This window comes from Pseudoramibacter faecis, assembly GCF_036289405.1.
GTDB classification, from domain to species: Bacteria; Bacillota; Clostridia; order Eubacteriales; family Eubacteriaceae; genus Pseudoramibacter; species Pseudoramibacter faecis.
In genome coordinates, this window is record NZ_JAYFFI010000003.1 from 1 (window position 1) to 199,515 (window position 199,515).

General features: G+C 47.9%; 199 protein-coding genes, 8 tRNA genes, 10 pseudogenes and 1 other annotated feature. Of the genes and pseudogenes, 29 read left to right on the forward strand and 188 right to left on the reverse strand.

Features of this window, described 5'->3' with window-relative positions; all coding sequences use genetic code 11:
• Positions 1-28: 28 nt before the first annotated feature.
• The 11 genes from V3C63_RS03610 to V3C63_RS03660 all read right to left on the reverse strand — a co-directional run bounded on the left by V3C63_RS03610 (position 29) and on the right by V3C63_RS03660 (position 8,985).
• Positions 29-265 (reverse strand): hypothetical protein, encoded by a 237-nt coding sequence (locus tag V3C63_RS03610; RefSeq protein ID WP_329886465.1) that lies wholly within the window; start codon positions 263-265, stop codon positions 29-31.
• A gap of 81 nt (positions 266-346) precedes the next feature.
• Entirely contained in the window at positions 347-1,039 is a 693-nt protein-coding gene (locus tag V3C63_RS03615) for a cyclase family protein (RefSeq protein ID WP_329886466.1), read from the reverse strand.
• Between the two features lie 31 nt (positions 1,040-1,070).
• Positions 1,071-2,453, reverse strand: coding sequence for a GntP family permease (locus V3C63_RS03620; RefSeq protein WP_329886467.1), 1,383 nt, complete (start codon positions 2,451-2,453; stop codon positions 1,071-1,073).
• Positions 2,454-2,537: 84 nt separating this feature from the next.
• Positions 2,538-3,959, reverse strand: coding sequence for a four-carbon acid sugar kinase family protein (locus V3C63_RS03625; protein WP_329886468.1), 1,422 nt, complete (start codon positions 3,957-3,959; stop codon positions 2,538-2,540).
• 4 nt (positions 3,960-3,963) lie between these two features.
• Positions 3,964-4,857 carry an NAD(P)-binding domain-containing protein gene (locus tag V3C63_RS03630; protein WP_329886469.1) on the reverse strand — a complete coding sequence of 298 codons (894 nt, stop codon included), beginning with the start codon at positions 4,855-4,857 and terminating at the stop codon, positions 3,964-3,966.
• A gap of 254 nt (positions 4,858-5,111) precedes the next feature.
• Positions 5,112-5,837: a class I SAM-dependent methyltransferase gene (locus V3C63_RS03635; RefSeq protein ID WP_329886470.1), complete on the reverse strand. Its 726-nt coding sequence runs from the start codon at positions 5,835-5,837 to the stop codon at positions 5,112-5,114.
• A 113-nt stretch (positions 5,838-5,950) separates the two neighbouring features.
• The gene (locus tag V3C63_RS03640; RefSeq protein ID WP_329886471.1) at positions 5,951-6,862 is read right to left on the reverse strand and encodes an alpha/beta hydrolase; all 912 of its coding nucleotides are present in this window, start codon (positions 6,860-6,862) and stop codon (positions 5,951-5,953) included.
• Between the two features lie 95 nt (positions 6,863-6,957).
• Entirely contained in the window at positions 6,958-7,209 is a 252-nt protein-coding gene (locus V3C63_RS03645) for a hypothetical protein (protein WP_329886472.1), read from the reverse strand.
• Between the two features lie 24 nt (positions 7,210-7,233).
• A complete protein-coding gene (locus V3C63_RS03650; RefSeq protein ID WP_329886473.1) occupies positions 7,234-8,025 on the reverse strand; it encodes a class I SAM-dependent methyltransferase in 792 nt (263 codons plus the stop codon).
• Between the two features lie 79 nt (positions 8,026-8,104).
• Complete coding sequence (locus V3C63_RS03655; RefSeq protein WP_329886474.1) at positions 8,105-8,347, reverse strand: hypothetical protein; 243 nt, start codon at positions 8,345-8,347, stop codon at positions 8,105-8,107.
• 14 nt (positions 8,348-8,361) lie between these two features.
• Positions 8,362-8,985, reverse strand: a complete 624-nt coding sequence (locus V3C63_RS03660) for a class I SAM-dependent DNA methyltransferase (protein ID WP_329886475.1) — start codon at positions 8,983-8,985, stop codon at positions 8,362-8,364.
• 297 nt (positions 8,986-9,282) lie between these two features.
• Between V3C63_RS03660 and V3C63_RS11715 the strand changes: the two genes are divergently transcribed.
• On the forward strand, positions 9,283-9,645 hold the full coding sequence (locus V3C63_RS11715) for an IS110 family transposase (RefSeq protein WP_425355331.1): 363 nt from the start codon (positions 9,283-9,285) through the stop codon (positions 9,643-9,645).
• A 59-nt stretch (positions 9,646-9,704) separates the two neighbouring features.
• On the forward strand, positions 9,705-10,082 hold the full coding sequence (locus V3C63_RS11720) for a transposase (protein WP_425355332.1): 378 nt from the start codon (positions 9,705-9,707) through the stop codon (positions 10,080-10,082).
• A gap of 677 nt (positions 10,083-10,759) precedes the next feature.
• Here the strand turns inward: V3C63_RS11720 and V3C63_RS03670 are convergent.
• The 35 genes from V3C63_RS03670 to V3C63_RS03840 form a co-directional block, all read right to left on the reverse strand.
• Positions 10,760-11,083 carry a hypothetical protein gene (locus V3C63_RS03670; protein WP_329886476.1) on the reverse strand — a complete coding sequence of 108 codons (324 nt, stop codon included), beginning with the start codon at positions 11,081-11,083 and terminating at the stop codon, positions 10,760-10,762.
• Between the two features lie 169 nt (positions 11,084-11,252).
• Positions 11,253-11,699, reverse strand: coding sequence for a hypothetical protein (locus V3C63_RS03675; protein ID WP_329886477.1), 447 nt, complete (start codon positions 11,697-11,699; stop codon positions 11,253-11,255).
• A gap of 18 nt (positions 11,700-11,717) precedes the next feature.
• On the reverse strand, positions 11,718-11,873 hold the full coding sequence (locus tag V3C63_RS03680) for an alpha/beta fold hydrolase family protein (RefSeq protein ID WP_329886478.1): 156 nt from the start codon (positions 11,871-11,873) through the stop codon (positions 11,718-11,720).
• Entirely contained in the window at positions 11,870-12,550 is a 681-nt protein-coding gene (locus V3C63_RS03685) for a DUF6796 family protein (RefSeq protein ID WP_329886479.1), read from the reverse strand. Before V3C63_RS03685 ends, V3C63_RS03680 begins: the two co-directional genes overlap by 4 nt.
• Before the next feature lie 246 nt (positions 12,551-12,796).
• A complete protein-coding gene (locus tag V3C63_RS03690; RefSeq protein WP_329886480.1) occupies positions 12,797-13,291 on the reverse strand; it encodes a methyltransferase family protein in 495 nt (164 codons plus the stop codon).
• 545 nt (positions 13,292-13,836) lie between these two features.
• Complete coding sequence (locus V3C63_RS03695) at positions 13,837-14,034, reverse strand: alpha/beta fold hydrolase family protein (RefSeq protein ID WP_329886481.1); 198 nt, start codon at positions 14,032-14,034, stop codon at positions 13,837-13,839.
• 673 nt (positions 14,035-14,707) lie between these two features.
• Positions 14,708-15,364 carry an NUDIX hydrolase gene (locus tag V3C63_RS03700; protein ID WP_329886482.1) on the reverse strand — a complete coding sequence of 219 codons (657 nt, stop codon included), beginning with the start codon at positions 15,362-15,364 and terminating at the stop codon, positions 14,708-14,710.
• A gap of 75 nt (positions 15,365-15,439) precedes the next feature.
• Positions 15,440-15,514: transfer RNA gene (locus V3C63_RS03705), tRNA-Gly, on the reverse strand.
• Positions 15,515-15,577: 63 nt separating this feature from the next.
• A tRNA-Leu gene (locus tag V3C63_RS03710) sits at positions 15,578-15,667 on the reverse strand.
• A gap of 64 nt (positions 15,668-15,731) precedes the next feature.
• Complete coding sequence (gene coaE / locus V3C63_RS03715; RefSeq protein ID WP_329886483.1) at positions 15,732-16,370, reverse strand: dephospho-CoA kinase; 639 nt, start codon at positions 16,368-16,370, stop codon at positions 15,732-15,734.
• Positions 16,357-19,020 (reverse strand): DNA polymerase I, encoded by a 2,664-nt coding sequence (gene polA, locus V3C63_RS03720; RefSeq protein WP_329886484.1) that lies wholly within the window; start codon positions 19,018-19,020, stop codon positions 16,357-16,359. The genes coaE and polA overlap by 14 nt, the downstream gene beginning before the upstream one ends.
• 255 nt (positions 19,021-19,275) lie before the next feature.
• Positions 19,276-19,351: transfer RNA gene (locus V3C63_RS03725), tRNA-Phe, on the reverse strand.
• Between the two features lie 5 nt (positions 19,352-19,356).
• Positions 19,357-19,433: transfer RNA gene (locus V3C63_RS03730), tRNA-Ile, on the reverse strand.
• 15 nt (positions 19,434-19,448) lie between these two features.
• Positions 19,449-19,525: transfer RNA gene (locus tag V3C63_RS03735), tRNA-Pro, on the reverse strand.
• 166 nt (positions 19,526-19,691) lie between these two features.
• Entirely contained in the window at positions 19,692-20,234 is a 543-nt protein-coding gene (locus V3C63_RS03740) for a glutathione peroxidase (RefSeq protein WP_329886485.1), read from the reverse strand.
• A 49-nt stretch (positions 20,235-20,283) separates the two neighbouring features.
• The gene (gene trxB, locus V3C63_RS03745; protein ID WP_329886486.1) at positions 20,284-21,204 is read right to left on the reverse strand and encodes a thioredoxin-disulfide reductase; all 921 of its coding nucleotides are present in this window, start codon (positions 21,202-21,204) and stop codon (positions 20,284-20,286) included.
• Between the two features lie 167 nt (positions 21,205-21,371).
• Positions 21,372-21,758, reverse strand: a complete 387-nt coding sequence (locus V3C63_RS03750) for a YraN family protein (RefSeq protein ID WP_329886487.1) — start codon at positions 21,756-21,758, stop codon at positions 21,372-21,374.
• A 4-nt stretch (positions 21,759-21,762) separates the two neighbouring features.
• The gene (locus V3C63_RS03755) at positions 21,763-22,551 is read right to left on the reverse strand and encodes a ribonuclease HII (protein ID WP_329886488.1); all 789 of its coding nucleotides are present in this window, start codon (positions 22,549-22,551) and stop codon (positions 21,763-21,765) included.
• Positions 22,535-23,383, reverse strand: coding sequence for a ribosome biogenesis GTPase YlqF (ylqF, locus tag V3C63_RS03760; protein WP_329886489.1), 849 nt, complete (start codon positions 23,381-23,383; stop codon positions 22,535-22,537). Before ylqF ends, V3C63_RS03755 begins: the two co-directional genes overlap by 17 nt.
• Complete coding sequence (gene lepB / locus V3C63_RS03765) at positions 23,373-23,933, reverse strand: signal peptidase I (protein WP_329886491.1); 561 nt, start codon at positions 23,931-23,933, stop codon at positions 23,373-23,375. Before lepB ends, ylqF begins: the two co-directional genes overlap by 11 nt.
• A 59-nt stretch (positions 23,934-23,992) precedes the next feature.
• Complete coding sequence (gene rplS / locus V3C63_RS03770) at positions 23,993-24,334, reverse strand: 50S ribosomal protein L19 (RefSeq protein WP_425355333.1); 342 nt, start codon at positions 24,332-24,334, stop codon at positions 23,993-23,995.
• 129 nt (positions 24,335-24,463) lie between these two features.
• Positions 24,464-25,189 carry a tRNA (guanosine(37)-N1)-methyltransferase TrmD gene (gene trmD, locus V3C63_RS03775; RefSeq protein WP_329886492.1) on the reverse strand — a complete coding sequence of 242 codons (726 nt, stop codon included), beginning with the start codon at positions 25,187-25,189 and terminating at the stop codon, positions 24,464-24,466.
• A complete protein-coding gene (rimM, locus tag V3C63_RS03780; RefSeq protein WP_329886493.1) occupies positions 25,186-25,725 on the reverse strand; it encodes a ribosome maturation factor RimM in 540 nt (179 codons plus the stop codon). Before rimM ends, trmD begins: the two co-directional genes overlap by 4 nt.
• 93 nt (positions 25,726-25,818) lie before the next feature.
• The gene (locus V3C63_RS03785; RefSeq protein WP_329886494.1) at positions 25,819-26,049 is read right to left on the reverse strand and encodes a KH domain-containing protein; all 231 of its coding nucleotides are present in this window, start codon (positions 26,047-26,049) and stop codon (positions 25,819-25,821) included.
• A gap of 13 nt (positions 26,050-26,062) precedes the next feature.
• On the reverse strand, positions 26,063-26,308 hold the full coding sequence (gene rpsP, locus V3C63_RS03790) for a 30S ribosomal protein S16 (protein WP_329886495.1): 246 nt from the start codon (positions 26,306-26,308) through the stop codon (positions 26,063-26,065).
• A 47-nt stretch (positions 26,309-26,355) separates the two neighbouring features.
• Positions 26,356-27,702, reverse strand: coding sequence for a signal recognition particle protein (gene ffh, locus V3C63_RS03795; RefSeq protein WP_329886644.1), 1,347 nt, complete (start codon positions 27,700-27,702; stop codon positions 26,356-26,358).
• 14 nt (positions 27,703-27,716) lie between these two features.
• Positions 27,717-28,103 (reverse strand): sigma factor-like helix-turn-helix DNA-binding protein, encoded by a 387-nt coding sequence (locus V3C63_RS03800; RefSeq protein WP_329886496.1) that lies wholly within the window; start codon positions 28,101-28,103, stop codon positions 27,717-27,719.
• 108 nt (positions 28,104-28,211) lie between these two features.
• On the reverse strand, positions 28,212-29,129 hold the full coding sequence (gene ftsY, locus V3C63_RS03805; protein WP_329886497.1) for a signal recognition particle-docking protein FtsY: 918 nt from the start codon (positions 29,127-29,129) through the stop codon (positions 28,212-28,214).
• 31 nt (positions 29,130-29,160) lie between these two features.
• A complete protein-coding gene (smc, locus tag V3C63_RS03810) occupies positions 29,161-32,739 on the reverse strand; it encodes a chromosome segregation protein SMC (protein WP_329886499.1) in 3,579 nt (1,192 codons plus the stop codon).
• 3 nt (positions 32,740-32,742) lie between these two features.
• Entirely contained in the window at positions 32,743-33,432 is a 690-nt protein-coding gene (gene rnc / locus V3C63_RS03815) for a ribonuclease III (protein WP_329886500.1), read from the reverse strand.
• Positions 33,433-33,513: 81 nt separating this feature from the next.
• Positions 33,514-33,747: an acyl carrier protein gene (locus tag V3C63_RS03820; protein ID WP_006597884.1), complete on the reverse strand. Its 234-nt coding sequence runs from the start codon at positions 33,745-33,747 to the stop codon at positions 33,514-33,516.
• Positions 33,734-34,765 (reverse strand): phosphate acyltransferase PlsX, encoded by a 1,032-nt coding sequence (plsX, locus tag V3C63_RS03825; RefSeq protein WP_329886501.1) that lies wholly within the window; start codon positions 34,763-34,765, stop codon positions 33,734-33,736. The genes V3C63_RS03820 and plsX overlap by 14 nt, the downstream gene beginning before the upstream one ends.
• A 52-nt stretch (positions 34,766-34,817) precedes the next feature.
• Positions 34,818-34,994: a 50S ribosomal protein L32 gene (gene rpmF, locus V3C63_RS03830; protein WP_083798122.1), complete on the reverse strand. Its 177-nt coding sequence runs from the start codon at positions 34,992-34,994 to the stop codon at positions 34,818-34,820.
• 37 nt (positions 34,995-35,031) lie between these two features.
• Positions 35,032-35,532, reverse strand: a complete 501-nt coding sequence (locus V3C63_RS03835; protein WP_329886502.1) for a YceD family protein — start codon at positions 35,530-35,532, stop codon at positions 35,032-35,034.
• 115 nt (positions 35,533-35,647) lie between these two features.
• The gene (locus tag V3C63_RS03840) at positions 35,648-36,844 is read right to left on the reverse strand and encodes an acetate/propionate family kinase (RefSeq protein WP_329886503.1); all 1,197 of its coding nucleotides are present in this window, start codon (positions 36,842-36,844) and stop codon (positions 35,648-35,650) included.
• 244 nt (positions 36,845-37,088) lie between these two features.
• On the opposite strand from V3C63_RS03840, the gene V3C63_RS03845 reads away from it, so the two are divergent.
• The 3 genes from V3C63_RS03845 to V3C63_RS03855 all read left to right on the forward strand — a co-directional run bounded on the left by V3C63_RS03845 (position 37,089) and on the right by V3C63_RS03855 (position 40,034).
• On the forward strand, positions 37,089-38,288 hold the full coding sequence (locus V3C63_RS03845; protein ID WP_329886504.1) for a tRNA(Met) cytidine acetate ligase: 1,200 nt from the start codon (positions 37,089-37,091) through the stop codon (positions 38,286-38,288).
• Positions 38,289-38,378: 90 nt separating this feature from the next.
• The gene (locus tag V3C63_RS03850) at positions 38,379-39,623 is read left to right on the forward strand and encodes an aminopeptidase (RefSeq protein ID WP_329886505.1); all 1,245 of its coding nucleotides are present in this window, start codon (positions 38,379-38,381) and stop codon (positions 39,621-39,623) included.
• A gap of 120 nt (positions 39,624-39,743) precedes the next feature.
• Positions 39,744-40,034 carry an ATP-binding cassette domain-containing protein gene (locus V3C63_RS03855; RefSeq protein WP_425355334.1) on the forward strand — a complete coding sequence of 97 codons (291 nt, stop codon included), beginning with the start codon at positions 39,744-39,746 and terminating at the stop codon, positions 40,032-40,034.
• 72 nt (positions 40,035-40,106) lie between these two features.
• On the opposite strand, the gene V3C63_RS03860 is transcribed toward V3C63_RS03855, so the two are convergent.
• Together V3C63_RS03860 and V3C63_RS03865 are read right to left on the reverse strand one after the other, a co-directional pair.
• Positions 40,107-40,183 (reverse strand) — tRNA-Pro (locus tag V3C63_RS03860).
• Between the two features lie 21 nt (positions 40,184-40,204).
• Positions 40,205-40,281 (reverse strand) — tRNA-Pro (locus V3C63_RS03865).
• Positions 40,282-40,363: 82 nt separating this feature from the next.
• Between V3C63_RS03865 and V3C63_RS03870 the strand changes: the two genes are divergently transcribed.
• The 5 genes and pseudogenes from V3C63_RS03870 to V3C63_RS11725 all read left to right on the forward strand — a co-directional run bounded on the left by V3C63_RS03870 (position 40,364) and on the right by V3C63_RS11725 (position 44,690).
• Positions 40,364-40,969: a secondary thiamine-phosphate synthase enzyme YjbQ gene (locus tag V3C63_RS03870; RefSeq protein WP_329886506.1), complete on the forward strand. Its 606-nt coding sequence runs from the start codon at positions 40,364-40,366 to the stop codon at positions 40,967-40,969.
• A gap of 115 nt (positions 40,970-41,084) precedes the next feature.
• Positions 41,085-41,255, forward strand: a complete 171-nt coding sequence (locus tag V3C63_RS03875) for a hypothetical protein (protein ID WP_329886507.1) — start codon at positions 41,085-41,087, stop codon at positions 41,253-41,255.
• 52 nt (positions 41,256-41,307) lie between these two features.
• The gene (locus V3C63_RS03880; RefSeq protein WP_329886508.1) at positions 41,308-42,612 is read left to right on the forward strand and encodes a glutamate-5-semialdehyde dehydrogenase; all 1,305 of its coding nucleotides are present in this window, start codon (positions 41,308-41,310) and stop codon (positions 42,610-42,612) included.
• A 98-nt stretch (positions 42,613-42,710) separates the two neighbouring features.
• Entirely contained in the window at positions 42,711-43,562 is an 852-nt protein-coding gene (locus tag V3C63_RS03885) for a DegV family protein (protein WP_329886509.1), read from the forward strand.
• A gap of 158 nt (positions 43,563-43,720) precedes the next feature.
• Positions 43,721-44,690, forward strand: a pseudogene (locus V3C63_RS11725) (IS30 family transposase).
• A 17-nt stretch (positions 44,691-44,707) separates the two neighbouring features.
• On the opposite strand, the gene V3C63_RS03900 reads toward V3C63_RS11725, so the two are convergent.
• The 15 genes from V3C63_RS03900 to V3C63_RS03970 all read right to left on the reverse strand — a co-directional run bounded on the left by V3C63_RS03900 (position 44,708) and on the right by V3C63_RS03970 (position 65,458).
• Positions 44,708-46,192 carry a phosphohexomutase domain-containing protein gene (locus tag V3C63_RS03900; protein ID WP_329886512.1) on the reverse strand — a complete coding sequence of 495 codons (1,485 nt, stop codon included), beginning with the start codon at positions 46,190-46,192 and terminating at the stop codon, positions 44,708-44,710.
• A gap of 14 nt (positions 46,193-46,206) precedes the next feature.
• A complete protein-coding gene (argF, locus tag V3C63_RS03905; protein ID WP_329886513.1) occupies positions 46,207-47,226 on the reverse strand; it encodes an ornithine carbamoyltransferase in 1,020 nt (339 codons plus the stop codon).
• Between the two features lie 237 nt (positions 47,227-47,463).
• Positions 47,464-47,958: a peptidylprolyl isomerase gene (locus V3C63_RS03910; RefSeq protein WP_329886514.1), complete on the reverse strand. Its 495-nt coding sequence runs from the start codon at positions 47,956-47,958 to the stop codon at positions 47,464-47,466.
• A gap of 45 nt (positions 47,959-48,003) precedes the next feature.
• Positions 48,004-48,438, reverse strand: coding sequence for a Fur family transcriptional regulator (locus tag V3C63_RS03915; RefSeq protein ID WP_329886515.1), 435 nt, complete (start codon positions 48,436-48,438; stop codon positions 48,004-48,006).
• Positions 48,439-48,511: 73 nt separating this feature from the next.
• Positions 48,512-50,893 (reverse strand): endonuclease MutS2, encoded by a 2,382-nt coding sequence (locus V3C63_RS03920; RefSeq protein WP_329886516.1) that lies wholly within the window; start codon positions 50,891-50,893, stop codon positions 48,512-48,514.
• 12 nt (positions 50,894-50,905) lie between these two features.
• Complete coding sequence (locus tag V3C63_RS03925) at positions 50,906-53,254, reverse strand: U32 family peptidase (RefSeq protein WP_329886517.1); 2,349 nt, start codon at positions 53,252-53,254, stop codon at positions 50,906-50,908.
• An 8-nt stretch (positions 53,255-53,262) separates the two neighbouring features.
• Positions 53,263-54,612, reverse strand: a complete 1,350-nt coding sequence (locus V3C63_RS03930) for a D-alanyl-D-alanine carboxypeptidase family protein (RefSeq protein ID WP_329886518.1) — start codon at positions 54,610-54,612, stop codon at positions 53,263-53,265.
• 31 nt (positions 54,613-54,643) lie between these two features.
• Positions 54,644-57,580: an insulinase family protein gene (locus V3C63_RS03935; RefSeq protein WP_329886519.1), complete on the reverse strand. Its 2,937-nt coding sequence runs from the start codon at positions 57,578-57,580 to the stop codon at positions 54,644-54,646.
• Between the two features lie 3 nt (positions 57,581-57,583).
• Complete coding sequence (locus V3C63_RS03940; protein ID WP_329886520.1) at positions 57,584-58,933, reverse strand: replication-associated recombination protein A; 1,350 nt, start codon at positions 58,931-58,933, stop codon at positions 57,584-57,586.
• The gene (locus V3C63_RS03945) at positions 58,914-60,881 is read right to left on the reverse strand and encodes an N-6 DNA methylase (protein ID WP_329886521.1); all 1,968 of its coding nucleotides are present in this window, start codon (positions 60,879-60,881) and stop codon (positions 58,914-58,916) included. The genes V3C63_RS03940 and V3C63_RS03945 overlap by 20 nt, the downstream gene beginning before the upstream one ends.
• 52 nt (positions 60,882-60,933) lie before the next feature.
• Positions 60,934-61,161: a preprotein translocase subunit SecG gene (secG, locus tag V3C63_RS03950; protein WP_329886522.1), complete on the reverse strand. Its 228-nt coding sequence runs from the start codon at positions 61,159-61,161 to the stop codon at positions 60,934-60,936.
• A gap of 133 nt (positions 61,162-61,294) precedes the next feature.
• Positions 61,295-62,041, reverse strand: a complete 747-nt coding sequence (gene tpiA / locus V3C63_RS03955; protein WP_329886523.1) for a triose-phosphate isomerase — start codon at positions 62,039-62,041, stop codon at positions 61,295-61,297.
• A gap of 25 nt (positions 62,042-62,066) precedes the next feature.
• Positions 62,067-63,254 (reverse strand): phosphoglycerate kinase, encoded by a 1,188-nt coding sequence (locus V3C63_RS03960; RefSeq protein ID WP_329886524.1) that lies wholly within the window; start codon positions 63,252-63,254, stop codon positions 62,067-62,069.
• Positions 63,255-63,368: 114 nt separating this feature from the next.
• Entirely contained in the window at positions 63,369-64,382 is a 1,014-nt protein-coding gene (gene gap / locus V3C63_RS03965) for a type I glyceraldehyde-3-phosphate dehydrogenase (RefSeq protein WP_329886525.1), read from the reverse strand.
• A 26-nt stretch (positions 64,383-64,408) separates the two neighbouring features.
• Positions 64,409-65,458, reverse strand: coding sequence for a sugar-binding transcriptional regulator (locus V3C63_RS03970; protein WP_329886526.1), 1,050 nt, complete (start codon positions 65,456-65,458; stop codon positions 64,409-64,411).
• A 288-nt stretch (positions 65,459-65,746) separates the two neighbouring features.
• On the opposite strand from V3C63_RS03970, the gene V3C63_RS03975 reads away from it, so the two are divergent.
• Both V3C63_RS03975 and V3C63_RS03980 read left to right on the forward strand, forming a co-directional pair.
• Complete coding sequence (locus tag V3C63_RS03975) at positions 65,747-66,016, forward strand: ACT domain-containing protein (protein ID WP_329886527.1); 270 nt, start codon at positions 65,747-65,749, stop codon at positions 66,014-66,016.
• An 11-nt stretch (positions 66,017-66,027) separates the two neighbouring features.
• Positions 66,028-67,386 (forward strand): PFL family protein, encoded by a 1,359-nt coding sequence (locus tag V3C63_RS03980; protein ID WP_329886528.1) that lies wholly within the window; start codon positions 66,028-66,030, stop codon positions 67,384-67,386.
• A 54-nt stretch (positions 67,387-67,440) separates the two neighbouring features.
• Here the strand turns inward: V3C63_RS03980 and V3C63_RS03985 are convergent, their stop codons facing one another.
• The 5 genes from V3C63_RS03985 to V3C63_RS04005 form a co-directional block, all read right to left on the reverse strand.
• Positions 67,441-68,364 carry an RluA family pseudouridine synthase gene (locus tag V3C63_RS03985; RefSeq protein ID WP_329886529.1) on the reverse strand — a complete coding sequence of 308 codons (924 nt, stop codon included), beginning with the start codon at positions 68,362-68,364 and terminating at the stop codon, positions 67,441-67,443.
• A gap of 8 nt (positions 68,365-68,372) precedes the next feature.
• Positions 68,373-69,146, reverse strand: coding sequence for a YlmH/Sll1252 family protein (locus V3C63_RS03990; RefSeq protein ID WP_329886530.1), 774 nt, complete (start codon positions 69,144-69,146; stop codon positions 68,373-68,375).
• Positions 69,147-69,218: 72 nt separating this feature from the next.
• Positions 69,219-69,698, reverse strand: a complete 480-nt coding sequence (locus tag V3C63_RS03995) for a cell division protein SepF (protein WP_329886531.1) — start codon at positions 69,696-69,698, stop codon at positions 69,219-69,221.
• A 3-nt stretch (positions 69,699-69,701) separates the two neighbouring features.
• On the reverse strand, positions 69,702-70,400 hold the full coding sequence (locus tag V3C63_RS04000) for a YggS family pyridoxal phosphate-dependent enzyme (protein WP_329886533.1): 699 nt from the start codon (positions 70,398-70,400) through the stop codon (positions 69,702-69,704).
• Positions 70,401-70,436: 36 nt separating this feature from the next.
• Positions 70,437-71,459: a hypothetical protein gene (locus V3C63_RS04005; RefSeq protein ID WP_329886534.1), complete on the reverse strand. Its 1,023-nt coding sequence runs from the start codon at positions 71,457-71,459 to the stop codon at positions 70,437-70,439.
• A gap of 773 nt (positions 71,460-72,232) precedes the next feature.
• Here V3C63_RS04005 and V3C63_RS11730 point away from each other — a divergent pair.
• Positions 72,233-72,388, forward strand: a complete 156-nt coding sequence (locus V3C63_RS11730; RefSeq protein WP_425355346.1) for a plasmid recombination protein — start codon at positions 72,233-72,235, stop codon at positions 72,386-72,388.
• A 1,441-nt stretch (positions 72,389-73,829) separates the two neighbouring features.
• Complete coding sequence (locus V3C63_RS11735; protein ID WP_425355335.1) at positions 73,830-74,144, forward strand: TraM recognition domain-containing protein; 315 nt, start codon at positions 73,830-73,832, stop codon at positions 74,142-74,144.
• Here the strand turns inward: V3C63_RS11735 and V3C63_RS04015 are convergent.
• From V3C63_RS04015 to V3C63_RS04120, 22 genes and pseudogenes are all read right to left on the reverse strand, one after another.
• A tRNA-Pro gene (locus V3C63_RS04015) sits at positions 74,137-74,213 on the reverse strand. The genes V3C63_RS11735 and V3C63_RS04015 overlap by 8 nt on opposite strands.
• Before the next feature lie 194 nt (positions 74,214-74,407).
• Positions 74,408-74,862, reverse strand: a pseudogene (tnpA, locus tag V3C63_RS04020) (IS200/IS605 family transposase).
• Positions 74,810-76,633 carry a recombinase family protein gene (locus tag V3C63_RS04025; protein ID WP_329886536.1) on the reverse strand — a complete coding sequence of 608 codons (1,824 nt, stop codon included), beginning with the start codon at positions 76,631-76,633 and terminating at the stop codon, positions 74,810-74,812. Before V3C63_RS04025 ends, tnpA (V3C63_RS04020) begins: the two are co-directional and overlap by 53 nt.
• Before the next feature lie 250 nt (positions 76,634-76,883).
• Positions 76,884-77,267, reverse strand: a complete 384-nt coding sequence (locus tag V3C63_RS04030; protein WP_329886646.1) for a type II toxin-antitoxin system PemK/MazF family toxin — start codon at positions 77,265-77,267, stop codon at positions 76,884-76,886.
• A pseudogene (locus V3C63_RS04035) lies at positions 77,266-77,403 on the reverse strand (type II toxin-antitoxin system PemK/MazF family toxin); the annotation flags it as partial. The pseudogene V3C63_RS04035 and the gene V3C63_RS04030, both read right to left, overlap by 2 nt.
• 600 nt (positions 77,404-78,003) lie before the next feature.
• Positions 78,004-78,453, reverse strand: a complete 450-nt coding sequence (locus V3C63_RS04040) for an RNA polymerase sigma factor (protein ID WP_329886537.1) — start codon at positions 78,451-78,453, stop codon at positions 78,004-78,006.
• Positions 78,454-79,170: 717 nt separating this feature from the next.
• Positions 79,171-80,670, reverse strand: a complete 1,500-nt coding sequence (locus V3C63_RS04045) for an ABC transporter ATP-binding protein (RefSeq protein WP_329886538.1) — start codon at positions 80,668-80,670, stop codon at positions 79,171-79,173.
• Positions 80,671-80,686: 16 nt separating this feature from the next.
• On the reverse strand, positions 80,687-81,415 hold the full coding sequence (locus V3C63_RS04050) for an energy-coupling factor transporter transmembrane component T (protein WP_329886539.1): 729 nt from the start codon (positions 81,413-81,415) through the stop codon (positions 80,687-80,689).
• The gene (locus V3C63_RS04055; protein WP_329886540.1) at positions 81,415-82,002 is read right to left on the reverse strand and encodes an MptD family putative ECF transporter S component; all 588 of its coding nucleotides are present in this window, start codon (positions 82,000-82,002) and stop codon (positions 81,415-81,417) included. Before V3C63_RS04055 ends, V3C63_RS04050 begins: the two co-directional genes overlap by 1 nt.
• An 18-nt stretch (positions 82,003-82,020) precedes the next feature.
• Positions 82,021-83,769 (reverse strand): ABC transporter ATP-binding protein, encoded by a 1,749-nt coding sequence (locus tag V3C63_RS04060; RefSeq protein ID WP_329886541.1) that lies wholly within the window; start codon positions 83,767-83,769, stop codon positions 82,021-82,023.
• Complete coding sequence (locus tag V3C63_RS04065; protein ID WP_329886542.1) at positions 83,766-85,514, reverse strand: ABC transporter ATP-binding protein; 1,749 nt, start codon at positions 85,512-85,514, stop codon at positions 83,766-83,768. Before V3C63_RS04065 ends, V3C63_RS04060 begins: the two co-directional genes overlap by 4 nt.
• Before the next feature lie 82 nt (positions 85,515-85,596).
• Complete coding sequence (locus V3C63_RS04070; RefSeq protein ID WP_329886543.1) at positions 85,597-85,809, reverse strand: cysteine-rich KTR domain-containing protein; 213 nt, start codon at positions 85,807-85,809, stop codon at positions 85,597-85,599.
• Between the two features lie 22 nt (positions 85,810-85,831).
• Positions 85,832-86,449, reverse strand: a complete 618-nt coding sequence (locus tag V3C63_RS04075) for a TetR/AcrR family transcriptional regulator (RefSeq protein WP_329886544.1) — start codon at positions 86,447-86,449, stop codon at positions 85,832-85,834.
• 86 nt (positions 86,450-86,535) lie between these two features.
• Entirely contained in the window at positions 86,536-87,240 is a 705-nt protein-coding gene (locus V3C63_RS04080; RefSeq protein ID WP_329886647.1) for an alpha/beta hydrolase, read from the reverse strand.
• A gap of 450 nt (positions 87,241-87,690) precedes the next feature.
• On the reverse strand, positions 87,691-88,170 hold the full coding sequence (locus tag V3C63_RS04085) for a hypothetical protein (RefSeq protein ID WP_329886545.1): 480 nt from the start codon (positions 88,168-88,170) through the stop codon (positions 87,691-87,693).
• 21 nt (positions 88,171-88,191) lie between these two features.
• Positions 88,192-88,623, reverse strand: coding sequence for an SRPBCC family protein (locus V3C63_RS04090; RefSeq protein WP_329886546.1), 432 nt, complete (start codon positions 88,621-88,623; stop codon positions 88,192-88,194).
• A 9-nt stretch (positions 88,624-88,632) separates the two neighbouring features.
• Positions 88,633-89,427 carry a class I SAM-dependent methyltransferase gene (locus V3C63_RS04095; protein WP_329886547.1) on the reverse strand — a complete coding sequence of 265 codons (795 nt, stop codon included), beginning with the start codon at positions 89,425-89,427 and terminating at the stop codon, positions 88,633-88,635.
• Positions 89,428-89,430: 3 nt separating this feature from the next.
• The gene (locus tag V3C63_RS04100; protein WP_329886548.1) at positions 89,431-90,792 is read right to left on the reverse strand and encodes a methyltransferase domain-containing protein; all 1,362 of its coding nucleotides are present in this window, start codon (positions 90,790-90,792) and stop codon (positions 89,431-89,433) included.
• A gap of 200 nt (positions 90,793-90,992) precedes the next feature.
• The gene (locus tag V3C63_RS04105) at positions 90,993-92,225 is read right to left on the reverse strand and encodes an integrase DNA-binding domain-containing protein (RefSeq protein ID WP_425355336.1); all 1,233 of its coding nucleotides are present in this window, start codon (positions 92,223-92,225) and stop codon (positions 90,993-90,995) included.
• 85 nt (positions 92,226-92,310) lie between these two features.
• Entirely contained in the window at positions 92,311-92,514 is a 204-nt protein-coding gene (locus V3C63_RS04110) for an excisionase (RefSeq protein WP_329886549.1), read from the reverse strand.
• A 13-nt stretch (positions 92,515-92,527) separates the two neighbouring features.
• Positions 92,528-93,043 carry a type II toxin-antitoxin system PemK/MazF family toxin gene (locus V3C63_RS04115; RefSeq protein ID WP_329886550.1) on the reverse strand — a complete coding sequence of 172 codons (516 nt, stop codon included), beginning with the start codon at positions 93,041-93,043 and terminating at the stop codon, positions 92,528-92,530.
• A 598-nt stretch (positions 93,044-93,641) separates the two neighbouring features.
• Positions 93,642-94,091, reverse strand: coding sequence for an RNA polymerase sigma factor (locus tag V3C63_RS04120; protein ID WP_329886551.1), 450 nt, complete (start codon positions 94,089-94,091; stop codon positions 93,642-93,644).
• A gap of 446 nt (positions 94,092-94,537) precedes the next feature.
• On the opposite strand from V3C63_RS04120, the gene V3C63_RS04125 reads away from it, so the two are divergent.
• Positions 94,538-94,876 (forward strand): helix-turn-helix domain-containing protein, encoded by a 339-nt coding sequence (locus tag V3C63_RS04125; protein WP_329886552.1) that lies wholly within the window; start codon positions 94,538-94,540, stop codon positions 94,874-94,876.
• Between the two features lie 96 nt (positions 94,877-94,972).
• Here V3C63_RS04125 and V3C63_RS04130 read toward each other — a convergent pair whose 3' ends face one another.
• From V3C63_RS04130 to V3C63_RS04270, 31 genes and pseudogenes are all read right to left on the reverse strand, one after another.
• Positions 94,973-95,164 carry a cysteine-rich KTR domain-containing protein gene (locus V3C63_RS04130; RefSeq protein ID WP_329886553.1) on the reverse strand — a complete coding sequence of 64 codons (192 nt, stop codon included), beginning with the start codon at positions 95,162-95,164 and terminating at the stop codon, positions 94,973-94,975.
• A gap of 6 nt (positions 95,165-95,170) precedes the next feature.
• Positions 95,171-95,362: pseudogene (locus V3C63_RS04135) on the reverse strand (iron dependent repressor, metal binding and dimerization domain protein); the annotation flags it as partial.
• Between the two features lie 232 nt (positions 95,363-95,594).
• The gene (locus V3C63_RS04140; RefSeq protein ID WP_329886554.1) at positions 95,595-97,334 is read right to left on the reverse strand and encodes an ABC transporter ATP-binding protein; all 1,740 of its coding nucleotides are present in this window, start codon (positions 97,332-97,334) and stop codon (positions 95,595-95,597) included.
• Positions 97,328-99,100 carry an ABC transporter ATP-binding protein gene (locus V3C63_RS04145; protein ID WP_329886555.1) on the reverse strand — a complete coding sequence of 591 codons (1,773 nt, stop codon included), beginning with the start codon at positions 99,098-99,100 and terminating at the stop codon, positions 97,328-97,330. Before V3C63_RS04145 ends, V3C63_RS04140 begins: the two co-directional genes overlap by 7 nt.
• A 15-nt stretch (positions 99,101-99,115) precedes the next feature.
• Positions 99,116-100,537 carry an ABC transporter ATP-binding protein gene (locus V3C63_RS04150; RefSeq protein WP_329886556.1) on the reverse strand — a complete coding sequence of 474 codons (1,422 nt, stop codon included), beginning with the start codon at positions 100,535-100,537 and terminating at the stop codon, positions 99,116-99,118.
• On the reverse strand, positions 100,534-101,241 hold the full coding sequence (locus V3C63_RS04155; protein ID WP_329886557.1) for an energy-coupling factor transporter transmembrane component T family protein: 708 nt from the start codon (positions 101,239-101,241) through the stop codon (positions 100,534-100,536). The genes V3C63_RS04150 and V3C63_RS04155 overlap by 4 nt, the downstream gene beginning before the upstream one ends.
• Positions 101,238-101,825 (reverse strand): MptD family putative ECF transporter S component, encoded by a 588-nt coding sequence (locus tag V3C63_RS04160; RefSeq protein WP_329886558.1) that lies wholly within the window; start codon positions 101,823-101,825, stop codon positions 101,238-101,240. Before V3C63_RS04160 ends, V3C63_RS04155 begins: the two co-directional genes overlap by 4 nt.
• Positions 101,826-101,981: 156 nt before the next feature.
• Positions 101,982-102,974 (reverse strand): helix-turn-helix transcriptional regulator, encoded by a 993-nt coding sequence (locus V3C63_RS04165; protein ID WP_329886559.1) that lies wholly within the window; start codon positions 102,972-102,974, stop codon positions 101,982-101,984.
• A 187-nt stretch (positions 102,975-103,161) separates the two neighbouring features.
• Positions 103,162-104,902, reverse strand: a pseudogene (locus V3C63_RS04170) (lysozyme family protein).
• A gap of 70 nt (positions 104,903-104,972) precedes the next feature.
• The gene (locus V3C63_RS04175) at positions 104,973-107,315 is read right to left on the reverse strand and encodes a VirB4-like conjugal transfer ATPase, CD1110 family (RefSeq protein WP_329886560.1); all 2,343 of its coding nucleotides are present in this window, start codon (positions 107,313-107,315) and stop codon (positions 104,973-104,975) included.
• Complete coding sequence (locus tag V3C63_RS04180; protein WP_329886561.1) at positions 107,312-107,674, reverse strand: PrgI family protein; 363 nt, start codon at positions 107,672-107,674, stop codon at positions 107,312-107,314. Before V3C63_RS04180 ends, V3C63_RS04175 begins: the two co-directional genes overlap by 4 nt.
• Positions 107,675-107,687: 13 nt before the next feature.
• Positions 107,688-108,524, reverse strand: a complete 837-nt coding sequence (locus V3C63_RS04185) for a VirB6/TrbL-like conjugal transfer protein, CD1112 family (protein WP_329886562.1) — start codon at positions 108,522-108,524, stop codon at positions 107,688-107,690.
• A 66-nt stretch (positions 108,525-108,590) separates the two neighbouring features.
• A complete protein-coding gene (locus tag V3C63_RS04190; protein WP_329886563.1) occupies positions 108,591-108,953 on the reverse strand; it encodes a glutamyl-tRNA amidotransferase in 363 nt (120 codons plus the stop codon).
• Positions 108,928-110,754, reverse strand: a complete 1,827-nt coding sequence (locus V3C63_RS04195; RefSeq protein ID WP_329886564.1) for a VirD4-like conjugal transfer protein, CD1115 family — start codon at positions 110,752-110,754, stop codon at positions 108,928-108,930. The genes V3C63_RS04190 and V3C63_RS04195 overlap by 26 nt, the downstream gene beginning before the upstream one ends.
• On the reverse strand, positions 110,741-110,929 hold the full coding sequence (locus V3C63_RS04200) for a hypothetical protein (RefSeq protein ID WP_329886649.1): 189 nt from the start codon (positions 110,927-110,929) through the stop codon (positions 110,741-110,743). The genes V3C63_RS04195 and V3C63_RS04200 overlap by 14 nt, the downstream gene beginning before the upstream one ends.
• 2 nt (positions 110,930-110,931) lie before the next feature.
• Positions 110,932-111,825 (reverse strand): hypothetical protein, encoded by an 894-nt coding sequence (locus tag V3C63_RS04205; RefSeq protein ID WP_329886565.1) that lies wholly within the window; start codon positions 111,823-111,825, stop codon positions 110,932-110,934.
• Positions 111,826-111,830: 5 nt separating this feature from the next.
• The gene (locus V3C63_RS04210; protein WP_329886566.1) at positions 111,831-112,631 is read right to left on the reverse strand and encodes a PcfB family protein; all 801 of its coding nucleotides are present in this window, start codon (positions 112,629-112,631) and stop codon (positions 111,831-111,833) included.
• Positions 112,606-113,997 carry a relaxase/mobilization nuclease domain-containing protein gene (locus tag V3C63_RS04215; RefSeq protein WP_329886567.1) on the reverse strand — a complete coding sequence of 464 codons (1,392 nt, stop codon included), beginning with the start codon at positions 113,995-113,997 and terminating at the stop codon, positions 112,606-112,608. Before V3C63_RS04215 ends, V3C63_RS04210 begins: the two co-directional genes overlap by 26 nt.
• A complete protein-coding gene (locus V3C63_RS04220) occupies positions 113,946-114,431 on the reverse strand; it encodes a plasmid mobilization protein (RefSeq protein ID WP_329886568.1) in 486 nt (161 codons plus the stop codon). The genes V3C63_RS04215 and V3C63_RS04220 overlap by 52 nt, the downstream gene beginning before the upstream one ends.
• On the reverse strand, positions 114,428-115,396 hold the full coding sequence (locus V3C63_RS04225; protein ID WP_329886569.1) for a DUF5688 family protein: 969 nt from the start codon (positions 115,394-115,396) through the stop codon (positions 114,428-114,430). The genes V3C63_RS04220 and V3C63_RS04225 overlap by 4 nt, the downstream gene beginning before the upstream one ends.
• A 280-nt stretch (positions 115,397-115,676) precedes the next feature.
• Complete coding sequence (locus V3C63_RS04230) at positions 115,677-115,871, reverse strand: DpnD/PcfM family protein (RefSeq protein ID WP_329886570.1); 195 nt, start codon at positions 115,869-115,871, stop codon at positions 115,677-115,679.
• Complete coding sequence (locus tag V3C63_RS04235; RefSeq protein ID WP_329886571.1) at positions 115,868-116,827, reverse strand: DUF3991 and TOPRIM domain-containing protein; 960 nt, start codon at positions 116,825-116,827, stop codon at positions 115,868-115,870. Before V3C63_RS04235 ends, V3C63_RS04230 begins: the two co-directional genes overlap by 4 nt.
• An 8-nt stretch (positions 116,828-116,835) precedes the next feature.
• Entirely contained in the window at positions 116,836-117,174 is a 339-nt protein-coding gene (locus V3C63_RS04240; protein ID WP_329886572.1) for a DUF3848 domain-containing protein, read from the reverse strand.
• A gap of 180 nt (positions 117,175-117,354) precedes the next feature.
• Positions 117,355-118,200, reverse strand: a complete 846-nt coding sequence (locus V3C63_RS04245) for an AraC family transcriptional regulator (RefSeq protein WP_329886573.1) — start codon at positions 118,198-118,200, stop codon at positions 117,355-117,357.
• Between the two features lie 212 nt (positions 118,201-118,412).
• A complete protein-coding gene (locus V3C63_RS11740) occupies positions 118,413-118,511 on the reverse strand; it encodes a hypothetical protein (RefSeq protein ID WP_425355337.1) in 99 nt (32 codons plus the stop codon).
• 14 nt (positions 118,512-118,525) lie between these two features.
• Entirely contained in the window at positions 118,526-118,657 is a 132-nt protein-coding gene (locus tag V3C63_RS11745; RefSeq protein WP_425355347.1) for a 4Fe-4S binding protein, read from the reverse strand.
• A 3-nt stretch (positions 118,658-118,660) separates the two neighbouring features.
• Positions 118,661-118,993, reverse strand: coding sequence for a hypothetical protein (locus V3C63_RS11750; protein WP_425355338.1), 333 nt, complete (start codon positions 118,991-118,993; stop codon positions 118,661-118,663).
• 1,253 nt (positions 118,994-120,246) lie between these two features.
• The gene (locus tag V3C63_RS04255) at positions 120,247-121,590 is read right to left on the reverse strand and encodes an MATE family efflux transporter (protein WP_329886574.1); all 1,344 of its coding nucleotides are present in this window, start codon (positions 121,588-121,590) and stop codon (positions 120,247-120,249) included.
• Positions 121,591-121,670: 80 nt separating this feature from the next.
• A complete protein-coding gene (locus V3C63_RS04260) occupies positions 121,671-122,324 on the reverse strand; it encodes an RraA family protein (RefSeq protein WP_329886575.1) in 654 nt (217 codons plus the stop codon).
• 7 nt (positions 122,325-122,331) lie between these two features.
• Entirely contained in the window at positions 122,332-123,525 is a 1,194-nt protein-coding gene (locus V3C63_RS04265; protein WP_329886576.1) for a hypothetical protein, read from the reverse strand.
• Between the two features lie 10 nt (positions 123,526-123,535).
• Positions 123,536-124,192 carry an RraA family protein gene (locus V3C63_RS04270; RefSeq protein WP_329886577.1) on the reverse strand — a complete coding sequence of 219 codons (657 nt, stop codon included), beginning with the start codon at positions 124,190-124,192 and terminating at the stop codon, positions 123,536-123,538.
• A 252-nt stretch (positions 124,193-124,444) separates the two neighbouring features.
• On the opposite strand from V3C63_RS04270, the gene V3C63_RS04275 reads away from it, so the two are divergent.
• Positions 124,445-125,368 (forward strand): LysR family transcriptional regulator, encoded by a 924-nt coding sequence (locus V3C63_RS04275; RefSeq protein WP_329886579.1) that lies wholly within the window; start codon positions 124,445-124,447, stop codon positions 125,366-125,368.
• A 133-nt stretch (positions 125,369-125,501) separates the two neighbouring features.
• Here the strand turns inward: V3C63_RS04275 and V3C63_RS04280 are convergent, their stop codons facing one another.
• Positions 125,502-125,966 (reverse strand): DUF6040 family protein, encoded by a 465-nt coding sequence (locus tag V3C63_RS04280; protein ID WP_329886650.1) that lies wholly within the window; start codon positions 125,964-125,966, stop codon positions 125,502-125,504.
• A complete protein-coding gene (locus V3C63_RS04285; protein ID WP_425355339.1) occupies positions 125,933-126,154 on the reverse strand; it encodes a hypothetical protein in 222 nt (73 codons plus the stop codon). The genes V3C63_RS04280 and V3C63_RS04285 overlap by 34 nt, the downstream gene beginning before the upstream one ends.
• Before the next feature lie 12 nt (positions 126,155-126,166).
• Between V3C63_RS04285 and V3C63_RS11755 the strand changes: the two genes are divergently transcribed.
• Together V3C63_RS11755 and V3C63_RS04295 are read left to right on the forward strand one after the other, a co-directional pair.
• A complete protein-coding gene (locus V3C63_RS11755) occupies positions 126,167-126,568 on the forward strand; it encodes a tyrosine-type recombinase/integrase (protein ID WP_425355340.1) in 402 nt (133 codons plus the stop codon).
• Positions 126,522-126,986 carry a tyrosine-type recombinase/integrase gene (locus V3C63_RS04295; protein WP_425355341.1) on the forward strand — a complete coding sequence of 155 codons (465 nt, stop codon included), beginning with the start codon at positions 126,522-126,524 and terminating at the stop codon, positions 126,984-126,986. The genes V3C63_RS11755 and V3C63_RS04295 overlap by 47 nt, the downstream gene beginning before the upstream one ends.
• A 147-nt stretch (positions 126,987-127,133) precedes the next feature.
• On the opposite strand, the gene V3C63_RS04300 is transcribed toward V3C63_RS04295, so the two are convergent.
• The 6 genes and pseudogenes from V3C63_RS04300 to V3C63_RS04325 form a co-directional block, all read right to left on the reverse strand.
• The gene (locus tag V3C63_RS04300; protein WP_425355348.1) at positions 127,134-127,835 is read right to left on the reverse strand and encodes a transglutaminase-like domain-containing protein; all 702 of its coding nucleotides are present in this window, start codon (positions 127,833-127,835) and stop codon (positions 127,134-127,136) included.
• A gap of 284 nt (positions 127,836-128,119) precedes the next feature.
• Positions 128,120-128,434 (reverse strand): TfoX/Sxy family protein, encoded by a 315-nt coding sequence (locus V3C63_RS04305; RefSeq protein WP_329886581.1) that lies wholly within the window; start codon positions 128,432-128,434, stop codon positions 128,120-128,122.
• Positions 128,435-128,459: 25 nt separating this feature from the next.
• Positions 128,460-129,002: a GNAT family N-acetyltransferase gene (locus tag V3C63_RS04310; RefSeq protein ID WP_329886582.1), complete on the reverse strand. Its 543-nt coding sequence runs from the start codon at positions 129,000-129,002 to the stop codon at positions 128,460-128,462.
• A 9-nt stretch (positions 129,003-129,011) separates the two neighbouring features.
• Positions 129,012-129,134 (reverse strand): annotated as a pseudogene (locus V3C63_RS04315) (TfoX/Sxy family protein); the annotation flags it as partial.
• A 40-nt stretch (positions 129,135-129,174) separates the two neighbouring features.
• Positions 129,175-130,071 (reverse strand): HipA domain-containing protein, encoded by an 897-nt coding sequence (locus tag V3C63_RS04320; protein ID WP_329886583.1) that lies wholly within the window; start codon positions 130,069-130,071, stop codon positions 129,175-129,177.
• 3 nt (positions 130,072-130,074) lie between these two features.
• Entirely contained in the window at positions 130,075-130,524 is a 450-nt protein-coding gene (locus V3C63_RS04325; RefSeq protein WP_329886584.1) for a helix-turn-helix domain-containing protein, read from the reverse strand.
• Positions 130,525-130,912: 388 nt separating this feature from the next.
• Between V3C63_RS04325 and V3C63_RS04330 the strand changes: the two genes are divergently transcribed.
• On the forward strand, positions 130,913-131,143 hold the full coding sequence (locus V3C63_RS04330) for a GntR family transcriptional regulator (protein WP_329886585.1): 231 nt from the start codon (positions 130,913-130,915) through the stop codon (positions 131,141-131,143).
• A 34-nt stretch (positions 131,144-131,177) separates the two neighbouring features.
• On the opposite strand, the gene V3C63_RS04335 is transcribed toward V3C63_RS04330, so the two are convergent.
• The 4 genes from V3C63_RS04335 to tyrS form a co-directional block, all read right to left on the reverse strand.
• Positions 131,178-131,504: a DUF6664 family protein gene (locus V3C63_RS04335; protein ID WP_329886586.1), complete on the reverse strand. Its 327-nt coding sequence runs from the start codon at positions 131,502-131,504 to the stop codon at positions 131,178-131,180.
• A gap of 185 nt (positions 131,505-131,689) precedes the next feature.
• A complete protein-coding gene (locus V3C63_RS04340) occupies positions 131,690-132,550 on the reverse strand; it encodes a hypothetical protein (protein ID WP_329886587.1) in 861 nt (286 codons plus the stop codon).
• A gap of 120 nt (positions 132,551-132,670) precedes the next feature.
• Entirely contained in the window at positions 132,671-133,264 is a 594-nt protein-coding gene (locus V3C63_RS04345; RefSeq protein WP_329886588.1) for an HNH endonuclease, read from the reverse strand.
• A 405-nt stretch (positions 133,265-133,669) separates the two neighbouring features.
• Complete coding sequence (gene tyrS / locus V3C63_RS04350; protein ID WP_329886589.1) at positions 133,670-134,893, reverse strand: tyrosine--tRNA ligase; 1,224 nt, start codon at positions 134,891-134,893, stop codon at positions 133,670-133,672.
• Between the two features lie 72 nt (positions 134,894-134,965).
• Positions 134,966-135,204: a binding site (T-box leader), on the reverse strand.
• 364 nt (positions 135,205-135,568) lie between these two features.
• On the opposite strand from tyrS, the pseudogene V3C63_RS04355 reads away from it, so the two are divergent.
• Positions 135,569-136,017: pseudogene (locus tag V3C63_RS04355) on the forward strand (serine O-acetyltransferase); the annotation flags it as partial.
• Positions 136,018-136,185: 168 nt separating this feature from the next.
• On the opposite strand, the gene V3C63_RS04360 reads toward V3C63_RS04355, so the two are convergent.
• Together V3C63_RS04360 and V3C63_RS04365 are read right to left on the reverse strand one after the other, a co-directional pair.
• Positions 136,186-136,767: a chromate transporter gene (locus tag V3C63_RS04360; RefSeq protein ID WP_329886590.1), complete on the reverse strand. Its 582-nt coding sequence runs from the start codon at positions 136,765-136,767 to the stop codon at positions 136,186-136,188.
• Positions 136,764-137,372 carry a chromate transporter gene (locus V3C63_RS04365; RefSeq protein WP_329886651.1) on the reverse strand — a complete coding sequence of 203 codons (609 nt, stop codon included), beginning with the start codon at positions 137,370-137,372 and terminating at the stop codon, positions 136,764-136,766. Before V3C63_RS04365 ends, V3C63_RS04360 begins: the two co-directional genes overlap by 4 nt.
• 259 nt (positions 137,373-137,631) lie before the next feature.
• Here V3C63_RS04365 and V3C63_RS04370 point away from each other — a divergent pair, with 259 nt between their 5' ends.
• Together V3C63_RS04370 and V3C63_RS04375 are read left to right on the forward strand one after the other, a co-directional pair.
• Positions 137,632-138,033, forward strand: a complete 402-nt coding sequence (locus V3C63_RS04370; RefSeq protein WP_329886591.1) for an IS110 family transposase — start codon at positions 137,632-137,634, stop codon at positions 138,031-138,033.
• Positions 138,034-138,206: 173 nt separating this feature from the next.
• On the forward strand, positions 138,207-138,404 hold the full coding sequence (locus V3C63_RS04375; protein WP_329886592.1) for a transposase: 198 nt from the start codon (positions 138,207-138,209) through the stop codon (positions 138,402-138,404).
• Positions 138,405-138,609: 205 nt separating this feature from the next.
• Here the strand turns inward: V3C63_RS04375 and V3C63_RS04380 are convergent, their stop codons facing one another.
• A complete protein-coding gene (locus V3C63_RS04380; protein ID WP_329886593.1) occupies positions 138,610-138,795 on the reverse strand; it encodes a ferredoxin in 186 nt (61 codons plus the stop codon).
• Positions 138,796-138,975: 180 nt separating this feature from the next.
• Between V3C63_RS04380 and V3C63_RS04385 the strand changes: the two genes are divergently transcribed.
• Complete coding sequence (locus tag V3C63_RS04385; RefSeq protein ID WP_329886594.1) at positions 138,976-139,644, forward strand: Crp/Fnr family transcriptional regulator; 669 nt, start codon at positions 138,976-138,978, stop codon at positions 139,642-139,644.
• Here the strand turns inward: V3C63_RS04385 and V3C63_RS04390 are convergent.
• A complete protein-coding gene (locus V3C63_RS04390; protein WP_329886595.1) occupies positions 139,627-140,004 on the reverse strand; it encodes a DUF488 domain-containing protein in 378 nt (125 codons plus the stop codon). The two genes, V3C63_RS04385 and V3C63_RS04390, sit on opposite strands and share 18 nt — an antisense overlap.
• A gap of 140 nt (positions 140,005-140,144) precedes the next feature.
• Between V3C63_RS04390 and hcp the strand changes: the two genes are divergently transcribed.
• Positions 140,145-141,797, forward strand: a complete 1,653-nt coding sequence (gene hcp / locus V3C63_RS04395; RefSeq protein ID WP_329886596.1) for a hydroxylamine reductase — start codon at positions 140,145-140,147, stop codon at positions 141,795-141,797.
• Between the two features lie 80 nt (positions 141,798-141,877).
• Here hcp and V3C63_RS04400 read toward each other — a convergent pair whose 3' ends face one another.
• The 22 genes from V3C63_RS04400 to radC form a co-directional block, all read right to left on the reverse strand.
• Positions 141,878-142,579, reverse strand: a complete 702-nt coding sequence (locus tag V3C63_RS04400) for an HAD family hydrolase (protein WP_329886597.1) — start codon at positions 142,577-142,579, stop codon at positions 141,878-141,880.
• A 1-nt stretch (position 142,580) separates the two neighbouring features.
• On the reverse strand, positions 142,581-143,054 hold the full coding sequence (locus V3C63_RS04405; RefSeq protein WP_329886598.1) for a SoxR reducing system RseC family protein: 474 nt from the start codon (positions 143,052-143,054) through the stop codon (positions 142,581-142,583).
• A gap of 78 nt (positions 143,055-143,132) precedes the next feature.
• Entirely contained in the window at positions 143,133-144,914 is a 1,782-nt protein-coding gene (aspS, locus tag V3C63_RS04410) for an aspartate--tRNA ligase (protein WP_329886652.1), read from the reverse strand.
• 126 nt (positions 144,915-145,040) lie between these two features.
• Positions 145,041-146,549: a coproporphyrinogen dehydrogenase HemZ gene (gene hemZ, locus V3C63_RS04415; protein ID WP_329886599.1), complete on the reverse strand. Its 1,509-nt coding sequence runs from the start codon at positions 146,547-146,549 to the stop codon at positions 145,041-145,043.
• A gap of 135 nt (positions 146,550-146,684) precedes the next feature.
• Positions 146,685-147,305, reverse strand: a complete 621-nt coding sequence (locus V3C63_RS04420; protein ID WP_329886600.1) for an MBL fold metallo-hydrolase — start codon at positions 147,303-147,305, stop codon at positions 146,685-146,687.
• 24 nt (positions 147,306-147,329) lie between these two features.
• Positions 147,330-147,782 carry a D-aminoacyl-tRNA deacylase gene (dtd, locus tag V3C63_RS04425; RefSeq protein WP_329886601.1) on the reverse strand — a complete coding sequence of 151 codons (453 nt, stop codon included), beginning with the start codon at positions 147,780-147,782 and terminating at the stop codon, positions 147,330-147,332.
• Positions 147,783-147,784: 2 nt separating this feature from the next.
• Positions 147,785-149,956, reverse strand: coding sequence for a RelA/SpoT family protein (locus tag V3C63_RS04430; RefSeq protein ID WP_329886602.1), 2,172 nt, complete (start codon positions 149,954-149,956; stop codon positions 147,785-147,787).
• A 70-nt stretch (positions 149,957-150,026) separates the two neighbouring features.
• On the reverse strand, positions 150,027-150,545 hold the full coding sequence (locus V3C63_RS04435) for an adenine phosphoribosyltransferase (RefSeq protein WP_329886603.1): 519 nt from the start codon (positions 150,543-150,545) through the stop codon (positions 150,027-150,029).
• Positions 150,546-150,553: 8 nt separating this feature from the next.
• Complete coding sequence (recJ, locus tag V3C63_RS04440; protein WP_329886604.1) at positions 150,554-152,626, reverse strand: single-stranded-DNA-specific exonuclease RecJ; 2,073 nt, start codon at positions 152,624-152,626, stop codon at positions 150,554-150,556.
• A gap of 92 nt (positions 152,627-152,718) precedes the next feature.
• Positions 152,719-153,690 (reverse strand): protein translocase subunit SecF, encoded by a 972-nt coding sequence (gene secF / locus V3C63_RS04445; protein ID WP_329886605.1) that lies wholly within the window; start codon positions 153,688-153,690, stop codon positions 152,719-152,721.
• Between the two features lie 10 nt (positions 153,691-153,700).
• A complete protein-coding gene (gene secD / locus V3C63_RS04450) occupies positions 153,701-154,963 on the reverse strand; it encodes a protein translocase subunit SecD (RefSeq protein WP_329886606.1) in 1,263 nt (420 codons plus the stop codon).
• 14 nt (positions 154,964-154,977) lie between these two features.
• Positions 154,978-156,471 carry a glutamate--tRNA ligase gene (gene gltX, locus V3C63_RS04455; protein ID WP_329886607.1) on the reverse strand — a complete coding sequence of 498 codons (1,494 nt, stop codon included), beginning with the start codon at positions 156,469-156,471 and terminating at the stop codon, positions 154,978-154,980.
• A gap of 72 nt (positions 156,472-156,543) precedes the next feature.
• Complete coding sequence (queG, locus tag V3C63_RS04460) at positions 156,544-157,464, reverse strand: tRNA epoxyqueuosine(34) reductase QueG (RefSeq protein WP_329886608.1); 921 nt, start codon at positions 157,462-157,464, stop codon at positions 156,544-156,546.
• Positions 157,465-157,468: 4 nt separating this feature from the next.
• Positions 157,469-158,107 carry a ribosome biogenesis GTP-binding protein YihA/YsxC gene (gene yihA, locus V3C63_RS04465; RefSeq protein ID WP_329886609.1) on the reverse strand — a complete coding sequence of 213 codons (639 nt, stop codon included), beginning with the start codon at positions 158,105-158,107 and terminating at the stop codon, positions 157,469-157,471.
• Positions 158,104-160,491 (reverse strand): endopeptidase La, encoded by a 2,388-nt coding sequence (gene lon, locus V3C63_RS04470; RefSeq protein WP_329886610.1) that lies wholly within the window; start codon positions 160,489-160,491, stop codon positions 158,104-158,106. The genes yihA and lon overlap by 4 nt, the downstream gene beginning before the upstream one ends.
• Before the next feature lie 96 nt (positions 160,492-160,587).
• Positions 160,588-161,883 carry an ATP-dependent Clp protease ATP-binding subunit ClpX gene (gene clpX / locus V3C63_RS04475; protein ID WP_329886611.1) on the reverse strand — a complete coding sequence of 432 codons (1,296 nt, stop codon included), beginning with the start codon at positions 161,881-161,883 and terminating at the stop codon, positions 160,588-160,590.
• A 29-nt stretch (positions 161,884-161,912) separates the two neighbouring features.
• Positions 161,913-162,497 (reverse strand): ATP-dependent Clp endopeptidase proteolytic subunit ClpP, encoded by a 585-nt coding sequence (gene clpP, locus V3C63_RS04480; protein ID WP_273270276.1) that lies wholly within the window; start codon positions 162,495-162,497, stop codon positions 161,913-161,915.
• Between the two features lie 17 nt (positions 162,498-162,514).
• Positions 162,515-163,852 carry a trigger factor gene (tig, locus tag V3C63_RS04485; protein ID WP_329886612.1) on the reverse strand — a complete coding sequence of 446 codons (1,338 nt, stop codon included), beginning with the start codon at positions 163,850-163,852 and terminating at the stop codon, positions 162,515-162,517.
• A gap of 117 nt (positions 163,853-163,969) precedes the next feature.
• On the reverse strand, positions 163,970-164,662 hold the full coding sequence (gene nth / locus V3C63_RS04490; RefSeq protein ID WP_329886613.1) for an endonuclease III: 693 nt from the start codon (positions 164,660-164,662) through the stop codon (positions 163,970-163,972).
• 102 nt (positions 164,663-164,764) lie between these two features.
• Positions 164,765-167,203, reverse strand: coding sequence for a transglycosylase domain-containing protein (locus tag V3C63_RS04495; RefSeq protein ID WP_329886614.1), 2,439 nt, complete (start codon positions 167,201-167,203; stop codon positions 164,765-164,767).
• Between the two features lie 12 nt (positions 167,204-167,215).
• Complete coding sequence (locus V3C63_RS04500) at positions 167,216-168,148, reverse strand: RluA family pseudouridine synthase (protein WP_329886615.1); 933 nt, start codon at positions 168,146-168,148, stop codon at positions 167,216-167,218.
• Positions 168,149-168,211: 63 nt separating this feature from the next.
• Positions 168,212-168,919 (reverse strand): RadC family protein, encoded by a 708-nt coding sequence (radC, locus tag V3C63_RS04505; protein ID WP_329886616.1) that lies wholly within the window; start codon positions 168,917-168,919, stop codon positions 168,212-168,214.
• Positions 168,920-169,075: 156 nt separating this feature from the next.
• Here radC and V3C63_RS04510 point away from each other — a divergent pair, with 156 nt between their 5' ends.
• From V3C63_RS04510 to V3C63_RS04525, 4 genes and pseudogenes are all read left to right on the forward strand, one after another.
• Complete coding sequence (locus V3C63_RS04510; RefSeq protein ID WP_329886617.1) at positions 169,076-169,351, forward strand: metal-sensing transcriptional repressor; 276 nt, start codon at positions 169,076-169,078, stop codon at positions 169,349-169,351.
• 338 nt (positions 169,352-169,689) lie between these two features.
• Positions 169,690-170,249: pseudogene (locus tag V3C63_RS04515) on the forward strand (Y-family DNA polymerase); the annotation flags it as partial.
• A 380-nt stretch (positions 170,250-170,629) separates the two neighbouring features.
• On the forward strand, positions 170,630-170,842 hold the full coding sequence (locus V3C63_RS04520) for an FAD-dependent oxidoreductase (protein ID WP_329886618.1): 213 nt from the start codon (positions 170,630-170,632) through the stop codon (positions 170,840-170,842).
• Positions 170,843-171,089: 247 nt separating this feature from the next.
• Positions 171,090-171,314, forward strand: a pseudogene (locus tag V3C63_RS04525) (pyridine nucleotide-disulfide oxidoreductase); the annotation flags it as partial.
• A 158-nt stretch (positions 171,315-171,472) separates the two neighbouring features.
• Here the strand turns inward: V3C63_RS04525 and V3C63_RS04530 are convergent.
• From V3C63_RS04530 to V3C63_RS04545, 5 genes are all read right to left on the reverse strand, one after another.
• Positions 171,473-171,886 carry a nitroreductase family protein gene (locus tag V3C63_RS04530; protein ID WP_425355342.1) on the reverse strand — a complete coding sequence of 138 codons (414 nt, stop codon included), beginning with the start codon at positions 171,884-171,886 and terminating at the stop codon, positions 171,473-171,475.
• Positions 171,877-172,044 (reverse strand): nitroreductase family protein, encoded by a 168-nt coding sequence (locus V3C63_RS11760; protein WP_425355343.1) that lies wholly within the window; start codon positions 172,042-172,044, stop codon positions 171,877-171,879. The genes V3C63_RS04530 and V3C63_RS11760 overlap by 10 nt, the downstream gene beginning before the upstream one ends.
• A 37-nt stretch (positions 172,045-172,081) precedes the next feature.
• Positions 172,082-173,038 carry a 3-hydroxyacyl-CoA dehydrogenase gene (locus V3C63_RS04535; RefSeq protein ID WP_329886619.1) on the reverse strand — a complete coding sequence of 319 codons (957 nt, stop codon included), beginning with the start codon at positions 173,036-173,038 and terminating at the stop codon, positions 172,082-172,084.
• A 346-nt stretch (positions 173,039-173,384) separates the two neighbouring features.
• Positions 173,385-173,735 (reverse strand): DUF1097 domain-containing protein, encoded by a 351-nt coding sequence (locus tag V3C63_RS04540; protein WP_329886620.1) that lies wholly within the window; start codon positions 173,733-173,735, stop codon positions 173,385-173,387.
• A gap of 91 nt (positions 173,736-173,826) precedes the next feature.
• Positions 173,827-174,378 carry a M48 family metallopeptidase gene (locus tag V3C63_RS04545; RefSeq protein ID WP_329886621.1) on the reverse strand — a complete coding sequence of 184 codons (552 nt, stop codon included), beginning with the start codon at positions 174,376-174,378 and terminating at the stop codon, positions 173,827-173,829.
• 181 nt (positions 174,379-174,559) lie between these two features.
• Between V3C63_RS04545 and thyX the strand changes: the two genes are divergently transcribed.
• Entirely contained in the window at positions 174,560-175,336 is a 777-nt protein-coding gene (gene thyX / locus V3C63_RS04550) for an FAD-dependent thymidylate synthase (protein WP_425355349.1), read from the forward strand.
• 85 nt (positions 175,337-175,421) lie between these two features.
• Here the strand turns inward: thyX and V3C63_RS11765 are convergent, their stop codons facing one another.
• From V3C63_RS11765 to V3C63_RS04660, 24 genes and pseudogenes are all read right to left on the reverse strand, one after another.
• Entirely contained in the window at positions 175,422-175,937 is a 516-nt protein-coding gene (locus V3C63_RS11765) for an IS3 family transposase (protein WP_425355344.1), read from the reverse strand.
• A gap of 6 nt (positions 175,938-175,943) precedes the next feature.
• Entirely contained in the window at positions 175,944-176,084 is a 141-nt protein-coding gene (locus tag V3C63_RS11910) for an IS3 family transposase (protein ID WP_483434123.1), read from the reverse strand.
• Positions 176,085-176,445: 361 nt separating this feature from the next.
• Positions 176,446-177,066 carry a TetR/AcrR family transcriptional regulator gene (locus tag V3C63_RS04555; protein WP_329886623.1) on the reverse strand — a complete coding sequence of 207 codons (621 nt, stop codon included), beginning with the start codon at positions 177,064-177,066 and terminating at the stop codon, positions 176,446-176,448.
• A 59-nt stretch (positions 177,067-177,125) separates the two neighbouring features.
• Complete coding sequence (gene thiI / locus V3C63_RS04560) at positions 177,126-178,313, reverse strand: tRNA uracil 4-sulfurtransferase ThiI (RefSeq protein ID WP_329886624.1); 1,188 nt, start codon at positions 178,311-178,313, stop codon at positions 177,126-177,128.
• Between the two features lie 16 nt (positions 178,314-178,329).
• On the reverse strand, positions 178,330-179,499 hold the full coding sequence (locus tag V3C63_RS04565) for a cysteine desulfurase family protein (RefSeq protein ID WP_329886625.1): 1,170 nt from the start codon (positions 179,497-179,499) through the stop codon (positions 178,330-178,332).
• A gap of 130 nt (positions 179,500-179,629) precedes the next feature.
• The gene (locus V3C63_RS04570; protein WP_425355350.1) at positions 179,630-180,484 is read right to left on the reverse strand and encodes an RnfABCDGE type electron transport complex subunit B; all 855 of its coding nucleotides are present in this window, start codon (positions 180,482-180,484) and stop codon (positions 179,630-179,632) included.
• A 36-nt stretch (positions 180,485-180,520) separates the two neighbouring features.
• Positions 180,521-181,096 carry an electron transport complex subunit RsxA gene (gene rsxA / locus V3C63_RS04575; protein ID WP_329886627.1) on the reverse strand — a complete coding sequence of 192 codons (576 nt, stop codon included), beginning with the start codon at positions 181,094-181,096 and terminating at the stop codon, positions 180,521-180,523.
• Between the two features lie 2 nt (positions 181,097-181,098).
• Positions 181,099-181,737 carry an electron transport complex subunit E gene (locus V3C63_RS04580; RefSeq protein WP_329886628.1) on the reverse strand — a complete coding sequence of 213 codons (639 nt, stop codon included), beginning with the start codon at positions 181,735-181,737 and terminating at the stop codon, positions 181,099-181,101.
• A complete protein-coding gene (locus V3C63_RS04585; protein WP_329886629.1) occupies positions 181,737-182,372 on the reverse strand; it encodes an RnfABCDGE type electron transport complex subunit G in 636 nt (211 codons plus the stop codon). Before V3C63_RS04585 ends, V3C63_RS04580 begins: the two co-directional genes overlap by 1 nt.
• A complete protein-coding gene (locus V3C63_RS04590; RefSeq protein ID WP_329886630.1) occupies positions 182,365-183,348 on the reverse strand; it encodes an RnfABCDGE type electron transport complex subunit D in 984 nt (327 codons plus the stop codon). Before V3C63_RS04590 ends, V3C63_RS04585 begins: the two co-directional genes overlap by 8 nt.
• Complete coding sequence (rsxC, locus tag V3C63_RS04595; RefSeq protein WP_425355345.1) at positions 183,341-184,690, reverse strand: electron transport complex subunit RsxC; 1,350 nt, start codon at positions 184,688-184,690, stop codon at positions 183,341-183,343. The genes V3C63_RS04590 and rsxC overlap by 8 nt, the downstream gene beginning before the upstream one ends.
• A 239-nt stretch (positions 184,691-184,929) precedes the next feature.
• Positions 184,930-185,388 (reverse strand): annotated as a pseudogene (gene tnpA / locus V3C63_RS04600) (IS200/IS605 family transposase).
• Positions 185,389-185,587: 199 nt separating this feature from the next.
• Positions 185,588-187,015 (reverse strand): aminopeptidase, encoded by a 1,428-nt coding sequence (locus tag V3C63_RS04605; RefSeq protein WP_329886632.1) that lies wholly within the window; start codon positions 187,013-187,015, stop codon positions 185,588-185,590.
• Positions 187,016-187,070: 55 nt separating this feature from the next.
• The gene (locus V3C63_RS04610; protein ID WP_329886633.1) at positions 187,071-187,703 is read right to left on the reverse strand and encodes a class I SAM-dependent methyltransferase; all 633 of its coding nucleotides are present in this window, start codon (positions 187,701-187,703) and stop codon (positions 187,071-187,073) included.
• A 40-nt stretch (positions 187,704-187,743) separates the two neighbouring features.
• Positions 187,744-188,010: a DUF896 domain-containing protein gene (locus tag V3C63_RS04615; protein WP_329886634.1), complete on the reverse strand. Its 267-nt coding sequence runs from the start codon at positions 188,008-188,010 to the stop codon at positions 187,744-187,746.
• Positions 188,000-189,310 (reverse strand): methionine gamma-lyase family protein, encoded by a 1,311-nt coding sequence (locus V3C63_RS04620; RefSeq protein WP_329886635.1) that lies wholly within the window; start codon positions 189,308-189,310, stop codon positions 188,000-188,002. The genes V3C63_RS04615 and V3C63_RS04620 overlap by 11 nt, the downstream gene beginning before the upstream one ends.
• Positions 189,311-189,317: 7 nt before the next feature.
• Positions 189,318-190,301, reverse strand: coding sequence for a tRNA (adenosine(37)-N6)-dimethylallyltransferase MiaA (gene miaA, locus V3C63_RS04625; protein ID WP_329886636.1), 984 nt, complete (start codon positions 190,299-190,301; stop codon positions 189,318-189,320).
• On the reverse strand, positions 190,298-192,205 hold the full coding sequence (mutL, locus tag V3C63_RS04630; RefSeq protein ID WP_329886637.1) for a DNA mismatch repair endonuclease MutL: 1,908 nt from the start codon (positions 192,203-192,205) through the stop codon (positions 190,298-190,300). The genes miaA and mutL overlap by 4 nt, the downstream gene beginning before the upstream one ends.
• A 24-nt stretch (positions 192,206-192,229) precedes the next feature.
• Entirely contained in the window at positions 192,230-194,878 is a 2,649-nt protein-coding gene (gene mutS / locus V3C63_RS04635) for a DNA mismatch repair protein MutS (RefSeq protein WP_329886638.1), read from the reverse strand.
• Positions 194,879-194,927: 49 nt separating this feature from the next.
• Positions 194,928-196,259: a tRNA (N6-isopentenyl adenosine(37)-C2)-methylthiotransferase MiaB gene (gene miaB / locus V3C63_RS04640; RefSeq protein ID WP_329886639.1), complete on the reverse strand. Its 1,332-nt coding sequence runs from the start codon at positions 196,257-196,259 to the stop codon at positions 194,928-194,930.
• Positions 196,260-196,262: 3 nt separating this feature from the next.
• Positions 196,263-197,801 carry an NAD(P)H-hydrate dehydratase gene (locus V3C63_RS04645; protein ID WP_329886640.1) on the reverse strand — a complete coding sequence of 513 codons (1,539 nt, stop codon included), beginning with the start codon at positions 197,799-197,801 and terminating at the stop codon, positions 196,263-196,265.
• 77 nt (positions 197,802-197,878) lie between these two features.
• Positions 197,879-198,070, reverse strand: a complete 192-nt coding sequence (locus V3C63_RS04650; protein WP_006598278.1) for a hypothetical protein — start codon at positions 198,068-198,070, stop codon at positions 197,879-197,881.
• Between the two features lie 51 nt (positions 198,071-198,121).
• Positions 198,122-198,847, reverse strand: coding sequence for a YebC/PmpR family DNA-binding transcriptional regulator (locus V3C63_RS04655; protein ID WP_329886641.1), 726 nt, complete (start codon positions 198,845-198,847; stop codon positions 198,122-198,124).
• A 190-nt stretch (positions 198,848-199,037) separates the two neighbouring features.
• Entirely contained in the window at positions 199,038-199,262 is a 225-nt protein-coding gene (locus tag V3C63_RS04660; protein ID WP_329886642.1) for a YdbC family protein, read from the reverse strand.
• Positions 199,263-199,515: the final 253 nt, after the last annotated feature.

A 199,515-nucleotide genomic window follows, 5' to 3' on the forward strand; every position in this document is an offset into this window, starting at 1 on the left:
ATAAGCAGATCTGGACATTCCCATCGCTTTAATTAGAAGCCCCGGCGAGTACCTTTGAAACAAGCTCGTATTTTTCTTCTGCGGTCCAAACTTTGTCTTGATTTTTGTGTTTTAAAACATTGGGACCATTAGCATCTTCCAGTCTTGCCCACTTGCGGACAGTATTATGAAAGTTCTCTGTCTTGATGTTATCCGGGGTGGCCGGCCATTTCCCCTGACGATATACTTCTACACATTTCCCCTTGAATTCATAACTGTATCGCATAAAAACACCCTCCTTACTGCTGCATTTTCATCTCCGGTAAAGAGGGTGCATATCATTTTTTAGTCGGGATTTTTGTTTGCCCTACGCTTCAATATCTGCGATGCACACCACCTGACTGGAATCCAAACCTTTAATGCGCAGCGGTGCATTGGTGAAAAACTTAATTCTAGCACCTTTGGGGATATCGGACAAATGCATGTCTTCAATCCCGGTGCAGAATTTACCGCTGTAATATCCCAGCAAATGACGATGGCAATCCGGCGGCAACTCCCCTTCCGGGCACTTGTCTGATGCCGATCCGATGGCAAGGAAATCCATCCCTATGGTTTTAAGATTTGGGAAGGTTTCCGTCAAATAGTCGCCGGCTGACGGTGCAATAAAAGCGCCTTCATTCTGGTAAATATTTTGATCGGTGTCACGGTATTGTTCCAGGCCGGTCCGAATCAATGCGCAGGATACCGTCGACAAAATATCGGCAAAGGGTTCGAGATCCTCTTTATAGATGCCTTCTGCAGGTTCTTTGGGGATTTCAAGCAGCGCCACTTTGGTATGTGTAAAATATTCGATGGGCAGTTCGTTAATGGACAGCCCGTCTTTCACAAAGTGACGCGGCGCATCCATGTGCGTGCCAAAGTGATTCGGCAGCTCCGAAACAAAACTGCAGAACGGGCAATCGTCCGAAACGTCTGTGCACTGTGTGGTCTTTACCACCGGTTCTCCTGGCCATGCGTAACCATCGGGATCCAAAATGTGTGATAAGAATCGAAATGCCATAATTTTTCCTCCTGATTTATAATAAATTCATTTAAAACAATCCAGGCAGAACACCTTGAAACAAACTTATAATGATCACGCAGATAATCGCAGTGACCGATGCGATTGTTCCACCAGCCGTATAAATTTTTATCGTATCCTTTACACTAAACCGGCCAAATCGGTTAATCACCCAAAAACCCGAATCGTTTGGCAAAGATAAACCTATACCGCCAGCACAAATTGCAATGGCAACCAAAACAGGCGACACGTTTGGCATGCCAGAAATAACAGAAGCAAAAATTGCCGACGTTGTTACCAGTGCCACTGTCGTCGAACCTTGTGCTGCCCGAAGCACCAAACTGACGGCATAAGCCATCAACAAGATAACAATGGTCGACCCGCTTACCGCTCCCATCATGCCATTTGTCAAACCTTTGCCAATGCCTGAATTGGTAATAATCTGTCCGAATGCACCGCCAGCACCGGTTATTGCTAAAATAGAACCCGCCTGTGTCGTTGCCTTTGTTACCAAATCGTCAAAACTTTCTTTCAGATATTTTCTTAGGCAGAAAAGAGAAACCAAAACACCGATCAAAAGTGCAATATTTTTGTTGCCGACGAAAGCAAAAAGTGTGTAAACAACACTCTTCTCTGGAAAAACCATTGTAATAATGGTTCCCGCCAAAATAATCAGAATCGGTAAAATAATCAGAAAAATTCCCAGTTGTCCTGAAGGCTGCTCGTCGCGGCTGTTTTCCAGCACAACGCTGTCTGTTGATTCGTCTTCAAAAGTCTGAGCAAAGTCATCTCTAAACTCTGGACGCCGTCCGAGCATCTTTCCATAGGCGATGCCCCCGACAAGCGTAGCCGGAATGGAAACAATAATTGAATATAAGAGAAAGAATCCAATATTCAATCCCATCGTTCCAGCAACTGCAACCGGCCCCGGTGTCGGAACGACCATCGCATGGGTCGTGATTAATCCCACGGCAAGGGCACAAACCAATGTCGCGAAAGGAATTTTCCCTTTTCTCGAAATAGATTTTACCAAGTTAACCAGAATGATAAATGCAGCATCGAAAAAGACCGGAATGGAAACAATATATCCTGTCATATTGATGGCTAATGCGGCGCGTTTTGTTCCCGTTTTCTTCAACAAAAGTGCCGCGATCTGCTCTGCACATCCCGTCACATGAAGAATTTCACCAAGAATAACGCCCAAAATAATGAGAATCCCGATGGACTCCATCGTACTGCCAAAGCCAGCCGACAAACCCTCGGCAATTTTCCCGGGGGCCATGCCGGATAATCCTCCCATGATGATGCCACCAAAAAGCAATGCCAAAAATGGATGCAAACCAAACTTAATAATAGTTATTAAAACGAAAATCAAAGCGACCAAAAAAGCTACAATCAACACACTTAAATTCATCTCTCCGCCTATGCTTTCTGTATGGTTCTCCCATATCCTAAAACCCAAGCTTATCCACTGCCTCCCATATAAGCAGATAGCCCTTTACGCCATCAATTTTTCTGTCGCATCCCGAAGGGTTTCAATCCCCCCGACATTCCCCGGAAAAATCACATAAGGGGTCAGAGGGAATTTGCTTTCATCCCCGGTTTGCCAGACGGGAATTCCCGGCTCAATCTGCCCCAGCACATTCGCGCGCTGAACGGCCAGTGCTTTAGTGCCCACATCCGAGGAAGTGATCCCTCCCTTGGCGATAACGAAACTGGGAGCCACCGACAACCGGCCAACCAGGGACTGCACAGCATCTGAAATTTTAACAGCCAACCGCAAATCGTCTTCTTTATCGCCGGTATCCGCGGTGATCAGTTTTCGTGTGGTGAAAACGCAGGCCGTTCTTCCCGATTGAATGATGGCTTCTTCCGCAGCGAGGCAACGATCCGTTTCTTTGGCAAAGGCTACATCGTCTTTAACCAGTGTTGCATCCAGTTCGACAAAATCGATGGCTGGATTCTCTCTGAGATATTCAACCTGCTTGGTCGTTTTTTCCGTGTGGGACCCAACGATAATCACGCCGCCATTTGTCGTTTCCTGAACGACCATATCCTTGCGGGTGAGCAACGGCTGATCGCTGACGCCCCCCATCACCTTCACCAGTGCCGCGGCCGAGCGAAACATGAAATTTTTCCCCTTGGCCATCGCCCGATAAAGCGCTACACAGAAGACCTTCACATCGCAATAATCGATCGCATTCAGTACAATTTTATTAAAGTCCGATACCTGCATCAACTGAGCTTCGATCGCGTCATAACGGCAAGCTCTTAAATCATCGAGTGAAATACTGATGACGTCTGCCGCTTTAAAAGCCCCCCGCGTCTTTTCTTCGATATATTCTTTAATATCACTTTTGGTATAGCCAAAGGTTTTATCCTTGGCAAATTCCGTTTCCGCGGCAGGAATCAACTGATTGCCATCCTGCACATAATGCACATCGCCAATGGTGAAGCGGCCGCCTTCCTTGAAGAACGGGCACATGACTTCGCCGTCGATCGTTCGACCCGTATTCGTTTCGTAGGCCTTTTTGAGCAAAATCGTTTCCAGTGGATAATGGCCTCTGAGCGTTGAGTCGGACCGTGAAACATACAGATAATCCTTACCTGTTTCTTTTGCCACCGCATCGACTGTCACCGCGATTTCTTCGTGCGCCGCCGTGGTTTGTTCTGCCGTAAAACCGCGGGAATTTGTCAGAATATAAAATAAGTTATTGCTCTCTGCAAAGGCCTGTTCAACGGCGGGTTTCGTCCAATTCGTGTAAACCGAGATATCGTGAACGGTTTGAACGCCCGTAGGATCGTCGTCCAGGACGACAATTTTTTTCTGATTTTTAGCAATTTCAGCCTGAAGCAACGCATCAACTGTGGTTTCGTCGACGGTTGGAAATGTCTTTAAAATTTTTGCGTCTAATGCCATGGTTTCAATCCGTCACTTTCTTAACTTCAACATCGGCCAATTTTTCAAAATACTGGACGATGCCGCCATGATCGTCATCCATATGGCCGTGTACTTTCAGCGTCTGTAAAATTTCGTACAGCTGCGCCGAATACGGCACCGGCACATCCAAAGCGTGCGCCGTGTTCACCACGTTTTTAATATCTTTGTGGTTAATCGAGATCTTGCCTCCCGGATTGAAATTGCGATCGACAATCATCGGGATTTTGGCGTCTAGAACGGCAGAGCCAGCCAACCCGCCGCGAATCGCTTCATAAACCTTTACCGGATCGGCGCCGGCTTTCGTGCCCAGCACAAACGCTTCAGAAACCACCGCAATGGTGTTGTTCACGATGCACTGATTGACGAGCTTGGTCACAGACCCTGAGCCAACTTCCCCGATTAAAATTGCGGAATTTCCCATAATGTCAAAATATGGCTTCATCGCGTCAAATGTCGTCTGAGAACCGCCGCACATAATGGCTAACGATCCGGCAATGGCTCCCGGTTCTCCACCGGATACCGGCGCATCCATAAAGCTAACCCCAAAAGGATTCAAACCCTCTACGCAAGCTTTTGATTCGACCGGCGTGACCGAACTCATATCGCAAACAACCGCGCCCTTTTGCAGTGCTTTAGCCAGCCCCTCTTTGCCGAACAATACAGATTTTGAAATGTCACCGTTCGGTAAAATCATAATGATCACATCACAGGCTTTTCCAATTTCTTCGTAGGTTCCCGAAACGGCACCGGCACCAACAACTTCCGCAACTGCAGCCCCGTTTATATCGTTGACCATCAGATCCACACCGGCCTTTAACAGATTAAACGCCATGGGTTTTCCCATGATCCCCAAACCGATAAACCCAACTTTTGCCATTTTTGTCCTCCCCTATTTTTTAAAGTATTTTAGAGATAGATTACATCTGATAGCATCATTATATAGTATACCGGTATATCGGTCAAGTGTTTTTAAAATATTGTCATCATATCGTTGCCAATACTTTCAGAAAATTTATCAAGGTCATAAGGCAAGTTTCTTTAGATAATTTAATCAATAAAAAACAGTGACTCTTTCTTGATTTGCTGTATTATAACTTTCGTTTAATTGTTTTAATTAAAAAAGTGCCAAAATCATTTTATTTTCTTTTGAAATACAGCCACTCCAAAAAATGGACAAAGCTCAATTGTCTTTACTAATTTTAATGCTGTATGTTCTGCCCAACTTTCAACTTCTTTGATAGAGTAGAACCAGTTATCTTTTGGACTGTTTTCCCGCATATCATTCACTGTATATACTTCACTGTCTACAAGATAAGGTTCAATATCCTTTATATATATTTCATCTGGAGTCGTTTCTTTGAGAAGATACCTATAAACCTTATCAAACCGTTCAGGATCATCTTCCGGATCAAATAAAATCATGGTATCACACAAAAAGAAATATCCATCTTGTGCAAGCACTTCTGAAATGTTTTTCAAAGCTTTTTCTTTGTCATCCCATGGCACCTGATGAAATGCCAGCATACTGATAATTTTATTAACCCTATCTTTATAGTTTAAATTCTCAAAACTTCCTTGAATATATTTTATATTCTTTCCTCCGCTACGATTTGCGGCTTCTTTTAAATTATCAGAATTTGGTTCAATCCCAATTACCTCACCTGAAAAATTACTACATACTTTTAAAAAGTTCCCCCAACCACAGCCAAGATCTATTACTTTATCCGTTTTCTGTAATTTGGCTAATTCAAGTATAAGATTAACTAAATCTGGTTTGCTTTCATAAGTTTGTCTGCCATCAGGACTAACTAATTTATGAATATATTTATTTAATATTGCCGTCCAATTGGCTTTCACATTCTCATCTCCTTATTCAATATTTTTTCTAATTTTTAATAATATATCATTTTGCTAAAACTTTTATTTTTAATTTGATCTCTTCTCATTTCCTCTTTTATACTGCTATATGCTTATTTCAGTGCCGCAAAATACTCGCGCCGAACAGTCTTCGCCTCCGGCACAAATTCCATTGCTCCCCAACAATGCATCATGCCCCTGCCAACATGTGCCTTAAGTGGCACGCCGTACTCCTTGCAAACTGCTTTCATGTCCGGCAGATAAGCGATCATAACCTCCCTTGTTCCATAAAAAACGTCAATTGATGGAAATCCGGTAAGATCACATAGAATAGGACTCAGCAAATATGCTTCGTCGCCTGTTGCCAGCACATGCGCTATGCGCTCAAAAAAGCGCGGTGGAATCATCACGTCCATCTTTTCTCGTTTTTTCATCTCTGCTTTTTGTGATTCACTCGGCGGCACTTGAAGGCCCGGAGATTGCAGCACCAACTTTCCCGGAAGCGGCACATTCATTTGCTCGTGCTTTATATAAACACATAACGCCATCGCCTGACCACCGCCGGAGGACGTCCCGAAAAAGCGAATATCTGCCGCTTTATATCGTTCAAGCATTGCCTGATACACGCGTAGTGTGGATTGTACTGTCTCTGCAAGCCGATGCTCCGGCGCCATCGGGTACAGGGGAAACCACACTTCCGCATCACAGTTCTGTGCAATCTGTCCGCAGAGAATGATATCGCCGGGATCAGGCGGCAGAATGTAACCGCCTCCGAATAGATACAAAACACCTTTCTTCGGAGAAGATCTTTTGACCCGCACTGCATAACAGGTTGTCCCTCCAATATCCTTCGTCTCTATATGAAAATCCGACATTTTTTCGTAAGGAATTTTCAATGGTTTTTTCTGTTTTACCCTGTATCGTTCCAGCAGTTCATCAAATGCTGTTCCCTGTCTGTCTAATCTCTTTTTTATGCCGGTCAGCCGAATCAGACCGCTGAGCATCTTGTACCGTATGCTTGGCATTTTATCGTTGTCTCTCCTCTTTTTCTTTCATCCATAAGCAACTTCCATCTATTGCACTGCATTTTTATCGTCCACAAAAGCAAACCGACCAGCATTTACGTATTTCCCTCGTTGATCCCTCCAGCGCCACCGCACGGATTAAAAGCGGTTCCAGACAGATTCAGACTCTCCGCCGCCACCAAACCGAGTAGCAAAGCTCCCAAATACCGCTTGGGATACTCTTGACAAAATTGCCAACAAAAAAATTTCTCGGTGGATTTTCCTATCCGGTTTCTTTTCGTCTCGAAGTCATAATCCAGTCGAAAACAAATACGCCCCGTCGCCGGAGCAAAAACAGCTAATGACATATTTCACAAAAGAGCCTCCTTCGCTTATTTCTTTCCAACCAACAGCGCCGAACCGGAAAGTCCCAGCCATCGCGACTCCGTTTTGCCAATGAACATTCCGTTAGTCGTATCGATCAGCTCCGCTTTTTCGTACCCCATATCCTTCAGTTTGCCGATAAAGGACTGCATATCTCCGTATCTCGCTTTTGAAAAAAGATCGTGGATGGCAAAAGTGCCGCCCCTTTTTAAAGTCCGGAGCGTCTCCAGCAAAATAGCCTGTCTGTCGTTGCTTGGGATATTGTGGTAAACATAATTGCTGGTGACCGCATCAAAAGTCTCATCTTCAAAATCCAGCTTCAGCGCATTTCCCTGGGCAAAGGATACATTCCTCACACTTTCGGCTGCTGCATTGCTCTCACACAGCGCCTTGCTGAAGGACGCATATTCTCTGCCCCAGCGATCTATACCGATCATTTTCGCCTTTGGATTGCGTTTTGCGCATGCAATCGTCAATGCCCCGCTCCCACAGCCTATATCCAGCCCTATGCCACCTTCCGGGATATCGACATATTTCGACGAACCTTCCACAATCGTTTTGGCGAGTCTGCGTTTCCCATTGTAGTCAAAGACTCTGTGCAGAACAAACATCCAAGCAGAAAAAAACAGCAGAACAACTGTTCCAATCCCAAGGACAAACGCACAAATAATCCTTGCCGTTCCATGCAAAAACAGCTCCGTCACGCCAAACAACATAAAAAGTAAAAATGCAGCTACAGTTCCAGCGATCAGAACTTTTAACATTGATTTCGGAACCCAATTTTTGTAATCTGGTTTCATTTCTGTTACCTCCTTTGCGTTTCTCTGATCAAATCATACATATGGAATCCTTCCCCGCCATTTCTCACTCTGTCCAGCTTCATCCCAAGATGCTCGTACCGCAGTCTCTTGTCTTTATCGTCTGTGTCCAAAATGACAGATACTTCTTTTTTGGTAGCAATATCATAATTGCATGGATATAGGTGAACATATTCTCTCTGGTTGAAATATATTTGATCAGCCCCTGATCCTCCTTATTGTATTTATAATCATAAAATGCATCTGCTATCTGATGCGAGATATTTGCCACCTCGGTTTTTGACAAGCCTTCCATCTTTTTCATAGGTATCTCTTTTTTCATTTTCTTGCCAACACCGTAATCCACGGCTTTGTCGGATGATGATCACTCGTTGTCTCGGAAAACCCTGCCGTCTTTAATGCGGCTTCAATTTCACTCGGTGTGTAGCACTTCATGCCTTCAATGATGCGCTCAAACTTTTTGCTTACGGCATCAATTCCGTCCGACTCATTGCAAATCATAAAATACCCGCCCGGTTTTAAAATGTTAATAACTTGGGAAAAACAATTTTCGAGTCCCGGCCAGAAATATATTGTCTCAAAAGCCGTAGCAAGCTCAAAAGATGCCATAGGGAGGCTAAGCTCGGAAACATCACCCTGCTGCACCGCGCATCTGCCCGCAGAAATTTCCGCATTATTGTATTTCTTCGCTTTTTCAACAGACAACGGCGAATGATCAACCGCAAGCACATGAGCCTCCAAATATTTTTTCAGAAGTTCGCCTGCATTTCTTCCTGCGCCGCAGCCAAGATCAACCACATTTTGGGGCTGTATCTTGGGCAAATGTTCCATACCCCAGTCTGCCAGCTTTGCATGGCCGGGATTCATGCCGGACAGCATCATTTCCCCAAGTTTTCCCTCAGGTTTTCTTGTCTGGTTAAAAAATTTTTTCATCAGTCCCATAATCAAATTTCTCCTCCTAAATATAAAAGTGTAGTGGTCATATATCCCAACAGCCAGTTGGGATATGATCCTCTCATTGCTAAAGCTGTTAGAATGTAGTGGCATTGGTTCGGACGGATTCCTCCTTAGACTTTACATCCGTCGGAAAGCCTGTCTGCCATCCACTTATTCGCAGCTGTTCGGTTTACGCAGGTTGAACCGCATCCCGTGTGTTCGCTTGATACCCCCCAGGAGATTGAATAAGCGGTGAAGGAATGTTTGGCCCACTGCATTATTTATCTTCGGAGGTGTTTTTCTATGTTGAACGCTGTTGGCATTGATATTTCAAAAGGCAAGAGCACGGTTGCAGTCCTACGACCCGCAGGTGAAATCGTGCATAAGCCTTTTCATGTCCGTCACTCTGTCAGAGAACTTTCTGAACTTGTCTCTTATGTCAGAAGCCTGGATGGTGAAACACGGGTCGTCATGGAGACAACCGGCCATTATAAGGTCAAGTCTGATCCGGCCGATGCCAAGAAAATCGCTCAGTATGCGCTTGACAAGTGGCCGTTTCCGCGTCAGCATTCAGCGATGGATAATACACGAGCGCAAATGAGCTGTTCAGCAGTCCCATACGCTCTGATGGCTGTGAGAAATGGATCGATTACGTCGGCATGTTGACTGTGTCCGCCCCTCTGTCGCCAAGGATCCGGTTTACAAGCAGCTGATCCTAAACTGTCATGGCCATGTATGGTGTGAACAAAACCGATGGACCTCAGCTTATGGCTGAGATCGGGGACATCTCCCGTTTTGATCACAGGTCTGCCATTACTGCTTATGCCGGCGTTGATCCGGGTGTGAACCAGTCCGGTAAAGTGGATTATGACAGTAACAAAGCCTCCAAGCACGGTGCTCCGCGGCTACGAAAAACGCTCTTTCAGATCATGTCAACCTTATTGCGGCTTGCATCTTCCGATGACCCGGTTTACAACTTCATGATGAAAAAGAAATCCAAAGGGAAGCTCTTATCTGGTTTATATGACAGCCGGAGCCAACAAGTTTCTGCGAATCTATTACGACAAAGTCAAAGGGTGTATCGCCGCTCAAAGCTCTGCTGAATCAATCTCTTTTATAGTCCTCTCTTTTCTTTGACCAGCATTAACATGGTGGTCTTATTTTTATCCCTTCATTTCTGCCTCCTGATTTTTTAAAATAATGCTTGACTTTTTATTAGTAGGCTTTTCAGCGTTTTGGCATCTTATACGAATAAAATCTCCGCGAACTTCAGGAAACCCATTTTTAGCATGGTCTTAGTAAAAAGTGGAAAAATCTCATTAACACCGCAACCTAAATTTACAACTGTCGCACTTGGATGCCCTTTCAAGTGCGCCCTTTCCCGTTCGCACATAAACTGTCTTCTCGTCGTCCAGACCGTAATCGTGGCTTCTGCATACTTCAGCTAGCTGAAATCAAAATCGATATTCTTGATAACCTACTCTGCACCGCTGTCTTTAAAGATATCCGGATGCCCTTTGAGCAAATGGCTCTGCCGGCATAACCGGCGTTTCCATCAGCGTATTCCTTTCAATTTTGACCATCGTTTCGTCTCCGTTTCTGTGTGGCTTCCATTCTAAAAGAGCAGGGTATATGCGGCTGATAGCAGGGCAACTGCCGGACACACAGCAATCTGTATAATATGTGATTGACGGTTAAACCCGAACTGCTGCGGCCTTACATATTCTTTTGTTTCCGGGTAAAAATGCGGAAAAAATTGCTGTGACAAAGGAGAAACAGGTCAAAAAACAAGATATTGAAAGCTTTTAGAAGCCGCGGCATTCAAAAACCTCTGAAAGAATTGCCAAAAGGTAAACCCCTTTATAATGCCGTTCCAGCTGCCAAAGGTAAACGCGCCAACCATAATCATTAAAGACAGCGCCATCAGCAGCCAGCCAAGCGCATGGGCGCCGGGGAAACGTTCTTCTCTTTCCTTTATCACCGCCTGTATTTCCTTTGGTGCAGACGTAAAGAAGCATTTGTCCTGTATAAACGCCACTGCGGACAGCAACAGCAAAAACAGACCCGCCATCGCAACAAAGGATAAAATAACGGTTGTAATCACTTTTTTCCGCCTCCTCACCGCTCCAACAGACGTATCCACCTTCTCTGTCGGTGTGTATAAAAAGCATTTACCCACAGCCAAACGAATACCGTCTCCAGCCTGTGCCTATTTCCATCCCGTGCTTTCAAACACCTTAGATGCTGTCCCCGGGAAATTGCTTTTCACATAGTCAATGTCCCATTTCCGCTCTTTTTTTCTCCGCCTTCGAATACCAGTATTCGATCCGTTCACAACTCGTTTGAATTTTCTTCGGCATATCATAGTTGTTGCAGGATTCGAAAGTCCGCCAGATAGTCTTAGCACTCATAAACCTCAGAACCTTGGCTATATACTTCATATCATCCTCTGAATATTTGTCCGTAGCAAACGCCATCTCCAGCAATCTGACGCCGCCGAGCTTACCCGTGTAAACCATCAGGAAATCGCGCATCGCGATAAACCTTGTTGCGATCCATGGGAGCTGGTACGGTGTGATTCCCCCGCTCATGACTGCGCTATGCGCTTTGACCCGGTTGTCTGCCAAAATCGGACCACAATCACCCCCCATGAAACAGCCGTAAATGCAGGATATGGTCTTGTAACCATGCTCGATAAGCCATTTTGCGAGCTCCTCCACGCAGGTAAAATCTCCGGGTTATTCTTCGTCATATCCCGGAAGCGCAGGAATGACCTGATGGAAATCCTCCTCCATAAGCGGTACGACATACGAGAAGGAATCCCACATGACTGCCGACGGATGAAGGAACACGATAACCCGCCCGTTGTCCTGTTCGTATTCATGAATGGTCATATTCGCTCCTCTTTTTCTACAAGTCTCACGGCGCAAACCAGATAGAGCAGCAGCCATCCCAAAGACTCAAAACCGGCGTCCAACCCCTCTGTGATAACGTTGATCAGCTGGCCGAATATGGCTATAACAACGGGATTGCAGACCCATGCGAGCTTCCTGACCGGAAGCATTCCCCTAACGACCATACCAATCCAGCCGACGGTCAGAAAACCGTCACAGATAATATATCCTATAATCAAAGGAAGCGCTATGCTTTTGGCAACGCGTACTGCCATCGCCGCGGACGCCGCCATATCCCCCGTGGCGGCCATACCCGCGTTGAATACCATAGGCAGCATGCCCAAGCCGATATGTATAAAGGCAAAATACAAGATGCCTCCCCAATTTGCAATCCTGAAAAGCCGATACAGCTTTGACGCTCCCGTATGATATTTGGTCTCCATCACATGCAAAAGTTCAACGGCGGCAGCGGCATAGAACGCCGTTCCCACAAACCCGAGGAAAGAAGAACATGCGTACCGCCAATCCGAAGCAACCCGCCATTCCATGCCATATAAGGCGTTCGGGGCAGAGGATGTTCCGATCGTCCCGAACCCGAGCAGATAATCGCCGATGATAAACAATATGAATCCCGGAACTGCAAGCAAAATTCTTTGTCTCGATGTCAAATTTTTCATCTCTCGCCTCACTTCGGATCTTTTACTTCGTCCGGAACGATCCAATCATCACGCATCGTCGCCGATTGCCAGCGTATACCCCCTACGGAGCACGATAGGGCGGGCGACAAGTGTCAAATAATCGTTTTCACGCATAATAGAAATAGGCTCCATGAAACTTCTTGTGTACTTTTCCATTGGATATTGTGTGAGCAGAGACATGAAAAATTGATGTGTACCTTCTCCTTTGTGCAGCATCATTTCAGCCTACTTATTTTTCCTTGGCGGCCGCGGCCAACATCGGTTAACCCGCTCGCAGTACGCCTCGTATTCCTGCCCATACAAGCGCTTCAGCCACTTTTCCTCCGTATGCTTCATCAACACGGTCATAAAGAGCCAGTAAACAAAAGGCAAGATGAAAAACCAGGCATTGCCGACCAACAGCAGTACGCCTGTACACAGGATCATGAAAGCCGCATAGATCGGATGGCGAACCCACGCGTATATTCCCGTTGTTGCCAAATAATTTTTCTTGATATGATCATCAACCTTTGATACAACAACGGCCTGTATCCACATAAAGACACCGAACGCCATCAGGCATATGCCCAAAATCGCGAGCGGTATATGTATCTTTTCCAACTCGCCGGAAGAAAAAACCGCCAGCTTTCTCGTCAGTACAGCGGCGAGCGTCAGTAACGTTATGCTGCAAACGTATATCGGCCCCACGCCAAGCATCGGCAAATGCGCCCGTTTTTTCATGGCTTATGTCCTCCTGATAAATGCTTCGATCTGTTCCGCATACGCCTGCAGATGAGCCGTCATGTATCCGCAATGAAGATGGCCCTTGCGAATTGTCAGTTCCGCTTTCGGCATATAGATGGGGATGGTTTTCTTTGAATAGCTCAAATCAAGGTCTTTTTCACCAAAATCAAAATGCAGCTTTTTTTTGCTCGCTGTCCGTCAGCTTCCGCAAATCATAATGACAACAGGCATAACAAATCACATTAATATCCTCCGGTGTGACCCGTTTAAAGTTTTTCGTCATCATCCTTGCAAAGTCGTATCCATACATCTTCACAAGGCGCTCCAATGCTTCGGCGTGTGTCTTATCTTCCGGTCCCTGAATATGTTTCTCATGAACCATTCAGCAAGCCCGGCACGCCTGCTGAGCATAACGCCGTCAAACTATGCATGCGCCACTTCGAAATCAGCGTCAAGAAAAAGTCTGTATGCCACAGTGCCGCCGAGTGAAGCCCCATACAGCAGAGAGATTTGTCTGAATCCCCGTTTCAGAAGAAAGCATTTCAGTTCGCTATATTCCTCATCCGCGCCGATATATATGCTCCGGCTCTTCCGTGTCCTCCCTGATCCGGCGCAATAATATGATACTGCCCTTTAAAGTGCGGACTCATCAGCTTGTATAAATCCTCTCCTGATATCAGCATAGACACAAGGAGAATAACCGACGGATTTTCTTTATCACCATATTCATGGATATACATATACAGGGCTCCTCTTTATTAGCTGTATCTAACTAATATTTCGAAAAAAATATGCCATTTTCAAGGCGCTTTCCGGAACTCGCTGTCTTCCGTATTATCGTATTATCTTCCTGCCAAGCAGTGTTATCCAAAATTTATTATATGAAACAGCTTCGCGGCACCGCTCTCTTCTCGCCGGTTAGTTATTTCTAACAGAATAGCACGTTGTTTCCCAAATTTCAAGAAATTATCGCAAGATTTGCAATATAGATTGTTGTCAAACTTTTCAATTCTGCTTGATGCTGTTGTCACTTTCTCCGCCGCTACCATCAAAATCAGCAGCGAATGCTGTCGCCAGATTCCGTGAACTAAACGCAAAAATGACGCCAAAGCACCCTCAAACTCTAAAAGCTCCTGCTTTCAAGTTATCTAACCCTTTTGATAACCGCATTTTCTTGTATTCATCTTGGCATTACATTTCGAACCGCAAAGGTTCAAAAATCCGTTTCTTTTTACATCATTTTCTAAAAACTTTTTCCAATTGATGACTGAATTGCCTTCACCTTTGAATATCATCATCTCTGCTTAAACTGCTTAGTCGTTCATAAAGAGCTGTTTAACCTGTTCTAAGGTTCATTTCCACACAGATTATTTCTCCTGTTTTATTAGGTTAATCCCCTTCGGAACAACACTTCTATACCATATTTTTCGATTTCAAAAATTGAACGAAAGAATAAGTCATTTGCGCTGTGACCCCCCAAATCACCGCTTCTTCCGTTTGATAAAATAAAATATCCCGATATCTTTTTTTAAATTGATAATCCCTTCCGCCGGGAAGCAAGTCGTAAGGAAAATCCGAATCGGTTACTGTCACCATTGTGGCCTTATGTTTGAGCGGCTCGTGTTTTAAAAACCATTTAATCGGAATTGAGAATAAATGATCGACTTCATCTTTGGAAAATGTCCCTTCAAAATCGTGAAGCATCCCGACAAAGGGCCAAATAGGTGCCCCGGACGGCCCGTTTTCCCCATCCATTGGCGCCAATATTTCAACCTGATCCTGTTTGATCAGCAATTCTTCCATTGTTTCCCGAACGGCTGCTGCCTCCGGTTTTTCTCCTGCTTCAATTTTCCCGCCGGGAAAACTCACTTCCCCGGGCTGTGCCGTCAATGCGTCAGAGCGGACTTCATACAGAATTTCGACACCTCGGTCTGTTTCAATTAAAGGGATCACCACGGCGGCTGTTCCGTGCTGAATGCGCGACAGATATCCCGGCGTCCGGTGACGCCATTTATCTTTTATTGTTTGAAGCCATTGATTGGCATTGATAAACGATTGTTCTTCCTTCATCTGATTACCCTGCTTTATTTTTTAATTTCCAGACAATAAAAAAACCGTTCGAAGAACGAACGGTATGTTGGCAAATGGAGCGGAAGACGAGATTTGAACTCGCGACCCTCGCCTTGGCAAGGCGATGCTCTACCACTGAGCCACTTCCGCAACAATGTGTTAATTATACTCGACGTCGAGGGGGTGTCAAGTGCTTAACACCATTCTTCAAAATGGTGCGAGGAAAGGGATTCGAACCCTCACCGCCGTATAAGAGCGACAGGTCCCTCAAACCTGCGTGTCTGCCTATTCCACCATCCTCGCAAGACCATTTAAATCAGAACAACATATATTATAAATAAACAATGAATAAATTACAAGTATTTTTTCATTTTTTTTCGTGCTTTTTTAACGTCGCCATCCAATGATCAACACAGCGATACAGATCCGAAGTTTCTCCGCTGTTATCGAACACCACATCCGCCCGGGCCATCATTTCAGCGTCGCTCATTTGAAGCGCGATCATCCGATTCGCCAATTCCTCGTCGATGCCGTCTCGTTTGCAGATACGCGCAACGCGAACAGCCGTATCGCAAATAACCACCGCCACCACATCCACATATGGCTCCTGATACGTTTGAAAGAACATCGGGCAATCGTAAATAATCAGCGGTGCCTTCATCTGCCGAAGTTCCTCAAATCGTTCCAAAATCGCCTGCTGAATGATCGGATACTCAATGATCTCCAATTTTTTTTTGGCATGCGCATCTTCGGCTATTAAAGCTCGCATTTTCCCCCGATCCAGTTCGCCGCGCACCGTCAAAAAATCAGCGCCAAAGGCCTCGGCAATAGCGGTTAATGCCCTGCCGCCGGGTGCCGTCACCGCGTGAGCAATCGCGTCGGCGTCGACGACCGGACAGCCATGGGTATCGTGTAAATAGCGGGAGACCGTGCTCTTGCCGGATCCGATGCCGCCCGTCAAACCAATAATGATCGGCGTATTTTTTTGTTGCTTATTTAAGTTCATACCAGGACTTTCCAATGCGCGCATCAACCACCAACGGTACCGACAGCGACACCGCGTTTTCCATTTCCTCCGTCAGTAGGCGCAAAATTTTTTCGGACTCAGCCTCCGGCGCTTCAATAATTAATTCGTCGTGAATTTGCAGCAACAAGTGCGAACGGAAACTTTCTTTCGCCAGACGATAATACACCTTAACCATCGCGATCTTCATAATATCGGCAGCGCTCCCCTGAATGGGCGTGTTTAAGGCCATACGTTCGCCGCTTTGCACGATCATGTGATTGCGGGATTGAATTTCCGGAATATACCGCCGTCTGCCGTAAATCGTTGTAACATACCCCCTCGTCTTGGCTTCTTCTCGAATCGCTTTCATATAGGCATAAACCTTCGGATAACGCGAAAAATACATATCGATATAATCCTGTGCCTGATTGCGGCCAATCCCCAGTTCCTTCCCCAGACTGAAGGCCTGCTTGCCGTAAATCAGCCCGAAATTAATGGCTTTGGCATGGCTTCGCTGCTCTCTGGTCACCTCTTCAAGGGGCACCTGAAAAATTTCTGATGCGGTCCGTGCGTGAATGTCCTGATTTCTGGCAAAAGCTTCTAGCAAATTTTCATCTTGTGTCAAGTGGGCAAGCACCCGCAATTCGATCTGTGAATAGTCGGCGTCCACCAAAACGCGCGCTGACGATGAAGGCACAAAAACGCGGCGAATCTCCCGCCCCAAATCGGTACGCACCGGAATATTTTGCAAATTCGGGTCCGAGGATGAGATGCGCCCGGTCGCCGTGACCGTCTGGTTGAAATGAGAATAAATCTTTTCTGTCTCAGGGTCTACCAATTTGATCAGCCCGCGGCCATAGGTCGAATCCAATTTCGTCACCGTGCGATATTCTAAAATATCGTCGACAATCGTATTATACGGCCGCAATTGCTCCAGCACTTCCACCGAGGTGGAATATCCCGTTTTAGTTTTTTTGATTGGCGGCAGACCCATCTCTTCAAACAAAATCATTCCCAGCTGCTTGGTCGAATTGATGTTAAAACGCTGCCCAGCCTCTTCATAAATTTGTCGGGTCAGGGTTTCGATGCGCGCTTCAAAATGCGCCGAAAGATTTTTCAGCTGTTCCTGATCGATTTTAAAGCCAATACTCTCCATCGATGCCAAGACTGGAATCAATGGCAACTCAATCTTTTGATAGAGCGCCGTCATCTCCATTTCCTCCAGCTGATGGGCCAATTCCGCGTGAAGTCCATGGATCGCCGCACATTCCCCCACGATATACGCCGCGCGTTCCGGTGCTGCGATCTCAGCCAACGCCCTGCGCGTGCGTCCCTTGCCCAATAATTCTTCTTCCCCGACGATGGTTTGGTCCAGATATTTAGCCGACAGCGATTTCAAATCATAACGATTGTCTGCCGGTTCAAGCAGATAGGCCGCCACATAAGTGTCAAAATCCATTTTAACCAACTGTGCGCCTTGTGCTTCAAAAACGTGTGCGAGTGCTTTCAGGTCGTGTCCCACGATTCCCAGGGTATCGGCGTTGGGCAAATCGTTCAAAGCGCCAAGCAACTCTTCAACCAATGCCGTTTCTGGCACGTAATAGTAGCGCTCCTTTAATTCAAAGGCAGCCCAAAGCGCTTTATCCTCTTGAATAATGTGTAGCACCAATTGATCTTCCTCGGCAATTTGCGTCAGTAAAAAATAAAGATCCTTAGAACTGCCCACGGTTGAGTACGCAACGGATGCTGCATCACCTGCCGGCAGCGCCATCGACGCGGATAGTTTTCTTAATATCGATGTAAATTCAAGTTCCTTGAGTGTTTCAACCACCTGCTCGTTGAAGAGATCCCGCATCTGCATATCCGATTCGTCGATCTCGATGGGCACCTTCACATCGATTTCACCCAAAAACAAACTTAAATAGGCCGCATCTTTACCCGCTGCAACCTTTTCTTTCTGCTTGCCTTTCAATTCATCAATATGTTCATACAGCCCGCCCACGGTATGGTACTGCTTGACAAATTTAATAGCTGTTTTCTCACCGATCCCCTTAATGCCGGGAATATTGTCCGACGCATCCCCCATCAGGGCTTTTACCTGAATGAGTTCAATCGGTTCGATGCCGTATTTTTCGTGAATATAAGCCGGATTCACCTCGACAAACTGGTTGCCGCTTCGCGTGGTGGTATATAAAATATGAACCTGATCCTCCACCAACTGAAAGGAATCCCGATCCCCGGTAATAATTTTTGCCGTAACCCCTTTCCCGGCAAATTTTTTTGCCAGCGTCCCGATGATATCATCCGCTTCATAACCCGCCAGCATCACCACCGACACCTGCATTTGCTTCAATATCTCTTTAATCAGATCGAGCTGAGTCACAAGCTCTTCCGGCATTTTATCCCGCCCCGCCTTATAGGCATCATAGCGTTGATGGCGAAAAGTCGGTTGTGCCATATCGAAGGCCACTGCCAGATAATCGGGTTGCATCTCATTTTGAATTTGCTGAAGGAGTTTAACAAAGCCAAAGATCCCATTGGTTGGCACCCCTTTCGAGCTAGTCATGGTGCGAACGCCATAAAACATTCGAAATAAAATACTGTTTCCGTCAATTAATATTGCTTTTTTCGTTTGGTTTGCCATTTTCATTATTCTTTCTCTTATCCCTGCTTATTTGAACCTTTCATCGAGGCGTCGTCATTTTTGTTTGAATGTACAAATTATAACACAAGTACGGTCTTTCCTCACATGACAATTCAAAACCAGGCCTTTCGCCGCTAACCGCCGATCCCACCAATATTTTTAGCCACCATCAAGCTGGACAAGGTTTTCCCATATATTAATGCACAATAAAAAAGAACCGACACCGCTTGATGTCCGTCCTTTCAATAGGTATTCATTCCGTGGTGCCCAAAGGCGGAATCGAACCACCGACACGGGGATTTTCAGTCCCCTGCTCTACCGACTGAGCTATCTGGGCAAGGATGGTGGGCCCTCAGGGACTCGAACCCTGGACCTGCCGGTTATGAGCCGGATGCTCTAACCAACTGAGCTAAAGGCCCTCCCTGAGTATAAAATGGTCGAGGTGAGAGGATTTGAACCTCCGGCCCCCTGGTCCCAAACCAGGTGCGCTACCAAACTGCGCCACACCTCGAAACTTGACCGTATTATAATAGCACAGCCCTTTTAAGCCGTCAAGTTTTTCTCTTGATCCCCAATTTCATCCACATACATTACCTCTGACCTTGCAAACTTTATTGATATGCAAGCAAAAAGCCTCACAAAGTGAGGCTTTATAAATGTTTATGCAATTCGTCGCCCTAAATCAAAGCGGCAACGGCTTCTTCAACGTCAGCCATTTTTTGGGTTGGTTCAAAACGAGCAACCACTTTCCCGTTTCGGTTGACTAAAAATTTGGTGAAATTCCATTTGATATCTGGAGTATTTTTGTAGTTTTTGTCGATCTTTTTGAGCATCGCACTCATGGCCAATGCTTTCGGCCCTTTGCCGAAACCTTCAAAGCCTTTCTGGCGCTTAAGGAAGGTGTAAAGCGGCAATTCGTTCCCGCCGTTCACATCCGATTTTTTCATCTGCGGAAACTGGGTATTGTAATGCAGTTGGCAAAATTCGTGAATTTCTTCATCAGATTCCGGTGTCTGGCCGGCGAACTGATTGCACGGAATGTCGATGACTTCCAGCCCTTGGTCGTGGAACTTTTCGTAAATGGCTTCAATATCCTTGTATTGCGGGGTAAAGCCGCAGCCCGTCGCGGTGTTTACCACCAGCACCACCTTGCCTTCATAGTCCTTCATCGATACTTCATTGCCCTGGCCGTCTACTAATTTATAATCATAAATGCTCATTGTTGTTTTCCTTTCTTTCTATGAACAACAATTAATTTATCTCTTTGATTTACCATTCTCCGGTCGTTAAATACCGATCGATGGAAGATACCACCGATGCGCCGTCGCCGACTGCCGTCGCAACCTGACGCACCTGTTTGGTTCTGGCATCGCCTGCCACAAAAAACCCTGGTGTATTCGTCTTGCCGTCTTCGCCGGCGATGATGTATCCCCTGTCGTCCATAGCACAAATGCCTTTAAAGAGCTCTGTGTTCGGCACAATCCCGACGGCCACAAAAACGCCGTCCACCGGGAGCACCTTGTCTGCCCCGGTCTTTTTGTTGTGGACTTTTACGCCGCTTGTTTTGCCGTCATTGCCCACAACTTCTGTCGCAACCGAATCCCAGACCATTTCGACATTGTCCATCGCGAAAAGCTGCTCTTGCAGGGACTTGATCGCCCGCAGTTCATCTCGCCGATGCACCACATACACCTTGCGAGAGCCTCTTGCCAAAAAGATAGCATCTTCCACGGCAACATTACCGCCGCCGATTACCGCAACATCTTTGCCCCGATAAAAAGCGCCGTCGCAAGTCGCACAATAAGAGACACCCTTGCCGCCATAAGTATCTTCACCGGGAATCCCCAATTTGCTGTGCCCCGCGCCAGAGGTAAAGAGCACCGTTTTCGCTTCATAAACCTCTTTATCCGTGTGGACACGCTTGATATTGCCCAGATCTTCCACACGTTTCACTTCTGCGTTGACGAAACCAACACCCAATTTATCTGCGTGCTCACGCATCTTCTGGGCCAGATCGAAGCCGTTAATATCCGGCAGCCCCGGATAGTTATCGACTTCATAAGTATCGATAATCTGACCGCCGCTCATATAGTTGCGTTCAATCACGATCGTATCCATTTTTGCGCGTTCAGCATAGATACCAGCTGTCAATCCAGCCGGTCCTGAACCGATAATAATTAAGTCTTTCATATTGCCCTCCCGATCATTTCTTAATTTCAATTATATTTTACGCAATTAAAAAGCGTTTGTCAATCCTTTTTCTACTTTTTATTTATCTTTAAGCATGATGGTGCCACTCCGAAGCAACCACAAAAAAAAGAAACCTCGAAAGGTTTCTTTAACGCAATCTGCATTGTTCAATAATCACGATCTGCCTGAAAAGCATTTTCGATGTGATGGATTGCCACCCGGCCTTTATCTCTCTGCCAAACCTCAATCACATCAAAACGCAAAGCGCGGTCATTAACGACGCTTTCCTGCAAATAATAAAGTGCCGTTTGAATGATGTGACGCTGTTTTGCCTTCCCCACAGCCTGGCTCGGCAGGCCGTGGTCGGTATTTTCCCGATATTTCACTTCAGTAAAGACCAACGTCTCGTCATCTTCAGAAATAATATCGACCTCGCCAAACGACGTTGAATAATTGCGCGCCACAATATGATGATGTTTTTTCTTAGCCAGATAGTCCGCCGCCATTTGTTCCGCCCGATTGCCTTTTTGCTTGTTTTGCCCCTTATCCTTCAAAAAATCACTCCTGAACAAAATGGGTAATGAAACTCCGACGGTGAATCGGCGTCGGCCCGCAATATTGAATGGCCTCAATATGTGCCGCTGTGCCATAGCCCATATTGCGTTCAAAACCGTATTCCGGATAGGTCCTGGCGTATTCCTGCATCAAATGATCTCGATACACCTTGGCAACGATGCTCGCCGCCCCGATACAATAACATTGAGCGTCACCATGGACTACCGCCTGAACCGGAATTTGAGACGGCAACTTCAGTGCATCGATAAGCAGCAGGTCCGGCTGCGGGAGCAATTGCTCTACTGCATTGGTCATCGCGAGCTTGGTCGCCTCTAAAATATTCATCGCATCGATGGTTTCAGGATCCACAACACCGATGCCGATGGCCACCGCTTCGTCGCGAATCGCCGCGTTTAACGTTTCCCGACGCTTTGCAGTCAATTTTTTAGAATCGTCGATACCCACAATGGCTGAGGTCTCCGGCAAAATCACGGCAGCCGCCACCACCGGTCCTGCCAACGGGCCGCGGCCCACTTCATCGATGCCGCTGATCAACGTGTATCCCTGCGCGCGCGCCGCGCGCTCGATGGCCTGGTGCTCATGAATCTTTGCGATCGCCGCCTTTAAGCGCATCTGTTTTTTCTGAAGTTGTTCTCCAATGGCGCGGACGCCCTTGCGTTTATCCGCGTTCAATGTTTCAATCCAAACAGGCAGTGAAATCCCGGGCAATGCCTTCACGCGTTCACGAATCGCCGTCACAGAGCTGCCGGCCACCTCATCCTTTAACATCATCAATGGTGATCCTTCCCAATTTGCCATTTTTAAAATCCGTCAGCAGCATTTGCGACGCCCGGGCGTAATCATATTGGTTGCCGCGCATCAAAAGCTTTTTGCTTTCGCACAATTCATCAAATAACTGCCAGGCGGGCTTTTCATGCGTCACGTCAAGATCATAACGCTTCTCCAGCTGCTTCGGGTAATGGGAAGCCATGAACTGCATCAAATCGCCGGCAAGATTTTCCTTCTCGAAAATCGTATCCTTGATCGAACCGATCCACGCCAATTCGGTACCGATAACGTCATCATCAAATTTCGGCCAGAGAATGCCCGGCGTATCCAAAAATAAAATATCAGACTCGGTTTGAATCCATTGTTGACCTTTGGTCACACCCGGTTTGTTGCCGGTTTGTGCCTTTTTTTTGCCCGCCAGGGTATTGATAATTGCCGACTTGCCCACATTGGGAATGCCGCACAGCAGGCATTTGATCAGGCGTTTCTCTTGAATATTAACCTGATGTAACGTGTCAGTAAGCCTCTTTTTCGCTTTGCCGGCAAAAGCCATGAAGGGCAAAACCGCATCGATCCCGGGTGTATCCAAAAGTGATGCCACCCACTTCTGGGTCATGCCGGGGTCAGCCAGATCCGATTTGTTGAGCAGGATCACATGTTTCACACGTCGGCCCTTGAGCATTTTAAAAATCCCCGGATTTCGGCTGGCTCGGGGGACGCGGGCGTCGAGCACTTCGATCATCACATCGATCAGTTTAAGTTTCTCCCCGATCTGGCGCCCGGCCTTTGCCATGTGCCCGGGATACCACTGAATTTTCTTCCGTTCAATGTCCATCTTGAATACTCCCTATTTTCCCCCAAGGCCAAAAACGGAAAAATACATGACCGATCATATCATCCTCGTCCACAAATCCCAAATCCGCATAACGGCTGTCGGAACTGTTTGCTCGGTTATCCCCCATTACAAAGTATTTTCCCGCCGGCACTGTTACCCTGGCAAAATCACCATAGGGCTCTTTGTTGATATAAGATTCTTTGAGTAAATGACCATTGCGGTACACTTTCATATTTTTTATTTCGATGGTGTCGCCGCCTTTGGCAATCACCCGTTTGACATAATCGATCCCCGGCGAATAGCGCAGCACCACGATATCTCCATAATCCGGTTCGCCGATTTCATATTCGAGTTTATTGATCACCAAGCGTTCACTCTGCTTTAACGTCGGATACATAGAACTACCCTGTACCATCACGAAGTCGAAAAGAAATAATTTAATAATCACAGCGACACTCACTGCCACCACAATGGAAATAATCCATTCCCGTGCTTCCGATTTTTTCTTGCCCGCTTTATTGACATCCGTCTTCTTTTTTTGCTTTACCATTGAATCTCCTCGCTTTGTGTGCCTAAAAGAAAAGGGTCCGGCAATCGGACCCTTGATGCTCATGCTTTTTCTTTAACTCTGGCAGCCTTGCCGACGCGATCGCGCAGGTAATTCAGTTTTGCGCGCCTGACCTTACCTTTGCGCAGCACATCAATGGCAGCAACTTTCGGCGAATGCACCGGGAAAGTTCTTTCAACGCCGATGCCGGAGGACAATTTGCGAACCGTAAAGGTTTCGTGAATCCCACCGTGCTGTTTCTTCAAAACAACGCCTTCAAACATCTGAACACGTTCACGCTTGCCTTCGATAACGCGCACATGCACCCGAACGGTATCCCCGACATTAAAAGGAGGCACATCCTTTTTCATGTTTGCTTGCTCAATTTGCTTTAAAATTTCCATGATAGCTCCTTTGTATAAGATGATTTGACGATCATTCGCCCTAAGACCAGAGGATCATCGCGTATTAACATACTTTGATATTTTATCCTAAGGATCTGACATTTGCAAGCACTTTTCTCGCCATACCGCCTATTTTTTGCCGGTGTTCGGCGGATGCTCGGCCAGATACTTCCGATAAAGATCCGGGCGCTGTGCCGCGGTTTTCTTGAGTGCCTGCTCATGACGCCAGGCAGCAATTTTCGCATGATTCCCTGACAACAACACCTCCGGCACCGCCACCCCATCGACCACCTCCGGTCTTGTATACTGCGGGTATTCCAAAAGACCGTGCTCAAAGGACTCCTCTTCAAGACTCTCGGCATTACCGAGCACGCCGGGCAGATGGCGCGCAATGGCATCAGCTATCACCAGCGCCGGCAGTTCCCCACCGGTCAGCACATAATCCCCTATCGTATAAGATGCGCTCACACAGCGATCTATCGCGCGCTGATCGATCCCCTCGTAGTGACCACACAAAAAAATAAGCCCCTCAGTCGCTGCCATCTGATATGCTAATGACCGTGCCTCTCCGGTATCAAACGGTTTTCCTCCCGGCGACAGACAAATCACCGGATATTGATCGTGATTCGGAACGCTTTCGATCGCGCGGATCACCGGCGGTGCCTGCATCACCATGCCGGCACCGCCGCCATAGGGATAATCGTCGACTCGGTGATGCTTGTTGTGCGCGAAGGCACGGATATCGACAATTTTAATCTGGATGGCTCCATTGGCCACGGCGCGCCCCATCATGCTCTCAGAAAAATACGTTGCGATCGTCTTTGGAAAAAGCGTCACAAAATAAAAAGTACTCATAATTCAAAATAATCCTGGGGAATATCTGCCGAAAGCACACCGGCCGTCAAATCCCAATCCGGGAAAAAGATGCGGCGAAAAGGCACATATAAGTGTTTGCAGCTTCCCGCCAGACGAATATCCAAGGTATCCACCGTGCCTGTCGTCGTGAGCACATCGGCCACCACACCGATCTCCCCTCGGGCGCAATCTACCACATTCATTCCGATCAAATCGGCAATATAAATTTCATGATCCCCCAGCGGTTCTCCCTGTTCCCGGGGAATCATCACGCGGAATTGCTTCAGCGTCTCACTGGCATTGCGATCATCCACACCCGCGAGCTTGATGAGCACATTCCCCTTGTGCACACGAACCGATTCAACGACATAAGCCGTCTTCTCTTCATTGCACGGATGCATCAGCCACACTTGATCTAATGCATCAAAACGTTTCACATCGTCAGTTATGGGTGCAACTTTTATTTCCCCGCGAATGCCATGGACTTTCACGACTCGGCCAATGATCAGCCAATCCTTCATGTTGATCTCTTTCATTCCTTTGCCACTCATCCTTTTCCCAGACAGTTATTCTGAATACAGCAACTTATAAAAAAATGACCCGCTTTCACGAATCATTCCTTATAATTATTAATCCACAATATCGAGCAGAACATGCTTGTCCTGCTGGGTGCCGGCGGCTTTCAACACAGAACGAATGGCTTTGGCAATGCGCCCCTGACGGCCGATGACTTTGCCCATGTCGCTGTCCGCAACACGAAGCTCCACAAAAATCTCGTGGCGCTTTTCTGTTTCAGTCACTTCAACTTCATCGGGATGATCGACTAAAGCTTTGGCGATAATTTCAACCAGATCCTTCATGCCTATCTCCTAATTAGTCGATGATGTTTTCTTTCTTTAAAAGTGCTTTCACAGTGTCGGAGGGCTTTGCGCCATTGGCGATCCATTTTTTCACAGCATCGCCATCAATTTTAATAACCGGCGGCTCTGCGGTCGGATTGTAGTAGCCGACTTCTTCAATGAATTTACCGTCACGCGGTGCGCGAATATCCGCGACTACCAACCTGTAAAATGGACTCTTCTTTTTACCCATCCGTTTCATTCTAATCTTTACTGCCATTGTTTTTCTCCTTTCAATGTTCTGATTTATGTTCAGCAAACCCTGGTTTACATAAACGGCAATTTCATACGGCCTTTCTTGCGGCCTTTTCCCATACTGCCCATTTGCTTCATCATCTTGCGGCTCTGATCGAATCCCTTGAGCAGACGATTAACATCCGCCACGCTGGTGCCGCTGCCATTGGCAATGCGTTTACGGCGGCTTCCGTTGATAATTTCGGGCTTGGACCGTTCTCCCGGCGTCATTGCGTAAATAATCGCCTCGGTCCGTTTCGTCTGTTGTTCGGTTTTGACCATATCGAGTCCAGCCAGCGCTTTTTTATTCATCCCCGGCATCATCTCAAGCAAACTTGTGAGGGATCCCATTTTCTGCAATTGATGAAGCTGGTCTAAAAAGTCACTCAGATCGAACGTTGCCTTTCGGATTTTTTCTTCCATCGCCCGGGCTTGCTCTTCGTCAACCATCTCCTGAGCCTTGTCAATGAGGGACAATACATCACCCATACCGAGGATTCGCGATGCCATTCGATCCGGATGAAAGCGTTCAAGGTCCGATAATTTTTCACCGCTCCCGATGAAAACAATCGGCTTACCGGTCGTGTAAGTAACCGACAAGGCGGCACCGCCTCGCGTGTCCCCATCCAACTTGGTGAGCACCACCCCGGAAATATCCAACTGATCATCGAAACTTTTCGCGACGTTGACTGATTCCTGACCGGTCATGCCATCAACCACCAACAAGGTTTCCGTGGGTTGGACCAACTCCTTGATATCCGTCAGTTCACGCATCAGGCGTTCATCAATTTGCAGACGCCCCGCCGTGTCCAAAATCACCAGATTATACCCCTGTTTTTGGGCATGACTGATCGCCTGGTTTGCAATAATCCGCGGTTCCTTCATTCCCGGCATGGTGTAAACCGGAATATCCAACTGTTCGCCCAAAACCTTTAACTGATCAATAGCCGCCGGGCGATAAACGTCACAGGCCACCAGCAAAGGCTTCGATTTGTTTTCTTTCCGGAGCAGATTGGCAATTTTACCGGCCGTCGTAGTTTTGCCGGCCCCCTGCAGTCCAACCATCATGAAAATATTCAAGTCGTTTTTCTGAAGCTCCAGCGGCTTGATTTCACCGCCGAGCAATCGAGTCATTTCATCATTAACGACTTTAATATACTGTTGACCGGGTGTCAGCGATTTTAAAATCTCTTCGCCCTGCGCCCGCTCACTGACGGCCTTGGTAAACCGTTTGACCACTTTAAAGTTGACATCCGCTTCTAAAAGAGCCAGTTTGATTTCCCGGTTCGCCGCTTTAATGTCGGCTTCATCCAATTTCCCTTTGCGGCGCATACCAGCAAAGATGTCTTGAAATTTTTCATTCAATCCTTCAAATACCATCATTCACCAGCCTTTTAAAATGTATCGGCGAATTGCCGAATTTTGTTCGCAATATCTGCCAGCGTTTGTCGCAGTTTCGCGTTCTCTCTGATCTGAGGATCATCCATCACGCCGGCCATTTCCTCCGCCGTGCCGCTGATCAGTTTTCGATTATTGCGAAAACGTGTGACTAAGCCCAATTTTTCTTCATAGGCCTTCAGCTGCCGACGCCCGCGTCGAAGCGCATCGGATGCCCCTTGACGCGTCATCTGTGTCAGTTCCGCAATTTCAGAGACGGAGCAGTCCTCGTTGTAGTAATAGCTCAGCACCAACTTCAATCGTTCCGATAGAAGCTCACCATAAAAATCGAAGAGAAATTGCTCCTCAATTTTCTCCCGGACCTTTTCATTTCTATTCTGCATCTCTATCTTGACTCCGATAACTTTTATATTTTACAGATCCGCCGTCTTTTTGTCAAGCTTTTTTCTTGACAATTTGTCTTTGCGCTTTCTTGAGGCGTGTGCAGCCGTTCACGCGTTTGAATCACTGGTATCGTAAAGCAATTTCACAAATTCGCGGGCATCAAAGGGCACCAAATCATCCGCACCTTCACCGAGACCCACATATTCAACGGGGATTTTCAATTCATTAATCATCGGAATCACCACACCGCCTTTCGCCGTGCCATCCATTTTCGTCATCACAATACCACTTAGATGCACGGCTTCATTAAAGGTGCGTGCTTGGGCCAAAGCATTTTGCCCGGTCGTCGCGTCAACCACCAGCAAATTGTGCACATCAAAGCCTTGGCCCTCCCGATCGATGATTCGACTGAGCTTTTCAAGTTCATTCATCAGATTCACTTTGTTGTGCAGACGTCCGGCCGTGTCGCAGATCAACACATCTGCATGTCGGGAGCGTGCCGCATGCAGTGCATCGTAGACAACCGATGCCGGATCCGCTCCCGATGCACTGGCAATGATATCCACGCCGATGCGCTCTGCCCAAGCTTTCAGCTGTTCCGCCGCGGCTGCCCGGAAGGTATCTGCCGCCGCCAACATGACCGTCTTGCCGTCATTCTTATAACGCTGAGCTAATTTGGCAATCGTGGTGGTTTTTCCAACGCCATTGACCCCGACCACCAATATCACAGCCGGCATCTGCATCGGAGTCGCCGTCACCGTAACCATCTCCGTCATAATGGATTCAAGCAGCCCTAAAACTTCCTCGCTTTTTTTAATCCCCTTTTGTTTAATCTCTTTTTGCAGCTGGTCGATAATTGCTTCTGACGTTTCAATGCTTATATCCGACAGAATCAAACTTTCTTCCAGCTCATCAAAAAAGTCTTCATCCAGGTTTTTGTAGTACAGGGCACGGTTAATCTTCTCAGAAAAATTCTTTCTGGTGCCTGCCAGTTTATCTTTCATCCGCTGATACAAAGATGCCATTTCTTACCTCTTTCTTTTTTAAGCCTTCCATTTAAGAATGCCTCTTAGGCTCCGTATAATCTGAAATATGAATGGACAATAATTTGGAGACTCCCGATTTGGCCATCGATACCCCGTAAATCGTATCGCACACCTTGAGGGTATTCTTTCGGTGCGTGATCAAAATAAACTGGGTTTTACTCGCGACGGTCTCCAAATAGCGCGTGAAACGATCGATATTGTGATCGTCCAGCGCAGCGTCAATTTCATCAATCACGCAAAACGGCGACGGATTCAAGGTTAAAAAAGCGAAAAGCAGAGCGATGGCCGTCATGGATTTTTCCCCGCCGGACAATAACGAGAGCTGTTTCAAATGTTTTCCCGGCGGTCTCGCCATCAGCTCGATGCCGCTTTCCAAAATATGGTCGGGATCCTCATAGCGCAGAGAAGCCTGACCGCCTTCAAACAAAATTTTAAAAATCTCTCCAAAGGATTGCTGCAATTTCTCGAACCCTTCGGCAAATTGTGCGGTCATCGCTTCGGATAACGCCTGAATAATGGTCTCTACTTCCTGCTTACTGCTTTCCAAATCTCTGTATTGTCCGCGGACAAATTGGTAGCGCGTGTTCAATGCTGAAAAACTTTCGATTGCACCAACATTCACATTGCCGAGGGCCTCTATCTGCTGACTCAGTTCTCGCTGGCGTTTTTCACTCACATCCACTTCCGACAAATCGTGATCTGCCAGCCAGTCTGAAACCATTAACGGATTAAAATCGTAGCGGGTCTTGATTTTTTCCTCAAGCCCTTCCTTTATCGCCAAAATTCGGTTTTGAGCAATCTCCAGTTTATTTTTCGCTTCGTTTTGAACAACCAAATCGTGGTTGAAGCTTCTGATTTGCCCGTCCATCGTCTCAATCTCCATGGCTATGGCCTTTTGATTTTCATTTTGGATTTGCCGCTTCGCTGCAATACGCTGATGCTTTTCTTCAATCTCAGCAATCTGTGCCTGGGCCTGCGCCAAATCTTTTTGAGCTGCTGCCAGAACCGCCGATCCCCTTTCTCGTTCGATCTGCATGCGTTTTTGCTCACCGGCCAGACTTTCAAGCTGTGTTTTCCGTTCGGCTAACAGGCGATCATTTTGTCGGCAGATTTCTTCTGATCGTGCTTTTTGAATCTCCAGCGTTGATAACGCTTCGCGCAGCTTGAAACGCTGTCGTTCCAAATCCGCTTTTTCCGCGGTTAAGGCTTCCTCGCCATTTTCCCGATCCGCCAGAGAAGCCATCCTTTGTTCGAGCGTTTTTTGGGTTTGCTTCCGGTTTTCGTTTTCTGCCTGCAAATCGTGATCCGTAATTTGGGCCGCTTCAAGGTTATCCCGCAAATCCTTCAAATGCTGTTCCAAAGCTTTTTGGCGTTGTTCCTGCTGCCAGTTCTCCTGCTCCCAATGCGTTTGTTTCTCTTTTAACGTCGCCCGTTTCCCTTTCAGCTCATCCACTTTAATCTTTTGTTCGGCCAATCGCCGCTTGAGGGCCGCACCTTCGGTTTTCAGCATTTTAAGTTCCGCTTGTAATCTTGCGAGCTCCGCTTTATGCGCGAGCGGAGAATTTTTCTGCTTTTTCGATGTCCCACCGACAATCGCCCCTCCCGGATAAAAAACTTCTCCGGAAAGGGTCACGATCGTCAATTGCCGGAAGCGTTTTCGAATCGGTTTGGCCGCATCAAAACCACGAACGACCACAACCCGCCCCAAAAGGCTGTCGATCGCCGGTCGCACGGCCGCGCCGCAGGATACCAATTCAGAGGCAATCCCGTATACGCCACTTTGTTCCAGAATTTCAGCCCGTTCGCGGCTGTTCAAAGAGCGAAAATGCAGATTGTTCAACGGCAAAAACGTTTCGCGCCCCGCGCGATGTTTTTTAAGCAATTCAATGCAGGCATTCGCTGTTTCTACTTTTGCCACCACGATGTTCTGACTCCGACCGCCCAAAACCGTATCGATGGCCTGGGTTAAAGTTTCCGGCACGTCTATCAGTTCTCCGATCGGCCCGTAAACCGCTTTGCGAACGACATCCGGCAGAACATCCTGCTTCATAATGAGCCGAATCCCGGGATAATAATTTTGATACCGATCCTGTGCGTTTTTTAAATACGTCCATTTGGAACTGGCAACCTGAAAATTATTTTTCTGCAGCCGATATCGATTAAGCAAATCTTCATACGTTTGATTTTCTGCTTCCCATTGTTTTTGAAGCGTTTGATTTTCTGCATTCAGTTGCTCCGTTTGCACCTGCCGGGCTTCAAGCGTCGCCTGCATCGCCTCGATTTGCTGCCCGCGATCGTGAATATCGGCGCGGATGGTTTGTAAATTTTGCCGGGCAATCGTCATCCGCGTTTCGAGAGATGCCTGCTCCGCCATCAATTGTGATTGCTGCTTTGCCAAAGCGGAGCGACGATCGCTCAACGCTTGTTCAGCCTGCATCCGGTGATCCATTTTCTCCTGAATGGTCTGCAGAGAAAGCGCCAATGCCCGATCTTTCTCCTGATGGCGGCCCATTTTTTTGGTAAGATCCTTTAGTTTTTGTTGCTCCGCGGCAACTGCCTCCTGGGCAGTGGCAAGTGCATTTTGGGCTGACCGCCGTTGTTCATCCTGAAGTTTTTCCCGCTCACAAAGTTTATCCATGTCATTCTGGCCGTGTCGAATCTTCTCTGCCAACACAACCTTATTTTCTTTAACGGCGGTCAAGGCCTGACGTGTCGACTCCGCCTGAGCCTCTAAATCCTCCTGCTCCGCCAATTGGTCCCGATTTTGAACGCGCAGTCGCTGATAACGGGCATCTGCATCGTGGAGTGCGATTTCCGTTTGTTTGATCTGTGCATTCGCGTCTGCAATGTGGGCTTCGCTTTGCGCCAATCGATCGCTTAGGTCCCGCCAACGCTCATCAAAACGAAATAAATCCACAGCTTTAAGCTCTTCCCGCAGCTCCAAATATTGTTTGGCTTTTGCCGATTGTTTTTCTAAAGGTTTGCGCTGGCGATTGAGTTCCTCAAGGATATCCAACACCCGATCCATATTTTCCTGGGCTGTCGTCAGTTGTCGTTCGGCCTCTTGTTTGCGCATTTTGTAATTGACAATGCCCACCGCCTCCTCCACGATTTCACGGAGTGTCTGAGGCGAACTGTTAACAATATTTTCGATGCTGCCCTGGCTGACAACCGAATACCCATTGCGACCAAGACCCGTATCGGCAAAGATCGTCTGGATATCCTTCAGACGAACTTGCCTGCCATTAATTTTATAAACGGACTCTCCGGAACGAAAGATCCTTCTCGTCACGCTGACCTCATCCGGTTGATCTGCCAGATAGCCCAAACCGTTATCCAAAGTTAAAACGACCTCTGCATAATTCATCGGCTTGTGGTAATCGGTTCCGGAAAAAATCACATCCTCCATGCGTTTTCCGCGGAGAGACTTGCTCCGCTGCTCTCCCAGAACCCAGCGTATCGCATCAATAATATTGCTCTTGCCGCTGCCGTTTGGTCCGACAATCGCAGCGATCATTTGATCAAAAGATAATTCAATCGTGTCCGCAAAAGATTTAAATCCTGTGATTCGCAGTGATTTTAAATGCATGCGTTACTCCGATGGGCTTTTTTCATGCTTCAAACGCGCGTGCAGGCTTTTCTTGGCCGCCTGCTGCTCCGCTTCTTTTTTTGTCTTTCCCCGACCGTTGCTGCTCATCTGCCCATTGATCATCAAGGTAACAAAAAAAGTTTTATCGTGTTCCGGACCGTCTGCCTTATCAAGAACGTATTCAATAACATGATCATTTTGCTTTTGAATCAGCTCTTGTAGCGCTGTTTTATAGTCGTTGGTCAGACGGCCGGCAATCGCCATCTCTATATTGTCAGACAAAAGTTCAACAGTTTTCTTTTGCGACGTCGAATAATCCGAATCCAAAAAAATAGCTCCCAGCATGGCCTCAAACGCATTTTCCAGAATCGACTGCCGACTTCTCCCCCCGGATATCACTTCACCCTTTCCCAGGTGAAGGTAATTTCCCAAGTGCAATCGCCGTGCTGCCTGCGACAACGATTCGGAACAAACAATACTAGCCCGCAATTTGGTCATTTTGCCTTCATCAAAATCAAAATGCTTAAACAAATAATCTGAAATCGATAACTCTAAAACAGCATCGCCTAAATATTCCAGGCGCTCGTTATTCTTCTCACTATTGCCATGCGAACTATGGGTCAATGCTTCGTGCAGGTATGTCTGATTTTTAAAGATATATCCTATGCTTTGCTGCAGTTTCAATGCTTCCATACGCGATCCTCCGTTGTTAAAATTTCACCATATCAAGAAAAGCCCCCTGATTCAGGGAGCTCATCATCACTTAAATAAAGATTATTTGTCGAGGACCTTCAGGATGTCGCCGACGGTCTTCACATTTTCCAATTCATCATCCGGAACTTTAACGCCAAATTCGTCTTCGAAAGCCATGACCAGCTCAACGATATCCAAAGAATCAGCTTCCAGATCTTCTACCAGGTTGCTTTCTTCCGTAATTTCGTCTTCGGAAACACCCAATTGTTCAGCAATAATGCTCTTAACAGATTCAAATTTGTCACTCATCTTCATTTTCTCCTGTATTTTTTTTAACATGATTCTCTTCAGACAAAGCCGCTGTGATTTTTTCAAGCACTTGGCTATCGGCATAAAGCGCCGCCTGACGGATGGCATTTTTCATCGCATAAGCATCTGAAGAGCCATGAGCTTTAATCAAACCACCGCGGATCCCCAAGAAGGGCGCGCCGCCAACCTCATCTGCCGAAAATTGTTTTTTAAACGATCGTAAATTACCGCGAATAAGGGCCCCGCCAATCTTCCCCTTGGTAGATCGGGTGATGGCATCTTTCAGTCCGTGCAACAGATAACTGGATACGCCTTCTAAAAATTTCAGGATAATATTCCCTGTAAAACCATCCGTAACCAAGACATCCGATTCTGTTGTCAGAATATCTCTCGCTTCAACATTTCCGATAAAGTTTAAACTGCTCTGACTTAGCAATGCGTATGCTTCCTTTGCCATTGTACTGCCTTTTTCGGCCTCCGAGCCAATATTGATCAAACCAACTTTAGGATTCTCAATATGCATCACATTCTTACAATACACGGCCCCTAACAAGGCAAACTGCAAAAGATATTCCGCTTTACAGTCCGCGTTAGCACCGGAATCCAACAACAACGTCACGTGATCTCCCTTGGGTATCGGCGTTGCAAGCGCCGGCCTTTTAATGCCTTTAATGCGTCCCAGTTTAAATAAGCCGCCTGCGAGCAAAGCGCCGGTCGATCCGGCAGAAACTAACACAGCGTCATCTTGCGCTTTCATCGCCTCAAGGGCAACCACTAAAGACGAATTATCTTTTTGGCGAACTGCGCGAACCGGTTCTTCATCAAAACCGATCACCTCATCCGCCTCCAAAATCTGAATAGCGTCCTTCGGGTAAGACAATGATGTCAGCACGTTTTGAATAGCAGGACCTTTCCCGACCAAAGTCAGTAACAAGCCCCATTCATCATTCACGGCATCAACAGCCCCTTTGACAATTTCTTCCGGTGCATTGTCACCACCCATCGCGTCTACATAAATATGCATATGACTCTCAGAATATCCCTTAAAACAAGAAAACAGAGTCTTGAACTCTGTCTTAATCTTCCGCTAATACTTCGGTATCTTTATAGGTTCCACAGCTTTTGCAAACACGATGCGGTAATTTGGTTTCGCCGCATTTCGGGCAAACACTCATACCTGGCACACTCAATTTATAGTGTGTTCTCCTCTTGTCACGTCTTGCTTTGGATGATCTATGCTTCGGTACTGCCATCTTTTACACCTCCCAACAATCTGTTTAATTGCAACAGTTATTTGCTTTTCTGATCATCAAGAAGTGCCTTTAATTTGGCCATCCTCGGATCAATTCCATCATCTTCCTCTGATTCATTTCCACAACTACAAGAGCCTTGATTCAGATCAATTCCGCAATGCGGACACAGTCCCTTGCAGTCGGGCTTGCAGAGAACACGATAAGGTTCATTGATAAAAAGACATTCTTCCACGCAGGGAATCAAATCGAATTCACCAATTTCCGGATCTAATGTAAAGGTATCTTGATAAGTTTCTCGGCAATGATAAACCGTTGGTTTCAAACATCTCGCACAGGGAAATACTAGATCACCGCTTACATTGAGTTCCACTTGAACTTTTCGACGACTTAACATCGTTACCGTCCCTGTAATGTGAAGACCTCCTTCGCTGATCTTGCCGTTCAGTTCTTGATTCGCATCAACAATATCTGCCGATGCGACTTCAAAATCCAGGGAAAATGGCTTGCCGCCGAAAAGCTCTGTCAATCGTATTTTCATAATAAACTCCAAATGGGCAAGTCAAATTATAAATGAGATCTGCCCATTTTGTCAAGAAAAAACCTTGATCATTTTAATAAATGTTCCTGAGTGCGTAAACCCTCAATTCACGATTTTATTTGCTTTGAACCAACTCCACGGTGTCTCGGGCAATCATCAATTCTTCGTTGGTCGGGATCACCATGACGTTTGTAGCGGAATCCGCTGTGGAGATGACCATTTCTTTACCGCGTTTGCTGTTCTTTTCCACATCGAGCTTAATCCCCAAATAAGTCAATCCATCACAGATCGCCAAGCGGGTAGCGCCTGAGTTTTCACCCAGACCGGCGGTAAAGATAATGCCGTCGACACCGTCCATTGCCGCCACATAAGCGCCAATGGTTGTGCGCACACGATAATGGAAAACATCCAGGGCCAACTGAGCTCTTTGATTGCCCGCATCTGCCGCTTGTTCAACATCTCGGAAATCAGAAGAAATGCCGGAAATCCCTAAAATACCGGATTCTTTGTTCATGATGTGATCCAGTTCTTCCGTCGTATAGCCATGCTGACGCAGGAAAATCATGATTTCGGGGTCAATATCACCGCAGCGCGTTCCCATGGCCAGCCCTGCCAACGGGGTCAGGCCCATGGAGGTATCAATGGATTTACCGTAGCGAATAGCCGCGATAGAAGCCCCATTCCCCAGATGACAGGAGATCAATTTTAACTGACTGAGGTCCTGATTCAAAAGTTCTGCTGCTCTAAGCGAGACATAACGGTGAGAAGTTCCGTGGAAACCGTATTTACGAATGCGATATTTTTCATAAAGCTCATAAGGCAACGGATAGATATAAGCTTCCATCGGCATGGTCTGATGGAAGGCGGTATCAAAAACCCCGACCATCGGCACGTTGGGCAACACTTCCTGGCAGGCGCGGATCCCGATCAGGTTGGCCGGATTGTGCAGCGGCGCCAAAACAGAACATTCTTCCATTTTTTCAATCACTTCATCGTTAATCACAACGGAAGAAGCGAATGATTCTGCCCCGTGAACTGTTCTGTGCCCCACCGCATCAATTTCGTTGAGACTCTTAATGACACCGTATTGTTCGTCCACCAAGGCTCTCATAATGATGTCAAGCGCTTCTTTGTGGGTTTCCATCGGACGTTCAAATTTCACTTTGTCCTTGCCGACCGGTTCATGGGTCACAACAGAACCTTCAATGCCGATTCTTTCTGCCAAACCTTTGGCAAGAAGTCTTTCTGTGTCCATGTCCAACAGCTGATATTTCAGCGACGAACTGCCGGCGTTAATAACGAGTACTTTCATTCCTGATGTTTCTCCTTTTCTATTTCTCCAAGCATCTTGCTCGGAATGACGATACTTCGCTTAATATTGTATCACAATACGTGATATCTTATCACTTCTAATTATTTAGTTCGTTTATTTTTTTGCGCGAAAAAGTGATTTTTTTAGTCAAATATACCGGCTCTCAGATTTTAATGATAAAATGATTAAAATCGCTATTGATGGACAGCCTGTGTATTGTCACAAATGGAGGAAAGAGCAGTTGATGAAAACACTGGGAATCGTCGCCGAATACAATCCGTTTCACAACGGGCATCGCTACCATCTGCACGCGGCGCAAAAACGCACCCAAGCAGACGCGGTCATGGTTTTAATGAGCGGCGCTTTTGTGCAGCGCGGAATGCCGGCCTGCGCAGACAAATGGCAACGCGCCGAATGGGCGGTGGCCGGCGGTGCAGACCTTGTCTGTGAATTGCCGACCATTTTTGCTTGCGCACGGGCGGAAAGTTTTGCCGCCGGCGCTATCGCCATCCTTAACGCATGCCGCTTGGATACCCTTGCCTTTGGCGTGGAAACCGACGACCTTCCCCTTCTACAATCGCTCGCCCATTATCTCGCTGAAGAGCCGGTGCCCTTTCGGCGCGAGCTTGCCGACCGCCTCGCCGCCGGCATTGGATTTGCTGCGGCCAGAAGCCAGACCATCCAAACGATTTTAGGCAAAGACGCCGCCGCTTTGCTTCGTTCTCCCAATAATATTCTCGCCATCGAGTACCTCAAGGCGATTCGGCAACAGGCCGCCTGCCTCTGCCCCATTGCAGTTCCCCGGCTGGGTTCGGCACATCATAATCAAAATACGGACGGCAACTTACTTTCCGGCTCGGCCATCCGCAATGCGCTGTGTCACGGCGATAGCAAAACCATTGCCGCCGGTATTCCATACGATATTGAGCACCTAACCAAAAGCCATTACCCTCAAATGCGTCCCCGATATCAACGTCTTGTCGTCTCAAAGCTTATCACCGCCGACCTGGAACAATTGCGCAACCTGCCGGAAGTGCGTGAAGGGCTGGAATTTACCCTTCAAAACGCGTTGGCCGCTACGCCAAAATACGACGCGATTATTGACCGGGTCTCTTCGAAGCGCATCCCTAAAAGCCGCGTGCGCCGCATTCTGGCCTATCTTGCCTTAAATATTCCCAGGCCAACACTGATGTCTCTGCAGACGGCATTCGTGCCTTATCTTCGCGTTTTAGCCTTTAATCGGCGCGGGCAACAGCTTCTTGCGCAGCTGCGCAATCAATGCAGCCTGCCGATTTTAACCAATCTCCACAGCAATCAAACACGGCTGTCTCCGACACAGCGCGCCATTTTAGCTCTTGATGTCCGCGCCCAGGATCTATGGAGCATGCTCACCAACCAATCGATTTATCATAAAGATTATCTTCAGAGTCCTAAGCGATACTAAGACAAGTTTAAACGGGCTTACTTTAATAAAAATTCCTGATTCATTTTCCGCGGTTCACAACCGTAATCACTGAACGAAAGAGGACCCCATATGACTATCTCATTTGAAACCCAACAACAAAATTTAGCCGATCTGGCGGTGGTGCTGGGCGTCAATCTTCAGAGAGGACAAACCCTGATCATCAACGCTCCCATCGACTGCGCCGATTTTGCCCATAAGGTTGCCGCTGCGGCTTTTGACCGCGGCGCGGCAGATGTTGCCATTCGCTACAATGACGAACGCTTCTCTCGCATGCGCTATGATCATGCCGATCTTGAAGCCTTAACCACCATCCCCGCTTGGCAAAAGGCACGGATGGACAGTTATATCGACGATCAAGTCGCGGTAATTTCTATCTATGCCGACGATCCCGACGTAATGGCCGGCGTCGATGTTGATCGCGTCAAAGCCGCTTCTAATGCGGCGCAGGCTGCCGCCAAAAAATACCACGAAGCTGTGATGAACGACCGGATCCGCTGGTGCGTGATCTCCGTTCCCACTGCCGGGTGGGCGCGCAAGGTCTTCCCCGATCTTCCCGAAGAGGCTGCCATCGAAAAACTCTGGAACGCCATCTTCGAAACCACTCGCACCAATCTGACCGACCCCGCTACTGCCTGGCATCAGCATAATGCTAGCTTTGAAGAAAAAGTCCGTTTTCTCAACAGCAAACAGTTTGACGCCTTTGTTTATAAAAACGCCTTGGGAACAAACATCACCGTGGGCATGCCCAAAAATCATATCTGGGCCGGCGGCTCGGAAATTGCCGAAGACGGCATTACCTTCTTTCCCAACATCCCTACAGAAGAAATTTTCTCTGCTCCAGACAAAACCCGTGTCAACGGCACCTTGGCCGCTTCTCATCCTCTGGTTTACAACGGCCAGTTGATCAATCATTTTGCCCTCACCTTTAAAGACGGCAAAGTCGTCGACTACCATGCCGAACAAGGGTACGACGCCCTGAAGAGTTTAGTTGAAGCCAATCCCGGTAGCGATATGCTCGGTGAAATTTCTTTCGTGCCCTATGACTCTCCGATTCAAAATTTGGGCATTCTGTTTTACAATACGCTCTTTGACGAAAACGCCAGCTGCCACTTTGCCCTCGGCGCGGCTTATCCCACCTGTATTGAAGGCGGACAGAACATGAGCGAAACGGAACTGGCTGCAGCCGGACTAAACGTCTCCACTACCCATGTCGATTTCATGGTAGGCAGCGAAGACCTGTCCATCGTTGGGCTCGATACCGAAGGCGACGAAACGCCGATTTTTGTGGACGGCAATTGGGCCGATCATCTCTAAATTTTTTCACCTGCGCCTGCACAGGCGGACGCCTTCGGGCATTTTTTTATGCGCTGATGCCATACAAAATCTGCCACTTTGTTTAAATCAAGTACTTTTTTCGCTTTCACAAATTTCAATTTGATTCCCCGCATCTCAGCGCTCAAAAATGTCACCATCCCCCATAGTTTATGCCGAGATGGCAAGAGAGACCGCCGCGAGCGCGCTGAGTTGCTCCTCGAAATGGTGAGAATGAAAGACCGCATGCAGCAGCACCAGTCCAATGAATTGTCCGGCGGACAGCAGCAACGCGTGGCCATCGCCCGGGCGATGGCCAACGACCCGGATCTCATTCTCGTCGACAAGCCCCCCGGCGCTCTGGACAGCAAAACCGGCGAGCGCGTCATGTCATGCGTTTATTTCAAAATTTAAATCAGGAACAGCGCAAACCATTGTACTCATTACCCACACAAAAAAGCAGACCGAAGTCTGCCTATTGCCAAATGGTCGGAGTGAGAGGATTTGAACCTCCGGCCTCTGCGTCCCGAACGCAGCGCTCTACCAAACTGAGCCACACCCCGACAATAAAATATTCAATTAAATGGTCGGAGTGAGAGGATTTGAACCTCCGGCCTCTGCGTCCCGAACGCAGCGCTCTACCAAACTGAGCCACACCCCGACACTCTTACGATTTGCAAATCGACGGTGTTTATTATAAAATAAGGCAGATTTAAAATCAAGTCTTTTTTGAGAGGTTTTTTATGAAAATGATTCATTTTTCTTCAAAAAATTTTGAAGATATTTGTGAAATAACCGAGGAAGTTCACCATTATATTAAAGCTGAACATATTAAAAATGGGGAAATTCTGCTGCAAACACCGGAAAACACAGTTGGCCTGACCTTCGCTGACCCAAAAAATCCTTCCATCGAAAAGGATTATTTAAAAGCCCTGGATCATGTTGTTCCCCGCTTCAATGGCATGCAATACACCGGTCCGGCAACATCCGGCATCAAGGCGGCACTGGTCGGTCAATCTCTGCGCGTCTCTGTGCACGAAGGCAGCTTGATTCTTGGTCTTCATCAAGGTATTTTTGCCGCTGATTTTGGCGGGCCGAAAGAAGATCGCATGATTTTTATTTCTCATATGGGAACAACGTTTGCTGACGGCGAAACCGCTCAGGGTTCCGAATTGCTCAGACAGTTTAATCAAAAAATGATTGATGAAGAAAGGTCCGCTGCTGAAGAAGAAAAACGAATCATCGAAGAAATGCGTCGTGAATACCGTGAATCTCACACGGAATATTTTAAAGAGAACGGTGAATCCATTTTGAAAGACCATATGAAACCCAAAAATCGAAAAAAATAAATCATCTGAAGAGCCTGCCGGCAATATTAACTTATTTTAATGCTTTTAATGTAAAATAAGGATGTTGGATGTTGGCCTTTAACGGTCTTTAACTGTTTAAAATTAAGGAGCTATTATGTCAAATCATAAAAAAAATAAACACAAGAAAAAAAACAATCATTATGATCCCGCCCAGCGTGAAACTCATCAAACTGTTAAACCTTGGCATCGAATTGGTGCGATGGTGTTAGTCATCGCGCTAATTGTTGGTATTATCGCCATGTATGGTCTTTCCTATACTGGCTGATTATCTAAATATTTCTTATTTCTGATTTTTAGATTTTTATCCGAGGCAATTCATGAAACCTTTAAACATGACAGAAAGGGGAACTCTCTCCCACGATGCCAGCATTTTATTGGCAGCAACAACCGAAGGCAAACGAAATCAGGCTTTAAAAGCTATCGCTTCTGCGCTTAAGGCACAGCAAAACTTTATTATTGAGGCTAATCAAAATGATTTAGAAATGGCAAAAGCCAACAAACTTGATACGCCACTTCTAAAAAGACTGCGCTTTGATACTGACAAAATCGAAGATGTGATCACCGGTATTGAAAGCCTCATTCATTTGCCTGACCCTATCAGTCTCACACAAATGGCAACAGAATTAGACAAAGGACTTGAACTGTACCGCGTCACTTGTCCCATTGGTGTCATCGGCGTGATTTTTGAATCACGTCCTGATGCTTTTGTTCAAATTGCAACGCTCTGTCTCAAATCTGGCAATGCCGTTTTATTAAAAGGCGGGCACGAATCCTGTTGCACCAACCGCGCTCTTTTCAAAGTTATTCAAGAAGCTACACAACGAATTGACTTACCGAAAAATTGGATTCAAAATCTGGAAACTCGGGAAGATGTGAATGATATGTTGGCTCAAAGCGAAACGATTGATTTAATTGTCCCCCGGGGCTCTAACGCCTTTGTCAAATACATCATGGATCACACGACAATTCCTGTCATGGGGCACGCCGACGGATTATGCCATGTTTATATCGATCAAGATGCTGATCTGAAAAAAGCTGTCACCCTTGCTGTCGATTCCAAGGCTCAATGCATTTCCGTCTGTAATGCTGCCGAAACTTTGCTGGTACACCAGGCGATAGCCGCTGATTTTCTGCCAGCTTTAAAATCGGCGATGGATCAGGCTCATGTGACTTTGCGCGGCGATGCCAAAGTTCAAAACTACATCCCTGTGCATCCGGCAACCGAGGCTGACTGGGAAACAGAATACTTGGATTATACACTTTCTGTGAAAGTCGTCGATTCTCTCGATGAAGCCATTCGCCATATCAATCGTTATGGCAGCGGCCATACGGACGCTATTGTGACAGAAAATGGCGATGCCGCCAAGCGCTTTACAACATTAGTTGATTCTGCCGGTGTTTATGTTAATGCCTCCACGCGATTTGCCGATGGGTACCGTTACGGCTTTGGCGCAGAAGTCGGTATCTCAACTGGCAAATTACACGCCAGAGGGCCCGTAGGCCTAGAAGGCTTAGTCAGCTATAAGTATAAATTAATCGGTCATGGTCAGATCGTTGCCGATTATGCCAATGGGCAAGCACAATTTACGCATCGGTCACTTCAAAAGAAATGTCCGCTGTAAAAGGCATTCATTTATTTAATTCGATTTGATATAATAATTGAAAATCATTGATGAATGTACCGCGATCAATTAATTATCTCGTCTATCAAGGAGATCCCATGGGCCAAGAAAACCTTAATACCAAAATTATTATGGACAGCTGCACAGAATTGGATTTGTCAGCGCTTGATTCATCCATTGCTTACGAACGTATTCCCTTTAAAATCATTATTGATGATCAAGAGATCATTGACCGCAATCTCAATCAGGTGGAATTGATTGATAAAATGCAGCTGAGCAGAAATAAAATCGGAACGGCCTGTCCTTCTCCTCAAGATTTTTTTGATGCATTTGATCCCAATGCCATGAATTACATTGTGACCATTTCAAAACACCTCAGCGGCTGTTACAATGCGGCAAGCATAGCTCAACAGATGGCCGCAGACGCGGGATTTGGCGATCGTATTTATGTTTTTGACTCTCTCTCCGCGGTAACCGGCGAAGATCTCACCGTGCTTAAAATCATCGAATTAGTCCAACGCAATCTTTCGGCTGTCGATTTAATTCCCATTGTCCGAGATTACATTGCCCACATGTCCACCTTCTTTGTGCTCAACTCGCTCGACAATTTGGTGAAAAATGGCCGAATCAGGCATTCCGTTGCGCTTGTGGGAAAAGTTTTAAAGATCATCCCCATTATGATGGGCGTTTCCGGCGAGATTGAGCTCAAAGAAAAATGCCGCGGACATAAAAAAACACTGATCCGACTGGCACAAATCATCACTGAAGAGGTCGTCAACGCGCCTATGCGCATCCTCGCCATTTCTCACGTTAACGCGCCGGAAAAGGCGTTAAAACTCAAAGAAGAGATTATCAAGACTGGCGCTAAATTTGGAGATATTATTATTCTCGAAGCCGGCGGTCTCAGCACAGTTTACGCCGATAACGGCGGCATTGTTATTTCTTTTTAAAATTTACCAATAAAAAAGAGAATGAGAAAACGCATTCTCTTTTTTATTGATGACGAATTTACAATCTAAGTGCAACGATTGCTGAAACTAAAAAATGACACATGGACTTCTGTTACAATGGTGTTTGCGAAGACAACCATAAGAACAGGAGAAATCCAATGTGTCATTATAACCATCTTACACTAGTTGAACGAGAAAAGATAATGTATTTTTGTGCTCAGAACTATTCCATTTCAGAAATTGCTACCTTGCTTCAGCGCAGTAAGTCAACCATCTCCAAAGAACTTAAGAGAAATACTTCTCATGAGGTTTACCAGCCTGCAACTGCACAACGTAAATACCAACGGCGTCGATTAGCTTGTCATTCTCATAAGCGTCTTGATAATCCAGAACTGTGTCGGTACGTAGGAGATAAGTTTCTGGAACAGCAATGGTCTCCTGAAGAAATCGCTGGGCGCCTTGCTCTTGAGCACCATACCACCATCTACCGCGAAATCTATGCGGGTTGCTTCGACGCACCAAATAAATCACATGGTAACAGAGGTGCTATTCGCAAACTTCGTCATCGCGGTAAAATCAGACGTGGTAAAAATCATGTTGAGAAATGCGGTAAAATTCGAATCTCGAATATATCACCGAACGACCTGCAGGAGCTCAAAATAGATCTCGCATAGGCCATGGGGAAAGCGATACTGTTGCTGGAAAAAAGGTCGGGCATGCCTTGTAACTTTAGTTGATCGTAAGACCAGATTCCTTGTCGGCGGTAAAGCTGGTGCCAAGAGTGCATCTGAGGTTAACGATGTCATGATCCGTTCACTACAAGGTCATCCGATCAAGTCTATTATGACTGATCGAGGGAAAGCGTTTGCAAGACATAAGGAAGTGACCGCTGCATTAGAGGGCGTTAAATTCTATTTTCCTCAGCCCCACCATTCGTGGGAACGAGGGATAAATGAAAACACCAATGGACTACTCCGTGAATACTTCCCAAAAGGAAGTGACATCACAGATATCCCTGATGAGTATATACAGGAGATGTTTGACAAACTGAATCACAGGCCACGCAAATGTCTTGGATATAAGACTCCATACGAAGTCTATTATTCAGAAACGTTGCACTTGGCTTGACAATTCGCCATCTTAAATTACAGTTCAAGTTCTGGATATCGAGATACAAACTGATTTATTACGGCTTTTATCTTAGCGCACCCGCCTATTTCTTCGGACTCAATATTGATTGGCATCTTAGGTTCATGAAGTGAAAGGCGCATGAGACACCAGCCATTGCCTGCTTTTGCCCCACAATTAACGCGAACCCCTTCTTCATTGGGCAACTCAAGCGACCACCCCGATTGTTCCGCCGCAAATTTTTCAAATGCCTTGAGGATGGCCTCCCCTCTTTTTCTGAAATTATCAGCGTTAATGCGATAGCGCAGTTCTTCAGATTCTGACGGTTGTTCCAAATCTTCCAGAAAACACGAAAGGGGTTTTCCTTTCTTTTTCAGTTGAGTCAATTCAATCAATGCCATTGTGGCCAGATAAGCACCGTCATCCAGAAAATAATTCTCTTTAATGGCCCCGTGACCGCTGGTTTCCATCGCCAGGTGGCATTCTTCACCTGCTTTGTTCAGGCGGATCGCCTCGTTAATAACATTGCGATAGCCCCGTTTAAAACGGCGATGTTTGCCCCCGTGCGCCTTGATATAATCTGCAAGGCCGGTGGATGTCACGGAGTCCGTCACGATGGTTGTTCCTGGATATTTATCTAATAGCATTTTTGCAATAAACGCAATAAAGGCGTTGCGATTGATCGGATCGCCATTTTCATCAATGATGGCCGATCGATCGACATCGGTATCAAAGATAATTCCCATATCCGCATGACTTTTTTTAACCATTTGGATTGCCGAAGCCATCGCATCCGGATCTTCCGGGTTCGGAATGTGGTTGGGGAAGTGACCGTCGGGATTTAAAAACTGTGATCCCTTGGTGTCCGCTCCCAAAGGTTCCAGCACATCCCTGACAAAAAAGCCTCCGGCACCGTTCCCCGCATCCACGACAATATGAAGCCCGTCCAACGGTTTAATCTTACCGGTTTCACTGCGCACCGTTCCAACAATATTGGCGGCATAGACCGACATGAAATTTGAATCGGTTCGTTGTCCATTGTTGAAGGATGTTTCAGTCTCTTCTGCTTCCTTAAGCACCGCCGCCAGTTCGTCCTTTTCGATACTGCCTCTTCGCGTGAAAAATTTTATACCGTTGCGATTGGCCGGCATATGGCTGGCGGTAATCATCACCGCGCCGTCACATTGCAAATACGGATCTACCGTGGTCATAAACATGGCCGGTGTTGTGGCCAACCCGCAATCATACACATGCGAACCCGTGCAGACACCCGCAACACAGGCTGCCTGGGCCAGCAATTCACCGGAGACGCGGCTATCCCGGCCAACGGCAATTTTAAGTTTATCTTTTCCCAATTGACGCTTTAACCTTTCGATAAAAGCATAAACAATTTTCATGGTTTTATTATCGTCTAAATTAATGTCTTCACCGGAAACGCCCTTTGCGGCAATCCCCCGGACGTCTGTTCCGTTTTGGAGCTCAACAATCCCTCTTAAAATCATTTCTTAAACTCCCTTTAATCCACAATCGGTTGGCCGTCAACGTCCAGGCGATTATCAGTCAGGGTCGCACACATCACCGCCTTAATGGCGTGCATTCGATTTTCCGCCTCATCAAATACCTTGGAATAAGGGGCACGGAAAACCGCGTCACTCACTTCCATTTCGCCCAGGCCGTATTCTCTGAACACTGAAGCCGAAACGGCCGTATTTGAATCGTGAAAAGCGGGCAAACAATGCAAAAAAATCACATCCGGATTTTCGGTCACCGCAACCATCGCTTCGTTGACCTGATAATCTTTCAGCAGGGCAATGCGTTCTGCCATTTGATTTTCTTCACCCATGGATACCCAAACGTCGGTATAAAGCACATCCGCACCTTTCACGCCGGTAGCCATATCCTCTGTTAATGTGATGAATCCTCCCATCTTCGCCGCAACGCCGCGCATCGCTTCCAACAGATTTTCATCCGGGAACAAAGATTTCGGCGCCAATGCTACAAAGTGCATGCCTAATTTCGCACAGCCGATCATCAACGAATTGCCCATATTATTCCGGGCATCGCCCACAAACACCAATTTTCGGCCAGCCAAGCTCCCAAAATTTTCACGAATCGTCAACATGTCCGCAAGAATTTGTGTCGGGTGATAAAGATCTGTCAAGCCATTCCATACCGGCACCCCGGAATATTTTGCCAGATCCTCCACCGTTTTCTGTTTAAATCCGCGGAACTCAATGCCGTCGTAAAAACGGCCCAACACCCTGGCGGTATCCTCGATGGATTCTTTCTTCCCCATTTGCGAGTTGGTCAAAAAAGTGACATTGGCACCTTCGTCATAGGCTGCGACTTCAAAAGAGCATCGCGTGCGCGTCGACGTTTTTTCAAAAAGTAAAACGATATTTTTGCCTGACAACAAATTTCCCCGCCGTCCGGCTTTTTTTTTCGCTTTAAGGGCCTGGGCATAATCAATCATGTATGTGATTTCTTCCGGTGAAAAATCACGAAGCGTTAAAAAACTTTTACCTTTTAATTGCATGGTGTTTCCCTTTCCATTCAAATGGTCATTTTAATATTCTACCCGAAACGTATATGAAGTTCAATGCTTTTGCTCGCTAAATTGCAACGCGGTCATTCGATTCATTTTCCCTAAATTTATTATTATCCCATTCATCAATTTGTCAATGCAGTTTTGCAATAAAAAAGCCGTTTATGATATACGCTCCGAGTTGCCTGAGGGTACGTATTCACAAACAGCTTTTTTATTATACTTTTATTATTCTTCGATCAAAGTGACCTTGGTCATCTGCTGATTCTCAAGTGGTTTGTCCATCATATCACGTGGTGCCTTAACAATCGCGTCAACCACATCCATGCCCTCTGTCACTTGCCCAAAGGCAGCGTAATCGCCATCCAGGTGCGGGGCCTTCTCGACCATAATAAAAAATTGAGAACCGGCAGAATCAGGCATCATGCTTCTGGCCATGGAAAGAACGCCGCGATCGTGCTTCAGATCGTTCTCCACCCCATTGGAAGCAAATTCTCCCTTGATGCTATAGCCCGGGCCGCCCATCCCACTGCCTTCCGGATCTCCGCCCTGAATCATAAAGCCCGGGATAACGCGGTGAAAAATCAATCCATCGTAAAAGCCATCTTTTATGAGTTTGACAAAATTTTCGACCGTAATCGGCGCCTTCTCCGGATAAAGTTCCGCTTTTACAATACCGCCATTGGCCATTTCAATTTGAATTTTAGGATTTGTTACTGTCATCGGTCTAACCTTTTCTTGATTTTTTAATTCTGATCATTAGAAATCTTATTGGTAAATAGTTACTTCCAGTTTTTGGGGATTAAAACCATTCGGAAATTTGGCCTTCAAACGTCTGCGAATTAATTCTTCCAATTCATCGTCAAAAAGATCCACAATCTCTTCCGTGGATTGGTCCACCAAATGCACATGAAAATCTGTTTCTGCATCATATCGCATCACATCATTTGATCCATGAACCCGAGAAATTAACCCTTTTTTCTCAAAGCTGTCAAGCGTATTGTAGACAGTCCCCATCGACAGATTAAATCCCTCATGATTGGCCATCTGCATTAATGCCTCTGCCGTCGGATGACTTTTCGTGTCTCGTAATAATTTTAATAACTCGATCCGCTGTGGTGTTGCACGCAACCCACTGCGCCGGATGATATCTATGATGCGTTGTTCCCCGGAATCTCTTTGTTTCATGTCTATTTTAGGCATGCATTACCCTACTTCCTTTTTGAATGATTTCAGATTATAACTATTATTTCTTAAATGCATCTCTAATTTAAAACTATAATTCAACAATTGTCGCTCCGGTTCCGCCTTCGCTGGGATTGCCAAAGCGGAAAGTTCGAACCATATTCGATTTTTTCAGATAATCCTGCACAACCCGTTGCAAAACACCTGTTCCCTTGCCGTGAACAATGGTGAGTTTGGATGCATTGGCAACAACCGCATCCGACAAAAATTTTTCAACCATGTACGTCGCTTCTTCGGCCGTTCGTCCGCGAAGATCTAAACGCGTGTTCATCGCATGGCGGTCAAAATTTTTTGTTTTCTTTGGCATTGCTTTTTTGTCCGATGCCTTTCCATAATGTGTTAAAACCGAAAGTTCTTTCTCCCCAACCTTCATCTTCATGGGCCCCACCTGCACCAAAACCTGATGTGTGCCGGACTTAACCTCAAGAACTTCTCCTTCCTTATGAAAGTTTTCAAGGTATACTGTCATTCCCGGCTTTAACGTTTGAACATCAAGCTGTTGTTTTTGCAGCTTCTGTTTTTTTCTTTTTTTTGCACCCGCGCGCTGATGGACATCGTGCATCTGTTTGCGAAGGGACTCCAATCTTTTATTATCAATCTGCTGATTGGTATGCTCTTGAATTTCACGGATTTCCCGATAAATGGCTTCTGTTTTCTGCTGCGTCTGTGTCACAAGTGCATCGGCTTCAGCTCTGGCCTCATTGAGAATCATTTCCCGTGTTGATTTGAGTGTCGCCATTTGTTCTTCAATCTGCACCGTTTTTTCCCGCGCCTCCAATTCCTTGCGCTCAGCTTCTGCCAATCGCCGTTCCATCTCCAGACGCTTTGACTCAAGCACATCCAAGGTATCTTCAAACCGACTGGCTTCTTCGCCGACATAAGTCTGCGCACGCGCAATGATTTCCGGTTTTAATCCCAGTTTTTGGGCAATTTCAAAAGCGTTTGATTTTCCAGGAATACCAATCAGCAAACGATAGGTAGGTTGGAGGGTCTCTACGTCAAACTCCACCGAGGCGTTGACAATCCCCGAAGTTGTCAAGGCGTATTCTTTCAACTCGCTATAATGCGTTGTTGCAACCGTCATTACGTCTCGAGCGTGCAGCGCCTCCAAAAGCGCGATGGCTAACGCCGCTCCTTCCGTCGGATCGGTTCCCGCTCCCAGCTCGTCAAAAAGCACAAGGTCATCTTTTTGAGCTTCACCGATAAAATTCACCGTATTTTTCATATGCGCTGAAAATGTGGAGAGCGATTGTTCAATGCTCTGTTCATCCCCGATATCCGCAAACACTTCACGAAAGCAACGCGTATAGCTCCCCTCCCGCACCGGCACGAACAGCCCAGACTGAATCATGACGCTGAGCAGTCCGATCGTCTTCAATGTGACCGTTTTTCCACCGGTGTTCGGACCGGTAATCACAATGGTACGGATATCCTTGGACATCACAATGTCAGAGGCAATGGCCTTCTTTGGATCCAACAGCGGATGCCTGGCCCGCAGCAACTGCCACGCATTTTCTTGGTCGTCTTTAAAAGCAACGCGCACACCGCCCGTATTCAAACCATATGCCGCCTTGGCAAAAACAAAATCCAGATGCACGAGCACATCGTAATCTGCGCTTAAAACCATTTTGCATGCCGCGATCTTCTCGGTCAGCACTTTGAGGATACGCGCTATTTCTTTTTCTTCCTCAACCGATAAAATCTTCAATTCGTTGTTGAGCTGAACCACGGCGGCGGGTTCAATAAAAAGAGTAGCGCCCGTTGCCGATTTATCCAACACAATGCCGGGAATCTGATGGCGGCATTCCTGTTTAACCGGCACCGCATAGCGATTATTCCTGACCGTGATAATGCGCTCCTGAAGCACTTTTTCATTGGCCGATGACGAAATGATCCTGTTGAGTTTATCGGTAATCTGAGCGTTTTTGGCCGTCATCTCCTTGCGAATATGATTAAGCGCCTGGGAGGCGCGGTCCGACATTTCCTTTGGCCCGATAATTTTCTTGGAGATTTCAGCTTCCAGATCAGCACAGGGATCCAGTGCATCAAAATCGTTGTACAGTCGGTTTAATGTTCCTTGTTCCGAATCCTCATCAAAATAAGCCTGCATGTCCCGCACCACGCGCAGGGTGCCTGCAATTTCGAGCAATTGACGCATAGAAAGCGTTGATCCGATTTCAGCCCGGTGAACATACTCCGGAATATTGCACAACGCGGCCATGGGCGCGCGGCCGTTTCTTAAAATCATTCCCGTGGCTTCGTCTGTCCAGTCCAGCCAGGTATCAGCCTCTTCCAATCGGGATGACGGCCGCAGTTGACGCACGGCAGCTTTTCCGCCATCTGTTTCGCAAAGTGCTGCCACCCTTTCTAAAATTTGGGGATACTCGAGAACCTTTAGACTTCTGTTGTTCATTGATACTCCTCTTTATTGAACGCCTCGCTTAAAATTACCCGCTGTAAAATGCTGCCCCTCATTCAATTGGTCCAGATTCGCCATTTGACCGCTGCGGTAAATTGCCATCACCTGCGAAATTTCTGCCGCTGTTTCATTCATCACGTGAATACGATAGCGATCAATCCCTTTTAATGGCTTGAGCATTTTTGGCGTTAAAAAAAGCTTGTCCGCGTTATAGATCACTGTTTTCCCTTGTTCGTTCAGCACCAGCGGAAATACCTTTCCCATGCGATCCTTTAAAAAATATAAACCGCGACGCGGACACTGGCTGCATTGCTTTTCATCGCAATCAACCACACAATTATCTGAGAACATGACCGCCTGAAAACCATATACCGAAAGCACCAAAGGCAATGCCGATCTTTTTAACAGCGACTGAATCGCTGGCGCTTCCAATTCATGGGAGATCACGGCCGAAGCGCATCCCCACTCGTCAAGGGCCTTGGTCGTCACGGTGTTCAACACATGCAAAGATGCATCGGCTTCGATCGGCCGTTTTGTCTGCCGAAGAAGATAAAGCGTTTCATAATTGCGAGCCAGATAACCATCCGCCGCCATTGCTTCAATCTCATCCAAATGGGTGGCCAATGAGCGACAGCTTTGTGTGTTCATGATATGCGGAAAAGCGATTCTGACCGCGGCGTTTTCTTTTTTTAGCTGCTGAACCAATCCATGCAAACACGGTATGGATTTGACGTCATTCAATGGCAGAACCCATTCATCCGGGCGGCATTCGCGCAGTTCCGCTATTTGATCAAGTCTTTTCACTTCAAGGGATATCGGGGGATGCCCATCCCAAATTTTTCTTGGGGTTGACCACAATACCAACAAATCAATCATGCGTTTTCCGGGGGCATCCAATTGTTCGATTATTTCACGGCGAACCCGATTAAGGTCTTTCTTCGATAAAAAAAGATCATCCGCCATTTTTATATGTAAATCCGTCAAAAGATAATCCGTTCCGCCCAATTTTTGCAATTGGTCTTGAATCATCCTTTGATCCAGCGGATGCTTTTGGGCCTGTGACGGCGCGATTGCAATGCGCCCTTCAATTTGTCGTTCATCCGCACGCGCCTTGTAGTGAATCGGTTGATCTTTCTTCAGATCCAGATCAATCGACAATGCCAACGGATTAAAATCGATAGGCCTTTCCGCCGTTGACGCAATCGCAGCGAGCATTCGGCTGTCCTTATTGCGATAGACCAGCTCATGTGCTTGCGCTGCTGCATGGCCGAAAACCCTAACACGATTCTCCTGCCCGCAAATGCTTTGAACGTTTTCGACCCGCATGCCGCGATCGGCGGCCTTCCCGAAGGCCAATCCGTCTCCTGCTGCCAGCGTTACCCCCTTTTTTAGCGTCACGATCATTTCACGCCTGCCTACCTTTTCAACTTCGCCAATCAACGCGCCTCTTTTTTTCTGAACGTGAGCATTGATATGATGATGCGGATCAAAAAGCCAGCCGGCGGTAAAATCCCGGCTGAAAATCGCATCCAGATTGATCGGTGCTTGTTTCACATCCTCAGGGGTCTGCGCATAGGCTTTGGTTGTCGCATAAATATACGCTTGGTTTTTTAACCGGCCTTCAATTTTAAGTGCGCTGACGCCGGCATTCGCGATTTCTTTCAGATGCGTTCGGGTATTCAAATCCTTCATCGACAACAAATAACCTTCCCGCACTGGTTTCCCCTGCGCATCCATCAGATGATAATATTGCCGGCAAGGCTGGGCACACAAGCCGCGGTTGCCGCTGCGTCCACCGATCAAGCTGCTCATCAGACACTGTCCTGATCTGGCGAAGCACAAAGCCCCGTGAGCAAAAACCTTGAGCTCCACCCGGCTGTGCTTTTTGATATCATGCACTTCAGCAATGGGCATTTCCCGCGGCAGAACCACCCGCGTGAATCCCATCGTTTCAAAAAACAATACGCCAAAAAGACCACCGATCGACGCTTGTGTGCTGGTTTGTAATCTTATTTGCGGATAATATTGCCGCAAAACCCAAATAAGACCAGGGTCCTGGACGATTAATCCATCGAGTCCGGACGTTTCCAAAAAACAAAGATAGTCGAGCAGTTCATCCCACTCGCTATCTTTTACTAAAATATTTAATGTCAAATAGGCCTTGACGTCATGCTGATGGCACAAGCGCACACAATGGCGAATGGCTTTTTCATCCAGGTTATCAGCCCGCTGTCTGGCGTTAAAAATTTTCCCGCCAAAATAGACAGCGTCAGCGCCGGCATTCATCGCAGCAATAATGCCGGCTTCATTGCCCGCCGGTGCCAAAATTTCCGGCCTATTATTTTTTTGTTTCAATCGTTTGATCACCTTTTTCGTGTGCGTCGCGCAGATGCACGTCCGTTTCTTTGCCTATGCCGGCGCAGCTGTTGACGTCTGAGATGCGCCGTTCGCTTCGCATAAAGATATAAAATCAACCAGATTATCACCCCAACGATCACAAAGGATAAGAGATAATCCACAAAATTGCGCGTTTTTGTATCAGCCCTTGACTTTAAACGAAGTTTTTTAACCAACTGATGATTTTTATAAACCTTGAGCACCCCAACTTGTTGACCGCTTTTAAGATCCTCATTCAAGCGATACACGCCGGCTTTTTTCTTGGTGAAAAGCTGATTATCCAGTTGTAAGCGCGTTGTGTATGCACTTTTTTCCGATGTTTCAACCATCGAAGAAGCTTCCTCTTTGAAATAAAGCTTCAACACGTTGTCATCCGCAAAATGAACGTGCTTTAACTGCACAGAGCGATAATAGCCCGATGGTTTCCCCCAATTAATCCGGGAGAAATCGCTGTGCAGCGAATTGATAACGCCATTCGCTTGTGTGAAAATTTGATTATCACTGTGCAAAATAACCGCAACCATTGTTTTATCTCCATCCTTTGAAGAGAAAACCAAACAGCGGCCGGCTTCATCTGTGTGCCCGGTTTTCACTCCGGTAGCATAAGGGTTGTACTGTTTGCCGTTATGGGAAGATTCCTTTACTTTAGCAAGATCATGCGTGCTGATAATCAGGGAATTGGTATTGATCCATTTCTTTTGACCGCTTTTGAGTTTACAAGAATAGACCTTGCTTTGAACAATTTTTCGAATGATCGGATTTTCGAGTGCCGCCGCAGAAATTTTTTCCAGATCAGCCGCCGTCGTATAGTGATTTGCATCGTGCAACCCATGCGGATTAACAAAATGGGAATCCTCCAATTGCAACTGTGCCGCTTTACGATTCATCAACGATACAAATTTATCAATAGCCTTATCTGCGCCGAGTTCGCGATCACCTGATACCGCCCGTCCAATATTTTTGGCAATAGCCAACGCCGCATCATTGCCTGAAGGCAAAAGCAGTCCGTAAAACAGTTGACGCCACGTGCAGGTATCTCCTTTTTTGAGATCCGCTTTGGATGAATCAGCCGTAATCAGCGAAATTTCGTCTCCGATTTTAACCTGCTGATCCATTTTATCCGCCACGTAATCCAGCGCCACCAAAGTTGTCATCATTTTAGTGGTGCTCGCCGGATACATTCGTTTGTGCTCATTTTGAGCTGTAATGACATCACCGCTTTTTTCTTCCACTGCATAAACAGCTTCATCGCCGGTATAGCTGGGCATTGCCGCATAAACCGGTAAACAGGTCACTGCCGCAAAGGTTAAAATCAAAACAAAAACTGCTATTGATCGTCGAATTAAGTTATTCAAAAATATATGTGACATTGTTAAATATTTCTTGATTGTTTCTAATTAATTCTTCGTTGCCGACGACACATAAATTATTTTGCCGCATCGCTTCATCCACGATTTCACCGCAATCTCTTAAATCCCGAATCTTGACACTGAGAATTTCATCTCTTTCCCGCTGCCGGTCTTCCGTTGTGACCCCGGTAAGATACATGCTGTCTGCCATATACGAGGTCATTGCCTGAGATACCGGATGATCTTTTGCAGAAATAGCGCCAATAATGTACTTTTCCAATTCATGCTGCGTCATATCGAGATGCCTAATGTATTGACCGGCGCCATTATAAGTTGCCAGCGATTTGGCCAATTGTGGATCTCGGTAGGAGGAAAATGCAAGCTCCCCTGAACGGGCAATCCCAAACGCTGCGCCATAGGCCCCACCTTGAAGGCGGATGCGATTCCAAAGATAATCCATCCCTATAATGGTCTTCAAAACAAAGAAGGCGCCATTATATGAATGTCCTAATTTTTTAATGTTAAATCCCTTAGCCACATAATTAATCTTTGCCGCGGTCATAAATCCTTCGTTTAAAACTTCCGTATCGAAACGATAGGTATGCAGGGAAACCGCTTTTTGTGGCAAGATATCAATCGCGGTTTTGACCTGATGATAAACACGATTTTGAATGCTCGGCTCACAGGTAACCGAGATCGTCATATGATTGCGATTAAACACCTGATACGCCACACGATCAAGATCGGCTGCCAAAGTTTCAAATTGATCTTCTGACGCTTTATCGATCCTTGCCAAATAACGCCCGAAATCCACGCCCCCAACTTTCTGATAGAAAGCCGCCGACTGAGAATAATAAGACTGCAAGCGCTGAACGGCCACCGTATTGCCCGCTGACAAAAATTTAGATTCGACAGCCATACGTTGTCCTTGAATGATGTCACCAATGATTTTGCGGTTATCAAATAACGATGCTGTTATCCCCTCAATCATCAAAGCCATCAAATCCGGCAAATGTTCCTGCAGCACTTTCCCGGAGATCGTCAACATGGGACGATAGTCCTCGGCCCTGACGATGTGATCAAAAGACTCTAAGCTGCTGCTGATCCCGCCGGTTTTAATCTGAATTTCCCGGTTGAGCGTTTCAACGTCGTAGGATTTTGTATTGACATTAAAGAGCAGTTTATTCAGCAACCCCAATACCGGCAAATCTTCCGGCGCAATGGCCCGCACATCAAACATCAACTTGACATAAACAATACCCGCCGTTTCCGCCGGATGCCAAAGCACCAAATGTTGATCCATCGTCCCTCTGCCGAATGGAATCTCTCTGACAGTCTTTCCCAGATCATCCAAAGACAACTTGGGAATGGTTTTCAGGGCTTCGTTTGTGTCCGGCTTGCTTTGGTAGGCAAGCAACGTCTGCGTTTGATCCACTAAAGTCTTAATCTCATTATCAGATAATTGATTTTTATAATCGGCTAATTGTTGGGAGAGCGCTGCTTCTTTTTTGGCCGATAGCTCCGGATCCGGCGTGATGCTAACTATCGCCGCATGATGATTATTGAGCAGCAGCCGCTGAATGAGATCCTCAAACCCACGATTTTGTTGCATCTGGCGAATGCGGTCAAGCGCGTCATCATATCGCAGATGGTCCAGCGGATCTCTGCCATAAAGCCAGGTATCCATCAGCTCGAGGCCAAACATCAGCCCCTTGGGATAGGAACCAAAATCCTGTTCCTTGATGGTAAAAGCTGCCGAATTAATCCCAGCTTCAAGATTTTTCGGGTTAATGCCGTTCTTGACCAAGTCTGTCAATGTCTTTTCGATCGTCACGCTAATCAGTTCTTCTTTAGTGTGATCGGTGTTTTTAAAGGAAATCGCGAAATACGGCTGTTCCATCGAAGTCGCGTAGGAGCAAGAGATATCATCGCTGATATCCAAATCCAGCAACGCCTTTTTCAGTGGATAAGAGTTATCTCCTAACAATACATTGGTTAAAATATCAAAGGCCAGCCAGTCATCTCCCAAATCATTGAGAACCCAACCAATCGTCAGGTAATCTTTCTGTTTCAAATCTTTTCCCCCGGAAAACGGATAAGTTGCCGTCGCATGGCGCATGGCTGTCAGCGGTCTTTGCAGACGAATACGACTGTCAATTTCTTTATATTCAAAATGCGATAGATATTCTGCGTCTAGATAAGCCAGATGCGCATCCATATTACCGTCGCCATATAAATATATAAACGCATTGGACGGATGATAAAAACGCGAATGAAAATCCAGAAAATCCTGATATGTTAAATCCGGTATGTTATCCGGATAGCCGCCAGATTCTTGTCCATAAATCGAGTCAGGATACAATTGCTTGAACAATTCATTGTGAAGCACTTCTTCCGGGCTGGAATAAACACCCTTCATTTCGTTATAAACCACACCATTATAGGTAATGGGATCTTCCGGTTTTTCTAAATGATAATGCCAGCCTTCCTGTTTAAAAATTTCTTCCTTCTGATAAATGTTTGGATAAAAAACCGCATCTAAATACACATCCATCAAGTTCATAAAATCTTTGTCATTGATGCTGGCCACCGGATAAACCGTTTTATCCGGATAGGTCATCGCATTAAGAAAAGTGTTTAGCGACCCTTTGACTAACTCTACAAAGGGTTCTTTCAGCGGATATTTTCGGGAGCCGCAAAGCACGGTATGCTCATTAATATGGGCCACGCCGGTGCTATTGTCCGACGGTGTCCGAAATGCGATATGAAAAACTTTATTATTATCGTCATTCGTAATGTACAACAACGGTGTCTGTGTTTTTTCGTAAACAAAATAATAGGCCGTCCCCTGAACACTGTCAAGATATTCCTGCCGTTTCAAGGTAAAGCCATGATAAATCTGATTTAATTTGAATTTTTCTTGAAATTTATTCATTAATTAATGCTCCTCATCCTCTGAATGGCCAATCTCTTTTAATCGCATTAAGCGCGCTTTCATCACTTTTTCATGACCATTTTCTGTCGGCTGATAAAAAATGCTGCCGTCAATATCCGTCGGCAGATATTGCTGCGGCACATAATGTTCGGGAAAATCATGGGGATAGCAATAAGATAGACCTCTGCCCACGGCCTGACTCCCGGTGTAATGGGCATCCTGCAGATGAGCCGGAACCTGCCCATTCGATTCGTATTTAACAGCCTGCGTTGCCGCCTGAATCCCCCGAATGGCGGCATTGCTTTTCGGGCAGGACGCCAAATAAGTGACAGCCTGAGCAAGATTGATTCTGGCCTCCGGCAAGCCAATCATGTCAACAGCTTGGGCTGCGCTAACGGCCAACGTCAATGCCATGGGTTCCGCATTGCCAATATCTTCTGAGGCGGAAATCACCATGCGCCTGGCAATAATTCTGGGATCCTCCCCCGCTTCAAGCATTTTGGCCATCCAAAACAACGCCGCGTCCGGATCTGAACCCCGAATACTCTTAATAAAAGCGGAAATCGTATCGTAATGGTTATCTCCGTTTTTATCATACTGCAGCGCCTTGGTCTGAATGCATTCCTGAGCGACTTCAAGATTTATCAGGATCTTGCCATCCGATGTTTTATCCGCCGTTAAAACCGATAGTTCCAAAGCGTTGAGCGCTTTGCGAACGTCTCCATTGGCTACAGACACCAAATGTTTTCTCGCCGCATCAGTCAGCTCGACTCGCATCCGGCCGTAGCCTTTTTTAGAATCAGCCAGCACCTCTTTTAAAATGGTCTCAATCGCCGCATCCGAAAGGGGATTGAATTCAAAAATCGTCGATCTGGAAATCAACGCTGCATTGATCTGAAAGTATGGATTTTCCGTCGTTGCCCCAATCAAAATAATAAGCCCATCTTCAACACTCGGCAAGAGGGCATCCTGCTGCGCTTTATTGAATCGGTGGATTTCATCAATAAACAAAATCGTTTTTCGCCCATAAAGCGCCATATTTCGTTTAGCTTGTGCAATCACTTCTGATATTTCCTTCTTTCCGGAGGTTACCGCATTCAAGCTATGAAACGCCGCCTTTGTTTGTCTGGCGATGATTTTGGCCAACGTTGTTTTGCCGGTTCCCGGCGGGCCATAAAAAATAGCAGAAGTCAATTTATCGGCGGTGATCAAACGGGTCAGCAGTTTACCCTTTCCCACAATTTGATCCTGTCCGTAAAAATGTGCCAGCGTCTCAGGGCGCATCCGAGCCGCCAGCGGTTCGTTGGCAGCTTGGTTATCTTCAAATGTTTTGTCAAAAAAACTGCCTTGCATAACGATTCTCTATCATTTCTAATTCAAATGCTGTCAGATTAAATGCCTTCGCCAATAAAAGATCCGCTTGGCGAAGTCTCACTGATTTTTCAGTATTCTCTGCGTTCATGATTATATCATAAAGGTTTTTTAGTTTGCAAAAAATCAAATTGTCCGGCGATGGGAGCTTAAGCCGCATTAAGGTGTTGGGATAGTATTCGAACAACGCATCGCCGAGTTTTTTCGCGACGGTTTTAAAATAAAAATCGTAAATGGGCGTGTTGAGCAAAACCGTTAATGCCGCAAGCGGAATCTCCTCGCTACGAATGCCGTAGACATCCGCCGAAAAATAAAGGCCTTTTTTATCCAAAGCAAAGCGATTTTTTTCTGCCTTATAGGGAAAGACGATCTTTGGAGATTCGAAATTTTTCTTATTTCGCGGCCACTGCAGCGCATACCACGGAATTTTTCCCAACCGACATTCCCGCCGTTTCTCGAGACGATCACGATAAGGTGTGAGCTTGTCTTTGATGGCTGGATAACGCATTAAATCCTCTTCGTCCGTGATATTGATCAAAAACATCGCCGGTTTTGCAATCTGAAAGGCGTCTACCTGCCGATTCTTAATCCACGACGCCGTGCAGGGCCAGGATGCGCAATCCGCCGGCAGCACGTCCGCGCGACTGATAAATGCCGCATCACATCCGGTAATCACTCCCTGAAAAGACGCGGCCACTTCGCCCAACGCACACCGACAGACCGCTTCTATTTTCTGAATGATCGTTTTTGTTGCGGGCGGCAATAAGTGCCATCCTTCTGCGTTCAGTGATGCCTGCGGCAAAGAAAATCGATCAAATTGCCTTTTATCTCTAACAGCATTCCCCCCGCTTTGGGGTTTGCCATCCACGCGCCGGCGAAAGATTTTTACAATCGATTTCGGTCTCGCATGATTGACCATCACCGAAATCATCGGATCGATCCCGATCCCCCGCATCGGCCGATAACCATAAAAATCCATGAGCATTTCAACACACATCGTTTGCGTTAAAAAACGACGCAATGACTCGCCGTTTTGCGCCTCCATAAAATAACGCGAAGTCAGAAAGACCGCGCGTCCCTTCGGTTTAAGAACGCGATGGGCCAGTGCAAAAAAACAATAGGCTAAATCGCCCTTGTCGCCATAGACAGCCGAATAGCGCTCGCGCAAAACGGCCATCCTTTTAAAAGGCATCCACCGATGCCCCATATATGGCGGGTTGACAATGACCCCATCAAACTCTTTTGTCGCTATTTTATCTGAAAAAAGGGCGTCACCGATCAGAATATTTTGAGGATACACATATTCACTGGATTTTAACGCCAGCCGGCATCGCGTCAGCCAGGCCGCTGCCGGATCCATATCCATTCCCCAAAGGTTATCTTTAAGTAATGTGCGATGCCTGTCTCTTTGGCTTTCATCCATGCATCGGGCCATTTGAAAATCGTAAACCGCCGATAACAAACTGCCGGCGCCGCAGGCGGGATCCAAAACGCACCGAGCCTCTGCCAGATGACTCGCCATTAACTCCGCCAGGTCGCTCGGCGTATAAAAAATACCTCTGGTTTGCCGCTCCGTTTTGGGAATCAGCCACTGATAATAATCGCCCAGAAACGCCGGTGCCAAGCAAAGCGATGGGTCACGCAATAATCTTCCGCCAGAATTCGGCAGCGGCATTGTCAATTCCTGCAGCGCGGATGCTCCCCAATCTTCATCAGCCTTGAGAACATCCTGCTTCCAACAGGCCATTACCTGGGGCAGCGTCGGACAATGTGCCAGAAAATCATGGATCGATAATATTTTTCGATCACTCAAAATACGCGCGACAATCAACGCTAAAAGCCGATTAATAGCCTCTAAATTTGAAATTTCTTTTTTCAAATCTTCATAACATTTTTGGATTGCCTGTTTGGTTTTTAATTGAGATCCCATGTTCAGCTCGCAAAAAATAAAAAATCCGAAGTGCGCGCACTCCGGAAAAACTTTACACAATAACGGAATAAATAAAAGCCGAAGCCATAAAAACAATCGCTGAAACGATGGTCACTTTTTCGAGCACGGCATAAATCCCCCGGGCCTTGCGTTTGCCAAACAGTGTCTCGGCGCCGCCTTCGATGGATCCCAGGCCTTCAGTTTTGGCCGGCGAAAGTAAAATGCTAAAGATCAGCGTAAAGCTTGAAATGATCATCAATGCGATCATAAAAGTTGTCAACTTGATTCACCTCCAGTGAAGAATGGTTTGATTTTAGCACATCCACACCGTCAATTCAAGAAATTAATCTCTTACGATCAATAAATGGGCATAAAAATGACGGGAGTTTCCTCCCGTTGTGGGCGTCTATGCGTTATGCGTCATAGTTAACGATTTTTGCAAAGTCCGCGGTTAAGCTTGCACCGCCGACCAAAGCGCCGTCGATATTATCCATCGCCATCAGTTCTTTAACATTGGCCGGTTTAACGGATCCGCCGTACTGCACGCGCGTGGCTTCCGCTGCTTCTTTGCCGTACATATCGGCAATGGCTGCGCGCGCCCAGCCACAGGCTTCGTCGGCCTGTTCATTCGATGCGGTTTTGCCCGTCCCAATGGCCCAAATGGGTTCATAGGCAACGATCACTTTCGTGATGTCGTCAATTCCCGCAAGACCGGCTTTAATCTGACTGACCACTTTTTCTTCCGCCTTGCCGGCTTCTCTTTCTTCCAGCGTTTCGCCGCAGCAAACAATCGGTGTCAGCCCCAAGGCCAAGGCCTTTAAAGTCTTCTTATTGACGGCTTCGTCTGTTTCGGCAAAGTATTGGCGTCTTTCGCTGTGCCCCAAAATCACATAGCTCACATCGATCGCTTTGAGCATTTCGCCGGATATTTCGCCGGTGAAAGCGCCGCTTTCTTCATAAAACATATTTTGAGCAGCAATGCCGATATTCGTTCCCCTTGTCGCTTCAACCGCCGCCGCCAGATTAACAAAGGTTGGCGCAAAAACCACTTCGGCCGTTGCACCCTTCACCAGTGGCTTTAATGTTTCGATGAGTTTTTTTGTTTCATCGATGGTTTTATTCATTTTCCAATTGCCGGCAATCACAGGTCTTCTCGACATAATTTATCCTCCTCAGATTTTACGTTTATTTATCTTCTAAAACGTCAATGCCCGGAAGTACTTTGCCTTCCATGAATTCGAGAGAGGCACCGCCGCCCGTTGAAATATGCGAAATTTTATCCGCATAGCCCATTTGCTTAACCGCCGCCGCCGAGTCGCCGCCGCCGATAATGGTCGTCGCGTCAGAACCTGCCATTGCCTGGGCAACAGCCTTTGTCCCTTCGGCAAAAGCGTCAAATTCAAAAACGCCCATCGGTCCGTTCCAAATAACGGTCTTAGCGGATTTGATGACATCGGCATAGAGTTTCCGGGTTTTTGGCCCGATATCCATACCCATCTGATCCTTCGGTATCGCATCAGACGAAACCACGGTCGGTGTCGCTTTGGCATCAAATTCCGGCGCAACCACGTTGTCCACCGGCAGATAGAGCTCCACGCCCTTTGCCTCTGCTTCTTTTAACAAGCCAGCAGCCAGCTCAACTTTATCAACCTCTAATAATGAAGTTCCGATTTCATAACCCTGGGCTTTATAGAATGTATAGGCCATGCCGCCGCCAATAATCAAAGCATCGACTTTTTGAAGCAAATTGGTGATCACCCCGATTTTGTCGGAAACCTTCGCGCCGCCCAAAATAGCCACAAACGGATGTTTGGGATTGTTCAGTGCGCCGCCAATGAATTCCAGTTCCTTTTGAATCAGAAATCCTGAGACAGCCGGCAGGTAATTCGCCACGCCGACAGTCGAAGCGTGCGCACGGTGGCAGGACCCGAATGCATCATCCACAAAGACATCGCCAAGGCTGGCCAATTCCTTGGCAAATCCTGCTTCGTTTTTCTTTTCTTCCGGACGGAAGCGCGTGTTTTGAAGCAAAAGCACCTGTCCCGGCTGCAACGTTGCCACTGCGTCTTTGGTCACTTGACCGACCACTTCACCGTCATCGTTAAAGATCACATTTCGACTCAACACCTTAGTTAATGCCTTCGCAACCGGGGCCAGTGAATACTTCGGATCCGGCTCGTTCTTCGGTCGTCCCAAGTGACTCATCAAAATCAAAGCCGCCCCTTGAGCCAAAATGTATTGGATGGTTGGCAGAGCAGCCTGAATTCTCGTATCGTCGGTGATTTCCAACGCATCATTTAACGGCACATTAAAATCTGCGCGCATCAGCACTTTTTTGCCTTGTAACGCAATATCTTTAACGGTCTTTTTCATCTACTTGATTTCCTTTCAAAAAAGGGGGCCGTTCACACGGCCCCCCGGCGCTAAATCTGCCAGAGGGGCAGATTTTTAATCAACAGCTCTTTTTTAAAGAATAACGCGATCCGCTTAATTTAGTTCTGCAAAGTATTTAATGGTTCTGACCATCTGGCTGGTGTATGAGTTTTCATTATCGTACCAGGAGACAACCTGAACTTCAGTTGTGCCATTTTCCAGCGGAAGAACCAGGGTCTGCGTTGCATCAAAGAGCGAACCATAACGCATGCCAATGACATCAGAAGAGACAATTTCGTCGGTGTTATAACCGAAGGATTCGGTTTCTGCCGCTTTCATCGCCGCATTCACCTGATCCACCGTCACCTGGCCATCAACAACAGCGGTTAAAATCGTGGTGGAGCCAGCCGGTGTCGGAACACGCTGAGCCGCGCCAATCAATTTGCCGTTCAATTCCGGAATAACCAAACCGATGGCTTTTGCCGCACCGGAAGAAGCCGGAACAATGTTGACAGCCGCAGCGCGCGCTCTTCTGAGATCCCCCTTTCTGTGCGGGCCATCAAGCGTCATCTGATCGCCGGTATAAGCATGAATAGTGCACATGATCCCGGACTGAACCGGAGCCAAATCATTGAGGGCCTTCGCCATCGGAGCCAGGCAGTTAGTGGTGCAGGAAGCTGCCGAAATAATTTTGTCTTCCGGTGTCAGCACGTCGTGATTGACATTGTAGACAATTGTCGGCAGATCGTTACCAGCCGGTGCAGAAATAACCACTTTCTTAGCGCCTGCTTTCAGATGCGCGGATGCTTTATCTTTGGAAGTGAAGAAGCCGGTGCATTCCAAAACGACATCGACATCCAGTTTGCCCCAGGGCAGATTGGACGGATCTGCTTCGGAATAAATTTCAATTTCTTTGCTGTCAACAACAATCGAAGAGTCTTTTGCTTCAACTTTATCTGCCAGTTCATATCTGCCCTGTGCAGAATCATATTTCAGCAGATGTGCGAGCATGCTCGGGCTTGTCAAGTCGTTAATGGCAACAACTTCATAACCTTCAGCACCAAACATCTGTCTGAATGCCAGACGACCAATTCGACCAAAACCATTAATAGCAACTTTTACAGACATAATATGCCTCCTTAAAAATAATTAACTTATTTATTTAATAAACGGATGATTTCCGTCGCAGCGCTTTCATCCGTTATTAATATCGTCTCCGGCGCAACCCTGCAGGCCCCAATGATCGCTTCCGCTTTTGCTTTGCTGCCGGCAATGCCGATACGATTGGTAATCTGCGGATAATCTTCAATATCAACTCCCACGGTGCTGGCGGCCTGAATCACTTGACCTTGTGCATCAAAATAATAACCAAACGCCTCGCCGATCGCCCCGCGATCTAATAATGCTTCTTTTTCGGATACCGGTGTATTTCTCGAATCAGCCAATACATCAGCTCGGCCGATGCCAAACACCAGTACATCGATTTCCTTCATCTTGTCAAATACTCGTTTAATCTCTGGGTAATCCTTTAAGGCGTTAAGCAAATTCTTATCGATATTATCCGGCAAGTGCAGCAATTCATATTTTGCCCGTAGCTTTAAAGCAATTTCCGCCACCACATTATTGGCCTGGGTGGCGTGGCTTTTGCCGATCCCCCCTCTGGCAGGAATCACATAGGCGTCCGGATAAAGGGCTTCTTTCATTTGAGCGGCAACAGCTGCGGTGCTGGCCCCGCCCGTCAACGCCAGCACATCCTGATACTTCATGACGGTAAGAATCACATTAGCGGCGGCCTTTCCCATGAAATTAAGTACCTGGTAATTAATTTCCATATCACCAGGACAAACCACAGCTTTTTTTAAATGAAGGGCTTCAACCAATTGGTTTTCCGATTGTTCAAGTCCATTGTAAGTGTAAAGCATTTGTTTGAGATCGTCTAAGATACTGTCACCAAGAGGTGTTAAAATAATGCCTTGACGCTCTACTTCCACCAGTTTTTGCTCCTGAAGAAAATCGATCTCGTTTCGAACTTGCCGTTCACTCATATCGAGCACATATGCCAGATTTCTTCTTCCAATCGGTGCCTCGCTTTTAACGGTGGATAAGATATTATAACGCAACTCGATAAGCGTACTTATCTCAGGTATTACCAATCTTTGAAGGTCCACCAGTTTTTTGCTGATCTTTGAATTGCTGTCTGCCATCTCATGTCTCCCGATTTTGATGCCCACAGGAACATTTTCATCCCGGCGGGTACATGATTATTATAGACCATCATTTACTTTCTGGCAAGTCCAAAAATTTTCATTTTTACTCAACTTTAATATCTTTTCAAGATAATTTCCCAATGAATTAATAATGCCGTCTGCTTTTTTATTGCGCTATCCCTCATAATAGTTTTAAATGAAACTTTCTTGCTTTATCCTTGCGAATTGCATATAATATTTTTTATATTTTAAGTTACTGCATCAAGCAGAATAAAGGAGTGCCACATGAGAGCTGTCGTAACCGTTATTGGAAAAGACCAAACTGGAATTATTTACCATGTTTCAAAAATTTTATCGGAATGCAATGCCAATATTGAAGACATCAGTCAAACCATCATGCAAGATATTTTTACCATGATCATGTTGGTTGATCTTTCAAAAATTACCTGCGATTTTACAGAACTTAAGGATGATCTCGAAGCGCTTGGAAAAACCATTGGACAATCCATTCGCATTCAACACGAAGACATCTTTAACGCTATGCACCAGATTTAAGGAGATACTCCATGGCTTTATACAACGATATTCTTGAAACAGTCCGCATGATTGACCGCGAAAATCTCGACATTCGCACCACGACCATGGGGATTTCTCTTTTAGACTGCATTGATTCCGACGGAAAACGCTGCAGGCAAAAAATATACGATAAAATCACTCGCTGTGCCGAAAGCCTCGTTGCTCAGGCGGATCGCACCGCCGAAGAATTCGGCATCCCCATCGTCAATAAACGATTATCCGTCACACCAATTGCTTTGGTCGCCGGCGCGACGGGCGATACCAACTATACCAGATTTGCGCAGACATTGGACGATGCGGCCAAAGAAGTCGGCGTTAATTTTATCGGCGGTTTCTCTGCCTTGGTTCCCAAGGGATTTACCCGCGGCGATCTGAATCTCATCAACAGTCTGCCGGAAGCACTGGCATCAACAGAACGGGTTTGCGGTTCGGTTAATCTCGGTTCCACGAAAACCGGCATCAATATGGATGCTGTCCGCATGATGGGCGAAATCGTGAGACAGGCTGCCTATCTCACAAAGGATCAGGACTCTATTGCTGCCTCCAAGTTGGTTATCTTCTGCAATGCGGTCGAAGATAATCCGTTCATGGCTGGCGCCTTCCATGGCGTTGGTCAGCCAGATGCGATCTTGCACGTTGGCGTTAGCGGACCCGGCGTAGTAAAAGTCGCCCTCGAGAAACATCAGGATGCTTCCATGGATCAGCTTGCCGAAATCATCAAGAAAACCGCTTTTAAAATTACCCGCGCCGGTCAACTCGTCGGCACAACGGTAGCCGATCGCCTTGGTGTTCCCTTTGGCATTTTAGATTTGTCATTAGCGCCAACCCCGGCCATCGGCGATTCCGTCGCCCGCATTATTGAAGAAATGGGTGTCGAACACTGCGGCGGTCCCGGCACCACTGCTGCCCTCGCTATGCTCAACGACGCCGTTAAAAAAGGAGGAATTATGGCTTCCACCTCTGTCGGCGGGCTCTCCGGCGCTTTTATTCCCGTTTCGGAAGATGAAGGAATGATCGCTAACGCCCGCGCCGGCCACATTACGCTTGAAAAACTGGAGGCCATGACCTGTGTCTGCTCCGTCGGCCTCGACATGATTGCCATTCCGGGCGATACACCGGCGTCTTCCATTGCCGCGATGATTGCCGACGAAGCCGCCATTGGTATGATCAACAATAAAACCACCGCCTGCCGTCTTATTCCGGCAATCAGCAAGGGACTCGGCGACGAAATTAATTACGGCGGGCTCTTCGGCAGTGCCCCTATTATGCCGATAAACGGCAGCGATGCCTCTGTTTTTATCAATCGTGGCGGCAAAATCCCCGCTCCGATTCATTCTTTTAAAAACTAAACTTTGGCGTATAAAAAACAACAGCTGCTGCCGAGCAACTGTTGTTTTTTAATCTTATCTTTTTAGACTTCCCTTCAATTGATTTAATACCTTTTGAAAAGTTTCGGGCAACGGGGCTTCAAACCGCATAAATGCTCCCGTCCGCGGATGGATAAAGCCAAGCTCCCGCGCGTGAAGCAATTGTCCGTCTGTCTCAAATGACAGATGCTTATCACCGCCATACACCGGATCGCCGACAATGGGATAACCAATGGCCCGCATATGCACCCGAATTTGATGGGTTCGGCCCGTTTCAAGCCGAAAAGCAACATATGTAAAATCGCCGAGTCGCTCAATCACTTCAAAATGTGTTACCGCTGATTTGCCGTTTTTGACCACCGCCATCCGGATTCGGTTAACCGGATGACGGCCTACCGGCATATCGACCGTGCCACTGTTCTCGGCAATATTTCCTTTAACCAGCGCCACATATTGCCGCACCATAGAATGATCTGCCAATTGTCCGGCTAAATGCCGATGGGCTAAATCGTTCTTAGCCACGACCAAAATCCCCGACGTATCTTTATCAATGCGATGAACAATTCCGGGACGATTGACCCCATTGATGCCAGACAAATCTTTGGTATGTGCCATCAGGGCATTCACAAGGGTCCCCGATTGCGTTCCTGGTGCCGGGTGCACCACCATTCCCGACGGCTTATTCACAACAATCACATCCCCATCTTCATAGATAATATCCAAATCAATCGCCTCCGGCATCACTTCATAGGGCACCGGATCCGGAATCTTGATGACGATTCGTTCGTTAGCTTTTAGTCGATATGCCGGCTTCTTTGTCATAAAATCAACTTGAATATCACCGTCAACAATCAATTCCTTTAAGTATTGTCTGGACAAATTCGGACAAATTTGAGCGCAGAGCACATCCAAACGCATATTTTTTTCTTCTTCACGCACATAATGTTCTTTTCGATTCATTGATCCTCTCAGATATAACGTTCGATTTTTATTCGCTGCTTGCCTTTTTTAGAAACGCCGACAAAATCCGACACTTTTGCCTTCCCCTTTCCCCGAAAAGAGATGATGTCTCCCGGCTTAATGGTCAGTTCCTTTTTGCTGATTTCACGATAATTGATCCGAAGCCTCTTCTGATAAATCGCCTCCGCGGCGCTTTGTCTTGAAATATCCCAAATACGATCGATCACGGCATCGATCCGAGGAGACGATACCGTGATGATTTTTTCTTCAAATTTGGACGCATAAGCTCTTATCTCCCGAGCCGGATAGAAAGACGGCATAATTTTTTTACCCCTTATCCGTGTGAAATTATTTTTTAGAAATAGGTAAATCTTTTCATGAAAAATCACCTGTGTTTCATCCCCGCCGATATGAATGTCGCCGATGCAGCTTCGCTCAATCCCAAGACTCATCAATTCCCCCAACACATGTCGGTGATTATATTCAAAATCGGCCGGGAACCGGGCGGCCATCATCGGCCATTCCAAAGCCTCCGATTTCTGAATCGTCTCAGACAGATAATCCGGGATGATACACAGCATCTTTCGCACAGCATCGTCAAATCCGCCGTACCAAAAATAATCAGTATGACTTTTTTTCAGAACATCTGTCATTTGCATTTGCAGCATTTCATCGTAAAAATCAAAAAAATGGAGATAATCCGGTTCAAGCGCTGCATCTTTTACCCGTTCCAGAATAATTTTCTCTTTTTTGGCTTTCTTGGCTTCAATTTGATTGTTCATCATATCTCGATAAATTACAAAAGAAAAACCGCAGGAAGAAACCCTGCGGCCTTTCGTTTGCACAGTCTTTATTTACTTGTCCGCATCGAAATCAAGAATCGGCGTCGAAATAAAATCGGAATCGCTGTTCTTTTCCATTTCTGTTGATACAGACACCTGTTTTGGCGCAAGAATGAAGACATTATCCGCAATTTTATTGATGGTGCCTTCTAATGCAAAAACCGCACCATTTAAAAAGTCAAAAATTTTCCGGCCGTCTTCGTATTCGGTATTCTTCAAATTGACAACAACCGTTTTATTCTGTTTGATTTTATTGACAATGCTCGGAGCGTCATCAAAAAATTCCGGACTTAACACCAAAACCTCGGCCGATCCCGTCAGCGGCGCAATCTTTCGGGGCGATGACTTTCGAACTGGTTCTGTTTCTTCGACATATTCATCCTCTACGCCGTCCAGCTCATCTTCATAAGCGTCTCTGTAATCATCTTCGTAATTTTCATCATCCATCCCAAAGACTTTTACGATTTTATCTTTAAATTTTTCGTTTGCCATCTTTTACTCCTCACACTGAAAAATTTTTCTACCGACCCGAACGCAAGTTGCGCCTTCTGCAATCGCGATCGGATAATCATTCGTCATCCCCATGGATAGGCAATCGATTTGATTTTCACCATTTTGATAAGTCATTTTTATTTTATCATACATTTCCTTCAATTGCCCAAATATTTTGTGGATTTCATTAGAATTTTCCGTCATCGGTCCCATGCACATCAAGCCTCGCAAATTGATATGTGAAAGCCGGGCGGCTTCTTCTGTCACCTTTGTCAGTTCATTGGCCGAAAATCCTGATTTTGTCACCTCTTCCGCCAAATTAAACTGCAATAGAATATTTGTCACCAAATTTTTCTTAGCACTTTCCTGCTCAATCTTTTTCAGCAACTTTAATGAGGAAACCGAATGGATCATAGCCACTTCACCGATCAAATATTTAACTTTATTGGTTTGCAAATGACCGATAAAATGCCAACGAATATCGCCTTTAATTTTCGGTTTCTTTTCTATTAAATCCTGAACGTGATTCTCACCTAGATCCGTGGCGCCCGCATCTACCACCGCCTGGGTTTCTGCAATCGTATGTTTCTTGGTTACCGCAATCAATCGCACTGAACCGGGCAACTGTCTTTGAACTTTTGTAACATTTCGCGCAATAATTTTTCGAAATTCTGAATCTGTTGCTTCCGACACAACGCGCATATAATCCCTTCTCTCTTATAACTTCTAAGTTGTTTTTTATGGATAAATCTTATAAGCCGTTCCCACCGCCAGATCCGGGTTTTCCACTACCCGCATGATGGCTTTTCCCTTTTCGTATTTATCAACTTTCACTTTCTGTAAACGGGTAAAATAGTTTTTTTTGAGGATCTTCAAATAGGTTTGCCCGGATTTTTTAACGATTGCACTCTGAGGAACCTCATAAGCGGTGTACGCCTGCAAATGAATATCCGTTTTGAGTGTGTTATCACCGGCAAAAACAGAAATATAATCTTTGAATAAAACAACCGCTATTTTTTGATTCCCATCATACATGACATCGACCAAATAGCAATCATAATTCTTCCCGTTTTTCTCAATGGTTAATTGCGGATATTGCCATAAGACATCTACCCGTTTAACCAGATAATCGTAATATTGGGCATTTTGCTTTTTCTCTTTTGTACCGACGATTTCCTTTTTTATAGCCAGCTTCATAGCCAGCGCCTGGGATTCACCGTCGATCAACTCATCACGATCGACAATAAAAGCAGCAAAAAGTCTATCGTTATCAACAATTTTTAGTGCTGGCTCGTTCTGCTGGTCAATCTTTGAAACATCATTGAGAAAACTGACATCAACATAGGGCAACGTACTTTCTCGAACGACTTTTTCCATGGTGTTCACCGTCCCATAAATATAACCCGTAGACAACATATCAAGTTTACCCAAAATAATGTCTCGTTTTCCAGTATTCTGAAGTGCTTCAAAAGCTTTTTTCTTCGCGATTAATTCCGATTTGGTCATCCCCATATAACTGGCGGAATTAACCAAAAAAACTTTACGTTCCTTCTGATCCTTTCCCATCTGACTGAAAATTTTATCCAATCCACGAAAATTGCTTTGCAACTGACCGACAATCGTCGGCCAATGTTTATATGCCTTTTCGCTTAAAATCCGATCGATCGTTTTAATTTGATTTTTAATATACGTCTGATCAACAATCTTTTTCGACTTCGTTAGAGCACTGTATCCATTGACTTTGCTTCCCTGGACATTCACCAGATCCTCAGCGCTAAAATTATTCAATTCGATATAATCGATGTTTTTAAAGAAATAGACCTTTGCATTGGTCTCATAAATATAGTCGGTTCTTTCAATCAGGCCGCTCTTGTTCCTCCGATAATGGAAGGCAACAAGCACGACCACAATTAAAAAAAAACGAGACCGATCTTAAGAACGCGTCTACGTTTGATTTTTCTCTTTTCTTTTCGTGCAACTTGACTCATTCGTTGTCATCCTTGTATAAATTAAAATGGTCTGAGTGAAAGGAATTGAACCTCCGGCCTCGTGAAAGCGCCTTCAGCGTGGAAACCGTCCAAATAGCGGAATTTACACAATCTTGCATGAAATAAATGCATTCTAAGAGTGCTATTTTCGCTCCCTTATCCCAAACTTACAAAAATTACTGTAAATATTTTGATATCTATAAAATTATATCAAAAATCAAATCATTGTCAATTATCGAGGAGAACAAAAAATGTTTATAGATTCAAAAATTTCCATCGTAAAAACTGAACAAATGGCCGACTAAATTTCGTGTTAGCTTTCGCAAAAAAGAAAAAATTCAAGCAAAATCAAAACTTTTAAACGTACTTTCATCGTATAAAACCTTAGATGAAGATTTAAAAAAAGAATTATCAGGCATTCATCAAGACATTCAAAATTTGAACGACAAAGCTTTAAAAGCTTTGCTAAGTGGATTGTCACCGCTCCGAAGGAGCTACCGGAAGACTTAGAACGCAAATTCTTTGAAGATACCTACGACTTCTTAAATCACCGCTACACAGGGGGAAGAAAATGTAATCTATGCGCAGGTACACAAAAACGAAAGCGAACAGCTCCACTCACATTATGGTTTTGTGCCGATAACCAGAGACGAAACCTCGAACCATGAAACCGAATTTAAGGTCTGCAAAAAGCCCATGTGAACCGAAAGGATTTGTTTAACTTCCACCAAAACTTACAAACTTACCTTAATGAAACCTTTGCCGCCGAGCCACTTGCCCCCACATCACCGCGGCCCAGGGCGGCAATCGCGCCGTCAGAGAATTAAAAGTTACGGCTACGGCGTTAAGCGGGAACGGGCTTACGCCATCAACCGCGAGAGGCGAGCTTTATGAAGCTATCACAAAAGGCTACGCTGGGGCCCTATGGCCTTTCTAATCTTATTTACAACCTACATGCGGCCTATCAAGCGGATACGGCACCGGCTTCGGACTACTTTGGCCGTCGTCCCATGCTAATATGCATTTGCCGCGGCTAAAGCCGGCTTAGTGATCTTCGCCGTTTTAGCTATCCTGTTTTGGATCATCTTAAAGCAGTTAATCGCCTACCGGCATTATTCCGGGCGCAGTTATACCGGCAATCTTTTGCGCCATGCTGGTATGCCATCCGGGCTATTCTCAACGGCGGCCAAAGCGAAACAAGATTATTTTGAGCGATAGAAGCCGCAGAGAAACGAGCGCGGCTGCTCGTTATTGCGATACAGGCGGCGAAACAAGAACCAATCGGCATCTTGTTCGGCAAAGATTAGCAAGATAATTACCGTTTTGACGCGGTCAAAAACTTATCTACCGCGCATGTCGCCGTGACCGGGCCAACCGAAACGGGTAAAACCCAATGCGTTTTACTGCCAACATTACGCGTTTAGCCAAGGAAATTCCACGTGTTCGCGCTTAATCTGTCCGAGGGCATCTCCCGTGCAAACATCCGGCAAAACGCCGCTTTCATCGGCCTTGAAAATGCGCAGGCCCGTTATCGCTTTGATGTATTTCGGAGAGATTTAAGAAAATCTTGCGCACGGCATCGCTTATCACACTGGAACAGCGCGCAACCGTTGTTGACGCGGTTAAAAGAATCGACTTTGCAATGATACCGAAAGCGTCAAAAAGCGACAGCGCCGGAAAATACTTCACCGATGCAAGCCGCGCTTTTTTAACCGAGGCACCATTGTCCGATGCATTCACCGAGAAAAGCTTTATTTCAGCATTAAAAAGCATTCGAAACACGTTTTGTTTTTTATGCGGGTGCCATCGAAAAGGCCGGACAACCGGAAGCTATCGGTCAAATCAGGCAATTTAAGGGGATCGATTCGGGGGATCAAAACGTCAGCAGCGCACATAACGAAACTCAAAAGGCAGCGGCCCTCTTTCTTGACAAGCCCATTTTAGCCAAAATCTTTTCAAAGCCGGATTTTGGGGAACCGGCGCAGATGCTTTCAATCTCGGGCATCAAGCACAAAGATATTTTTTATTAAGCTTTCGATGCAAAACGTGGAGGTTTACGCACCCGCTATCGCGATGATTTACGCGCAATTTTTTAATTACGTGTACGCCCGACCCATTAACCCCCGCGCCGATCCTGTGCCTGATGGATGAATTTGCATCCTTCGCGCGGCGCATTCCGGGGATTGAGAATGCTTTCAGAAACTTCCGGAAGTTCGGCGTTAGGCTTTTGATCTGCTTTCAAGGCTTCGCATCCTTGGACAAAGAGCTGGGTAAAGAGAACCGGACAATTATTCTCAATAACTCCTCCTTCATTGTGGAACACGAAAAGGAGGGCTTTTTTCTTCAAACCTTTAAGGTCTCCGGAACCACGCATCTAATGCGTGGTTTTCGGCATACAAAAATAAGGACTCTCAGCATTGCTGAAAGCCCCTCCTATTTCCCTAAACAAATGGTCTGAGTGAGAGGAATCGAACCTCCGGCCTCGTGAACCCCATTCACGCGCGCTACCAAACTGCGCCACACCCAGACAATATAATTATTATAGCGAAAAGTTTTTTCTAATTCAAGTCTTTTATCGTTTTTATTTCGTGTCAATGATTGTCCTGAAAGTCGCTCCTACCCGTAAAATGGTAGCTAGCGTAACGGGGAGCTATAAACCTTTTATGCCAGCCAGCGTCTCAAGGCGCTGGCTTTCACTTTGTTCAAGCTACACCACGCTTATTACTGGCTACCTCCCAAAGGGAAGTAACTCTTAAACGGATCTTCATATTTCTTCACGCTCCGTTTATCCTGAACGATATCGTTCTTTTCCTGATCGCGTATATATTTTCTGATGATTTTCTCATTTAATCCAACCGTACTGACTTAATAATCTACTGACCAAAAATGCCGTTTCCCAAATTTATACTTTAGATTTGCGTGCCTATCAAGCATCATTAATGCGCTCTTTCTTTTAAGATAACCCATAAATGAAGAAACGCTGATTTTTGATGGTATACTTACGAGCATATGAATATGATCTGACATAAGATGCTCTTTTATTATTTCAACACCCTTGTATGCACTCAACTGTTTAAGAATATTTCGTAGATCTGCCTTGTATTGATTGTAAATTATTTTCGTCTATGCTTTGGTGTAAACTCTATAGTAATCTGAATCACACATCCCTGTTTCAAGCGTTATTGGCTGAACAGCGTTCTTATCTATGTATTCGGCTGCGCCGAAAAGGCCCGTGTAGTCTTCGGAATTGCAGCCTTTAATGAAAATCTGACAGATGCGTTTGTCACCCTCCGTCGTAATGTATATTCTCTCCACAACGGTATTTATAAGCGTTACCAGTGTTTCCGGCTGTGCGTCTTTTGCATATTCTGCAAAGGATAGCAGTTTCTTTTTGATCGTATTTAATTCCTGGAACATAAACTGATTTCCAGCCTGAGCTTCCTCCATGCGATGAGGCGCCGCCCGGTTTTTCTCCAGCTCGGCAGACATTTCCTGAATATCTGCTTCGATATATTTTTGAAGTGCCTCATCAGCATTGCGCATATTCCGTACCTGATTGGCAATCGCTGTTTGCAGTGTTTCTATTATTTTTTGCGTGTTCCGGTATTCCATTTCACTTTGATCAGAGCGAATCAGGCGTTCCAGTTTGTCCTCAAACACGCGGCTGTAATATTCGCTTCGCTCTTCACTCAAGTTGGAAAGTTGCTCGACCACATATTCATCAAGAGTCACGCCTTCAACAGCCATAAAGGTACATTCATTTTTTCTAAATTCGGGACACACATATTTGAACCGCGGTTTTCCATTTGTCCAGCGATTGGATTCTGAGATGACCCGCAGCCGTTTCCCACAATGCGGGCAATACATCAGTCCGAAAAGCAGAGCGTTGGTCTTGCGATGTGGCCGATTGTACTTTTCGGCAATCGCATCCAATAGTTTCTGCGTTTTTATCCATTCCTTTGAGGAAATAAAACCTTCATGCTTCCCGACAGAAATAATCCATTCGCTGATCGGTTTAGGCGACAACAGCTGGGAGAACTTAGGATTAAAGAACGTGGAATCCTCATCCTCTATTTTACATTGATCTGTTTTGTTGTAAACGGAAAGGCCATGCTCTCCATCGAACTCCGAGAGTTCTCCGAAGATATTCCCGTCATGCTCAAGAAAATAGTTATATGCCTGTTCGTCTGCCGTGCAGTAAATTGGATTTTTAAGGATCAGTCTGATCGTTGAAGTTGTAAAGTTTGCCCCTTGTTTCGTTTTATATTCCTTATTGATCTCTTTTACTGTTTTCATAATCGATCTGGCGCGATGAAAGACGCGGTATATTTTCTGAACCAGGACTTTCTCATCCTCTATGCTGACAAGGAAACTGACCGCGCTTTTATTTTTCCCGCTTCCGGTTGATACGCGGTTTGATGTAAATCCGGTCGGAGTTGCACCTCCCAGCCAGCGCCCATCCTTGGCAGGCTCCATCAGATTGTCCTGGATACGTTCCGTAAGGATGTCCCGTTCAAATTCCGCGATGATGGCAAGTCCCTGAATAATAATTTTTGATGTGCCGATTTGTGTATTTATATTGTTTGAACAAACCAGCAGGGTTACGTCGTGTCGCTCGAAGTATTCCAACAATCTCATAAGATCAGAGGTCTTCCGGCTGACACGATCCAGCTTATAACAGGCAACGGCTTTTATCTTGCCCATTTCTATATCGCGCAAAAGCCGCTGAAAATCGGGGCGATCCGAATAATAGCCGCTCAATCCCTTATCTTCATATTTCAGGAACGGGTAATCTTCCGATAATGACAGTTGATTGACGGCATAACCGGAACTTTGTTTGAACCGTACTCCGATACTGTCCCCCTTGTTGGTAATGCGGGATTTCCTCGTATAAATGGCTACGCTGCGATTATCCTCTCCATTGATATTTCTTGCTTTCCTTTTCATCCGTATTGCCTCCTTTGTTGCAATGGCGGCAATTACACGCCGCACCTTTTACAGCGATTATATCGACGGTTTCTGTGCTGCTGCAAAGGTGCGATTTTCCTCCTGAAAGGCAGTAAGGATTGCCTTTAACTCCATCACTGTCCATACTGATATATCCTACAGCAAAAAATCCACACGTCTATCATCAAATTCATACATATACTTTTCGCTGTTTTTCCCGAAATGAAACACAGTTTCCATAAATCCTCCATCAATCTCTCGCTATCAGTTCATATTCATGGCCCATCCGATGATTGCAATAGGTGCAGGTATTGCGCTCCTGGTTTTCAGATGCCCGCGCAAGATCATACTTCCCACCCATACGAAAGTTATCCGCACACAGCTTGCATAAACACAGAACAAGATTTTGATGCGGCGGTTTGCTCAGGCCGATACTGACAACAAGAGCGCGATTCAATTCTCTTAAATGCTTCTCTTCCAGACTTCCCGCAAATTTCTCCAGCCGCTTTTTGTCCAACGTCCGTATCTGTTCCAGCAAAATGACTGAAGGCAGTTCCAGCCCATAATCGGTTCCAAATAAAGCAGTGGGTCGGCAGCTTTGCCCTCGCGTCAACCTTGCTTGTGATTGCGGCAACGACCACCGTAGGGCTGTGTTTATTCCCTATGTCATTTTGGATAATCACTACAGGACGGTAGCCCATCTGTTCTGATCCGACGCCTTGCCCCAGATCGGCAAAATAGATATCGCCTCGTTTATATGTCCGATTCATCTTCACACCTCCTCGAAATAGTAAAACGGCATATCATGCCTTCTATGTAAAGCCGGACAAAAGAACGCCTCAAAGCCGAAGGAAGTTTCACCCTCGTCTGTAGCGATTCCATTTGGCCGGCTATTTTCTCTTATTTGAGCTTATTTGTCCTCGACACCCCGGCTCATGGCGGGAAATCATCAAGCGGCTGACGGTGCATCAGCTCCACGGGAATCCCACCCCCGGCAGGATCTCTGTCGGCTGCCTTCATTGCGTGCGACGCCTCACGCCGGAACCGGCGCTGTACGTTCAAGCTGTGACTGAACAGGAGTATCTTTGACTCCATTGCCTATCGTGGCCGCGTCGGGAACCGCCCGACGCTTATAGCCGGCTGTTTACCGCTCTGTGCGAAAGGATGCAAGCCGGAAAATACTGTGTGGGTTTCCGCTGCTTTCCTCCGCACATCATGGCGCAGCCGCTAACGTGGCTCATGCTCATCGCAATAACAATGGGAATGTGCCTGATGAATGGGTATGCAGTTTTCAAAGAACAGGAGGGGAGTAGTCAGTTATAGAAAGACCTCTCACTCTATTTGCCGTTGAGTGAGAGGTCTGATAACCCTCATTTCAAAATTTCTTTCAGTTTTTTCAAAATGCGCTGTTTTTTCTTATGTACCGCATTCGGATATACCCCCAGTTCCTTTGCATAGTCGCGCTCCGTCCTGTCTTCATAGAACAGAGCATAAACAAGAGCATATTCCTCATCGGTCAGCTTTGTAAGTGCCAGACGCAGATCGTCTTCAGCCAGCCTGCGGAATACGGCATCCTCAACGCTTTCTCTGGTATCTTCAAATTGCCTGGCATTGTCAGTTATCAACCGATCCAGAGAATCTTCTCTGCTGGGAATGACTCGCTGTACAGTACCATCCTTTGCCAATATGATTCGCTCTGTCTTCAGATCTGTTTCGAAGTAACGCATTTTTCGGTCACCCTGCATATAGACCTGATAGACCTCCTCCGTTATCTCAATGAACTGACCATCGATCCATAGCTTTCTTTTCTCCTTATCCATCTTGCACCTCCGAATCGCACGAAAACCTTTAGGGTTCGTTTGAGTCGGAGGACTGCGGCAATGACGCTGCCGCTCTGAACGGAATATAGAAAAGCGCCTGCGATACAACAGAATATGCTGTAATGCAGGCGCATAGACGCCATCTATTTCATTATTATACTGAATTTTTGGTTCAGTATATGGCACATAATGATTCCACTTTATATGTGCGTTTTTTTTGAGAAGACTGACCGTTCAGTCAGCCAGAGGAAAAACTGCTGTTTCTAATGATCAGCACAGAGCACAGGTATGACCAGCGCATCGCAACCCCTCCTTCCAGTCTTTATTGGCGGAGCGGCTGCTCGTCTGTTCATCCTCTTATGAACCTGTATGCCACTTATAATTGAGCCTTCATGCCATTATCGCCATGAACTGAAATGGATAAATTATAAGCGGAGGTGAACTAACAGTGCGCAATTTACCTGAATCACCGGGAACAGCCCTCATCAACACCGCCCCTGAAAAGCAGCCATAAGGCTGTTTTTCTTCTTCGTTTTTTGTCCATATATAAAGCTGCTCCTTATGAAAATGAGCCGATGACCGCAGTCTTTCGACTGTCGATCATCGGCTCTGCGTCTCAGCGTCCGGCTCTTGGATGATAGTGTATTACTTGTTTCAGGCTGGTCATCGTTTCTTCCCAAACACCTGGAACAAATCTGACGTGTGCAGATTTATCTCTTAATAATCCTCAAAGGAAAAGAAACTTCGCAGCCGTTCCCGACTTATTCTGTTACAGCCGTCACTCCATAACACTTTTCCGTTTTCAATAAATACAAAGTAATTGCAACACTCAACAATCAATTCGGGATCGTGTGTAACTATAAAAATCGTTTTTCCCATCAAGCTCAATTTTTGCAGATTTTCGGCTACTTTTTTCATATGGCAATAATCTAATCCACTTGTAGGTTCATCAAAGACAATGACTTGTCTATCAGATGCAATCGCGCTGGCAATCGCTACCCGCTGTTTCTGCCCTCCGGATAACGACATCGGATGGGCATCCCTAAATTCTGAAACATGCAGGCTTTCCATAATGTTTTCTACTTCAAGCGCCGCTTTCTCTTCGTCCAAATTATCCAGACTAAGCAAAATTTCATCCTTTACGCTTTCTGTAAAAAGCTGATGATTTACATCCTGCATAACCATATAACAAGTCTTAATTCTTTGATTGGCCATATAAGTTTGTCCGTCCATGCTCATACTGCCTTTTGCAGTTTTGAGTAATCCGCATAGGTTATGGGCAAAAGTCGTTTTGCCGGCGCCATTGTTGCCGACTACTCCAACCACCGCACCTTGCGGAATCATCAAATCTGATATATCCAGCACCTTTCGCTTTTTCTTCTGCCCATCGGAAGTATTTTTATAAGAGGCTTCAAAGTCCCTGATATATAGCTGCTTTGTCGCACACACCACACTCTGCATTTTACTAAAACCTTCGGACTGCAAGGCTCTAAGACCCAGCGCGTGCAATTCATCCGTAGATTTCTTTTTGAAGTCGGAGATGGAAAGATTTTCTTTTATTTGTCCGTCCCGCATGTACAGAACATGATCTGCAATATCCATCAGGTAGTACAGGCGATGTTCCGCAATTACAATTGTTTTCCCGCATGCTTTCCATTCTCGCAATACGTTTTTTAATTCTCTGATTGATTTAATATCCAAATTGGAAGATGGCTCATCCAATACAAATACATCTGGCTCCATTGCTGATACAGACGCACAGGCAATTTTCTGTTTTTCACCGCCGGATAGTGCAAAAAGACTCCGATTTAGCGAATCTTCAATTTTTAATGCACTCACGATTTTGTCTATCCGTAAATTGATTTCATCTGAGTCAATTGCTAAATTCTCGCATCCAAACGCAATTTCGCTGGTAGTATCCACCGTAAAAAACTGTGTCCTTGGATTCTGGAATACGGAACCAACAACGCCTGATAAAGCATAAAGAGACACATTTTTTACATCTATCCCGTTCACGATTGTTTGCCCGGTAAGCGTTCCCTCATAATAATGTGGAATTAACCCATTGATTAAACGTGTGAGGCTTGTCTTTCCGCAGCCGGATTCTCCACAGATCAAAACGACCTCTCCGTCATGGATTTTCAAATTTATATTTTCGATTTTCCCTTTGGAACTGCCTTGCTCATATTGAAAGGACACATCCTTAAATTCTATCATTTCATTTCAGCCCTCCTCAAAAAAGCAGGAATACCAATAGCGCGGCAGTAATCATGATCATCATCACAAAATCTTTCCAATGGAAACCGATCTTGCAAATGCTTGTACGCTTTTTGCCGTTTCCTAATCCCCTTGTCAAAGCTGCCGCAGACAGGTCATTCCCTATCGTTACTACGGACATCATGAGAGGAACAATCCGATATTCTAATATTGATTGGGGATTTCTGAAAAAATTTTTCCCTGTCATTCCTCTCATACGCATAGCGTTACCGATAGATTCCGCTTCTTCGGAAATTGTAGGGAAAAACCGGAACATAACAGAAAACGGGATAATGAATGCTTCTGGTATATGCATACGCTGCATGGCAAAGACAAATTCACTAACCTTGGTAGTTGAAAGAAGATAGTAGCCCATCATGGCACTCGGAAACCATCTTGTTCCAAATTGCGCCAACAGCGATATTATAATTGTTCCTATCAGTCCCATATACGGAACAAGAAACATGTTCACCGTCCATGAAACAACAAAAACAATCAGATAGATGATGGCAACCTTTTTCCTACTGCCCGAAAGCAAAAGGAAGAAGGGTATCAATGCCAGAATCGGCTTTAACCAGAAACTAATACCGTCCGTTTTTCCGTCAATCATTACAATACTGAATATTACCAGCATATATAGCTTTGTTCTTGGGTCAAGCCAGAAACGCCGCTCCGAATCAACTGACAGTAATAATTCTGGTTTCATTAAACAATGCCCGCCTTTACAAAATGCTTCTTCAAAATTGCCTTGCCCAAATACGCGCCGATCACTCCGCCAACGATGCCTAAAACAATGACTACCGGAAGCATCCAGTTAGCAGTAAGGCCCATAACGGCATTGATGTATTCGTCCGTACCTCCCTTGCTTCTGTACGCCTCAAAGAAAGTATCTCTCATAATCCACATAGGCAGCATGGAGCCGATTACCCATTCGGTGAACACGCAATATCCCAACACAGTATGCTTCCAACTTTTATATGCGCCAGCTTTGAAGATCAAATCTGCCAGGAATCCAAATACAATTCCGAAGGGAATGGAAATCCAGCTTTGTCCCATCAGAAAGCAGAGGACACTGACCAGCGTACCCATAATAGTAGCCGCGCCAAATTTTCCTGTCTTTGTCAAAAACAGCATAAATGGAATGCCACCCAGTATTCCCAACACCAATGGAATGATAACTGCAAAGATAGGAATGTAACCCAGCATACCCGTGATAAAGAACATCACAAAGTAGATGACCGTAAAGATACCGATGTTGATAAAGTCTTTTGCGTTCAATTTTTTCTTGTCCATTGTAGGAACTCCTTTCTTTTATGCAAAGTTGTTTGCTTTGATTTTCCAACCGATAGCTTTTTCTCTCATGCCAACAAAATCCGCATAAATACCAGATTGCTTGATAAGCTCGTCATGCGTGCCTTGCTGAGAGATTTTACCCCGGTCGATAACGATGATTTGATTCGCATTTTTTACGGTTTTTAACCGATGGGCGATCATAATAATTGTTTTTCCCTGAGTCAGTGCTTCAATCGCCTTCTGAAGCTCTGCCTCATTTTCGGGATCGACATTTGCTGTGGCCTCATCAAGAATAATAATGGGCGCGTCTTTCATAATCGCTCTTGCAATAGAAATCCTCTGCTTTTCACCCCCGGAAATGGTTGCGCCGCTTTCTCCAATTACAGTCTGGTAGCCCTCCGGCAATGCTGAAATGAAGTCATGACACCTTGCCGCCTTTGCTGCCTTCACTACATCTTCATGGGTAGCGTTAGGAGAACCGAATTTAATATTGTTCTCAATCGTATCCGGAAACAAATACACATTCTGGAATACCATGCTGATGTTTTTCATTAAGCTGTCCAGCTTGTAATCTTTGACATCAATGCCACCGATACGGACACTTCCGTTGTCAACATCCCAAAAGCGTGCAATCAGATTTACCAGTGTTGTTTTTCCAGATCCGGACGGACCGACAATCGCCGTGGTGGTTCCCTGCGGAATGGTGAGGGATACATGGTCGATCACTTTTTTATCCCCGTAAGAAAAGCTTACATCCTGCATTTCAATATCCAACCGATCTGGACTCTGCTCTTTGCCATCAATATCAATCTGGGGGCTTTGATTGATTTCCTCTACACGGTCAATAGAAGCATCAATCATGGAAAGCATAAAAAACATTTCCCCAGCACTTTCCAACTGGCTATATACCATGAATGCCGATACTAAAATTATCAAGCAATACGTTAATTCCAATGTGCCGTTTATGAAAAGAACAATAGAGCAGAATGCGGCGACAGCACTGGCAATCCGAAGAACAACCTGCTCGGCAGCTATATAAGGAATTCGACGCCTTTCAGTAAGCTGGTTTTTCTTCTGTGTTTCATCAATTGCTTTTTCCAGCGTGGTATTTGATTGCTTTGCCAGATGAAATGCCCGCACAACGCCCATCCCCTGTATGTATTCCAGTACGGCATCCATAAATTCTGTCTGTGCCTCTAACCTTTTTGGAGATAATTTTTTGGAGCAACGCAGGAGCATTGTGTTAATTACCATGAACAAAATTACGCCAGTTAAAAAAATCAAACTAATCTTCCAGCTGAAATAGCACATGGCAACAGAAAAGATACTGGCGTGGATTACACCCACCAAAGTCCGCACGATGATAGCAAAGGACATACTTTCAAGGTCACTCATGGTCGCTGTTGAAACGGATGTAAGATTGCCCAGACTATGGCTGTTGAAATAGCCCATCGGCATATATTTCATACGGTTGCCAATTTGAATCCTCTTGTCTTCACACATTCGGTAGCTGCCTTCGCCTTCCTTGCCATGCGCCAGATACCAGAAAATAATGGTGCCGATCACACTGACTAACATAATACCAAAGGAAAGCAGGGCGGTCTGTGCGGTAATATTACTACGAACTAATCCATCCAAAACCACCAGAAGGGCGGCAAATTGCAGAGCTTCTAAAATACAGCGTATGATTTCATAAAAGAGTCCCAAATACCAATTTCGGCTCTGCCGACCCGCAAATTCAAAGAATTTTCGAAAAGAACGTATCATGCTGTTTTCACCTCCTTTGCATCCATGTGAGCTGTCCACATCGTATGATAAAGACTGCACTCTTTTAATAATTCCTCGTGCGTTCCTTTTGCCTGAATTGTCCCATCCTTCACAACAACAATCTGGTCGGAATCCGTTATCGTTGACAGGCGGTGCGCAATTACAATCAATGTTTTACCCTTTGTCAGTCGGCTGATGGCCTCCTGTATTACCGCTTCATTTTCCGGGTCAGTATAGGAAGTTGCTTCATCAAGAATCACAATTGGGGCGTTTTTTAGCATAGCTCTGGCAATCGCGATTCTCTGGCGTTCTCCACCGGATAAATGCCCTCCGGCACCGCCAACCACAGTTTCATATCCATGCTCAAGATTCATGATAAACTCGTGACATCCAGAAGCTTTTGCAATCTGCTCCACTTCGGAATCGCTTGCTTCTGGCTTGCCCATACGAATATTGTTACGCACTGTATTGTTAAACAGATAATTGTCCTGCGACACATAGGAAATCAAATTGTTCAATTGATCAGTAGAAATTTCTTTTACGCTTTTATCACCAATCGTAATCAGTCCCCCGGTCGCATCCCAAAAGGACGCAATCAATTTTGCAATCGTTGATTTTCCGCTGCCGGACGGTCCTACAAAAGCTGTCATCTTCCCCTGTGGAATTGTCAGATCAATTCCTTTCAAGACCTCTTTTTCCTCGTATGCAAAATGAACATTTTCCAAAGAAATATCAAGGTTTTGCAAATCACATTTTTCCACTGGCCGGACAAGTTCTGGCTGGTTTAATATACCGTCAATCTCGCCCATTACAGTACCTATTTTTGCAATATCATCGGTAAAGAACATTGCGGCTACAAGTGGGCCAGCAATTCCCAACGATAGGATAGTTACCGTAATAAAGGTGGCAGCTGACAGCGAACCATTCATGTAAAACAAGCACCCAACGGGAAGTACAGTAATCAGCGCCGCAGGCCATACACTCATCATAACCGCAGAATATTTTTGTGTATCTCTCATCCAGTCTAAAATCAGGTCTGCATTTGCATGGACAGCATTTGTAAATTTTTGATAGGAATTATCTGCCTGATTAAACGCCTTAATGACTTCAATACCGCCGATGTATTCTACCGTTGTTGCACTCATATGATTTCCGGCTTTTACAACTTCTCCATACTTCTTGGGATATTCTTTCATCATTCCCATGTAACACACCATTCCAACAGGAATGGTAATCAGCGATACTAACGCCATTCTCCAGTCCAACATGAACAGATAAACAATGATTGCAATCGGTACGAGAAGATTTGAAGTCATTTCCGGGATTACATGAGCAAGCGGAACTTCTAACTGTTCAATCCGCTCCACCATACCGTTTTTTAACTGGCCGGACGGGGTATTGAGAATATAGCCCATAGGCACTCTGGTAAGTTTTGAAGCAATTTTCCGTCTTGCCTCCGACAGCACTTCAAAGGTTGCTTCATGGGATGCTCTTGTAGAAATTCCCATCAATATTGCTTTTAGGACAAAGCAGCCGCCAGAAATCAGACACCATATCATGTAAAATGATAAATCCCGATTCCCAGAGAGTAATTCGATCGTCATTCTGGCTGTTGAAAAATAAGGAACAATACCAAAGGCAACTGCAAGCACAGCAAGAATAACGGAAACGATGTAGCCAGTTTTATGCGGCCGGGCAAACTCTACCAGTCTGCCAACTGAATTTCCTCCCTGTGATTGATTCATATAAACCCTCCATTGTTAGTATTAGCTAACCAATATTTAAAAAAATAAGCCGACAATCTGTTATGTGATTTACATAAACAAATTATCGGCTCTGCGTCTTGGCGTCTGGCACTACTGATAATCGTATTTTCATGTTGTCAACATCTACCAAACATTCTCGTTTGCATTTCGGACAAAATATTGGAAAGTTCTTCAATGAAGTGTCTGTCCGTATTTTTGTACGTGTTCTGCACTTGCAAAAAGGACAGTGTATCCATCCTCTTTCGTCCACACAAAAATCTACGGTTTTCTGCATTTATTTCACACCTTCTTTTCATCTATTTCTGATAGTATTCTTTCCATCCGTTCCCATAAAAGATACGTAACTCCTTGATATATTTTTTTGCTTCTTCCATGGGCATATCGTGAATCACCACTTCAAAAATCCCAGCATAAAAAGCGCTTGAAACAACATGTAAAAAACCATCTGTAACTCGTCCTTCTGCCATTGCTTTGCTTCCAGTTTGAATCAGGAATTTCTTTGTACAGCTTGTATCCAATTCTACTAACTCTTCTAAAAAATCCTGATAATAATTTCCTGGTGCTCCAGTAATCAGTAATCTAAATTCGGGAAAGTATTTATAGATGTAGGCAATCACAGCTTCAAACCCATGATCTGAATGTTCCATAAATTTTTTTTCCTGCTCGTGTCCTTTCAAAGAAGAAAAGTCACTTAATAATTGCCTCAGCAATTCAATCAGCCCCTTCGCCGCTGGTTCCACAAGAAAACGAAATAATCCCTCCTTATCTGAGTACCGTGTGTATATTGTGCTGGTACTGACACCTGCATTTTGAGCAATCGTTCGTATCGATGCTTCAGTGTAACCTTTTTCTAGAAATTCTTTTTTCGCACATAGTAAAATTTTTTCATCAAATTCTTCTATCCTTCTTGCCACTATTCTTCCTTCCTCATGTAAAACAACGTTTCTATAACATCGTTTTTAATACGTTGTTTTAAATATAGCACACTTGTTTTGCATTTTCAAGACTTTCTATCACTATTTCCACCACTTCCTTCTATAAAATAATATATATCCTCTGCTACATATTCCCAATCTGGATCCAACATCATATCATGACAAATATTTGCATAAATAATTATTTTTGCTCCTACGCGTTTGCCCGCATCTATTCCTACAGAAATTGGCATACATTGATCATCTAAAGAACTTAAGATTAATGTTTTGCTCCAATCATAATTACTCGGAATATTCCTTCTCACTATCAAAAATTCTATTTGCTTTGTTTCTTTCTCGAATTTTTCTATATACTGCTCCAATTTGTTGTCATCCAATCGATCAGAAAAGTAAAATCGTTTTTTATTTCTAAATATATTATGGACATTTATAACAAAAGTTCTCCTAATCTGCTTTACAAAGGGTCCTGGAGTCAAAAAAATAATACCGTTTAACTTCGGAGAATATTTGACAATGTATCTCTCCAAAATTGCTGCCCCTAACGAATGAGAGACTATATATAATTCTCCTTCAAGTTTTTCTATCACTTCATTCAAATATTGTATGTATTCTTCAACTTTAGTTTTTTTAGATTTACCTTTAAAATCAATAGACTCTACATTAATTTTTCTTTCCAAAAAGTACGGAACAAAATTTTCCTCCCAGCACCATGCTCCATGATAAGCACCATGTATGAAGACTATTGTCTTTCTATTTTCTTCATTATTTATGCGTTATTGAACAAAACCCCATAAAACCCCTTCACATTCTAATATTCTCATATTGAACTTTTTTCTTTACGGTCAGCGGATTGACTTGTCCAAATTTTGTGCCGCCCATGTTTTATAATATTTGATATGCTTATGTTATTGGAAAATCGAAATCTTAGGCAATCAAGGTTTTTGATTCGAAGACAGCAGGTAAAAATGCCTCCGACCATACTTAACAGAGGACTTCATACTCCTCGGAACACAGACTTTAACTATATAAGGGACTGCAAAGCAACAGCCCCTTATAAAAATCATATTATTTGTTTTCTTTTTTCATTTACATATTCTTGAATAGCATCACGTACATACTAAGCCGTTCCTTCCCCGAATTTGTCTAAATTATTTTTGAATTCTTTACTATATTCTCAAATCACTATATTCAATGAGACAATGCGAAAGCTTCGGGACATGCTAAAAAACCAGCACGACGATTCCGGCGACAATCGCCGCACCGGCAACCCAAATCAGCGTAAGAACGCCTCGCTTTTTCAACACTTGCTTCCAGCTCTGAACAAATGGCAGTCCTTCGCATCCTGGCAGTATCCAAAACCTGCTGTGTCCTACCCATATTTTGTCAATCACGATACCGTCATACCAGTTCATCACCTCTAAAAACAACAATGCCAGCAGATAAGCTGTCTTGAAATCCGATACCCTATGCCACACACCGATGATAAGCACAAGTGCAGCCAACATGACCATGCAGAATTCTGTCATGAAGATCTTCTGTTTGCGCCGCATCACTTCTTTTGTGGTCAGGCCTATTTCAATGGCTCGATCCTGTACAGTCTTCGGATAAAAATACAGCCCGTCGATCGCTCCGCCTCTCACAGCATATCTCACCATTATGGTAAATAAAAGGCAGTACAAGGCTAATTCCAATACAGTCATAATTTCATCCAGTCCTTCTCCTTATTCCCGTAATAATTTGACCCACTTGCGTTGCCTGTGCGCATAAAATGCTTTTGCCCACAGCCAGATAAATATCGTTTTCCACCCCGCCTTGATTTCCACTCTGTCGGTATATTCCGTGCGACTGCCATCCAGCTTTATCAGCTTTATCTCATGGTTCCACACGGGAACACGCTCGTTTTCCTCCCGACTGCTGATGCCGTCCTGATCGAATCGAACGATGTGGATCGTATGCGTGCAGAAAGGAATCACGCCAAAGAGGCGAAAACGATAGGCTGACGTACTCCCCGCAGTCCACTCTTGAACAGACTCACCCACCGGCTCAAAGGCGGCAAATGGCTTTGCGATATATTGAAGTGTTTCCGGCTGCTGCAGCTTTTCAAAAACAACAGCGCGTGACGCCGGTAAAATTGTGGTTCTGTTTACAATCACGTTTGCTCCTTATTTCCTTCCGACAAGCAGAGCCGAACCAGCAAGTCCGAGCCATACAGCCTCTTTATGCCCCATAAACCTTCCATCCGTGGTATCGATCAGGCGCACATCCTCATATCCTTCTGCCCTCAGTCTTTGAATAAATACATCCATATCACCGTAGCGCGGCTTGCTCATCATATCATGAATAGCAAAAATACCGCCCTTTTTCAGCACACGCAGCGTCTCCAGCAGAAGCCTTTGCTTATCCTGTCCCGCAATATTGTGATAAACATAGTTGCTTGTCACCGCGTCAAAGCTCTCATCTTCAAACGGAAGCTTCACCGCATTGCCTTCCTCAAACCGCACATTGGATACGCCTTCCGCTCTTGCGTTGTCCTCACAGCGTTTCTTCGTAAACACAGTTTTATATGAACCGCTCCAGATATCGCAGCCTGTCATATGCGCTTTCGGGTTCCTCTTTGCGCAGGCGATAGTCAGTGCGCCGCTGCCGCAGCCGACATTCAGGCCGACGCCGCCGTCGGGAATCCTTACATGCTCCGCCGTTCCCTCTACGATGGTCTTGGCAAGCTTTCTTTTGCCCTTATAATCAAAAGTCCTGTACAGTACCGTCATCCACACGGCAAAAAACAGCAGTGCAAGTGTTCCGATGCCGGGAACAAGGGCACAGATGAGCCTCACTGTTCCATGCAGGATCAGCCCCGTTACGCCGAACAGGATGAACACGATAAAAAACAGCGCAGTTCCGGCAAACAGCCCTTTCAACAGGCTTTCCGGCACCCAGTTTTTGTAGTCAGGCTTCATTTTCTATTTGTACCCCCTTCCCTGTGTGAATACCGGCGGCCAGTATTCCATCGGCTTTTCACCGATCTTTATTTTGAAATCGCAGAAATCACCATCCTCAAAGCAGGTGTGTTCACGGAAAAGCGGCACGCCGAGAACGCCGAACATGACATAGTCCAGATTGCAGAGATACGGCATATATGCTTCATATCCGTACTGCTTTGCAAAATCAGCCAGAGGACAGACCAGATTGTGATAGCTGAAATCATATCCCTCTTCCGGCGGGATCTGTGTCTTGGTTTCAAAGCTGCCGGGGTTTTCCGCCGCATTGACAGCGTTTTTAGCATCCTTTTTCATGAATATCCTGTTCAAAAGCCTTGTATTCTTACATAACTTACCTATGCTTTTCCGAAGGATCCACGGCATTTTCATGGTCATGCGCTCATAGCTCATAACCATGAGACGTCCCGTTTCTTCCAGATCAACACCGTATTTTTGAAGCACTTCACCCATAGCGACAAAGCTGTATGCGCCCGTCAGGTTACGTGTGCCGCTGATACGCTTCCCGCCGATATAGGGAAACCTTTCCAGAAGTTCCGCTTCATAATATGCCCATATCTCTTCAAATACATCACCGTACTTCTTTCCGCCGGCATCTTCCAGCTCAGTACGGATCAAAGAAAGCATCTTCTTCATATCTTTTTTCAGCTTATCCTTGTTTTCGGCATAATATGTATGCATGGTTTTCTCCCTCCCCTTTTCTCGCTTTATTGCAATGACCGTTATCCACGGCTTTGATCTGTGATGGTCACTGGTAACTTCAGAAAATCCGACAGTCCGCAGTGCCGCCTCCAGCTCCTTGGCGGTATAGGTTTTCACCCGTCGATGATCTTTTCGAAATTTTTGACTTGCAGCATCTCTTCCATCCGATTCGTTGGAAATCAGAAAACATCCGCCGGGCTTCAGCACCCTGTAAACCTCGGAAAAGCACTTTTCAAGACCCGGCCAGAAATAAACCGTTTCAAACGCCGTAGCGAGGTCAAACGATCCGTCGGAAAAGGGTAGTGCCGACACATCACCCTGCAGGACCTTGCAATGCCCTGCCCTAACCATCGCTTTATTGTATTCTTTTGCCTTTTCCACAAACAGAGAAGAATAGTCCACGGCAGTCACATGGGCCTGCGGATATCTTTTAAGCAGCTCTCCGGCATTTCTGCCCGCGCCGCAGCCAAGCTCAAGGATATTCTCAGGGCTGATCTGCCGCAGATGCGACATGCCCCAGTCCGCCATCCTTGCATGGCCTGCATTCATGGCGCGGAGCATGATTCTGCCGAGTCTGCCCTCAGGCTTTCTTGTCTGGTTGAAAAATTTCTTTAAAACGCCCATCTTATGCCTGCGCTCTTTTTCACTTAAAAATCAATTCAAATCCGAACAACTTCGTAATAACTTAGCAAATGGCGGTAACACCTTGAAAACACGGCGTTCCCGCCATTTACTTTTGGGGAGATGGTAGGCAAGTATCCGAAAATCCTCGCGTGGTTTTCCGTTCAGAAGTGGTACGCAAGTAGTAAAAGAGCCATTTACTATTACGCCGCAAGAGCCTCTTTCTGCTCCGCAATCTGCACGGGTTTCTGCTCCAGACGCTCCATTTCAGCCTTGGCTGAGTCAAAATCAGCATGGGCATAATAATTCAATGTCATCGTGATATTTGAATGGCCCATGATGTATTGCAGTGCTTTAGGATTCATCCCCGCATTGGCCATTCGCGTGCAGAATGTATGGTGGAACGTGTGAGGAGTGACATTGAACAGAGGATCGTCCTTGTGTGACTTGTTGTACTTCTTCACGATGTTCTTTACCAGTGTTTCTACATTGCAGGCTACCTGCGGCGTTCCATCCCGTTTGAGGAACAGGAAATTGCTGTACCCGCCAACGGTGAATGTCTCATTCTGGTCATGGCTCTTGACGATTCGTTGTAGCGCGTCATACGCTCTTTCCGTCATGGGCACCTGCCGGCTGCCGCACTTTGTTTTTGGCTCTGTGATGTAGTAGCCTAAGTCCGTGTCGCGGAGTAGCTGATGGTCAACCAGGATCAGGCGATTGGTGAAGTCCAGCGCCGTTGTCAGCCCACAAAGTTCGGAAACGCGCAGCCCGGCTTCCATCAGGACGATGATCTCGTCCACATTTCTTTGATACACAGGGTCATTCGCTATAAAGTCAATCAGACTGTCGGCCTGTTCCAGCGTGAGTGCCTGTTTGGGCTTGCTGTCGTCCTCGATGACGGTGTTGAGCGCGAAGTTGAATGGATTTTTCCTAACGCAGTCATCTTCGATCGCCATTTGAAAGGACGCTTTCAAGGATCGTTTGAAATTGTTGATACTCTGAAAAGAAAACCCTTTTTCGCTCATGCGGATCGCCCATTCTTTTGCATCCGACGGTTTCACACTGTCGATGCTCCTTGCGCCCAGTGGATCGTCTTGTAACAGGCTCATCAGATACGCTCGCCCTTTAACCGTGTTGGGCTTTACGTTTTTACGCTGATTATTCTGCTTGGCGTAGAGCTGGCAGACAGTCATTTTCTTTCCGACTGTATCAATACCGTCATCCAGGTCTTTGCGGATTTCCTTGACCTTTTCCCGGAGTGAGATACCGTCTCTTTTCCCGGTTGGTGTCTTATCCGTTGCGACCAGTTTCCACGCATAAACAAATTGAGGCTTGCCATACACATCGGTATACTTGTAAACGTATCTCCCGTCTTTTCTCTGGCTTTCTCCGGTCCTTAATATTCTTCCTTTATTATCGCGTCTCTTAACTGACATGATCACAGCTCCTTTCCGTCCCGGAACGATCCTGATACGCTATATGCTCATTATACCGTTTTTTTGGCCCGCCGCAATTCTGCGATTAAACAACGTCCAGTGCATCAATGATTTTTTCAAACTGCTTGCGCTTGATCTGGATACGGTTGCCGTTCATAATCAACCATCCTGCGTCGGGATTATCTTCAGCCAGCTTGCGCAGCTTCTTTTCCCCGATACGGAAATACTTTGCCGCTTCTTCAATGGTCAGCGTATACTTTTCCCAAATCGGGACCTCCGTATAATTCATTGTGAACCTCCTCTCATTTTCTTGGCACAAGCTCATACTCATACCCCATCCGGTGGTTGCAATAAGTACAGGTGTCTCGTTCCTGGTTCTCCGTCACGCGAACAAGGTCGTATTTCCCATTCAGCCGGAAATTGTCTGCACAAGGCTTGCAGAGGCAAAGGACAAGATTTTCCCGTATTGGAATAAGCCCGACGCTGATCGCCAAAGCATGATTCATGTCGTGCAAATGCTCATCTGACAGCCTGCCGACGTATTTCTCCAGACGCTGCTTATCCAGCGTCCGAAGCTGTTCCAGCAGGATCACTGAGGGCAGTTCCAGGCCATACCCGGCTCCGATAAAACAGTGGGTCGGCTGTTTTGCCTTTGCATCCACCTTGCTTGTGACCGCAGCAACAACCACGGTTGGGCTGTGCTTGTTGCCTGTATCGTTCTGAATGATAACCACCGGGCGATACCCCATTTGCTCCGAGCCGATCCCCGCACCGAGATCGGCAAAGTAAATGTCCCCGCGTTTATATATCTGATTCATCTGCGCACCTCCTGTAAAATAGTGAGGCAGCGACATACTGCTGCCTATGTAAAAGCCGGACAAAAGGCATGGCAAAACAGACGGGCGCTATTATGCTCGCCTGAAACATGCTGGTTGTCCGGCTGTTTCTTCTTGTAGAGCCTATTTGTCCTCGACACCCCGGCTCATCGCGGGAAGTCACCAGACGGCTGACGGTGTATCAGCTCCACGGGAATCTCACCCCCGGCAGGATCTCTGTCGGCTGCTCTCATTGCGTGCGACGCCTCACGCCGGAACCGGCGCTGTACGCTCAAGCTGTGACTGAACAGGAGTATCTTTGACCCCATTGCCTGTCGTGGCCACGCCGGGGACCACCTGGCGTTTATAGCCGGCTGTTTACCGCTCCGTGCGGAGGATGACAAGCCGAAAACAAGAATGTATGCGCTTTCGCTGCTTTCCTCCGCGCATCATGGCGCAGCCGCTAACGTGGCTTATGCTTTCCTGGCAATAACAATGGGAATGTGCCTGATGAATGGGTATTCTGTTGTCAAGGTTCCGTAGGGAGCAGTCCGTATAAAAAGACCTCTCACTCTATTTGTCGTTAAGTGCTGTACACCCTTTATTTCAAAAAAGCTTTCAACTTTTTCAGGATGCACTTCATGCGCTTATGTACTGCATTGGGATATCCGCCTAATTCCTGCGCATAGGCGCGGATTGACTTGCCCTCAAAGAAAAGCGCATGGATGAGCGAGTATTCCTCATCGGTTAATTTCTCCAACGCCCGGTGCAGCTCATCTTCTGCCAGCTTGCGGAGTACGGCATCCTCCACGCTTTCGCCGGTGTCAGAAAACTGCCTGGCGTTGTCGTCAATCAGGCGGTCCAGAGAATCTTCTCTGCTGGGAATGACTCGCTGTACAGTACCATCCTTTGCCAATATGATTCGCTCTGTCTTCAGATCTGTTTCGAAGTAACGCATTTTTCGGTCACCCTGCATATAGACCTGATAGACCTCCTCCGTAACTTCAATGAGCTGGCCGTTGATCCAAAGTTTTCTTTTGTTATCATTCATTTTGCACCTCCGAATCGCACGAAAACCTTTAGGGTTCGTTTGAGTCGGGGGGACTGCGGCAATGACGTTGCCGCTCTGAACGGGATATAGAAAAGCGCCTGCAACACAGCAGAAGTTGCTGCGATACAGGCGCATAGCTGTATTCTATTTCATGTTTATCCTGAACTGACAGTTCAGAGAGCGGCGCATAGGAACGCCAGGCGGCACAAATGCTTTTTTTGGCCGGGCCGCCCTGTTAGTCAGGCTGAAGAAAAACAACCGCTTTTAACGATCAGGACATGGTTGAAATAGGACCAACGCATAACAAGACCTCCCATTGACACTTTGGCGGGACGGTCTTGTGTGTGCTTTCGCTTATTGAACCACTATGCCATCTATAATTGAACTTTCGAGCCATTATCAAAAAGGCAGAAAAAGTTAGAATTATAGATGGAGGTGAACTGAGAGTGCATAATATTCCTGAATCACTGGGCCACACCGTGAAAGCAGCACGAGAGAGGGCCGGAATCACCATTGAAGAACTGGCGGAAAAAGCGAGTATTTCAGAACGCTATCTATACCGAATTGAGAATGAGGGGAACAAACCCAGCTATGACGTTCTCTATCGGATCATCCGGGCATTGAATGTATCTGCCGATATTTTCTTCTACCCGGAAAAGCGTACTGTCGATACTGAGGTCGATCATCTTCTCCGCATGCTTTGTAATGGAAACGGGAGGGCCCTGGAAGTAATCAAGGCCACCGCGACGGCCCTTATCAATACCGTCCCTGAAAAGCAGCCGTGAGGCTGCTTTTTCCGTTCTGGCTCTAACAGCCTTTTTCATAAGCAAATAATCTCCGTATAATGAAATGAGCCGATGATGGCAGTCGTTGACTGTCGATCATCGGCTCTGCGTCTTAGCGTCTGGCTCCTTGATGATTGTGATATTACCTTGTTTCAGGTCTATCAGTGTTTCTTTCCGGCACTTAGGACAGAAAAGTGGGAAGTTTATCAATACCGTATCCTTGCGGATTTTTATTCGGGTTTTGCCTCCGCAAACGGAACAGATCACCCATTTCTTTTGCCCGGCCATTTCTAATCAGGGGTCGCTTTCCTTGCCCGGTTTGAGATCACAGGTATCTGCAAACGGACACGTTTTTTGTTCCTGTCCCTTGAGCTTCTGAAAGGAATCATCACTGATTGTGTGTTCCATTTTACAGGCTTCGGCCTCGGCGGTACTGGCGTCAACCCCTGCTCCGGTAAGCTGCTCCGCAAAATACTGGTGGCGCTCATAGAGCTTTTTGCAATTTCCTGACCCGAATCTGTCAGGTTGATGGCGGAATCGTCATTCATTATAAGATAGCTTCTCTCACGCAATTGCTTGACCGCATGGCTGACACTGGGTCTTGAAACTCCCATACAGTCAGCAACTTCCGAAGAGCGTACCGTTTTCTTTTGCCAAAATGTAAATGACTTTCAAATAATCTTCGCCGGAAGCATAAAGTTTCATGTCCCACCTCGCGTTACCCAGCAACACGCCAGTTCTTTGCGTTTTTCCGTATTTCCCAAAACTTTTGATAGATCCCCTGCGTTTCGATCAACTCCTGATGTTTTCCAGATTGAACAAGTTTCCCGTTATCAATCACAAGTATTTGATCTGCCTCCCGGATCGTTGATAAGCGGTGCGCGATCACGATTAAGGTCTTATTCTTAACCAGATCGCTGATAGCTTGCTGGAGGTGAATTTCATTTTCGGGATCGACACTTGCCGTAGCTTCATCCAAAAGCACAATGGGTGCATCCTTTAAGATCGCTCTTGCTATGGAAATTCGCTGTTTCTCTCCACCTGACAGCGTACTGCCGCCCTCACCAACCATTGTTTGATACCCATTCGGCAATGCGCTGATAAAGTCATGACAGCGAGCCTTTTTTGCCGCTTCAAGGACCTGTTCGTGGGTGGCGTCCGGGCATCCGAACTTGATGTTGTTTTCGATCGTATCCCTGAAAAGGTAGACATTCTGAAACACCATGCTCATGTTTTTCAAAAGACTGTCCGAAGTAAAGTCCCGCACATCGTGACCACCTATCAGAATGCGGCCTTCCTGAACGTCCCAAAACCGGGCGATCAGCCTCGTGATTGTCGTTTTCCCGCTGCCTGACGGCCCGACGATGGCTGTCATACTTCCTTCAGGAATAGAGAAGCTAACGTGATCTAATGCCTTTATCCCCTGAGCGTAGGAAAAGCTGACACCCTGAAAGGCAATATCAAAGGCTGCCAGATCAATATCCCTGCCGCCGTCATCTATGTCCTTTTCCTCCTTGATCTGTTCCACGCGATCAAGCGACGCCTCCATGGAGCGTATCATGGGCGTTAGCTGGCCCATGACTTCAACCGGTGTAAAGATGGAAAAGGAGGCAATCAAAATAACAGCCAAAGTCGGAAAATCGATTTCTCCACGCAGGGTGAGGAATTGAGCAGTGAGCATAATAGCGCAGGCCGTTACGCGAAACACCATAGAATAGGCGACGTTCATCGGTGCAAATGCCCGTTCCAAAGCATAGGAAGCGTCAGCGGTCTTGTCATACGTTGTTTCTATGCCGCTCAGATTCTTTTCTTCCATGTTGAATGACTTGATAACAGAAATTCCTTGCACATATTCAAGCGTGGCTTCTACAGCCTCTGCCTGAACGCGGCGTTGGTTTGCGGTTAATTCCTTGCCTTTTACCTGCATTCGGCCATACACCAAAAAGGAGCAGAGGACGCCAAGGATAAAAATCAATCCAATCCGCCAGTCAAACCACAGAATAAAGGCGCTGATAATCACCATACTCACCATGCCGGTTGTGATGCGGTCAAGGACGTGCATGGAATAATTCTCAAGGAAATTCAGATCCGTTGTGACGGTTGCCGTGATGTCTCCCATGTTTCGATCATGGAAGAATCCCATTGCAACATCTCTCAGCTTGTCGCCCAGGGAAAGCCGTTCCCGCGCCACGAACTCAAAGCCTGCTGCACTCTGCAAGCTATGTATTCCATATTTGAAAACCATTCGTGCGAGCAGGGAGCCCCCTAAAATCCAAAGAATCGTTCTCCAATCCTGCCCGGACAAAGCACCTGCCTGCAGCGTTGAAAGAACATAGAACACCGCCCCCATGGGAAACATGGTTGCGACAGAATCAAGGAAACTGCAAATAAAACCGACGTATATTTTTTTGGACAGATCACCGGAGAGCCGAAGAACTCTCCTGATTGCACTCAGCATATCTGTGTTACCTCCTGACTAATACTCCAATCCATGGCGGAAATATGAGCTTTCCACATATCCAAATAGGTCTGTGAGGATGAAAGAAGCTGCTCATGGGTTCCTTTTGCAGAGACTTCCCCATCCTCCAAAACAATGATCTGATCGGCATACATGATGGTGGATAAACGATGTGCAATGACAATCAGGGTTTTTCCCTTTGTAAGCCGATCAATAGATCGCTGTATCTTATCCTCGTTTTCGGGGTCTGTAAAAGCGGTTGCTTCGTCAAGAATGACGATGGGAGCGTCTTTTAAGATCGCTCTCGCAATCGCGAGCCTCTGTCGCTCGCCCCCTGACAACCTTGATCCGGCATCCCCGGCGCTCGTATCATACCACTGCGGAAGCCGCCTAATAAATTCTCCGCAGCCTGCCTGCTCGGCAGCTTGTTCCACTTCTTCGTCAGAAGCGTCCGGCTTTCCAATGCGTATGTTGTCCCGTAAGCTCATGTTGAAGAGAAAATTATCCTGTGAAACGTAGCTGATTTGATCGGAAAGCTCTGACAAGGAAATATGCCTGACGTCTACGCCGCCGATCTGTATCGTCCCCGCATTTATATCCCAAAAACGGGCAATGAGCTTCGCTAAAGTTGACTTTCCTGAGCCAGAAGGACCGACAAGCGCCGTAACCGTTCCCTCCTTTGCCGTAAAGGATACACCATGAATGACCTCGGTATCCCCATAACTGAAATGAATGTCCTTTAACTCAATCTCGGCTCCACTTGGATGTTTGGGCTCCGTTGGGACAGGAAGCTCCTCCGCGTCCAAAAGCGCCTGAACACGCGGCTGGATTTCATAAATTGCCGATATGTCTTGCCAAAACTCAATCATGGCCTGCAAGGAGCCTGCAAGCCCCATAGACAAAAGCAGGCATAAGATGACTTCGTTCAGCGTCACAGCTCCGCGTGACAGGATTGCGACACCAACAGGAAGAACAAAGGAAATGCTGGAAGTCATAACGGCCTGGCCAACACTCATATATGGATAACAATGCCTGTACCAAGCCGTGGTAACATCCCGCACTTTCAAAACGGCGGCTTTGAAGCGGCCCATGGAGGATGCCGTTTGGTTAAACATGCGAATGACCTCCATGCCGTTCACATATTCAACAATTGTCGCATTCATGTTTCCGTTTGCACTCATGTATTCCTTCATCATTTCTCCGCGCCCGAACATCATGCTGTAAAGGATGATGTTGCCGAGAATCGCTGAGCCAAGAGAGGCAAGCGCCATGCGCCAGTCCACAAAAAGCAGATAAGCAAAGACCAGCAAGGGGATTAAAATGCTCGCCGTCATTTCAGGGATCGCATGGGCAATCTGTCCTTCCAAGCGATCCGTATCGTCGATCACAAGCTGCTTAAACTCCCCGGACGCCTTTTCCTGCACCGCGCCCATGGACATCTTCGACATCTTTTTCATAATCGTACAGCGTATGTTGCGAATGATCTCATACGCCGCCTTATGGGAGCACAGGGTGGATTTTGAGAACAGATAAAATTTGAGAAAGTACCCCAGTAGAGCGGACAGCGAAAGCCCGACAGCCCATGCGAATGTCAGCTGATGGTCTAATGCTTTTCCCAGCAAAACTGCTACGGAAATATAGGGTAGCAAGCCAAAGGCTGACGATAATACGGACAGCACAACGGAAATGCGAATCAACGCTTTCCGCTGTTTTGCAAAGCTCAGAATCCCTTTCAACGGGGATTCTCTTTTTTCTCTTTTGTCCACATTGACCTCCTCCTGCTATGATAGCACGATTGTTTGATCGGTTAAGTCATTCAAAAACTCTGCATCGTGCGTTACGATAAGAATTAGTTTTCCCTGAGCCTTTATCTTGCGCAGGGCTTCTTTCAAATTCTGCATATTGCGTCCATCCAGGCCGCTGGTGGGCTCGTCCAGTACCAGGATATCTGCTCCAGCGGCCAATGCCGCAGCAATTGTGACGCGCTGCTTTTGCCCGCCGGAGAGAGAAAGCGGGTGGCGATCCTTATATCCCTCAAGGCCGAAGCGGTTTAGGAGTTCTGTAATTTTCTGAGGATCGGCTTTACGGCGTTTTGACTGCCGCTTGCGGTCTGCAAGCTGTATCTCGTGTAAAACGCTCTCCGTAAAAAGCTGATAGTCTGCATCCTGTATGACCATATATGCGCTTTTACACAGTTCCTTTGCTCCAACTTTCTTTCCGTTTAAGGTAATAATGCCGTCACTTGGCGTAAGAAGCCCGCATAGGGTCTTTGCAAGCGTTGTTTTCCCCGAGCCGTTCTTTCCGACGATCCCAACGATTTTTCCTTGCTTTCCCCAGGAAAACCGGAACGTCATATCACGGATAATTCTCTGCCTGCCATAAGAAACGGTCAGCCCTTCGCAAGACAGTTCATTTTCCCCGCTGTCAGACGAATCAGACCGGAAATGGATATCATACTCGCATAAGCTCCGCAGGCCATATTGCCTCAGGTCATCCTCGGACAGTTGTTTGGCGTTTTCTGCGCTCCATATCTGCTGGATCTCTCCTTTCGCCATATACACATAGCGGTCTGCGATTCCGTCAAGCCATGATAGTCGATGCTCTGATACGATCAGCGTTTTCCCTTCGGCTTTTAGCGCGGACAGCATTTTTCTTATATCCTGAATGGAGCTTTCATCAAGATTGGCCGTGGGCTCATCCAGCAGGATCACGTCCGTTGACATGGCATACACCGAGGCTATGGCGAGCTTCTGTTTTTCTCCGCTGGACAGCATAAAAAGGCTTCTGTCTTTCAGTCTTCCGATATTCAAATGCGAGAAGGCGTTTTCAACGTTTTCGTTGATTCTCTCCGTAGACAAGGACAGATTCTCACAGCCAAACGCAATTTCATCCGTGGAGTTGACAGTAAAAAACTGTGAACGGGGGTCCTGAAAGACTGTGCTTATGTGTGCGCTGACCTCATATTGTTCAAGTCCTTCATAAGAAGTTTCCCTGAAAAACAGCTCGCCTGACAGCTTTCCTTCATAAAATTCGGGGATCAATCCATTCAGGCAGCGGAGCAAGGTTGTCTTTCCGCACCCGCTTTCCCCTGTCAGAACAAGACACTCGCCTTGTTTGACTTGCAGATTGACATTCTTCAACGCGTCTCCCTGTGCAGCCGCTTCGTACTGGAAGCAGAGGTCTTTGATTGTTATGATATTCATGCCAAACCTCCCAACAGCCCGAAACGTCCACAGGATAATGCCGCCAGATTACTGCCGACAACAAGCAGCAGATAGAATATATCTCTGAATCTTATTTTCATAGGGATACGCATCCCCCTGGGCGCTGGATTTTCTATTGCCCTTGTAACGGCGGCTGCAGCCAGCTCGTCCGCAACCTTGACGCAGCGCATCATAAAAGGGACAAGCATGTACTCGGTCGTTAAAGCCGGGGCTTTCAAAAAGGTTGAGACGGTCAAAGGAACGCCCCGCGTTCTCATGGCGTCTTTAATCTGAGACAGTTCCTGCCGGATCGTGGGTATGAAGCGCAGGGCGATTGCCAGCGCAAGCGAAGTTGATTTTGGGCAATGCAGTTTTTGCAGGCCCACCATCAGCTCGCTTACGCTCATGCTTTTTAACGACAACAGAATGACCCCGATCAATGGAGACATCTTTCGCAGCAGGAAAATCGGTCTTTCAATCGCTTGTGGCATGCCTAAATGAGATACCAACGCATACAGCCCGGCAATAAAGCAAAACCAGAGTCCGAGCCTGACCGCCTCTTTTGGCAGACGAAGATAAAGCAGAAAACCCATTAAAAATGCTATTTCAACGGCCATCCCCACTGGCGAGAAAATCCAGAAGATGCACACCCCGGAAACTATGATTTGGACAATAAGAATCCGTGGGTCAATGCGATACATCATACGACACCGGCTTTTTCAAAATGCTTTTTCAGGAGTGCTTTCGCAATGACGGCACCGAGGATAATGGCTATAATCGTTACGGGAATGGCTATGTATCCGGTAGGCGTATGAGCGGCGGCGATCAGCGCGTCAGAGGTCTCCGCAGGATAGCCCAGTCTGTAAACATAGGCGGGATAATAGTAAATCGGAGCAATCGCGCCGAGATAGTAAGCAACTGTGTACAATCCGAAAGAAACAGTGAGAGCCTTATAACTCTGATACCTTGTCCTGTTCACAAGGATTTCTCCGACGATCCCAAGAACGATCATCCAAATCAAAACAAAGAAGCCGCCAAAAAGTACCCATAGGATTCCTACAAGAGCGCAAATGCCGATTACGGCACCTTTCTTGCGCACTTTTGCCATCACAAGCATATACAAAGGTGCGGAAAAAAGGGAGATAATTGCAACGGAATACATCTGCACGGTCATACTCAAGGCCATCAGAGAACCTGCCAGCATGGTGATGACAAAAAGCAATGCGCCAAAGATACCGATCATTGCAATGTCTTTCATCTTCATCCGGTTTTCTTTTGTGTTACTCATTTAGAGTACCTCCTTATCAATTTTGATTAGACTAAGCTAACTGATATAAGAATACCAATAAATTGCCTCTCTGCGTGTCACATTCCGAAGTTTCCATGTCACCAAAAGAAAAACCTCACGCATCCATTGGGAGCGTGAGGTAATGGGGCTAGACGGCTATTTATTTGTTTTTAGCATTTCTCCTGGAGATATTCCGTAGTGCTTACGAAAAAGATTGATAAAATAGCCCGTATGGGAATACCCAACCATCCAGGCGACATCATGGACGGTATACTGTCCTTTTTTTAGGAGCATTTGAGCCGTTTCCATTCGTTTTTGCACGATATATTCATTGACAGTTACACCAAAGCAATGCTTGAAGCCTTCTTTTAGAAGCTGCTCGTTCATCGCTGCCGCTTTTGCCAATTCTGAAATCGTAAGTGGATGCGCATGTTTTTTACTGATAATATCTCTGGCTTTCAAAAGAGCGTCGTAGTCATTACTGCTTATACGTATGCCAAAATCATTCCGTGGAGAGCGGCAAATCACTTCATCGCAATACACAGCCAAAAGCTCAAACACTTTTCCATGAAGATATATTTTTTTAAGATCATCAGGCAGGTGGCAGCCTATGATTTCTGCCAGGATTTTCGCAACATTGGGCGTGTATGTATAAAGCCTTGCCGGGAGGCTTTTGTTCATATCAAACAATGCGCCGCGTTCCCGGATGCTTGAGATAATGCTGCCAAAGGCACCTTCTTCCACCGTGATGCTGATGCTCTGGAACCGTCTGTTTTTTTCTATTTTGCTTTTGCATTCCTGAATAACGCCATATCTGACCTGACTTTGCTGCGCCCCGATGCAGAATGGATAAATAATCCCATCCTTCTTATAAATCCATTCCATCTGCCCTTCCATACAGAAAGAAAGCTGAAACAAGTTCAGATCCGCATGTGTTGTTGTCATCTCAATATCATCATAAGCGACAAAATCTGAGATCGTCAAAACAAGTCCCGGCACTACCTCGACATTATCATATGTTCCAATGAGCATATCGCGTGAAATGCGGTAGTTGGACTCATCAACCTTGCTGGCTTTCTGTGGAAGGCTTGGTGAATGTATATTGACAGATGTGGGTACATACCTGGGATTTGGATAGGATAGAATCATTTATATCACCACCTCTCAAAGGATGCGGTTAGAGACTGCTAACTATATTATACCCCGTCATGTCAAGTTTGGCAAAAACATATATATATGAAAAAGTGCGAAACTGCTTTTTTCTGTCTCTGATAACCTTATCCATGCAAACATGCTATGTACGGTGAAAAGAGCTCCCACGCTCTTTTCACCCTTTTTAATAAGCAGGCAACCCATATCCGTAGATGCTGCTGCTCCCCACGGTGTACTGCTGCTGTCGGCAGGCGTCACCGGAGTTGCCCTCTACGGTATGGACCACGCCATTCTCACAGTATTCCACGATGCCCACATGGTCAATGCTGCCATCCGCGCCCCAGTCAAAAAAGATGATGTCCCCGGCCATCGGTTCATGGTTTCGGTCCTGCCACTGTCCCTGCGTTTTGAACCAGTTCACGCCATCGGAGCAGAGGGAAACCTTCGGAATGATCCCCGCCTCGATGTAGCCGCACTCCTCCGCACACCAACTTACAAAGCAGGCACACCATTCCACGCGGCCGCTAAACCCATACCAGGACCAGTAAGGCTGCCCACCCTGCTGTCCGAGCTGAGACAATGCCAGTTCCACAATAGCCTGGTTGCCAAAGCCCATGCTGAACGCCCGGCCATAGGGATAGTAGCGCAGGACGTGTGCCACATACTGCTTGTCTCCGTAACTGCTCCAGCCCATCTTTGCTGCCATCTTGTCGGAAAATTCCGAGGCGTTGGCTACAGAGTAGCCGCCGTAGTTACGAATCGCCCAGGTGATATAGCCGCTCCCGAAGTTGTAGCCCTGCAGGGCCAGTTTGATGTGTTCCATATCCACCGGGTTTTCCACTCCGGCAGCCTCCAGGGCGGCTTTTAACTCTTGCACGCCGCACTCCACAGAATATTCCGGGTCGGTGATCCCATTTGGCACATGAGGATAGCGGGTGTTAAAGCCGCCCTCCGCCGCCTGCATGGAGTCAAGCCCCCGGCCCCCCGGACTCCTGCATCATCACGGCTTTGATGAGTTCCACATATTCCGGGATGCCGTACTGCTGGGCATACTTGCGGATCATGAGGTCGTAGGCTTCCACCTCGGCGCTCACCGGCGTATAGGTGCTGCTGCGGCTCCCGCCGCCAAAGATTGACACTGCACAGCCCAAAAGCACAACGATCAGGATAATCACCACGGCAATCCAGCCACACGCAAGGATGGCGGAGAGCAGCGTCATACCCGCAAGGATGGCCCGGACCGCTCTTGCCGCAGCCTGTGCCGTCCGTTTGGCTGCCTTAGCCGCCTTCTGTATTGCTGCTCTTGCAACTTGTGCTGTTTTCTGTGCTGTCTTTGTGGCTGCCTGGGCACTTTTGGACGCCTGCTGTCCTGTTTTTACAGCGGTTTTGGATGCCATCTCCGCTGTCTTGACAGAGCGCCCGGTTTCTTTTGCCCCTCGCTTCAGCGTGTTTACTGTGGCGTTTCCGGCAGAGCGTGCCGACTGGCGCACGGAAAGCGGGCTTTGACCACGTGTCCGGATGGGGACGTTCTCTCTTTGGATGATCTGGCCTGCGATCTGTTCTGTCGTTTTCCCGCCTGAGCGGGTCGCCTGCTTGGTCTGTTCCCGCGCCTGTCGGAGTGGCCGCTCGGCTTTTCTCTGCTTGAAATACTCCTTTGCTTTAGAGAGATTGTCCGCTGTCTCCTTGACAGCCTTGCGCCCACGTTTGTCAAACTGGTGCCCGGCCTCATGGAGCGCGGAACCCGACAGGGTAGAAACCCGGTCCGTGGCATATTCCTCCGGGGAGTTCTCTGCCCTGTAATAGCCGTGCTCTGCCTTATCTTTCACACGCACACATGCGTCCTTCATGCGCTGGGCGACTACGGCGGACTTATCGATGGTTTTCACCGTGCCCTTCAGCACATCCCGCGTCTTGATCTGCGGCATAACTCATCACCTCCCGAAAAAAAGCAGAGCGGCAGGGTGTGCCGCTCCACAACGATATACACATTTTCTCTTACTCATTGCCGCCTCCAAACACGCCCTCGCCGGGGCGCGTTGTCATCAGCTCATAGAGCTTTGTGGTTTTGGGAAAGCGGTTCACGAAAGGAACCAGGGAGCGCCCGTAGCGGATCAGGCCGCAGCCCGCCTCCGCGCCCGTGACATAGCTCATCTGCTCCTTCGAGATGTTCAGGAGGTTCGCCAGCTTCTCCCGGTCCCTGGCCGCCTGGTTGAACATGATAATAAACTCGGAATTTGAGAGCATGGTGCTGGCCTGCACGGAATCCAGCACGTACTCCACATTCTGGGTGATGGCGGTGGGGTGCGCCCCGCGTTCCCTAAACTGCCTCCAGGCGGAGGTAAAGAAGGTCACTCCCTGCTCGGTGTCAAAGACGATGTGGTACTCATCGATAAAGACATGGGTGCGTTTGCCCTTCTGCCAGTTGAGGGTCACGCGGTTCAACATCGTGTCCGTGATCACCAGAAGGCCGGCGGGCTTTAGCTGCTCGCCCAGGTCGTGGATGTTGAACACCACTACGCGCTTATCCAGATCCACGTTGCTGCCGTGCCCAAAGATATTGAGCGACCCGGTCGTATAGAGCTCCAGCGCCAGGGCGATCTCTTTTGCCTCCTTTTCCGGCTGGACCAGGAGCTTCTCCCTAAGGGTGGTGAGCGTCGGGACGAGGCCGGTCTCCCTGCCCTCCCGGTAGATCTGCGCCGTACAGCGGTCGATGATGCTCCAGTGCTGGGGGCTCACCCCCTTTTTGTCGATCTGCTCCACCAGCGACATGACGAACTGAGACTTTTCAATGACGGAGTTGACCTCTCCATAGCCCTCCACCATGTACATGGCATTGAGCCGGTCCCTGCCACCCGCCATCATGTGCACGACCGTACCCATGTCTTCTCCCATGGCCTCCACCAGCGGGGCAAACTCCCCCTCCGGATCACAGATCAGGATATCATCCTCGGTGTTCAGCATGAGAAAGGTGATCTGCTCCTTGGCGCTGAAGGACTTGTCGGAGCCGGGAACCCCCAGGATAAAAGCCGACTGGTTTAAGAGGTTCTCCCGGTTGCAGAGGATCAGGTTATGGCTGATGGCATTTTCTCCGAAGTAGATGCCGCCCCGGTCCTGGATCTCCTGAACCTTAAAGGGCATAAATACCGCAAGGCTCTCTGTTGTCAGCGTCCGGAACGCATTGATCCGCCTTGTGCCGATAGGCAGCACCGTGTTGAGGCCGTCGTACTGCTGATACTTCAGTACCGCCAGCTGGCACATATGTTTTCTGGCAATGGCAAGCACCGTCTCCGTATCGGTTTCCAGCTGTTCTTTCGTGTCCGCCGTCAGCACCAGTGTCAGGATCCCCAGCATCATCCGCTGATCGCGGGTGGTCAGGTCGTCTAAAAACTCCTTGGCTTCCTTGCGCTGCAGTTCCATGTCATAGGGGACAACAGCAGAGAAGTTGTTATTGGCGTTTTGTCTCCGCTGCCAGTTCGTGATATTGGTCTCCACGCCCAGAAGTCGGTTTCCCACCTCCCGCACGGCTTCATCCGTGGGGATGGGCACGATGTCAATGGAGAGCATCAGATTCCGGTTTAAGTCTGTGAGCTCTGTCACCATCTCATCCTTGATATAGGAGGCGTAGTCCTTCAGATACAGCACCCGACAGTATCGGTCGCCCAGCTTCAGAAAGTCCTTGCCCTTCTCGATCCCGTCCGGGCAGATATAGTCCCGAAAGTCATGCCCCTTTTTCATCATGTCGTGTGCATCGAAATGGAAATCCACTTCCTCACCTGTACGGTAGAAGTCATGCAGGATGCGCAGGCGCTCCGTGGCATTAAGCTCCGTGCAGGCTGCGCCGAGACCCGTAAAGTGGGAGGCAAGATCTGCACCCACACGGGCAAAGTAAGCCCTTGCCTCCTCCACATCCTTTTTGCTCACGGAGATGGTGACGTACTTCTCCTGAATCAGGCCGTTGGCCCCAGTGGCCTTGTCCAGCAGCATCCCGTTGTACTCCCTGCGGTAGACGTCCCTTGCGTCTTCCCGCAGGGGCATGAGGACGGACTGCTCAAAGCTGCGTTTGTTCAGCGCCCGGTTGTTGATGGTGATCTTGGTGGTTGCTCCGGCATCCAGACTGTTTAAGAGCTCCGAATAGGAAAGGAACATGATTTCCTTATCCTCACGGCTCGCCACCAGATAGTTGATGTCGCTAAAGCGGTAGGTCTTGGAATACTTGCTGCCAATGAGAAAGATACCGTCATTCCAGATGCGGCGGATCGGGATCACATCCCGGATCTTTCGTGGCACCTTGTATTTTTCCTTATCCTGCCTGAGCAGGTTCATCAGTGTTTTGATCATACTGCTTGATCACCCTCCTTTTCTCTGGCGCTGATGGCGTCTTTTAAGAGTTCGTAGTAAATGTTATTGGATTCAAAGTGGAGCGTTTTCGGCTCCAGAAGCTCTGAGCGTATCCAAACGATTAAAAACTGCTCCGCCGTCATGCCGTGGTAGTTTAAGAATCCCAGCAGGGCAAAGGGCACTGCGCCCAGAATGCACATCCAGCTGACCGTCTCCACCCCAAAGTGGGGACGGAGCAGAAAATACTGGCCCACGGCGACGCCAATGGCCAGAACAGAAAAAATGAACTGCCGCATGGACAGTCCGAAAAACATGGATTCCGTATAGCTGCGGATCTCCCGGTTGATTTTTACTTCCACTGTGGCACCTCCTTTACAGGCCCATCATCTCGCGGACCACCCGGTCCGCCATCTTCACGCAGCCCACCAGGACCAGCATGTTGAAAACCAGCTCTCCCACATAGCTCCAGACCATTGTGACCGCCGCCGCGTCCGGATTGATACTGGGCGGGGAAGAGGCAAAGAGGGAGAAGATGACGCAGGCCAGCACAATGACCGCGCCCTCCAGGCAGACGGCAATATAGCTTTTTAAGAAGCTCCTGCCCACGTTCTGCGTCGGCTCCCCGGCAAAGGTGGACAGCGGAATGGGCGCGATCGCCGTGTACAGGTACAGCTTGAAAAACCGCCCATAGACGGTCATGATCATAATAAAAGACAGCACCGTGATGAACAGGCCGCCGATCAGCGTCACCGCCCATAAAGGGATAGATTCAAAAAAGCCGCACTTCTCCACAGCGGTCACGATCTCATCCGGCAGCACCGTGCTGTCCGCCGCCCCGATACCCGCCGCGTTCATAATGGCAGAGATCACACCCTGCACAATCTTAAAGAGCGCCATCATCAGCTCCAGCCCATAGGTCACAACGCCCTTTGCCAGAGCGAAACGAATAAAAAGTTTTAACGCGGTCTCCGGGCGTTTGGTCTCGGCAAAGCTGCCGCAGGTGCGCATGACCCCGACCACAAAGAACAGCACCAAAAGCGCCAGACCAACGGCCTGCAGTGCGCCGTGGATACTCACGATCACATTCCAGATAGCGCCGCCCTTAAAGTTCCCCGGCGACTGGGTGAGAAGCTGCCAGATCTCCGCCAGCTTTTCGTTCCAGGTGTTGAGTGCGTTTTGCAGGTTTTGCACAACCCAGTTATCAGACATTCATTTGGCCTCCTTTCCGCAGAAAGGGGCGGAGCATCTTTCGCTACCCCGCCGCTCTGCTTATTTTCAACCGGTAATAAGATTCAGTATCTCCTTGGCAAAGGTAATGACAATGCCGCCGGCCAGGGTCAGAAACCCGTTGGAGCGCTGGGACGGATCGTGAGACTGAAACGAAAGCCCCACCTGCACGATGCCCCAGCCGAGCAGAATCAGCCCGACGGCCCGGATCAGCCCGAAAATGAAATCAGACAGGTTGTTGACGACGGTGATCGGGTCGTTTGCGGCAAAGACGGGAAGGGGCGCAGCAAGAAACAGCGCCCCTGCAATTATCGCCGCACAGTAGATACGCCAGCTCTTCTTTCCTTTTTCTGTCAGGGACAGGCGGCTCTTATTGGGATTCTCATTACGGTTCTTCTGAAACAGTTTCATTTGTGTTTTCCTCCTGTGATAAAAAGATCAATTCCAGCCCCTCATCGGAGAGAAGCTCGTACACGGTTTCAGCATCCTTGCCCGGATCAGTCAGCTCAGTGCCAGCAGGAGCAAAAGAAATGGTGGCGACAGCGTTCTCCGTGCCGCCGTGGACATAGGGTTTCGCTTTCCCGTCTGCGGTCAGTGCCACGTTCGGGTGCTTCAAGATGTCATACTTCTCATCCAGGATGGGCCTTTCCCCACGGATAAAGAGGATGGCTTTGCTGTTATCCAGCATCCGCACCTCTGCGGCGTCCAAAAGCTTGCGCCCGGTGATCTGGTAGTTGGTGGAATAGCTGCCGCTCCGCCCGGTGCTTTTTCCATAGGTGTTTGTATCGATGGTTGCCTTCCCCAAAAGCTCCGCCACATACTTGTGTGTGGACTGCTCGTTGCCGCCGAGGTAGAGAAACTCGTCCGCATTTCCCACAATGGATTCCCACTGCTTTTCAAAGAGCGCCTTTAACTGCGCCAGGTTTTGCAGAATGATACTCACGGATACCTCGCGGGAGCGCATGACGGAGAGGATCTTGTCAAAGTCGTCCGGCAGGCTTACGTTGACAAACTCATCCATAAGGAAGTGGACGTGTACCGGCAGCCGCCCGCCATACTTGTGGTCGGCCAGGGTAAAAAGCTGCTGGAAAAGCTGGGTATAAAGAAGCGACACCAGGAAGTTAAAGCTGGTGTCGTTGTCCGGGATCAGCGCAAAGAGCGCCACCTTTTTCTCGCCCAGGGAGGGCAGGTCCAGCTCATCGGTGGCGGTCAGCCCCGCCAGGCTCTCCAGGTTGAACTTCTCCAGCCTTGCCGCGAGGGTGATCTGGATGGATTTCAGCGTTTTGGCGCTGCCGGAATGGTAGTCCTTGTAATACTTCACCGCGATGTGGTCCGGCGTCCGCATCTCCAGCCGCTCAAACAGCTCGTCCAGCGGCGACTGGTAGGAATCATCGTCCTCCCGCACGTCCCCGGCCCGGAGCATCTCCATGACCACCGGGAAGTTCTGCTCGTCGGGTGGGGCCTCATAGTGCAGGTAGAACACCAGCGCCAAAAGCAGCATGGAAGCCGCCGTGTCCCAGAACGGGTCCTGGCTCTGGCTGCCCTTCGGGGTCGTGGATTTGAACAGGTTGGTCACAAGCCGCTGCACGTCGTTGTCGTCCCGCAGGTACACAAAGGGGTTGTAGCAGTGGCTGCAGCTCATATCCAGCAGGTCCAGGATGCGGACCTCATACCCTTTCTGTTCGAGTAAATAGCCGGTGTCGCGGGCCAGCTCGCCTTTCGGGTCAAGGATCACAAACGACGTGTTCGCCTGGCAGATATTCGGTTTGGCGTAAAAGCGGGTCTTGCCCGCGCCGCTCCCGCCCACGACCATGGTGTTCAGGTTCCTCCGGTGCCGTCTCCCGTCAAGCCCGATCTGCACATGCTGGGTCAACACCTTGTTTTTCTCCGGCTCCTTTGCCTGGTATTTTTTGTTCACGGCCCTGGCGTCGCCCCACTTTGCCGAGCCGTGTTCCTCACCCCTGCGGTAATTGCGCCGGGAGGAGAGGTAGACGCCGATCCCCAGCCCGTAAATAAGCAAAAAAATGAGGACAGTTTTCAGGCTGTCCTCACAGAGCTCGATCTGGGCCGGGTTGTCCATGGCCTCCGTAAACCGGGCAAGGATGGCGGGGAGGCCGCCGGAGGCGGCCGGGGCCACCACAAGCCCCAGCCAGATGACCGGCAGCGCCCCGCAAAGGCAAAGGGCCAGGCCGGCACGCCTACCTTGCCTCATCACGGCTCCTGACCTTTCTGACCGGCGCGTCGATGGCCTTTAAGAGCACCTCGTCGATGAGGTCCGTGGGGCGGTCCTCACCGATCATGTCGTTGCGGAAATCGTTGAGCGCGTTGATGACCACGCCGCACTCATAGTGGTCCAGCTCCAGTACGTGTTTTTCTTCCCTTGCCATACTCACCGCTCCTTATCCTTATTCTTCGGGGCCTTGTCCTTTTCCAGCTCCCGGTGCATCCTGCCGGTGATCTCCTTTGCCGTATCGCAGATGGCGGAGAGCTCCGCACGGATGTCTTTCGGGTCCGCCTCCTGGAACCGCTCCGGCATTTTTGTGAAATTGTAGCCGGACACGTCAACGCCGTACCGCCTGCATACCACATAGGAGGCGCTGTAGGCGGCAAAAGCCACGTCCTGCCGGTTGTAGTCCGGGGTGGTGTAGGCAAGTTCCGCGTGGGCCAGTTCTTTGGAGAGGCTGCGGAAGATGTCATGGGCCTCCATGCCGCGGCGGACGAAAATCACGTCCTGCGCGTGGTCATAGAGCTCGCCCATGCCGTCCGGCAGCTCGTCCACGCCCTGGATCTGCACCGGAGCCTTGTGGATCAGCGCCGAGAGGAGCTGGCGGTCGTCCCGGACTGGGTTCGGGCGCTGCCTGGGCTTTGCCGTGGTCTGGGAGATATCAAAGACGTGCTTGACGTTAAAGCCGGTGCCAATGCTTCCATCCTGACGCTCATAGCTGCTGCCGGGCTCCAGAATCTTGATATGGGTTTCCTCCTTGCGGATAGACGCTCCCATCCCTTTCCATGCGTCAAACTCTTTCAGCTGGGTCGCCATGGGCTTTTGTGCCAGCACCAGCAGAGTGTTGGTGGCGGTGTAATGGATCAGGCGGGCTTTTACATCCAGGAACGCCTTGTAGCGTTCCCCGTCCGTGCTGACCTCCCTTGTGGTTTCGTCCGCAAGGGCGTAGACCTCCTGGCGCTCCGCCTGCTTTTTCTCCGCCCAGGCGTCCTTGTCAAAGGGCTGGTCCGGGAACTCCGTGTTCCCGCCGTTTTCAAACAGATCATCAAAGTTATTCATGGAATTTACCTCGCTTTCGTTTTACTCTTTTTCTTTCGCTGCGGCTGTTTGTGTTCAGTCACTTTCGGGCTGCTGCCCTTCGGGGACCGCTCCGGCTCTTTCCGTACCGTTTCCTCCTTCTTTTCCTGGCGGCCCGCCCTGATCTCCCGCAGTTCCCCGCGGACGGAGGGACGGTCCTCCGCCTTTTTAGAAGTACCCTCGGCGGTTCTTGGCGGCCTCTTTGAGGTAGGCGCGGACGGAGGGGATTTTTCCGTCCTCGCCGCGGAGGGGTTTGGGGATTCCCGTTCCTCCTTTCGGATGGGTTTTCCCATGATGTCGTCCACCATACGGTCCTCGGCGGCCTTCTCCGGTTTTGCCTGCTCCGGCGCTGCTGGGGTCTTGTCCTTGCGGGACTGCTCCACCTCGTGTTTGATGGAAGCGGCATCCACCGTCGCCATCTTGAACCGCTCCACGATCCGGTTGATCTTGGAGGCGTCCTCCGCCCGGCACATGATGTCCACCAGGCCGTCCGGGGCCTGCTCCTTGCCCCTTAAAGCGCAGTAGACCACGCCGTAGCGCTTGGCTTCTTTGGTAAACTGCTTTAAGTGCTCCTCCCCGACGGAGAACACCTTTAGCTCCTTGCCGGATTTCAGCATGGCAGTCAGCCGCTGGTGCCCGGCGGTCTTATTCTTATCCCTGTTCTTTAAGGTGGTATAGAGGGCGGCGGCAATGTTCTTGGCGGCTGTTCCGGTCAGCTTCAGAACCACTTCCGTGCCCTCAAGGCTGAGCCTTACGACCTGTTCAGCCGCGTCTCCTGATCCGTTCATCGCGTTTCGTCTCCTTTCCTCTGGATTTTTCTTCTTCCTCGATTGCCTGTAACTTCCCGCTCATGACGCCGGAGCGGACGGCAATGTCATCGCATAGGCGCACCTCCTTCCTGAGCCCTTTCAATTCTTCCGTAAGCGCGTCGATTCTTTCCCTGACCTCGGTGGGCGTTTCCTCATCCGATTTCACAGCGGCGGTGTGCTGTTTCTTGTAAAGGTCTTTCCGCTCTCCGGTCACGGCTTCGATCCGCGCTTCCAGCGTTTCTTTATAGGAAGAAAGCTGCCCGGCGGTATCAATCTGATGCCGCGCAAGCAGCCTTGCTTCTTCGGATATGGCGTCCATTTTCAATAAATCCTCCCAGAGCAGGAAATGGAGCCGCCTGTTCTGGCCTTTGGGCTTTTTCTCCGGGAATATGCCCAAAAGGTAGCAGTAGTGGTAATACAGGGCGCGGAACCCCGTGGCCTTTGGCCTCAGCGGGGAACTGGCTTTTTCCGTGTCCCTGCGGGCCGGACGGTCCTGCCGCAGGATCTGGTCCCGGATGCCCTCCGGGGAATATTTCTCCCCGAAGTTCCGGGCAAGGCGCACAAACCGCTCTTTGCCGGGCGGGCGGACGGAAATATCTCTGCCCGTCTTGATCTCATAGCCTTTCTTTTTGAGGGCGTCATAAAACTGCCGCTCGGTCATGGACTGCCGGATGACCTCATCCACGTCAGACCGGACCAGCCCGCGCCAGGTGGGGCGCTGCTCCTGCTCGGCCCGCCATTCGCCGTAGTGTTTGGATTTCCCCGGCTTCGGGTTCTCGATCACGGACAGGCCGTATTCCCGGCATAATTCATCGGAGGCCCGGCGCATGTCGTAATAGTCCTTTTCCGTGCGGTGAAACTTGATCCCGTCCACAAAGGAGACCGTGTTGATCACGAAATGGCTGTGCAGGTGGTTTTCCTTATCCAGATGGGTGGCGACCAGGACCTGATACTTATTTCCCCAAAGCTGTCTTGCCAGCCTGACCGCGATCTCGTGGGCGATCTCCGGCGTGGCTTCGCCGGGAGCAAAGCTCTGGTAGCCGTGGTAGGCTGCCGTACCGCTTTCCTTGCCGAAGCGTTTCTTTACCGCCAGCATTTCTTCACGAGCTGTGGCGGGCAGACAGTTGACACCGGAGACAAAGTTCTGAAGAAGAGTTCCATCCTCCATCTGCGTCTTTTCCTGATTGGCGGCATACGCGATCACATCCGATAACCCCTGTATCTGCGCGTCCTCCATGTCGGGCTTTTCATAAAAGGCGGGATTTTCCGTCTTGTCCGGGTTCTCGACATAGATCACCACCTTACCGAGCCAGCCATTGACCCGCCAAAGAGAGATGGTTGCCACGTCACACCTCGCTTTGCTTTTCGCTTCCGCCATGAATGGCGGAATGCTTGCCGCTGCGCGGGTGTTCCTTTTCCCCACGAAGCGGGCTTCGCGGGGGCCCCCGTGTTTTCCAGCGGCCCCGGCAGGATAACCGCATCCGTGATCCGTTTGACCGCCGCCTCTAGCCTGCGCGCTTCGGTGTCATACCGGCCCGCGTCGATCACGCCCAGGGCATGGGCTTTCTGCGCGATCTGGTTTAGGTTCCGCCCGATCCCGTAGAGCTCCCGCATCATGGAGTAGTAGTCCGGGGGCGGGGCCTCCTTTGGGGCAAAGCCCGCCACCAGATGCCGCAGGTACGCCTCACGGGTCAGGCCGCAGCGTTTCACGTTTTTATCCAGAGTCTCCGCTTCCTTTTTGTTTAAGCGGAACAGGATGGGGACATTTCGTTTTCTCATCGCGCCGCCTCCCTTGCCTCTTTCTGTTTGACGGATTCCGGCACCTGCCGGATCGTCCCGGCCTCCCTGTCATATTCATACACGCGGTCCGAAAGCTGGTCCTCCTTCGCCACCTGGGAGCGGTTGACGGCCCGCACCATCTCTCCGAGTTCTTTCGCATTGACCTCCGGGGATTTGGGGACGAGCAGGAGCTCATGGACAGAGGATGGGAGGATAAAAAAGCCCTCCGGGAGCAGCCGGTCCGCCTTTCCCAGGACGCCCGGATAGGAAAGGACGGCGGCCCCTTTGTTCTTGCTCACGTTGGAGAGGACATAGAGCTGCGAGGGCGTTTCCTCCGGTGCCGGGTTTTCCTGCTCCAGCAGGTTTGGTGCCGCGTCGCTGCCGAGTGCGAGGGCGAGCATGGTTTCCTCCAGCCGTTGCATGCAGGGCGGTTCCGCTTCCATGGCGTTTGCCTGCGCCTGCGAAAACAACGTGTCCGTGTCAACAGCCCAATGCTCCATCAGCTCCTGGCTGACCTTGACGCTCCCGGTTCCTTCTTCCATCGGAAATTTCAGTTCCAGGATCAGTGCAAGGTCCTCCATCCGGCGGTGCGGCATCTGTGAGAGCATCTGCCGGTTATCCCTCCCGTTGACCAGCGTCACGGAAAGGTACTCTTTGACGCTCTCATAATCCCCGTAGTCCAGGGAGCCGATAAGCCCCGTTTTGTCCCTGGCACGGGTTACAACATCCGCGATCTCACCCATGATCTCGTTCATCGGCCTGCCGTCTATCGCGGCCTCCCGGTAGGGCTCCATGTAGATCACCGGGCCGACATGATCCCCTTTTTCATGGAAGGTGATCCCGACACGGCTCACGTTGTTGTTCTTCTTTGTCTCAATGACCCGGCACTGCATCTGATGATCTTCCGGGAAATATGCCATGATCCCTGCTGCGACATCATCTGCAAACATCCTTGTCTCGTTCATTTCTTCTGTGCTCCTTTCCCGCATTTTTCGATCTGCTCCTGATAGGCAAGCAGACGCCTTAGCTGCTTCTCCTCATCCACATGGGTTTTGGGTTCAATTTCCATCTTCATTGATTCGCTCCTTTCAGAAAATACATGTGTTTCAAGGTACATTTACCAGGGGTTTCAGGGGCTGCCCCTGACAAGCGGCCTTTGTGCTCTCACAAAGGCGATGCTTGCTGGTATATGACAGTTCCGTTCTCCCGCATGGTCGAACAGTTACCACCAGCCGAAAAGAAAGGTCAGCGTTCCATATCCCTGCTGCGTCTTTTAGGGCGGGCAGAAAACTCAACACCCTGAAAATAGTCAGCATCCAGAATGTGCTCGCTGTTACGCCATTGAGTGTCTACCAGGTCCCTGGCATCCTGCTCGCTTTCTGCCTCCACGGTAACAGTCTTTTTCAGCGTTTCGGTGATCGTTACTTCGTATTCTTTCATCGTACATCGCTCCTTTCCTGATTCTGCTGCTTGCCGATCCCTTTCCGACGGCAAAGATAATCGTTGTAGTCCTTGCCGCCCGGTGGCAGGCATGTGGCAACTTCATACTGTCCGGATAACATCTCCGTCAGCGCATTAGCCGCCATGCGCCCGATGTGGTCATTATCCAGCCGCAGGATGATCCTGCGGATTTCAGGATGGTCTTTCAGATATTCTTTCAGCGCCAGAGGCAGGGAGCTTTCCTGAAGCTGCGCCCTCGGTTTGTAGACCCCGGCAAGGGAGAGCAGGTGTTCCTCCCGCCAGTCCGCGCCTTCCATCTTCCGGAGCGTGGCATAGGATAGCAGGTCAATGGCGCTCTCAAAGAGATGGAGGGTATCACTTTTGCTTTTTGCCGGGATGCTGAACGAAAACCGCTTGTCGCTCCCGGTCGCTTCACCTTTGAAATCCGTTCCGGTTCCCCGCAGGCTGGCATATCGGGGTTTCCCGTACCGGTCCATGCCGATAAAAACGGCATTGTGGTGGAGCAGGCTTTCATAGAGCCTGCCGGTGCTGATGCAATAGTCAATCAAATCCCGGTCAATTCCGCGCCCGGCCAGATACCGGATCACCCGGTCCGCCGTAGGGCTCGCTTCCGGAAGCAGCAGGGTCTTTACCTCTGACATTGGATGGGTGGCAGGAACAGGCGGAGATATTGCGTTGCTCCCGGCGGTACGCTCGACTGCCTCGGTAAACGGCAGCCCCCTGACCTTGATCAGATAATCCAGGGCAGAGCGCCCGCCGATCCCGCGGGAAAACCAGTACCACTTGCCGTTGGAAATTTTCAGGCTGTCATGCTTGCGCGTACAATAGGTGCTGCCGCCGAAGTGGACCAGCTCCTGCGGCTCATAGTTCTTCAGGTAGGTGTAAAGGTCCATCTCCCTGGCCTTTGCCACTACCTCCGGTGGGATATAGGGCATAAAACCACCTACCTTTCTTCGCGGCGCGCTCTGATGAAATCCGCCCGGATGATCTCGTTGGCCCTGTTTTCCAGCGTGTTGCGGACCTGGTCCATGTAGTCTGTCTCCCGGTCCGACCAGGACTTGAAAACATCAGATACCGGAGACCTTGACCGCAGCAGCGCCCTGGCCTGTTTTTCCGGCAGCTCCGCTTCCTCCATGCACATCACAATGTCCTCCCGGACACTGTACTCGTAGGCATGGCTCAGGATGTCCGTAGGCGGCAGCGCCAGAAGCCAGTCCCGGTACTTCATCTGTTCGGCGGACATCTTTTCATAGAGCCTTGTGTTCAGTTCCTCGTTTGTCATTTGATCTCACCTCCGATCTGAAATAGAAAAAGCCGGATGCTCCTTTGTAGGGAAACACCCGGCTATGTAAAAAACGGCTGATTTTCATTCAGAAAACCAGCCGGTTTGAAGATATTCGGTTATTATGTGGAGAACACAACAGCACCATTAACTGCTGACCGCCGCTCTCTTGGTTACAAATTATTCTTTCCTGGCAAGGGGAATCCAAAGCTCCATCTTATAATCGGGGCTATACATATCTCCCTCAGAATAAACCTCAAAGTCAGGCGTTCCCGCATGCATATAGCCCTGCTCCGGCAAGAACACTTCCATAGCGTATTTCCAACCCTCGTGGATGCAGGTGGGAACAGGCCCCTTTAGTGACAGGATAGCATATTCCGCCGCCTTGATCTCCTTGACCTCAAACCCCATTTCTCTTGCCCTTGAAACGTCATTGACATGGTAGCAAGCCATATAGTTGATCTTGTTTGGCTTTTCCACATCAAAGCACATCCCATAGAGTTGCCCGTTCCCCAAGCGGGAAAGGGTGTCGTGATCGTACTTTTTGTAGAGCTGATCCCAAACCACCGGACAAGACGAGGACTCGATATTGTCCAGTTTGACCCCGGCCACGGCAAATCCACCTTTCTTTTGGATCTTCACGTCCATATGTTTTCCTCCTTTTACGCTGAGCGTCAGTTGAATGGGAGAAACGACCCGGTATGCTTCTCCGTTCCGTACTTCTGTAGGCGTAACGTGATGAAAACTCTTAAAAGCATTCGTGAAAGAATCCGGTGATTCGTAGCCGTACTTCATGGCAATGTCAATGATTTTTGCATTTGTTTCATTGATCTCCATGGCTGCCTTCGTCAGCTTCCTGAGCCGGATATATTCCGACAGCGTCATGTTTGTCAGAATAGAAAACAATCTGCTGAACATGGCATAGGAATAACTTGACAGCACAGCGACCCGGCTCTCATCAATTACGCCATCCAGTTCGCTTTCAATATAGCGGATGGTTTCATTGAATGCTTTAATCATCTGCATAACATTACCTCCTACGACACAGATTGTAGCCGAGTTCCTTGCGATAAGCCCGATATTTCCCATACCAAAATCATCGTATTGGGCACGCCTTTCGTCGCGTCTATTCCCCAAATACTACTTAAATATTTCCTTTGCTTCAGCAGACGCAATTCTCTTTCCACACCTTATGCCCGCTGCCGATCATCAGAACGCCAAAGATATGTCCCCGAAATTTATGTTACATACTTACTAAACTGGCATTGTTCTTGTACTTTATCTCCAATAAGCGTAATTGCCTGCCTCGGACATTGACTGATGCAGCGGTAGCACATGGTACATTTATTGCTTAGAACCGCTTTTTATCTTTCACTGTAATATTGTGCATCGGGCAGATTTTGCTGCATAAACCACAGCCGACACACTTTTTACTTATTTTTAATTGATCGGAATACCCTCTTGTTTTGCCCGAAAACCACAGTCTCTACCCGAACAATCCAGCCATATGAGAGAAAAACGAGATTCCCTCTTTTGGATATTTTCCACGCTGTATGTCTCGTGCCGTTTTTTCTATTTTCTCATCTGCGGCTATCACGATTTTTCTGTTTTCTTCAATGGATTTCTTTAATAGCTTGCTATCACAAACAGAATCAGGCATATGCATATGCAGACCGCCCAAAATGACAGCACCGTACTTCTTTAATAACCGTGCCGTACATCCTGCGCCATCGCCGCTGAAAGCTCTCATGATTGCAACACATAAAACCTGCTTTCCACTCCATATATCGCCGTTGGATTCAATAAAATCCCTAACCATAAAAAAGGCGCATTTGAGAATTGCGTCGGATACCCTAACACAATCATTTTCTCGCTCTTGATATGGTCAATGATATCGTCGTTTTCCAATGGGAGAGCTTTCGCATTTCGGTCCAAAAGGGATACGAGCTTTTCAATGCAGTGCTTTGTATTTCCCGTCCCAATTCCGACCATAATTGTTACCTCCCTATGTATCCTATGTTCATTGACTTTGCTCCCATAGTTGAAATCCTATTGCCATCACATGCACCGATTTTGGGAATTATTCTGTCCATCGTTTGCTCTCCATAAACCGGAATTGAGATTTCATCTATTCCAAGAGGATTAATAATAGTTATATTTTATTATCAAACATATCTCAAGCCTCTGAAAACACTAAGTTCGTCGCAGGTGAGCTTTCCCTTGTGTTATATCTTCATCTTCCCATATGAGCTTACGAACTCTGATAAGGGAAAAAACAAAGGCACAAGATGTCCGGTGGGTCTACACTCCGTTTCGGTCCGTGCTAAACGCATATCCACTGGATATACAGCACCATCTGCTCTGTGCCGACCGAAGCGGCAGCGGAGACAAAGGAAATCCTATAAAACAGTATAACACAAAATAAAATTGACATGGTGAACTGATTGAAATGCTTCTGATTTTTGTAACTGATGATTGATTGAACAAAAAGGAGATTTGATACGATGAGAACGACATTTGCAGAATACAATCCACAACAAAACAGTATTGATGTATATACCAGTGCTGACTATATGCTCCGCTATTGATGAACCACTTGAATATACAAAACTATACCTTGATGGAATTATGCGGATGTAGGTAGATTCAGAAGATTCATTAGAACCATTTTGACTTTAAAAGTGCTGGTGCAATTTGCAGCAGCACTTTTGTTATAAAATTTACGAATTATATTTGAATGATCCAATAAAATGGTTTTTTTAAACGTAGTTCATTTTTATTAGAATCTCTGACAAAACCAGTGACAATTCGCCATCACCCCCAATCGCTTTCTCCTGAATCTGCTGGGGAATATACAACTCACCTTTATTAAATGTAGAATTCTTTTTGTCCAAAATAGAGAAAACATAAAAAACTTACTGTGCCCTTTGGAAAAATAATAATTCTTATATTAACAATTTTTCCCAAATACTTAAATCATGCTTTTAGAAAATAAAGGATTTTATTGAAAGTATCGTTATGCTGGAACATATTACAGGCAATCACCAAAAATGATCATAACAATTTATTATCTTATAGAGGCACAGATTTTCTGTGTTTTTTCAGATATTTGTAAACAATACTCCAAAAACAATTCACAAGCATCCAGCCTATTCCTGTTGCAAGTGCCACTGAGCCAAGGCCCATCACAGGGAACAAAAACCATGAAATCACAACACGAATGAAAATATGACCGGCTGCACCAATAAAAGGCACGAATACTTTTCCTATGCCATTATAGTAACCTGTAAATGTATTTCCAGTATAGCAAAACAGATAAAAGCCTGCAATCAGGCGAAGATACCGGATTCCTTCTTCAAAAGAGGTACCACTATTATTTCCCAGCATGAGAGCAATGGTCTGTGGTGCAAAAATAAACATGACGAGTGCAGCTAAAACACCGGTTCCGGCAAGCCAGCTCAGGCTGCAGCAAAATGTTTTTTGTACACGCTCATGTTTTCCAGCTCCGTAATTCTGGGCGGTCAGAATTGATGTTGAGACAGATCCACTGCCTCCGATTGAATTAGCAAAACCTTCAATACGGGTTGCTGCAGTATATGCCGCAATCACATCAGTACCACCTGTATTTACAGTTCCCTGAACCAGCAATTTCCCAAGATACAGACTGCTCTGATGAAGGCTTGTAATCAGACCGGTTTTCAAAAATTTAAGAATATCCTTATGGCTACTGTTGCAGTCCTTCCGCTGTAATATCATTTCGTGGTGTGTTTTCCACAAATAGACAAAACAAAGGACTGCTGAAATAATCTGTGTGACTGCTGTTGCAATTGCAGCGCCTTCTATTCCCTTTTGACATTTTCCAACTAAAATCACATCCAATACCAGATTTATAATCACAGACACAATTAAAACAAATAATGAAGCTTTGGTGTCTCCTGAGGCTCTAAGAAGCGATGCAAACAGATTATAGAAAAAAACAGCCGGAAAACTTAAGAATATCCAGAAAAGATAAGAAGCTATATAGCCATATAGGTCTTCGGGTGTCTGTAACAGTGTTAACAATGGGTTCATACAGACAAGCCCTATAAACGTGAGAAACAGTGAGCACCCCATTCCGGCAACTAAGGCACTGAAATGCTGCCTTCGCAATTCAATCATGTTTTTTTGCCCGCATGCCTGCGCAAAAAGAATTGAAAACCCATTACAGCAGCCTACCAGTGCAAATAAAAATAAATTCATGGCAGTTCCTGCAATTCCTATAGCTGCAAATTCCTCTTTTCCTGCAAAACGTCCAACTACAAACGCATCAATTGTATTGTAGAATTCCTGCAATATATTTCCTGCCATCAGAGAAATCGCAAGACTCACCAGATAGGTGGATATATTTCCCTTTGTAAAGTCCTTATTATTGCTCAAGTTAATTCCTCCAGCCCCTGAAAATAGAGAATACTCCGCCATCAGGTCTGATAGCGAAGTATTCATTGTCAAATATAAGCCTAGGAGATTTTCTTTTGGGCTTCTATTATTTTATCAAATCCATATATTTCCAATGTTGTTTTTCCCGCATTTAACTGCTTCACAATTTCCTGCTCATGTTGAAATTTATCAAGTGCTTTCTTAAATACAGTGTCTTCCTGTTCCTGCGGAATGACTACAATTCCATCACAATCGCCAAAGACGATGTCGCCAGGATTTACCACAATACCTCCGCAATGCACCGGAATATTTATTTTAGCAAGGCTTTCTTTTACTGTGCCAGATGGATTAAATGCTCTTACAAATACCGGGAAGCCTAATTCCTTTATATCCTCCGCATCCCTGCAGCTTCCATCAATTACCACACCTGCAAGTCCATATTGTTTACAGGCTGTTGCCATGATATCGCCAAAATGTCCGGCGTTGGTATATCCATGTACATCCAGAATCAGTACATTGCCAGGTTTTGCTGCATAGATTGCCTGATGTAATGCCAGATTATCTCCCGGGAAACACTGGGCAGTAAAGGCACGTCCAATCATTTTCATCTTAGAATCAACCGGTTTGATTGCTGTATCCATTACACCCTGATTCGGTGTCTGGCTATTATTGTCTGCAATATTTCCAGTTGGTAATTTTATTAATTCTATTTTTAATTCTTCTGTCAGATTCATAATCCATCTACCCTTCTGAAGCTTCTTTTAATTCATAGTTTTCGTCTAAAATACCATCCTTTTTATCTTTCCACAGTCTGTATGGAACACTGATAATGAGTGGGACAAGCATAACTGGACCAACAATCAGTGTAAATGTACCATATCCATATTTGATAATATTAAGTAATCCAAAGCTTGAACCAAATGTACATATCAGAATAAAGATAATGGCAATCACAAATTTTCTCATGAATGAATTACTGGTTGTCCATCTCTTTTCTATAATTGGTTCAAAACGGTTACAAACTGTAAAGATAAAGGCAACTGAGCTTGAAAGCATTGCTGCAATAGCAAACACAGCATATAAAATCCTTGAAATCCATCCTGAACCTGAAAGATTGTTAATCGCCCAGAGGGTCGGAATCTCTTCTTTCATAATATCAGGCATACCGGCTGCGAATATGAAAGTAAAAATCATCGTTGAACCTGCACATAATACAGCTGTCACAATAGATTCAATTAATACATCCTTTCTTGTTTCAATGATTCCTTTTGAGGCCGGCACACAGGCTTCATAGCCGTTCATAAAGAATACAACGATCATAAGCATTGAAAACCATGCCTGGATTCCGGAAAAGCCATACTCTGTATAGGAAATATGCTGTTGCATATAGCCTGTTGCAAGCGGGACTGCATTTCCAAAACAAACTGCCGCCACATATCCACATATAACAAGAATTGCCAGTCCTAAAATCGTTCCTACTTTTCTAAGTACCCCTGCACCCCATAGCGCAAAAAGCAGTACCAACAGACAGAATCCAACCGTTCCCACTATTTTAGGCAGACCGAATATCTGATTTAAAAGAACCGCTGTTGTGGAAATCTGTGCAGAAAGTGCAATTAATACGACCACAATGACCTGTAACTCTTTAAAGGTTCCAAAGAAAATCTGCAATCCCTTTGGACGATAAATTGTATTGTAGGCTTCCCTGTAAGAATCAGGCTTATAAATCCGGTTAATCTCGAAAAGCAGGAGATTGAAAACAAAACACATAATCCCCGCCACAAGAGGTCCAAGAAAAATACCGATAAATCCCTTGTTATTAAAATAAGATACCGTCTGTGTACCGGAAGCAAATCCAGGACCTACATATGCACCATACATAATTGCGGAAAGTGAAAATATTGCCGCAAATTTTTTACCAAAATTCCCCCCCATAATTTTCCTCCTATGCTTCTTTTGACTGAAGTTTATGATAACCGAGTTTCTCTCTGGCTGTCTTAAGTGTGCTGCCAGACTTAACTTCAGCAATAATCTTCTGCTCTACTTCCTCAATATGCTGGGCAATTGCAAGCACTTCTTCAGCTTTTTCTTTTGGAACTACCAGCGCACCTGAATCATCTCCAAGTATGATATCTCCAGGACGTACCTGAACTCCTGAAATTGCAACAGGAATATTCACAGCATCAACTGTCACACGCTCTTTTCCTGTAACCATATACTTTCCTTTTGTATAGATTCCGTAGCCCAGTTCCTTGATACCATTTACATCACGACAAACGCCATCAATCAGAGTTCCTTCGATTCCTTTGGTTTTGGCCGTGTAAGTCATGATATCTCCCCATACTGTGCAATAAGTTCTTCCGCCGTCATCGATTACAACAACCTGTCCTGGTTCTACATCGTCAATAAAATCTCCTACATTTCCTTTGTCCATACCACATGGAATATAGTGTACTGTAAATGCCTCTCCGCAGATTTTATTGCCTTCTACGACCGCCTGAATTCCCAACAATCCGCATGGAATTCCCAGTTTATCCATTGCATCAGAAATGCTTGCAGTATCCATTTTTTTTAGTGCTTTTATTAATTCTTTCTTATCCATAGTCAAAATCCTTTCCTTGTTTTATGATTCCATCTTTATTTCAGTACTGAATTGTTACAACAACTCTTTGTTGTGGTTACAATATATCATTCAGAATACTACTTGTAAAACAAATATATTTGATATAAAATATCTACATATTCGATATTTCAGAGTGCATGGCATGACTCAGTCAGAGCTTGAACCCAGGCTGAATTATATAAAATCTGTAGTGTCTAGCTTATGTCACACACCGAAAGGAGATTACTGTCTATGACTTATGAACAAATAGAAACATTCCTGACTGTAATTACTTATGGCAGCATATCTGCCGCCGCAAAATACCTGTATGTTTCCCAATCTACGATATCCTCACGGATGCAACAGCTTGAGACAGAACTGGGGGTTCAGCTTCTGATCCGTCAAAAAGGGCATCGGAATATTGAACTTACCAACTACGGACACACATTTATTCCTATTGCGAGCCAATGGGCATCCCTATGGAAGGATACACAACATTTAAAAAGCATGGATAATATACAGACACTGACCATTGCCAGCGTGGATGCCGTTAATAACTATACCTTCGTGTCCTTTTTTTCAAAATACAGTGCTGATAATGCGAATACCAGATTAGATATCAGGACACACCATTCCAATGAAATTTATTCGCTTGTCGAAAGCCGTGTAGCTGACATCGGATTTGTATTTTCCAGAATTAACTATCCGGATGTTGTTAGTAATCCGATTTACCGGGAATTGATGTATCTGATTTGTGATAAGAATAGTCCATATCACGATAATATACAAAATTCTGAATTGAATCCTGGGAATGAGGTTTTTCTGAATTGGGGATTAGATTATCAGAGCTGGCATGACAGTCATTTTGGTCCGGCAGTCCACCCGATGTTGACGGTTAACACCGGTTCTATGCTACAGCGGTACATTTGCGGGAATCTATGGGGAATTGCACCAATGTCTGTCATAAGGGGAGCTATGCGCTCCAACCCTAATCTGACATTTTATAAGCTTAAGACATCACCTCCGCCGAGGATTTGTTATGCGATTCAAAACCGCTATCCGAATGTAAATCATCGTGATGCAATTCAGGAGTTCGAGCAACAACTGGAAAACTTTATTTCTGCGGATGAAAATATCTGCTCCTTTGAAAGCTGGATGCTGAATACAGTACACTAGATGAAAATACTGTTTACATCACAAGATATCAATGGTATATTACTCGCAGTGATTATGCTACGGAAACTTGCGATGTCCGCAGTTGCAGCATTCCCGCACCTTAACTTCACTTTTTTCAAATACATGGGCAGTTTTAATATATAAATACTTTTAACTGTATCATCTGAAAAGCAGTAACTGATAAGGAATACCATAACAGCAGAAACATCATTGTTTCATACAATTCAAATGAGCGTTCAAGCCGTGCATCTGCATTTTTTTCTATCTTCAAAACTTCATTCCACAATCGCTGTTTCTGAAACGTGATCTTGAATTTTTCCAGTGCAGATTTCCTATCATCCGCTCTTTTATAACGGATAGACTGCTGAAATCTTTTTATATTTTCTTCCGGTACATATAGCCATTCAAGTGGTGCATTTTCATACATCATCGGGCTAGTGTAGACGACTTCCTTTTTGGAAGTGTAGTAGCTGATTCTGCCTGTTTCTTCATTCTTCATCACATCTCCATTAAGATATGCCGATGCAGATATGACAGATTTTCCTTTATTGCGCTCGACAATCTTTACCGTAAAGTTGAAATATCGCGATGATACGATTCCCCTTTTCTGCCGTATCCGGAATTGATTTCCGGCTGAAAGCCCCGCCGATGGAACAAGCCCGGCAAGCGTAAGCGCAGACCGGTTGCTACCTGTGGCAAACTTATACGGACGACCTCTGGTTGTCCATAAGTGCGCCCTTCATCAAAATTCAATGAAGGAAATGGAAAACCCACTCCCTCTGCCATTACACTTTCTCCATGTCTGTAACCATTTCTTTCTGCATCGCTTTTGAGAAAAACTTTCCGTTTGCTTCCTGTCTTTTTAAAAGCCTATCAGGTTTGGTAAATCTTCCTCCTCAATCGGACGGCCGAGAACCGATTCCACGAGAGGATTATGAAAGACTGATTGACTTTCTACAAGACTACAACCCACCGGCAATACTTCCAATCCAGATAGCTTATTATGCGGGGCTTCGTATTGGGGAAGCCTGTGGTCTAGCATGGCAGGATGTAAATCTTGAAGAACAGTGTCTTACAATCAGACAGAGCATCCGCTATGATGGTTCAAGACACAAGAACATCATCGGACCGACCAAGCGAAAGAAAGTAAGGATTGTTGATTTTGGAGATACGCTGCAATGCCCGAAAAGAGCAACTTAAAAACCGGATGCAGTATGGCGAACTTTATCACAGGAACTACTACAGAGAAGTAAAAGATAAAAACAGAGTTTACTATGAGTTCTATCATCTGGATGGAACAGAGAAAGTTCCTGAGGATCATAAAGAAATCTCCTTTGTCTGCTTAAGACCGGATGGAAGTCTGGAACGGTCAAGCACATTAGGAATTGTTTGCAGGAAGATTTCTCAGAAGCTGGAGGAATTTGAAGAATTCCATTTCCACCAGTTGCGACGCACCTACACAAGCAACCTTTTGGCAAACGGAGCAACACCAAAGGATGTGCAGGAACTGTTAGGATACTCCGATGTCAGTACCACCATGAATGTCTATGCTCATTCCACAAGAAAAGCCAAACGGGAATCTGCAAGGTTGCTTGATAAAGTGGCAGGCAATGACTAAATAAAACTTTCCCTTATTTCCCTTGCAATTATCTCATAAGGGCAAAAATAAGGGAAAATACATATCATTTCACTAATGAATAGGATGAAAAACCTGTAAAATGGGGAAAGTTAGAAAGATATTTCGGCAAATTGAAATTTATACTAATTATTTCTTATTTCGTATTTTTCTCACATTCCTATTCATCATGTGTCTGCCATAATGCCTGTACGCAAATTTCTTTATCGGTGATAATTCCTGATGATGATCTTTCAACAAATCATCCGGACAATCGTAGACACCAAAGTCCTGATTGATCCCTTCACTCTGAATGTATGTATTATTCCGATTAAAATCAATCACAGGATTTTTGAAATCACTGACTGCAACTCCGTATCCGCAAAATGCTCCGTTACAGTCTTTATTGATACTTTGCAGCTTATTCAGATAATCTTTATCAAGGATGAATGCCTCCAATTCATACCACTTTTCTTCAAAAAAGACTTCTACCCAACTGTGAAAAACATTCTGCGGAGCCTTCTTATAGACAAATCCTGTCATAGCTCCTTTTTGAAGTTTCTTATCAATCGTAAAACCATGAACTCGACACGGAATATCGCATGCACGAAGCAACGCCATAAACAATGTTCCTTTGGTATTGCACTGACCGTAACCATCCCTTAAAACTCTTGAAGCGGGAATAGCATCATCCACATTATAACCAAAGAGAATCTCATCTCTGACATAATTATAGATTGCTTTAATGCGGTCAAATTCACTCATTTCTTTCCATTTTTTATCTTGAACGAGTTTTTGAATTGTTGGATTAGAGAAATCAAGCATTCGTGTTTCTCTGATATAATTATCCATCATATTGCCTCCGGCAAATTACTGTTTGTTGATCCGATTGTTTCTCTTGCATACCTTAATACAATCATTTTCTTGCTCTTGATATGGTCAAGGATCGTCTTTTCTCTTGCAGCGATTTTCCGTAAAAATATCTTCCTGCAAAAAATACACACAGTCCAAAAACAGTGGATACCAGCATAACTACATATCCTATTTTTGTTATTACGCCTTCTTCAGTTCTTAAATCATGGTTTTTCCAAAGAATTTAATCATAATTCAGTCTCACAAACTGAAGATTGTTTGTCTCATTTAGCTTTCTTGGGTTTCTTCTCGGGCAGTTCCGTATACATGCCTCCCAGTAATTCTACAATCAAATTCGCATCCTCAAATTTGTCGAATACATGCATCAGCGTCTTTGAACCTTCATAAGGATAACGCAGTTCGGAATCTGTAAGCAGTCTGTCCGATGTCGGCGTTCTCTTTAAAAACAGTTCATTATTGCAAATATCACCTATCAGTTTACCGTTAAGGTACACAAGGTATCCGCCCATCATGGATTTTATGACAACATCACCGACTGTAGAAAAAGACTCACGTACATATTCGCTAAATTCATTCACTATGATTCCCTCCACAACTTCCGATTTATCGCATTGAGATCCATTCTTCTTTTGTCAAACAGGTAATATGCTCTGTTCGAAGAATGCCTTCCATAGCGCAGGGGACATTCTCCGCCGTATGGTGATAACGGAATCCACATTTCTCCTGCACGCGTTTTGATTTTTTATTGCCGTCAAAATATCCGCACCAGAGTCTGTTGAGGTTCAGTTCTTCAAATCCATACCGCATGATTTCTCGGACAGCTTCCGGGATAAGACCCTGACCCCAATAAGGCACACCAATCCAGTATCCGATTTCTCCTTCCGTGTCAGGGATACCGATATTGCTTGCCTTGCCGAGCATCAACCCGATACTGCCGACAGGCTTCCTCGTCTTTTTAAGAACAACTGCGTAGGTTTCCGGCTCGGAAAGCACTCCCTTGATAATCTCCCGGCTGTTTTCCACGCTCGTATGAACAGCCCAGCCTGCAATTGGACCAACGTCAGGATGATTGGCGTATTTATATAATTCCTCTGCATCGCTCTCCTCCCATGGACGCAAAATCAGTCTTTCTGTTTCAAATGCCATGCTCTATCCTCATTTCTTTTTCTTTGGTGCGGGAAGTTCGTCATACATCGATTTCAGCAGTTCCCGCAGAAACCCTTTATTCTCTACATTATCCACGAGCAGCATTTCCTTCGCTCCTTCATATGGCAATTCCGATTTGTTGATCAGATACCCTGCTACGTCTGTACGCCCATCATGCCTTTGCATTCTTCTCCAAAGCCGCAAGGCTGAAATCAAGGATGCGCGCCTTTCGTTCTGTCAGCATAGTCATATAAAACCGCTTCTGTAAATCGCTGATAAACGGCGTCTGCTCAATGATCGCCCCTATCTTTTCCATGTCAATCCGTGGCAGGATGCGTCTTAACGCCTCGTTGCAACCTTCATATTGCAGGGAGGAAATGAAGTCAAAATACCGTATTTTCTTCCCGTCCACGTTGATGGCCGAAAGGGGAATGTCGTAAATCCGCTTATTGAGCTGTGCCCGGTCCGTCAGGACGTGCTCCATGATAGTTTCATCCGCCTGCGGGTACAGACAGCTACCGCAGTCATAGACCGGGGCAAGGGTCATTTCGTCGCTCCGGTCATCGTATAGGAAGCCCCAGTTCCCGTTGTGGCGGTCCCAGTTCCCAATCAGGGCGTCCACGATGAACATGTCCCAAAACCGTTCCAGCAAACTGTCATGATCTACTAATTGCTGTTCCTCTATGGTTTGCAGAATATCGGAGAGTTCCGTGCCATAGCCCTGCCGCTCCGAGTCAATCATTCGGTTTTTCAGGGAGGCAAAGTCCTGGAGCGTCACGCCCGGCTCCGTGAAATCCTTGCAGGCCACGACGACTTTCTCCTTGCCCCTGACTGTGAATGTACCGAGCAGGGTTTTCTGCACGAGGACGCCGATGCTCTCATAAATCCGGCAGCCGAGGTACTCTGAGAAGCAGCCGTTTGTGTAGCTCATATCCTTGTTCCGCCTCGCATAGGCAGGGAATTTGAGCATGTACTGTTCGCCCTCATAAATAACGGAAATCTTATTTCCATTCGCGCCTGCGTAGGTCTTTTTCCTCTGCTTCAAGTTTGTAAAATCAATGTATTCCATCGGCTACACCCTTTCCAGTCCCAAATATTTTTCCCTGAGATACCACGCCTGGTCAGGGCTTATGATCTGTTCCACCTCTGCCACATTGATGCTGGATTGCAGATCGCAAAAGTCACAATCCCAATCATAGTATTCTTCGCCACGATCCAGCTTCGCCTGCGCTTTCTTCATCGCTTCGATGGACGCCGCAAGGAAGGGCGGCAGGTCGCACTCAAAATAGGACTGATCCTTTGGCAGCCCTGTCTTGCTGTCATACGGCGAGGACAGCTCCATCATATCCTCCATCGTACAGCCCAGCGCCTTTGCAAGCTGCTGGACAGTCTTTGCCGAGCAGCGTTCAATCTCGCTGCGGCCTGCGCATATATCCATGATCGTGGTCTTGGGAACGCCGCTGACCTTGGAGAGATGGTATTTTGTGATCTGGCGCTGATCGAGCAGTGTCTGTAAATCCATAGTGACACCTCCATTTCTGTACGCCCTTATTATATCGGCATACCGACCCAAAGTCAATAGAGCCGGTATCTTTCCGGAGATGTCGCCGTATTTCTATAAACCTGTGGTTTTTCCTGGAAACATGATAGTTTCTTGATAATCGTCCTGTATCCTGTGGCTATGCTGGATACATTATCGTTTCCATCAACCTCAAATGGCTCAAGTTGTATTCGTGTTCTAATGCACCAGCAGGCCGAAAGAAAGTGAGAAAAATGCCCTGGTCTTTTACCTCTGATCTGCCTATTTATCTACAGATAGCAAAGATAATCAAATTGCGGATTCTGAGGGGAGAATATCCCCCTGGGACTCACATATTCCGTCCGTGCGGGAACTGGCACGGGAAGCAGCAGTGAACCCTAATACAATGCAAAAAGCACTGGCGCTGCTGAAGTCGGAGGGACTACTAATTACCCAGCGGACTACTGGCCGAACAGTCACTGAGCATCAGGAACTTATCCAGTTGGCTCGTCGCGCATTGGCAAAAGACTATATCAGGCAGCTCTCAGTCTTAGATTTTTCCGTGGATGAGATCCATGAACTGATACAGGAAGCCTCGAAAGAGACAACACAACTGCACTAACATCACAAAGAGATGCTCCTGCATCTTGTTGTTTTCAAACCATGCCTGTCTTTTTAAAATACGCCAGTGCGTCCGTATGCCCCCGGAAGTAGATGTGGATGCGCTCTTTTTCGTCCATCTTCCGGTACAGGGCTATATATTCCAACAGGATGGCATGTTCTTCTTCGGTCAGCGTAACCCGGCCTTTTCCCTCCAAAACCTCCATGATGAAGGGGTACTGTTCCTCCATGTCATAGAATTGTTCATGGATATGTTCATATTCTTCATCTTTCTGACGCAGTTCCAGCAGCATATCGTTTTCCAGTTCCGGGTATTCTCCCTCCATGCGCTGGAGAAGGTCGGTAAACAGTTCATTTTTCATAGTGTCATACACTCCTTTTTCTTTTTAGCATAGCATCCCTGTTCCTTCCGGCAACTGTGGGATATGTAAGAGACAGGATATATCTACCTCTCATTTATAGTGACATAAATCTCACTGTAAAATTCTCTTTATAATGCGCATATCAACGTTTAGCCATCCTCCTTCATTCTTAATAAATTCCTGTCTCATCGTGTAAGGGCGCAGTTCCGGGCTTTCACCGGCTCCGGTTCTTCCTCCGGAGCCTCGTCGATCAGGGAGCGGTCCTTTTCATCCATGTTGAGCAGGATATTCAGTTCCTTCAGCCGCGCCTCTTTTTCTTTCAACTCCGCCTCCTTTGCAAAAGGCGCGTTCATCCCGACTTTGACGTTTTCCATCTGTGTCTCAGTGTCGGCAAGCTCAGCCCGCGCCTTTTCCAGCTTTCCGCTGATCCCGTCGATCACGTTGTCAATACGGGTGATGTTGCCGAACACATCCGCGCCCAGCACCGCCGTGTGGGAGCGCGCCCCTTTCAGGTGCATCTGGTACTCGTTCTTCGCGCCGTCATAGGTGATAGAAAGGAAAAAGCCCCGGTACGCACCGATCCTCTCGGCAGTCCCGGAGTCCGTCATAGTGGTGCACACGTCGATGATCGCCTTGCCCGCGGCCTCCTTTTCCGCGATTTCTTTTCCCATAAGTGTGATACCTGCAAAGCCCTCTTTCGGTTTGGGGTGCCGTTCCACAAGATGCGCGTCCTGCTCATAGCCGAGGATGCGCTGCTTTAAGTCCAGTATCATCTGCGGGTATTTCTTGAGCACCATTTCCTCCAGCGCGTATTTCTGGCTCAGGTAGCTAGCCTTCAGCACGTTTAACTTGTCCACCTCCATATCCAGGTTGCATTTCTCGATAATCAACGGGTTGCCGGTGGCCAGCGCCTTGATCTCGGAGTAGGACAGGGCCGTTTCATCAATGTCGTCCGCCACGCGCACGGGGGATTTTGGGTCATGATCTGCGCGATGAAGTAGAGTAGGAAAGTGCAGCCTTACCCCATTGCTAAGGCAGGTTTGCACAGACCCCTCCCAAAACCGTGCTTACATCTCTCGATGTACACGGCTCGCTATTACAGCTCCTTCATTGAGAACTCTGCCGTGAATCTTATAGTGACAGCTTTTGCATAACACCATTGTCTTTCACCTTTTAGCTATCATCACCTGTTCCCAAGGCTCCTTTCCTTTCAGGTCCTTCACCTTGTGAACGTGATGAATCTCATAGCTTTTTGCATCAGTTGTCCCGCATAGCTCACAGGTTTTTGCGGCAAGACGACTTTCAAAGGTCGTTTTTATAGAGGTGTGCAAAACCACCGCATCCGGCAGTTTGTCAGACGCGTTTTTTGCTCCTTTACATTCAGAATACTTGGCAAAGTAGCACCGCTTCTCACCTTTCTTCGTCATATAAGGGATGCCCCATTTTCCTTGACCGTCCTTGTACTTATCCTTTATTTGTCCGCAACTGCATTTATGCTTTGCTGCCAAAGTTTTCAAACAACTGTACTCCATGAGATAAGCGAAATAATTCAGCTTGCAGAAATTGCTAACCATAGAATAATAGTTGCAGATTCCACGCAGTTCCGCATTATACGTCGAGACGATTTCCAGTTCAGTACACCGCAACAAGGTTTTTTGGTGGATTGGAACAATATCGCCATTTTGACGTTGCTCCACGATTTTATTATCAAACAGGAAGCGCATAATCTTATCATTGAGCGGTATTGCCAGTTCTGTCATGTTATTCAGCGTCCGTTTTTTGACATGACCTGTTGCTCCATGCTTGATTGTATCGTTTTTCCACCTGACCTGTAATATGTGTCCGTGTGATTGAGAATACTATTGGTAACACGATATGATATTTGCGCAGCCGTTTCGTGTGTGCCAGCGAATTTGATTGCTTCGCCATAAAATCGCCTCTCTATCTGCTGTTTTGGCTTGGGCTCCTTTTATTGTAGCCTAAAGGTGATTCCTTTGTATAACGACTTGTCTTCACTCGTATAGCAGGTGGATTTTTATTTTTTTTCGTTCGTTTTTCCCTTCGAAAAACTCTTTTGCTCAACTTGACTAAAACCAAATAAAAATACCCTCCTCACTGGCTATCCAGTAAAAAGGGTACATATCAGATTTTTGGTCGCTTGGTATTTATTTTAAAATCACTTTTCTAAAAATCTTTTTCCCTTTTTTCACCGTGATGCCTGCTGCCAGGCGATCGCGGCCAATGCTGGCATTCTGATCGTTGACTTTTGCACCGTCCACCGAGATGCCATTCTGTTTGATCAGGCGGCGCGCTTCCGATTTGGATGGCGCCAGTCCCGTGGTCACCAGAAGATCAATGAGACCGATGGCATCCTCTGTCAGCACATCTTCACCGATTTCCGATGTCGGCATATCGGCGTCGCTGCCGCCGCCGGCAAAAAGACTTTTGGCCGTATGCTGCGCTTTTTTCGCTTCGTCTTCCCCGTGAACCAGGGCTGTCAATTCGTAAGCGAGGATTCCCTTCTTCTCATTGATGCGCTTATCCGGCCAATTTGCCATCGCTTCAATTTCATCCAGCGGCAAAAATGTGAGCATCTTCAAACATTTCATGACATCCGCATCGTCCACATTGCGCCAGTATTGATAAAAATCGAAGGGCGAGGTCTTATCCCGATCGAGCCAAACGGCCCCCTTGGCGGTCTTGCCCATCTTTTTGCCTTCGGAATTGAGCAGCAGCGTAATGGTCATGGCGTAGGCATCTTCGCCAAGCTTGCGGCGAATTAATTCCGTCCCGGCGAGCATATTCGACCATTGATCGTTGCCGCCGAACTGCATGTTCACGCCGTATGCTTTATGCAGATGATAAAAATCGTACGCCTGCATGATCATATAGTTAAATTCCAGGAAGGAAAGCCCTTTTTCAAGACGCTGCTTATAGCATTCCGCCCGCAGCATATTGTTCACCGAAAAATGAGCGCCGATATCCCGGATCACATCCACGTAATTCAAGTCGAGCAGCCAATCCGCATTATCCACCAGAATGGCCTTGTCCTCACCGAACTCAATGAAGCGGCTCATCTGCTTTTTAAAACATTTGACATTGTGCGCAATGGTTTCGGTTGTCATCATCTGACGCAAATCAGTTCGGCCTGAAGGATCCCCAATATGGGCGGTCCCGCCGCCGATGAGCACCACCGGACGATTGCCGGCCTGCTGCAGCCGGCGCATCAGGCAAAGCGCCATGAAATGCCCGACATGCAGCGAATCCGCCGTCGGGTCAAAACCGATATAAAATTTCGCCCCGCCGTTGTCGATCAGTTCCTTGATCTGCGGTTCGTCCGTCACCTGTGCGATAAGCCCCCGCGCCACCAATTCTTCATAAATTTTCATCGTTATCCTCCGTTTCTTTTTCTTGTATTCTGTTTTGTGTTCAATAAAAAGCCCCCCTGTCTGCAAAAACAAACAGAGGGCGAGCATTCGCGGTACCACCTCAAATTCGCACTGACTTCGCAGCCAATGCCTCTTCATGTGCCAGCACACATTAGCGCAATATCGGGCGCACCCGTCTGATCCTACTGGCATGGCTTTCGGTCAGCGGCTCCAAAAGGTATTCGACTCAGCCAGATCTTGCGCCCTTGCACCAACCGGACGTTCTCTAAAAGATTCCACACTGATCTACTTTGTTTCTTCACAGCCTTGGTGATTGATTTAATAACGGAATTTATTCTATCGCATTTGCTTGCAGCTGACAAGCATTATTTTTATTCATTCAGGCCAATTGATTTGACAAAACTTTTATCATCATTTACAATTCATCCCATCCAAACCTCTGACTATGTGAACATCCAGTGCCTATGCACAATTAAGAAAGATTCCAAACGTTTAATTATGAAAAGTCCGAAGCATTCCGAAATGAAAGAAAAAATTAACCGCCTGACCAATGAGCTCATGCTCGATTATGGCGAAAACAAAAAGATCGATCAACTTCTCCCCTATGATCACCCGGATAAGGATGATGTGCTCGCGTTGATTCGTCGCCTGATGATCATCATCTATCCGGGCTATTATAAAAACCCCGGGCTTTATGCCACCCTAGTGAACCGCATCGCCCACGATTGTATTTGCTCAAAATTCCAATTCTCCCCCGCATGATGACCGAGCATGCGCACAGCGTCACCGGCATCGATATCTATCCTGGGGCAACCATCGGCAAATATTTCTTCATCGACCATGGTACGGGTATCGTCATCGGCGAAACCACCATCATCGGCGATCATGTGAAGGTTCATCAAGGTTGTGACCTTGGGCGCCCTCTCCACCAAGGGCGGGCAGGAACTGAAAGCCATCAAACGCCACCCCACCATTCAAGACAACGTAACGGTTTACGCCGGAGCGTCGGTGCTCGGTGGCGATACCATTGTGGGCAAGGACGCTGTAATCGGCGTAACGCCTTTATCACCACTTCGATTCCGGAAGGCGCCCGCGTTTCCATTAAAAACCAGGAACTTTCCTATAATTACAACCAAAAACCCAATGGCAGTGTCAATTCCAAAGAAATCCCTCTCGACGACAGCTGGTTCTACATGATTTTTCTACATGATTTAAGGATGATCGACACCCATAAAAAAAACCGAACTCAAAAGGTTCGGTTTTTTTATTTTGCGCTATTTTTATCCATCAAATCAGCCGGAAAAATGCAGCAGCATCCCCACCGCAGCGGCCACCGCGATAAATAAGATCGGATGCCAATTTTTAACTTTAGGGATCCATCGGGTTGCCACAATCAGCACAATGGCAAAAATCACAGCGCGAATATTGATCAGTCCCAGCCAATTGTGCCAGGTTAACACTTTGTGGCTTTTAAACAAAGCAATCCCTGCCACCGAAAGCCCTGCGGCTGCAATCAGTCCGGTCGAGGCCGGTCGCAGGCCATAAAAACCAGCTTTCACATATTCATTATCCTCAAAAGCTTTGAGAAAAGCTGCAATAATGACAATGATAACAATCGCCGGGGCAACCTCGCCAATGGTCGCAATGATGCCCCCCGGCACCCCGCCGACGGTATAGCCCACATAGGTTGCCATATTGATGCCCATCGGACCCGGCGTTGATTCAGACACCGCCACCATATCCGCCAGCTGGCTCTGGGTAAACCATCCTGTCGATTGACCGATGGCTTTCAAAAAGGGCAGGGTCGCCAACCCGCCGCCAACCGAAAACAGTCCAGTTTTGAAAAATTCCCAAAATAACCGCAAATACATCATGATTGTTCTCCGCCTTTTGACAAACGCGAACGTTGCGCTTTGATCTTTGTGATGACAATGCCCGCTGCCGCGGCAATAAGCACAAAGACCACCGGCGATACATCGATAAATAAGGAACCAGCCGCCACGGCGATGAAAATCAGCAGGGTTGGGATATCGATGATTGATGTTTTGCCGATTTTTACCACCGCATTAAAGATCAGCACCACCACCGCCACGCGGATTCCGGCAAAAGCATCCTGAACAATCGGCAAATCGTCGTATTTTTCGATAATACCCGCTAATGTCATGATAATCAGCAGCGACGGCGAGACCAAGCCGAGGGTCGCCACAATAGCACCGATCACACCGCGTTTTTTATTGCCCACAAAGGTCGCCGTGTTCACCGCGATAATCCCCGGCGTGCACTGGCCGATGGCATAATAATCGGCAAGCTCCGTTTCGGTCGCCCAATGCTTGTTCTCGTCAATTTCCCGCTGCAGGATCGGCAACATAGCCAACCCGCCGCCAAACATCATGATCCCGATTTTAAAAAACGTATTGTATAACGCCCACAAGCTTGTCCGTTCTCTATCGTCAGGCAACTCTGTTCGCGTTTTTTTTATCTTTTTCACATAGCCCTCCTCCTAATATAAAAGTGTAGTGGTCATATATCCCAACAGCCAGTTGGGATATGATCCTCTCATTGCTAAGGCTGTTAGAATGTAGTGGCATTGGTTCGGACGGATTCCTCCTTGGACTTTACATCCGTCGGAAAGCCTGTCTGCCATCCACTTATTCGCAGCTGTTCGGTTTACGCAGGTTGAACCGCATCCCGTGTGTTCGCTTGATACCCCGGGAGATTGAATAAGCGGTGAGGAATGTTTGGCCCATCGCATTATTTTTCTTCAGAAGTGTTTTTCTATGTTGAACGCTGTTGACATTGATGTTTCAAAAGGCAAGAGCACGGTTACAGTCCTACGACTCGCAGGTGAAATCGTGCATAAGCCTTTTCATGTCCGTCACTCTGTCAGAGAACTTTCTGAACTTGTCTCTTATGTCAGAAGCCTGGATGGTGAAACACGGGTCGTCATGGAGACAACCGGCCATTATAAGGTCAAGTCTGATCCGGCCGATGCCAAGAAAATCGCTCAGTATGCGCTTGACAAGTGGCCGTTTCTGCGTCAGCATTCAGCGATGGATAATACACAAGCGCAAATGAGCTGTTCAGCAGTCCCATACGCTCTGATGGCAGTGAGAAACGGATCGATTACGTCGGCATGTTGACTGTGTCCGCAAGATCGGCCTAAAGGCTTTCACAGAACGGTATCAGAACTTCTGTAAGCATCATGGCTATAATATCCAGCCGGAAAAGCCTAAGGAGCTGTTTGAATCCGCAAAGGAACTCGTTCCCTCTGTCGCCAAGGATCCGGTTTACAAGCAGATGATCCTAAACTGTCATGGCCATGTATGGTGTGAACAAAACCGATGGACCTCAGCTTATGGCTGAGATCGGGGACATCTCCCGTTTTGATCACAGGTCTGCCATTACTGCTTATGCCGGCGTTGATCCGGGTGTGAACCAGTCCGGTAAAGTGGATTATGACAGTAACAAAGCCTCCAAGCACGGTGCTCCGCTCTGCCTCCTGATTTTTTAAAATAATGCTTGACTTTTTATTTAGTAGACTTTCACCAATGTCCATTCTCTGGTCACTGATTTAATCATAGTGTACAACAAAAATCAGCGGATGTAAAATCATGGTCTGCAAAGAAACCCATCCACGCGTCTAACGCATGGTTTTCGGCATACAAAAAAGCATTCGGAAAAATTTCCGAATGCCATCCGGGCATCAGCACGTTCGATTATGCTTCTTCAATCACGCCTACCGGGCAGCCGTCCATTGCCTCTTCCGCCGATTCGGCGACGTCCGCCGGTACTTCGATGTCTCTGGCTTCCGCCAAACCCTCATCGTTGATGAAAAAAATTTCCGGACAGACGGCTTCACAAGCGCCGCAGCCGATGCAACCATCTTTCACGACACATTTCATTTGTTTCCTCCTTTTGAGAAACCCCGCTCTTGCCATCGGCCTGATGCAAAGCCGACCGCGGTCGAGAATTCTCCTTTGACTTCTATTAATTAGTATAATACAATGAGGCTGCTGATAAAAGTTGTACTGCCAACATAAAACCATTCTTTTTTAATTTGCAGCCAAAAGAAGGGACATGACTTGGATATTGATTTTCTCTCTCAAACCAAACTCTTTCACGGCATCGCACCGAATGCCATTCCCAAAGTGCTTTCCAATCTCGGATATCGCATCAAAAATTATGACCGCGAGGCCGTGATCTACATGGCCGGCGATCCCGCCGACGCCATCGGACTCGTCCTTTCGGGATCTGTGCGCATTGAAAACAATGACTTTTGGGGCAATACGTCCGTTCTCGCCAATATCGCCCCGGGATCGGTTTTTGCCGAAACCTATGCGCTTCTTCCCGGCGAGCCGCTCATGGTCGATGTGATCGCCCAGAAAAAATCCACTGTTTTATTTTTACAAACAGAACATCTCTTTGATTGCTCCCACGATACCATCATTGCCAATCGCCGTCACACCATTATTCACAATTTGCTGATGATCTCCGCCCAGAAAAACCTGCATCTGTCCCGGCGCATTTTTCACACTTCCAGCAAATCCATCCGCGGTCGCCTGATCTCCTATCTTTCCTTTGTCGCGCAGAAAAAAAACACCAACGATTTTGTCATTCCCTTCAATCGGCAGCATCTGGCCGATTATTTGAGTGTCGATCGTTCAGCCCTTTCGCATGAGCTCTCCAAAATGCAGGATGAAGGACTGCTCATCACCGAGAAAAGTCACTTTGTTTTAAATTTCGATCTTTAAAATTTTCTGCTCAAGCCAATCTTTTAGTATCAACGCATGATTGACCTGCGGGTTCTTGGCGGCATAGAGCAGGGTGACATCCCCCTGTTTTAACCAATCTGCAATCTTTGAAGCCCATGCCGCGGCATCGGGGTTTCGTGTCAATTCCCCGCGGTAGGTCTTTCCAAAATCATTCAATTTTTTCGCCTCGTGCCCGAACCATTTTCGCAAATCGGGTGAGGGCGCAATTTCTTTTGCCCAACTGTCCAAGGCAGCCCTTTTCTTTGACATACCCCGCGGCCACAGACGATCCACCAGAATTCTTTTTCCATCCGTATCCTCCGGCTGTTCATAAATGCGCTTGATTTTAATGCGACTCATTTTTCCCTCCTTTATTTTCTTGTTACAGCATAACGATCTGTATTTTTTTATTCCGTTGTTAGAACAACGGTTTTCTTTTTCCCCTGTCCATATAATAAAGTCGTTAAATCAATCATATGCACTTGCAAGGAGGAAATCGAATGTCCACTCAAAATCAAATGTTTTGTTACCAATGTCAAGAAACAGCCGGCTGCACCGGTTGCACCGTCTCCGGGGTCTGCGGCAAAAAACCCGATGTCGCCGCTATGCAGGATCTGCTGATTTACGTCACCAAAGGGCTTTCGGCCATCACCACCGAGCTGCGTGCCGAAGGCCAACCTGTCAGCGAAACGGTTGACCGTCTGGTCACCGTCAACCTGTTCACCACAATTACCAATGCTAACTTCGATAAAGAAGCCATCGTTGCCCGCATCGAAGAAACACTGCGCGTTAAAGAAGCCTTGCGATCCCAGGTCAAGGCGGCTGTCGATCTTCCGGACGCGGCCGCTTGGAACGCGCCGGCCGATCAGTTTGAAGCCAAAGTCACCTCGGAAAGAATCGGCGTCCTTGCCACCAAGGATGAAGATATCCGAAGCCTCCGTGAACTCATCACCTACGGCCTCAAGGGACTCTCGGCTTACAGCAAACACGCCAACGCTCTACTCAAAGCCGACGCCAAAGTCGATGCCTTCATCCAGGAAGCGCTGGCCAAAACGCTGGATGACAGTTTAAGTGTTGACGACCTCGTCGCCCTCACCCTGGAAACCGGCAAATACGGCGTCGACGGCATGGCCCTGCTCGATCGTGCCAACACCGAAGCCTATGGCAATCCCGAAATAACCACTGTGGATATCGGTGTGCGCAAAAATCCAGGCATTCTGATTTCCGGCCACGACCTGCGCGATCTTGAAATGCTGCTCGAACAAACCGCCGGCACCGGCATCGATGTTTATACCCACTCTGAAATGCTGCCGGCCCAGTATTATCCGGCCTTTAAAAAATACAACCATTTTGCCGGCAATTACGGCAACGCCTGGTGGCAACAGAAAGATGAGTTTGAAAAATTCAACGGGCCGATTCTGATGACCACCAACTGCATTGTTCCGCCCAAAGCGAGCTACAAAGGCCGCCTTTACACCACCGGTGCTGCCGGCTTCCCGGGCTGCCCCCATATTCCCGGAGAACCAGGCGAAGTCAAGGACTTCTCGACTATCATTGAACACGCGAAAAAATGCGCCGCGCCGACTGAAATCGAAAGCGGTGCCATTGTCGGCGGTTTTGCCCACGAACAGGTTTTTGCCCTGGCCGATAAAATCGTCGAAGCCGTTCAATCCGGCGCCATCAAAAAATTTGTCGTCATGGCTGGCTGCGATGGCCGCCAAAAGGGCCGCAGCTACTACACAGACTTTGCCAAAGCCCTGCCACAGGATGCCGTAATTTTAACCGCCGGCTGCGCCAAATATCGTTACAACAAGCTCGACCTCGGTGATATCGGCGGCATTCCCCGCGTGCTTGACGCCGGCCAATGCAACGACTCTTATTCGCTGGCTCTCATCGCCTTGAAGCTCAAGGAAATTTTCGGTCTGGACGACGTCAATGCTCTGCCCATCGCCTATAATATTGCCTGGTACGAACAGAAGGCCGTGATTGTACTGCTCGCCCTGCTCTCTCTCGGTGTGAAAAACATCCACCTCGGCCCCACTCTGCCGGCTTTCCTTTCGCCCAATGTGGTCAGCGTGCTGGTAGAAAACTTCGGCATCACCGGCATCGGCACCGTCGAAGACGATTTGAAACTTTTCTTCAAAGAAGCCTAACCCTCCTTATAAAATAAACAAACAACACACCAAAAAGGCAACCTCCAATGAGATTGCCTTTTTATATGCTGATTGATTGTTTATTTTAAAAGCAGTTGCGCCAATGCGCTTTCGTTTTTCACCTCGTGATCCGGAAAATACACCGCGTCTTTCGGGATTGCATCTTCCCGACGATTCAGCCAAATGGCACGCCAGCCTGCGCGCTTCGCTCCCACCACATCAATGGCATAGGCATCGCCGATATAGGTGCAGGCCTTCGGCGGCACACCCAATCGCCGTTCTGCCTCTCTGAAAATAGCGATAGCCGGTTTGGCGACGCCCACCTCCCCGGAGATCAAAAAATACTCCGGCGCAATCCATTTTTCAAGGCCTAGTGTCTGCATTTTGCGCATCTGGTGGGCTTCCGGTCCGTTGGTAATGATCCCCATTGGCACGCCTTTTGCCTGTAAATGATCGAAAATACACACCATACCCGGAAGCAATACAATCTTTTGTCGCTCCGTGGCATAAGCTGCCTGAAAGGCCAAACCATCTTCTTGAGACAGGGAAGCGCCGCAGTCTTCAAAAGCCCTGCAAATGCGATAGGCATACACTTCCGATTTCGTCAATTCTCCGCGCGCCACCATCTCAAATGCCTCGTTGCTGCGAGCCCGGTTGCAAACAAAAAGCCGTTCCAGATTCAGCGCATCGAAACGATGGCCGAAGACGCCTTTGAAAGCCAACTTGAAGGGCAAAAACTGATCATAAACGGTATCATCAATATCAAAAAAGACGCAGCGCATATCAGCGTTCCTTAACGGGCGCCGGTCCTTGCTTTAAAGGATTATTTTCCGAATTGAGTACGGCTGTCACCACCGGTTCGTATTCTCCGCGACCGAACAAACCCTGCCGATCCAACCATTTAATCACACCGTAAACCCCGAGGGTTATCAGGATACCAAACCCCAGGCCTGCCAGCGGCGGATTCCAGCCGAGCCTTGGCGCCAAAGCATAATACCCTAAAAAGACACCGACAAAAAAACCAACGAGCGGTGCCCCATAGGCGATGCCGCTCGCCTTCATCAAGCTCGCCAGTTCCATCTCGATGGCCACATCATCGCCAACTTTCGCTTGCGCCTCGTTTTTCGCCTGAGCTGTCATCGTCTTATCGGATGTTGCCATTTCACACGCCTGGCAGTTGGCGCACATTTCGTGCCGTCGAATCACGACTTTAGCATGGTTCCCTTTGACTTTCTGAACTGTTCCATATTCAATCATTTTAAAACCTCCCTTTCTGCTTAAAACAAGAACTCCCGCGTTTGATTCGGGAGTTCTGCCTTGAGGTCACATTCTATTTTAAACGATATCGTCGTCGACGCTGATGCCTAAATCGATGAGCTGGTCAAGACTGGCCTGTGCCGGTGCTTCCGTCATTAGATCCGAATGGTTCTGCGTTTTCGGGAAAGCGATAACGTCGCGGATATTATCCAAATCAAGTAGCATCATGATCAGCCGGTCAAAGCCGAAAGCCAGCCCGCCGTGCGGCGGCGTCCCGTATTTCAGCGCTTCCATCAGGAAACCAAACTGCGTCTGAACGGTTTCCTCGCTCAAATTGAGTGCCTTAAACATCTTGTCCTGAATATCACCGTTATGGATACGGATAGAGCCGCCTCCCAGTTCAACACCATTGACAACCATATCGTAGGCATCGGAGCGCACTTTTTCCGGCGCTGTATCAAGCAGCGGGATATCTTCATCCAGCGGCGCCGTGAAAGGATGATGCACCGCCACATAGCGGCCTTGTTCGGCATCGTATTCAAGCAGTGGGAAATCGATCACCCAGAGAAATTTAAACTGATCCGACAGGTCGAATTCAAGGCGCTTAACCAGTTCCAAACGCAACTGACCCAATGCGGTACATACGATCTGATCGGTATCGGCCACCATAAAAATATAGTCACCGTTTTCGGCGCCCATTTCTTTATAAATCGCTTCTTTTTCTTCCTCAGAAATAAATTTGAGAATCGGTGATTTTTGGCCTTCGTCTTTCACGTCAATCCAGGCCAGCCCTTTGGCTTTGTAAATTTTGGCAAATTTTTCCAAATTCTTGAGGGTCTTCTTGGAAAGCTTGCCCTGAGCATCCTTGGCGATGATGGCCCGAACCGAGCCGCCGCGCTGAATCGCCCCGGAAAATACCTTAAAGTCCGAATCTTTTAAAATATCCGACAGATTGTGCAGTTCCATGCCAAAGCGCATATCCGGCTTATCGGAGCCAAAGCGGTCCATGGCTTCCTGCCAGGTCATGCGCGGGAAAGGCCGTTCTAATTCGACGCCGCGGATTTCTTTAAAGACCTGCGCGATCATCCCTTCCATAATCGGCATGATGTCGTCCTTGGTCACAAAGGACATTTCCATATCGATCTGGGTGAATTCCGGCTGACGATCCTGCCGCAGATCTTCGTCACGAAAGCATTTCGCGATCTGATAATAACGGTCCATACCGGAAATCATCAAAATCTGCTTGAAAAGCTGCGGACTTTGGGGCAAACCAAAGAAATTCCCTTTCTGTACGCGAGACGGCACCAAGAAATCCCTGGCCCCTTCCGGTGTGGTTTTCCCCAGAATTGGCGTTTCGATTTCACAGAACCCCTCGTGATTCAAATAATTCCGCACGATGCTGGCCGCCCGGGCGCGCGTCATCAGAATTTTCTGATTCTTGGGCTTGCGCAAATCCAGATAACGGTATTTCAGGCGCACATTTTCTCCCGATTTATCGTCATCCTCGACATAAATCGGCGGCGTGGCCGAGGTATCCAAAATGGTCAGCCTTGAAACAAGCACCTCCATCTGCCCCGTGGCCATCTTCGGGTTGACATTTTCGGCATCGCGCTTGCGCACCGTGCCTTCGATATTTAAAACATATTCGCTGCGGACTTTTTCAGCAGTGGTAAAATCCGCGCCGGCGTCTTCCTCATTGATCACCAGCTGAACGATGCCCGAGCGATCGCGCAGATCGACAAAAATCACCCCGCCAAGGTCGCGGCGGCTGTCTGCCCAGCCCGCGAGTTTGACGACTTGTCCGTCTTTATCCGCATTAATATCTCCGCACGTGGCGGATCTAAAATGGGTTTCCATCATATCCAAATTTCCTCCTGCTTCTATTAAAAGCTGCCCAAAGGCGGCCAATTCTCACATTTTTTTATTATATGCTTTAAGCCTTATGGCGTCAAGGTTTAACCACCTGATTCCGCCATAAGTTCCCGCTCATTGCTGATCGATCAGATTCTGATAATTGGTGAGTTTCTGATCGATCACCTGCTGCCCCCGCTGATTATAGGTGCGGATATCCTTAACCGTGAAAACTTTATTAAAGCGATCCGTCTGCGCATGATAAACCTTTCCGGAAGATCCGGCGCCAATCCCGATAATCGTCTGCTTTTCCGCCATCATTAGCGTGTTGTAAATCCCCGGATGTCCCGTCAGGCAATAGCCGATGTTTTCACCATTGCCCTGCGCGTATTTTTGCCGGTACATATAATAGGGCTCATAACCCGCCGCGGCAAGCTTCTGATGAATCTGATCGTAAAATGCTGCATCATAAAGCTGCGTATAGTGATGACCGCCGGCCGCCTTCATGCGCGAGCCCTTTTTAATGGCCAGACTGTGCACCGTCAAATTTTCCGGGCGCAGCGCCACGACCCGATCCAGGGAGGTCAGAAACTGCGCCGGCGTTTCCTGATTCAACCCTGCAATCAAATCCATATTGACGCAGTCAAAGCCGACGTCGCGAATCTGACGATACACCCGCTCGATATCCGCCGCGGTGTGAAAGCGCCCGATGGCGGCCAGAGTCTCGTCATTCATGCTCTGAGGATTCAGACAAAGGCGATTGACCCCGAAGGCTTTAAGCACCGCCAGCTTTTCCGGCGTCGTAGTTTCCGGGCGCCCCGCTTCAAAGGTAAATTCCCGCAGCTTTGGATGAATCATACGGCTTTCTTTCAGCGCCGCAAGCAATTGCCCAATTTGGTCGGCCGACAACACCGACGGCGTTCCGCCACCGATATAAAGCGTGTCGACGCGCAGTTGCTGATCGATCATCCACGCCCCCATCTGCCGGATCTCCGAGATGAGCCCCTGCAGATAATCCGCGCAGAGCATGCCTTTTTTATCCGCAATGGTAGAAACAAACGAACAATAGCTGCACTTGGCCGGACAGATGGGAATCCCCACGTAAACAGACACGAGATGATCGTTCAGCGGATAGACGATGGGCATTTCACGATGGGCAATCTCTGCTGCCAGCGCGGCTTTTTCTACACTGACATCATAAACCCGCATCATCTTATCCCCGGCCTGTTCTCTATTGAGCCCCTCACCCGCCATATAATGGTGGGCAATTTTAACCGGCTTAATACCGGTGAGGCTTCCCCATGCCAGCGTTTTATTAAAAAGGTCTTTCAGAAAATGATAGAAGAGCGTCTTGAACCGCTCTGAGTCCGGCGTCTCGTCGGCCTTCGCTTCAAAGGTGCGTTCGCAAGAGGGCCGGTCAAAAATTGCCGCCGCGATGGTCAGGCCTTCCGGTGCATTGACCACTCGGATGATGGCGTCTGCTTCGCCATCGAATTGAATATCACCATCCGGCAGGTAGGCCATCAGCAATTCCCGGGCCGCCGTACGCCACGGCGCGTGGTCCGGCATGACCAGACAGACTGTCTTCACGCGGGACAATCCCTCAAACGCCGTTTCTTTTGTTTGCGTTGTCATTTTATTCATATGGAATCCCATTTTTATACACCCGTTCATACCCAGACTTTTGCGCCCGCTTGAATCTTCCCGTTTCTTTTCCCGTTTCATTTCTTGGCAATAACAAAGGCGGCCCGAGGCCGCCAAATGCGCATTCAAATGCTTTTACTGAATAAATGGATTGTGCGTTCGTTCAAAACCGATGGTGGTATTTTCGCCATGGCCCGGCAACACCGTTAATGCATCGTCCAGGGTCATGAGTTTTTTGACCGACGCAATCAGCTGGGGATAGGAGCCGCCGGGAAAATCCGTCCGCCCGATCGACGCGTAAAACAAACTGTCGCCGGTGAAAATCACGCCATCACTCAAAAAGCAAACGCCCCCCGGTGTGTGTCCCGGCGTATGAATCACCTTGAACGTCAGATGGTCGCCGATCACAATATCGTCACCGTCGCGCAGCAAACTTTCCGCCGGGTCAAAATGCGCCGTCATGCCCATCAGCGCCGCAATATTTTTCCCAGGCGAATTCAGGCAATCCGCGTCGTCCGCGTGAATATAAACCGGAGCGCCGGTCAAGGCCCGCGCCTCATTCAATCCGCCGATATGATCAAAATGGCCGTGGGTCAGCAGAATCGCTTTGATGCTGATATCTTGATCCGCGATGAACTGCGCAATCTCCGGACGCCATCCGCCCGGATCGACAATCACGCCCTGACCATCCTCTTGCGACCAGGCGATATAACAATTGGCCATAAGCGGCCCCACCATGTATTTCTGAATTTCCAAGCGTTCCTCCTTCATCCGGGTTTCCTAAAATGTTTTCTGGCTGTCTAAAAGCAAGGTGACCGGTCCGTCATTCTGGATGAGCACCTGCATCTCGGCCTGAAACTCGCCAAACGCGACTTTGCGCACTCCCGCTTTCTGCACCAGCGCTGCAAATCGTTCATACTTTTTTTTAGCTGCAGCCACCGGTCCGCTGCGCATAAAACTGGGACGCCGTCCTTTTCGGCAATCGCCGCATAAAGTGAATTGGGACACCACCAAAAGCTCGCCGTCCACATCCAAAAGCGATCGGTTCATCTTTCCCGCTTCGTCTTCGAAAATCCGCAGATGAACGGTCTTATCGATGATATAGCGCATGTCCGCCTCGGTATCGTTTGCCTCAATGCCCAGCAGTAAATTGATCCCCGGCCCGATGGCGCCAATTATTTGCCCGTCGACCGAAACGGAAGAACTGTTCACCCGTTGAATCACCGCGCGCATCGCTACACCCGCTTCACGGAAAGCACTTTGGACAGTTTTCCGATGTTCTTCATCAGCAGATTCAATTCACGCCGCGATTTCACTTCGAAAACAGCCTCGAAATAATTAAACTTTCCTTTCTCATTGCGCGCAGTCAGCGCATTGAGGGGAATGTTCATCTCAATAAAAACTTTGTTGATTTCAATCAGCGCATGCGGATCTTCATCTGCCTTGATGTTGATTTCGGCTGTAAAATTGCCGGCCACGCCGAATTTATTCCATTCGACCTCGACGATTTTATCGGTATCCACAATGTTGAGCACGTTTTTGCAATCTGTCCGGTGAACAGAGATACCGCGGTTCTGGGTAATGTAACCGATGATTTTATCCCCAGGAACCGGGCTGCAGCATTTGGCAAAATGCACCTCGATATCGCGCAGGCCGGCCACAATGATGTTGGAATTCTTCTTGGTATCGTCTGATTTTTTCTTGACGACCGCTTCCTCCGGATCCGCCTTGAAGATTTCCGGAAATATCAGGCTCATCTTGGTGAAAACTGTTCCGAGTTTAATACCATTATAGCCGATGGCCGCATAAAGATCGTCCACCGTTTTGTAATTGAGCTTTTCGCTGAGCACCTCCAGCTCGTGCTGATGGCCCAGCTTAGAATGCTGCAGCCCCCGCCGCTTGAGTTCGTTCTCCAGCGCAAGCCGCCCCTTTGTAATATTTTCTTCTTTTTCTTCCCGTTTGAAATATTGACGGATTTTATTGCGCGCGTGAGCGCTTTTCACAAAACTCAGCCAGTCGCGACTGGGACCGTTGCTGTGTTTAGAGGTCATCACTTCGACGATGTCCCCATTGTTAAGGGTGTAGTTCAACGGAACGATTTTCCCGTTAACCCGCGCCCCGACACAGGTATCGCCGATGTCCGAGTGAATGCGATAGGCAAAATCCAGCGGACAGGAGCCCATTGGCAGTTCAAACACCTGCCCCTTGGGTGAAAATACATAAACTTCTTCGTTTAACAGATCAACTTTAATCGTCTCGAGCAAATCGCCGGCGTTGTCCAGCTCCTGCTGCCATTCCATGATCTGGCGAATCCAGGCGATGCGTTTTTCATAATGCGCGTTTTTTTCGCCGGATTTGCCTTCTTTATATTTCCAATGCGCGGCGATCCCATATTCTGCCACACGATGCATCTCTTTCGTCCGGATCTGCACTTCAAAGGGATCCCCATTGGGCCCGATCACCGTCGTATGAATCGACTGATACATATTGGGCTTAGGCATCGCGATATAATCTTTGAAACGCCCGGGGATCGGCTTCCATTCCGTGTGGACCAGCCCCAACACGCCATAACAATCCTTAATAGAATCCACAATCACCCGCACGGCGATCAAATCGTAAATTTCGTCAAACTGGCGATGCTGAGCCTTCATCTTGCGGTAAATCGAATAAAAATGCTTCGAGCGGCCGTAAATTTTGCAGGAAATGCCTGTCTCATCAATTTTCGCCTTGAGGATGACGATTACCTGATCGACATATTCTTCCCGGACTTGTTTACGCGCTTTGACCTTTTTAACCAGATCGTAATAGCCCTCCGGATCGAGATATTTTAACGATAAATCCTCGAGCTCGCCTTTAATGGCTTGAATCCCCAGACGGTTGGCAATCGGAGCATAAATATCCAAGGTCTCCCGCGCTTTTTCCTGCTGTTTCGCCGGATTCATGTATTCGAGGGTGCGCATGTTGTGCAGCCGGTCCACCAGCTTAATGAGGATGACGCGAATGTCCTTCGACATCGCCATGACCATTTTGCGCAGATACTCGGCCTGACTTTCTTCCTTCGACTGATATTCAATTTTCCCGATTTTGGTGACACCCTCCACCAAATCGGCAATGCGCGCGTTAAAAATGGTTGCAATTTGCTTATGGGTATAATCGGTATCCTCAATCACATCGTGCATCAGAGCCGCACAAATGGTTTCCGTGTCCATCTTGTATTCCGCCAAGATATAAGCCACCGCCACCGGATGAATGATGTATTCTTCTCCAGATTTTCTTTTCTGGCCTTCGTGCGCTTCATCTGCCAACTCAAAGGCACGCATGATCATGGACGTGTCCGCGTCTGGTTCGTTTTTTTTAACCAAGGCAATCACATCGCCTATTTTGCGCTTAACCGCTTCTGTTGCCATACGTGCCTCCTTCTCACGGTAAATTCAGATCGCTCTTTCAATCAGTCTCTATCACAAATCAGGACCAGCGTTAAATATCGTATTTAACCAATGATTCGATATAATAATCTTTCAGTGTTTCCCGGCCCTTCAAATCGGTCAGTTCGATCAAAAAGAGTGCGCCGCAGACTTCGCCGCCCAAGAGTTCAACCAAATCAATGGCGGCTTTCATGGTGCCTCCGGTCGCGAGCAGGTCATCAATGATCAAAACGCGGTCTCCGGTTTTAATGGCGTCCTTTTGAATTTCGACGGTGTTGCTGCCGTATTCCAAAGTGTAGGACTTCGCCATCACTTCGCCCGGCAGTTTGCCCGGTTTGCGGATCGGCACCAAACCGACATCGAGCTTATAGGCCAGTGCCGAGCCGAAAATATAACCCCGAGCCTCCGGAATGCAAACGATATTGACGTCCAGTGCCTTGGCAATATCATAGAATTTATCGGTAACGTAGCGGAAGGCGTCGCCGTCGGCAATCAGACTGTTGATATCTTTAAAACTGATGCCTGCCTTTGGAAAATCCTGATAGACCGCAATTTTACTCTTTAAATCCATTTTTAACCTCAATCTTTATTTAAATATTTTTTTAATTTTATCACTAACGGCGCCTTTTTAATATCCTTTTTTTGTTCTGTTTTGCAAATCTTTGAGAAGATAACGCCTTTTTTGAGCCTGTACCGAATGATTCCGATTTCACGGAAAGCTTCTAATGCCAGCAAAAGCTGAAAGCTGTTGATCTCCGACACCTCATCCATCAAAACGTCAAAGGCGATCGGCTGACCGTCCTGATGTTTCAATAAGTTGTAAACCGCGACCAATACCTCGCGGCCTGGCAAGAGAGCTTCCGCTTCCATCTGCCGGATCGGCAATGCGGCAGCCGCCGCTTCCGAACCCTTTGTCAATGTATGAAGCCAGTGCCAACACTGCCGGTTGTCATAAAGCGGATCGGGTTTTAAATCCCGCACCACAAGTTCTATATTGTCTTGCCCGCGAAAATGGTTGATCTTGGGCGCAGCCAGAAAACGCAAGGTTCCCCGCGCCGCGGCCGCTGCCTGATCTCCCGCGCCAAAGGCGACGCAACGCGTATTGCCCAAACGAAAGCTTAAATGCGCACCGTCCTTGCCCATGGCGCGCACATCCAAAGGCGCCGTCGCCGCAAATTGAAATACCGGCCCCGGATTGGCCACGCCATAGGGCTCGCACATCGCCAGGCCGTCCATCAGCGCCCAATCGAGATCGCGGCTGGTCAGATCGCCATCATAATAAATCGTCTTTTTTAAATGCGCAGCCGCCCCGTTGTCGGCCGCCCAGACTGCCAGGCGCTCCGCCAATTCGGCAATATTTTCTTCCCGGATTGAAAAACCGGCCGCCATGGCATGACCGCCGTAAGTTTCAAACAGCGATGCACAGCTCGAAAAGGCATCAAAAATGTTGATTCCCTCCACCGAGCGGCAGCTCCCCCGCGCCGTCCCGTCGTCGTCGATGCCCACCACAATCACCGGATGATACCAGGTTTCCTGCAGACGGCTGGCCACAATACCGATCACGCCGGAATGCCAGCCCTCGCCGGCTGTCAAAATGAACACATTCTGATCCAGCTTTTTGCTCTGCACCGCTGCATAAGCCTGATCGTAAATATTTTTTTCGATGGCCTGACGCTTCTCGTTTTCGTCTTTTAAAAAGGAAGCCGCCGCCGTGATCGCCACCGCATCCGTGCCGGTATATAAATCCACCACGCGGTCTGCCGCGCCGAGACGCCCCGCCGCGTTGATCTTTGGCGCGAGCACATAACCCACATTGCCTGTCGTAACCGTTTCGACATCGCTGACAATTTTAAGAGCTTTAATCCCCGGATTCTGGCAGCCCTCATTCATCGAGGCCAATCCCAGACGAACGATCAGCCGGTTCTCGTCCTGCAAAGGCACAATATCCGCCACCGTGGCCATCGCCGCACATTCGATGTATTCCCGAAGGTCGTCCTCTGTGCCCGCTGCCATCTGCAGTGCCTGAATGAGTTTAAAGGCAATTCCCGCACCGCAAAGCTCCGAAAAGGGATAAGCCGAATCCGGCCGCTTGGCGTCGATCACAGCCAGGGCTTCGGGCAAATCGCCCTGGCATTCATGGTGGTCTGTCACAATCACGTCCATGCCCAATGCATTCGCCAACAGAATTTCATCCTTCGCTGCGATGCCGTTGTCCACCGTCACGATCAGCTTGACGCCGTCAGTTGCCAGCATCTGCACGGCCGGCGCATTCATCCCATAGCCTTCCGTCAGACGGTTGGGAATTTTAAAGCACACGTCCAGCCCCATCTCACCCAAATATTTGAGCAGCATGGAGACGGCGGTGGTGCCGTCCACATCGTAGTCTCCGTAGATGCACACTTTTTGTTTTAAAGCCTTGGCCTGCTGCAGGCGCGCCACCGCCGGGCGCATGTCCGGCAGCATCCACGGATCGTGAAAATCTTCCGGATTCGGCTCCAGATAAGCCATGGCGGCTTCCGCGTCTTCACAACCCCGGAAAAAGGCCATGCGCGCCACTGCCTTTGGCACATTGCAGATTTCTGCAATTTCCTCGATTTGCGCCTCACTTTCCGAGGACTGCGGGTGTCTTAATCTCCAAATGGTTTTCATCATCTGCCTTGCTCTCTTTTCTCATTTTGAAAATGCACCATTCAAAGAAAACCGAACAGAGAAACTCTGCTCGGTTTTCCTGGCTCCGACCATGGTCAAACTTCAATTTTTTCAACTTTTCGGTCACGCCGTCTCTTAGCTCGTTTATGTTGCTTCGTGTTGAAGCGCGATTTTTTTGCGTGTTTTTGGAAAATCACCCACAGCGGACTCGCCACAAAAATGGACGAATAACACCCGCAGGCAATCCCTACAATGAGCGGCATAGCAAAATTGCGAATGGCATCCACCGCGAAAATATAAAGCGCAATGATGGCTACTAGCGTTGTCGCGACGGTGTTAATGCTCCGCTTCAAAGTCTGGGTGATGCTGACATCTACCAGTTTAGTCATCTCTGCGATATTCGCCATCCCCATTTCGTTTTCATTTTCGCGAATGCGGTCAAACACGACAATGGTATCGTTAATCGAATATCCCAGGATTGTCAGAATCGCGGCAATAAACGGCGAATTGACCTGAATCTGGAAAAGGGCATACACCCCAATCACCACGATGATATCGTGGAATAAGGCAATGACCGACGCCAAGCCGAAGAAAAATTCAAACCGGATCGTCACGTAAACCAAGATCAGCGCGATGGCCGCCAACGACGCCAGAATTGTATTGCGCGTGGTTTCCCGCCCAACACTGGCCGTAATGCGATCCACCGATACGTCTTTCTGCTGAACCTTCGGGTAGTGTTTCTGAAAATCCCTCAGCAGTTTTTTCTGCTGCGCGTTGTTCAGGCTCACCTTGGTGCTGATCACAGCGCTTTGTTTGGCATTCCCCGAATACGTGATATCCGCATGCCTATCGAACGTCTTGGTGATACTTCGAATCTCTTCTGTTTTGAAGGCTTGGTGCAAATTGACCGTCACCGTCGTCCCGCCGGCAAAGTCAATACCGAAGTTCAGCCCGCGGACGCCCAGCGCTCCGACGGCGACAATCACTAAAATCAGGGAAATAGACAGCCAGATTTTGGTATGCTCAATAAAAGGAAGGATTCGCTTTTTCTTTTGTTCTTTCGCCATGACTGCCTCCTTAAATGCCATAAAACGCCGAACTGCCGATGAGATTAGAAGCCAGCACCAGTTTAATCAATTGCCGGGTAATCACCACGGCCGTTAACATCGACAAAATAATCCCGACGACCAAGGTCAGCGCAAATCCCTGAGCCGAGCCGGTCCCCATAAAAAAGAGCACAAACCCGGCGATGAGCGTCGTGATGTTCGAATCAAGAATCGACCGCATCGCATTTTTAAAGCCGGCATTCACAGCGGACTGCAGCGATCCGCCGCCACGCGCTTCCTCTTTGATGCGCTCGAAAATGATGACATTGGCGTCAACGGCCATCCCAACAGTTAAAATCATACCGGCTATTCCGGGCAAAGTAAGCGTCACTTTCATCGCCGACATGAAGAACAGATCCAGCATGACAAAAATCATCAGTGCCAAGTCCGCAATGACGCCGAGGCCGCGGTAAAACACGAGCATAAACACCAGCACCGCTAAAATCCCGATGGCTCCGGCTTTGATGCTTTGTTCAAGAGAATTGGCACCTAAGGTCGGACCGACGGTCGTTGCCTGCACCGTTGTCAGCTTGACCGGCAGCGCACCCCCGCGGATCAGCTCCGCCAGGTTGGACGCTTCGTCCATATTCTTCATGCCTTCAATCACCGCTTCGCCGTTGGTGATCGCCGCGTTCACCTTCGGCGCCGAAATGGTTTCACCGTCCAGTTTAATTGTGATGGTCTGTCCCAGGTATTTCCGCGTGGCATTTGCAAAGGCCTTGGTTCCTTTTTTATCAAACTTAAGGGAGACGACAGCCTGAGTCACGCCGCTGTTATTCTTTTGGTTAACCGCCTTCGCCGTGGTGACGTGATTCCCGGTCAAAATGGTTTTGCCGTTAGGATCTTTAAACTTCAGCTGAGCGGTCTTGCCGATCATATCCAGAGCTTCCTGCTGATCCGAAATAGACGGAATCTGCACACGAATGCGATTCGTGCCCTGCTTCGTCACTGTCGCTTCAGAAACACCCAGCGTATCGACGCGGTTTTTAAGCGCCGCCACCGTGCTTTCCATCTTCTCGTCAGTCAGCTTGCTGCCTTTGGTCGGCTTAGCCTGCAGCACCACATTAACGCCGCCGGTCAAATCCAATCCATAGCTCATATGGTTGTTGATATTGCCAATGTCGTAAATGCCGACGGCAATGCCGTGAAACAGCACATAAACACAAAGGGCCAGTACCGCAATAAAAGCGGCAAGCCCAACGGCGTATTTCCCATTGATCTTTTTCTTTGTCATCCTCTCCCCCTGCACTACGCATTTTGCAAAGACTGATACTTCTCAAGCCGCGCCAGACACTCCGTCCGGCCGAGCACTTCCATCATCAACGCCAGATCAGGGCCGTGCATCACGCCGGTGATCATCAGCCGGATAGGCATGTAAAGGGCTTTGCCTTTAATTTTTTCAGCCTTATGTTCTTTTTGAATGGCTTTGATAATCGACTGCTGAATGGTTTCTGCCGACCATTCAGCAGTCTTTTGAATTTTTTCGACCAGCGCATTATAGAGAATCGGAACGGTGTCCGCCGCCATAATGGTTTGCGCCTCTTCAGAATCGTCCATGACAAAATCCGAACTGAGGAAAGTCGATAATGCTTCCGGCGCCTGAGCGTAATAGGCAATGCGCTCTTTCAGCAGCGCTGCCACTTTAACCAGCCAATCCTGTTTTTCGGTGACAATCTTTTCCTCAATGACCCCGGCCTGAATCAAGAAAGGCGCAACTTCTTCCGCAACCGTTTCATCCGGCAGATTTTTCAGATACTGGCCGTTCATCCAGTTGAGTTTTTCCCGATCGAAAACCGCTCCGGCCTTATTGATTCGCGATGCGTCAAACGCGGTCACCAGTTCGTCCATCGTAAAAATCTCCTGATCGCTCTCCGGGCTCCATCCCAAGAGCGCCAGGAAATTAACCAGCGCTTCCGGCAAATATCCCTTCTGCAAGAAATCTCCGACGGATACATCCCCCTGGCGCTTGCTCAGCTTTTTGTGATCCGCATTTAGAATATTCGGCAGATGCACATGCTGAGGCTGCTCCCACCCGAAGCATTGATATAAATAGACATGCTTCGGTGTCGAAGCCAGCCATTCTTCCCCGCGGATCACATGGGTAATGCCCATCAGATGGTCGTCTACCACGACGGCAAAGTGATAGGTCGGAAAACCGTCTGCTTTGATCAGCACCTGATCGTCCAACTCTTTGGTATTAATGGTAATCGTCCCGCGGACCATATCGTTAAAAGTGATTTCGGTATCTTCAGGTAGCTTGAGGCGAATCACATAGGGCTCGCCGGCATCAATGCGTGTCTGGATCTCTTCCGGCGTAAGCTGTTTGCAATGGCCATCGTAGCGAGGGGTTTCCCCGGCCGCTTTTTGTTTTTCTCGCAAATCGTCCAGTCTTTCCCTGGTGCAAAAACAATAATAAGCCTTGCCTTCGTCCAGCAGCTGTCGAATGTATTTTTGATAAATCGGCAGCCGCTCCGACTGAATATAGGGCCCGCAATCCCCTTTTTGAACCGGCTTGCCGTCTTCAAGCATCAAGCCTTCGTCCGGCACGATGCCGGTGGTGTAAAGTACATCCAGCAAATTTTCGACTGACCCTTCTTCATAGCGGGTTCGATCCGTATCTTCTAAACGCAGCAAAAACTGTCCGCCATTTTGTTTGGCAAATAAATAATTATAAAGCGCTGTCCGAAGACTCCCGACATGGACATTGCCCGTCGGGCTCGGCGCAAAGCGAACGCGTACCATCGTTGAATCACTCCTTCATCACATTTCAAATTTTGTTAGGCCATTATTATAACATTAATACAACCGAATTGATTATTTTTTCGTTTTTTTCGCCTTTACTAGGCGTGCATTGCGCCTGAGCACGGCTGCCCCCCGCCAGGCGAGGGATCGCTCTCCAAAATTTATTTTGAAATCCGCTTCGGTCATCTCTGAAAGCATTGCCAGATCGCCATAAGCCTGCGCCGCAGAAATGGCCATCGCTTTTCGATTGAAAGGGCAGCTCCACTGACAATAGTCACAGCCATAAACAAAGGTTTGGATGCGCGTTTCCTCCTCGGGTGACAGCCGCTTCTGTTGAGTCAGATTAGAAAGGCATCGCGAGTAATCCAAGGCAAAACCTTCCCCCAGCGCTCCCGTCGGGCAAGCCTTCAAGCAACGATCACAATCACCGCACCGGCAAGACATCGGCGCCGCCTCGGTAAAAGACACCGGCAAATCGGTCAGGATTTGACCGATATTAAAAGCCGACCCATAATCCGGGTGAATCAACAGATTATTTTTCCCGAAAAAGCCTAGTCCTGCACGCCAGGCCGAAGCTTTATCAATCAGACAGCTGTTGTCGACATAGGTTTGAAAGGCATGGGGCTCCGGGCTCAAAACTTTCAATGCCGCCACCAAAGCGGCCATTTTTCGCCCCACCACCCGATGATAATCTTCGCCGCAAGCCACGGATGCAATGCGCCCCTCGCCCGATACGGCGGCTCTTTCCGGGAAAAGCGGATAGGGCACGCCAATCACAATCACCGTTTGAACAGTCGGCATAACCGAGCGAAAATCAATGCGTTTTTCTGCTTCGATGCGCACAAAAGGGATGGTTCCGTCGTTAGCTCTCTGCCGCGCTTGAAGCCGCGGCAAAAAATTGTTCAAAGGTGTCGGATCGGTTATCCCGATCAGCGGAATATTTAAAATTTTGGCCAAAGTGCGAATCTGCACCTCGCCGACGATTGTAGGCATGCGTTTACACATCGCCTGACGGATTTTGCGATTGATTCTGACCTTCGTTTCGGGCGCGGTAGGCCGCAAGTGCCGTTTCAATGCGCTTCCAAGCCGCGTCATAGCCGTCTTTTTTCACCGAGGAAAAAGGGATCACATCCTTGGTAGGCAGATGAAAAGTCGCTGCGATATTCTTGAATGCCTTGCGCTTGCGCATGGCATTGAGTTTGTCAAATTTTGTCATCACCACCGTTGGCACCAGGCCGTAATAGGTCAGCCAGTTAAACATCAGTTCATCGTCTTCGCTGGGCTCATGCCGGGAATCCACCAGTAAAAACACACCGGCGAGATTTTCCCGTTTCTGCAGATAGGTCTCAATCATGGTGCCCCATTTTTCCCGGGATTTTTTCGAGACCCGTGCGTAACCATAGCCGGGCATATCCACGAAACGAAACAGATCGTTGATCTGGTAAAAATTCATCGTTTGAGTTTTCCCGGGCTGAGAACTGGTGCGGGCCAGATTTTTACGCCGAATCAGCGTGTTCACAAACGAAGACTTACCGACATTGGAGCGACCGAGCAGCACCAGCTCCGGCAGGTAATCCTGAGGATATTGCTTCGGTGAAACCGCACTGATGATGATTTCCGCTTTCGTTACATTCATTGTATCTCTCCGAAAACCAAATCGATGACGGCGTCCATCTTGCCGACGGGATGGATGTCAAGCGCTGATAAAACAGAATCCGGCACTTCTTCCAGATCTTTTTGATTTTCTTCGGGAATGATCACTTCGGTGATCCCGGCACGGTGAGCCGCCGTCAGTTTTTCCCGCAGACCGCCGATGGGCAATACCCGTCCCAGCAGTGTGATCTCGCCAGTCATCGCGAGATTCTGCGGCACCGGCCGCCCGGTCAGCGCCGAGATGAGCGCCGTCGCCATGGTAATCCCGGCCGACGGGCCGTCTTTGGGCACCGCCCCCTCCGGCACGTGCAGATGGATGTCCTTTTTCGCAAAGAAATCCGGCTGAATTCCTAGAACTTCGGCGCGCGAACGAATAAAGCCCATTGCCGCCTTAATAGATTCCTGCATCACATCGCCGAGTTTGCCGGTGATCATCGTCTTGCCGCTGCCGTCAACCGCCAGCACCTCGATTTCAAGAGTGACGCCGCCGACGGCCGTCCAGGCGAGACCGTTGACCAAACCAACAATCGTTCCTTTTTGGATCTTTTCGTAGCTGTAGCGGTGGCTGCCTAAAAATGTTTCTAAATTGCGCACAGACACCGCAATTTTATCCTTATGGTTCTCGACGATATCCCGGGCCGCGACGCGACAGACTTTTGCGATTTCCCGTTCCAGCTCGCGCACACCGGATTCTCTCGTATAATAATTAACAATGTCTTTGATCGCGCCTTTACTCATGCGCACCTGCTGTTTGGTCAGGCCGTGGGCTTCCAATTGTTTTGGCACGAGATAACGCCGGGCGATTTCCTGCTTTTCCTCCTCGACATAACCATTGACCTCGATCACTTCCATCCGATCCAAAAGCGGCCGCGGAATCGTCGAAAGCGAATTGGCCGTCGTTAAAAAGAGCACATGAGACAAATCAAAAGGCAGTTCCAGATAATGATCGGTGAAGGTGCTGTTCTGTTCCGGGTCGAGCACTTCAAGCAACGCCGACGCTGGATCCCCTCGGAAATTCTGACTTATTTTATCAATCTCATCCAGCAAAAACAGCGGATTATTGGTTCCGGCCTGCTTAAGATGATAGAGGATCCGGCCGGGGATCGCCCCGACATAGGTCCGACGATGCCCGCGGATTTCCGCTTCATCGCCCACACCGCCCAAAGACATCCGCACATATTTACGCCCCAGTGCCCTGGCAATGGATTTGGCAATAGATGTTTTGCCGACCCCCGGCGGTCCCACCAGACAAAGAATGGGGGCCTTCATCGTCCCCGTCAGCTGCAATACAGAAATATATTCCAGGATTCGTTCCTTCACTTTATCCAGCGCATAGTGGTCCTGATTTAGAATTTTCCGCGCTGCGCGCACATCAATACGGTCTTCCGAGGCGTCATTCCAGGGCAAATCTAAAATCCAGTCGAGGTAATCCTGAATAACACCCGCTTCTGGAGAGCCCTCCTGGACCTTTTCCAGACGACTGATTTCATTTTCAGCCTTGGCCTGCACTTCATCATTGAGATTCTTATCTGCCACACGCCGCCGGTACTGGTCGATCAGATCTTCTCCGGCCTCCCCGCCGTTCAGCTCGTCTTGCAACACTTTAATCTGCTCTCGCAAGATATATTCCCGCTGATTTTTATCGATCTCGTCTCGAACCTTTTCCGTGATGCCACGCTCAATCTGAATCATCGATAAATCACTGACTAAAGTCCGATAAACCAGCATTAAACGTTGTTCACCGTTCGTTTCTCGCAGGATTTCCTGAGCCGCCGGCAAATCCAACGTCAAATTGGAGCATATCAAATCAATCAGGTGATCCGGATCGTCGCTCATGCTTAACGCTTCATCAAAATCGTTGGGAAGCTTATGCGTTTCCTGCATATAGCGCACAAAAGTCGACTTCACCAGCGTTTGCAAGGCTTCACTTTCCTGGGTCATTTCAAATTCAGAGACCAGATAGCGAAACCGCACCGCGAAATAAGGATCCGTCTGAAGATAAGTTTCAATGGCACCGCGGGCCACGACCTCCACCAATACGCGGGCCGCGTGTCCCGGCATCTTGAGCATTTGCTTAATCCGCGTCACACAACCCGCGTCATACAAATCTTCAATTTCGGGCGATTCGGTCTCCGGATTTTTCTGTTCTGCTAAAAAAACCACCTGATTGGCTTCCATCGCTACTTCCAAAGCTGCCATGGATTTCGGCCGGTTCACATCAAAATGCAAAACCATGCCGGGAAACACGCCCATTCCGCGCACTGGAATTAGCGGTAAAGATAATTGGTCGTCATCCGGGCCGACCATCAACGGTTCTGAAGGCAGAATCACATTGTCTTCAGACGCGTTTATCTTTTCTAAATTCATATATTTGCTCCTCGTTTATCTGCCACCTGTCTGGTTATTTCGCGATGCGAAAAAAGGCAATCACGGTGATTGCCTTTTCGATCGAGATGAAATTAATTAAGACACGTGGGAATCCGTCGCCGATTCAATGGTTTCGGCATTCTCTTTTTCCGTCGTACGATTGCGTTCGATCATCGGTCCGCCTTGATCGATGATCATGTCTTTGGTGATGGTGATGCGTGAAATATCCGACTCTGAAGGCACTTCATACATTAAATCCATCATGACCCTTTCGATAATTCCGCGCAATCCCCGGGCACCGGTTTTTGTCGCCATGGCTTTTTTTGCAATTTCAGATAAGGCTTCCGGATCAAATGTCAAATCGACATCTTCGAGTCTGAGAAGCTTTTGAAATTGCTTGACCAACGCGTTTTTGGGCTCTGTCAGGATATTAATCAGCGCCTCTTCATCCAAATGTTTGAGCGTCGCAATGACGGGAATCCGTCCGATAAATTCGGGAATCAAGCCGTATTTCAAAATATCGCGGGGAACGATTTTCTCCATCATCGCGTCGTCTTCCTTTTCGACACGGCTTCGAATGGTGGCGTCAAAGCCAATCGACCCTTTTTCAAGCCGCTTTGCAATGACTTCTTCAATGCCGTCAAAAGCACCGCCGCAGATAAACAAAATATCCTTCGTATCCAGCTGGATGAACTCCTGCTGGGGATGCTTGCGCCCGCCTTGCGGCGGCACATTGGCAACCGTCCCCTCTAAAATCTTGAGCAGGGCCTGCTGCACGCCTTCACCGCTCACATCGCGGGTAATTGACGGATTTTCACTCTTCCTGGAGATTTTATCAATCTCATCGATATAGATAATGCCCTTTTCGGCACGTTCAATATCCATATCGGCTGCCTGCAAAAGCTTGAGCAAAATATTTTCGACGTCTTCACCAACATAGCCGGCCTCCGTCAAAGTCGTGGCATCGGCAATGGCAAAGGGCACGTCCAAAATTCTGGCCAAGGTCTGAGCCAGCAACGTTTTACCCGAGCCCGTCGGGCCAATCAATAAAATATTGCTTTTTTGAATTTCAACGTCATCGTCATCGGTTTCCGCCGCATTGATGCGTTTATAGTGGTTATACACGGCAACCGACAACGCTTTTTTAGCTTCATCCTGGCCGATAACATAGGTATCTAATGCCGCTTTAATTTCCTTCGGCGTCGGCACCTCCGTATAAAGGATCGGTTCTGATTCGCTTTCGCTGTCGATAATTTCCTGACACAGCGATACACATTCATCACAGATATAAACACCTGGTCCTGCGACCATTCGCTTGACCTGCGCCTGCGTTTTCCCGCAAAATGAACAGCGAACCTGGTTAATGCCGTCGGAATGATCGTAGTCTGACATCGCTATTCTTCTCCTTTTTAGCTGCGCCTTTAATCACGGGATGTGATTACTTGGTCTATCAGGCCATAGGTTTTGGCTTCTTCTGCACTCATAAAATGATCGCGATCCGTATCTTTCACAATCGTTTCGAGACTCTGACCGGAATTTTCGCTCAAAATCCGATTCAGTTTTTCTTTGGTTTCAAGCAGATGACGCGCATGGATTTCCACATCAGAGCTCTGCCCCTGTGCGCCGCCCAGCGGCTGGTGAATCATGATTTCTGCATTCGGCAGTGCCTGACGCTTGCCCTTGGCACCGGCCGCCAGCAAAAATGCGCCCATGGAGGCCGCCATCCCATAACACAGAGTCGATACGTCACACTTGATGAAATTCATCGTGTCCATAATAGCGAAACCGGCTGTTACGGAGCCGCCCGGACTGTTGATATACATAAAGATATCCTCATCCGGATTTTCTGCCTCCAAAAACACCAGCTGCGCCACGACCAGACTGGCCGTTTCATCTGTGATTTCACCGTCCAGAAAAACAATTCGTTCCTTGAGCAAACGAGAATAAATATCGAAGGATCGCTCGCCTCTTCCCGTTTGTTCAATCACCATTGGTACTAAATTCATCGTGATAATCGCCTCTGTTATTCAGCGTCCGCAGATGGCGTTTCCGCCTGCTGCTTTTCGTCAAAATTCTCAATCTGCTTGGCCGTATCTACCAGCATATCCAGTGTTTTGCGCCGTCTGACGGAATCGGTGATGTATTCTTTCATGCGATCATCCAGGGATTCCTTGTATTGGTCAAATTCCTGATTGAAAGCCTGAGCATATTCTTTGATTTCATCGTCAGTTTCTTCTTCGGTCGGTTCAATGCCTTCCGCTTTGCCAATGGCTTCGAGCACCAGATCTGCTTTAATATTCTTGATGGCGTCCGGCGCGATGGATTCCTTAAAGACTTCGCGGCTCTGACCGGTGAATTTAAAATAATCATCCATGGAGAGTCCCTGTCCGCTCATCTGCTGGCGCATATTGTCAAACTGGCGGTCGACTTCTTCCTCCACCATCATATCCGGCACATCAATTTCAGCGGTTTCGACGGCGTGTTCAAGCGCCTGCGTACGTGCCACATTGAGCTGCGCATTTTTCTTTTCTTCCGCAATTTTGCTACGCAGATCGTCCTTCACTTCGTCTAAGGTGTCAAACTCGCTGACATCTTTGGCAAATTCGTCATCGAGCTCCGGCAGTTCCTTGCGCTGCACTTCAACCACGTGGACTTTAAAGACCGCATCCTTGCCTTGAAGATCTGCCGTGTGGTAATCTTCCGGAAAGGTGACATGGACTTCTTTATCGTCGCCGGACTTTACCCCGATAAGTTGGTCTTCAAAGCCTGGAATAAAGGTATTGCTGCCCAGTTCAAGGCTGTGGCCTTCATCCTTGCCGCCGTCAAAAGTTTCGCCGTCGATAAAGCCTTCGTAGTCGATCACAACGGTATCGCCGTTCGCGGCTTCCGCTTCGTCATCAGTCACCAAACGGGAATTCTGATCCTGCATTTTCTTCAGGCGTTCTTCGATATCGGTATCTTCAACCGTCGGTTCGAGCACCGGGATTTCCGCGCCTTTGTAATCGCCCAGGGTCACTTCCGGCTTGACCGCGACGCTCACCACAAAAACAGCTCCATCATCGCTCACATCGTCCACTTTATCGAGCGCTGGACGGGTGACCGGTTCGATTTTGGTTTCTGCGATGGCATTTTGATAGGCTTCCGGGAAAGCAAATTCAATGGCATCTTCCAGAAAAACGCCCTTGCCATAGTGCGCTTCAATCACCTTTCTTGGCGCTTTTCCCTTGCGAAAACCCTGGACCGTAAAGTATTTCTTGTTCTTTTTGTAAGACTGATCCATCGCTTTTTGGAAATTATCCTTCGGAATGGACATTTCCAAGGTCACGACGTTTTTTTCATTCTTTAAAATCTTAGCTGTCATTATATCCTCCAACAACAATATTTATGGCTTTTCAATTTTTAAAGTATATCATAGCTATTTTTTTCAATCAAGCCTGAATCTTTGCCAGTTTTGCCGAAAAATCAGCGATTCTCAAACTTATTTTTCTTCTATTTTAACCGATGCGGCATCCTCGGCTGCTTGTGCTTTGCGCATAGCTTTTAGATCGTGTTTGCGCATATCGCAATAGTCTGCCAAAGGGCAGATATCGCATTTGGGATTGCGTGCCGAGCAAATCTTACGGCCGTGCCAGATCAATTGATGATGAGCACTAGACCATCGCGATTTTGGAATATTCTTTTGCAGCCCCCGTTCGACCTCTGTCACATTCTTTCCCTTGGCCAGTCCCAAGCGGTTAGATACCCGAAACACATGGGTATCCACGGCGATTGCCGGAATACCAAAGGCATTGCTCATCACCACATTGGCAGTTTTTCGTCCAACGCCAGGGAGAGAGGTCAGTTCTGTCATGGTTTTTGGCACTTCACCGTCAAAATTTTCCAGCAGCATATGACAGGTTTTGATGATATTTTTCGCCTTGGTATTGGCTAAGCCACAGGTCTTGATTCTTTCCAATAACCCTGATTCCCCCAAAGACAAAATCGTTTCCGGCGTATTGTATTCCTTATATAATTCGGCGGTTACAATATTAACACGCACATCCGTGCATTGTGCCGAGAGCATGGTGGCTATCAGCAGTTCAAAAGGGCTCGTATGGTCCAGACCGCATTTTTGATCCCCATAATGTTCCTGGAGTAACTCTAAAACTTTTTTTCTTTCAGCTCGATTCATTTAGTCTCCTTCCAAATTAAGTTTAAGCCTGTAAAAAGATCCCTGCGGAAACCCGCAAGGATCTTTTTTCGCTGTCACTCTCTTTTACTATTCTATTGATTTTTAATTAAGACCCGTGATCAGGGCGTTTGCGCCTAACCGGCTCATATATGTGCCATAGACACCGGCAGAAAGACTCCCGTATCCGCCAAGGGCCACATTGTTCAGGTTGCCAACCCAAATGGAGGTGGTAAGATTTCCTGTGATTCCAGTAAACCACAAATCTTTCCCGGCATCAGTGGTTCCCGTTTTTCCGGCCGTCGAATAAACATTGGCTGCAGTCCCGGTTCCGCTGGTAACAACCTGGCGCAAGATGCTCTTCATCGTCGTCGCCGTCGACTGCTTCATCACCTGATGCGAATCGAGGTTCAGATCCGACGCTCTAAAGATCGTCGTGCCATTGCTATTTTCCACTTTTGTGATGAACTTCGGCTGATTATAAACCCCGCTGTTATTAAAGACGTTAAAGGCTGCCGCCATTTCAATCGGTTTAATCCCATTGCTCATCCCGCCAAGAGAAGTCGCCACATTATAATCATTATCGGTAAACGTGGTGATGCCCATAGTCTTCATCCACTCGATGGAGGTCTTAACGCCCATCCGATACATCACATAGGCCGAAGGCGCGTTGAGCGATTGCACGATGGCTGTGGTCAACGATACCGATTCCCCTTTACCATGGGACGCCGGCGTCCAGTTGCCCAGACTGAAATGATTGGGCAAGGTTGAACTAGCCGTAAATAATCCTTTATCGATCGCGCCGCTATAATAGAGCGGTTTAATGTTAGAGCCTGGCTGTCTGGCAGTATTGGCCATATCAATCTGCGTGTTGCCGCCATAATAGGCACGGACAGAGCCATCCAAATCCATCGTCACAATCACATTCGTCACACTGCTGCCCGCCGGATACCTGCTCTGCGAAATCGACTGTGCCTGCTGCTGCATGCCCGTGTTAACCGTCGTGTAAATTTTATACCCGCCACTCGCCACTTTCTTACGAGTGTATTTAATGGCTTCACTTTTGGAAATTCCCTGGGTTTTCATCACAGAAGGTGCTTGCGCTTCCGCGTATTGCTGCAGCGCGCGGTTAACAAACTTTTCGTACCCCGATCTCACTTGATTGTTCAGTGAACTGGAATCAAACTTTGCAACATTAATCTGTGTCGCTTTGGCCGCCTTCGCTTCCTTTTCGGTGATATAACCCAGTTTGGTCATCCGATCCAATACCTGTTCCTGTCGATGCTTTGCTGCTGAATAGTGGGCGTTTGGCGCATAGGCAGACGGTGCCTGCGGCAATCCTGCCAGCATGGCGCACTCTGCCAAGTTACAGCTCCAAATATCCTTGCCAAAATAGGTCTTGGCCGCTTCTTCAATCCCATATGCTGATGACCCAAAATAATATTCGTTCAGATACATTTCCAGAATTTGATTCTTGGAATATTTATCTTCGAGCTGCCAAGCGATGGAAATTTCTTTGAATTTGCGATTAATGGAGTCGCCCAGCGTCTGTTCTGTCGAAATATCCGGCAAGAACAACAGTCTTGCTAATTGCTGGGTAATAGTGCTTGCTCCCTGACTGGTCGCATCCCGGCTTACAAGATTTGAAACCAGAGATCTTACAATTCCAAAATAGTCCACGCCGCCATGATCGTAAAACCGACTGTCTTCAATCGAAAGCAACGCATTTTTCATATTGTCCGGAATCTGATTCCAAGAAACATACGTTCTATTCTCCGAGAACAGTGATCCAATAGTTTGATTATCTGCTGAAATGATCTGTGTTTTCTGCTTCTGAGAATATTTATAATCGGAAATATCTTGGCGATTATATTGATAGAGACCGACAACGGCCGCAATGCCTGCCAAGGCCAGAATCAGCAGCACAATCAAAACCTTCATCCAGGTCTTCATGCCTTTTTTCTTTTTCTTTTTGCTCGGCAAACCCGTCGGTGTCTTTCCACCGCTGCCGCCTTTGCGGTTTTTCTTCGCTTTGGCCGTTTTGCCTGAATTGGCTTTTCGCCCTTTCCCGGTCGATCGCTTGGCTTCTGCTTTTTTCTTTGCTGTTTCGCTCATCGTTGCGTCATCTTGTTTTTCTGCTGTCTGCTCTGGCATTGGTCCTGGTGCCTGTCTTACATTTCTTCTGGGCAACCCTTGGCGCTTTGGCGCTTTCGATTCACCTTTTTTCCCTGCTGCCGCATTTAAATTTTCAATAGCGGCCCCCACTTCCGGCGCATCGACATTGTCCATTTGCTCAACTTGCTTTTCCCAAGGTTCACTGTCAGAAGCATTCGGTATCACATCGTTGTCTGCCGTCATTTCAGGCATCGATGGCTCTGCCGTCCGGGATGTTTCTTCCGTTGTCACCTCGTCGTTTGACGGCACCTTCCCTTTAAAAGAACTAAAAGAAAAATGTTTGGGCGTTTGGCCATCTCCCCGTTTGGGCAGACCTCTGCTGCCCTCCGGCTGGTTCGTTATTCTGCGCTTGTTTTTTTCTTCATCCATTTGCTCATCCTTCTATATTTCTTCTTTATATTCACAATTGCCTCGCAATTGGTGCTGCAGGTTAACCAAATCTGATTTTAAAGGCGCATATAAAATATGCTGCCCTGTTTTCTGAAGGGATAATGCAATCGATCGCGCATGTAAAGCCGTCCGTCGAATGCCGTAAGTCCCGTCCGCCGTCATATTGTAAAGCGAATCGCCAATAATCGGACAACCTATTGTGGCCAGATGCACCCGAATCTGATGGGTTCTCCCTGTCTCCAATCGCAGTGCAATTGCCGAGGCCTTTTGTTCGGGAAAGATCTCGAACACACGGTAATGCGTGATTGATGGTTTCCCCTCCGGCATGACACAGCGACGAATACCGTCTTCTGCCCGCCCGATCGGCAAATCAATGGTGCCGACCGTTTCCTCCGGGCAACCATTAACAAAGGCAAGATAGCGCTTCTCCGGTTTTGGAATTAACTGATGAGATTGCAAATAATGATGAACATATTTGTTCTTTGCAATCACAATCACCCCAGAGGTATCACAGTCGAGACGCGTCACAAACCGCACCTTTGCGTACTGCCCGGTCGATTCAAAATAGCCGGCCACTAAATTCCCCAGCGTATCCAACTGATGACTTTTGGTCGGATGGGTGACCAATCCGGCATCCTTATTCACTGCCAGAATTTCATCATCCTCGTAGATAATATCCACGATCCCCCGAACCGGCCGCACATCGACAGATTCCCTCGGAAGCATCACTTCTATCGTATCGCCGCGGTGAACATCATCCACAAGCCAGCGGTCTTTTCCATTGATCATTAGTCGGCCGTCTCGAATGATCCGGCGCAAAATGCGACTAGAGTATCCTTGAATTTTCTGCAGGTAAACGCGCAGCGGCATTACTTCTTCACATTGGTTTTCGTAATGATAGTAATTAATTCCCTTATTGTTCACAATATTTAATTCTATGGCAAAGCCTCGGTTAAATCAATTCATTTTCAAAAAAATTAAAACTATTCATGTCATATAATCGGTTTGCTTAAAACTAAAATAATCGGCAGAAGCCGTACCTCCAACGATAAAATGATCAAGAATTGAAATGCCCATGATTTCGCCGACCTGGACTAACCGATTTGTTAGCGCCAGATCTTCCTCGCTCGGCGTCACATCCCCAGATGGGTGATTGTGCGCTAAAATAATCGCAGAGGCACTTTGACGTATCGCCGGATAAAAAACTTCCCGCGGATGCACCAGAGAACTATTGAGCGTCCCGACGGAGATTTCCTCGGCCTTAAAAATTTTATGCTTGGTGTCCAGTAATAAAACAAAAAAATGTTCTCGTCTGGTGTCCCAAATGACCTCATTTAAAAAAGCGGCGACATCGTCCGGATTCTTAACCACGGGAAAATGATCAGGCCGGCGCTGAATGCGGTGCCCTAATTCCAGAGCTGCTTTGATTTTACAAGCCTTAGCCACGCCAATGCCCTTGAGTACCTGATCGTTGCACAATTCTGAAACCGACGCCTGATACAAACGATTCAAATCGTCCTCATAGGCATGGAGCAATTTCCGCGCCAGATCCACCGCGGTCACTCGGCGCTCGCCTGAACCGATGATGATGGCGATAAGCTCTGCGCTGCTCATGGTCTTCGCGCCATGCGCCATCATTTTTTCTCTGGGCTTGTCATCTGCTGCCATCTCCCGAATCGTCATGTGCATTTTCATTTTTCCTCTCAGCCTTTCAGCCAATTTATTATTTATTATAGCATGCGCCAAATACCGCGACAACTTTTAATCCCAAGCCTTAAATCCCCGTGCTTGCATCCTTTTCCCTAAATGATATAATAATTCAAAACATTGACGAGATATGGTGGTGATAACATGAAACAGTGCATGGACTCCAAAAATCTACACAGACGTTTAAAAAAAATTATCGGTCAGGTTCAGGCCATCGACCGCATGATTGACGAAGACATCCCCTGCGAAGACATCCTTTCCCAGATCAACGCGGTCAAATCTGCCACACACAAGGTCGGTCAGGTTGTTTTGGAAGGGCATCTTCATCATTGTGTACGCGACGGCATCGAACATGGTGATGCGGACAAAACCATTGCCAGTTTTGCCAAGGCAGTGGAACGCTTTTCCAACATGAAATAATTTTTAAAGATCCACTTTGAAGGTGGATTTTTATTGCTTATTTTCCCCTCCGCAGTTTCGATTTTTTCATTTTGAAATACCCGAAGATTTTTTCTTTAATTCTTTTTCAATTTTATTTATTTGGTTTCTTCTAAGTGCTTCATCAGTTCTTCCAGACACACGACTGGGTTCTCCTGTTTCGCATGGGACTAAAAATCCGAAATTATCTTTCTTTTTATTACTTTTTATAATAATATATTTCTATATAAAGAACTTTATTTTGGAGATAACGTACCATGACTGTACAGCCACAATATCTTTGCATTGATCTTAAATCCTTTTATGCCTCGGTCGCCTGAATGGACCGAGGTCTTAACCCGCTCAAAACGAAATTGGTAGTCACCGACAAAACAATTTGTCTGGCTGTTTCACCGGCATTAAAGGCCCTCGGCATTCCCGGACGCCCCGTCTCTTCGAGATGCGCCAACGGCTGGAAAATCTTTCACGGCGCACCGGCCAAGTCATTCCCTTTATCATTGAACCGCCTCAGATGACCCATTATATTCAGGTTTCCACCGATATTTATGCCATTTATCTTCAGTATATCGCGCCAGAGGATACCCACGTTTATTCAATTGATGAGGTTTTTATCGACGTAACGCCATATTTAAAAACTTACGATTTAACAGCTCGTGAACTGGCCATACGCATCATCCGCAATATCCTGCAGACCACCGGCATCACCGCCACCGCCGGTATCGGCACCAACCTTTATCTGGCAAAGATCGCGATGGATATCGTGGCCAAGCATGTTTCCCCGGATGGCGATGGCGTGCGCATCGCCGATTTAGATGAGCGCAGCTATCGCGAAAAATTATGGGATTATCAGCCGCTAACCGACTTCTGGCGCATCAATCGCCATTTGCAGCACCTTTGTTCACTTTTAAGCGACAGGCAATCCCCGATATTAAAACTTATCTACTTTATTCCCGATGCAGATCTGCCCGATCGCAGAATAACAGCATAACAAACCGGAAAGCTCGCCGCCATTGATCCCGTTCAGCACACCATAACGTTCGACGGAAAAGACGCCGTTCCCTTCGATTATCTTTACGCGATTAATTTCGCCGACAATGCAACCGCGATATAAAATCCACTTTAACTTTCTCCTTCTCCAATCGCTTGTATTTTCCAATTCAATTTAACTTTCAGCACGCTTTTCAGCGTGCTATATTTTGTTTAAATTTCATATTAAAAGCATTCTAAATATGCTTTTAATTGCTATTTCCGGGGGATTCTATGAAAAGACATCAACTTATTGTGATTGGTTTTGGCAAGGCCGGCAAAACCTTAGCCGCCAAATCGGCAGCGGCCGGTCAGTCCGTCGCTTTAATCGCGAAATATGATCACCGCGACGGCGGCACCTGCATCGATGTCGCCTGTATTCCCACGAAATTTCTTGAAAACCGTGCTCATTCTGTCATCAAGCAGGATCCCACGGCTTTTTATTAAAAGGCTATTACCAATAAAGATCAACTGATCCGCGCCCTGCGTCAGAAAACCACGACAAAGCAGCCGATGCCGGTGCTGATATCATTCACGCCCAGGCATCCTTTGAAGGTGAAGATGTGATCACCCTACACTTTGCCGATGGCCGGGAAAAACGTATTTTCGGGGAGACTATTGTGATCAACACCGGATCCCAATCTGTTGTACCGCCGATTCCGGGCCTCGCTGAAAGCAACCGCCTTTCTCCCGCATCGGCGATAGCGAGGCGCAGGCCCGATCCAAAGGGCATCACGTTCGCGTGATGACCTTGCCGGCCGCTGTTATTCCCAAGGCCAATGTCCTGGGCAAAACCGACGGCCTGATCAAACTGATCGCCGATACGAACGACGATCAAATTCTCGGAGCCCACCTTTTCTGCGCCGAATCCCACGAGATTACCAACACCATCAAGGTGATGATGGATGCGTGTCTTCCCTACACCGCGCTGCGGGATATGATTTTCACCCATCCCACAATGGGCGAAGCGTTTAACGATCTGCCAGAAATATGGTTCGCCAGAAAAAATGCCGGCTGGAAATCCAGCCGGCATTTTTGTTTGATTGTTATTTTATTTTTAAAGGGAGGGAAATGGTCTTACGCTAATTTAACCCGCTTATCGATATCTTCTTTTTCTTTCGGATCCGGTTCAGAGCCGATGCCGCCAAAGGGCATTTGGGCAACCAAAACGAAATTTCCCGGCACATTGAACGATTTTTTCACGGCGTCGTCAATCCCCGGATCATAATGCTGCATATTGGCGCCGATGCCTAATTCGCGAAGTCCTGCCCAGATCGAAAACCGCAGCATCCCATTGGATTGCTGCGCCCAAATCGGAAAGTTCGCGACATAAAACGGGAAATCTTCCCGGCACTTTTTCACGACGACTTCATCGTAAAAATAAAGCACAGTGCCGGCATCGGCTTTAAAGCTATCGATCTTTTCTCTGGCAACCTTGCCCGTTAAGCGTATCATCAATCGTGTCCCATAGGACGTCTTGTTTATCGCCAAGCGCCACGACCACCTGCTGACTTTTCATAATTAAAAGCATCCGGAACTAATTCGGTCAAATCGCGAATCAGGTTCATCACCTGATCTTCCGGCACCGGCAGTTTTTTATTCAGATCATAAACGGAACGCCGTTTTTTCACTGCATCAACAATACTCATCTTTTATCCTTTGCATTGGTGTTATTTTGTAATAATTTTATTGACGATACTGATAAAAGCCTTCGCCGGCATTAATGCCGAGCTTGCCTTCATCGATATACGATTTAAGGATGGCTGCGATCTTCCCATGGGTCGACTGCGGATCCGAGGCATCCGGATAATTCATCATCACGTTGTAGGCCGTTGTCAAGCCGATGATATCCAAAATCTGAAAAGGTCCGAGGGGACTGCCCGTTCCCAAGCGCCAGGCCGAGTCAATCGTTTCAGGATCGCTCACGCCATTGGCCAGCAAGCTCTCGCTGGCATTCAGGAAGGGAATCAGCATGGAATTCAAAATGTATCCCGGCTGCTCTTTTAACACCTTTAGCGGCACCATGTTGATCGCCTCTGCAAAGTCAACCGCTGCATCAAAGGCAGCCTGATCGGTTCCGTCATGCCCCATAATTTCTGCCGTGTTGCTGCGCCAGATATTGTTGGCAAAGTGAATGGCCAGATAACGCTGGGGTTTCTTCACAAAATCTCTGAATTGACTGGGAACCATCGAAGAGGAATTGGTGGCCACAATAGTTTTGTCAGCCAGCAGCGGCGAGAGTTTTTTATAGAAGTCTTGCTTTGCTTCCGGGTTTTCCGCCATACTTTCGATGATCAAATCGGCATCTTTAACGGCTTCCGCAAGATCTGTGGTCAATTTCAAATTCCGGTAGGCGGCTTCCGCTGCTGCCTCTAATTCGGCAATTTTATCGGATGTCAGATTTTTCGGATCCGCAATCAGGCCTCGGGAAAAGCTGGCGTGACCGTTGCCGATCTGATTTTTAGCTCCCGCCAGTTCTGCCAGATAAATTTGATGCAGACGATCAATCTTTGGCTGAGAACGCTCGATGGATGCGTCTGAGCGCAGCCAGACGGTCACGTCAAAACCGCGGTATGCAGATTGAAACGCAATTTGACTACCAAGAACGCCGCCGCCAGCGACAACAACTTTTTGAATGTTCATCTCGTATCTCCTTATCAATAAAATTTAAATTGACTGAAAAATTCACAGAAGTTTTTTAGGACTCTGTTAGATTGAGTTGTTTATCTTTTGATGTTTTTTATATCAGCATCCAAATGAATTGTTGTCAACTATTTTTATAAAATTATTTTTAATTTGAGTTGTCTTTTCGTTAAAAAGGAGCCTGCATTCTCTATCGCGTCACAAAAAAATTTCTGCCGCGATCTACAAAAATAATTGCAATTGAAAAGCCCCTTTTCAGAGCTTTGATAAAATTTTTTCTTGTTAAATTTTCCAATATCAACTATCAACAGCGCTTACTCTTCTTTTGATTTCACGTTCAAAAATTTTAAAATCGTCCAGTCGATTTTATCACCACGCCTTTAAAAAACCGACCGAATACCCAACGGCCGAGATAGTCGCTCCCCAGCCCCACAAAGTTGCCGAGCATCAGGCAAAGTAAAAGCATCTGCCAATTGCCGCCGGAGGCAAATGTCGAGAAACCGCCCATAAAAGTGCAAACAACCACCTTGGTCAGATCGCAATGGACCAGATAGCAAATGGCGCCGGTGAAAAATCTGCTGCACAGCGCGCTGAAAATCGGACCGTTGGAGATTAGATTCCCGAAAAACAAAATGGCGCTGCCAATGGCTGTTGATAAATAAATCCTGCTTCCATTTTGATTTCTCTTTCTTGTCAATCAATCCCACTTTCATGTTATAACGGTTTTCGCTTTGCTCATAAAAAACAGTCTGCTTTAATCGTGAAACAGACTGCTCGTCTTCGGTCCTTTAAATCGGATAAAGGGTTCTCAGCGTTTTTTCCCGTTCCATCCAGTTGGGCATCAACGTTTTAAGCGCTGAGAAAAATGCATTGTTATGGCTGGGGAAACTCAGATGCAGCACCTCGTGCTGAGCAACAAAGGCGATGCAAGCCTCCGGCACTTTGATGAGCTCGAGGTTCAAAATCAACACGCCGGTTTTCGGATTGCAGGCACCCCACTGATTATTCATCCGATAAATGCGCAATTGCGGCAAACGCTTGTGATTATAGGGAATGGCCTTCACCACCGCTTCCGCCACGATCGGCGTGAAGACCGCCTCTGCCTGTTTCTGATACCAGGCGTCCAAAATGCCGGCGCTGGCTGCGATGTCGGCAGGTTCCTTGGTCGATAGATAAAGATATTCTCCGCGCAACGCTACCTGCTGGACCCCGCCGTCCCCAATCGGCTGCACCACCAAGGTGTAGTACCGTCCCAGATATTTATGCTTTTCCCCGGTTACAAAGTGATAATCCTTACAATGTTCAGGCATCACCGATTGTCTTAATTGGCTGTTGTTCATATCATCCTGCCTCTCTATAAGATATTATAGCTAAAATTGATCGGCAAACGCACGATTTTCTTGTCGCTGTGATATAATAATTTGACTTACCGGCGGTTTGCGTTCCAGACGCCGCCCGCTTCAAAATGAGTGGATCAGCGTTTGGCACCAAACGCATTAAGGAGGTACTCATATGGAAAGCATTCTAAAAGTCAGCCTGCTCACCCACACCCCGGACCCGGAAAAGGCCATCGCTGCAGCGGCTAAACTTTGTTATTCATCTTCCGGCATCCCCGAACTTATGGCGAACCAAACACCTGATAAAGTCCAGGGCTTTTTAAACCGACTGTCCAACTACGGGCACCTGTCCCCGGTGGAGCACGTCAGCTTCACCTTCGGCATCGAGGGTGTCAGCCGCTCCCTGACCCATCAGCTGGTGCGCCACCGCCTGGCCAGTTACAGCCAAAAATCCCAGCGCTACGTGACTGAGGGCCAATTTGATTACATCATGCCGCCGGAAATCGCCGCGATCCCAGCCGCCAAGGCGCGCTACCTTACGGCCATGGCCGATGACCAGGCTGCCTATGACGAATTGACCGACACCTTAAAAGCCGCACATCTTAAAACCTTTTTAGCCGAAGGGCTCTCCGAGGATGAGGCGGCCCGCAGGGCCGAAAAAAAAGCCATTGAAGACGCGCGTTATGTGCTGCCCAACGGCTGTGAAACCAAAATCGTCATGACGATGAACGCCCGGGAACTGCTTCACTTTTTCAACCATCGCTGCTGCAACCGCGCCCAGTGGGAAATCCGCGAATGCGCGACTCAGATGCTTTTGCTGGTGAAGAAAGTCGCCCCTACGCTGTTCAAAAACGCCGGTCCGTCTTGTCTGAATGGCCCCTGCCCGGAAGGCAATATGTATTGTGGCGATATTCAAGGCGTCCGCGCCCGCTTTACCGCCCTTCACAAGGCCAATCCATAAAAGCGCGCCCGTATTTGCATACAAAAAAACATCCCGATGAATTTGATATGTACCCAAAATCCTGGACACATCATTGGAACCTAGGTTAGCAATAGATGGATGTTCTCCTGTATTTTACAGGAGGCATCCATTTTGTTTTGCTCTGGATCCGTTCGTTATTGTAGTAGTTTATATAGCTCCTTCCTGCTTTGGAGAAGGAATCAAACGATGGGTATTCCTTTTCATAGCCATCATACATTTCGTTCTTAAGCCTGCCAAAGAATGTCTCTATAATGCAGTTATCATAGCAGTTCCCTTTTCTTGACACAGACTGGATAATACCGTATTTCTTCAGCTCGTTACGACAGAAAGCCTGCTGATATTGCCATCCCTGGTCACTGTGCAAAATTAGACCCTTTACGGAAGGACATTTTCTAAATGCTCTTGTCAGCATCCGCTTAATCTGTTCCATGTTCGGGCTTACTGACAGATCACAGGAGATTATCTCATTAGTCAGTCCCCATATCAAGTATGGGCGAAAGACAGCACTTACCCCAGGAAAAATTGAACTGTGATGCGTCTGTGGTCCATTTCTGGAACGGTGCGGAAGCCTTAAAATCACGCTTGATCACGTTAGGAGCGACCCTGCCGACTTCTCTTTGTATGAATGGTATTTCTCCTTTGGACGTTTCCCTGCCAGCCCCATGCAGTGCATGAGGCGCCGGGTTCGTTTATGGTTCACCTTATATCCCTGGTTCAGCATTCCCATCGCTTTAATTAGAAGCCCCGGCGAGTACCTTTGAAACAAGCTCGTATTTTTCTTCTGCGGTCCAAACTTTGTCTTGGTTTTTGTGTTTTAAAACACTGGGACCATTAGCATCTTCCAGATCTTGCCCGCTTGCGGACAGTATTATGAAAGTTCTCTGTCTTGATGTTATCCGGGGTGCCCGGCCATTTCCCCTGACGATATACTTCTACACATTTCCCCTTGAATTCATAACTGTATCGCATAAAAACACCCTCCTTACTGCTACATTTTCATCTCCAGTAAAGAGGGTACATATCAAAAGGCAACCGAGGTTTGTTTTCTCTTTATTTTTTCTATATTTTAAATCAAAATCAACTTTAAACTAATCGAACAGGTTCCCCGGCCGTTGATAGGCCGAAAAGGGAGCTCCTGCGCTAATAATCGGCGAGACTAATAATTCCAGCTGATGATCAATTTCCGCTTCTTTCATGCCAATGAGCGGCATATTCAGCGTTAACCCCTCTAAAAACAGCGCAATCTGCTTGGACCAGATTGCCGTATCCATTTCGTTGAATTCGCCGCGGGCAATGCCATAGATCAACACTTCACGAACGGTTTCCACCAGTCCGTCAAACTGCCACTGTTTGACAATGCGCTCATCCGGGTTTTCCATAAAAAACTCGTAAATAGCGTGGGCCATCGTCGGCCCGTCACCGCGCATGGTTTTTTTATACACATCAAAGACACCAAAAAGAATATCCGTGGCCGTTTGTTCTTCCCAAATGGCAATATCGGCAGCATCGGCTGTAAGTTGTGCATCTCGGCGAAAGATTGTCAGAAAAATTTCTCGCGTCGAAGAATAATAAAGGTACAGACCGCCGCGGCTAATGCCGCAGGCCTCGATGATATCCTTCATCGTCACATTGGCAAATCCTTTTTCGAGAAAAACCTTTTTGGCCCGTTCCAATATCAATTCTTTTTTCTTTTCTGCGATGCGTCCCATAGCGATGCCTCAACTTTTTGGTTTTATTATACGAGAAAGTATGAAATCGGTCAACAATTTTAGAGCCGAACGACTTCCGCTTTTGTCACCGCGTCGGCAATCATCGCTTCGGCCTCAGCCATCATGGCCGCTTCTCCTGCCCGAATTTTATCCAGCTGCGGGCGCGTTTCCGGATGCTTTGGGACAAAGATGGTGCAACAATCTTCATAAGGCAAGATGGACGTTTCAAAGGTGCCGATATCTTGGGCAATCTCCACGATTTCCTGCTTATCCATTCCAATCAGCGGGCGCAGCACCTGCATCGACACCACGTCGCTCGTCGCCGCGAGGCCCTCCTGGGTCTGGCTGGCCACCTGGCCAAGGCTTTCTCCGGTAACCAGGGAAAGCGCACCATTTTGTTCAGCAATTTTTTCCGCAATGCGCATCATAAAGCGTCGGATGATGAGCGTCGTTTGACGTTCCGGGCAGACTTCAACGATTTTGGTTTGGATATCGGTAAAAGGCACCACATAGAGACTCATGCGCCCAGTGTATCGGGTGAGAATCTTCGCCAGGTCAATCACTTTTTCTTTCGCGCGGTCACTGGTGAAGGGAAAGCTGTGAAAATACACGGCGATTGGGCGGATGCCGCGCTTGGCCATCATGTAGCCGGCCACCGGCGAATCAATCCCGCCGGATAGAAGCAGCGCCGCTTTGCCGGAGCAACCCACCGGCAAGCCGCCGTGGCATTTGATAAATTCGGAATAAACGTAGGTTTGTTCCCGGACTTCCACCCAGATTTCCCGATCGGCACCTTTCATCTTTACTTTTTTGCCCTGACCGTTGTAATGCTTGAGCACCACGCCGCCGAGATGCCTGGCGATGTCCGGCGATTTCATCGGGAAGCGCTTGTCCGAACGCTTCACACAAACCTTGAAGCTATTGAAGGGAGCTTTATCCGCTTCTTCCCGCACCATCGGCTCGATGGCGGCCATCTCGCTGGGCACCACCGTCGCCGGACTGAGTGAGACCACCCCGAAAACCCGGCTCACCGCTTCCATCCCGGCGGAAAGCTCCGCGTCGCTGATGTGCACCACAATGCGTCCCTGCACCTTTTTCACGTCAACACTTTCAAAATGCCCCAGGGTGTTTCGGATGTTCTTAACCAGCATATCGATAAACGTGTGTCGGTTGAGCCCTTTCAGGGCAATCTCTCCGTATCGCACCAAAATCACGTGCTCTCTCGGTTGATTTTCTGTTAACTGCATGCCTTCTCCTCAATTTTTACCGCCGCCGCATCAACTTCCGAAGTTTCTGCACTTCTGCCACAATCACGGCCGTACCGGTTTTAACTTCTTCCCAGTTAGTTAGTGCCGAAAAGGAAATCCGAATGGTCCCATCGGCAGCATCGCGGCCGAGGCCGATAGCCTTCTGCACCCCGTGTTTTTCTTTTTTATGGGTTGAACAAGCGGACCCAGTAGAGATATAAACCCCTTTGGCCTCCGCCGCGTGCAAAAGAACCTCGCCGCGGATCCTTTTAATCGCTGCGCTCATCACGGCCGGACAGCGATCGGCCGTCGCCGCCGGCCCGAGAATGGTCACGTCGTCCAATGCCTCGGTGAGGGTTTGAGCGACATATTGCTGATACTCCCCGATGCGGGCCATCACGGCCGGATCCTGCCAAACTTTCACGGCGGACTCAAAGCCCACAATCCCCTGCACATTTTCCGTGCCACTGCGCAGCCCGTTTTCTTGGCCGCCGCCCAAAATCATCGGGCGGATGCGTCGGCCTTCCCTCAGATAAACCGCACCGATCCCCTTGGGTCCGTTGATCTTGTGGGCGCAGAGCGTCAGCCCGTCCACCGCTGTCTGCCGCACGTCCATCGGCATCTTCATGAATCCCTGCACAAAGTCCGAATGAAAAAAACAATCGGGATTTTTCGCTTTGATGATCCGCGCCATTTTCGCCAGCGGCTGAATCACCCCCAGCTCGTTATGAACTCCGATCACAGATACGAGGATGGTCCGCGCGTCCACTGCTTTTTCAAGCGCATCCAAATCGACCAAGCCTTCGGCGTTTACCGGCAGCCAAACAACTTCCATACCCCGCTGTTCGTAATCGCGAAACACATCGCGCACTGCCGGATGTTCAATCGCCGATGTAACAATTTTGGCCTGTTTGAAAACCGCCGGCCGGACATTGTCAACGATTCCGCGGATGAGCAAACTGTCTCCTTCGGAACCGCCGGAAGTAAAGATCATTTCGCCGCGTTTGGCGCCAATGACATCTGCGATGGTTTGCCTTGCCTGCGCGACGGTCTTTTGGGCCGCAAGTCCCGGCTGATACATGGCCGAGGGATTAAAATAGTCGGTTTTGAAGCTGGCCGTCATTCGCGAAACCACCCGCGGATGGACCCGGGTTGTCGCCGCATTATCCAAATAACAAATTTTCAACGGATTCTCCTGTATTAAATGCCGATGCGTTTTGCACCAAGCGTCATTTTTGATAACGGACATTTTATCACAAAAAAGAAAGCCGTGAAAGCCTTCACCTTCACGACTTTTAATAGGTGGTTGTTCTGATTTATGCCTGAGCCGGCGCCTGTTCCGCGGCGGGCTTCGCCGCCGGTTTCGGACGCTTGCGCGGGGCAACTTTTCGACCTTCCTTCACCAGCGCATGGGTCGGACATTTCTTAACGCAAATGCCGCAATTCGTGCACTTGCTATAATCAATAACGGCCAAATTGCCTTCGACATGAATCGCGTCGAAGGGGCAATTCTTTTCACAGAGACCGCAGGCAATACAGCCGACCGAACAGCCCTGGCGCACCAGCTTGCCCTTTTCTGTGGACTGACAGTCCACGTGGACAATCTGATCCTTCGGGATCAGACGCATCACATGCTTCGGGCAAATGGTCACACACTTGCCGCAGGCCACGCAATTATCAATGTTGACTTCTGGCAGCTGCTTATCCGTCATGTGCAAGGCGTCAAATTCACAAACCGAAACACAAGACCCCAGTCCAACACAGCCGAAGCGGCATTCCTTCGGGCCGCCATTGGCCACCACCGCCTCGTTGCAGTCTTTCAAGCCGTAATAATCGCTGCGGCGCGGCGCGACATCGCAATTCCCGCCGCAAAGCACCTGAGCCACGTCTGGCATCCCTTCGCCGGCCGTCTCTCCCATAATGTCGCCGATTTTTTCAGCTACTGAAGCACCTCCGACCGGGCAGGCGTTCACTGCCGCTTCGCCGGCTACGATCGCTGCAGCACAACCATCACATCCCGGATAACCGCAGCCCCCGCAGTTCGCGCCGGGCAATGCCGCACGCACGAGCGGGATGCGTTCGTCTTCTTTCACTTCAAACGCTTTAGCCGCAACCGCAAGGATCACGCCAAAAATCAATCCCATAATCCCCAGCACAATCACTGGGATCATAATTTGATTTGCCACTTGTTTTACCTCCCGTCAATCCTATGAAAGCATTCCCGAAAAGCCCAAGAATGAGATGGCCATCAGACTGGCGGTAATCAGGGCGATGGGAAATCCCTGAAGAGCCTCCGGCATATCGGCCAACTCCGAGCGCTCGCGGATGGCCGCCATCAACACGATGGACAGCGTGAACCCGAGAGCTCCGGCTGCGCCATTCACTGTCGCTTCGATAAAATTATAGGTATTCTGAATATTCAGTGTGCACACCCCGAGTACGGCGCAGTTGGTCGTAATCAGCGGCAGGTAAACCCCCAGCGCCTGATACAGCGACGGACTGGATTTCTTAATGAACATTTCGACAAATTGGACCAGTGCCGCGATAACCAGAATAAAAGCGATCGTCTGAAGGTATGCAAGCCCCAGTTTATTCAAAATTTCGTATTGAACAATCCAGGTGATGGCCGAGGCCAGCGTCATCACGAAGGTGACGGCCACACCCATACCGATGGATGTGTCGACTTTTTTGGAAACCCCCAAAAAAGGACAAATCCCCAAAAATTTGGAAAGAATAAAGTTATTGACGAAGATACCGGCAATCAATATGGTTAAAATACGCATAATTATTCAGCCCCCTTCGCGGTGTCGGCTTGGACAGCCGCTTTATTCCGTTTTCTTGAAATCCCAACCTGGTTAATGATGGCCATTAGGGAGCCAAATGTCAGGAAAGCGCCTGGCGGCAGGATGAACATCAATGCCGGTTCATAGGATGCGCCCATCACGGCGATGCCAAAAATGCTGCCGGCACCGATTAATTCGCGCACGCCGGCAATCAAGGTCAGCGCCAGGGTAAAACCGACGCCCATACCGAGGCCATCCAATGCCGAATCCAGCACGTTATTGGTATAGGCAAAACCTTCAGCGCGCCCCATGATAATGCAATTGACAACGATCAGTGGAATATAAATCCCGAGGGTTTTATACATCGCCGGCATATAAGCATGCATCACCATATCGACAATCGTCACGAAAGATGCAATGATCACAACGAACGCTGGAATGCGCACATTGTCCGGAATAATCTTCCGCAATGCCGAGATAACCATGTTGGAGCCCAACAAAACAAAAGTTGTCGCAAGGCCCATGGCAATCCCGTTCATCGCTGCCGTGGTAATGGCCAGTGTCGGGCAGCAGCCCAGCACCAATCTAAAGGTTGGATTTTCATTGAATATCCCATTGGTAAAATGTCTGAATCTTCCCATTATTTGGCACCTCCTGCTAAAGCCTTGCAAACCTTCATCGAGATATTCACTCCCCGGGTCACGGCTCGGGAAGTAATAGTCGCCCCGGCAATTGCTTCGATTTTGCCATTGCCCGAAGGATTGCCGTTTTTAACAACGGTTAACGGCTTGGCTGTGTCCAATCCTTTAAATTGCTTTTGAAAGCCCGGTTCCACACATCTCGCACCCAATCCCGCTGTTTCGGAATTGGAAACAACTGTGATGCCAGTGGTTTTTCCCTTAGTGTCAACCCCGGTCAGGATTTCAACTTCACCGCCGTAGCCCTGGGGATTGGTTTTGACCGTATAGCCCACCAATTTATCTTTTTTATAACCGGCATAGGCTTCCATCACGATAGATGCATTAGTACGGTCTACCTTTTTGGCCACCGCTTTCGCGTTTTTAATTTGCCTAAACGTATCGGCCTCAGTTAGAACTTTTTGTCTGGCTTCCACGTTGGTTTCTTTTTCCTGTTGGGCAATCTTAGTCTTCGTAATCGAATTGGTATAACCCAAAAGAGCTGCTGCTACGACAGAAATAATAAAAAGCATCAACGCAACGTGAGCGATGTGTTTATAATCGAAATCAATTTTTTTCTTAGCTGATTTTTCAGGCATTAGAAGCACCACCTTCCACGGCTTTTGACGATTTCTTTTCGGTCCCGTAGATCCGCGGTCTCGTATAGCGTTCAATCAGCGGCGACGCTACATTCATGAGCAGAATGGAATAGGAAACTCCTTCCGGGTAACCACCGTACAGCCGGATCATCATGGTCATCAAGCCGCAGCCAAAAGCATAAATAAATTGCCCCTTGACCGTCGTCGGCGAGGTCACATAATCCGTCGCCATGAAGAACGCCCCGAGAAAAACCCCGCCGGAGCAGAGCATAAAGATCGGATCCTTCCCGAAAATGAGTGAAAGCACGGCAATAGTCGCCATATAGGTTGCCGGGATCCGCCAGTTGATGATCCCACGGATGAGCAGATAAATCCCGCCGACAAGCAGTGCGAGCGCAGAAATTTCGCCGATGGATCCATAAACACCGTGAATCCCCAAGAACATATCGAGGTTGCTGGGCAGCTGGCTCAAATGACTGCCTTCCTTTAAAATACCAAGGGGAGTCGCCTGCGTCACGGTATCAGTCGGTGGAATGAACGCGGTCCCGGTCATATGGGTCGGCCAAGAGGCAAGCAGGAAAGCTCTGGCCGCCAGCGCCGGGTTCACAAAATTGCGCCCCAAGCCGCCAAAAAGCTGCTTGACAATCAAAATGGCAAAAACGGACCCGATTACGCACATCCACCACGGCGCTGTGATCGGCATGTTAAACCCGAGGAGCACCCCGGTGACCACTGCGGACCAGTCGTTAATGGTGACCGGCCGCTTCATGATCTTTTCAACGACGAGCTCGGTGAGCACGCAGGTGACCACGCAAATGGCCACAATCAGCGCCGCCATATAGCCAAAGACATAGGCTGCGACGACGAGCGCCGGCAGCAATGCCAAACACACATTGCGCATAATACTCGCGGTCGTATCCTTCGCGCGAATATGCGGTGAAGACGATACGGTTAATAACAAGTTTTCATTATCCATTCTTTTTCACCGCCTTTTTCTTTCTTTCGGCCTGAACCTGGCGTTTCCCGACGCGAATCGAAGAAACCAGGGTCCGTTTGGCCGGACAAATAAAGGAACAACTTCCGCATTCAATGCAGTCGAGTACGTGCAGTTCGTCGCAGTCTTCCCAGCGCTTGTGCTGGGAGTAATCGGACAGCAAAAACGGCTGAAGATGAATCGGACACACCGATGCGCAGCGCCCGCAGCGAATACAGGCTGCCGGTTCCGGGATAAAAGCCGCCTCCTTGGAAAGACAAAGCACACCGGAAGTCCCCTTCATCACCGGGATATCGGTACGCAGCATGGCGACGCCCATCATCGGTCCCCCGGAAATCACCTTGGCCGGCGCCTGGGCAAAGCCGCCGCATTCATCGATGACTTCCTGATAGGACATTCCCACCAGCACTTCGAGAGTCGCCGGATTTTTCACCACATCGCCGGTACAGGTCACATAGCGTTTATAAAGAGGCATCCCCGTTTCAAAAGTTGTCGCTACCTGAGCCGCCGTCCCGACATTCATTACGACAACGCCGGCATCGGCCGGCAACCCGTCGGAAGGCACTTCCCGCCCGGTCACCGCCGTGATCAATTGTTTTTCTGCCCCCTGAGGGTATTTGGTTTTCAACCGGATCACCTCGACGGCATCATCGCCTTCACAGACTTTGACAATCGCGTTGATCGCATCCGGTTTGTTGTCTTCAATGGCAATATAACCTTTAGACACATCCAAGGCGCGCATGGCGATATGCAGACCGGCAATCACTTTTTCCGGCCGATCCTGCATCAAATGATCATCAGCTGTCAGATAGGGCTCGCATTCGGCCCCGTTTAAAATCACGCTGTCCACATGTTTATCCGGGGAGACCGTCAACTTGACATGGGTCGGAAAGGTCGCTCCCCCCAGACCCACGATGCCGGCTTCTTTGATAATATTAATGATTTCAGATGATGAATACTGCTGATAATCGCCATAAGGTTTAATGGCAGGATCCACGGTATCTTTGCCGTCTGATTCGATCACCACCGACAGCACATTGTTGCCGCCTGGATGGGGCCGCTCTTCCACCGCCTTAACGGTTCCAGATACACTGGCATGAACCGGAGCCGAAACGAATCCTGTCGCCTCGCCAATTTTTTGCCCCACGGCGACGGTATCCCCTTTTTTAACAATCGGTCTGCATGGTGCACCAATGTGTAAAGACATGGGAATCGTTACAGTCGCAGGCTCTTTGGCCTGTCTAACCGCAACGTGCTGTGTTCCTTCCTTATTGTAAGGCGGATGAATTCCTCCTCTAAAGGAACGAATTTCCGTACTTTGCAAGTCAAACACCTCTCCTTTTAAATTGATTGTCTCAAGTTTAACACTTTCTTTATTGGTTAGTCCATCACAACCTTTATTTTGCATACAGCCGCCGAAAAATATTCACTATATTATTTATAATCATAACCATGCGTTGAACACATGGTTTGATCAGACCCTATAAGGATCTGCCTCTTGTGGCAGCCCCTCATGGGGCATCGGATCAGCCTGACAATCACATTGTATTTACTGGTGGCCCCCTATTCGGGGCTTTCCATTTTGCCCTTCTTCACAGGCTCACCCGTGAACGGGCCAATAAACTCTTTCATACTCAATTGATCATTCGCTATATCATCCTGCAACTGATTCCTGATCTGGTTTTTGATTGTCGTTTCATATTTTCCTACTGTATCAACATAATATCCTCTACACCAGAAAGGTCTATTCCCATATTTATATTTCAGGTTTGCGTGTCTGTCAAATATCATAGCTCTTCAGATATCCCATAAATGACGATACGCTAAAATGAGGCGGGATCTCAACAAGCATATGGATATGATCAGGACAGCATTCCGACTCAATGATATTTCCCCCTTCCCTCCGACTTAACTCTCTAAGTATTTTCCTCAGATTATTTGTCTTCAATACTTCGGTGCGAATACAATGTAATACTTGCGCCGCCACTTCCTATGAGATAAACTTTGCATGTCATTTTTCATGACATAACCTCCTATGTTCGTTTTTGTGGTTGGCAAGCCACATTTAGCGTATCATAGGAGATTAATTACCTATACTAAAGCATTTTTGCCGACCCCCAGTTGAACTGGGAGTTTTTATCGCTTAAGCGACAAACATAAAAAAGTGACGTCAAAAGACGTCACTTTTTTTCGTTTACCGATCTGATTGATCAATTATTTTTTATGCCCAAGTGTAATCAAAGAAGGCGCGATAAGCTTTATAGGTCATATAAGCATCCACCTTGGCGCATTGTTCAAAGGGGGCGTGCATCGAAAGAATCGGCGTTCCGCAGTCCACCACCTCGATGTCGTAATTGGCGAGCATATAAGCGATGGTGCCTCCGCCGCCGAGATCAATCTTACCCATTTCGCCAAGTTGCCAGGTCACACCGGCATCGTCGAAGCAGCGGCGCAGCTGTCCGAGAAATTCCGGATTGGCGTCGGACCCGCCAGATTTACCTCTGGCCCCGCCGTATTTCTTAAGGGTCACACCTTTACCGGCAAAGGAGGCGTTGGTCATGTCATGAGTGCCGGCAAAATTAGGATCAAAGGCCGCCGTAACGTCCGCCGACAGACAATAGGAATGGGACAGGCAGCGGCGAATCGCTAAAGGAGCATCGCCACTCCCCTGAAGTGCGATCAGTTCTGCCACTTGATTTTCAAAAAAGCGAGACTGCATCCCCGTATTGCCGTAGCTGCCGATTTCTTCTTTGTCGGCCAAAATCACGGCCCGGGTTTTTCCCGGTGCATCTGCCGCATCCAAAATGCCGCGAACCGCCGCGTAAGCACAGACCCGATCGTCTTGACCGAAAGAGAGCACCATGGATCGATCGAGTCCCATATCTCTGGCTTTACCCGCCGGAACGATTTCAAGCTCGGCACTGGCAAAATCGTCTTCTGTCAGGCCGTATTGCCGGTTAAGCAGCTGCAGTACCGTTGCCTTCACCGCTTTGCCGTCTTCTTCGTCCGCCAACGGTGTCGAGGCGATTAACGGGTTAAGCTGTTCTCCTTCAAAGGCTTCGGCCACCTTTTTCTGAGTCTGCTTCTGGGAAAGATGGGGTAGCAAATCGGTGATGCAGAAAACCGGATCGTCTTTGCCGTCTCCGATGGCAATATCAACTACCGCGCCGTCTTTTTTCACCACCGTGCCGTAAAGCGCCAGCGGAATAGTCAGCCACTGGTACTTTTTGATGCCGCCATAATAATGAGTTTTGAAGAACGCCAGATGGCTGTCTTCGTAGAGCGGCATCGGCTTCAGGTCGAGCCGCGGGCAGTCGAGATGCGCCCCGACGATGAGTATGCCCTCGGCCAAGGGCGCCCTCCCCATCACAAAGAGCATCACGGATTTATTGCGGTGCAGCATATACACTTTATCCCCCGCGGACAGTTTCCCCGCCGCCTGATAATCGGCCAGCGGCTTAAATCCGCGGGCTTTGGCCAGGGCTACCGCCGACTTGGCGCAAAGTCGTTCCGTTTTCGAGCGGTCGAGAAAGTCCTTATAACCTTCGCCGTATTCCGCGACGGCCTTGTCTTCCCCGTCCTCGAGATTCTGCCACGCCCATTTAAAATCAGCGCTTAAATTTTCATAGACTGTTTTTTCGTCAGACATCGTAAACTCCTCTCTGTCTTTTCGCGTTTTATATTTATTGCAATCGGACCGACTTTTATTTAACGCCTTCCGCACAGACCCATTGATGCTCAGGCTCAATATGGATCGAAAGATCCGCAAATCCCGCATTTTTGAACAAATCGACAAAACCGTCGAGGCTCAGGTTGCGCATTTGATATTCGGCGATATTGTCAAGCACCGGCTGGGGCAGCCCCGGATGGTCATAAATCTCTGCCACGAGCAGAAAATGCCCGCCAGGCTTAAGCACACGGCACACTTCCTGCACGTCCGTTTCCAGTGCCGGCCAAAAATAATAGCTCTCAACCGTCACGATTTTATCGAATTGATCGTCCCCAAAGGGCAGCGCAGAAACAGAGCCTGCCACGATGTCCATCCGGCCTGCGTCCACCGCTTCCTGATTATAGACACTGGCTTCCGCCACCGATACCTCAGAGTAATCCACGCCGGTCAGATGGCCGCTCGTCACTTGCTCCGCCATGCGATGCAGACAGGCACCGCCGCCGCACCCCACGTCCAGCACGCAGTCATCCGCTTTAAAAGTCAAATGGCTCAGCGCCCACCGGGTAAGCGGGCCATGGCTGTCGTTCATCCGGGCGAGCATTTGCGCGCCGGCTTCTCCTTCCGGTTTGTTGGGGCGGCCTTCCGCCGTAATTTCCTGTTGTTTCATCATAGTCACCTACCTTTGTTTTATAAATTTTTTCAAAGATTCAATGCTGTTGCTTTGCCTCATATTCGCGGCGCAGCTTGGCCGATAGTTCATCCACATGCGCCCGCTCTTTCGGCGTATATTCAGATTCTGGTTTGGGATCCACGAACACAATATTATCGAGCTGTGCTTTTAAATTTCGGCGAAACCCGGCGATATACACCTCGCGCAGCGCCGTCTGTTCTGCCTTTTCCTCCGGCGTCAGCCCTTCAGGCGAGCGTTGCTTCCTGGCCAGCGCGTTAATCCGTGCTAATGGTTCATTGGTCATGGCCTGCCTCCAAGGTGATAAATCCTGAATCGATCAGCCGTTGCAGGCTAAGCAGCAAACCGAGTTTGCCGTGATCGTGGGTCAGCCCGCCCTGAAAATAAACGATATAGGGTTCGCGCATCGGTGCGTCGGCTGAGAGCTCGATAGAGGATCCTTGGATAAACGCTCCCGCCGCCATGATCACCGGCACGTCGTATCCCGGCATATCCCAGGGCTCTGGCATCACAAAGGCATCCACCGGTGCGGCTTCCTGCACCGCGCGGCAAAAAGTTTTCACCGCTTCCGGATCGCTAAGCTTCACGCTTTGAATAATATCCGAACGGTAGTCATCCACCGCCGGGCAGACATCAAATCCCAGCGCACGATACACCGCACCAACCAGAACGGCCGTTTTCATCGCCTGGGAAACGACCATCGGCGCTTGAAAGAACCCCTGGAGAAACGTTCGGGTGATACCCAGCGTCGCACCGGTTTCCCCGCCGATACCGGGTGTTGTCAACCGGTTGGCACAAAGGGCAACCAGATCCGCCCGGCCGGCCACATAGCCACCGGTGGGCGCGAGACCTCCGCCCGGGTTTTTAATCAGCGACCCGGCCATTAAATCCGCGCCGACCGCCACCGGCTCCTGCGCATCCAAAAATTCGCCGTAGCAATTATCGACGAAGATAATCACCTCCGGACATTGCGTTTTAATTTCTTTGCAAATTGCCGCAATGGCATCCAGCGTAACGGCCTTGCGCCAGCTGTATCCGGTAGACCGTTGAATATAAACCATCTTGGTGCGGTCGGTGATAGCCGCCATGATGGCCGCCGTATCAAAGGTTCCGCCGTTTGTCAGTTCGATTTGATGGTAACGCACGCCAAAGTCCGCCAGGGTGCCGGCGCCGCTTTCTTCGCCGTGGACCCCAATGAAGGTGCGGATGGTGTCATAGGGATCGCCGCTGACCGACAAGAGCTCGTCCCCCGGGCGCAACACGCCATAAAGGCAGAGCGCAATGGCGTGGGTCCCGGAAGAAATATGCGGGCGCACCAGCGCTGCTTCTGCGCCGAACACGTCCGCAAAAATTTTTTCTGTGGCTTCCCGGCCTTCATCATCGTAGCCATAGCCGGTCGACGGATAAAAATGCCGATCGCTTAAATGCGCGTTCTGCATCGCACGGATCACCCGATACTGGTGCAGCGCGGCCATTTCATCCCTGGCCTGCAGCTGATCGTCAATCCCGGCTTCAACCTCACTGACGAAATCGATGACCTGCGGCGAAATACCAAAATTCTCAGATAAATACGTTTTTATTTCCAACGAATTATTATTCCTTTCCAAACGTTTGATTAATAGTCCCTGTCGCTGTCGGCGGGCTGAATGTATTGTACTGCGCTTGCATCGCGGCTGCCATCGCTTCTGACGACGCATAATCCGCCGGATCGTACCAGCGGATGCGCGGATCCCGGCGGAACCAAGTGAGCTGGCGCTTCGCGAAATGCCGGGTATCCCGCTTCAAAATGCGCACGCATTCCGTCAACGGCTGCTCGCCGCGCACCGCCGGGATGAGCTCCTTGTAACCGATGGCCTGCATCGACAAAAGATCCGGCCCGTAACCGGCATCAAGCAGCGCCGACACTTCGTCAAGCAGGCCGCCGGCCATCATCCGGTCCACCCGATGGTCAATGCGCGCGTAAAGCTCGGAACGTGACATGCCGATGCCCATCATCACAAAATCGTACGGCAATTCAATTTGTCTGGCCCGGGCTTCCCATGCGCTTTTGGTTTCGCCCGTCACCTGGTAAACTTCCAGCGCCCGAACGATGCGTTTTTTATTATGGGGATGAATCTTTTCGGCCGCCGCCGGATCCAAGGTTTCAAGCTCCCGATGAAGCGCTTCGGCTCCCTCGGTATCGTACCGCGCCTCAAGCGCTTCGCGCACCGCCGGATCGCCGGTCGGCTCAGCAAAGTCCCATGGCAATGTCAGCGCATTGATATAAAGCCCGGTGCCGCCGACGACAACCGGCACTCGCTCCCGGGACAAAATCGCTTCGATCGCCGTCTGGGCATCGGTTTTAAACGCCGCGACGGAATAAGCCGTATCTGGCGATACGAAGTCCACCAAATGATGGGGCACCGCCGCCCGTTCGGCCGGCGTCGGCTTCGCGGTGCCGATGGCCATCTTACGGTAAATCTGCATTGAATCCGCCGAAATGATTTCTCCGTTCAGCCGCCCCGCCAGGGTGATGCCCGCACCGGTTTTACCAGACGCCGTCGCCCCAACAATCACCGCGATTTTCGGTTTTGTCATGATACCACCCGCTTAAATAATTTTTCGAGCTCGTACTGACTCAGATGCAAAATAATCGGCCGTCCATGAGGACAGGTATAGGGATTTTCAAGACGCATGAGACCGTCGATGAGCATCTGAATTTCTTCCGACGTTAAATCTTGGTTGCCCTTCACCGCTGCCTTGCAGGCCATCGTCGCTACCTTAAGCCAGTGTCTTTCCCGCAGCTCCCGATCCCCGGTAAGCAGTGCCTCCATCCAGAGGGGCACCAGCGCCGTCGGCTGGGGCTCGCCTAAAATCAGCGGCACCGACCGCACCATCAAAGTCGTGGCGCCAAAAACATCACAATCATAGCCCTTGCGCAAAAGCGCGGGCTTAAGTTCTTCAAAACACGCCATGAGTTTTGCCGAGATATCCACCGGTTCCGGCACCATCAGCGTCTGGGCATCTGCCGCGGCATCCGTCAAAAATTGTTTGCGGTACTGCTCAAACATGAACGCTTCGTGAGCTGCATGCTGGTCGATCAAGATAACCTCCCGTCCCTTCTCGAGGATCACGAAGGTCTTAAATAATTGCCCGATGACCACGACATCGCTTAAATCCAGATGGGGGCGTCCGGCTTTGGCCGCTTCGTAATTCTGCAAGGATTCGTGCACCGTCGCCGCCGCTTCCGGCGATACATTCGGCGATTTAACGGATGCCGCTTGCCGCGGAGACTGCGATTTCTGTACCGGCGTTTCAAATGACGAAGCTGCGCGAAGTGTTGTCGGCGCCGGATGCGGCGCAGACGTCTTTTCGGACCTGTCAAAAAATGGCGTCTGTTCTTTGATCTGCATTTGCTCGCCGGGCGCTTCTTCAAAGGCCTGCGCTTCTTCGGTTGGCATGGATTTCGCGACAGCCGGCTCATCATCTAAGGCTTTGCCGAGATCGACCGTTAAATCCATCGCGCAAACCGTTGTGCGAATCCCCTGCCGAAACAGAATATCCACCAGGCTTTGATTGAGAATGCCTATTTCCGTCTTCGCCGGATGCATGTTGACGTCGAGCATCTTGCCCGGCAGCTCGATAAATACGATGCCCACCGGATGTTTATGATGCATCAGATAGCCTTCATAGGCCGTCTCAAAAGCACGGGACAGGGCTTTATTCTCGAAAATCCGATTGTTCATGAAAAAAAGCTGACGGTCCCGGCTGCTGCGCATCGCCGTCAGATTGCCGATATAGCCCGTAAGCCGCATGGGCGCGTTGGCCACCTCGATAGGATGGAGGCTATTCAAAAAACGGCGGCCGTACAAGCAGGCGATCACATCCGAAAGTTCGCCGCTTCCCGGCGTGCTGAACACGCGCCGGCCGTCCGCCGCATAGGTAAAGGCAATCTCCGGGTGGGACAGCGCAAGACACTCCATCAGATCGTGAATGGCCATCCCCTCGGTTTTGTCCTTCTGCATATGCTTTTGCCGGGCCGGCACATTGTAAAACAAATCGCTCACATCGATGTCGCTCCCGCAGTTAAAGGGTATCACCCGCTGATTCACCACGCGTCCGCCCTCGAGCAGCGTCTCGCTCCCCATCTCTTCGTCGGAAGCAATGGTTTTGATCACAACGCGGCTGACCGCCGCGATGCTTGCCAGTGCCTCCCCGCGAAACCCAAGAGTATCCAACGTGTTTAAATCCGAAATGGTGGACAGTTTGCTGGTGGCATGGCGCGTGAAGGCCAGCGGGATTTCGTGATAGTGAATCCCTGTACCGTTATCCGCCACGCGGATGCGCTTTTTGCCGCCCTTTTCCACGATAATCGCCACCCGCGTGCTGCCCGCATCAATGGCGTTTTCAATCAGTTCCTTGACGACTGAGGCCGGACGAACGATCACTTCGCCCGCGGCAATTTTCTCGATAGTCTCGCGGTTAAGCATTTTAATTTTCATCATCCGTCTCCTTTCGAAAGTCCCTTATTCCTGCAGCTGATGTTTTAAATCGTTGAGCGCATTCATCGCTTCAAGGGGTGTCATGCTCTCAATTTCCAGAACCTTAAGACTTTCGAGCGCCGCTTGCTCGTTGGGGTCAAGCGTTCTCTCCTTGGCCTGCTCGAGCATCTCAGAATAAAAGCTCACCTGATTGTCGAGCGTTGCGGCACGCTCTCCGTCAAGCACGCCTGCGCGATAGGCGGATTCCCCTTTATTCAGCTCCGCCAGAATATCCTTAGCCCGCGCTGTCACAATTTTAGGAAATCCGGCGAGCTGTGCCACCTCGATGCCATAGCTTTGATCCGCCGCGCCTCGTTTGATTTTGCGCAAAAAAACCACGCCGTCTTTTGTCTCCTTCAACGCAATGCTGAAGTTTTTAATGCCCGGCTTCACACCTTCCAGCTCTGTGAGCTCGTGATAATGCGTGGCAAAAAGTGTTTTCGCCCCAATGGTCAGTGGATTGGAAAGATACTCCACCACGGCCCAGGCGATGCTGATGCCGTCAAAGGTGCTGGTGCCGCGGCCGATCTCGTCGAGAATCACCAGGGAATGACGGGTCGCGTTTTTCAATATATTAGACAGCTCTGACATTTCAACCATAAAAGTGCTTTGCCCCGTCGTCAGATCATCGGAGGCGCCGATACGCGTAAAGATGCGGTCAACAACACCGATATGGGCACTGTCCGCCGGCACAAAGGAACCGATCTGCGCCATCAACGTGAGAATGGCCACCTGGCGAATATAGGTCGATTTTCCGGCCATGTTCGGTCCGGTGATCAGCATCATGCGATTTTCGCCTTCATCCAGCGCGCAATTGTTGGCCACAAAAGTCCCTGTCTCCATGATCGCCTCCGCCACCGGATGCCGGCCGTTCTGAAAGGCGATCACGCCGTCTTCAGCGATCTCCGGCCGCACATAATGGCGTTCCACGGCTACCGCCGCCAGCGAATACAGCGCGTCGAGCTGCGCCACATCCTGAGCGCGCTGCTGAATACGCTCAATCTGTGCCATGATTGTTTCGCGGATGTCGGTAAACAATTGATATTCCAGCTGGGCCAAACGCTCTTCCGATCCAAGGATCTGTGTTTCCATGGACTTTAATTCCGGCGTATAGAAACGCTCGGCGTTGCTCAGGGTCTGCTTGCGGATATAATCCTCCGGCACCAGCGAGAGATTGGCTTTCGTGACTTCGATAAAATAACCGAAGACCTTATTGTATTTCACCTTCAAGGATTTAATACCGGTCTTCTCGCGCTCGGCGCTCTCCAAATCGCGAATCCAGTCCCTTCCCTTGACATGCGCTTCGCGGTAACGGTCGATCTCCGCGTTATAGCCCGCTTTGATCACACCGCCGTCTCGCAGCACAAAAGGGGCATCGTCGGCGATTCCCGCATCGATCAATTCAAAAATGTCCTGCAAATCATCCGCCTCGCCGTATCGCGACCGCAGATCCGGCGCCAAGACCGAATCAATCCACGCTTTCAGCTGTGGCAGCATGGCCAGGGACTGCTTGAGCGACAGCATGTCCTTGGGATTCACCGTTCCGAAAGAGATCTTGCCGCAAATCCGTTCGAGATCGTAAATCTTGGTCAGAAGCGTCTTCAGTTCAGGGAGTGCTCCGGGATTTGCCGCGAGCTCGGCCACAAAGTTTTGCCTGATCTCAATTTTTTCACGATTGATCAGCGGCGCTTCCACCCATTGACGCAAAAGCCGTCCGCCCATGGCCGTCGCCGTCTGATCAAGCACCCAAAGCAGACTTCCCCACTTGTCGCCGTGGCGCAGCGTCTCCGTCAATTCCAGATTACGCCGCGTCGAAAGGTCCAGCAACATATAAGCTTCTGTGCGGTAATAAGCTATATGATTGATATGACCGAGCACTTTCTTCTGACTTTCCGCCACATAAGCCAATAGTGCGCCGGCAGCTCGCGTCGCCGCCTCGTGATCCTTGAGCCCCAGAGAATCCAGTGCAAACACCTTGAACTGATCTTCAATCATGCGCTCGCAGGCGGCCTTTTCGTAATAGACAGCCGCGCTGAGTCCGACCATGCAGCCAAAGCGCGTCTCAAGATTTTGAATCAATGCCGACTGTTTGTAAAGCGCCGGATTGACGATGATCTCCGACGGTTCAATTTTGCCCAGCTCGTTGATCAGCTCGCCGCTGTCGGCTGTAAAAGGCAGCTCCGTCGCATAAAAAGCCCCGGTGGAGACATCGAGATAAGCCAGGCCAAAAATCCGCCGGTCGCTGAAAATCGCCGCGAGATAATTGTTCTTCTTGGCTTGAATCAGCCCGCCTTCCGTAATCGTTCCGGGAGACACCACTTTAATAATGTCTCGCTTGACGATACCCTTGGCCGCCGCCGGATCTTCCATCTGCTCGCAGACGGCGACTTTATAGCCCTTCTCCACCAATTTGGCAATATAGGGCTCCGCCGCATGATGGGGAACACCACACATCGGCGCCGGCTCGTCCAAGCCACAGCGCTTGCCGGTCAGGGCAATTTCCAGCGCCTTGGATGCGGTAATCGCATCGTCGAAAAACGTCTCATAAAAATCGCCGACGCGAAAGAGCATGATGGTATCCGGCACTTTTTCATGCATTTTTAAATATTGTTGCATCATCGGCGTTAAGCCCATGGTTGTCCTCCGTTTTGCGATTTTTCACATTCTGTTTAAAATGCCGTCCTCACACGGCGTGCCCGTCAAGACTAAAGGTCTTGGCGCAATCGATGTGCACCGGCACAATGGTACCGATGGTTGCCGCATTGCCATCAAAGTTGACAAGCTTGCCGTTCATCGTCCGCCCGCTCAGGCGGTCTTCGTTGTGGGCGCTTTTCCCCTCCACCAGGACATCCACCGTCTGATCTTGAAACCAGAGATTGCGCTCGTTGCCTTCGCTGTGGAGCACTTTGAGCAGCCGATTGAGCCGTTCATGCTTGATGTCCTCCGGAATCTGATTCGGCATTTTTGCCGCCGGCGTCCCTGTTCGAATCGAATACAAAAACGAAAAGGCCGCGTCGAAATGACAATGCCGAACAATATCGAGAGTCTCTTCAAAATCGGCCTCAGTTTCTCCCGGGAAGCCGACGATCAAATCCGTCGTGATGGTCACATGGGGAATGCGTTTATGCATCTTCTCCACCAAGGCGACGATCTTTTCTTTGGTGTAGCCGCGATGCATCGCCTTGAGCACCTTGGTCGATCCGCTTTGAACCGCCAGATGCACCGCCGGACACACCTTATCGCAAACCGCGATGGCATCAATCACCTCGTCAGACATGTCTTTGGGGTGACTGGTCATGAAACGAATCCGTTCGAGTCCTTCAATGGTATTCACATCCCGAAGTAAATCGGCAAAGCCATAGCCATCCTTGTGATCATTGCCGTAGGAATTTACATTCTGCCCCAGCAGAGTCACTTCAAGACAGCCGTCGGCCACAAGCGCTTTAACCTCATCGATGATTTTTTCGTGGGGACGGCTGATTTCCCGCCCTCGAGTATAAGGGACAATACAATACGTACAAAAATTATTGCATCCCTTCATGATAGACACATAACTTTTGAACGGATAGCGCCGATCCATCGGCAGATTTTCGATCAGCCCGTCATCATCGTCATAAATCTCGATGGTTCGATTACCGCTGACTTGATAATTAGCCAAAAGCTCAGGAAATCGATGCAGATTGTGCGTACCGAAAACAATGTCAACCTGAGGATTCTCTTCTTTGATTTTTCTGACAATCTGCGGTTGCTGCATCATGCAGCCGCAGACCGCCAAAATCAAATCCGGATTCCTTTTTTTGATATGTTTAAAATTTCCCACGTTGCCGAAAAAACGCACGTCTGCGTTTTCCCGAATCGAACAGGTATTCATGACGACAAGGCCGGCTGTCGTTTCGTCCTCCGTCGGGGTATAGCCCATGGCTTTTAACATCCCGGAAAGCTTTTCCGAGTCGTTTTCGTTCATCTGGCAGCCATAGGTCACAATTTTATACGTTTTATTGATTGGATTTGTCAAAAATTATTTCTCCTGAACTTCCTGTTGCAGTTGCCGGATGGCAGCGGGCAATTGCGCGAGCACATCCGTCGCCGTCATCGCGACCATGGTTTTTTCATCCGCCGCCAGGTCTCCGGCCAAACCGTGCAGATAAACGCCGAGCTTTGCGGCATCGGCTGGTGTCGGCATCTGCGGGATGAGACCGCCAATGATCCCTGCGAGCACATCGCCGGAACCCGCCGTGGCCATGCCGGGATTGCCCGTAGTGTTAAACCAAATGCGCACGCCGCCGGCGCTCGCGGCGTCAGGCTCGAAAATTGACGTATGGTGGCCTTTGAGCACCAGCACCACCTGACAGGTTTTGACAAATTGCGTGCCCAAGCCGACGGGATCCCGGCGAACCGCATCGGATGTGGTGCCGCAAAGCTTTGCGAATTCTCCGACATGGGGCGTGAGAATCAGCGGCGCATGCTCACCCATTTTCAGAACATCCATGATCTTCAACAAATGATAAAGGCCATCTGCATCGATCACCATCGGTTTTTGCTGCGCAATTAACATTTTAATCAGCCCGGAATGAAACTTCTGTCGCCCCAGTCCCGGCCCGACGACATAAGCATCCGTTCGCCGTTCTCGCAGCCTCGACAAAAGACTATCGGCATCATAGGGGCGCACCATAATTTCCCAGGGCATCTGCCCCGCCGCAATACTGTAAACCTCCTTGGGCACCCAACTGGTTACCAGGCCGGCGCCGGCGCGAAGGGCAGCCGTTGCCGCCATCAAACCTGCCCCCAGCATTCCCTGACTGCCGGCAATCACCGACAAAGCACCGTAGTCGTATTTATGGGAGTTCTTCTTTCTCGGCAAAAGCTCGGGCACGCTCCGTGCATCCAGTAAAAATTTAGTGCTGTCGCAATAGCGTTCCAAAATACCGACATCCACCAGGATTTGTTCGCCGGACAGATCCGAGCCATCGCCCAGCAAATGACCGGTTTTATAGTTCTGAATGATAAGTGTTTTATCAGCGCGAATGGCCGCGCCGACCGTTTGGCCTGTGTCTCCCCGAAGGCCCGAGGGCATGTCGATAGCGTAAACCCTTTTATCCGAACGGGCATTGATGGCGTCAAACAGCGCCACAACCGCTTCGCACAGCGGCCGGTCCTTTAGTCCATTGCCAAAGACCGCGTCGACAATCACGTTCGCATGATCAAGTGATGCCTGAATTTTTGCATCAAACCGCGTATAAAAATCACAAGCCGCGCCAATATCTGTCAGCCGCTTATAGTTTTGCAGGGCATTCGGTGAAAAATGCTCCGCCTTGCCCACAAAGAGCACCGATACCGAATAACCGCAGTTGTGTAAAAGCCGAGCGATTACCTGCCCGTCGCCGCCGTTATTGCCCGTGCCGCAAAGCACCAGAATCTTTTGTGTTTCGGTAAGCTCGGAAGCTATAATTTCATAGCAGCGTGTCCCCGCTCTTTCCATGAGTTCGTAATCGGCAATGCCGCTATCGATGGTTTGCTTGTCCATCACAGCCATTTCATCCGGCGTGACGATTTTCATCTGTGCTCCTTTACTTTTTTCCTATAACGACAAAAAGCAAGGCGATGCCTTACTTTTCGCTTTTGAACAATGCAATTTTACTCTCCCAGTGAGCTGACCGGCTTTTCACCAATGGTGATTTCATAAATAGCGCGCGTTCCCTGCTGGGTCAGCTTTGCATTGTCCGCCCGACTATAGATATTGCCGATGACAAAGGATGCCATTAAAAGCACCAGCATCATCGCCACGATAAAATAGACCACATAGTCTCTGATTGAACTTTTTCCCATATCCTGCCTCACTTTATCTTTTCTCGCCGGACCCATTCCGACCTCATGCGGTTACGCTTCGGCCCAGTTGTGGAAAACTTCCTGGACATCGTCGTTGTCATCGAACATATCCAGCATTTTTTCCATCTTTTTGCTGTCTTCTTCAGAAAGCTCGGACTCCGTTGACGGAATCTGCGCAATTTTCCCGCTGGCCACCGGCACCCCTTCGTTTTGAAGGGATTCGAGCACCTGAGCAAAGTCGGAAGCGGCCGTTCGGATTTCATAACCGTCTTCGGAGATCTCCATATCCTCAGCGCCAGCATCCAATGCCATCATCATCAGTTCGTCTTCATCAATATCGTCACTTTGTTCCACAAAAATGCGGCCGGCCCGCTCAAATAAAAAACCGACACAGCCATTGGTCCCAAGATTGCCGCCGTTTTTATCAAAAATATGGCGCACATCGGCAGCCGTCCGGTGTTTGTTGTCCGTCAGCGTTTGGACGATCACCGCCGCCCCCCCTGGACCGTAACCTTCGTAGGTGATTTCTTCATAAATGGTATCATTCAATTCGCCGGAACCCTTCTTAATTGCCCGATCAATATTGTCATTGGGCATGTTGGCCGCTTTGGCCTTTGCCACCGCTTCCCGCAACTTGGCATTCATTTCTGGATCGCCGCCGCCTTCTCTTGCCGCAACAGCAATGAGTTTTGCCATTTTTGTAAACACCTTGCCTTTGGCCGCGTCCTGCTTGCCTTTTCTTTGTTTGATATTATTCCATTTCGAGTGTCCTGACATCGCTATCCTCCATTTATCCTGATAATCTCATATGATTACCCCAAACCTGATAATCTATAATTTTGACTTTTTATTATAACACAGGACTTTTCAGGTTTCAAATCCGGACGATAACAATCGCTCCATTCAATTTTAAATCGAATACCCAATACGAAAAAGAAGCACGGCGATTGCCATGCTCATTCACGACCTATGCGTCAAAATCCATCTCGTTTAAAATATCCCGTAATTCAATCAATTCATCCGTGGTGAAAGTCAGTCCCTTGCGCATGCGTTCATGTCCCGGCGCCCAGTCGCGAATATCGTATTTCGGATCTCTTTCGTTCCAGCTCACCAGATTGAGCTCTTTCTGCCAACCATTGCTGCCCTCGGATAATACGCCGATTTCTTCGACCACTTCGTAAGTAAATGCCATCCCGTGCCTCCTGTTTGAACGTTCTTGCTCAGACAAAGTATGCCTGAAATAAAAATATTTTAACACAAAGTATGTCAATTGCAAATTTTTAAATATTCGCCGCCATTTTAAGTTTTGGATGAGACTCTAATATGATTTTCAACTATCTTTTCAAAAGTCTTTATATGCCGGTATAGCCTGTTGTTTCAGGCATTTCCGGCATTTTGTGTATCGGGAGATACTCACATATTTTCTTAAATCTGCTTGTGTTTTC

Bases quoted from the DNA above. Each gene is read 5' to 3' on its own strand.
- V3C63_RS03610 (WP_329886465.1), bottom strand. From the start codon at position 265: ATGCGATACAGTTATGAATTCAAGGGGAAATGTGTAGAAGTATATCGT.
- V3C63_RS03615 (WP_329886466.1), bottom strand. From the start codon at position 1,039: ATGGCATTTCGATTCTTATCACACATTTTGGATCCCGATGGTTACGCA.
- V3C63_RS03620 (WP_329886467.1), bottom strand. From the start codon at position 2,453: ATGAATTTAAGTGTGTTGATTGTAGCTTTTTTGGTCGCTTTGATTTTC.
- V3C63_RS03625 (WP_329886468.1), bottom strand. From the start codon at position 3,959: ATGGCATTAGACGCAAAAATTTTAAAGACATTTCCAACCGTCGACGAA.
- V3C63_RS03630 (WP_329886469.1), bottom strand. From the start codon at position 4,857: ATGGCAAAAGTTGGGTTTATCGGTTTGGGGATCATGGGAAAACCCATG.
- V3C63_RS03640 (WP_329886471.1), bottom strand. From the start codon at position 6,862: ATGCCAAGCATACGGTACAAGATGCTCAGCGGTCTGATTCGGCTGACC.
- V3C63_RS03645 (WP_329886472.1), bottom strand. From the start codon at position 7,209: ATGTCATTAGCTGTTTTTGCTCCGGCGACGGGGCGTATTTGTTTTCGA.
- V3C63_RS03650 (WP_329886473.1), bottom strand. From the start codon at position 8,025: ATGAAACCAGATTACAAAAATTGGGTTCCGAAATCAATGTTAAAAGTT.
- V3C63_RS03655 (WP_329886474.1), bottom strand. From the start codon at position 8,347: ATGAAAAAGATGGAAGGCTTGTCAAAAACCGAGGTGGCAAATATCTCG.
- V3C63_RS03660 (WP_329886475.1), bottom strand. From the start codon at position 8,985: ATGGGACTGATGAAAAAATTTTTTAACCAGACAAGAAAACCTGAGGGA.
- V3C63_RS11715 (WP_425355331.1), top strand. From the start codon at position 9,283: ATGTTGAACGCTGTTGGCATTGATATTTCAAAAGGCAAGAGCACGGTT.
- V3C63_RS11720 (WP_425355332.1), top strand. From the start codon at position 9,705: ATGGCCATGTATGGTGTGAACAAAACCGATGGACCTCAGCTTATGGCT.
- V3C63_RS03680 (WP_329886478.1), bottom strand. From the start codon at position 11,873: ATGACCATTCATGAATACGAACAGGACAACGGGCGGGTTATCGTGTTC.
- V3C63_RS03685 (WP_329886479.1), bottom strand. From the start codon at position 12,550: ATGAAAAATTTGACATCGAGACAAAGAATTTTGCTTGCAGTTCCGGGA.
- V3C63_RS03690 (WP_329886480.1), bottom strand. From the start codon at position 13,291: ATGAAAAAACGGGCGCATTTGCCGATGCTTGGCGTGGGGCCGATATAC.
- V3C63_RS03695 (WP_329886481.1), bottom strand. From the start codon at position 14,034: ATGTATATCCATGAATATGGTGATAAAGAAAATCCGTCGGTTATTCTC.
- V3C63_RS03700 (WP_329886482.1), bottom strand. From the start codon at position 15,364: ATGAAGGAAGAACAATCGTTTATCAATGCCAATCAATGGCTTCAAACA.
- coaE (WP_329886483.1), bottom strand. From the start codon at position 16,370: ATGAACTTAAATAAGCAACAAAAAAATACGCCGATCATTATTGGTTTG.
- polA (WP_329886484.1), bottom strand. From the start codon at position 19,020: ATGAAAATGGCAAACCAAACGAAAAAAGCAATATTAATTGACGGAAAC.
- V3C63_RS03740 (WP_329886485.1), bottom strand. From the start codon at position 20,234: ATGAGCATTTATGATTATAAATTAGTAGACGGCCAGGGCAATGAAGTA.
- trxB (WP_329886486.1), bottom strand. From the start codon at position 21,204: ATGAAAGACTTAATTATTATCGGTTCAGGACCGGCTGGATTGACAGCT.
- V3C63_RS03755 (WP_329886488.1), bottom strand. From the start codon at position 22,551: ATGATGTTAAAGGATGAGGTGGCCGGCAGCTCTGTGACGGCGATTCGT.
- ylqF (WP_329886489.1), bottom strand. From the start codon at position 23,383: ATGGACATTGAACGGAAGAAAATTCAGTGGTATCCCGGGCACATGGCA.
- lepB (WP_329886491.1), bottom strand. From the start codon at position 23,933: ATGGTAAAGCAAAAAAAGAAGACGGATGTCAATAAAGCGGGCAAGAAA.
- rplS (WP_425355333.1), bottom strand. From the start codon at position 24,334: ATGGAAATTTTAAAGCAAATTGAGCAAGCAAACATGAAAAAGGATGTG.
- trmD (WP_329886492.1), bottom strand. From the start codon at position 25,189: ATGAGTACTTTTTATTTTGTGACGCTTTTTCCAAAGACGATCGCAACG.
- rimM (WP_329886493.1), bottom strand. From the start codon at position 25,725: ATGAAAGAGATCAACATGAAGGATTGGCTGATCATTGGCCGAGTCGTG.
- V3C63_RS03785 (WP_329886494.1), bottom strand. From the start codon at position 26,049: ATGAAGGATCTGGTTGAAATTATCGCCAAAGCTTTAGTCGATCATCCC.
- rpsP (WP_329886495.1), bottom strand. From the start codon at position 26,308: ATGGCAGTAAAGATTAGAATGAAACGGATGGGTAAAAAGAAGAGTCCA.
- ffh (WP_329886644.1), bottom strand. From the start codon at position 27,702: ATGGTATTTGAAGGATTGAATGAAAAATTTCAAGACATCTTTGCTGGT.
- V3C63_RS03800 (WP_329886496.1), bottom strand. From the start codon at position 28,103: ATGCAGAATAGAAATGAAAAGGTCCGGGAGAAAATTGAGGAGCAATTT.
- ftsY (WP_329886497.1), bottom strand. From the start codon at position 29,129: ATGGCATCTTTGTATCAGCGGATGAAAGATAAACTGGCAGGCACCAGA.
- smc (WP_329886499.1), bottom strand. From the start codon at position 32,739: ATGCATTTAAAATCACTGCGAATCACAGGATTTAAATCTTTTGCGGAC.
- rnc (WP_329886500.1), bottom strand. From the start codon at position 33,432: ATGGAAGCATTGAAACTGCAGCAAAGCATAGGATATATCTTTAAAAAT.
- V3C63_RS03820 (WP_006597884.1), bottom strand. From the start codon at position 33,747: ATGAAGATGAGTGACAAATTTGAATCTGTTAAGAGCATTATTGCTGAA.
- plsX (WP_329886501.1), bottom strand. From the start codon at position 34,765: ATGCATATTTATGTAGACGCGATGGGTGGTGACAATGCACCGGAAGAA.
- rpmF (WP_083798122.1), bottom strand. From the start codon at position 34,994: ATGGCAGTACCGAAGCATAGATCATCCAAAGCAAGACGTGACAAGAGG.
- V3C63_RS03835 (WP_329886502.1), bottom strand. From the start codon at position 35,532: ATGAAAATACGATTGACAGAGCTTTTCGGCGGCAAGCCATTTTCCCTG.
- V3C63_RS03840 (WP_329886503.1), bottom strand. From the start codon at position 36,844: ATGAAAGTACTCGTTATTAACGCCGGCAGTTCGTCGCTGAAATATCAG.
- V3C63_RS03845 (WP_329886504.1), top strand. From the start codon at position 37,089: ATGAAAACACTGGGAATCGTCGCCGAATACAATCCGTTTCACAACGGG.
- V3C63_RS03850 (WP_329886505.1), top strand. From the start codon at position 38,379: ATGACTATCTCATTTGAAACCCAACAACAAAATTTAGCCGATCTGGCG.
- V3C63_RS03870 (WP_329886506.1), top strand. From the start codon at position 40,364: ATGAAAATGATTCATTTTTCTTCAAAAAATTTTGAAGATATTTGTGAA.
- V3C63_RS03875 (WP_329886507.1), top strand. From the start codon at position 41,085: ATGTCAAATCATAAAAAAAATAAACACAAGAAAAAAAACAATCATTAT.
- V3C63_RS03880 (WP_329886508.1), top strand. From the start codon at position 41,308: ATGAAACCTTTAAACATGACAGAAAGGGGAACTCTCTCCCACGATGCC.
- V3C63_RS03885 (WP_329886509.1), top strand. From the start codon at position 42,711: ATGGGCCAAGAAAACCTTAATACCAAAATTATTATGGACAGCTGCACA.
- V3C63_RS03900 (WP_329886512.1), bottom strand. From the start codon at position 46,192: ATGATTTTAAGAGGGATTGTTGAGCTCCAAAACGGAACAGACGTCCGG.
- argF (WP_329886513.1), bottom strand. From the start codon at position 47,226: ATGCAATTAAAAGGTAAAAGTTTTTTAACGCTTCGTGATTTTTCACCG.
- V3C63_RS03910 (WP_329886514.1), bottom strand. From the start codon at position 47,958: ATGACAGTAACAAATCCTAAAATTCAAATTGAAATGGCCAATGGCGGT.
- V3C63_RS03915 (WP_329886515.1), bottom strand. From the start codon at position 48,438: ATGCCTAAAATAGACATGAAACAAAGAGATTCCGGGGAACAACGCATC.
- V3C63_RS03920 (WP_329886516.1), bottom strand. From the start codon at position 50,893: ATGAACAACAGAAGTCTAAAGGTTCTCGAGTATCCCCAAATTTTAGAA.
- V3C63_RS03935 (WP_329886519.1), bottom strand. From the start codon at position 57,580: ATGAATAAATTTCAAGAAAAATTCAAATTAAATCAGATTTATCATGGC.
- V3C63_RS03940 (WP_329886520.1), bottom strand. From the start codon at position 58,933: ATGCAAGGCAGTTTTTTTGACAAAACATTTGAAGATAACCAAGCTGCC.
- V3C63_RS03945 (WP_329886521.1), bottom strand. From the start codon at position 60,881: ATGGGATCTCAATTAAAAACCAAACAGGCAATCCAAAAATGTTATGAA.
- tpiA (WP_329886523.1), bottom strand. From the start codon at position 62,041: ATGTCGAGAAGACCTGTGATTGCCGGCAATTGGAAAATGAATAAAACC.
- V3C63_RS03960 (WP_329886524.1), bottom strand. From the start codon at position 63,254: ATGAAAAAGACCGTTAAAGATATTGCGTTACAAGGCAAAAAAGTGCTG.
- gap (WP_329886525.1), bottom strand. From the start codon at position 64,382: ATGTCTGTAAAAGTTGCTATTAATGGTTTTGGTCGAATTGGTCGTCTG.
- V3C63_RS03970 (WP_329886526.1), bottom strand. From the start codon at position 65,458: ATGGCAGACAGCAATTCAAAGATCAGCAAAAAACTGGTGGACCTTCAA.
- V3C63_RS03975 (WP_329886527.1), top strand. From the start codon at position 65,747: ATGAGAGCTGTCGTAACCGTTATTGGAAAAGACCAAACTGGAATTATT.
- V3C63_RS03980 (WP_329886528.1), top strand. From the start codon at position 66,028: ATGGCTTTATACAACGATATTCTTGAAACAGTCCGCATGATTGACCGC.
- V3C63_RS03985 (WP_329886529.1), bottom strand. From the start codon at position 68,364: ATGAATCGAAAAGAACATTATGTGCGTGAAGAAGAAAAAAATATGCGT.
- V3C63_RS03990 (WP_329886530.1), bottom strand. From the start codon at position 69,146: ATGAACAATCAAATTGAAGCCAAGAAAGCCAAAAAAGAGAAAATTATT.
- V3C63_RS03995 (WP_329886531.1), bottom strand. From the start codon at position 69,698: ATGGCAAACGAAAAATTTAAAGATAAAATCGTAAAAGTCTTTGGGATG.
- V3C63_RS04000 (WP_329886533.1), bottom strand. From the start codon at position 70,400: ATGCGCGTTGTGTCGGAAGCAACAGATTCAGAATTTCGAAAAATTATT.
- V3C63_RS11735 (WP_425355335.1), top strand. From the start codon at position 73,830: ATGGATGAATTTGCATCCTTCGCGCGGCGCATTCCGGGGATTGAGAAT.
- V3C63_RS04025 (WP_329886536.1), bottom strand. From the start codon at position 76,633: ATGAAAAGGAAAGCAAGAAATATCAATGGAGAGGATAATCGCAGCGTA.
- V3C63_RS04040 (WP_329886537.1), bottom strand. From the start codon at position 78,453: ATGGATAAGGAGAAAAGAAAGCTATGGATCGATGGTCAGTTCATTGAG.
- V3C63_RS04045 (WP_329886538.1), bottom strand. From the start codon at position 80,670: ATGATAGAATTTAAGGATGTGTCCTTTCAATATGAGCAAGGCAGTTCC.
- V3C63_RS04050 (WP_329886539.1), bottom strand. From the start codon at position 81,415: ATGAAACCAGAATTATTACTGTCAGTTGATTCGGAGCGGCGTTTCTGG.
- V3C63_RS04055 (WP_329886540.1), bottom strand. From the start codon at position 82,002: ATGGACAAGAAAAAATTGAACGCAAAAGACTTTATCAACATCGGTATC.
- V3C63_RS04060 (WP_329886541.1), bottom strand. From the start codon at position 83,769: ATGATACGTTCTTTTCGAAAATTCTTTGAATTTGCGGGTCGGCAGAGC.
- V3C63_RS04065 (WP_329886542.1), bottom strand. From the start codon at position 85,514: ATGAATCAATCACAGGGAGGAAATTCAGTTGGCAGACTGGTAGAGTTT.
- V3C63_RS04070 (WP_329886543.1), bottom strand. From the start codon at position 85,809: ATGCAGAAAACCGTAGATTTTTGTGTGGACGAAAGAGGATGGATACAC.
- V3C63_RS04085 (WP_329886545.1), bottom strand. From the start codon at position 88,170: ATGACTGTATTGGAATTAGCCTTGTACTGCCTTTTATTTACCATAATG.
- V3C63_RS04095 (WP_329886547.1), bottom strand. From the start codon at position 89,427: ATGAAGCCTGACTACAAAAACTGGGTGCCGGAAAGCCTGTTGAAAGGG.
- V3C63_RS04100 (WP_329886548.1), bottom strand. From the start codon at position 90,792: ATGGGCGTTTTAAAGAAATTTTTCAACCAGACAAGAAAGCCTGAGGGC.
- V3C63_RS04105 (WP_425355336.1), bottom strand. From the start codon at position 92,225: ATGTCAGTTAAGAGACGCGATAATAAAGGAAGAATATTAAGGACCGGA.
- V3C63_RS04110 (WP_329886549.1), bottom strand. From the start codon at position 92,514: ATGAATTATACGGAGGTCCCGATTTGGGAAAAGTATACGCTGACCATT.
- V3C63_RS04115 (WP_329886550.1), bottom strand. From the start codon at position 93,043: ATGAATCAGATATATAAACGCGGGGACATTTACTTTGCCGATCTCGGT.
- V3C63_RS04120 (WP_329886551.1), bottom strand. From the start codon at position 94,091: ATGAATGATAACAAAAGAAAACTTTGGATCAACGGCCAGCTCATTGAA.
- V3C63_RS04130 (WP_329886553.1), bottom strand. From the start codon at position 95,164: ATGGCCGGGCAAAAGAAATGGGTGATCTGTTCCGTTTGCGGAGGCAAA.
- V3C63_RS04140 (WP_329886554.1), bottom strand. From the start codon at position 97,334: ATGCTGAGTGCAATCAGGAGAGTTCTTCGGCTCTCCGGTGATCTGTCC.
- V3C63_RS04150 (WP_329886556.1), bottom strand. From the start codon at position 100,537: ATGAATATCATAACAATCAAAGACCTCTGCTTCCAGTACGAAGCGGCT.
- V3C63_RS04155 (WP_329886557.1), bottom strand. From the start codon at position 101,241: ATGATGTATCGCATTGACCCACGGATTCTTATTGTCCAAATCATAGTT.
- V3C63_RS04160 (WP_329886558.1), bottom strand. From the start codon at position 101,825: ATGAGTAACACAAAAGAAAACCGGATGAAGATGAAAGACATTGCAATG.
- V3C63_RS04165 (WP_329886559.1), bottom strand. From the start codon at position 102,974: ATGATTCTATCCTATCCAAATCCCAGGTATGTACCCACATCTGTCAAT.
- V3C63_RS04175 (WP_329886560.1), bottom strand. From the start codon at position 107,315: ATGATCAAAACACTGATGAACCTGCTCAGGCAGGATAAGGAAAAATAC.
- V3C63_RS04185 (WP_329886562.1), bottom strand. From the start codon at position 108,524: ATGTCTGATAACTGGGTTGTGCAAAACCTGCAAAACGCACTCAACACC.
- V3C63_RS04190 (WP_329886563.1), bottom strand. From the start codon at position 108,953: ATGAAACTGTTTCAGAAGAACCGTAATGAGAATCCCAATAAGAGCCGC.
- V3C63_RS04195 (WP_329886564.1), bottom strand. From the start codon at position 110,754: ATGAGGCAAGGTAGGCGTGCCGGCCTGGCCCTTTGCCTTTGCGGGGCG.
- V3C63_RS04200 (WP_329886649.1), bottom strand. From the start codon at position 110,929: ATGGCAAGGGAAGAAAAACACGTACTGGAGCTGGACCACTATGAGTGC.
- V3C63_RS04205 (WP_329886565.1), bottom strand. From the start codon at position 111,825: ATGAATAACTTTGATGATCTGTTTGAAAACGGCGGGAACACGGAGTTC.
- V3C63_RS04210 (WP_329886566.1), bottom strand. From the start codon at position 112,631: ATGAACGGATCAGGAGACGCGGCTGAACAGGTCGTAAGGCTCAGCCTT.
- V3C63_RS04220 (WP_329886568.1), bottom strand. From the start codon at position 114,431: ATGAGAAAACGAAATGTCCCCATCCTGTTCCGCTTAAACAAAAAGGAA.
- V3C63_RS04225 (WP_329886569.1), bottom strand. From the start codon at position 115,396: ATGAACGAGACAAGGATGTTTGCAGATGATGTCGCAGCAGGGATCATG.
- V3C63_RS04230 (WP_329886570.1), bottom strand. From the start codon at position 115,871: ATGAAAGAATACGAAGTAACGATCACCGAAACGCTGAAAAAGACTGTT.
- V3C63_RS04235 (WP_329886571.1), bottom strand. From the start codon at position 116,827: ATGCCCTATATCCCACCGGAGGTAGTGGCAAAGGCCAGGGAGATGGAC.
- V3C63_RS04240 (WP_329886572.1), bottom strand. From the start codon at position 117,174: ATGACAAACGAGGAACTGAACACAAGGCTCTATGAAAAGATGTCCGCC.
- V3C63_RS04245 (WP_329886573.1), bottom strand. From the start codon at position 118,200: ATGCAGATGATTAAAGCATTCAATGAAACCATCCGCTATATTGAAAGC.
- V3C63_RS11740 (WP_425355337.1), bottom strand. From the start codon at position 118,511: ATGTGCTACCGCTGCATCAGTCAATGTCCGAGGCAGGCAATTACGCTT.
- V3C63_RS11750 (WP_425355338.1), bottom strand. From the start codon at position 118,993: ATGGTTAGGGATTTTATTGAATCCAACGGCGATATATGGAGTGGAAAG.
- V3C63_RS04260 (WP_329886575.1), bottom strand. From the start codon at position 122,324: ATGAATCTGACAGAAGAATTAAAAATAGAATTAATAAAATTACCAACT.
- V3C63_RS04265 (WP_329886576.1), bottom strand. From the start codon at position 123,525: ATGGGGGGGAATTTTGGTAAAAAATTTGCGGCAATATTTTCACTTTCC.
- V3C63_RS04270 (WP_329886577.1), bottom strand. From the start codon at position 124,192: ATGGATAAGAAAGAATTAATAAAAGCACTAAAAAAAATGGATACTGCA.
- V3C63_RS04275 (WP_329886579.1), top strand. From the start codon at position 124,445: ATGACTTATGAACAAATAGAAACATTCCTGACTGTAATTACTTATGGC.
- V3C63_RS04285 (WP_425355339.1), bottom strand. From the start codon at position 126,154: ATGGCAGAGGGAGTGGGTTTTCCATTTCCTTCATTGAATTTTGATGAA.
- V3C63_RS11755 (WP_425355340.1), top strand. From the start codon at position 126,167: ATGTCTGTAACCATTTCTTTCTGCATCGCTTTTGAGAAAAACTTTCCG.
- V3C63_RS04300 (WP_425355348.1), bottom strand. From the start codon at position 127,835: ATGGATAATTATATCAGAGAAACACGAATGCTTGATTTCTCTAATCCA.
- V3C63_RS04310 (WP_329886582.1), bottom strand. From the start codon at position 129,002: ATGGCATTTGAAACAGAAAGACTGATTTTGCGTCCATGGGAGGAGAGC.
- V3C63_RS04320 (WP_329886583.1), bottom strand. From the start codon at position 130,071: ATGGAATACATTGATTTTACAAACTTGAAGCAGAGGAAAAAGACCTAC.
- V3C63_RS04325 (WP_329886584.1), bottom strand. From the start codon at position 130,524: ATGGATTTACAGACACTGCTCGATCAGCGCCAGATCACAAAATACCAT.
- V3C63_RS04335 (WP_329886586.1), bottom strand. From the start codon at position 131,504: ATGAAAAATGAACTGTTTACCGACCTTCTCCAGCGCATGGAGGGAGAA.
- V3C63_RS04345 (WP_329886588.1), bottom strand. From the start codon at position 133,264: ATGACAGAACTGGCAATACCGCTCAATGATAAGATTATGCGCTTCCTG.
- tyrS (WP_329886589.1), bottom strand. From the start codon at position 134,893: ATGAAAATTTATGAAGAATTGGTGGCGCGGGGGCTTATCGCACAGGTG.
- V3C63_RS04360 (WP_329886590.1), bottom strand. From the start codon at position 136,767: ATGATGTATTTGCGGTTATTTTGGGAATTTTTCAAAACTGGACTGTTT.
- V3C63_RS04375 (WP_329886592.1), top strand. From the start codon at position 138,207: ATGGCCATGTATGGTGTGAACAAAACCGATGGACCTCAGCTTATGGCT.
- V3C63_RS04380 (WP_329886593.1), bottom strand. From the start codon at position 138,795: ATGAAATGTGTCGTGAAAGATGGTTGCATCGGCTGCGGCGCTTGTGAA.
- V3C63_RS04390 (WP_329886595.1), bottom strand. From the start codon at position 140,004: ATGAGTCGCATTAAAATCAAGCGCATTTATGAACAGCCGGAGGATACG.
- hcp (WP_329886596.1), top strand. From the start codon at position 140,145: ATGTCCACTCAAAATCAAATGTTTTGTTACCAATGTCAAGAAACAGCC.
- V3C63_RS04400 (WP_329886597.1), bottom strand. From the start codon at position 142,579: ATGCGCTGCGTCTTTTTTGATATTGATGATACCGTTTATGATCAGTTT.
- V3C63_RS04405 (WP_329886598.1), bottom strand. From the start codon at position 143,054: ATGATTGAATATGGAACAGTTCAGAAAGTCAAAGGGAACCATGCTAAA.
- aspS (WP_329886652.1), bottom strand. From the start codon at position 144,914: ATGATGGAAACCCATTTTAGATCCGCCACGTGCGGAGATATTAATGCG.
- hemZ (WP_329886599.1), bottom strand. From the start codon at position 146,549: ATGAATAAAATGACAACGCAAACAAAAGAAACGGCGTTTGAGGGATTG.
- dtd (WP_329886601.1), bottom strand. From the start codon at position 147,782: ATGCGCGCGGTGATTCAACGGGTGAACAGTTCTTCCGTTTCGGTCGAC.
- V3C63_RS04430 (WP_329886602.1), bottom strand. From the start codon at position 149,956: ATGGCAACAGAAGCGGTTAAGCGCAAAATAGGCGATGTGATTGCCTTG.
- V3C63_RS04435 (WP_329886603.1), bottom strand. From the start codon at position 150,545: ATGGATTTAAAGAGTAAAATTGCGGTCTATCAGGATTTTCCAAAGGCA.
- recJ (WP_329886604.1), bottom strand. From the start codon at position 152,626: ATGATGAAAACCATTTGGAGATTAAGACACCCGCAGTCCTCGGAAAGT.
- secF (WP_329886605.1), bottom strand. From the start codon at position 153,690: ATGGCGAAAGAACAAAAGAAAAAGCGAATCCTTCCTTTTATTGAGCAT.
- secD (WP_329886606.1), bottom strand. From the start codon at position 154,963: ATGACAAAGAAAAAGATCAATGGGAAATACGCCGTTGGGCTTGCCGCT.
- gltX (WP_329886607.1), bottom strand. From the start codon at position 156,471: ATGGTACGCGTTCGCTTTGCGCCGAGCCCGACGGGCAATGTCCATGTC.
- queG (WP_329886608.1), bottom strand. From the start codon at position 157,464: ATGCCTACAATCGTCGGCGAGGTGCAGATTCGCACTTTGGCCAAAATT.
- yihA (WP_329886609.1), bottom strand. From the start codon at position 158,107: ATGAATGTAACGAAAGCGGAAATCATCATCAGTGCGGTTTCACCGAAG.
- lon (WP_329886610.1), bottom strand. From the start codon at position 160,491: ATGAATTTAGAAAAGATAAACGCGTCTGAAGACAATGTGATTCTGCCT.
- clpX (WP_329886611.1), bottom strand. From the start codon at position 161,883: ATGTCAGACTACGATCATTCCGACGGCATTAACCAGGTTCGCTGTTCA.
- clpP (WP_273270276.1), bottom strand. From the start codon at position 162,497: ATGAATTTAGTACCAATGGTGATTGAACAAACGGGAAGAGGCGAGCGA.
- tig (WP_329886612.1), bottom strand. From the start codon at position 163,852: ATGACAGCTAAGATTTTAAAGAATGAAAAAAACGTCGTGACCTTGGAA.
- nth (WP_329886613.1), bottom strand. From the start codon at position 164,662: ATGAATCGAGCTGAAAGAAAAAAAGTTTTAGAGTTACTCCAGGAACAT.
- V3C63_RS04495 (WP_329886614.1), bottom strand. From the start codon at position 167,203: ATGGATGAAGAAAAAAACAAGCGCAGAATAACGAACCAGCCGGAGGGC.
- radC (WP_329886616.1), bottom strand. From the start codon at position 168,919: ATGAAAATGCACATGACGATTCGGGAGATGGCAGCAGATGACAAGCCC.
- V3C63_RS04510 (WP_329886617.1), top strand. From the start codon at position 169,076: ATGAAACAGTGCATGGACTCCAAAAATCTACACAGACGTTTAAAAAAA.
- V3C63_RS04520 (WP_329886618.1), top strand. From the start codon at position 170,630: ATGAAAAGACATCAACTTATTGTGATTGGTTTTGGCAAGGCCGGCAAA.
- V3C63_RS11760 (WP_425355343.1), bottom strand. From the start codon at position 172,044: ATGAGTATTGTTGATGCAGTGAAAAAACGGCGTTCCGTTTATGATCTG.
- V3C63_RS04535 (WP_329886619.1), bottom strand. From the start codon at position 173,038: ATGAACATTCAAAAAGTTGTTGTCGCTGGCGGCGGCGTTCTTGGTAGT.
- V3C63_RS04545 (WP_329886621.1), bottom strand. From the start codon at position 174,378: ATGAACAACAGCCAATTAAGACAATCGGTGATGCCTGAACATTGTAAG.
- V3C63_RS11910 (WP_483434123.1), bottom strand. From the start codon at position 176,084: ATGGGAATGCTGAACCAGGGATATAAGGTGAACCATAAACGAACCCGG.
- V3C63_RS04555 (WP_329886623.1), bottom strand. From the start codon at position 177,066: ATGGGACGCATCGCAGAAAAGAAAAAAGAATTGATATTGGAACGGGCC.
- thiI (WP_329886624.1), bottom strand. From the start codon at position 178,313: ATGCAGTTAACAGAAAATCAACCGAGAGAGCACGTGATTTTGGTGCGA.
- V3C63_RS04570 (WP_425355350.1), bottom strand. From the start codon at position 180,484: ATGATCCCAGTGATTGTGCTGGGGATTATGGGATTGATTTTTGGCGTG.
- rsxA (WP_329886627.1), bottom strand. From the start codon at position 181,096: ATGCGTATTTTAACCATATTGATTGCCGGTATCTTCGTCAATAACTTT.
- V3C63_RS04580 (WP_329886628.1), bottom strand. From the start codon at position 181,737: ATGGGAAGATTCAGACATTTTACCAATGGGATATTCAATGAAAATCCA.
- V3C63_RS04585 (WP_329886629.1), bottom strand. From the start codon at position 182,372: ATGCCTGAAAAATCAGCTAAGAAAAAAATTGATTTCGATTATAAACAC.
- V3C63_RS04590 (WP_329886630.1), bottom strand. From the start codon at position 183,348: ATGGATAATGAAAACTTGTTATTAACCGTATCGTCTTCACCGCATATT.
- V3C63_RS04605 (WP_329886632.1), bottom strand. From the start codon at position 187,015: ATGTCTGACGAAAAAACAGTCTATGAAAATTTAAGCGCTGATTTTAAA.
- V3C63_RS04610 (WP_329886633.1), bottom strand. From the start codon at position 187,703: ATGAAACAACAGGAAATTACGGCGGAAGGCCGCCCCAACAAACCGGAA.
- V3C63_RS04615 (WP_329886634.1), bottom strand. From the start codon at position 188,010: ATGACCAATGAACCATTAGCACGGATTAACGCGCTGGCCAGGAAGCAA.
- miaA (WP_329886636.1), bottom strand. From the start codon at position 190,301: ATGACAAAACCGAAAATCGCGGTGATTGTTGGGGCGACGGCGTCTGGT.
- mutL (WP_329886637.1), bottom strand. From the start codon at position 192,205: ATGAAAATTAAAATGCTTAACCGCGAGACTATCGAGAAAATTGCCGCG.
- mutS (WP_329886638.1), bottom strand. From the start codon at position 194,878: ATGGGCTTAACGCCGATGATGCAACAATATTTAAAAATGCATGAAAAA.
- V3C63_RS04645 (WP_329886640.1), bottom strand. From the start codon at position 197,801: ATGAAAATCGTCACGCCGGATGAAATGGCTGTGATGGACAAGCAAACC.
- V3C63_RS04650 (WP_006598278.1), bottom strand. From the start codon at position 198,070: ATGGGAAAAAGTTCAATCAGAGACTATGTGGTCTATTTTATCGTGGCG.
- V3C63_RS04655 (WP_329886641.1), bottom strand. From the start codon at position 198,847: ATGTCAGGACACTCGAAATGGAATAATATCAAACAAAGAAAAGGCAAG.
- V3C63_RS04660 (WP_329886642.1), bottom strand. From the start codon at position 199,262: ATGGCATTTACTTACGAAGTGGTCGAAGAAATCGGCGTATTATCCGAG.